This window comes from Trueperaceae bacterium (genome assembly GCA_023954415.1).
GTDB lineage: Bacteria > Deinococcota > Deinococci > Deinococcales > Trueperaceae > JAAYYF01.
The window spans coordinates 57,672-288,357 of record JAMLIB010000002.1; the positions used below are offsets into that span (position 1 = coordinate 57,672).

Below are 230,686 nucleotides of genomic sequence, written 5' to 3' on the forward strand. Positions count from 1 at the left end.
GTTCAAGTACCTCTTTGGGACACCAACAGTTGTCATGTACATCCCTTATCCAGCGACCCCTGCGCACGTTCTCCGGCAGTTCCATGGAACCCATATGTTGCAGAGCCTCCAGGATGGGTAGAGCGTACAAATGGGGATCCGGCTGACCAGCTGCCACCTCTAACTGAGAACTCGGCGACCATTCACCAACGAGCTGCTCGGCCCGGGTGCTGGCCTCGGAGGGCTCTGTGGGTAGCCATCGGTGTACGACGCCTGCCATACCTGCCGGAATGGGCCATCTTAACGTCTCACGCCAAAGATCCAACGGACGACAGAGCTGGCCGTGCTGGTTCCTAAGGATTGGAATGCTACGCAAATGCTCGTTAGCTAAGTTCGAGCAAAGCAAGTCCCTGACAGTTGCTTCGTCCAGCGAAGGGGCTTCGAGGGCACTTGCATTGTCAACCAGCATCCTGCCAAATTGCTCGGTGTCAAGCTCCGTGATACGCAAGAAATTCCTCTGCTGGGGTGAAAGGTTGGATGCAATCTCTCTGCTGACCAATATTGCGTCTCCCGACCCCGCCAGGAGGCGCAGGGCCAACTGATCTAGCTGAGCCGTCCGTTCCGGGAGTGCAACGAGAGCGCGGCCTAGCGAGGCAGCTTGCTGGTCGCCGGTCGCCAACACCCGAAGAGCGCGAGTCGCTTCTAAGCCGCCGCCTTCCGCATATACCTCAGACAGGAGTCTCTCGCGGTCCGAGGCCGGGCCAAAATGGGCAGCACGCGTTGCGAGTGAGGCAAATGCCTGCAAAGTCGGTTCGGTGGCCTTGAAGGGTTCGCCTGCAAGTTCGTCAAGCAGCGCTGCGGCCGCGCCCCTAACGATAAGTGCGCCTGAACCAGGAGCTGCCTTACTGAGCAGGCCGAATAGTCTTTCTGTCCTCGGGTCGGACTTGAAGAGGCGGCCCTCACGGGAGGCAGCGGTAACCTCTTGGAGACTTACGGCTACAGGTTTACCGCTACCGTCGTCCGCGCGGAAGCAACGGAGTTCGGCAAACCGAGGATTGCTCACGGCCCCTGGCTCGTGGACAAGGACCAGCCCAGCAATCGCAAGTGCTGCGGAGCCAGCCACATCGCTCCGCGCACCAAGCGCGGTTCTGTCCTCGCGCACATCCTGGTCCAGGAGCGGTTGCAGCGCTTCAAGCAGTCGTATCCCCGCTGCTACAGATAGTCGCCGAACCTTCGCGCTTTCGGGAAGCCACTCATCGCGTAGGCATGCCTCTACATCATCAGCCGTAGCAAGCGCTTGCAAAACGTAGACCCTACTCGCTGCGTGGGGGAGCGGAACCGCAGAGCACGCGGGGAGGAACCGCCATATCCCCCGCATCGCTTCGTCACTTGCAAGGTTCCGCGCGTCTGCTATTGCTGTTCGAAAGGCAGCAAGAAGCGCGTCGGCGCCAGGTTTCGACAACTGCTGGTCACCCAGGGCCACTTCCAACATGGCGGCAAGCGCCCTGGCACGTGCGTCATTGATGAAGACATCTGCCGCCAGGGAAGACAGCAACTCATCCAGTTCCTTGTGAGTCCACTCGGCACCTTCCAACGCAAGGGACGTTGAGAGCCCCGGTGCAAGCTTCAGCCCACGCTCGGCTGCCCAGTTCGTGAGGCCACCGACCACTAGCCCATCCAACTCAACCGCGCTGACGGGACCGAGCACCGGTAAAGGTCGCAAGTTTGTCCTAACGGAGACTAGTTGCCAGCCCGAGTGGTCAATGTCAGCCCGAGAATCGAATAAGCGGACCAACATGACACGTGAGGTAAGACTGGCTATGTGCCTTCGCCCAAACTCGCTCTGCCTGATTGCTGTTACGAGCGTTGATAGGTCCGCAGGTGAAACCACGTCCGCTTTCAAGGCATCATGAAGCACCGTCGGCAGGAGTGGGAGTAGCACTTTGTCCCTCAGCGCCTCATTCCATTCGACCGCTACGGAACTACTACCTTCGCCGTCCCCGGCAGCCAAGACGTACTGCCTTCCAGCGTCCACAAAGAAGTAGCCGTGCAGGAGGATCTTGATCGTCCGCGTCGTACCTTCAAGCGTGGCAGCAGGTTCTATGGGTAGGAAAACTCCCCAATCAATAGTTACTTCATGACGCCCGCAATCACGCTCCCCGGAGTCCCACGTCACCAGGATTACTGCAGCGTGCGAGGCAGCCTTTCTAGGAAGGTACTTCAGACCTTCCCCAGAAATCACAGGGTCCCGAGGCCACTTCTCGCCCTTCTGGAGCTCGGTGAGGTCGTCAACCAGTGGTTGTACTTCCCTGCCCACATATCGACAAGCTGAACCGGAATTGGTATGGATGGATCCTTGGAACTCAGCCTCCGCGCCTTCTCCAAGTTGATCTGGACCGAGCATGCTGTTAGAGCCAAGCCCCAGTCGATGGAGTGACAGAAGTGTGCGGGTCTGATCTGCGATCTCGATGCTCGTCAGTTTGCGCAGAGAAGCGAGAATCAACCTGAGTTCTGGCTCTTGCTTCAGCAGCTCGGGCAACAGTCTTTCGGCCGTGGGCCTGGCCTCAGTAAAACTCAGTTTCGGCGCAGGTAAGAGATCATCGCGGCGAAAAGGAACCCAAATCAGTAGCGCTCGCTCCAAAGATCCCGCTGACCCCTCTAGGAGAGAAAGATCCTCGTCATGAAGAGGATCCCACTCACGTGCGTTTGAATTGGGTAGCCCGAAGCAAGGATTCACGACCATTGAGAAGGCCGTCTCATATCCAAGCGCATGCACAACAAATGCATCGCATAGGTGGAAGAGTGCCTTTTGACCGAACCCGAACCTACCAATGTCCGTAACCCGACCGGTCTTGTGGCTATCGCCAAGCGACATGATGCCTTCACCATCCTGCGCATCAAACTTCCCGTTGTTGACTACCAATAGCCCCGGAACCCTGAACAGAGGATTCCGCGCGTTGACCCAACCCGGCAGGGCGTGGAAGAAGATGTCATTGGCGTCGGCATCCTCGGCGTTTTGGATGAGTTCCTTAATAATGGGGAACCCACTCTTATACCGATCACCCAAGTTCTCCCTTATCAGGTTGAACTGGGCTGTTGGGCTCGTCTTCAGATCAGGCATCCAGTACCCCCACTCGACCCTCAAGACACATTTCAACTCGAACGCCAAGTGGGAGAATAATACGCTCTGAGCGGCGGACCCTGTTCTTCGACAGCCTTCCCTTTGGTCCAACCTGTTACCACGACCCCAACAGTGTGGAGCTAGAGACCAAGCTTGGTCGGAGGGGGACTGCCCCGGGGCGGCTTCAATGGCGGTTTTAATCCATCAACGCAACGCCCGCCTGCTGACGTCGTAACGTCGGCGGCGCATTGGAGGCGTGCATGCGTGGACCGAACCGTCGTCGGGAGGGCCGCCGCTTCTCGGGCGCCGAGAGGTTCCTTGCGTACCAGCGGATCCTCGAGGGCCGCTCGTACGTTGAGATCGTCGCCGAACTCGACTGTTCTTCGAACTCTCTCTACCGGCAGCGCGGGGCGCAGAAGGAGCGCGCGGCGCGAGCCGGTGAGATTCCCGTCGCGTCTGTCGCCGACGGAACGCGAGGAGATCAGCCGCGGCTTGCAGGCAGCGGCTTCCTTTCGCGGGTTGGCGGCGCGCCTTGGATGTTCCCCGTCGACTGTGTCGCGCAAGATGAGCGCTCACGGCGGGCGCGACAAGTACCGCGCCTGGCGCGCTGATGAACGTGCCGTGCGGCGCACCGCCAGACCGATCGCGGAACGGAGGGCGGATTCAAGTGGTCGTCGCAACACCTCGGTTGTGGAGGTGCTAGATGGGCCAGTCGAGGAAGCAGGTGCCTGAGGTTCCGGTTGGGGCGCGGCGCCAGTGGGCGGCGGATCGGGCTTTACGGCCGCCGATGCGGTCACCGGGTCGGCCGGAGCCGTCGCGTGCGGTGCAGCGTGAGTTCTGGCGCCTGATCGCGTCGGGGATCACGACGGTCGAGGCGGCGGCGGTAGGCGTGTCATCGCCGGTAGCGGTGCGCTGGTTCCGGCATGCTGGTGGCATGCCGCCGTTGAGCCTGGTTGAGCCCTCGAAGCGTTACCTGTCTTTCGCTGAGCGTGAGGAGATCGCGCTGTTACGCGCACAGGATGTGGGTATTCGTGAGATCGCCCGCCGTATCGGGCGTGACGCCAGCACCATCTCACGGGAGGTGCGCCGTAACTCCGCGACCCGCGCCGGGAAGCCCGAGTATCGGGCGCTGGTGGCTCAGTGGAAGGCGCAGCAGGCCGCCAAGCGCCCCAAGGTAGCGAAGCTCGCGGTCAACACCCGGTTGCGGGAGTACGTGCAAGACCGGCTCAGTGGGGCTGTTCGTCGGCCTGATGGCACGAGCGTTGCCGGACCCACACCGCCAGCGTGGAAGGGGTTGAACAAGCCGCATCGGGCTGACCGGCGCTGGTCACTCTCGTGGAGCCCGGAGCAGATCTCTCAACGGTTGAAGCTCGATTTCCCTGATGATGAGACCATGCGGATCAGTCACGAGGCGATCTACCAAGCCCTGTTCATCGAGGGTCGCGGCGCGCTCAAGCGGGAGCTGGTCGCGTGCCTGCGCGCCGGGCGAGCGTTACGGCGACCGCGAGAACGATCACGCAACAGGCCGCAGGGGCATATCACTGCGGATGTGGTGATCTCCGAGCGGCCAGCGGAAGCATCTGATCGCGCCGTTCCCGGGCATTGGGAGGGAGACCTCCTCATCGGCACGGGCCGCTCCGCCATCGGCACCCTCGTGGAGCGCAAGAGCCGGTCCACGCTGTTGGTGCACCTACCGCGGCTGGAAGGCTGGGGTGAGAAGCCCGCGGTGAAGAACGGGCCCGCCCTAGGCGGTTACGGCGCGGTCGCCATGACCGCAGCCCTAACCGCGTCGATCACGAAGTTGCCCGATCAGCTCCGTAAGACGCTCACCTGGGATCGCGGCAAGGAACTAACGGCGCACGCCCAGTTCACCCTGGCCACCGGCACGAAGGTGTACTTCGCCGACCCGCACTCACCCTGGCAAAGGGCCACGAACGAGAACACCAACGGGCTGCTAAGGCAGTACTTTCCCAAAGGCACCGATCTATCGAGGTGGTCAGCGGAGGATCTGGAAGCCGTGGCCTTCACGCTGAACAACCGCCCCCGAAAAGTCCTCAACTGGAGAACCCCTGCAGAGGTATTCAACGAGCAGCTACAATCACTCCAACAAGACGGTGTTGCAACGACCGATTGAACTCAGAGAGTACTTCGCCCGCGAGTTCCAGGAGGCCCTGGCACGAAACGCGATCAAGTTCAGGCCGGTCAGGCCGCGCTCGCCGCATCTCAACGGCAAGGTGGAGCGTTCCCAGCAGACCGACCTAAGGGAGTCCCGGCCCACGGTTGACCTGAGAACGCGAGACTTAGGCATGCAGCTTGAGTACTGGCAGTTCCACTACAACTGGCATCGGCCGCACGGCGCGCTGGGCGGCAAGACCCCGATCGATCGCTGCGCGAAGCCAAGCGACATCACACCACCACACGAGTACCTAGACCATCTCTACGATCCCTCTCAGGAACAACCCAGAATCAGGGACAGCGCCGCCGATACCACCGCCGGCAAATTGAAACGAACACTATGAGTTCCACACGTAAACGGTCCTCGATACCCGGCACATACCGCCTTGTGCAATAAGAGACGCGCCAGCTCAGGGGGGTCCGCTCCGGTACAATGCCTTCCATGCAGGGGAGTGAGTGGGTGCGCAGAAGCAATACTCGGCCGGCGCGAACGGCCGAGTGAGCTAACGAATGCGCATCATTGACAACGTCAACGCGTTCCTAGGTGACGACCTCAAGGGTGCGATCAAGCCCGGTTCGCAACTGCGCATTGCGGCGGGCACATTCTCGATCTTCGCCTTCGAGGCGCTGAAGCGCGAGTTGCAATCTATCAAGGAGCTGGAGTTCATCTTCACTGCACCGTCGTTCACGGCGACGACTGCTACAGACAAGCCCGCACCTGAGAAGCGGCAGTTCTTCATCCCGAACCACAAGAACCAGGGCGTCGCTCTGTACGGCTCGGAGTTCGAGATCCGCCTGCGAAACAAGCTCACCCAACGCGCCATCGCTCGCGAGTGCGCCGACTGGGTGCGGCAGAAGGCAACGTTTCGCTCCAACCGCACCGGCGCGCCGATGCAACCGGTCGCGACAGTAGATGAGCATGCTGCCTACTTTCCTATCCAGGGTTTTACAACGTCCGATCTTGGTTACGAGCGTGGACCAGCGGTGTCGAACTACGTCACGAAGTTCGAGGGCGCCGCGGAGACGCGGCAGTTCGTACAGCTCTTCGACCAGATCTGGCACAATGCCGAGCAGCTCGAGGATGTCACGCAGGCGGTCTACGACCACATCGCTAGTGTCTACGCCGAGAACTCACCACAGCGGGTCTACTTCCTGATTCTCTACAACCTATTCTCCGAGTTCCTCGACGACATCAGTGAGGACGTGCTGCCGAACGATCTAACCGGATACCAAGACACGGCAATCTGGCATTCTCTATACAGCTTCCAGAAGGACGCCGCGACGGGCGTCATCAACAAGCTGGAGACCTACAACGGCTGTATCCTGGCCGATAGCGTCGGCCTTGGAAAGACGTTCACAGCTCTGGCGGTGATCAAGTACTACGAGCTCCGCAATAAGTCCGTGCTTGTCCTCACGCCCAAGAAGCTGGCTGAAAATTGGACCAACTACAACGCGAACCTGACAACAAACATCTTCGCGAAGGACCGATTCAACTACGACGTGCTTGCTCACACGGACCTTACGCGGGACTCCGGCGAGTCGCTCGGTATCCCACTCGAGCGCGTGAACTGGGGCAACTACGACTTGGTCGTAATCGACGAGTCACACAATTTCCGCAACGCCGACTTCGCGGAGGAACGCGAGACGCGTTACCAGCGCCTCATGCGCCAGGTCATAAGGGAAGGCGTCAAGACGAAGGTTCTGATGCTCTCTGCTACACCAGTCAATAACCGATTCAACGACCTCCGCAACCAGCTCGCGCTTGCCTACGAAGGCGAGTCGGCCCAACTCGCCGCAAAGCTAAACCTCTCGTCCAGCGTAGAGGTAGTTTTCAGACAAGCGCAGCGAGCCTTCAACGAATGGTCCGATCTACCGCCGGCAGAACGCACACCAGAAGCCATCCTCGCTCTCCTCGACTTCGACTTCTTCGAATTACTCGATTCCGTGACGATCGCCCGCTCCCGCAAACACATCCAGGCCTTCTACGACACGACCGACATGGGCGCCTTCCCGGAAAGGCTCAAGCCCATCTCCGTCCGGCCACCCCTAACGGACATCGCTAACGCCCCGTCATTCAATGCCATCTTCCACGAACTCGAATCTCTCTCGCTGGCCGTTTACGCACCGTTGGCGTACGTGTTTCCAAGCAGGTTGGACAAGTACGAGGATCGCTATGGCAACGCGGGCACGGCTAGAAACCGGCTCGGCGGCGTTATTGGCAATCTCGGTGCGGCGAGTAGAGAAAAAGGCATTCAGAAGCTTATGACCGTAAACCTTCTCAAGCGCCTTGAATCGAGTGTTGAGGCTTTCCGGCTCACGCTTCAGCGCCTTGAGTCCACAGTACAAGAAGCGCTTGATGCTGTCGGCGATCCTGCAGCAACCGTCAAGGACCTTTCGACGGCGTTCGGCGACCTTGATGCGGATGACGACGATTTCGACTTACCGACCAGCGCAACAGTCGGCAAGAAGGTGCAAGTAGATCTGGCTGATATTGACGTAGAGTCTTGGCGCCGCGATCTCGAGCTGGACATTAGCATCATCGCTGACCTGCTTGCAGCGATCGCCGGGGTCACCGCCAAGCATGACCTGAAGTTGCGTGCGCTAGAAGAGCGAATAGAGGCGAAGCTCGCCAACCCGATCAATCCCGGAAACCACAAGATCCTGGTCTTCACGGCCTTCACGGATACTGCCGACTATCTGTACCGAGAATTGGCGCCGTGGCTATCTCTCAAGGGTTTCCACACTGCCCTTGTAACCGGCACAGGTAACCCCAAGACGACTCTCGGCAAGGGTTACAGCTTCCAGCAGACACTGACGCTGTTCTCTCCGCGCTCGAAGCAACGACATCTAACGATGCGGAACGAGACAGCCGAGATCGACGTACTGATCGGCACCGACTGCATTAGCGAAGGGCAGAATCTCCAGGACTGCGACTACCTGATCAACTACGACATCCACTGGAACCCGGTCCGCATCATCCAACGCTTTGGTCGCATCGACCGAATCGGGTCGACGAACGAGCGCATCCAGCTTGTGAACTTCTGGCCCGACATCACTCTCGATGAGTACATCAACCTGAAGGAGCGCGTCGAGAACCGCATGGTCATCGCCGACCTGGCCGCGACGGCCGACGACAACGTACTCACGCAGGAAGCTAGTGACGCCGCCTTCCGCAGGGAGCAACTCCGTCGACTCCAGGAGGAGGTAATCGAGCTGGAGGATGTGCGCACCGGCATCAGCATCACCGACCTCGGCCTGAATGACTTCCGCATGGACCTGCTCAGCTACATTAAGGATGACCCAACTATCGCAACCTCGCCGAAGGGTATCCACGCGGTCGTACCAGCCCAGCCGGAAAAAGGGCTCAAGCCCGGGGCGCTTTTCGCCCTCCGGAACAGCAAGGCCGACGAGATGCTCAACCGCGGCAACCGCCTCCACCCGTACTACCTCGTCTACCTCGACACCGAGGGCAAGGTGATCGCCGACCACACTGAGGCAAAGTACCTACTTGACCTGATCCGGTCAGGGTGCCGAAACCGTGACGAACCCGCCTGGGATGTCTGTCGTGTCTTCAATGCCGCCACCCTTGATGGCGTCGAGATGGGCCAGTACAGTAGGCTACTGACAGAGGCGATCCGCTCGATGATCGACGTGACTGAGGAACGCGACCTCGACAGCCTCTTCAGTCCCGGTCACACCACAGCACTGCGGCAGACCATCTCCGGCCTCGACGACTTCGAACTGATCGCCTTTCTTGCCATCGTCGAGGAGCCCGCAACGTGAAGGATGTGCTGTTTCGCTGGCCACAGAACGCGGCGTTCGGGAGGTCTGTGCCGAAGACTAAGTTCTACGAACACGGGAGCGTCCGCACCGGGCTTCGGGAGAAGTTTGTCGACGAAATCCAGCGCATCACCTGGGCCTACAAGCTTGCGGAGGGGACAATCCGGCTCAAGGGCTCGGAAGTGGTGCCGGAGATCCAGGTCTTCACTATCGAGGCGAAGGGCGCAAACGTGGGCGACGAAGTGCTCGCCTCCATTGACCGCGCAGTGCACTTCCCGATTATCTTCGAGGTCGTCAGCGCCGTCGAGCACACCTCCCACGTGCGAATGACCGCAGCGCAAAAACTGCTCGGCGGCGCAGCGCCGAAGGTCGGCGCATACTTCACGACCGCGTGGCTTCCTACCGACACGCCGCGCTCCCCGCTGCCGGCCGCGACCGACCTCCTTGCGCTGTACGAAACGCTGCTTGCCTCCCTCATGCCGGTGGCAAAACGTCCAGGGGAGTCAGTGTCCGAGGCCACCGATAGAATGGGGAGGATGCGCAAGCTCGAACGCGAAATTGCCGCACTAGAGCGGAAACTCCGCACCGAACCGCAATTCAACCGCAAGGTTGAGCTGCAACGCTCGTTGAAGGAACGCCGGGCCGCGCTTGCGGAGTTGGTCTGAGCGAAGTGCACGACGAGGAGCGTGATGGAGAAGCTGAAGATGCATTCAGTTGACTTGACCCAGGCGAACATCAATCGAATCGCGGAGCTGTTCCCGAACGTCGTCACCGAATCGCTCGACACCAACGGGCGCCCGATTCGCACCATCGACTTTGATGCCCTCCGACAAGAGCTATCCGATCACGTCGTCGAGGGACCCCAGGAGCGCTACCAGCTCGACTGGCCAGGCAAGCGCGCGGCCGCGTTCGCCGCCAACGCACCAATCTCCAAGACGCTGCGTCCGATGCGGGAGGAGTCCGTCGACTTCGATACGACCAAGAACCTCTTCATTGAAGGTGACAACCTCGACGCCTTGAAACTGCTCCAAGAGTCCTATCTCGGCAAAGTGAAGCTCATCTACATCGATCCCCCTTACAACACAGGAAACGACTTCGTTTACAAGGATGACTTCGCCGAGTCTACAGCTGACTACCTAGAGCGTTCCGGGCAAGAGACCGAGGCAGGTGTCCGGTTGGTTGCTAACGCGGACTCCAATGGCCGGTTCCACTCCGACTGGCTTAGCATGATATATCCGCGACTGAAGCTGGCCAGGAACCTTCTGGCCGAGGACGGCCTGATCTTCATCAGCATCGACTCGCACGAAGTCCACAATCTTGTCAAGATTTGCGACGAGATATTCGGCCCGGGTAGTCACAAGAACACGATCGCCGTTCGCCGCGGGATAAAGAACGTCCAGGCCCAGTTCGAGGACGTGAACGCGCTGTCTCAGGGCCATGAGTATGTGCTGCTGTACACGCGGAGTGAGGCAGTCCGACTTCCGAAACTGTCCCTCGCCCACGCTGAATCCAAGCCGGGAAAGTGGGACACCTTCTGGCGCGGAACAGATCGCCCCACGATGCGGTATGAACTCTTTGGCTCTACTCCCGCCTCGGGGCAGTGGCGCTGGGAAGAGGGCCGTACGAAGGAGGCCGTCCAGAACTACGAGACGTACCTTGTGGAACACGAGGACCGCACCAGCCTGGACGACTACTACCTTGATCACCTCGCCGCTACGAACGTCAAGCTCAACTTCGTGCGCCTCAACTTCGAAGGCGTTGTGCAGTACTACGTGCCGCCAAGCGCGGGAAAGCTACTCAGTGATAACTGGATGGACCTCACTCTAGGCGGCAACGAGACCGACGAGTTCGACACCGAGAAGAGCGTCGCGCTCCTCTCACGAATCATCAGCTGGGCCACACGTGACGTAGACCTCGTGATGGACTTCTTCGCCGGGTCAGGGACCACGGGACACGCGGTCTTCTCCGTGAATGCAACTGACGGTGGCCGACGGCGCTTCATCCTGGTCCAGCTGCCCGAAAGGATCGCCGGAAAAGAAGGTACGTCCATTGCAGCAATCACAATCAGTCGCTTGAAGAAGGCAGGAGCAGTTCACGCAGCTCTAGGCGCAGATACGGGGTTTCGAGCCCTTCGCATCGATTCAACCAACATGCTGGTCGCCTCTTCCTCCGCAGGTGATCTCGCGCAAGACGAACTCTTGGAGTTGATAGACCGTGTAAAGCCCGACCGCACTGACGAGGAGCTGCTCTTCCAAGTTCTCCTCGACTGGGGCCTCGACCTTGGTCTGCCCGTACAACGTGGGGTTTCGAGAGAGAGAGAGAGAGAGAGAGAGAGAGAGAGAGAGAGAGAACGGCAGTGGCGCCCACCACGTACTTCCGCGTCGCAGACGACGCGCTCATCGCGTGCTTCAGCGAAGAGGTGTCCGCTGATGTGGTCACCGAGATCGCCAAGCTCCAACCACTCCGTGCCGTGTTCCGGGACTCGGCCTTCAAGTCTGACGCGGATCGCATCAACGCGGAGCAACTCTTCCGCGAGCTGTCGCCGAACACCGAAGTCAGAACGGTATGATCTCGCTGTTCTGGGCGGTGGCGCGTGATGGAGAAGCGCGCGCTGAACTCGCCAGATCTGTCGGCTCGCAATGTCGAACGCATCGCGGAACTGTTCCCGCAGGTCATCACCGAGTCGCGAGACACGGAGGGCAACGTGACTCTCGCCGTTGACTTCGACCTGCTTCGCCAGGAACTCTCCAACCATGTTGTCGAAGGACCGCAGGAGCGCTACCAACTCGACTGGCCCGGCAAGCGCGCCGCCGCCTTCGCTGCCAATGCACCCATCGCCAAGACCCTGCGCCCCGTTCGCAAGGAATCGGTGGACTTTGACACTACGAAGAACCTCTTCATCGAGGGAGACAACCTGGAGGCCCTCAAGCTCCTTCAGGAGTCGTATCTCGGCAAGGTCAAACTAGTCTACATAGACCCGCCCTATAACACGGGGAACGACTTCGTCTACAACGACGACTTCGCTGAGTCCAGCGCCGAGTACCTCGCCCGCTCGGGTCAGAAGTCAGAGACGGGTGATCGCCTCGTTGCCAACACCGAAGCCAACGGCCGCTTCCACTCCGACTGGCTGAGCATGATATACCCGCGGCTCAAGCTGGCCAGGAACTTACTGACCGACGACGGTGTGCTTGTTGTGTCGATCGACGAAAACGAGCACGCAAGTCTCGTCCGCTTGGGTGAGGAGGTGCTCGGCGACACGTCGTACGTCGGAGAAATCGTGCTGAAGAACAGCAGCAAGAACGATCAGGCGTACGTCTCGATCCAGCATGAGTACATCGTCTTCTTCGTGAGGAACCGGCAGGCCAACGCTGGCGACTGGGTTGAGAAGAAGGAAGGGCTCGAAAGGATCTATGCCGCGTTCGACGGGTTCCGAAGAAAATACGGTGACGATTGGGCAGCTATCAACGCCGCGGCAAAGGCGTGGTACAATCAGTTCCCTGCGAACGACCCGGTAGCGGCGAGCAAACACTACGACTGCATGGATGCCCGTGGTGTCTATTTCGGCAGCGATATTTCAGGGCCCAACGATGGTCAGTATGTTTACGATGTGGCCCATCCCGTCACTGGTGAGCCGTGCAAGCGGCCTTCGCGTGGGTGGGTGTTCCCCGAGCCGTCGATGCTGGCCAAGATCGCTGATGGGCGCGTACATTTCGGGCCGGATCACACGACCGTGCCGAAAATCAAGACCTACCTGCGAGAGACGGAGCACCAGAGTCTCACGAGTGTCCGTTACGTCGACGGCCGCGCGGCCTCGAAGCGGCTCGCAGCGTTGTTCGGCGAGAAGGTCTTCACGAACCCGAAGGACGAGTACCTGCTCCGGGACATCTATCGCGCAGTCGGCGTGTCTGGTGATGACATCGTGCTCGACATGTTCGCGGGTTCCGGGTCGGCGATGCAGGCCGTCCTCGAACTCAACAGTACTGAGTCGATGTCATGCCGCTTCATCGGAATCCAGGTCGCCGAGGACTTGAACGAGTCTCTCAAGACGGCGAAGGGGGCCGCGAAGCAGATCATCACGAACGCGATCCGGCACCTCATGCGCCTCGGGCGTCCGGCGACTGTTGCTGAGATCACGAAGCAGCGAATACGACTTGTCCATAACCAACTCGCTGGCAACCTGCTTGTCGATAACGGTTTCCGCGTGCTGAGGGTCGATACATCAAACCTGGCGGACACGCTTGCCTCTCCCGACGTTCTGACGCAGGGTATGTTGGTCAATGCCGTCGACAGCGTTAAGCGAGATCGCTCTGACGAAGATCTGCTTTTCCAGGTGCTCCTCGACTGGGGCCTCGACCTGTCGGAACCCATCGAGGTTGAGGAGAAGACTGGTTGCCGGGTCCTGACGGTTGCCGACGACGCGCTCATCGCCTGCTTCGCCAACGAGGTAACCGACGATGTCGTGCAGGCTATCGCGGCTCGCCATCCGCTCCGCGCCGTTTTCTTGGACTCCAGTTTCGCTAACGACGCAGCACGCATCAACGCCGAGCAGACCTTCCGCGAAGTGTCACCCGAGACCGAAGTGCGCACGATCTGAGGTTGGCCGCCCATGACTCCTGCTGAACTCACGGCGTTGCTCGACCGACTCATCGCCGGTTGGGAGAACGAGGTCGTCGAGTTCAAGACTACCAGCAACCAGTACTCGGCCGACAAGACGGGCGAGTACGTGTCGGCGATGGCGAACGAGGCGAACCTGCGGGGGCTCGCGACGGCTTGGATGGTGTTCGGCATCAACAACCAGCGCAACGTGGTCGGCACCGCGCACCTGCCGACACCACAGAGCCGGCAGTCGCTGAAGCATCACGTGCAGCAGTCCATCGACCAGGGGCTCACCATCCGCGAGATCTACGAGGCCGACTATCTGGGAAAGCGAGTCGTGATTGCGGAGATTCCGGCCGCCCCGGCAGGAATTCCGATCTCTTGGAAGGGCGACTACCGCGCCCGCGTGGGCGAGAGTCTGGCCCCGCTGTCGCTCGACAAGCTCGACCAGATTCGCAATCAGACCATCGGTGCCGACTGGACCGCGGTCGTCGTCAAGGGTGCCGCGATCGCCGACCTGGATCCCGCTGCCATCGCGCGAGCCCGGCAAGGGTTCGCGGAGCGGCATGCCGCACGCATCCCCGCCGTCGACATCGCAGCCTGGGACGATGCGACGTTTCTCGCCCGAGCGCGGCTCACGCGCAACGGTGGCATCACGCGCGCGGCGATGCTGCTGCTCGGGTCAGACACGTCGACTCACCTCCTGACCCCGCACCTCGCGCAACTCACATGGAAGCTCGTGGGCGAACAGCAGGCGTACGAGCACTTCCACCTGCCGTTCCTGCTCACCGCCAGCGAACTGGCCAGCCGCATCCGCAACGTACGCATCCGGCTGTTACCGCCGAACCAACTGATCTACCGCGAGATCCAGAAGTACGACGAGCGCAGCATTCTGGAGGCGCTCTACAACGCCATCGCCCACCAGGACTACGCGCGCCATGGGCGCATCGTCGTGACCGAGTACGTCGACCGCCTGGAGTTCGTCAGCATCGGCGACTTCTACGACGGTACGCCCGACGAGTACCGGCTCGGGCACCGCACGCCGGGCCGGTACCGCAATCCGTTTCTCGTCGCAGCAATGCACGAGTTGCACCTGATTGACCAGCTCGGGTATGGCATCCGCCGAATGGTCGAAGACCAGGTCCGGCGGTTCCTACCGCTGCCGGACTACGACCTGTCGCGAACCGGCGAGGTGAAGCTGGCGCTGCCCGGTGCGGTGATCGACGAAGCGTACTCGCGCCTGCTCATGGTGCGCACCGACCTGCCGATCGAGGACGTGCTGGCGCTTGACCGAGTACAGAAGGGGTTGCCGGTGACCGGGGAGGCGAGCGCTCGGCTACGCAAGTCGAAACTGATTGAGGGTCGCGGCCACGGTGTGCACGTGAACGCCGACATCGCCGCGATCACGGGCAAGAAGGCCGAGTACATCCGCACCCGCGCGCAGGACGACGCCCACTACGCCCGTCTGGTGATCGACTACCTCACACAGTACGGTGGGGCGTCCCGCAAAGAGATTGACGACTTGCTAGGCAAGTACCTGCCCGGCGCTCTCAACGCAAAGCAGCAGAGGTCGAAGGTCACGAACCTGCTCACCCGCATGCGCACGGACGGGGCAATCCGCAATGCCGGAACGCAACAGAAGCCGAGATGGGAGCTTGTTTAGGCATGGGTGGAAACGGGTTCACGAAAACAAGCCGTAAGCAAACAAGCTTGGCGAGATTGCTGGCCAGAGGCCTGTCATCTTGTCTAGAACCGGCGCATGACGTTGCCGCTCGCAGAAGGACTACCACCGCATGAAGCTCCAGTTCAAGGTCCAACCGTACCAGACTAAGGCCGTCGATGCTGTCGTCGAGGTGTTCGCCGGGCAGCCGTACGCCGACGGCGTACGGTACCGCATCGATCCAGGCAAGGATGCGGCGCAGAAGCTGCTGGAAGACGCGGGTTTGCGCAATACCGAGATCGCGTTGACGCCGCCACAGCTGCTCGCCAACGTGCATCGGGTGCAGCAGGAGCGTGGGTTGACACCGTCGAAGGACTTGAAGGACCCGGTCAGGGTGTCTGCAGCGCCGCTGAACCTCGACATCGAGATGGAGACCGGTACGGGCAAGACCTACGTGTACACGAAGACGATCATGGAGCTGCACGAGCGCTATGGGTGGTCGAAGTACATCGTGGTTGTACCGTCAATCGCCATTCGCGAGGGCGTGAAGAAGTCGTTCGACATAACTGCAGAGCACTTCCAGCAGTTCTACGGCACCAAGCCGCGCACGTTCGTCTACAACTCGTCTCGATTGCACGAACTGGAGCGATTCTCCTCCGACGCTGGCGTGCAGGTGATGATCATCAATATCCAGGCGTTCAACGCCACCGGTAAGGACGCACGTCGCATCTACGAGGTTTTGGATGACTTCCAGTCTCGCCGTCCAATCGATGTAATCGCGGCAAACCGGCCGATACTGATCATCGACGAGCCGCAGAAGATCGAAGGCGACGCCAGGAAGACCTCTAGGTCACTGGAGGCGCTTGTGCGGTTTAATGCCCTGTTCGCGTTGCGCTACTCGGCGACCCACAAGATCGAGCGCACCAAGGTGCATCGCCTCGACGCGGTCGACGCTTACAACCAAAAGCTGGTGAAGAAGATCGCTGTTCGTGGAATCACAGTCAAGCATCTGGCAGGCAGCACGGCTTACCTGTACGTGGATGGGTTGGAAGTCGGCAAGGGCGCGGACTTCCCGAAGGCGCGTGTCGAACTAGAAGTACGAACCAATCAAGGCATCAAGCGTCAGGTGAAGCGCCTTAGTCAGGGTATGAACCTGCACGACATCTCCGGTGGCATCGAGGCATACAAAGGCCTGTTCGTCCGGGACGTCGATGCGAACCGCGACATCATCGAGCTGAGTAACGGCGACATCATTGGCGCCGGCGAGGTCACCCAGGACGTGACCGACGCAGCCAAGCGGCGCATCCAGATCCGCGAGGTCATCCGAGCACACCTCGACAAAGAGCGCGAGTTGTTCGCCCAAGGCGTCAAGGTGCTGTCGCTCTTGTTTATCGACGAAGTCGCCAAGTACCGCGACTACGAGCGTGAGGACACTCTCGGGGAGTATGCGCGTGTGTTCGAGGAGGAGTACGCAGCGTTGCTGGACGACTATCTCGCCCGGCTTGACTTCGACAAGGCTGCCGAGCGGTATCGCAAGCATGTCGAGGCCATCCCCGTGCGCAAGACCCATGAGGGCTACTTCTCGATTGACAAGAGGACCGGCCGCTCAATCGACGGATCGGTGAAGAAGACCGGCGAGACCGCAGGGCAGTCTGACGACGTGGACGCATATGACCTGATCCTCAAGGACAAGGAACGCCTATTGTCGTTCGAGGAGCCCGTGAGGTTCGTTTGGTCGCACTCTGCGCTGCGCGAGGGTTGGGACAACCCGAATGTGTTCGTGATGGGTATGCTCAAGAAGAGTGACAACACCACGACGCGGCGGCAGGAGATCGGTCGTGGCCTGCGCCTGGCGGTCGACCAGCACGGTGAGCGGATGGACAACCCCGTCACCGTGCACGACATCAACGAGCTGACCGTCGTCACCGACGAGTCCTACACCGAGTTCGTCACGGCCCTGCAGAAGGAGATCGTGGAATCGCTGTCTGCGAGGCCGCGTAAGGCTAGCGTCGACTACTTCGTCGGCAAGCACATTACGCTCGCCGACGGGTCGACGAGCGTGATGGAGAAGCCCGTTGCGCAGGCCTTGTACAACCATCTGGTCCGCAGTAACTACATCGACGACGAGGGCCTGGTGACGCAGGTATACAAGGACGCCCGCGCCGACGGCAATCTCGCCGCGCCCACGGCCGAGGCTCTCAAGCCGATCATCGACTTTGTCTGGCCTCTCGTCGATGAGCTCTACCTCGCGGTGCCAACCCCGACCGACGGACGCAAGCCCAAGAGAATCCCATTCAATGAGTCGAACTTCAAGAGACGCGAGTTTCAGGAACTGTGGGGCCGCATCAACCACAAGGCTGTCTACCAGGTCGAGTTCGATTCCGCCGAGCTGATCACAAACTGTGTCCGAGCGCTTGACACGTCGCTGAATGTAACGGTCATGCAGTACCTCGTCGAAAGCGGCAAGCAGGTCGTCGGCCTCAAAGTCGAGCAGCTCGAGGCTGGCATGGGCTTCAAGGTCGCCGAGACGAAAGTGGCTCACTCGGCGATCTCAGCGGGGTCGACCGTCAAGTACGACCTCCTCGGGGAGATCGCGGAGAAGACAAAGCTCACCCGCCGGACGTGCGCTGCGATCCTGACATGCATTCAGCCGAGCACCTTCGCAAGATTCAGGCAGAACCCCGAGCAGTTCATCACGGAGGCCGCCCGGCTCATCAACGAGCAAAAGGCAACAGTCATCGTCGAGCACCTCACCTACGACCCGCTTGACCGCCGCTACGACTCCTCAATCTTCACCGAGAATCAGACCGCCCAGGACCTCTCGAAGGCAGGCGAGAAGCTCACGAAGAGCGTCTACGAATATGTGGTCACCGACTCAAAGGTCGAGCGGTCGTTCGTGGAGAGACTCGACGTCAGTGACGAGGTCGTCGTGTACTCGAAGCTGCCGCGCGGATTCTTCATCCCGACCCCTGTGGGCGACTACAACCCCGACTGGGCCATCGCATTCCGCGAGGGAGCGGTGAAGCACGTCTATTTCGTCGCTGAAACCAAGGGCTCCATGTCTACGCTCCAGCTCAAGGGAGTCGAGCAAGCCAAGATCGAGTGTGCACGTAAGTTCTTCGCATCCCTCAACGACAAAGCCGAGCATGGTGGCGTGAAGTACGACGTCGTCGACAGCTACGACTCACTGCTTCAGCTCGTGGGGGCGTAGTCGGGATGGGCATCGAGCTGCATTTCTCGTAGCACTTCGGGGTATCGCCGGAGGTGCTAGAGGAGTATGGCGCGTTCGACATCAGCCTCGCCTGCGACGTGCCTCTCTTCGTCGACCCGTTCCTGCTCTTCAACATCAAGGAGCAGGGGTATCGCGATCAACACGATGGGATCATCCGTCTTCTTCTCTTCCGTGACCGCGCCGCCCCCGGCATAGCAGCCAGTCCCGGATCAGCTACCGACAGACTAACAGGTGGTTCTGATCTTCCCGAACCGGGAAGCGTGCCTGCGACTGGTGACGGCCTTGTGCGTGGAGCAGAGCGAGGAGTGGCTATCGGGCAGGAAGTACTTGGATATGGAACTGCTCGACAGCGCCGTAGCTTCAACCCCGACCAGCCGTGAGGAGGTGAGCCTGGCGGCCTAGCGATGACTGACCTTGGAGGAAATTACAGACTTAACGGGGCTTGACTACGGGGCTTGACTGCGAGGTGGCTCCCGTGATCGAGGAATTGTTGCGTCACGGAGCTCAGTTGGAGGCGCGTGACGATGCGGACATGACACCGCTGCTGTTCGCCGCGGCCAATTTCCTTTCGACAGAGGCCATCAGGGCCGTCGCAAGTGCTGGAGCCGACCTTCACGCCCTAGGCGAGGGTGGTCGGAACGCTCTTGAAATCGCTCGATCGCGGGATAGCGATCCGGCGGATGAGGTCCATCTCGTTACTAGACCAACTGATGCCGGCTTGACTAAGGCGGCGCCGAGCATGCAACGCTGGCAAGCGGGTTGGAGGCTCCCGAAGTCAGTTGGCCACTACGTGGACCCGCGTGGAGCGCATGGGCGCGCCCTCTAATACCGTCCTCACGGCGTCGTTGATCTGCGCCTTTAGTTCCGGCATGGCCCGCAGAGCCGCCCTGATCATGGCGTCTCGGCAAACGTCGGCTTCGTGGTTGGAACGGAGCCCCAGGAAGTGGAAAAGGTCATGGTGGTCTCGAGCGGTAACGCTTATCTCGTCGAGCAGGTAGCGAGCTTCGCTGGCGCCACGGCTGAGCTCCAGTTGCTCCGCTAAGCAATCCAAGCCGACCTGGCTTCCAGCCACGGTGGCGAGCAACCAAGCTTCGGGCGCTTCTACTCCTGGCAGCCGGCCGACCCAGTGATAACTCTCATGGGAGAGGGGGGCCACACCGAAATCGCCTTGTGCGGGAAGCCCCAAGCACTCCTCTTCCGAGAGGGCGCGATAGAAGTCCCGAATCTCGCTGTCTCGGACGTCGCCATCGAAAAGGTAGAGGCACCGCGCCCGCGGGGACGACTGGTGCAGGAACTTGCCCACGGTGCGGAAGCTGTCCTTGCTGCCGATAGGCTCGATCCCGACCCTGACACGGAGGTCCGATTCGAGCGCGTTCGCAACGAGTTGCCTCGCTACCCTGTCTTCAACGTAGATGGCTAACTCCTGCTGGTTGGAGTTGGTGAGCGCACTTACGGCCATGCGGGACGTTGGCTTGGGGATAACGTAGACACGCCCGCCTCCCCGTTGGAGGAGGATGCGTGACACGCGCGGTAATGCATCGATGTAATGTTCAGAGTGACTTGTCGTGACGATCTGGAGGCCCTTATCGATGCTGATCTCTACCATGTGTTGAGCGAGCCGCCGTAAGGCACTCGGATGTATGCCCAGCTCGACTTCCTCGATTCCGAGGATCGAGCCTGGCTTCGCGCTCTGCAGGGCGTACAGCACCTGCACCACGGAATCCTCCCCCGCGCCCATGTTGAATCCGGAGTAGGTGGCGTCGCTCCTCAGAACCCTCAAGCCGTAGCGCTCATCGCCGTAGACGTGAGCGTCGCTGAACTCCATGCCCATGATCTGCGAAAGTCGCTGGATGTACTCCTGATCGAGGTTGGCCGTTGGCTTCACTACTCGAGAACCGCTGAACTTGTTCCGGAGAGTTCGTTGCTCGATGGCTGGCACGCAGCGCGAGATGCCCAGGTACGAAACGTACTTCCCGGGGCGCCGTTCGTACCTCATCCACTTGTTGGTTTGTTTCCTGATCGTGAGCTCGGCGCCGTCGGCGAACTCCCAATTGATATCCACGCCGGACACTTCGGGATCAGTTAACCCCTTGAAGAAGAAGTCGCTGAAAACGAAGTCTTGGTACGACTTCCGGGCCCTGCGAGCGCTACGGTTCGGCGTGCGCGCGGGGACAATGCTGGCCTTCGTCTTGCGGTCGGGATCGCTGTAGGCCAGCATGGCGAGGGCCAAGATCGTCGACTTACCGGCGCCGTTACGGCCGGAGATCACGGTGATGGGATAGTCGAACCTTACTTCTACGTTCGCTAGGCCGCGGATCCCTGCCGTCCCGGAGAGCGAGATTGCTCTCAGCGCAGAGGAGAAGCGCTTGTCGCTGACCCAAGCGCGTTCAAGCTTGCGTTCCATGTCGGTTAGGTGGATTCCCGGCATCGGCTCTCAGCACAATTCTATCCGAATCGGGGCTGCCGCGGCGTGGTCCTTCGGACTCAACGGCATGCGCGCTCAATGGCCGACGCATTTGCCACCTCCCCTCAGCAGGCAGCTAGAAAGGAACGACCCTAGGTGTCGCATACTACCGCTACCGTGTTCTTGGGCTGCCACTCCGCCTTTGCGGTGGCGCCCAGGCTTCCTCTGTGCCTGTTGGCTGGTTGCCGCTCTTTCCCTTCCCTTCAGTGAGTAGAGGGCAGGCTAAGGTCGGTAGTAATGAGTCAGGATCAGAAGCAGGAGAGTCAGGCGGGAGTGACCCCGTTTCGGTGGACACGTGCTCGCTCGGCTATTGTGCTGAGCAGAAGGAGTGGTCATGCCGAAGGCGCCGCCGCCTTATCCGCCTGAGTTCAAGGAGGAAGCCGTTCGTCATCACCGTTCGAGCGGTAAGAGTACCAGCCAGGTCGCAGCCCATCTTGGTGTCGCGCACGAGACGTTGCGCAGTTGGTTGAGACGTCACGAGATCGATGATGGTAACGCGCCCGGCATCACCTCGACCGAGCGTGAGGAGCTGCGTACGCTCAGGCGTGGGATCAGAGTATTGCGTGAGGAGCGCGAGATCCTGCGAAAAGCCGCGGTGGATTCAGTCCGTCAGTGCAACATGTTTCAGGAGGTGTTGCGTGGCGAGGATGGGTCGGCCGGGGTTGCCCGACGAGCGGAAGCGGGAGCTGTGGGATCGCTGGCGTGCTGGGGAGTCGATCAGCCAGATCTCGGTAGCGTTAGCGAAACCGCCGGGGCCGGTGTTCACGATCCTGCGGCACTACGGTGGCATCGCTCCAGCGTCACGCAAGCGCCGCCCGGAGTTCTTGTCGCTGGCTGAGCGAGAGGAGATCTCCAGGGGCTTGGCGAGCGGCAAATCCCTACGGCAGATCGCCCGTGAGCTGAACCGCGCCCCTTCGAGCATCAGCCGTGAAGTGAAACGCAACAAGGGCGCGCGGCATTATCGTGCGGTCGCCGCCTCGTTGACCCGAGCCGATTGGCGAGGACCAGCCACAGGTGCATGATAAGTGCATGGCGGTGAAGAGGATCACAATCGACATGGACGCTTACGAGCGGCTGAGTCGCTTGAAGCGGAAGGGGCAATCGTTCTCGCAGGTGATCAGGGAGCTGACCCCACCGGCGGTTTCAACCGGGGGCGACTTGCTCGAGGTGCTTGACGCCATCGACATCTCCGAGACCACACTCGACGCGCTCGACCAGATCGTGGAAGACCGCCTCCCGTTACCACCGAAAACCCTATATAGCGGTCTACCCCACCCACGGCCGCAAGGGAGGCCACCCGCGTGACCCGAACGAACGAGACGAAGGCCTACTGCATCGCAGGCGCCCACGTGGTCGCCGAGGAGTTCGACGGCGAGTACATGGTTCTCGACCTAGGAACGGGGCGGTACTTCAGCTTCGCCGGCGGGGCCGCCTTGGTCTGGGCGGGGCTGGTCGCCGGCGCCACCCCTGGCGAGCTGGCGGCGCGGCTACCGGCCGGTAGCCAGGCACGCGCCTCGTTCGCCGCGTTCGTGGAGAGCGCCATCGACGCAGGCCTGCTCAGGGAGGCGGAGCGACCCGCCGACGTTGACGCCAGCGATCTCGCCGAGCGCATCGCGGCCGCCGGCGACACGTTCGCGTTCGAGGCGTTCGATGACCTGACCGAGCTCCTCGCCGCCGATCCCATCCACGACGTCGCGAAGGAGGCGGGTTGGCCGCATAGCGAGCCACGTGACGCGTGACGAGCGAGGCCAGCCTCTCGCGAGAGACCCTCACCGAGGAAGCTAAGCACCGCCTGGGGGCGGCTCATGCGTTGCCGCCCTCCGCGGGGGCCGCGCTCACCTGTCGGCTGCCGTCTCTCACGTTGAACATCCGGAGCTTCACGCCCGGCTACCTCGACAACTGCGCTCGTGCGCTCGTGCACGAGCCGGGTACCGCGTCAGACCGGGTGCCCGCCGGGGTGCCCGCCGGGGTGCGCCTCGACGTGGTCGTGGCGGACCGAGCGGCGCACCCTACCCTCGCTCTGTCCACGCCAGCCGAGCCGGAGCCCCCTCTCCCGAGCCTCGAGGCCGACGACCTGGACGGTTACCTAGACACCGCCTACGGCGCCTGGCACCTGCTCCGCCGGGACTGCCCCAACGCGGGGCAAGGGTTGGTGCTCCTCGACGCTCCCGGTCGTTGGCCACCGTGGGAGACCTCGTTCCCCATGCGCCACTTCCTCAACTGGGGGTACGCAGCACAAGGGATGCGGCTCCTGCACGCCGCGACGTTGGGGCTTGGCAGCACGGGGGTGCTCTTGGCCGGGTCTGGGGGCGCGGGCAAGTCAGGCACGACGCTCACGGGAATACTGCACGGTCTGCGCAGCGTGGGCGACGATTACGTGGCGCTGGCGCACGACGCGGGCGGCGTGCGCGCCTACCCGGTGGTGAAGCTGATGAAGCAGGACCCGGCCGGGCTGGCGCGCTTGGGCGTGAACACCCACGGCCCAGCGCTGGGGCCGCTGAACTGGCAGGGCAAGCACGAGTTCGACCCGACCGACCTCGCACCAGGCTGCCTGGCGCCGCAACTGACGGTGAAGGCCGTGCTCTTGCCCAGCATCACAGCCGAGGCCACCACGCGCCTCGTTCCGGCCTCGGCCCAGGCAGTCATGTTCGCCCTGATGCCGACCAACCTCGGCCAACTGCCGGGCCGCATGCGGCAGGGGTTCGGCTTCGTCGGCCGCCTGGCGAGGGCCCTGCCCGGCTACCACCTGACCCTCGGTACGGAACCCGCCGAGGTGGCCGCCACCCTCGCTCGCTTCATGGGTAAGCTCGCTGCGTGAGGATCGCGTTGCTGATGGCCGCCTTCAACGCCGAGGCGCACGTGCGGGCGGCCCTGCTCTCGGCCCTGGCGCAGCGGCGGCCCGGGCTCAGCCTCGAGGTGTTCGTCGTGAACGACGGCAGCACAGACCACACCGCCGAGGTGGTGCGCGCTGTGGCCGCCACGCACGCCGGTGTGCACCTGATCGAGACCCAGAACCAGGGCCCTGCGGCCGCCCGCAACGTGGCCCTCGAGGCGCTCCCGAACAGCACGGACCTCGTTTCGTTCCTCGACGCCGACGATCTCCTCCCTCCCGACCGGTACGAGCGAGACCTCGCGCTGTTCACGGCCGACGCCGCGCTCGACCTTACGTACGGCACCACGGTCATGTTCCGCGAGGCCACCGCCAACGACACGGGGCCGGCACCGGGCAGCAAGACGGCCACGGGACGAGGGTTGCAGCTGGGCTCCGGCACGTACCGTTACGGCCTCATCCGCCAGGTGGGTGCGTTCGATACCTCGTTCGCCCAAGCCGAGGACCTGGATTTCCTGCTACGCATGTTCGAGCTGAGCCCCAAGTACGCCATCCGCGACGACCATTGCCTCTACTATCGGCGCCACAGCGGCAACCTGACCCGCGACACCGCTGCGTTGCGTCGTGAGTTCGCCAGGGCCCTGCTCTTCTCTATGCGGCGGCGCCGCGCCAACGGGCTGCCGCCCCCACCGCCAGAGGTCTTCGCTAAGGGCGGGCTGCAGGAGGCCCACGGTTGGTGAACCGCGCCACGGGCTACTCGGTCGTCATCCCAGCGTTCAACGCGGCCGCGACCATAGCGGAAGCGGTCCGCTCGGTGCTGGCCCAGAGCGTCCCTGCGCGCGCGGTCGTGATCGTCGACGACGGCTCTACGGACGCCACCGCCGAGGTCGTGGCCGCCCTCCCTGGGCCCGTGCGCCTGGTACGGCAGGCCAACCAGGGGCCGGGCGCCGCCACCAACGCCGGCTTCGCGCTGTGCGAGGACCCCCTTGTGGCCACGCTGGACGCCGACGACCTCTGGTTGCCGGGCAAGATGGAGCGCCAGTTGGAGCGCCTGCGCGCCGACGCGGACCTGGCGGCGGTCTTCTGCCGCCTCGCGACGTTCCAGGACGACCCAGCCCGTGCTGACCTGGCCGGCGCTCGCGGCGGCTGGTCGCGCAGCACGATGCTCATAAGGCGCGAGGTGATCGCGGCGGTGGGCCCCATCGTCGACCCGCCAGGCCGCGCAGGCGAGATGGTCGACTGGTTCGCCCGCGCCAAGGAGCAGGGTCACCGCTTCGAGCTGATCGCCGAACCGTTGGCCCTCCGGCGCGTGCGGCCCGGCAGCCTCACTTACGCTCACCCCGACCTGGCAGGGAGTTACCTGCAGGTCGCGCGTGCGGCACTCCTCAGGCGACGCGCGGCCGCACGTAAGGACGGCTGAAGCGTGCCGCCCGAGGCCCTAGCGGCAAGGCTCGCCCGCCGCGGCTTCCCGGCCCCGGAGTGGGCGTGGCCAACGGGTCCTCGCGACCTGCTGCTCCGCGCCGCCCTGCTGCCCGACTCCGGTGAGGCCCGGGCCGCCCTCAGGGCATGGCTGAACTCGCACGACCTAGATGAGATCTCGTTCGCCGACCACCGCCTGATGGCCGCGGTGGCAGAACGCCACGGCGCAGACCTGGCAGGCTCGCCCGAGTACCCTCGGCTGAAGGGCTTGCAGCGCCAGTTGTGGACACGCTCGCGGTTGAGCCTGGACGCTTCACGCTCCGCCGTCCAAGCCTTCGTTGCCGCCGGTTTGTCGCCGCTGCTGCTGAAGGGCGCCGCCCGCATCGCTCTGGACCCCGCCGCTCAGCGCCAGCGCGCTCAGCACGATGTGGACGTGCTGTTGCGCCCCGAGGAGGTCGTGCCCGCCGCCCGTGTGCTGGTGGACGCCGGTTGGGTCACCATGTACGGCGACTCGAAGTTGGCGGCAGTGGCGCGGGCGCGCGTAGCGCGGGCCATCAACTTCGTGCTGCTGCCCTGGGGGAACCTGGACCTCCACCGGAGTCCTTACCACGGGCGGCAGGTGAACGCGCACCTCGACGCCCGGGTCTGGAGCGACGCGCAGAGCGCGGAGTTCTTCGGGGTACCCGTCTTGGTGCCGTGCGCCGCGGAGCGCCTGGCCATGTGCTTGGCTCACGGCGTCACGTACCCCGAGACGCACTCCGACTGGCTCGTGGACGCCGCCGAGATCATCACTGGGGGCGAGGTGGATTGGGAGCGGGCCTGCGACGTCTTCGTACGGCGGCGCATGGTCACGGAGGCGCTGGTGGCGCTCAGCTACCTGCACGAGGGCCTGGGGATCGAACTGCCGCCGTCAGCGCTTTCCGCCTTACCCGCACTCACGCTGGACCCGCTCCCCTACCGGCTGGCAACGCTTCTCCTAGCGCGCCCCGCGCTGGCCACTCGCCCGTGGTTCGAACGCCTCCCCCGCCGGGCCCTGACGTCGGCGCGCTACTGGCAGCCGCAGCTGCGCAGGCTCTGGCTCCTGAAGGGCGGGCCATCGTGGGGCCGCGGCGGTGAGCCCCTGCCGACCATGGGCGGCGCCATCGCGCGTACGGCCAACAGGGCTACCCTGGGGAGCCACCGCCCCTCCCCTGCCGGCTCGCTGCCTGACCAGAGTGCGCACGACACCCACTACACGACGGCCGCCATTCTCCATGCCCCACGCACCGCCGCGCCGAACGCCGCCACCCACGTCGACATCTCGGTAGCGTTCCGGGCCCCCGGCGTGCGGCGGCGCGTGACCTTCGAGCTGAACAGCGAGACGGTGCACCTGGCCCGCTTCCACGTGTTCGTCTTCGGCGGGACCAACGGTGGGACCAACGGTGGGACCAACGGTGGGACCAACGGCGGGACCAACGGCGTGATGCGGGCGCGCCTGCAAGCGCGCGTGCACTTGCCCACCGACTGCCAGACGCTCACCCTCGAGTCCCGCCCGAGGAAGTTCCCGCTGCCCACGGCGCAGTCGACGCAACTGAGGAAGACCGAGCCGGTGCCGTTCACCGTGATCAGCTCGAACCTGGCAGTGCACCAGCCGACGGAGCCTCCGTGAGCCCGCCTTCGCCCTCGCCGGCCAGCCGGTAGTCCCTTAGGACTCGCCCGGGGTCACCCACGTCGACAACGGCGCCGCCCTCCAGGACGACGGCCAGGTCGGAGCCGGCCACGGTCTCGAGCCGGTGGGCGATGGTTATCACCGTTCGCGTGCCAGCGACTACCCTTAACGCGTCGTAGACGGCCTGCTCCGTGTGCACGTCCAGCGCGCTGGTGGCCTCGTCGAACACCAGCACCTGCGGGTTCCGGTAGAGCGCCCGAGCGATCCCGATGCGCTGGCGCTGCCCTCCCGACAGCCGCACCCCGCGCTCGCCCACCACGGACTCGTACCCGTTCGGTAGCTCACCCTCGATGAACGAACTCAGTTGCGCTGCCTCGCAGGCGCGCTCGATAGCAGCGCGGTCGACCAGTGCAGCTGGCATCCCGAAGGCCACGTTCTCCGCCACCGTCCCATCGACCAAGAAGATGCTCTGCGGGACGTAACCGAACAACCTGCGGTACGCCAGCAAGTTGGCGGCCGTCACCGGCACGCCGTCCACGCTGATGGTGCCTTCGGTCGGCGGCAGCAGGCCGAGGATCACGTCGGCCAGCGTGGTCTTCCCCGCCCCCGTGCGGCCTATGAGCGCGACGCTGCCGCGCCTCGGGATGCTCAGGTCCACGCCGTTCAAAGCGCGGCGCTCCGAGCCTGGGTAGCGGTAGGAGACGGCGCGCAGCAGGATCCGCTCCTCGAAGGCGAGTGGCGCTTCAGGCGCGGCAGCTTGCGGCAGTTCGGCCTCGGCCGCGAAGTCGGCGGCGATGGCCTCTAGCGCCCCTTCCGCGTAACGCAAGCGCGCCACCGCCCCGAAGATCGCTTGCAACGCCGGCAGCAGCCTCATGCCGGCCACCGCGTACACGCCGAGCAGCGGCAGCGCCGCACCGAACGACTCGGTGCGCCCAGCCATGCTGACCGCGATGAGGATCATGCCGCTCATCGCCATGGCCTCGAGCGCGTAGCGCGGCACCGTGGAGATGACGCCGCTGAGCGACTGGGCGTCGGCGTAGCGCTTCGATGGCACCCGGAAGCGAGCGCCCGCGCCCTCCTCCAGGCCAAGGAGCTTGACCTCCTTGAACCCGCCAAGGCCCTCGTTAACGAGGCGTAACCGCTCCCGGTTCGCGCTCGTCGCCTCTCGCCCGACCCGCCTGAGCACCCCCTTGACGGCGGCGTAGATCAAGGCATAAGCCCCCGCAAGTGAGGCGAAAGCCACCACCGCCAACATGGGATCGAGCACGAGCAGGAACGCCACGATCGCGAGCGCCACCACCGCCCTCGCCACCAAGGTAAGCGCCGCCACGAAGCCGTCGCTCGTCAAGCGGTAGACCTCCTGCATGACGTTGTTGGCCATGGCGGCCGAGTTGCGCGACAGCATGAACGTGTAAGGCTGCGCCAGGTAATGCGTGAACAACCTAGTGGAGAGCGTGTCGTTGAGCCCCCACGCGAAGCGCAGCAGGCGCCAGTTGGCAGCGATCCCGACTAGATTCATGAGCACAACCGCCACGGCCGCCCCGACCCCGGCCCAGCGCAACACCGTCAACGGGTCCGCTACCGAACCGACCAACCAGGCCCCCACCAGGGGAACCCCCGCGGCGCTGCCAGGATCGCCCAGCAGCGTGAAGAACGGGACCACGGCGGCCACGCCCACAACTTCGAACAACGCCGCCACGACGACCAACGGCAGCAGGCGCAACACGGCGCGCTTCTCTGTTGGGGAAAGTAGGTCGTAAAGCCTCGGCAGCATCGGTCGCCTCGCAGGGGGAAGCAGTCGGAGACCACTAAACCACGTGCGTCAACGCGCGTGCTCGACGGGCCCGGCCCCGCGCGGTGCATGTGGCATTTCGCGTCGTACCACCCACGCGGCCGGCGCTAGGCTCCCATGGAACGGAGGCAACATGTCACGACGTCTACTCTTGTTCATGATCGCCATCGTCGCCGCGGGCGGCCTATTGATCGGGTGTGGAGGCAGCACACCGGCCCCCCAACCGCCCACCGGCCTGAGCGCTACCCCCGGAATCGCTGCTGTTGGCGAGGTCGTCACCCTCACCGGCCAGCACCTCGGCAGTAGCGCCGGCACGCTCAGCTTAGGCGGCACGCCAGTGACGGCCACCAGCTGGGCCGACGCCGAGGTCGTGTTCACCGTTCCCCCCACGGCCGCGCAGGGTCCGCAAACGGTGACCCTCACCACGGCGGTAGGCTCGGCCACCACCGGCCTGTTCGTCGGGGTCGACTTCCCGAGCGGCACGCTCGAGAGCCTCGCGGCCCTTGCCCTACCCAAGGGCACGGCGGTGCGCCTCGGCGCCGGCACCTTCGCGGCCTCGTCGGAGGTGAGGCTGGATAACCTCAGCCTCTACGGCCGCGGCCCCGGCAGCACCATCGTCCAGAACGCCTTCCCGAACCCTCTCTACCTCCTCGCCGACGACGGCTACGAGCTCACCCTTGAAAGCTTGACGCTGCGCACCGACGCCACCGCGATCGTGCCAGGTGCAGCCGTCCTCCCTGCTTCGTTTGGAGCGTCCGGGTCCGGCCCCGCCTGGAGTACCTCAGTGTTCACGCGCGAGGACCTGGCGGCCGCCGCGGCCGCGCAGACCATCACCTCACAAGCGCTGGCACCAACGAGCTACACCCTGCGCGGCGTGGCCATCGAGCCGGCTTCCGCCACGCCGTTCGGCCTGGTCACCTTGGATCCGGCAGGCCCTGGCATCTACTACCCCGGGGCCATCCACGTTAGCGACGTCACCGTAACGGGGGTTCCACTTGCGATCATGGTGGCGGGGGACGTCGATCTCAACGAGGTCACGTCCACCGGGTCCGGCGGGGTGGTGGCGCTCTCGTTCACCCAACACGCGCAGATCAACGACCTTAAGGTCTCGACCGCGGGCGGCGGTGGCTTCTTGGCCGAGGGCACCTTACTCGGCGGCGGCCGCGGCCTCACGCTCACCAACTCGCAGATCACGGTCGTCGACGGCGACATCACGCTTTACGGCTCGGTCCCCATCAGCATGCCGCTGGGCGGGCCAACCGCGATCACGGGCAACAAGTTCATCGCCCGAGACACGGACCCGCTCGACGGCATCGACTGGGGCGTGATCGAGTTCATGACCCTGCTGGGCAGCGCCGACTTCTCCAACAACGAGGTCACCGCCGAGGGCGGTTTCGTGTTCGAAAGCCAAGAAGCGGCTACCCGCATGCGCGCGAACACCTTCACGCTCGGGTCGGCCGACTACCCCACCACCGAGTTCAGCTTCGGGGTGGCTGGCGGCATCCTCGCCCTCGAAACCAACCACGCCGAGTTCCTGAGCACGGGCGGGTTGCGCGTTGACGCCGAGGGCGGGCAAGCCACCCTCACAGGCAACACCGTCACTGGCCACAGCGACACGGGCACGGCCCTTTACCTCCACCACGAGGATGAAGAGTTGACCTTCACAGCCACCGGCAACACGTTCAGCTCGTTCGGCCAGGCCCTCTTCATCGACCGGGACACTGGGTTCGCCGAAACCCTGACCGCCCGGATCAACGACAACGTCTTCGACTTCCCGATCGACGCGGCGCCCAAGGCCGCCACCGTGAACGACTTCCTCGCGACGGACGGCACCCTCGACGCGCGCAACAACCGCTGGGGTAGCAACACCTCAGCGGCTACCGTCGCGAGCTACGTCGCGTACACGGGCACCAGCGACCCTGACACGCTCCAGGTCGCTCCGATCACGCAACCGTAAGGCGAACGAGCTACGAGCGAGCGGGGCTGATCCACCACGGGTCAGCCCCGCGCCGCCGCCTCCATCTGCATATGCTCGAAGGCCGGCGCGAAGTCCTGCAGCTCGCGCTCGCTAAGCCCCACCTCCGGGCTCTTGGCCACCACACGCCAGTTCGCGACAGCCCTATGCACCTCGCGGAGGGCGCCCAGTGCCTGGGACTCCGAGATCGAGAAGAGCCGGCACCGTCTCAGCAAGGTGCCGATGTCCGTGATCGGTCCGTCCTCCTCCGAGAGCCACGTCTTCGACTCCCGGTCCTTGTCGGGGAACGGGTTCAGGTCGAACGTGGGCGCCAGGCGCCATTGGCCGTGGCCGACGTGCAGGAACGCGAGGTTCTGGAGGTGATCGTCCACGTTGGTGATGAGCAGGTTGAAGACCAAGCGGCGCCACAGCTCCAAACGGTCGCGAGCCGGATCGTCGCCACGCGCCTCGATGGTTCGGACCACCTCCGTGTACGCCCGGTCTTCCTGGCGCGATGACAGCAGCATCGACGCGGCCGAGAGGTACGGGATGCGACCATCGCCCGCGTCCCTGTCGAACCGGCGAACGACGACGACGGGCGTCCCTTCCACCAGCTCGATACGCGCGGCAGCTCGAGGAGCGGCGGGGTGCGCCTGCGACCCTCATCGACGCTGGCTTCGTATCGACCGTCGGGGCCAACGAGGCGGAGCGCCCCTACCCGGCTGAAGTCGTCGACGGCAAGCAGGAAGTCGAGTTCCGTCAACGCCGCCAGCTCCGCCCCCGGCCGCACGTCGGCTCGCATGCTCACGCAAGATGATGCGGCGCCCCCAGGCATCGGGAGCGGTGTCGGCGATGGCGAGCGGGAAGTGCGAATCCGCCGAGGTTGGCGCGCGGCGGTACTGGTGATCGAGAGTGAACTTGAGGTCGGGCGAGACCTCGAACGCATCCGGGTTCGTCAGCCAACCCTGGTCGTACGCGACGGGGTTCCGCGTCCGGCGGGCGCGACCCGCCTCGCGGCGGGAGAGAAGCGCATCGAGGGGTACGGGGCCAGCCGCCAGCGGCAGGCGAACCGATCGCTTCTTGTCGGGCCGGCAGCGCGCCCAAGACGTCGCTTGCACCAACTGTAAATCCAATTTACAATCGGTGCATGACCAAGGTGATCCCGAGGACCCTCGCAGGTCCACTACTCGCCGCGGCAGCGCAGTACCCCGTGGTGACGGTCACGGGCCCACGCCAGTCGGGCAAGACGACCCTATGCCGCGCCACGTTCCCCGAGCACGCCTACGTGTCACTCGAGCCCCTCGACAACCGGGAGTTCGCCACCCAAGACCCGCGCGGGTTCCTGGCGCAGTTTCAAGGCGGGGTGATACTGGACGAAGCGCAGCGCACGCCGGAGCTGTTCGGCTACCTGCAAGAGGCCGTCGACGAGACCCCGAGCCCGGGCCGCTTCATCATCTCCGGCTCCGAGAACCTCGCCCTCACCACGACCGTGAGCCAGTCCCTCGCCGGCCGCACCGCCATGCTGGTCCTCCTCCCCTTCTCGCTCGAGGAGCGCATGCGGACGGATGCGGCCGACGCGACGCTCGACGAGGTCCTGTTCCAGGGCGGCTACCCTAGGCCGCTGATCACCGGCATCCCGCATGAGCGCTGGCTGCAGGACTACTTCACCACCTACGTCCAGCGTGACGTCCGCCAGCTCACCCAGATCAACGACCTCGGCACGTTCACCCGTTTCGTGCGCTTATGTGCCGGCCGCACGGCGCAAGAAGTGAACCTCAGCCAGCTCGGTTCGGACGCCGGGGTGTCGCACAACACTGCCCGCGCCTGGCTTGGGGTCCTGGAGGCAAGCCACCTGGTGTTCCAACTACCCGCCTGGCACGCCAACGTCAGCAAGCGCATCATCAAGCGCCCCAAGCTGCACTTCATAGACACCGGCCTGGCGAGCGCGCTCCTCGGCATCCGCGACCCGCGACAGCTGACCACGCACCCCCAGCGCGGGGCGCTCTTCGAGACCTTCGTCGCGAGCGAGGTCCTCAAATGGCATCTCGGACGCGGGCTGCCGGCCGACCTCCACCACTACCGGGAAGTGCGTGGCTCCGAGATAGACGTGATCGTCCCTGGTCGGCCGCGTGGGTTCGCTGTCGAGGCGAAGGCGGGGCAGACCGTGCAGTCGGAGTTCTTCGACCACCTTGCGGACCTGCCCGCGGACGACTGGAGGCGCTGCATCGTCTACGGCGGAGCGGGTCGGCAGGTGCGCGGGGGCGTCGAGGTGCTGCCCTGGCGTGCGCTGGCAGCCACCGATTGGGCTGCTGACTGACCAGAGTCATGGGCCGGACCGTCTGCCTCATCCCAGAGTACCGGGCCAGTCGACGCTCCCACACTCACGTCACGAGCCGCCGCCCCCCGGCGGCGGACCCCAGGTACAGCAACATCGCGACCCGTTGCCACACCCCCCGCCTTCGGCTATAGTCATCTCGTTCAAAAGACACCCTGCGCGTCCAAGTTTGTGACGCTAGGCAGGGCGAAGGGCTTCAGTGGCACGCCGGGCACCGTGAGCCGGCCTCCCCGCGATCACCCAATTCGCGGAAGGGAAGTGGCATGGAGATCCAGGGCAAGATCCTCCTCACCTACGGCGCACTGGTCGTGCTGACGCTCGCCGTCTTCGTGGTCGTGGCGGCGTCCTCGCGCGGCGCCCCCGAGCCTTACGCGGACGTGCAGCCGCGCGGCTACCGCGTGAGGCGGGTGTGGTTCTGGTCCCTACTGGCCGTGCTCGTCTTGGCCTTCGGGGTGTGGGGGAGGCTGACGCCTTACTCGAAGGCTGAGGCCGCCCCCGACGCGATCAGCTTCCCCATCGTCGCGCGGCAGTACGCGTTCGAGAACATGCCCGAGGTGGTGCCGTACGGCGTACCCGTGGTGTTCAAGCTGACTTCGATCGACGTCAACCACGGCTTCGCCATCTACGACACGCAGGACCGGATCGTCGGCCAGGTGCAGGCCATGCCGGGCTACGCGAACGACCTGCACGTCACGTTCACGGAGAAGGGCAAGTACATCGTGCGGTGCCTGGAGTTCTGCGGGATCAACCACGCCTTCATGCAGGGCAGCTTCGAGGTGAAGTGACGTGAGCGCCTCCACGAACGACACCACGGCCCGCCGCATCATGGCCCTCTACCTAGCGACCGGCCTCGGCCTCGCCGTTTGCCTCATGGTCGTCGGCATCCTCATGCGCATGTCGCAAGCCGGCTGGATCCGCCTCGCCTCGGTCGACTTCTACGCCCTCATGACGTTGCACGGTGCTGGCATGATCGCCGCCCTCGTGCTGTGCGGCATGGGTGGCATCTGGTACCTCATGCGCCGCGAGATCACGATGTCCGCAAGCCTCGCCCTGTGGGCATACGGCGTGACGGTCGGCGGCGTGCTCCTCGTCGCCGTCGCCGCCGCGTTCGGCAAGTTCGGGGCGGCCTGGACCTTCCTCTACCCGCTGCCGTTCCTGAACCCGACCTGGCCCGCCTGGTCGATCGGCGCCTTCCTGATCGGCCTGACACTCATCGTCTTGGGCTGGACGGTCTGGTGCATCCAGGTCCTGGAGGCCGTGTTGAGGGGCTTCGGCGGCTTCCGCGGCGTACTCGGTTGGGACGCGGTCTTCAGGCCCAAGGCGTTCGCGGCGGCCGGCCGTAAGCTGCCCCCACCGCAGGTGCTGCCGGCCTTCGTCATCGCCTTCGACGGCCTGCTGGCTGCCACCGCTGCCAGCCTCCTCGGCGTGGCGCTGTTCGTGCATTGGCTCGACCCGAGCGTGCCCCTCGACGCCCTCTGGGCGAAGAACATCACCTACTTCTTCGGCCACGACCTTGCGAACTTCATCATCTACATGCTCATCGCGCAGGTCTACGTCGGTCTACCCGCCTACGCGGGGCGCCCGTGGAAGAACTCGGCGGTCCTGACCCTCGGTTGGTGGGGCACCCTCGTGTTCTTGCTCCTCGCCTTCCCGCACCACCTCTACATGGACTTCGCCCAACCCGTCTGGATCCAGTACCTCGGCCTCGGCGCCTCCTACCTGTCGTCCGTGCCCGTGGCGGTCGTGACCGTGTTCGGCGGCCTCCTGCTCGTCTGGCGCTCCGGGATGCGCTGGGGGCTCGGATCGCTCTTCATGTACGCGGGGATGGCCGGCTGGATCCTTGGCGGCATCGGGGCGCTGCTCGACGCGACCATCAACTTCAACGTCCACCTCCACAACACCCTGTGGGTGCCCGCCCACTTCCACACGTACCTGCTCGGCGCGTCGTTCCTCTTCGCGATCGGCTGGGTCTTCGCCATGCTCGAGGTGCGTAGCCCCGACCCGACGCCACCCGCCATGCGTTGGACCATCGGCGTCACCGTGCTGGGCGGCATCGCGCTCCTCGTGGGCACGTTCTACCTGGCCGGCGCGGCCAGCGTGCCCCGCCGTTACGACGTGGAGCCAGACCCCGGCCCACTCCTCGCCGGCTGGGGCTCCGTCGGCGCCATCATCCTCGTGCTCGGGCTACTCATCGCGACCCTCGAGGGCGCGCGGCTCTGGCGCGGGCTGCGGCGTGCGAAGACGAGCGTCGAGTGGCCGTGGTCACCGGACGCGGCGGCACGACCGGAAGGCGGTGCACGGTGAGCGGCACCCGGAAGACCAACGCCGGCAAGAAGGGCGCCAAGGCGCCCCGACTGTCGCCCTTCGCGACGAACACCATCGTGCTGGCCCTGATCGGCTACTTCTGCATCGTCGTCGCGTGGCTGCACCTTGGCCTCCCCTCCCCGGATCACAGCATCAAGGACCACCACCTCCAGCACCTGTGGTTCCTGATCGGCGGCGGGCTGTGGGGTATCGCGCTCGCCCGTTGGCTGGCGCGCCGCCGCCCCGTCCGCGACCCGCAAGGCGCTTGGCTCTTCCCAGCCCTGCTCGCGCCCATGACGGCGATGTTCCTCATGTGGCCGTCGGCCTACCCGTACGTCGAGGCCCGCCCGCTCCTCCACGCGTCCATGCACCTCGTGTTCGTGGCGCTGGGGGCGCTGACGACGTTCGCCGGCTACCAGTACACGCGCGTGGTCGGCTGGTTGTTGGGGGGCTCGCTCGCCGTCATGGCGTGGCTCGCCGCCTTCTTCTTCGGCGTCACCGCCAAGCCGAACCCCGCTGTCACCGCCATCCTCGACGCGCGCCCGGCACCGGCACCCACGGCCTCGGCTGAGGGTCAGAAGGTCTTCGACCAGATCTGCGCCGCCTGCCACATGACGACGGGCGCCGGCCTGCCCGGGGCGTTCCCGCCCCTGGCGGGGCACCTCCCCGACCTCCTGGCGGCGTCGGGTGGGCGCGACTACGTCGTGCGCGTCGTGCTCAACGGCCTGCAGGGCACCATCTCGATCGGCGGGGTGACTTACAACAGCGTCATGCCCCCTTGGCAACAGCTGAGCGACCAGGAGATCGCCGACGCGCTCAACTACGCCGCCACGGCCTGGGGCAACGAGTTCCCCGAGGGAGCGCAGGCGTTCGAAGCTGGCGAGGTAGCGGCGGCGCGCGGCGAGCCGCTCGGCCCGCAACAGGTCCACGAGTTGCGGGGGCAGCTCGAGTTACCCTGACAAGGGCCCTGGGGCGCTACGCGCGGCCACGTCCTTATACTGGCCTCATGCTCCTCCGCACCCTCGGCGGTGTGGCGCTGCCGGGTGCCTCGTTCCGTCGTCTGAAACCGCTCCTGATGCTGGCCTACCTCGCCTTGGAAGGGCCGAAGGAACGTCGCTACCTGGCCGAGCTGTTCTGGCCGGACGCGGCTGACCCAAGGCAGAGCCTAGCCGTGGCCGTTTGGCAGTTGCGGCGCGCCTCGCCCGGAGTCGTGCGCGTGGACGACCAAGTGATCGCGGCCGTCGTCGAGTGCGACGCCACCTTGCTTCGTGAGGCGGCTATCGATGGCGAGTGGCGCGACGTGGTGGACCTGTACGGCGGGCCGTTCCTCGATGGTGTCGACGTCGACGCCGGCAACGCCGAGCTGGAGGAGTGGCTCTACGGCACGCGAGAAGCGCTGTCCGTGCTGACCCAGAACGCGCTGATCGCGCTCGCAGAGGAGCACCTGTCGGTCGGCGACCTGCGAGGCGCAGCGCGGCTTAGCGAACGAGCCGCGACGGTCGTGCGTGACCTGGCCACCGCTCAGCCGGAGTCACTGTCTCGCCTCCATGCGTTGCTGGTCGCGACCGGCAACCCGCGGTCCGTGGCGGTGGCGAAGGAGGCCGCGGCCTTCGGCGTCACGTTGTCCGAGCACGCCGACCGGGCCGCCGCCGCTACCGACGTCCCGCTGCCCGAGCACAACTTGCCCAACCTCATCGCCCCGTTCGTGGGTCGCGACCAGGAGCTGCGCGACCTGGAGGCGTTGCTCGAGCGCGGGGAGCGGTTGGTGACCATCACTGGGCTCGGAGGGATGGGCAAGACGCGTCTCGCGATGGCCCTCGCTAGGCGGATGGTGAGTGGACGCCGGTTCACTCGCGTCTACTTCGTTCCGTGCGGCGTCGAGAGGCCGGATCAGGTGCTGACCCAGGTCGCCGCGGTGACGGCCCCGCGAACCGGAGCGCCCGCGCTAACAAGCCTGCGGCGGACGTTCGGTGACGAGAGCGCTTTACTTGTGCTGGACGACCTCGACCAGGTAGCCGGTGACGCTCAACAGCTCGGCGAGCTGCTCGAGGCCTGCCCTCTCGTCAGACTGGTGGTCACCTCGCGCGAGCCGCTGGGCTTGACTGCGGAGTCCCTCTACCCGCTGGGCGGCCTCCCCCTGCCTGGAAGCGCGGCCGAAGCGCTCGCAGGCACGGGAGAGACGAGCGGTCTGGACCTATACGTCCTCACCGCTCGCCGCTTCGACCCCCGTTTCACCCTAGAGCAAGCGAACGCGAGGTTGGTGCTCGACATCTGCAGGCGCCTGGCCGGCGCGCCGCTCGGGATCGAGTTGGCAGCTTCGCTGTCCTCCGTGATATCGCCTGAGGAGCTGGAACGCGAGCTGGAGGCGGACCTCGACACGCTGGTCAGCGTCAGACCCACCACCAACCCGCGGCACACCAGCCTGCGCGTCGTGTTCGAGCGCTCCTGGAGCCTCTTGAGCGACGCCGAGCGTGGCGCGCTGTCGGGTTGCTCCGTCTTCCAGGGCGGCTTCACGCGCGTAGCGGCCGCTGCCGTGCTGCAAATGGACGTGCGGCTGCTCACCGCGCTCCTCGACAGGTCGCTCGTGTGGCGTGCGGGAGGGAGGTACGACTTGCATCCGCTCGTGAAGCAGTACGCGGGCGAGAAGCTGAAGGAGCGGCCGGACGCCGACGAGCTGCGAGCGCGCCACGCGGAGCACTTCTGCGGCCTCGTGGAGTCGAAGAGCCGCTTCGCCTTGAGAGCCGGTCAAAGCGCGGCGTTCGACGAGCTGGACCGGGATCATGCGAACGTACGGGCAGCGTGGGATTGGGCCGGGAAGGCCGGGCGCCATGACGTGCTAGAGCGGATGTTACCCATGTTGGGCAGCTACCTCGCTGACCGCCGGCCCTCGGACGAGCGTATCCGGACGGTTGACGCCGCTCTGGGGCGCGTGGACCCCGACTCGGCGTTGACGGCGCGCCTACTGCTGGAGAGAGGGCAGTTCTTGACGTACGTTGACCCCTCCGAGTCACGCAAGACCCTGGTGCAAGCGCTGCTCCTCGCCCGTAGACACCTTGGCGAGCGTCGCGCGGGGCCGTGGCTCTATGCCTTGGGTCGCACGCTCATGCACCTTGGCGACTTGCCTGGCGCGCGGAGCGCCTACCGTGAAGCCGCGGAGCAGTTGGCGGGCAGCGCTGATGAGCAGCTGCTCGGTGGCTGCCTCTCGAACCTGGCGATGACCAGTACCGACCCGAGGGAGATGGAGCGTCTGTTCACCGAGGCCATCTCGGTCTGCCGACGCACGGGTAACGTCTCCTATCTCGTCAAGGTGCTGCTCAACCTCGGCGGCACGCTCGTGGACGCGCACGGCGACTACGCGGGCGCGTTAGCGCTCTTGCGTGAGGCACTGGCCTTGGAGCGAGCCGAGATCGGCCGGCCACAGCTCTTGATCTACCTGGGTTGCGTCTGCGCGCACCATCTCGCGACGCTGGGCGACCTGGAGGCCGCGGAGCAGCAACTGGCAGACGTCAGGGACCTGACCGCCCCACGGGTGCCGTGGGACGTCGCGCCGTGGATGCTAGCGATGCCGAGCAACTGGGCGCGGGTCTTCATCCACTACGCCCGCGGCGAGGAGGACCTGGTCCGCTCGGTCGGTGCACAGGTCCAGGACGAGACCGTCTGGACACTCCTGGCGTGGATGGCGCTCGACGAAGGCGACACTGCCGCGGCGGCGCCATATCTGCACAGCCTGGTCGAGCTCTCCAAGGCCCCTTGCGACGCCCGGACCGGGTTGAGGTTGAGGGCGTCGGCCATCCTGCTGAGCGCCAGGAGCGAGGCGCTCGAAGCGGCCTCCTCCCTCCACGAGCTTGAGGGGAATGGGTCGAACCCCGGCCTGCCTCACCTGCTCGAGGCGCTCGAGATCATCGCTGCGTCCAACCTGGTACCCCTGGCGTTCGAAGCGTTCATCGTGGCGCACGCTATCGCTCCGGACGTGGTTGGGAGGGAGTGGCTCGAGCTGGCGGCCTCGCAAACGCGCGCGCCCATGCACGCGCGGCGGCGGGCAGGCAGCTTGTTGGCGGCGTGGCCGGCGGGCGAGCGCATGCCGCCCTCGTCACCACCCGTGTCTGCGGGTGTGCCCCTCACGTCAGAAGCCGTGGTGGAGGCGGCGCGAGACCTGATGCGGCGGCTGTCGCCTGCTTAGCCGAGGAACTGGGCGGATCCGTCCTGAGCACGGCGGACAGGCTGCTCCGCCACGCCCGGGCGCTGCCTGCGGCGGGCGCCGGTAGTTGGGAAGGTCGGGATAGTGGCGGGGGCGGGCCGAGGAGGTCCCGTCCCCGCATGCAGGCGGTTCGGAAGTTACTCGGCTTTGCGGAGGTCTGACCACCTGATCTCGGTGAACATCGGGTTGCGGTAGGCGCCGGACACCTTGTCGCTCACGACGAGCGTGTAAGGGAAGCTCGGCAGGAGGGTGAACGGTGCGTCCTCGTAGGCGAGCCTGCCGACCTGGCGGTACAGGTCGTCGCGCTCCGCCGAGTCGAACTCGGTGCGCGCCTGGGCGATCAGGCGGTCGATCTCGTCGTTCTTGTACCCGAAGCGCGCCGTGACCGACGTGGACGACTGGTACCAATCGGCCATGAACTCGTACGCGTCGGGGAAGCTCGCGTAGCCCGCCGCGTTGGCCCACGGCATCTGCATCTCGGCCCACATGCGCGCTTCTTGCTCTGGGCTCAAGTCGACGAGACCTATGGTGAACTTCGGGTTCATGGCCTCCAACGTCTCCTTGAACGCCTGGGTTATCCAGTCGTCGCTCGGGCCGGCCAAGTACATGCCCACCTCCCACAGCTTCCCGCCCCACGCGGCCCGGCAGTGCTCCTCGGCCTTCTCTAGGTCGAGTTTGTAGTGGGGGATGGTGGGGTCGTAGGCGGGGTAGAACGGTAAGAGGAGCATGTTCGGGTAGAACGAGCCGTCTCCGGCGTACTGGGGATCGTCCTCTCCGGTATCCCAGGCGTAGGCGAAGCACTTGCGGGCGTCGCCGTCCGAGAAGAAGTCAGGCGGCACCCCGGACCCGTCGAGCTTCCCCGTGCCGATCAGGGCGTTGTCCACAGGGCTCATCGCCTGGTTGAAGAAGATGGCTCCCACGACCCGTACGCCCCAGGGTAGTGACGGGTCTTTCGACGGGTCGAGCACCTTGACCCCAGGCCAGCCCTCGAGCTCGGAGAGTGGGGTCATGCGGACGTCGATCTGATCGGCCTCGCCCGCTACGAGCGCCGCGACCCGCGCCTCCTCGTCAGGGACCACCTCGTAGACCACCGTCTCGACCTGCGGCGCCGGACCCCAGTAGTCGGGGTTCCTCTCTGCGACCAGCCGCACTCCCGGCTCCCAAGACGCCAACCGGAAAGCGCCGGTGCCGCTGGCGTGGTCGTGAAGGTACCCCTCGCTCAGGTCGGTCGCGAGCAGGTCGCGCCAGGTCGCCTCGTTCCCGTCCCAACCGCCGTTCCTCTTGGCGAGCTCGCTGTCGATGACGAAGTAGCGTGGACTCATCAGGCTGGCGAACAGGATGGGGTCCGGCTCCAAGGAGTGGATGGCGACCGTGCGGTCGTCCAGGCACTCGACGGCAGCGTTGAGCCGGCCCCAGTACTCGGCGTACTCCTCGTCGCTACCTTCCACGCCGAGCTCGCTGAGGGCGTCGGTTGCCGTACCCATGAGCGCTTGGCCCACGAAGCCAGGATCGAGGATCAACGCCCGCTCGATGGAGTACCTCACGTCCTCGCAGGCGAAGGGGTTGCCGCTATGGAACTTCACCCCTGAGCGGAGGTGGAAGGTGTAGGTGCGCCCATCGTCCGAGAGGTCGTAACCGGTGGCCAGTTGGGGCGTGAGGTCGATCGTGGCGCCGCGGTAACCGTACAGGCTTTCGTAAAGGTTCTCGATGACGCTCTGGCCCCACGGTGAGTAGGAGCCGAGCGGATCCAGTGTCTCCGCGTCGAGCATCCGCTGGAACACGTAGGACCGGCCGGCGTGCACTACACGGTCCACATCACCGGCGTCGAGCGTCTGCGCGCCGAGTATTCGCTGGAACACGTAGGACTGGCCCGTGTGCACCGCGCGGTCCACATCACCGGCGTCGAGCGTCTGCGCGCCGAGCGTCCGCTGGAACACGTATGACTGGCCGAGCGCTAGGCACGAGACCAGCAGGGCCAGCGAGAGGATGACCTTGGCGCTCAGGCTCGTGGCTCGTCGAACTGTGGTGTTCATCATCCCTCTTCCTCCTCGGTAGGCTCGGTTCGTTCTCGAACCGTGCTGCGACGGTAGAGGGACGGGATCAACGGCGGCTCAACCCACGGTCAACGGCGACTCACCGGGGCCCGAGGGCAGGTCGACCGTGGCTCACCTAGCGGACGACGGGCGCGGCGTGTGCTTATCTCGTCATCGCTTCCTCGGTCGCCGCCGCCTCCCCCGTCATCAGTGTGCTCATGCGCGGCGGCGGGTCGGTCACTGCTACCGCAAGTCCTACGAACGATACAGATCGTCTAGGTCGAGCAAGACGATACGGCCGTCGTCCTCGGCCAGTCGCTCGAACTCGGCCGTGAAGCCTGCGGCGCTCAGGTACAAGTGGCCGGCCGAGCGCTCGGTCGCCAAGGCGTCCTTGGCCCAGCCGTGGCCGGACGCGGCGAGGCTCTCGAGGTCACGAAGCAAACGGGTATGGACGCTCGGGCCCACGGGTGACGACGACCATTTGACCTCACCCGTCAAGATCCGGTCGTCGTCCAACTTCGCGACCAGGTCTATCTCGATGGAGCGACGATCGCGGTCCTGCCCTTCCCAACTCGACCACTCGATGGCGCGTTGCAGACCTAGGCGCCCGCTCATCGTCGCGTAAGCCTCGCGACACATCCCCTCGAACACCTTGCCCATGTACTGATCGAGCTGCGGAGCCACCTGAGCGGTCCAGACCGCGTGGGGGTCACCGGTCTCGAGCCTGCTCCGGTTCGGCTGAACGAAGCGGTGCCAGAAGCGTAGGGCGTTGTCTGAGACGTAGTAACGCCACGGAGCCTTGGGCGGCGCCCCGAAGTTGCGCTCCCGCGACACCAGCTCCAGGCCTTCGAGCACTTCCAAGGCCCGCCTGATCACATGCGGGCGCTCGGCCAGGCCCGTCGCCTGGGCTATGCGCGCGACCTCGGTGTGGCCATCGGCGATCGCCGTCAGCACCGCCCGGTAATCGGCCGGATCGCGGATGCCTCGCTCTTGTTCGACGATCCTCTCGAGCTGCACGTGAACGCTGCCGCGCGGAGACAAGACTGTCTCCGCGACGCGTGGCCCCAACTCCTCGCCGGGTCGCACGGTCGCCAGGAAGCGGGGCGTGCCGCCGAGGATGCCGTAGAGAAGCGCCTTCTCACGCAGTGGTCGCCCGGGGACCATCTCGGCCGCGTGCTCGTACGTGAACGGGCGCAAGCGCGCGGCCCACGACCACCTCCCGTAGAGCGGGCCCGCTCCATCAGCGAGCCCCTGCAAGGTCGACACCTCCGAGCCGCAGAGCACGATCAGGAGCGGGAGGCCGCGCACCTCGCGGTCCCACACTGCCATGAGCTGCGAGGGGATGTCCTCAGCCGGTCCACCCAGGAGGTTCTGGAACTCATCGATGACCACGACCAGAGGGCCCTCCTTAGCCAGGTCCGCGAACAGCCTGAACACGTGCCGCCAACTCGGGAACAGCTCAGGGGCGCCGTCTCTAACGTCGTGGAGCAGCGGCGCGATCTCACCGAGCAGCTCGCGCTTGTTGAGCTCGGCGGTCGTATCGCCGGCCAGGAAGTAGAAGTACCGACCGCCGCGGAAGGCGTGGTCGAGCAGGTAGGTCTTGCCGACGCGTCGGCGTCCGTATAGGAGGGCCAGCGCCGGCTCGCCTCGTGCGGCGAGGTCGCGAAGCTCACGCAGCTCTGCGACGCGGTCGACGAACTCGGGGGCCGTTGGCCTAGAGCCTATCGCTACCATAGTCTATTTAGACTATAGTCTTATTAGACCGTAGTGTCAAAGCCATTCGACCGCCGTCTCCCACCACTCCCGCGCCGCCGCCACGGTTGCCCGGTACTGCACCTCGTGCGCCAGAACGAACTCGCGGCCATGCACGGTCTCGTCCGGGTACTCGGTGATGACCTGCACGGCCGGGCCTGGTCGCTTCACCTCGGAGAGCACCAACGGCACGCCCCCCTCCAGCGGGAAGAGGAGCTTGCCCGCGTGCGCCGCGTAGGCGGCGAGCTGTTCCGTGTTGAAGGCAACGAGCGCCGGGACCGCCTCTTGCACCTCGCGCGCCACGACACGCAGGAGCCGTTCGGCGAGCTCGCCGAAGCCGGGCTGGTAGCGCGCTATGAGGATGAAGCCCTGCGGCACGGCCCACCACTCGAACTTGTGCGGCAGGTAGCCGGTCAGCGGGCGCACCCACTCGTGAGCAGGGTAGCCGTGGAGGTTGACGAGGAGCCCCGCCCCGCTCTTCGCCATGAGTCGCCGCCGCACCGCGCTCTCGAAGGGGGCCTCGTCGCTCCGGTGCTCGAGGTCGTCGCCGAGCGCCGAGTAGCGCGCGGCGTGGTGCATGTGTTCGGCGTGGACCCGCGCGCATAGCTCGGCGTGCAGGGCGTAGCCGTCGGGGTTCTCCAGGGCGACGACGCCGACGCCGGCATCCGGGTCCGCGATGAGCTCCCGCGCTGCGCGCAGGGCGCCGACGACGCCGGACGTCTCGTTCGCGTGCTGGCCGCCGTTGAGGATCACGGCCGGCCTGGTTCCAGGCCGCCATACCCCGTGGACCATGCGCCCTCTCGCCGTACGCTCCGACAGGCGCTCCCCCGGCAGGTCGAGGACGGTGGCCAGAACGTCCGGTTCCGTCGGCGCTTCCCGTAACCGGGCAAGCTCCTCGGGGCCGAGCGCCCTGCCCGGTCGGTCCGCTGCCACCCCGCGCCGGCCGGCGCCTGCCGCGGCCCGGACGGAGCCACCGGTCCTGCCGGGAGGGGAAGGGGCCGATGGCTTCTCGCGAGCGGACACCCTCACGGTAGCCACGCTCACGGTGTTCTTGCCCCCGATGACGTTCCTGACGAGGGGAACGATCTGGCCCGGCTGCAACCGCCGGTCGCCGTCGGGGAGATCGGCCAGGCGCGTGAACCGCTCCAGCAGCGAGAAGTACAGCTCCTCGTGCAGCGCCTCGGCCGTGTCGAGGCGGTCGTGGCCGACAGGGAGGCGAAGCTCGATGCCGTCGTGCTCGACCTCGATGCGCAGCTGGTCGAAGTGCGGTCCTCGGCCCGACCACGGTTGGGCCACGACGGCCTCCAGCACGAGCCGGTACAGCCGCTCGTAATCCGTCTCCCACGGCTCACTGCGCGCCACCGTGCCGTCCGGCAGCGTGACACGCCACCACCCGCATGGGGTGAGGGCCTCGCGATCCAGCATGCGTACGACGCGGTTCGGTGCGAAGACGTCGAGAGCCCCCTCCCCGCCCGGGCGCACGATCCGCACGGTGTAGCGGAGTTCCGACGTGGCGGCCGGAGAGTGCGCGGCGCCGCTCGGAGGCACGTGCGACGCCGCGCTGGGCAAGGGCCCCCTCGCGAACGTCAGCGACGCACCCGGCCACCAACGCTCCACGAGCCGGGACAGCGGGTACGCCTCGAGCCGGAAGCGGTTCGCCGCGGCGGCCGGATGCGTCGGGTAAGCGACGGTGAAAGCGGTCGGAATGCCGAAGCGTTCCACTTCGGCCCTCCGCTCCAGGAGCTCGCTGACCAACGGCTTGAAGGCGCTGTGCAGGCGCACGTGCCATCCAGCCGCGGCCAGCTCGCGCTCGGTGGCGCGCCGTCGCGGCTCGCCCGCAAAGAGCCAGAACTCGTGCATGGCGCCCTCCGCGCCGCTCCTGGCGAGCGTCTGGAGAACGAGCTCCGCCGCGGACGGGACGGTCGAGCGAGGCAGGACGGTGGCCATGCGCAAGCCTAAAGGATGGTGTCACCCGGCGAGTCAGAACACCTCCGAGCCGGGGCCCACCCAGCCGGCGGCGCACCGACGCGCAGCCTGAGGGACTTCCCGACCTGGCAACACCGCCGCCAGAACGGTACATTGCTCCCAAGAATGCCCCTGTAAGAGCGGGCGAGGCGTCTTTCGGTGGGGAAGGTGACGCAGGTGCTTCGAGAAGCATTGATCGGTAGCGCAGCTTTCCTGGCCTACTACGTCGCAGTGGTCATAGTGCTCCTCGCGGTGCGGCGCCTGCTCAAACCGCCTGGTGAGCTGGTCCGCAAGCTGTTCCACATCAGCGTGGCTGGGTCCATGTTCGTGCCGCTGCACCTCTTGACCTCCTGGCAGCTCGCGGCGGGCATGCTCTTGGGGTTCGGCGTGCTCTTCTACATCGTGATCAGTTGGGCAGGTCGCTACCCACGCTTCATGCGAGCCCTCCACGAGCGGCACCCGGGCGAGGTCCGCTCGAGCCTGGCGCTCATGTTCTTCACCATGGCCGTGCTCTTCGCCCTCGGTTGGGGTTGGCTAGATCCGGACTCCAAGTTCATGGTCGTGGCCCCGATCATGGGGTGGGGGTTCGGCGACGCGGCCGCGGCACTCGTCGGCAAGAAGTGGGGCAGGCACAGGCTCAGCCACCCGTGGGTGGACAACAAGAAGACGACGGAGGGCACCATCGCCATGGTCGTGTTCGCCGCTGCCGCCATCCTCGTCACGCTCATCGGTTACACCGCCTGGCCGTGGTACGCGTGCCTCCTTGTTGCCTTGCTGGTGGCGCCCGTGACGGCCGTGGTCGAACTCGTGACCCGAAACGGCCTCGATACCGTCACCGTCCCCCTGGGCACGTTCACCTGGCTGCTCGCGGTCGTGACGCTGCTCGGGCGGCTAGGAGTCCTCTGATCGGCGCCCTCAGATGAACAGCGCCCCGCACGACGTTTCGCGACCGGGGGCCGGCCAGCACACTGCCAAGAGCGAACGCACGCTCCTCGCCTCATGGCTGTTGAGCGCCCCTGGTCCGGTCGTGACGGGTATCGCCGTCGCCATGAGTTCGTCGGCGACCCAGATCGCCGACGCCATCCGCCGGACGCTGGAGCTGGTGGCACTCTTCACGGGCTGGTGGACGTTCCGCCGGCGTAAACGCGTCGCCTCCGACGCGGAGCGGCTCAGCCTGGAGCGCAGGTCCGAGACGAGTGTGGCGGTCGCCATGGCGATCTCCGGCGTAATCATGCTCCTCATCGGTGGCTACCGCTTCTTGAACTACGCGCCGGGCGGCAACGTGATCGTCGGGTTGATCGTGGCCGTGTTGGGCGGGGGCGTCAACGCGACCTTCTGGGTTAGGTACACGAGGCTGCTACACCACTCCCCCGACCCGGTCCTGGCGGGGCAACTCAAGCTCTACCGAGCGAAGACCATGGTCGACCTCGCGGTCACGACGGCGCTCCTCACCGTAGCGCTCATCCCGACCCAGCCGGTGACGCGCTACGTCGACACGCTGGGCTCCATGTTCGTGGCCTGCTACCTGATCCTCCAGGCGCTGAGCTTCCGGCGGGCCAAGGCGCGGTGACGCCGCCAAGGAGCAACGCACGATGACCCCATGTCGTGCGCAGGTGATTACGGCAACGCAGCGCCGTAAGCCGTGCCTGCGCGAAGGGAGAGGCGCCCAGGAAAGAAGTCACCGTACCCGGGTTCATCCGCGGCACCGGATATCCTGGGGTCACAGGCGTCATCCGGCAAGGTGGCGCTGGACGGCTCGATCCTGAGCGGTGCGACGATGCCGGTGCCGGGGAAACGGGGTCGCTCCCGGGCTCCGTCGAGTGGTGCAGCAGCCGTCCCCCTGGCTGCGGCAGGCGGCCTTGGAACTTTTCCGCGCTCAGATGACTCCAACTAGGTAGAGGCCCAGGTTCGATGGGCGCTCGTCCTAGGAGGTTCGCTGTGAAGTCCCTTCGCACCATAACTTCATCACCACTCGCTCGCTGGCCCCGCATGGCCGCAACCGGACTGCTCGTCGTCGTCGGCCTGGTGGGGTGTGGGCAACCAACGGCTACGAGCGAGGAGGCAGCCGCACAGGTGGCGGCCCTGGCTGCCGTCGACGACGCGTTCTTCGGAGCTTCGCAGACCGACACGGCGGACATCGCGACTGCGAGCGTACTCGCCACCTATTCGGCGCTCGGAAGCGAAGGTAGCGGCGCTTTCAGCACGGCCGCGTCAGAGCCGTTACTCATGATCAGGCGCACGGACATGAGCCGTGAACGCGACCTCCTCAGCCTCGTGTATGACGGCCTATCGGAGCCGGCGACGGCAACGGCGGAGATCGGCATCACCGTCAAGGGAACCGCCCAGATCTGGCAGGTGTACCCGGACCTCTCTCTCCCCCGTTCCCTCGTCGGGAGCAAGCCCATCGAGATGGAAGGCGTCCTGACGCTTCACCTAGCGCGGACGGACGGGACCTGGCACCTGACGGGCGCCGAGAGCACTGGGCTGAAGCAGGGCGTCAACGCGGCGACGGTCGAAGACGTGACTCTCAAGCCTCAGGTCCTCCAAAGCGGTACGAACGATAACCTGGCCTATATCACCCTCACGGAACCGACTTCGAGCGACGACTTCATAGTCGCTGTGCGTAGCCGCCACCTGCGCCCCCACGGCTTGTTGACAGATGACGGCGTTGCGCCGGACGCGATTGCCGAAGACGATGTCTATAGCGGTAACGTGTGGGTAGGGGAGGATGCCAGGTCCGGCATGCACTTGGCCTTCGTCACTGCACTCAACTACGCTCGGACCACGGACCTTACCATGGTGGATGGCGAGTACCAGGACCCGTACACCGATACCGTGCAAGGCGTGCTTGTCGTCGTCGCCACCGACGAGTGATGTGACTCGATGTCCACTTCGTTCGCGTTAGCCCGCCGCCCCGCCTGCTCGACGCAGGCGGGGGGCAAGCACCTCGTTACGTCACTTCCGGCGTGGAGCGCTCCCAGCGCCTGGGCGCCGGATCGCAGTGAGGCCGGTAACATCGATGATACGCGCCTGGTAGCGGCCGCGAAGTACGGTGATCCGGACGCTTTCGACGCGCTCGTGATGCGCTACACGCCCGTTCTGCACGCCGTGGCGCGCAGGTTGGTTGGCAACGACTTGGCCAGCGACGTGGTGCAAGACAGCTTGATGGCGGCCTTCCGTAACCTGGGTAAGTACCGAGGCGACGCTAGCTTCGGTACTTACCTGCACGGCATCGTCGTCAACCGCTGCCGCCGGGTCGGTAAACGCTGGTCCCGACCGACACTGCCGAGCGATGCCTTGGAGGACGCGGCCGGCAACGAGTCCGGGCCGGCCGAGGTGACGGAGTCGAACGACACTTACAGGCTGCTCGAGGAAGCGGTCCTGCGGTTACCGCTAGCCTACCGGGAGGCGCTGACGTTGAGGGAGTTCGGTGGACTCGGGTACGAGGAGGTCGCGGAAGTCCTCGGCGTTCCGATGGGCACGGTGCGGAGCAGGTTGGCACGGGCCAGGGCTATGTTGCGCGACGAACTCTCGCGAGTGGGAGTCGCACCATGACACCGTTACATCCGTTAACGACCGAGCGGCGTGAGCGCTTGAGCGTCTACTTGGACGGCGAACTCGCCCCCGATGAGGTGGCGGTCGTCGAATCCGAACTGGACACCGACCCGGTGAGCCGTGCCTACCTGAACGACCTCAAGGTCATGTCCAACTCGCTGCGGGTCGATGATGACGACCGCCAAGCCGCCGACGCCATCCGTGCCGAGGTGAGGAGGCGGCTTGGGAGCCGCACCCTGAGCAGGCGCTCGGGATTGAAACGGTGGGGGTGGCCGGCCATAGCGGCCGGGTTCGCCGTGGCAGCCCTCGTGGCGGTCTCGTTCCGCATGGGCACCGCCATGCCTTCGCGCGAGAGCGAGTCGGTTCAACTCGAGGCCGTGGTGCTGCAGTACGGCCTAGCTCTCGAAGCGATAAGCCAGGAAGAACCGTGAGACGGGTACATAGGCTCGCCCACTGCGGAGTGGCCGCCATCGTACTCATAGCCGGCAGCCTGACGTGGGCCCAGGGGAGCAGGCGAGCCGAAGTGGTGCAGGACCCGGCGGCCGTGGCTATGCTAGAGCGCATGATCGCCGCCGAACGTGATTTTGACGTGATCGGCACGGTGGAGGAGCGAGTGCTACTTCCCGGAGTGAGGTCGGATGATGAGGCGAGAGGAGGGTTCGTCTTGCCCGTGGGCATCACGGCGGCACTGGTCCTCAGGGCGTTCACCTTGGAGGTCCTGCCGGCTGAAGCACTGCGAGCGGAAGCGGTTACGGACAGGCCTCTGGAGGTCCTCAGGCTCGAGGGACGTGGCCCCCTGACGCCAGACTGGACGTTCTGGCTGGACGCCGAGACGGGCGCTCGCCTCGCGTACCGTTTGACCGATTCCGCGGGGCAGGTCGTCGCGACCGGCCGCTACGAACGGATTAGGCGCATTGAGCAGCGCGCGGCGCCGCGCGACCTATCGACGCCAAGGGCCGCTCTCGGCGGTTTCGAGCTTGCGCGTCTCTTGAACCCTGCCACGGCGCCGACCGGTTACACCGCGATCGCCGTCCAACGCATCGAGTTGGGTAGGGGCGTGCCTGCACTCAGGGTCACGTACTGGGACGGGCTGGACGCCCTAGTCGTTCTCCTCTACGAACGGCAAGCGAAACTGCCTGCCGAGGCCGAGCACATCGCCAGCCGGCAAGTGGGTAGGTTCACCGTCAGCGTGATAGGCTCCGCCCCGCGGGAGGCTCTCGCCAACTGGTTGGAAAGTGTCGGGGACGGCCCCCTGGCCCGCCTCGACCCGAAAGGGGCCCTTGAAGGGCCGGGCTCACCTACAGGGGAGAGGCGAGGCGAGGAGGTCGTGAGGGACGGCCGAGGCGCTGATGGCCCTGCCCGACATAGACGACGAAGCGCTCAAGGCCGTCCCGGCCGAGATGGGGTCGTGCATGGGAATCGCTAGCGAGAGCCGGCTGCGGCAGCCCTACCGAGCCATGAGCGCATCTACCTCGGCTCCGAGCCAAGGGCCGACTCGCTGAACCGTTCACGCGCGTGCAACACCGGCCACTTGGGATCGTCAAGTGGAGCGCCCGCCCAGACGCTCTGACGTCTGCGGGTAGGGCTGCCTTGGGCGGGGTCTGCCCCTAGGGCGACCCCTACCCCCAATGGGCCTTCCGACTAGCGACCCGCGCCACGTACTCGGTATTCAGGGTTACCCCGATGCCGGCCCCGAACTTGGGGATCGCCTGCACCCCGTCACGCGCCTCCAACGGCTCGTTGATGATGTCGACGTCCCAGTAGCGCGAGCTGGACGACGTGTCGCCCGGCAGCCTGAAGTTCGGCAACGACGACAGGTGCAGGTTGGCCGCCCGTCCCACGCCGCTCTCGAGCATGCCGCCGCACCAGACGGGCGCGCCGAACGCCGCGGCGATGTCGTGGATGGCCAGCGCCGCGCGGAACCCGCGCACGCGGCCTACTTTCATGTTGATGATGCGCCCGGCACCGATCGTCAGGGCCTTGCGGGCGTCCTCCGGGGAGTGGATGGACTCGTCGAGGCAGATGGCCGTGCCGATGCGCGCTTGCAGCTCCGCGTGATCCAAGATGTCGTCGTGGGCGAGGGGCTGCTCCATGTAGGTGAGGCCGAACTCGTCGAGGCTCTCGAGCACGGGGGCGTCGTTCAGGGTGTACGCGCTGTTCGCGTCGACGGTCAAGGAGATGCCAGGCAGCGCCTCGCGCACGGCCCGCACCGGCTGCTGATCCCAACCGGGCTCGATCTTGAGCTTGATGCGTCCGTAGCCCTGCGCCACGCTCGCGGCGGCGAGGTCGACGGTGGCCTGCACGCTGTCCTGGATCCCGAGCGAGATGCCGACGGGGATGGGCCGGTCCGTGCCGCCAAGCAGTTCGAACAGGGGCACGCCCAGCTGCTTCGCCTTGAGGTCCCAGTAGGCCATCTCGACCGCGGCGACGGCCATGTTGTGGCCGCGGATGAAGCTCAGGGCGTGCAAGAGCGCGGCGGCCGACTCGAACTCCTTGCCGACGACCGCAGGGGCGATGAAGTCCGAAATCACGTGCCACGCGGTGTCCGTCGTCTCGTAGGAGTAGCCCGGGAACTCGCCGGCGACGCACTCGGCGATGCCGGTGACCCCGTCGCAGACCAGGGACGCTATGACGATCCGCCTGTCCTGCTCAACGCCGAAGCTGGTGCGGAACGGGGACTTGAGGCGTAGTGGCACCTCGGTGAGCTCCAGCCGGTCGATTCTCAACTTGACGCTCCTAACGTTTGCGCAGGCGCGGGTCGAGGGAGTCCCTCAGCCCGTCGCCGAACAGGTTGACGCTCAAGGTGGTGACGAAGATCATGACCCCTGGGATGGTGACGAGGTGTGGCAGCGTGAAGATGTAAGGCCTGGCCTCACTGAGCATGCCACCCCATGACGGGATCGACGGGGGCACGCCGAGGCCGAGGAAGCTCAAGAACGACTCGCGGATGATGGCCCTTCCGAACTCGATGCTCGCGATGACGAGGATGGAAGCGGAAGCGTTCGGTAGGACGTGCCTGACTACCACCCTCCAGGACCGCATGCCCATGCTCCGCGCCGCCGACACGTACTCGCGTTCCCGTAGGGCGACGACCTCCCCCCTCACGATGCGAGCGAACGCGGCCCAGCTCGTGGCGACGAGCGCGATTATCAGGTTCTGCAAGCTCGCGCCCAGCACGGCGACGATGATCAGGGCGAGCAAGATGAACGGGAACGACCAGGCCGCGTTGATCAGGGTGGAGATGGCGTAATCGAGCCGCCCGCCGAAGTAGCCGGCGATCAGGCCGAGGAACGAGCCGAGCAGGCCCGCCCCGAAGACCGCGGCGGCACCGACGAGCAGGCTGATGCGGCTGCCGTAGATGACGCGTGAGAGGATGTCTCGGCCGAGTTGATCGGTGCCGAGCGGGTTCTCGGCCTGACCGCGCGCGTCCCACGCAGGGGGTTTGAGGCGCCGGACGATGGCTTGTTGGTAGGGGCTGTGCGGTGCCACCGCTGGGGCGAAGACGGCTAGCAGCACGATGGCCAGGAAGACTACCAGCCCGATGCGTCCTGAGCGGCTGTCGAGCGACCGCCACAACCGCGCCATCAGTAGCGCACCCGGGGGTCGATGAGGCCGACGAGCACGTCGGCGAGCAAGTTCGAAGCTACGACGACCACGGCCGCGAAGAGCACGATGGCCTGCACCACGGGGAGGTCGGCGGTGGTCACCGAGGTGACCGCCAGGTCTCCGAGGCCCGGCCACGCGAAGACGGTCTCGGTGACGACCGTGCCGCCTAGGAGCGCTCCGAACTGCATGCCGAGAGCGAGGACCACAGGAGTTGCGGCGTTGCGCGCAGCGTGCTTCCAGACTACGGCCGCGCGGCTCACGCCCTTCGCCGTGGCTGTACGCACGAAGTCCTGCGAGACGACCTCGAGCATCGCCGAGCGCGTGAGGCGCATGGTCAGCGGTAGCACGGAGAAGGCGAGCGTGGTACCGGGCAGCACGAGGTGGCGGAACGTGCCGCGGCCGCTCACTGGCAGCCAGCCGAGCTTCACGCTGAACAAGACGATGAGCATGAGGCCGAACCAGAAGATGGGCATCGCCTGCCCCGCGACCGCGAGGGCTGACGCAAGCAGGTCGGCGACCGTGCCCCGCCGCAAGGCCGCGATGACCCCGAGGGGAACGGCGACCAGGACCGTGATGAGGATCGCGAAGCCGGAGAGCTGCACCGTCGCCACGATGCGGGGTGGCAGGATGCGGCTGACGGGCTGCTGGCTGAAGAGGCTCTTACCGAAGTCGCCTCGCACGGCAGCGGCGGCCCAACGCACGTACTGCAGCGGCACTGGGCCGTCGAGGCCGTAGCGCTGCCGGAGGAGCTCGACCTCGGCGGCAGTTGCGTCCGGCGCCGCGAGAGCTCGTGCCGGGTCCTTGGCGACGAACAACAGCAGGAAGGTGACGACGCTGAGGATGACGGCTACGAGCACGGCCTGGCCGAGGCGCTGGACGATGTAGTCGATCACGGTGCGTTCACCTTTTCGCTAGCGGTCCGTGGGCCGACCGTCGACCCACCGACCGCTCGGGGCGCTCAGCGCCAGGTGGCGTTGTAGTAGCGCTCGATCTCGTCGGGCGACGGCGACCAGTCGACGTCGTTGCTGACCCCGGCCACCACGCGGCCGGCGTACAGCGGGAACATGTAGGCGTTCTCGGTGATCTCGTGGATGGCCCTGGTGTAGAGGTCCATGCGCTCATCCAGGTCGACCGTCTGGAGCGCGGCGCGGATGGCGGCGTCGATGGTGTCGTTCGTCGCGGTCGCGAACTCGCCGACCTCGCCCTCCTCGAAATGGATGTTCAGGACGGCGGAGGCGTCGTACACGGAGCTGGAGCCCCACGAGCCGACGTAGATCGGCAGCTCGCCCGCAGCCAGGCGTTTGGCCACCACGTCGTACTGCCCGCCGTACCACTGCAGGTTCGTGCGGATACCGACTTCCTCGAGGTAGCCCTGGATGGCTTGGACGACCTGCTCGTCGCGGTAGCCGTAAAGGTCGACGGTGAAGCCGTTCGGGTAGCCGGCATCGGCGAGTAGCTGGCGCGAGAGGGCCGGGTCGTAGTCGTACACGACCGCGGCGTCCTCGACGCAGCCGAGCTGGACCGGATTGCATGGGACGTCGATGATGCGCCCATAGCCGGAGAGGAGGCCGTTGACCAGCTCGTCCTTGTTGATGGCGTGGGCCACGGCTTGCCGCACGCGCGCGTCGGTGAAGTAGTCGCTGCCGCTGACCCCGGTGGCGTCGAACTGGACGAACCAGATCCGTAGGATGTCGGCGGCCTCGGCCCTGGCGCGGTCGCCGAGGGCCGCGACCTGGTCGGGCGAGATCCCGCCCGAGCGCACGATGTCGATGTCGCCGGTCATGAGCGAGGCGATGCGGCTGGCCTCCTCCGGGATCGTGTGGATGACGAGGTTCTTGATGGCGGGCAGCGTCTTGGCGCCGACGAAGTAGTCGTCGAAGCGTTCGAAACGGAGCTGGTTGTTCTCGTTGCTCACGAACTTGTAGGGTCCGGTGCCGATGGGATGCTGCCCGAGCTGCTCGGCGCCGCCAGGCTGGCCGATGATAGATGCCGGGTAGATGATGCCGACCAGGGCTAGCGTCTCGATGGCCGTTGGGGTCATCGCCTTGAGGACGATGCGCACCGAGTAGGTGTCGAGCACGTCCACGTGGTCGATCCACTGTAGGGTGCCGGTGCCGGCCAAGCCGGCGCCTTCGCCTACGACCCAGTTCAGTGTGGCCGCGACGTCGTCAGCCGTCAGCGTCTCGCCGTTATGGAACTTGACGTCATCGCGGAGCTGGAGCACGAGCTCCGTCGGGCTGGCGTACTCCCAGGACGTGGCGATGTGGGGCTCGAACTCGTTCGTCTCGGCGTTACGGTGGATGAGCGTGTCGCCGACGTTGTGGGCGACGATCAGCGCTAGGCGCTCCGACGTCGCGTACGTGTCGAGCGTCAGCATGGTGCGCTCGAACGCCACGTTGAGGGTGTCCGTGCCGCGCCCCGCGAAAGCGGTGGCCAGCAGGACGGCGAACAGGACGGCCATTACTTTCTTCATGACTCCTCCTCCGATGGTGCTTCCTGCACCTTGCGAACCGGTGCCGGATAGTGGCACCTTCCGAACATGGACCCGCTCACTGCTCTTCCGAGTAGGTGCCGAACTCGCGCCACAGCTCCTCGGCCTGGTTGAGGCGTTCCCGCGCGCCCGGGGTCTTACGTGCGACCGCCATGACCAGGGCCTGCGTCATCGAGAACGCGGCGGTGCTCGACTTCCAGCTGCTCACACCGGCCGTGGCGAACCGCAGGCAAACGGTCGCATGCGGCAGCAGCGGCGAGGCGAACTCGTCTGTCAGGAGTACGACGGGCATGGTCTCGGCCAGGTAGCGCGTCAGGTCGAGCGTGGCTTGCGAGTAGCGTGAGATGCAGACGACGAGCGCCGCCTGGCCTGGTCCGACATCCAAGAGTTGGTCCGGGGTGACGTGGACATCGCCGGCAAGCAACCGCACACCCGGCCGGGTCATGTTCAGGAAGTGGTTGGCCACGCTCGCCACGAAGAGCGATGCCCGGTTACCGACGAGCCACAGCGTGCTGCAACCGGCCAGCAGCCCGGCCGCGGCCTCGAGTTCCTCGTCCTGACCGAGCATGTAGTTGAGGTTGTAGACCTCGGTGTTGATGAAGGCTGTCAGGAACCTGCCCTCGACGGGCGCCATGTCCACCAGGCGCTGCCGCTCGGTGCTCTCGTGTTTTATGGCCGCCTGAAGCTCGAGCCAGCCGCGAAAGCCAAGGGACTGAGCGAACCTCACGACCGTCGAGGCGGAGATACCAAGCTGCTGAGCCAGGTCCGTCGCGCTAGCGAACCCCGTCGCGACAGGGTCGCCAAGCAGGCGGTTGGCTATCTGGCGCTCGCTGGGTGTGAACGAAGCGGCGTGCTCGGCTATCAGCTCCGAGACGTGCGCTCGTACCTGACCTCGCATCTCGCTTTGCAAAGACTCGTTCAGAGTGGTTCGAGTATTGCATGAATAATTGCAGCAAGCAAGAGCCGGTCAGAGGGCGCGGACGACCCTCGACCGGACGCTGCGCAGCGAGCGCCTAAGCCCTGCGCACCCCCACCCCCACCACCCGCGACTCCCGCCCCGCTGCGAGGATCGCTTCCATGACCTCGAGGACGTGCAGCGCCAGTTCGCCGCTCGCCCGGTGAGGCTTGCCACCGCGCATTGCCGCCGCCATGTCCTCCAGGCCGATGCCCCGGCTGTTCTCGTGCGGGCCGGCCACGAGGGGCGTTTCGCTCCAAGCGTCCTCGCCGGCGAGCTTGAGCTTCACCGGTCCACCGAACGTGTTGGGGTCCGGCACGCTGAGCGTGCCAAGCGTGCCGTAGACCTCCATGCGCGGCAGTTGCGTGGCCCAGACGTCGAAGCTGAACAGCAGCGTGGCGACGGCGCCCGATTCGAACGTCAGCAGGCTGGAGACGTGCGTGGGGGTGCCGACCTTGATGGTCCTGCCGCTCGCCGGTCCGCTCGTGATGGGTCGCTCCGCCTGAGCCGTGTTGACAGCGCCCGCCACCTTGCTCACCGGCCCGAGCAGGTTGACGAGCGCGGTGAGGTAGTAAGGTCCGATGTCGAAGAGCGGCCCGGCTCCGGGCTGGTAGAAGAACTCCGGGTTGGCGTGCCAGTGCTCCATGCCGTGGTTGGCCATGAACGCGACTGCTCCCACCACCGCGCCGATGGCGCCGCCGGCCACGAGCTCGCGGCACGTCTCCTGACCGGCACCCAGGAACGTGTCCGGCGCGCAGCCGACGTGCAGCCCGCGCCTCGCGGCCTCCGCTAGCACGAGCGCGCCGTCCGCGAACGTCGTAGCGAGCGGCTTCTCGGAGTAGACGGACTTGCCGGCCCTGAGCGCCTGCAAGGCCACGTCGGCGTGGGCGTGGGGCACCGTCAGGTTCAGGATCAGCTCGACGTCCGGCATGGCCAGGAGCTCCGCCACGCTCGCCGCCGCGACCACCGAGTGCTGCGCGGCCTTCTGCCTCGCGCGCTCCTCGTCGAGGTCGGCGACGGCGACGACCTTCACACTCTCCGAACGACCGAGGTTCCTCAGGTAGACGTCGCTGATGGTGCCACAGCCGACGACGCCCACACCGACCTTGTGCTGCATGCTCGACGTCCCTTCCGACTGCGCCCCTCGAAGGGCGGTCCTGCCGCTCGCGCTCTTCGGCATCGGCGCTCCCGTCACCCGCGCGGCCGCCGACCGCGCCGGGCTCAGTGGTCCGACCCGAGCTCCTGAAGGTACTGGAGGCTCTTCTTGACCGCCTCGAACATGTCCGTCTCGCACGCGTCTAGCTCGACGATGAGCCACTCGGTGTGCGCGGCGTTGGCACGGACGATGCCCGGGACGTCGACCACGCCCTCGCCGAGGGCCACCATCGGGCGGCCGACCTCGGCGGGTCCGTCCTTCACGTGTAGCAGGCGCGCGCGACCGGCGAACTCCGGCATCACGGTCGCCGGGTCCACACCCGCGGCCTGCATCCAGTAGACGTCGAGCTCGAAGAACACGCTGGGATCCAACCGCTCGAGCATGGTGCGGTAGGGCGGCACGCCATCGACGACCTCGAACTCCCACCAATGGTTATGCACGCCGAACGGTAGACCCTGGGCGGTCACGACCGCGTTGGCGGCGTTCAGGCGCTCGCACACCCTCACTACCTTGTCGAGCGCTCCGAACTCCGCCTGGCCGAGGCCACCTACGACGCGCTCGGGCGCCAAGGCCGCCACCGTGTCCAGGACGACGTCGCGCGCGGCGCCCTCCGGCAGCCGCACGTGGACGCTTGGCACCGCCAACCCGAGCTCGTCGCAGAGGCGCCTGGTCTGCACTGCCGTCTCCGGCGTGAGCCCGAACGGCTCCACGCCGGCGTAACCCATGGCGGCCACGCGGCGGAGGGTACCTTCCATGTCTTGTGCGATGGCATCGCGCAGCGAGAACAGCTGGAGTGCGATCCGACCCTTGGTCATCGTCTCACCTTCCCGCAGAGTCTATGGCACGGCGGAAGCGCTCCGTGGCCCGAACGACGCCGCTCGGCTCGTTCCCGGTCACCGCGAAGCCGATGAGGAAGTTGCCGATCCCGTTGTCCACCAGGACAGGGATGTCCTCCTCCGTGAGCCCCCGATCGGTCGGCAAGACGAGCGGGGCCATGCCGCCTAAGGCAGCCATACCGGCTCGCAAGTGAGCCAGGTCCTCGACCGTGAGGGGCGAGCCGAACTCGGCCGGCGGCAGGAAAGACGCCTCGATGACGTCGATGCCCTCGGTGGCGGCTAGCGCGGCGAGCATGGGTCCGGTGAAGTGGCCCTTCGGGGCGGCCCATCTCTCGATCCCCGGCACGGCGAGGAGCGCCGCGTTCATGACGTTGGCGTAGAGGTCGACGAAGGCGAAGCCGAACTCCCTGTACCGTTCGACCTCGCGCACCGACGTTCCGGGCCGGCCCCTCGGCACGATGCCGACGGGCACCGCCACGGCCGCGATGACCTCGGCGAGCGCTTCGGCCTCCTGCTCGAAACTGCCGAGCTGCACCTTGGCATAGGGGTGATCGAGGTTGACGTGCACCTTGATCCCGTCCGCTCCGGCGTCCTGGACGGCCTTGGCCAGTCCGGCATCGTTGCTTATCAGGCTCACGCAGAGCGTGGGCCTGGCGCTTCGCAACAGGTCCATCAAGCTACTCATGTAAGGCTCCGGGCATCGTGACTCATCTGTCTTCCGATCCGGTGCGTCCGTACGCACCGCTGGTTCCGAACGGTAGGTCTCGCGGCAGCCGGCGGATCTCGTCCGGCCACTCGAGCGGGATGGCGAAGGTCGCCTGCAGGACGTCCTGGAACTCCCGTAAGCGCCTCGGCTCGTTGCGGACCTGCCTAGGGACTCGACCGCGCTCGAGGCAGAACGCCGCCAGGGCGCCCGCCACCTCGCCCACGTTCCACTCGACCGGGTGCAACCGATAGCAACCGTTCGTGACGTGCGTGGTGCCGATGTTCTTGGCGGCGGGCAATAGGTTCTCCACCCGCTGCGGTATCAGCGACCCGAGGGGTAGCTGGAACGGGTAGTTGCTGATATCGACGAAGTTGCGGCCCCGCGTGCTGGGGTGAAGGTCGATCCGGTAAGAGCCGGTGCCCACGCTGTCGTCGAACACGGCCGCCCCCCCGAACGACTCCCGGCACGCCTTGCTCACGTGCTGCTCCAGGACGGTGAACTCCGCGCGGATCCTGCGCGACTCGCGTACGTACGCCTGAAGGGCCAGCCCGTCATGCGACCCGCTCACGTCCGCCCTGAGCTTGAGCCCCGGGTAGCCCGTGCCGCCGTCCAGGCGCGGGGCCTCGGTCTGCATCCAGTACAGCATCGAGAGGCTCAGCTGCTTGGCCCCGTCCAGGTTCTTGGCGCGCTCCTCCAGGGCCACGCCCGTGAGCGGCCCGAGCGTGTAGTCGAGCTGGGGCCAGTTCGCGACCGTGACGTCGCTGGCGAACTCGCCGTCCGGGTAGTAGCCGCGGTACAGGATGCGGCGAAAGTGCCACAAGTCGTTGATGTTGGGAGCATCCGTACTGCCGACGAAGATGGGCCGCGTCTGCGGCTCGAGCGTGATGGGGTGAACGACCGTCCAGCTGAGCTGCGCCTCCGGCCAGCCGGGTATGTGATGCTCGCGCCAGAAGGCGTAGTCCTGCGGCCGCACGATGACGTGGTCATCGCCCGGGTAGTAGCTCAAGGGGAAGCACCAGCTGTGGGACTGCTGGTTCAGGGGGTCCGCCTCGGCGAGGGCATGGGGCTCGCCCGTCTCCCCTTGCCCTTCCGCGCCGACGACGTGCTCGATACCGCCAAGCTCCAGCAGGTCGCCCAACTCGGTGGCGTCGAGGAAGTACTGCGCCACCACGGACGTCCTCTCGCCGCTCCGCACATCCTCCACGACGACGGCGGCCACGCGGTCGCCGTCCATCTCGACCGCGACGGGGCGCGCGCGCTTCTCCACCGCCAAGCGCCCGGCCGCCCGGTAGGGCGCGAGCAGCTCGTCGATGACCGCCACGGCGACGCGTGGCTCGGCGCACAGCTCGCTCACGAACCCCATGCCGGGGTTGAGGCGCTCCTGGCCCCTGGCAGCCTCGGTGAGCGGATAGTTGCGTCGATAGTAGTCGCGCACGCGCCGCCTCAACTCCCGGTAGCGCCCCGTCGAGCCCATGCTGTCTATCCACGGGTGCTCGTCCGGCGGGACGATCTGGGTGGTCAGCTGCCCGCCGAGCCAACACGTCTCCTCCGTCAGCAGGACCCGCGCGCCCAGCCGAGCGGCGGCCAGCGCAGCCGCGACGCCGCCCAGCCCTCCACCTATCACCGCCACGTCTACTGCCAGCTCCCTCGGCAGCACGGCTACCTGCCCCCGAGGCGAGCCGGCGCCGGGCCGGCAGTGCCGCCGGGCACGAGAGCGCAGCCGAGCACGATCTGCCGAGACGCCTCGCCCGGAGCCGTGCCACCGACCGCGGCGGCGTCCGAGCCCGGCCCGGAGGGCCTCGCGGCTAGGAGCGAGGCCAACAGCCTCACTGCCTGCCTGCCCATCGCCTCTCGGGGGATGCGGAACATGGTCCACGGGACGTCCGCCTCGACATGCTCGAGTGCGTCACCCAAGAGCGCCACCGAAACGTCCCCCGGAACGTCGAGCCCTTTCGCGGACGCCACCTCGAGTAGCCGCGTCGCCACCATGTCGTCCTCGACCACGAAGGCGGTGACGCCAGCGCCAAGCCACGCCTCCAGCTGTTCGCCGCTGATCTCGTCCGGCTGGATGCGGCGTTGCCGGGCCGGGTCGTCCGGCAGCCCGAGCGCGGCAAGGGCCCGCGCGTAGCCGAGGCGCCGGTCCAGGTTCGCCTCGTGGTCGCCGAGTGAGCCAACGTACAGGAAGCTCCGATGCCCTAGGCCAGCCAGGTGCTCGACGACTTGGGCCGTGGCCGAGACGTAATCGGCCCCGACGTACGGCACGGAGACGCCGTCGATGACGCGGCGGCCCAGGTACACGAACGGGTAGCGCTGCTCGATGAGCCGACTCACCTCCGACCTGTCCTCCTCGCGGCCGAGCAGTATGGAGCCGTCGGCGAGGGCCAGCCTGTTGACCCCGCCGCGGAATATCTGCCTCTGCCTCCTCCCCGGGTCGCTCCGGGCGCTGGTGAAGAGGAGGAGGTCGTAGCTCAGGTCCTCGGCCTCCTGCTCGATGCCGATCAGGAACGGATGGTAGAAGTTCTTCTGCGTCAAGGGGAAGATGGGTTCGAACGTGAACACGCCGAGGATCTGGTTGCGACCGCGCGCCAGGCGCTGCGCCACGGGGTTCGGCGAATAGCCCAGCTCGCGTGCGGCCTCCCGCACGCGGTCGGCCGTCTCCGCGCTCGCCCTGATGGTGCTCGCCGCGCGGTTGTTGAGGATGGTCGACGCCACGGCGATGGAGACCCCTGCGCGCTTCGCGACGTCGACGAGCCGCACCCGCGCTCGCGGCCCGCGCGGGTCGCTCAGCGGCTCAGCCACGGTCGCTTCCGAGCACCCGCGCCTCTATCGCCGGTTCGAACGTGCGCGGCCACGGGAGAGTGACCCTGAAAGCGAACCTCGCCGCGACGCGAGGCTCGAGCGTACGCCTGGCCTCGGCAGCCAGCTCGGTGGCCACCTGCGCCCTCACCTCGTCCGCTCGCTCCGCCAGATCCCACGGGTTGACCCCCTCTCGCTCCAGACGGTCGTTGACCTTCGGCCTGACGATACCCTCGTACACGTAGTCGTCGAGAAGACGCTCGAGCAGGAGGCCGCGGTTCATCTCGCCCGCCGTGGGCTCGCCCCGCGAAGCCACGGCGAGGACGATCTGGGCCAACGCGGTTCCAAGTGAGTTGCACGCGGTGTTCCACGCCGAGTAGGCGCTGAGCCTGTCGAGCTCGATCCTCTCACTCAGCGCCGCCATCAGCGCCAGGTCGGCCTGGTTCGTAGTCGTGTCGACGAGCGCAACGGGAACGGCCTGGTCGACGAAACGGGCGATCTCGTCGCAGAAGGCGGCGAGATCGGGAGGCTCGCCGTACGGCGTGTGGCCGGCAAGCACCGCGTCCGCCTCGCCGACGTCGTCCGTGAAGCGACCGCCGACGGCCGCGACGAAACTGGCGAGGTTCTCCCCGAACGGCCGGTCCTCGAAGGTAGGTACCTGGGAGGCGCCGTCGGGGGCCGAGTAGCGCACCGCGAACTTCGGCTCCAAGCCCAGGTCCGTCGTTACGGAGCGCGCGAGTAGCGTGCACGCGCCCTCATCGGTGCCGTTCTGCAGGAAGACCCTTCCCTCCACGCCCCGTTCCCGGGCCAGTCGACGGAGCGCGTCCTGCTCCTCCTTGTGGATCCCGTACTTGTCGCCTTCGGGGCCGACGTCCTCCATCAGGAGATGCAGCACGTCAACCGCGCCCGCGGCCACGAGCTCCACGGCGCGCAGGTTGACGGCATGCTTGCGCTTCCGAACGGCGCGGTACCGGTGGACGACCTCGGACGGGATCGCGCCGGCCACCCGTTCGTACTCGGCCGCGGTCGCGGCGTCGGGAGCGCTGCGGAGCTTGCCTTCTAGCGTCGTGAACCGGTGCAACAGCCGGTGAACCCGCCGAGACTCCATGTCCCTGGCGGACAGGGACGTGCGGATGATGGTGTCGAAAGCCATGACCCGCAGGCCGGGGCGCTCTTCACGCAGGCGTTCGAGGTCGCTCAGGCGTTCCAGGGCTTCGCGCTCGTCGCTGGCCTCGGAGCGCGAGGCCAGCAGGCCGCCGCACGTGAGCATGTCGAGCGCGACGATGACGGTCCCCACGTCCTCGGGGAGCTCGAGCAGCCACCGCCCGCACTCGGCGGGCCGCCCGGGCGTGAAGAAGGTGCCGAGCATGTCGGACGGCGGCACCAGGAGCTCCCTGCCGACGAGCCGGGCCAGGCGGACGACGTACGCGAGGTTGTACGGCCGATCGTCTAGCGGGAGTAGCGCGGTCCTCACTTGGTCGCTCCCGTCGCGAGGCCGCGGATGAAGAGCCGCTGGTTGAAGAGGAAGACCAGGACGACGGGCAGCACGATGAGCACGGAGGCGGCGAACAGCGCGCCCCACTCGGAGCTGAACTGGGAGCGGAACACCGACAGCCCGATCTGGGCCGTGCGCATCCGGTCGGTGGTCGTGACGACGAGCGGCCAGAAGAAGTCGTCCCACGCGGTGACGAAAGAGAAGATCGCGATGGTCGCCACGATCGGCAGCGAGATAGGCAGGTAGAGGCTCGTGAAGACGCGCATCTCGCTCGCACCGTCTATGCGCCCGGAGTCGCGGATCTCCGCCGGCAGGTCCAGGAAGAACTGCCGCGCGAGGAAGATAGTGAACGTGAGCACCAAGTGCGGTAGCGCGATGCCGAAGTAGGTGTTGAGCAGGCCCGTGCCGCCGGCCCCCATGAGGTCGTTGCCGCCGATGAGCGGGAAGTTACGGGCCAGGATGAACAGCGGGATGGTGGTCACGTGCGAGGGGATCATCATGGTGCCGAGCACGACGAGGAACGCAGCGTCCTTGCCTGGGATCGGGAGGCGCGCGAAAGCGTACCCGCATGGCAACGCGATGAGCAGGTTGGAGACGACCACCACGACCGCGACGATCGTCGAGTTGAGGAAGTACCTCGGGAAGTTCGTGCCCTCCAGCACCCTCGCGTAATGTTCGAACGTCACGGACGACGGGAACAGCCTCGGCGGCCACGCGAAGATGTCGGAGAACGGCTTTATCGAGCTCATCACCATCCATAGGAGCGGGATGCTCACCAGTGCGGCTGTCACGATGATGCCTAGGTTGCAGGCGAAGCGGGCGCGGCTCAGGGTCTCCTCCCGGTGGTCCGGAGCTCCGAGCCCCGGGGCACGCCGTCATGCGAGCTATCGGCTTCCCGGCAAGGCTGCTCGCTCGAGCGCATCAGGTCATCCCCTTGCGGGCCAGCGCGAAGCTGCCGAACGAGAGCGCGAAGATGACGACGAAGAGCACGAAGCTCGTCGCGCAGGCGAGCCCGAGCTGTCCGTACTCGAACGCCTGCCGGTAGATCAGGAAGCCGACCGTGGTCGTCGACCCGAGGGGGCCGCCGGAAGTGAGGATGTAGATCTCCGCGAACGTCTGCAACGTGCTGATGAGCCCGACTATCACTATGTACGCGGTGATGGGCCGCAGGAGCGGAAGGAGTATCTGCCGGAACAGCTGGAACGCCGAGGCGCCGTCCACCTTCGCCGCTTCGATCACCTCGCGGGGGACGCCCTGGAGAGCCGCGCGATAGATCACCGTGTTCCAACCGGCGCCGCGCCAGACCCGCATGATCACGAGGCTGGGAAGAGCCCAGGCGACCGTGTTCAGCCAGCCGACGTTGGATAGCCCGAAGGCGTTCAGGATCTGGTTCAGCAGCCCGAAGTCGCGGTCGTAGAGGAGCAGCCAGACGACGCTGACTGCGGCCACGCTCGTCACGATCGGCAGGAAGAGCACGACCTGCAGCCACCGCAACGCCCGCGACGCCCCTTCGAGCAGGAGCGCGAGGGCTAGGGAGATGACGACGTTCAGGACGATGACGGCCGCGGAGAAGCGCACCGTGACCCACAAGGCGTTCTGGAACTCGCGCGAGAAGATCATCGCCCGGTAGTTCTGCAGCCCGACCCATCTGGGCGCGCCCCTGTTGAGCGGCGAGTAGTCGGTGAAGGACACGTACAGGGCGTAGATCACGGGCAGCAGTTGCGTCAGGACGATGTAGACGAGTGCCGGGAGGACGAAGAGCAGGCCGGCCCTGGCGGGCGCGGACAGCTTCGACCTGCCGCGGTTCGCCGCTGACCGACCTGCTCCTCCGGCTATCACGGGTTCAGCAACGCTTCGATCTCTTGCTGCGTGGCCTTGGCCGCCGCCTCGGCGGTCTCCCGTCCGTAGACGGCAGCCTCGAGGTGTGCCGCCGTGATGTCGCGGGCCTGGACCCAGACGGCGACGTTGGGGTTGCCGTGCGCGAACCGCAGGTTGTCCGAGTAGGCCTTGAGAGCCGGCGAAGAGGCCAGGAAGTCGGCGTCGGCGAGGCTGGAGCGGGGCGGCAGGGAGCCGGCAGCGCTGTTGAAGGCTTCCAGCCACTCGGGGCTGAGGGCGAAGCTGATGTACTGCCAGGCCTGGTCCTTATGGCCGCTGTCCTGGGAGATGAAGAAGCCGGCGAACGAGTAGAAGGCGGCCTGCTCGACGTCCTTGGTCGGGGGCGCCACCGCGAGCAGTTCGAAGACGTCCGGGTTGGTGGTGCGTAGCCCGGAGACCATCTCCATGGAGCCGAACATCATGGCCGCTTGGCCGGTGACGAGCGGGTTGACGGGGCTGGCGCCGGGGTTCTCCCCCAGGCGCGTGACACCCGTGTCCGGGTCGAAGAGCGCCTGCATGAACGCTATGGCCTTGACGGCCGCTGGGCTGTCGAACGCGACCTCTGTGCCATCGGCGCTGAACCAGGAGCCACCCGCTTGCCAGAGGAGGGAGGAGAACGGTTGCTGGATGGCCGTGCCGCTCGAGCCTATCAGGAGACCCGTGCGCCTGATCTGGCCGCTCGCGTCCCTGACGGTGAGCTTGCGAGCCGCGTCAAGGAGCTCCTCCCAGGTGGTCGGGGGCGCGTTGGGATCGAGGCCGGCCTCTTCCCAGAGGTCCGTGCGGTAGACGAGCAGGTTGCCCGACCCGTAGACGGGGGCCAGGTAGTGCTTGCCGTCCACGGCGCCCTGTTCGAAGGTCGGTCCGAAGTCCTCGACATCGAACCCGGTGAGGTACTCGTCGAGTGGCGCTAGGCGATCAGCGGCGACGAGCCCGGCGGTGGCTGCCTGGCCGTGCATGAAGACGTCCGGCACCATGCCCGTCGCGAAGGCGGTATTGAGTTTGGCGGTCAGGTCGCCCCAAGGGATGAACTCGACCGTCACGTCCACGTCGGGGTTCGCCGCCTCGAAGGCCGGCACGAGCTCGTTGTTGACGAGGTCCATCTGATCCTGGAAGTTCCCCGCGTACCAGACGGTCAAGCTCTGTTGTGCGAGCGCCGTCGCGCCAATACAAGCGATCACCAAGGCGGTTCTAAGAACAGATCTCACGGTGGTACTCCTAGTCGTTCGGCGAGGGGACGGAGCCGCCGACCCGCATCGTGCAAGGTCCTAGGCTCTCCTGTGTGCCCGGCGGTCCGGATGACCGGCGCGCGTCTTTAGGCGAGAGATGGTCCCTCCTTCCGTTGGGTCACGACCGAGCGAGATCAGATAAAGCGCTTAATTAGCGTTGGGCTATAGGCTAGACGAAGCGCGTCCTCTCGTCAAGCCCACCGGCAAGCTGTCGTGGAAGATCGCGCGAGCACGGCCCACGAGACGAGACCGCCCTCACCCCGTTACCCGGGGCGAGGGCGGCGAACGAAGCCTGGTTCGGCGGACGTCAGCTCAGACTGGGCCGACCAGGTTGAAGTACAGCTCCTCCGTGTCGTCGTTCCCGAACACGACGCCGGTCACGTCACCCGTGTCCGGGTCGTGTTGGAAGGACAGCGCTACCTGGTTCCAGCCGGCCGTCAGGTCGAGCTCGACCGTGAGCGGGGTGCTATCGAAGCTGCACGTTGCCGCGCCGGACGTCACGCTCACGTCATCGGTGGCGAAGAGCCAGGTTACGATGGTGTAGTCGCTGATGTCGCCGGGGCCCTCGAAGTCCACGGGGGCCGTGGTGGCGATGCTGAAGCCAGAGCCCATGATCGACAGGAAGGCCACCCCGGGCAGGTTGATGAAGCCGGCCGTGTAGAGGTAGCTCACCCGCGCGGTGATCGAGTCAGCGGTCAACGGACACTCGATCAAGTCCTCCATCTCGGCGAGGTCGGCGGCAGGAGCCAGCACAGACGCCGGGATGTCCTCGGCAGCTGGCAGGGGCAGCTCGAACGTGCCGTCGGCGGCGATCGCCGCCGGCTCGGAGGCGAACAGCCCGGGGATCACCTCCGTCATCGTCGCGGAGGTGAGCGCGCTGGGGTCGAGCATCACCATGCTGGCGCCGAGGACCTTGAAGTCGGGGGTCGGGTAGTTGACCGTACCTGCCACCGACGGCACGGGTGGCGGCTCCTCGGTCCTTGGCGCCTGAGTGCACGCTGCCAGGGCGACTACTACCCCCAACATGAGGACGGGAAGTGAACGCTTCACGGGTAGACCTCCTCTCGACCGCCCGGGGTTCCGGCGGCCGGTGAACAGGTGACGGTTGCATACCTGGCTCGGCGAGATAGTGAACGGCTCCACACGACGGCCACCGCCTAAGCGGCAGGAATGACGAAGTGATGGTGCGGAGAAGCGCGTCCAGCACGACCGCCGCAACCGGCGCCCCCGATGCGAACGGGACAATGGTAACGTTTCACGAATGGCCGAGAAGGCGAAGAACGACCTGGTCGCCCTCGCGAAGGCGCGGGGCGTGCGGCTCACGGGGCCGCGGCGGATCATCCTGGAGGTGCTCGGGGCCTCGGACGACCACCCCGACGCGCTGGAGCTCCACCGTCTCGTCGCCGCCGCCGACCCCGGCATCTCGCTCGCGACCGTCTACCGCACCGTCGGCCTCCTAGAAGAGAAGGGCGTGCTGGAGAAACACACGTTCACCGACGGGCGCGCCAGGTACGAGGCGACCCTCGGCGGGCACCACCATCACATGATCGACGTGGAGACTGGCGCGGTCATCGAGTTCGCCTCGGAGGAGTTCGAGCGGCTGCACGAGGAGATCGCGCGGCTGCACGGCTACGAGGTCGTCGACCACAAGCTCGAGCTGCACGTCAGGCGCCTGAGGAAGCGCACCTAGGCCGGCCCGGCGCCCTACGTACGCCCGGCCACGGCCCGCCCCACCGCCACCACCCCGAACACCCCGGCCTGCATGAGGATGAGCATGCTGCTGGTAGGGGCGTCGAACAGGAACGCCCCGAGCAGGCCGGCCCCCGTCGTGGCCACACCGATCGCGACGGCCTTGACGGTCATGCCGAGCAACGTGAGCGAACCGAGGCGCGCGGTGGCCGCCGGGATGACGAGGTACGCGGTCATGAGCACCACCCCGACGACGACGGAGCTCGCCGCCACGACGGCGGCCGTGGTGCCGACTAGCAGGTACTCGAGCCTGGCCGTGTTCACGCCGTCGGAGCGCGCCAGCTCCTCGTCGAACGTCGCGTAGGCGAGCTTCCCCCACGCCCGCGCCAGGACGGCGCCGGCCAGGGCCGTGATGGCGGCGATGGCGATGAGGTCCACCCGCCCTACCGCTAGGATGCTCCCGAACAGGACGTCCATGATGTCGAAGCCCAGTGGCGTGTCGACCGGGATGCGCGTGAAGAAGAAGAGCCCGACGGCCACGGCCACTGCCAGGAAGACGCCGATCGTGGTGTCGCTCGATAGTTGCGTGCGCCGCTTGACGTACGTGATGAGCAGGCCGGTCGCCAAGGCGGCCGGCAGGGCGATCAGGAGCGGGTGCCTGAGGAACTCGCTCCTGGCGCCGTACTGACCCGCCGCCACGAGCACGAAAGCGCCCACCCCCGTGCCGCCGAACGCCGCGTGCGCGAGCCCGTCGCCGAGGTAGGCCAGGCGCCTCTGCACCACGAACGTCCCGAGCAGGCCGCTCGCCACGGCGATCAGCGAGCCTGCGAGCAGCGCGCGCTGCATGAAGGTGAAGGCGAAGGCGTCGCGCAGTTCCCCTAGCATCAGTCCTCGCCGAAGGCCTCGAGCAGCACGCCGGCGTTCCAGAGGAGCAAGTCCGCGTAGCCCTGCCTGCCCGCCACGCCGCCGAGGGGGTCGAGTTCGAACAGGTCCACGCCGGCCTCGTCCGCCAGGACCTCGGCCGGACGCCTGTTGAGCTGCGACTCGCTGAAGATGACGGTGGCGCCGCTGTTGCGGATGAGCCCGAGCGCCTCCTTGAGGTAGGCGGGGCTAGGCTCGCGGCCGGGGTAGGGCTCGATCTCCACGACCAGGTCGAGACCGTACCGGGAGGCGAAGTAGGGCCACGCGTCGTGGAACGGCACGAACGGCGAGCCCGCGATGGGCGCGAGCAGGGCCGAGAGTTCGGCGTCCAGTTCCAGGAGGCGTTCTTGCGCCTCGGCGGCGCGCGCGCGGAAGCGCTCCGCGCTTGCCGGCGCGGCGGCCGCCAACGCCTCGCCGAGCGCGGGCATGGCCGCCGCCATCACCGTCGGGGTCAGCCACAGGTGGGGGTTCATGCTGATCACCGCGCCGTCGTCAGCGACGGCGACCGACTCGGGGAACTCCTCCGTTACGAGCTTGCGCACCTCGGGCAGCTCGGTCAGCTCGAGCGCGGCCGCCCGACCACCGCTCGCGTCGAGGAGCTTCCCCGCCCAGAGGTCGAGGCCGCCGTTCATGACCAGCAGGTCGGCCTGCGCGATCCGCTTGAGGTCACCGGGGCTCGGGTCGTACGTATGGGGCGAAACGCCGGGGGGCAGGAGCCGCGTCACCTCGGCCTCGTCGCCCGCGACCTCCCGCACCAGGGCGTAGAGCGGGTGGAGCGTCACGACGACCTTGGGCACCTCGGCGCGCGCCGCCCCGAACAGGCCGGCGACCAGCAGCAGCCAAGCGACCCTGGCCCGAACCGACTGGGCGGACCGGCCCGCGCCCCAGGGCAGCTTCGGGCGGCGTGCGAACTCGCCTAGGGCGAGTGGCGTTCTCAATGCAGCACCGCCCCGGGAAGCTGGAGGAGCGCGATGCCGTCCGGCCTGAAGTCGAGCGCGAGCCGGTCGGTGACGGTCATCGTGTGGAGGTCGACGACCACGACGGCACGAGCCGTCGGGTCGGTCACGAAGGCCAGGTCGCCTGCCGCGGTGATGGCCGGTCTGACGGCGCCGGGCAGGAGTTCGTCCACCACGGCGACGGAGCCGAGTTCACGGCCTGTGGCCAGGTCGAAGCTGCGTAGGCGGCCGTCGCTGCCCAGGCGCGCGAAGCGCTCACCGTCCTCGAAGAGCGCGCCACCGAGCTGCGTGCCTTCGGTCCGGTAGGTCGCGAAGGTGAGGGCGACCGGGTCTACCACCGCGAAGCCGGTGCCGAAGTTACCGACCACGTACTGCTCGGCGCCGGCGGCCTCGAAGTGGCTCACGCGGTCCTGCGACCCGGCGGGGTTGGGCAACAGGCTGGCGGTGAACACGCCGCCCGGGAGCTGGCGCACGACCATGACACCGTTGGCGCAAGCGAACACGGCCCTGCCACCGAGGCGCGCTTGGCCGTGAACGGCGTCACACCCCGGGAACGTCGCCCGGAGCACGCTGTTCTCGTCGCGCACCTCCAGGGAGTTGGCGGAGTAGAGCCCGAGGGCCATGTAACCGTCCAGCGGCACGAGCGAGCCGTGGTCTGGCGCCGAGGCCGTGATGGTCTCGTAGTCGATGGACGCCCCGAGGAGGCGTGAGTCGAACCAGGCCGCGGTGCCGTCGGCGTCGTTGAACACCGCGATGTCGTTCCCCATGCTGACGAAGTGGATGGGCTGGCGACCCGTGTTGATGGTGGCGAGCACGTAGGGGTTGCCGAGGAGGAGGTCCATGTGGTTCCCGTGATCGACGGCCGAGAGGCCGGAGTACACGAAGGTCACGCGGTTCGCGTCCGTATGGACGAGCGCTCCGTAGCGGGTGTCGGCCAGCTGCTGCACGCTGCTGGCGCCTGGGACGCTGAAAGTCCCGAGCACCGTCCCGTCCTGCGCGCTGACGACGTAGGCCTGCGACCCACCTGCCTGGCCGAGGAGCAGGCGTATGCCCGCTACGCCCGCAGCGTCGTGATCGTGGTCATCATGATCGGCGTCCTCATGGCCATGATCGTGGTCGTGATCCGCGTCCTCGTGTCCGTGTTCGTCGTCGTGATCCGCGTGGTCGTGCCCGTCCGCATCGTGCTCGTGCGCGGGCGCGCCCTGCGCCTGCCCTTGAGCGGACACCGCGCCCGTCGCGAACCACAGGCATGCCAACAACGCCATCAGAAGTCTCGAGAGCGCGCTAACCCGGTTCTGCGTGTGCATCGCTTTCTCCCTCCTTGGCTTAAGATGCAGTTGCGACTCATTCGCAACACCAAGGATTCGGAGTATATGTGTCCGACCACCGACATGCAATACCGACTCGCGGGACCGACCAGCGGAGCCGACTCGGAACCCACCCGGGAAGTCCGTCGCTGAGGCTACCGACGCCGACCGGGATGCCATCCGCTCAAGGCGCGGACCGGCGCAGGCGCCCTTTGGGCGCCTCGGCCGGCGCTACGACCCGCGCTCGGCCGCTTAGTGTCTGGATCGTGCGCGACCGTCACCCCCGCCTTGCGTGCGCGCCCCACCCCGTATGAACCCCGCCGACCCGACGCTACGCGGCATCCTGCTACGCGTCGTATCCACCGCCTTCTTCGCCTGCATGGCGGTGTTCGTGAAGCTCGCGAGTCACGAGGCGCCGGTCGGTCAGGTCGTCTTCTTCCGCTCCGCCTTCGCCGTCATACCCCTAATGATCTTCCTCTTGGCGCGCGGCGAGTTCCCCCGGGGCCTAGCCACCAAGCGCCCGCTCGGCCACCTCGCCCGTTCGGCCCTCGGCACCGGCGGGATGTTCTTGTCCTTCGCGGCGATCGCCCGACTGCCGCTCGCCGACTCGACGCTCGTCGGCTACGTGGCGCCGCTCCTGACCGCGCTCCTCGGCGGCCTCCTCCTCAAGGAGGTCCTCACTCGCTCCAAGCTGACGGGGATCTTCCTGGGGATGTGCGGCGTCCTCGTGCTCACGCTGCCGCAACTGGTGGGGACGACGATCGACACGCCGCGCCTCGTCGGCTACGGCCTCGGCCTACTCTCCGCGGTCCTCTCGGCCGGCGCGATGATCCAGGTGCGGCGGCTGGGCACCACGGAGTCGCCCGGCGCCATCGCCCTCTACTTCGTGCTCGTCTCGGCCGCCGCCTCGCTCTTCACGCTCCCGACGGGCTGGGTCTCACCGAGCGCAGGCACCCTCGCCATGCTCGTGCTCGCCGGCCTGGTCGGCGGCCTGGCGCACATAGCCATGACGCTCTCGTACCGCTACGCCGAGGCCTCGACCCTCGCCCCGTTCGAGTACCTCTCGCTCATCTGGGCCGGCGTCCTGGACCTCACCGTCTTCCACGTCGGGCTGAGCCCATGGTTCATCTTGGCGGTGCCGCTACTCCTGACGGGCGCCGCCGTCTCCACCGGCACGCTCGGCGAGCTGGTGCAGAAGCGCGCTAGGCGCGGGCGGGGCCGTCGACCGCCGGACGAGCGCCCCTTACGCAAACGAGCGGCGTAGGGCCAAGGACCTAACGCGACCGCCGTCAGCCGCAGCAGGAGCCCTCGCCCGCCGACCGCTCCTCCAGCCTGCAGAAGCACGACGAGCCTATCCGTACGTCCGCCCGCGCGAGCGCCACCGCCAGCCGCTGCCTGAACGGCTCCGCCTCCGCCTGCCTCCCGAGGCGCTCGTAACACTCGACCAGGCCGTGCAACGCCCACACGTTGTCGGGGTGCTGCAACGCGCGCGGCACGCTGCCGCTCAGGCCGAGGTCCTCCCGGTACGCCTCCAAGGCCTCCGCCGCGCGACCGCGTTCGAGGAGCAGCGCGCCTAGCGCGTGGCGTACGGGCTGCATCCAGGCCCAAGGCTCGTCGTAAGGCAAGGTGTCGGAGAGGGCGATGGCTTCCCGCAGCGCCTCGAACGCCGCGGCGTACTCGCGGGCTCGGTACAGGATCTCACCTTCGAGCATCTTGGCGGCTACCGCCAGGATGTCGAGGCACGTGTTATTGAACACGGTCCGGCTGGCGGGCACCCGCGCCACGGCGGCCTCGAACGCGCGCTGCTCCTCGCGCGCGCCCGGCACGTCGCCGAGGGCCGCGAGGGCCACCCCGCGCGCGTAGCGCGTCATGGCGGTCGTCACGCAGTAGAGGTCCGGGTCGGCCGGCAGCGGCAGGGCCAGAACGTCGTGCCAGCGCCCGAAGCGGATGAGCGCGTGCACGCGCATGCTCAGGAAGCCCTCGAGCCAGTCCGCCATGGGCGGCAGCTCCACGCGCAGCAGGCTCTCAGGCAACGCCTCCTCCAACTGCCTGGCGCCCTCGAGCGCCGGTCCGAGCTGGCCGAGGAAGAGCGCGGAGTAGATCTTGAAGTGGATGTTGTGGCAGCGGTAGAGCGTGTAGAAGTCCCCGCCGCCTCCGCGCGCGAAGAGGCGGTCGTCCGCCGCCATCCCCAGCTCGTTCGCCACGAGCGAGTCGTGATAGTTGCCGCACAGGACGTCGATGTGCGAGGGCATGTGGCGCAGGTGACCCGAGTCGGGCACGAGATCGCGCAACGCGTCGGCCGCTCGCAGCGCCGCCTCGGGACGCGGCGACATCTCCATCGTGTGGATGTACAGGTGCAGCAGCCCGGGATGCCCTTGCCCGCCGCCGGCGTCGCGCTCGGCCAGCGCCTTCTCGAGGACGGTCTGCGCCTCGAGGGTATCGGCCCCGGTCGCTGGCTCACCGGTCGCCAATTCCCATAGCTTCCACGGCGTCCGGTTGATGAGCGCCTCCGCGAACAGGGCCGCGACGTCCGGGTCGTGCGGGTGGGCCGCATGGACCGCGCGCATCGCATCCGCGTAGTCGTCGTTCCACGCCTGGAAGGGCGGCGCGTCGGACGCCACCTCGGAAGCGGGGTAGCGGCGCACGAGGGCCTCCGCGAGCGCCGCCTCGACGGGCCATGCGTCCGCCCCCGCGGCCCGCACGGCCTCGACGGCCGCGCGCGCGGCACCGTGGGCCAAGGCGAGGGCCTCGCGCCGCTCCTCCTCGAGGAACGCTTCCCAGGGCTTGTTGTAGTTGCAGCCGGCCGCGTACGCGACGCCCCACCATGCCATCGCGCAGCCGGGGTCGGCGCTCGCCGCGCGCTGGAAGCAACGGATGGCCTCCTCGTGGTGGTAGCCGTAGCACCAGGCCAGGCCGCGGTCGAACCAGAGCTGCGCTTCCGGGGAGGCCGTACGCACTCGCCGCGAGTACGGGCCCAGGTCGTGATGGCCGCCGCCGGCCGCGCCGAGATCAGCCGCTCGCTCCACTTTCGCCTCCTGAACGACGGCCGCGCGGACGCGGTCCGCTGCGGTCCGACCTAGAGTTTCTGCTCGAGCATGTTACCGGGTGCGGGAGCCGGAGGCCGCACGAGGGCTGGGCGTCACTGCCCGCCGACGTACCCCAGCGCCGCGGAGATCTCGCCGGCCGCCGCCTTGACCGCCGCGACGGCCCGCCCCTGGGCCTCCTCGGTGAGCCTGCTGTCGGGCCCCACGACGCAGATCGCGCCGAGCACGTGACCGTCCGTGCCGAAGACGGGCGCCGCGATGGAGAACGCGTCGTTCGCGAAGTCCCCGACGGCGACGTGGTAACCGCGCTCCTTGATGGTGCGGGCGAGCTCACGGATCCTGGTCGGGTCGCGCTCCATGAGCGGGGTCTTGGGCTGCAACTCGCGGCTGAGGATCTGCTCCTGCAGCTCGCCGGGCAGGTACGCGAACATGCATAGCCCCGTTCCGCCGTAGTACATGGGGAACTTCGTGCCTATGGGCGTCGAGACCCTAACCGGCTGCGGCGACTCCTTCATGGCCACGATCACGCGCTCGAGGCCGGCTCGGAGCACCAGGTGCACGGTCTCGGACGTGGCTTCCACCAAGCGCTCTATGACCGGTTGGGCGACCTCGTTGACCGGCAGGCTGCGTTGCGCCTGGTAGCCGAGGTACATGGCGCGCGACCCGAGCGAGTAGCGCCGGTGATGGTCCCGGTACACCATGCCCTCGCCCTCGAGGGTGGCGAGCATCCGGTAGATCAGCGAGTTGCTCATCGCCAGCGACGACGAGAGTTGCGAGAGCGTCTGGCGGGGCGTCTCGGCCAACCCACCTAGGATCTTGAAGGCTGCGCTCACCGCGCGCACCTGGTACTTGGTCGAGGCCCCGGGTCTGTCCGTCACATCGTCCCCCTGGCGCCGTGGGGCGCGTCCGCCCGGGTCGTCGTCACGCCTCGACCCCCGTACGCCTGCGCATCGAGGCTAGCAGTCTCGAGAAGGCCAGCAACTCCGCAGGCCGGTCCGCCATGAGCATGACGCTGCACCCTACCTCCGGCGTCGGCACCGAAATAGAACTCTCTGAAAGCAGGTTAGCAAACTTCGTCAGGCTCCCTAGGGCCGCCGGAGCGCCGAGCTTCGGCGGCGGCACGGGGAGCGTCGGCAGCAGGAGCGGCGCGTCCTCGCGTTGCCTGAACGCCACCAGGGGGGCGAGCACGCGGCTCCTCAGCTCGTCGACCCGGGCATCGCTCCAACCCAGGTAGGGGGCGAGGCGCCCCCGCACCGCGGGCGACACGTCCTCGACCTCGCGGAGGAAGTCGGCGAGGCTCATGGCTATCTCGGCCAGGACGAGGACCCCTTCTCTTCGCTGTACCCGCTCGCTCTCCATGAGAGCGGCGCTGTCGCACGCCTCGACCGCGACACCTTCCGCCCGCAACCGGCCGACGACGCGTCCGAACCGCCTCGCGACCCCGCGGCTGCAGTGGGCGGCGACGAGGTCTTCCGGCACCACGACGCGTGGCGGATGGCTCGCCTCGGTCAGGTCGATGAGTCGCTCCACGGCCCGGCGCAGGGAAGCGTGGTCGGGCGCGAGCACGCCGAGCTGGTCGCACGTCGGCGAAAGCACGACCGCGTCGCGTAACCATGCGCCCAACGCGCCGAGCGAGAGGCCGAGCACGCCGCAACAGGCCGCCGGGATCCTGGCGCTGCCCGCGCTGTCCGTGGCGAGGGAGAACGAGACCGAGCCGCTCGCCACCGCCGCGGCGCAACCGCTCGAGGAGCCGCCCGGCACGCGACCGGGCCACCGGGGGTTGACGGGCACCGGGTAGAACCGGCTCTCGCCGAGGCTAGAGAAGGCCAGCTCGCTCTGGATGGTCTTCCCGAGGAGCACCGCCCCCGCCGCCTGGAAGTGGCTCACGACGGCGCTCGTCGGCCGGCTCCCGCGCAAGGCGGCGAACCGCGGGTGACCGCAGGTGGCGGGGTGGCCGGCCACGTCGAACATCTCCTTGCAGGCGAAGGTCCAGCCTTCCCCGGCGGAGGGCGCGCGAGCTGCCCGGAGGTCGACGCTGAACGGCGCCGTCACCGTCGGTACGCCGCTCACTCCCCCGTCGACCCCTGGCGCCCAAGGTTGTCGAGCAGGAAGCCGAGGATCCGTGGCACCGCCTTGCGCCATGCGTCCGCCGTGCCGAACACGTGCTTCTCGCCAGGGAACGTCACGGTCTCCACGCTCTTGCCTAGCCTCGCCGCGTCGGCCTCCAGGAGCAGCTGTTGGGGGTAGTCGACGGATTCGTCCAACGTGCCGTGCAAGCTGAGCAGCGGGGCCTCGAGCTGCCCGGCCAGCTCGCGAGCGGAGGCGCGGGCGCGCTCCCGGGTCCCGAACGCGCTCCCCATGCGCCCGTCGAAGTAGATGGGTTGGCCCGTCTGCAACTCGTTCCAGTACCTGGCGCGCTGGTCGAAGTCCCAGATGCCGGCGAGGCTCACCCCGGCCGCGAACGTCTTCGGATGCCGCACGAGCGCCTGCAGGGTCAGGGTGCCACCCCAACTTAGCCCCCAGATGCCGATCCGAGCCGGATCCACGTACGGCAGCGCCGCCAGGTAGCTCGCTGCCGCGGCGCAATCCAGGGTGTCGGCGACACCGCACGCCATGTGGTTCGCCTGCTCGTGCTCCAACCCGAACCCCATGCTGCCCCGGTACTCGACGGACATCACGACGAACCCCAGCTCGACGAGGCCAAGGTTGATCTCGTGCAGGAGCGTGTACGCGTAGCTGGCGGGGTAGCCGCGCGTGAGCTGCCTGAACACGCCGCCGTGCGCGTAGACGAGCGCCGGGCGTCTCTGCCCCGCTCCGATGCCGCCAGGCAGGTAGAGGTCGGCAGGGACGGCGCGGTCGGGCGTGCAGACAGTGATGGGCAGCGGCAACGGCACCTCACGGCCGCGGGGTTTGATCGCGGCCTCCGCCGGGTCGCGGGGCGCGGACCGGCCGCCAGGCGACCGCGCGGAAGCGTCGCCCCGACCGCGCAGGGCGTCGGCGACGCCGATGGTCGAACCGTCGGGAAGCAGTAGCCGCAGCGCCGCCCCAGCACCGGCATCCGACTCCACGAACACCAACGCTTCGTCGCCCAACCACGCCTTGGCGCCGGTGGCGCCCAGCGCTTCGGAACGCCGCGCCAGGACGCCGGCGGCGACGTCGAACGTGTAGAGGTGCCGCTCGCGCAGGCCGGCGGCGCTGCTGTTGAACGCGAGGAACCTGGCACTGGGCGAGAAGGCGGGCTCGTCGTGCACGTCGGTGAGGTCTTCGTGCCGCCCCGGGTTCACGACCCGCTCGCGGCCCGTAAGGAGGTCGAGCACGCAGACGAGGGGCCAACCTTCGACGTAGCGCACGTAACAGATGGTGTCGCCGGCAGCGACGGCGGGCGGCAGGGGGGCGAACCCCTTGCCGCTCGTCTCGGACACCAGCTCGGTCATCGCTCCGCTCGCGAGGTCGAGAACAGCGACTTGGCGCCGCTGCGAGTCGCGCGACATGCGGGTGACCACCAGCCGCCCGGCGCCCGCGAACGACGGCGCTAGCATGCACCACCCCCGCTCGTGCCACCGCCGGAGCTCGACCCCGTCGCGCGCGAGCGCCAGCAGGGACGAGGAGCTCCCGTCGCCCTCCGCCACCCGCACGGCGACTGTCCCCCCGTCAGGAGCAGCCGCGACGTCGCCGAGCAGGCGAGCGCCCAACCCGACCTCCAACGCTTGGGAGCCGTCGGGGGCGTGGCGCCAGAGCGTATCGGGCCCGGCCAACCAGAGGTCGGGGCCTACGGCGGCGGAGACCCTGCGCCCGGGCCACCGACCCAGGCGCTCCGGCTCGTCGTTCTCCCAGGACCAGCGTTCCAGCCCTGCCTGCGCGTTGCGCACGAACCCGCCGGCGTGCCAGCGCGCCTGCACCACCCCGGGCAGGTCGTGCGCCACGGTCCCGTCGCGCTCGATCAGCCTGGTGACGTCGCCCGCAGGGGAGCGGACGAACGCGGCGAAGCCGCTGCCGTCGGCGGCGGCGAGCAGCGCCACCGGGTACGCCGTGCCGACGACGCGCTCGGTAACGGCGGCGATCGTCGCAGCAGCGGAACGGGAGGCCGTGAAACCCGAGGTGGCCGCCGGCAGGCGCTGCGTGTCCGACACTCCCACCTCAGCCCCTCTTCCCTGCCGAGCGCACGTCGTAGACGTCGCCGAGCGCGTCCCCCACGAGGTTCATCGCGAGCACCAGGCACGTGATGGTGAGGCCGGGGAACACCGACATCCACCAGGCCTGCCGCAGGTAGGCCCGCGCCTCGCTGAGCATGGTGCCGAGCTCGGGGGTGGGCGGCTGGGCGCCGAGGCCCAGGTAGCCGAGCCCGGCGGCGGCGAGGACGGCCGAGCCGACGTTCACGGTCGTGATGACCAGGAGCGGCGGCACGACGCCGGGCAGCAGGTGACGCAGGAGGATGCGCCAGTCGCCGGCGCCCAGGGCACGAGCGGCCTGCACGTAGTCGCGCTGGGCGAGGGCGCGCGTCGTGGACCGCACGGTGAGGGCGTAGATGGGCACCGTCGAGGCCGCGATGGCGTACACCGTGTTCATGGTCCCCGGGCCGAGGACGGCCACGATGGCGATGGCCAGGAGTATGGACGGGAACGCCAGGTCGATCTCGAGCAACCTGACGATCAGCGCGTCGAGACGCCCTCCCGCGTACCCCGCCACGAGCCCGAGCGGCACGCCGATCACGAGGGCGAGGCCGACCGACGCCGCGCCGATCAGCAGCGACGTCCGCAGGCCGTGAAGCACGCGCGCGAAGACGCTGCGCCCCAGGTCGTCGGTGCCGAACCAGAACTCGGCGTCGGGGCCGACTTGCAGTGCGCGGTAGTGGATGGCGGTCGGGTCGTGGCGCTGGATGCTCGGTGCGAGGACCGCGGCCGCGAGCAGTACGAGCAACAGGACGACGCCGAGGAGCGCTCCGGGTCGGCGGAAGCGCCGCAGGAGCGCGCGCCTGACGCGCCGCCCGTGGGAATCGCCTCGGGCGGCCTCCGAGCGGCCCTCGGGCGCGGCGCCTGCCACTCCCCTTCCCTTCGTGGTTCCCGTCGAGCGGGCCATCAGCTCTTGGAGATCCTCGGGTCGAGGAGCGAGTACGCCATCTCGGCGGCGAAGTTGACGAGAACGAACACCACGGCCGACACGAGGACCACGCCCTGGATGACGGGAAAGTCGCGGGCGAGGATGGCCTCGACCGCCAGCCTGCCCAACCCCGGCCGCGCGAAGACGCTCTCGACCACGATGGCTCCGCCGAGCAACGCGCCGAACTGGAGGCTGACCACCGTCACCACCGGGATGAGCGCGGCCTTGAGCGCGTGCTTGTAGACGACGAGCCTGCCCGGCACGCCCTTCGCCCTGGCCGTGCGCACGAACTCCTCGCTCATCGTGGCGAGCATCGTCGTACGGGTCATCCGGGCTACGACCGCCGAGGTCGGCAGGGCCAGGGCCACGGCGGGCAGGACCAGGCTCCGCCACCCGGCGTCGCCGACCACCGGTACCCACTTGAGGACCAGACCGAAGAGCGTGATGAGCAGGAGCCCCGACCAGAACGTCGGCAACGAGAGGCCGACGAGCGGGAACACGGATACGAGGAACTCGACGACCCTGCTCTTGCTGACGGCGGCCAGGACGCCGACGGCCAGACCGGAGAGCGTGGACAGGAAGATAGCCCCGATGGTCAGGTAGATAGTGGAAGGGAAGCGTTCCTTGATCGCCTGGATGACGGGCTGGCCCGTCCTGATACTGGTGCCGAGATCGCCCTGCACCGCGCGGGCCACGTACCGCACGTACTGCTCGGGCAACGGTCTGTCCAGGCCGAGGTCGCGGCGCACGCGCGCGATGTCGGAGGCAGTCGCCTGGTCCCCCAGCAGCGCGAACGCCGGATCGCCCGGCACCGCGTGGATCATCAGGAACGTGGCGAGCGAGACCCCCACCAGCACGACGACGAGGGCCAGGAGCTTACCGGATAGCCGAGACGCCATTCAGGTTCCGATCTTGCCGGCGCTGCGCCGCCGGGGGCGGTGGGACGCCGGATCCGCGTCCCACCGCCGCGTGACTCGTTACTTCACGTAGGCGTCGAGGAGGGCGACGAAGCCTTCCTTGCTCAGCTGCGCACCCTCGACGCGCGGCTGCAACGCGATGTAGTTGTCGTTGATCCATAGAGGGAGCCAGAGGCCCAGGTCGAGGACCATCCGCTGGAGCTCGGCGTAGGTCTCGGCGCGCAGGGCGTCGTCCGACGTGCCGCGCGTGAGCGCGAGGCGCGAGTCGATCTCGGGGTCGGCGTAATGCGCCCAGTTGTAGCCGGTGCCGATGTTGGCGGAGTTCAGGTAGGAGTTGAGGATGTCCGCCGACGTGTAGGTGTAGCCGAGGAAGATGGCCTGGTGCGCGCCCTCGCGGCCCTGGGCGAGCAGCGTCGTGTGCTCGACCAGCTCGACGTCCACGGTGATGCCCAGCTCCTTCAGCATGGCCTGCACGACCTGCGCGGACTGGGGCCAGCCGTAGGTGCTCGACGTGATGATGGAGAAGGCGAGGGGTTGGCCGTCCTTGACGAGCTTGCCGCCCTGCTGGGTGTAACCGGCCTCTGCGAGGATCTCGAGGCCACGCGCCGGGTCGTAAGGCGCCGCGTAGTCGCAGATGCCGTCCCAATAGCCCAGGATGCTGGGCGGAAGCGGCCCGCAGGCGGGCTGGCCGAGACCGCGCAAGGACACGGCGACGAGCGCGTCCTTGTCGATGAGGTACGCCATGGCCCGGCGGACGAGCGGATCGTCGAACGGCGCCTTGTTGACGTTGTAGGCCATGTAGAGGCCCAGGCCCTTACGCATGAAGCTGAGCATCGTGTAGCCGCCGGCGTCGCTGAGCTGCTCGACATCGCTCGGCGCGACGGTCAGGAGGTCGACGTTCCCGGCGAGGAACGCGGCCGTAGCCGTGGCCTGGTCGGGGATCACCTGGAAGACGATCGTGTCCAGGTAGGCGGCGCCGTCGTGAGCGTACTCGGGACCCCAAGCGTAGTCGGGGTTGCGCTCGAGGGTGATCTGGCTGCCGCTCGCCCACGGCCCGACCTTCCAGGGACCGGTGAGCACGGGTCGGCGGTTGAAGTCGGCACCGAGCTCCGCCGCCGCTTGCGCGTCGATGACGGCGAGCGCCTGCTGGGTGAGGTTCTCGATCAGCAAGTAGTACGGCCTGGCGAGGTGGAACTCCAGCGTGTACTCGCCCACCGCGACGACGTCGTCGACGGGTGCCAGGAGCCCCGCCGCCACCGCGCTCTGGGTGGCCGGGTCCTTGGCGCGCAGGAACGACGCCCGCACGGCCTCGGCGTTCACGGGCCTGCCGTTATGGAACGTGACGCCCTCGCGCAGGGTGAAGGTCCAGACCGTGTCGTCGGCCGACGGCGCCCAGGAAGTGGCAAGGCCGGGGATGTAGTTGCCGTCCAGGTCCTTGTTGACGAGGGTGTCGCCGATGTAGCGCATGACCTGGTTGACGACGGCCGTGGCGCTCTTCTGCGGGTCGAGCGAGTCCGGCTCCGCGTTGATGGCGATGACGACCGAGCCTCCGGCCGTCTGCGCCAGGCCGACGCCGGTGAGGGCGATGGCCAAGCAGGCTAGCAACGAGCCAACTACCGTTCTGAGCTTCATCTTCTTCCTCCTCATGCTGGGTTGGACGCCGAGGGCGGCGCCGAGTTCTGGTCTCGGTGAACGACTACCCCGCCCTTCACGACGAGGGTGGGGGTGCTGAGCGTGGTCAGATCGGCGGTCGGGTCGGCGGCCAGTACGAGCAGGTCGGCCCAGGCGCCCGGCTCGAGGCGACCGATCTCGTCCGTCTGCAGGATCTCCGCGTTCGTCCGCGTGGCGGCCGTGAGGACGGCCTCGGCGGGAACGCCGAGGCGCTCGATGAAGAGGAGCTCCTGCCAGAGCTGCCCTTGCGGCATGTAGGTGCCCGCGTCGGTGCCGGCCCCCCACTTGACGCCGGCGGCCACCGCTGCGAGGAAGGCCTCCGCCTTCTTCTCGAGCACCCGCGCGGCGAGGTCGCGTTGGAAGCCGCCTAGGGTCTCGGAGCGGGCGATCACGTCGTAGACGATGAACGTCGGGACGATGTAGGCCCCGCGCTCCACCGCCAGCTCTACCCCGCGTTCGTCGATGAAGCTCGCGTGCTCGATGGTGCGGACCCCCGCCTCGAGGCAGAGCCGGATGGCCGTCGCGGGGTGCGCGTGGGCGGCCACGTAGGTGCCCGTCGAGGCGGCCTCTGAGACCAGCGCCCGCAGCTCTCCGGGCTCGAACTGCGGGGCCTCCGGGTCCTCGCCTTCGTCGGCGACGCCGCCGCTCGCCATGATCTTGATGAAATCGGCGCCCGCGGCGCGCTGCTCGCGCACGGCCAGCCGCGCTTCCTCCTCGCCGGTCGCCTCCCGCCCCCAGTAGCTGACGTGACCGCCGGGGGCACAGACGAAGGAGCCGCTGGTGTCGACCCTCGGACCCTCGACCATGCCGGCGCGGATGGCCTCCTTCAGCTCGACCGCGATCCGACCCGGGCCGCCGACGTCGCGCACGCTCGTCACACCGGAGCGCAGCTGGACACGCGCGTTCCTGACGCCCTTGAGGACCCGCGCGCTCAGCGGCTCGGCTCGCGCCGCATCCTGACTGAGAACGAGATGGGTGTGAGCGTCGACGAGGCCAGGGATCACGAAGGCCCCGCCCAGGTCGACCTCGTTCACGTCCGTCCCAGCGCGGCCCGGGGCCGTGGAAGCGTTGATGGCGGCGATGCGCCCGTCAACGACCTCGATGTCAGCCCTTTGGAACCGTCCCTCTCGGAAGAGGCGTCCGTTCCTGAACGTAGCCTGCATCGCGAAATCCTTTCGTACAGTAAAAACTCTTTTCGTACTGAGGGAATGGTAGCACCCCGGCGACCGGCAAGCAAGGCGTGCGGCGTTCGGTAAATCGTTATACTCAACTGAGTCCACCCCAAGGGAGACGCTCATGCGCGCACTATCCCTACGACAGCCAGGCCGGTTGGTGGCAGTGGAGCTCCCGGAGCCACGGCCGCCGGCGCCGAACGAGGCGCTGGTGAGGGTGCTGAGCGTCGGCGTGTGCGGCACCGACCTCCACGCCTTCCTCGGCGATCAGCCGATGATCGAGTACCCCGTCGTGCCTGGTCACGAGCTGGCCGTCGAGGTCCTCGAGCTCGGCTCGCCCGCGCCCGGGCTCGCCGTCGGCGATCGCTGCACCGTGATCCCGTACCTCGACTGCGGTCGGTGCGGCGCATGCAAGCGCGGCAAGGGCAACTGCTGCGAACGGCTCACCGTGCTCGGCGTCCACGTCGACGGGGGCCTGAGGGAGCGCTTCACCCTGCCGTCACGGCTGCTGCTGCCGGCCAACGATCTCGACGACGACCGTCTCGCGCTCACCGAGATGCTGGCCATCGGGGCGCACGCCGCGGCGCGTGCCCGCCTCGAGCCCACCGACACGGTAGCCGTGATCGGCGTGGGCCCCATCGGCCTCGGCGTGCTGGCGGCCGCGGCCCGCCGCTGCGCCGGCCTCGTCGGCGTCGATCGCAGCCCCGACCGCCTGGCCTTCATGGAGGGAACGCGCCTCGCGACGCCGGTGGCAGGGGGCGAGCGACTGGCGGAGCGCCTACGCGACGCCTTGGGAGGGGAGCTACCGACGGTCGTCTTCGACGCTACCGGCAACGTCGCCTCCATGCAGGCCGCTCCCGACCTGGTCGCCCCCGGAGGGCGGGTGGTGCTCGTCGGGCACACCCGGCACCAGCTCACGTTCGAGAACCCCACCGTCCACCGCAAGGAGTTGAGCATCCTCGCGAGCCGCAACGCCACGCGCCGCGACTTCGAGGAGGTGCTGAGCGCCCTGCGCTCGGAGGCCACGGACCCGCGCACATGGATCACGGACCGCACGGACCTGCAGGGCGCCGTGCGCGAGTTCCCCGGTTGGGCGAGCGGGTCGACCGCGCTCGTCAAGGCGCTGGTGCGGCTGTCGTGAAGGTCGTCGCCCTCGGTCGCACCGGGCTGAACGTGAGCGTCGTCGGCCTCGGCGCCTCCGCCATCGGCGGGGTGTACGGGCCGGTCGCGGAGGCGGACGCCATCGCCACGGTAGCCGCCGCCCTCGAGGCGGGCATGACGCTGTTCGACACGGCGCCGGCCTACGGCGCCACGCGCTCCGAGGCCCTGCTGGGGCGCGCGCTCCGCGGCGTCCCTAGAGGGAGCTACGTCCTCTCGACCAAGGCGGGCAAGACGACCTCGAAGAGCGGCGTCGACAGCTTCGACTTCTCGGAGTCCGGCGTCAGGCGTTCCGTGTCCGAGAGCCTCGAGCGCCTCGGGACCGATCGCCTCGACATCGTGCACCTGCACGACTTCGACTACCAGGGCGGGCGTCACATGGACCAGGCCATCGCCGAGGGGTTCCCCGCGTTGAACGCCCTCAAGGCCGAGGGGATCGTCGGCGCGATCGGTGCCGGCATCTACTTCATGGAGCAGTGGAAGCGCACCCTGCTCGAGGTCCGGCTGGACGCGGCGCTGCTCCACAACCACCACACCCTGTGCGACGTGCGGGCGCACGAGCTCCTTCCCCTGCTCGGGTCCCGCGGGATCGGCGTCATCAACGCCGCCCCGTTCGCCAGCGGCCTCCTCTGCGGCAGCGAGCCGGCGGCGTGGCACCCGGCGCCGCCCGAGGCGCGCGCCCTGTTCGCGCAAGCCGCCGCCCTCACGGCGAGCCTGGGCGTGCCCATCGCGCGCCTGGCGCTGCAGTTCGCCGCCTCGGAGTCTCGCCTACCCGTCACCCTCTTCAGCTGCGCCGACCCGGGCACCCTGAGGCGCAACCTAGGGTGGCTCGGCAGCCCTCCCGACCTCGACCTGGTAGCCAAGGTCCAGCGCCTGCTCGAGCCCGTCATGAACCGGCGATGGGCGTACGGGGCATGAGCGTCGCTCCCTGCGACGCCCCGGAAGGACAGGCCCCTCCCGAGACGATCGACGCCCACCAGCACTTCTGGCGCTACCATCCCGCCGAGTACCCCTGGATGTCGGAAGAGCAGGCCGCCCTCAAGCGCGATCACCTGCCCACCGATCTCGCCCCGCTCATGCGGGCGGCCGGCGTCACCGGCACGGTCGCCGTGCAGGCCAGACGCATGCTGCGCGAGACCGAATGGCTCCTCGAGCTGGCGGTCGCCGAGCCAACGGTGCTCGGGGTGGTCGGCTGGTTCGACTTCTCCTCGCCGAGGCTCGAGCACGACCTGGAGCGACTCGCGCCCGAGCCGCGCCTGGTGGGGGCCCGGGAGCTCATCCACGACATGCCGGACCTCGACTACGCCGTCTCGCCCGGGCACGTGAGGGGCGTCAAGGCGGTCCAGCGCGCCGGCCTGGCCTACGACCTCCTGCTGCGGCCGGAGCACCTGCGCCCGGCCACGGCCCTCGTCGACCTCCTGCCCGACCAGCGCTTCGTGATCGACCATCTGGCGAAGCCGCGCGTCGCCGACGGCGCGTTCGAGCCGTGGGCGAGCGACCTCCGGGCCATCGCGGCGCGCGACAACGTCTACTGCAAGCTCTCGGGGCTCGTCACGGAAGCGGACTGGGTCGACTGGCGAGCCGACGACCTGCTCCCCTACCTGGAGGTGGCGCTGGAGGCGTTCGGGGCCGAGCGCGTGATGCTCGGCTCGGACTGGCCGGTCTGCACGTGCGCGGCGGACTACTCGACCACCATCGACCTGGCGAGGCGGTCGCTGGCCGGCCTGAGCGCCGCGGAACGAGCCGCCGTGCTGGCGGGCACCGCCCGCCGGTTCTACCGCCTCGTATGAGCCTACGCGCCTCGCGCACCAGACCGGGCCGGTCGGAAGGAGCAGCATGATCACGCTTCAGGAACATAGGGAGAGACGCTCGCGGTTGATGGCTGCCTTGCGAACGCGCCACGCGGCGCCGGTCGCGCTGCTCCAGGGCGCGCCGCAGCCTTCTGCCCACGCTCGCTTCCGCCAGTACAACGACCTCTACTACCTCTGCCCCGTAGAGTCTCCACACGCCTACCTGGCCATCGACGGACGCGACGGCGACACCGCGCACCTGTTCCTGCCCTACCAGCCGGGGCACCGCCTCAAGAGCGAGGGCGTCATCGTTAGCGCCTCCGACCCGGCGCACGCCGAGCGCGTGACGGGCGTCGACCAGGTGCACGGCCTGGACGAGCTGGCGGCGTTCCTCGAGCGGGTGCGGTCGCTGCACACGCCGCTGCGCCAGGGTGAGGGCGCGCTGCAGTCGTGGGACACCCTGCAGCGCGCCGGCCAGGAGCGCGTCTCCGACCCGTGGGACGGGCGCCTGGACAGGAACCGCCACTTCGTGAAGCTCCTGCGCGAACGGCTGCCCGCGGCCGAGCTATGCGATCTGGCGCCCGTGCTCGACGCGCTCAGGCTCGTGAAGTCGCCCGCCGAGGTGGAGCTGCTCCGCCGGGCCGGGCGCCTCAGCGCCCACGGCCTGTTGGCGGCGCTGCGCGCGACCAGGCCGGGGGCCGCCGAGTACCAGCTGGAAGCTGCGTCGCGCTTCGTCTACCTCGACCACGGCGCCCTCGACGTGTCCTATCGCGCCATCGCCGCCAGCGGGGACAACGCGTGGTACGGCCACTACAACGCCAACGACGCCGTGCTGCGAGACGGCGACCTCGTGCTGTTCGACTGCGGTCCCGATTACCGCTACTACGCGTCCGACATCACGCGCATGTGGCCCGTGAACGGGGCCTACACCGCCACCCAGCGCCAGCTCTACGGCTACATGGTGCGCTACCACCTGACGCTGCTCGAGCTGCTGGCCCCCGGCGTCACGGCCGAGCGGGTCCACGCAGAGGCCGCCGAGAGGATGCGCGCCCACGTGGACTCGACGGCCTGGGAGAAGCCGATCTACGAGCAGGCGGCCCGGCGCGCGCTGGCGTTCCCCTACCACCTGTCCCACCCCGTCGGGATGGCGGTCCACGACGTCGGCCACTACCGGGGCGAGGAGCTGCGGCCCGGCATGGTGATCAGCGTCGACCCGCAACTGATCGTCCCGGAGGAGCGCAAGTACCTACGGGTCGAGGACACGGTGGTGATCACCGAGACGGGCACAGAGAACCTCACGAGCGACGCGCCCTACGAGCTGGACGAGATGGAGTCCTTGATGCGCGCGGCCGGTCCCGGGCCGTTCGAAGGCTACGCGCGCCTCTGGGAGCAGACGGCCTGAGCGGGGGCCGCCCACCGACCCACGCGCGCTACGGCCTCACAGACCGGCAGCTCTCCCTGACGACGAACTCCGTCGTGACGATGCTCTCGGTAGGCGCGGCCGCCGGACCCGACGGATCGTTGAGCATGGCGAGCATGGTGTGCAGGGCCAGCCGGGCCATCTCGACCCTTGGCGTGCGCACCGTCGTGATGCCCGGCCGCATGAACGAGGTCCAGGCCGGGTCGTCGAACGCGACGACCGAGACGCTGCCCGGCACGTCCACGCCGCGGTCCTTGAGGCATTGCAGCGCGGCGCCGGTCATCAGCTCGTTGCAGACGAGGAGCGCCGTGGGCGGGTTCGCCAGCGCCATGAGCGCCTCGACCGACCGGTAGGCGGGCTCGTACCTGTACTCGCCGAGGCCGACCAGCGCGTCGTCCGGCTTCAGCCCGGCCGCCGCGAGGGCGTCCCGGTAGCCCGCCAACCGCCGCCGACCCGAGCTCAACGCCTGGTTGCCGGCGACGATCCCTATGCGGCGGTGCCCCAAGGCGAGCAGGTACTCCGTGGCGCGCTGGGCCGCGGGCCGGTCGTCGATGTTGATCCGCGGCGCCTTGAGCTCGGGGTTGGCGCACTCGACGAGGACCATGCGCACGCCGTCCTCGATGAGCTTGGCCACGAACCCCTCGTTCTCCGGCGCGGGCGAGAGGATGATGCCGTCCACGTTCCGTTCCTGGAGGGCCTTGAGGTAACGGCGCTCGACCGCGGGGTCGTCGGCCGTGGTGCCGAGCAGCACTTGGTAGCCGCGCTCCTGCGCCGCGGCCTCGATGCCGCGGATGAAGGTCGTCCAGTGGTAGCTGACGATATTCGACACCACCACTCCGACGGCCTTGGTGCGGCCGACGCGCAGCGAGCGGGCCAACGCGTTCGGGCGGTAGTCCAGCTGCTCGGCGGCCGCCATGACGGCGCTCTGGGTCTTGGCGCTGAACGAGCCGTAGTTCGAGAGGACGCGGCTGGCCATGCCGACGGAGACGCCGGCCTCCTCGGCTACCTCGCGCAAGGTCACGCGCTTGGTCGTGCGAGTAGAACGTCTCACCGCCATCCGGCGCACCTCGAGCCGGCTTGCGCGCTTACGCCAGATCGCCACCCCTGACCGTTCACCGGCGTGGACCCGTCGCTCATGCTGCAGCCCCCTTTCATCACTCCCGGGAGTCTAAATGATTGACAGATGCCGACCCTAGGTATAACGTTACACTCAAAGCCGAAGCCACAACGGAGGTGCAACATGTCGCGAGTCCGGAACGCCGTAAGGGTGCTGCTCGCAGCGCTCACCCTCCTCACCGGCCTGGTGAGCGCCCAGACCTTGAACGTCACGCTCGACCAGAACACCGCCGTCATCGACCCGACGGCCAACTGGTTGTACGATCTCACGTCCAACCAGTTCGTGCCGCTCGTCGAGTACGACTTCGACACCGGCCGCAGCGTGCCGGCCGGCGCCGAGTCCTGGACGGTTTCGGACGACGGCCTCACCTACACCTTCCACATCCGCGAGGGCTGGAACTGGTCTGACGGGAACCCAGTGACGGCCCAAGACTACGTGAACGGCTTCAGGCGCATCGCCGACCCCGCCACGGCCGCTCCGATGGCCTACCGCATCTACATCGTCAAGGGCGCCCGCGAGATCAACCAGGGCGAGGTCGCCGACCTCACGACCCTCGGTGTGACGGCCGTCGACGATCACACCCTCACCGTCGAGGTCACCGCGCCGGCTTCCTGGTTCCTCTCGTCCCTGGCGACCATCGGGCACGCCGTGCCGCAGTGGACGATCGACGCTTTCGGCGCTTCCTGGACTCAGCCCGAGAACGTCGTGGTGAACGGCCCCTACAAGCTCACGCGCCTCGACCAGGAAGACATCGCCGTCCTGGAAGCCAACCCCAGCTACTACGCCGCTGACGAGGTCCAGATCAAGACGGTCAACCTCTACCGCGTCGCCCAGGAGTCCACGGCCCTCGCCCTCTACGAGAGCGGTGACCTCGACACCGTCGCGGTCCCAGCCAACGACCTCGACCGGATAAAGGCGGACCCCGTCCTTAGCCAACAGTTCCATAGCGGCCCGTCCACGACGCTCTACCGCTACGACTTCAACGCCATCAGGGCACCGTTCGACAACCGCCTCGTCCGCCAGGCGTTCGCAGCAGCCACCGACAAGCAGTCCATCGTGGACTTCATCACCAAGGGCGGCGAGATCGTCGCGCCGACCCTCACACCTCCAGGTTCCGTCGGGCACGTCCCCGCATCCGCCGGCGTCGGCATCCCGTACGACCCCGAGCACGCCAAGGAACTCCTGGCCGAAGCCGGCTACCCGAACGGCCAAGGGCTGCCCACCATCACCCTCGCCTTCAACGCCTCCGAGACGAACAGCCGCATCGCGCAGGCCGTGCAGCAGATGTGGCAGAACACGCTGGGTGCCAAGGTCGAACTGCAGTCGGTCGAAGGGGCCACGTACTCGCAGGTCGCTAACGACGGCGCCTACAACGTCTGGCGCATGGGCTGGGGCATGGACTACCCCGATGCCAACAACATCCACGCCGAACTCTTCACTTCGGACGTCGGCTCCAAGGCGCTGCTCAGGAACGCCGAGTACGACCGCGTGGTCGCCGAGGCGGCCGTCGAACAGGACGTGGGCAAGCGCACCGAGCTCTACACCCAGGCCGAGCGTATCCTCGTGCAGGAAGAAGCCGGCACGCTCCCCATCTACTGGGGCGCCGTCAACCTGCTGATCCGCCCGGGCCTCCACCGTGACATGGTCGCGCCCGGCTACAACCGCGCGTTCTGGAAGTGGACGCTCGACTGAAGTAGACCTAAGGTCGGGGGGCAACCGGGTACACTCGGTTGCCCCCGACAGCCGCGCGCGGGCCATGCCCACGCGACACCACTACGGCGCGGTCCATCAGGCCGCCACCTTTCAAGGGACCGACCGCAATGGCAGTACTCGTAGTCAGACGCGTCCTCGCCTTGGTGCCGGTACTGCTCGTCATCTCGGTCGTCACGTTCCTGCTGATGCACTCGGTGCCGGGCAGTCCGTTCGCCACGGAGGACAAGCCGCTGCCACCGCAGGTGAAGGCCAACCTCGAGGCGTTCTACGGTCTCGACAAGCCGCTCGTCACGCAGTACCTGGACTACATGGGCCGCGCCGTACGCGGCGACCTCGGCCCCTCATATCTTCAGCGCAACCGCACGGTCAACGAGATAATCCGCCAGCACCTCCCGCCGTCCGCCGTCCTCGGAGTGCTGGCCCTCGGCGTCGCCCTCGTGGTCGGCGTCCCTATCGGGGTGCTCTCGGCCGTGAGGCAGAACACCCTCGTCGACTACCTCGGGATGTTCGTCGCCATAGCCGGCGTGTCGGTTCCCGCGATGACCCTGGGGCCGCTCCTCATCTGGGGCTTCGCGCTCGAGCTCGGTTGGTTGCCGGTGGCGCGCTGGGGCACCTGGCAACAGGCCGTCCTGCCCGCCTTGACGCTCGGCCTCGGTAGCGCCGCCGTCCTCGCGCGCCTGACGCGCGCCAGCATGTTGCAGACGATCCACCAGGACTTCATCCGCACCGCCCGTTCGAAGGGCCTGACCGAGGAGCGGGTCGTCACGAAGCATGCGCTGCGCAACGCGCTCATACCGGTCATCACGGTGATCGGGCCGCTCTTCGCCTCGCTCGTCACGGGTTCCATGGTGGTGGAGCAGATCTTCGCGATCCCAGGGCTCGGCCGCTACTTCGTCGATTCGGTCGCGTCCCGCGACTACCCGGTCATCATGGGCACCACGCTTCTCTACGCCCTGGTGCTCGTCGTCTCGAACCTGGTGGTTGACCTCTCCTACTACCTCATCGACCCCCGCATGCGCCTGGAGGACGCCGGCTGATGGTGGGCGTCACCCAGACGGAGTCGCGCAAGCGCAGCGACGCGCCCGCGGCTCGAGCACTGCGAAGCCTGCGCAGGAACGTGCCCGCCATGCTCAGCATCGGGGTGCTCGTCATCCTCGTGTTCGTGGCGGTCTTCGCTCCTCAGGTCGCGCCACACGACTACGCAGCCGGGGACCTGTCGGCCAACTTCGCCAGACCCGGGGCGCGGTTCCCACTCGGAGCGGACTTCCTCGGGCGCGACATGCTCTCGCGCCTGATCTACGGCACGCGCATCTCGCTCGCCGTCGCTTTCCTCGGCGCGTTCTTCGCGTTCACCGTTGGGCTCGTGTACGGCGTCATAGCGGGTTACTTCGGCGGCCGGCTCGACGACGTGTTGATGCGGATCGTCGACGTGCTCTACGCGTTCCCCGGGCTGCTCTTCATCATCCTCCTGATGGTGGCCTTCAAGACCGGCTTCGGCGGAGGGATCGCCAGCAACCCTGTCATGTCCGCCATCAGCCGCTTCGACGCGAGCCTGGGCGGCATGTTCCTCATCATCGTGGGCATCAGCCTCACGTCCTGGGTCGGCATGGCGCGCCTCACCCGCGGCATGGCCCTGGCACTGCGGCACTCGGAGTTCATCACCGCCGCGAAAGCGCTGGGAGCGTCCAACCGCCGCATCATCTTCAAGCACCTGGTGCCGGCCATCGCCGGACCGCTCATCGTGCAGGTGACGCTCTCCATCCCAGCCTTCATCGGCACGGAGGCGTTCCTCAGCTTCATCGGCATCGGGGTAACGCCCCCCACGCCCTCCTGGGGAACGATGATCGCAGAGGGGTTCTCCTCCATGCGTAGCCACCCACACCTGGCGATCTACCCCGGGCTCGCCCTCGCGATCGTCATGTTGGCCTTCAACTTCTTAGGCGACGGGCTGCGCGACGCCCTGGACCCCCACTCACGCTGAGTTCGTATCGCGCCGGCCCTTACGGGCGCGAGGAAGGCGAGAACGGAATGATCGAGCGATGACACGGCCTACCGACCTCGGGTTGCTGGAGCGACTCGTGAACACGCCCGGGGTATCCGGCTTCGAACACGCAGCGCAGGAGATCGTCTACGCGGAGCTGGAGGCGCACGCCGACGAGATCTGGCGCGACCGCATGGGCAACGTGATAGCCCTGAAGCGAGCCGTAGCAAGTGGAGGCGTACCGCCTCGCCGCCTCATGTACGCGGCGCACGTCGACGAGATCGGCATGCTCGTCAGGCACGTCGACGCGGACGGCTTCATCCGCTTCCAGGCCGTCGGCGGCCTCGACCCACGGACCCTGATCAGCGAGCGGGTCGTGGTGCACGGGACCAAGAACGGCAGGCACGAGCTCAAGGGCGTCATAGCCCCCCAAGCCGGCTGGCTCGGAACCGCGCAGGACCGGGAGCGCGTCTTCCCCATGAAGGAGCTGTACATCGATCTCGGTCGCGCGGCCGCCGACGTTCACGAGCGGGTCCACATGGGCGACGTGATCACCCTCGCGGCGGAGTTCGACCTCCTCAACGATGACGTGGTCGTAGGGCGCAACTTCGACGACCGCATCGGCGTGTACTGCCTCATCGAGGCGTTCAAGCGGATCGAGGCGCCCCCCATCGACGTCTACGCGGTCAGCACGGTCCAGGAGGAGGTCGGCGTGCGCGGCGTGCCCACGGCGGCGCACGCCGTCCAGCCGGACATCGCCCTCGCCATCGATGGCAGCTTGCCGTCCGACACGCCGTACGCGGCACCGGACGAGCGCCAATGCGCCCTCGGCGAAGGAACGGGCATCTACCTCGTCGACAACCGCACGATCGGCAACCCCGGCCTGATCGCGGGCCTCCTGGCCACCTGCGAGCGTCACGGGATAGCTTGCCAACGCAACCTCGGCGGGGCGACCGACGCCTCCGAGATCCAACGTCGGAACCTCGGCGCCTGGGCGACCACCATCGGCGCGCCCACCCGCTACATGCACTCCACGGTGCAGCTCTGCCACCTCGACGACGTCGAGGCGACGGTGCGACTGCTCGCCCACTTCCCTTCCCACGCCGCCGGCATCCTGCCAGCCGATTGGAGGTAGTCCGTGAAGATCACGGGCATCGACCTGTTCCCCATCCGCATGCAACCTGTGAAGACGGGCTACCGCGCCGAGGACGAGCTGTCGGCCATCGCGCGGGTGGACACGATCCTGATACGCGTCAACACGGACACGGACCTGTACGGCCTAGGCGAGGCGGCGACCATCCGGTCGTACTTCAACCAGACGAGCGGGACGCTGCTCGAGTGGCTGAAGGACTCGGCGGCCGTGCTCGTAGGTGCGGACCCCCTCAACTTCCACGACGTCCATCGCCGCATCCACCCGGTGAGCGGCGAGAAGCCGCCCGGCACCCAACCCGCCCGCGCCGCGATCGACATGGCCCTCCACGACCTGGCCGGGCGGGCCTACGGGGTGCCCGTCTACGAGCTGCTCGGCGGCGCCTACCGGACCGAGTTCGAGATGCTCACCAACCTGTACGACGAGACGGCCGAGGAGAAGGTCGCGTCGGCCCTCGAGTTCGTCGCCAAGGGCTTCAAGGGACTGAAGATCAAGGTGGGCGACAGCTTCATCATGGGCGGTTACAGCATGGACAACGTGCGGCACGAGCTCGGCATGCTGCAGGCCGTCCTGGAGGCGGTGCCGCCCGACATCTACATCGACGCCGACTCGAACCAGTCGTGGCAGACGGCCAAGTTCGCGGTGCGCGCGGTCGAGTGGCTGACCCATGACCGGTTCTACCCGAACCTGTCGCTAGAGCAGCCCCTGCATCATCTGGACTTCGCCGGCCACGGTTACGTGAGGAACGCCCTGCCGGTGCCGCTGATCCTCGACGAGACCATCACCTCGCCGGAAGCGATGTTGCAGGCCGTCAAGCACGACGCCTGCGACCGCATCGTCCTGAAGATGAACCGCGTGGGAGGGTACCTGAACGCCAGGCGCATAGCGGCGATCTGCGAAGCCGAAGGGGTCGGCATAAGCCTGGACACCATGCCGTTCACCAAGCTCGGCGACACCGCGCACTGCCACCTGGCCGCCTCCCTTCGCGACCCCTACCCCATCGACGCGGAAGGGCACCTCTGGTTCCGCGACACCCCGATACTGGGCGGCCTCGAGGTCGACGGCGGCACGGCCAGGATCGGGGACGCCCCGGGCCTCGGGGTCGAGCTCGACTTCGACAAGCTGGAGGAGATGGCCGTCTGAGACCGCCGAACGTACTCTGGATCGTCGCCGACCAGCTGCGCTACCAGGCACTCGGCTCCAGCGGCGACCCGAACGCCATGACCCCGTCCCTCGACCGGCTGGCGGCGGAAGGCGTGCGCTGCACGCAAGCCGTCAGCCAGTACCCGGTGTGCATGCCGTTCAGGGCGGCGCTGATGACGGGGCAACCGGCGAACCTCAACGGCGTGGAGCGCCACGGCGACTTCCTTGACCCGTCGGCGCGCACGGTGGCGCACGCGTTCGGCGACGCCGGCTACCGGACCTCGTACGTGGGGAAGTGGCACCTCGCGCCCGAGTCGGGGGCCGCCATGGTGAGCCCCGAGGGTTGGGCCGGACAAGACTTCTGGGTCCACCCCCGCCTGCGCGGCGGCTTCCACGACTGGTTCGGCTTCAACATCTCGAACAACTACTACGAGACGTACATCTGCTCGGGCGAGAAGGTCGAGCCCGTCCGGCTGCCCGGCTACCAGACGGACGCCCTCACGGACATCAGCATCGACTACCTGAGCCGCGTGGCGGCCGGCGACGTACGGACACCCTGGTTCCACGTGATCAGCTACGAGAGCCCCCACCCGGGCGCCGGCGGGCCCGGCGGCTCGGCCGGCTACCCGGTGCCGGACGGCTACCGGGGGCTCTACGACCCCACGAGCCTGACGTTGCGCCCCAACGTCCCGCCGGAGTCCGCCGGCAGGGCGCGCGAGCAGCTGGCCGGCTACTACCGCCTGATCGCCAACCTCGACGACAACGTCGGCCGGCTGTTGGCCCACCTCGAGGCCACGGGCCTCGGAGAGGACACCCTCGTCGTGTTCCTGTCCGACCACGGGGAGATGGGCGGCAGCCACGGCCTACGCAACAAGCAGGTCCCGTACGAGGAGTCGCTGCGCGTCCCGCTGACGTTCCGGCACCCCGGCCTGCCGGTCGGTGCGGAGTACCGCGACCCCATCTGCGGCCTCGACGTCGCGCCTACCTGCCTGGGCCTGTGCGGTCTGCCCGGTCTGGACGGGGTCAAGGGCATCGACCACTCCGGCGCCCTGCGGCGGTCGTCCGCCGCGGCGCCAGGTCGCCCACTGCGCGATGCCGTCCTCGTGCAGTGGAACGACACCCGTTACCGGTTCGGCGACCACCCTTACCGGGCGTTGCGCTCGCCGCGGTACACGTTCGTCCTCGGCCGCGACGACGCCTTCTGCCTCCTGTTCGACCGGGAGGCGGACCCTTACGAGCTGAGGAACCTCTACTGGGACGCGGCGCACCCGGAGCTCAAGGCGCGCCTGAGCGTCGAGCTGCTCGCGTTGCTGGCGGAGGCCGGTGAGGAGCCGCCTGACTACGTCGTCGGGCGGTTGCGGTCACAGGGAGAGCGTTGACGAGGCGTCTTCGATGTTAGATGCTTGATGCATGATGCAGCACCGCACGACGTTGGCCATCGACGAGGACGTCCTGGCTTATGCCAGGCAGCTCTCGGAAGCGAGCGGCAAGCCGCTCGGCACCGTCATCTCAGACCTGGTCCGCACGGCCATGACGAAGCCCGAAGCAACGTCCATACGTAACGACATCCGACTCCTACCTACCGGCAAGGCGGCTGGGCGCGCGACCCTGGCGGATGTAAACCGCCTGCGGGACGAGTCGCCGTGAAGCCCAGCCTGCCGGACGTCAACGTCCTCATCGCCCTGCTCGACCCGCTCCACGTGCATCACGACCGGGCGCACGCGTGGTTCGCGGAAGCTCGCCGCGCGGCGTGGCTGTCTTCGCCGACCACCCAGAACGGCGTACTACGGATCGTGTCGCACCCGAAGTACCCGAACCACCAACCGCTCCAGACCGTGCTGGAGAGCCTGCGGAGCTTACTGTCTGTCGGTCGGCATCGCTTCGTCGCGGACGATCAGAGCGTCCTTGGCTCGGCAGGCCGAGGGCAGCTGGTGACCCCAGAGCGCCTGGCGACCTCGGCACAGGTCACCGACACGTACCTGCTCGCGCTCGCAGCCGCCAACGAGGCCAAGCTCGCCACCTTCGACAGGCGCATGTTCACGGGGGCGGTTCGCGGCGGGGATGAGGCCAGGTACCTGATCCCTTGAGCGGAACGCCCATCCGATGCCGAAGTCACCCGCTAGAGGGCGAGCAGAGGCTTAGGCGCTATCCGCTGACCACCAGTTCGGCCAGCCCCCGCGGGTAGAGCGACAACCGCTCGCACCCCTCCTCCGTCACGAGGACCGTGTCGGAGTGCCGGAACCCGGCCAGCCCGGGCACGTAGATGCCGGGCTCGACCGAGAGGATCATGCCGGCCCGTACCGGCGTATGGTCGTCCAGGTCGAGGAAGGGGTGCTCATGCCCCTCCATGCCGAAGCTGTGCCCCGTGTGGTGGCGCAGGTACTCCCCCATGCCGAGCTCGTCTCTGATGAAGCCGGACACGTCGCGCTCGACGTCGGCGCAGGTCCGTCCGGGCCGTATCGCGGCGAAGGCGACGTCCTGGGCGGCGAGCATCGCCTCGAAGTACCGCCTGCAGGCCTCCGAAGGCTCGCCGAAGAACATCGTCCGCTCGAGCTCCGACTCGTAGCCGCCCACGACCCCGAACGCGCCCGTGACGATCACGTCTCCGCGCTGCAGGCCCTCGCCCCCGTGAAGCCCGTGCGGGTTGGCGGTGTTGCTCCCCCGGATGAACATCGCGTTCGCCGGCCGGCCCTCGCGCGCTTTCGGGACGTACCGGTCCCCCAAGTGCCTGAGCATCTCGGCCGTGGTCGCGAGGCTCGCCGCTTGGGAGACGGCCAGCTCGCTCGCGCCCTCGACCATGAGGTCCTGCATGGCGCGGTGCGCCCGGTCGCCCCAGACGCAAGCCTCGCGGACCAACGCGACCTCGGCCGGGCTCTTGACGATGCGCAGGTCGTCTACGAGCTCCAGGCGGGTCGCCACCGCGTGGCCGAGGACCTGGCTCAAGGACGGGCCGCGGTACCCCCACCTGTGCTCGTAACCGTCGAGGTCGGCCGCGAGGCGCGCGTTCGCCACTCCGACATCGACCAGCAAGTCGAGGAGGTGCAGCATCGGATGCTTGCCAGAACCCCCGCCCGGGTACTCCGGGTAGGTGCGCACGTGCTCGAGCTGCTTCGCCTGCTGGCGAACGTGGTCCACCTCGAGGCTCGGGATCAGGATGTGCGGATCGCCGTCGACCGGCACCACGAGGACGACGGGCCGTTCCGTGGCCGCGAAGTGGAAGCCCGTGAGGTAGCTGATGCGGACCGGCCCGAACACGCACAGCGCCGAGAAGCCGGCGGCCTCGAGCCCGTGCTTGAGCGTGGCGACGCGCTCCTCGTGCTCGCGCGTGGAGATCTCGAGACGTTCCACGGCGTCAGTACATCCTCTCCGTGTCGAGCCGGTTCAGGAGCGGCTCGCCGGCCAGGTACCTTCGCAGGTTGTCGCAGAAGAGTTCGACCAGCCGCTCGTTCTCGCGCTCCCCCGTGCTGGCGGAGTGCGGGTAGATGGTGACGTTCGGATGCGACCAGAGCGGGCTGTCGGCCGGCAACGGCTCGACCGCGGCCACGTCGAGGGCGGCGTGTGCCAGCCGCCCGGAATCCAGGGCCGCCAGCAGCGCCGGCTCCCGTACGAGGGCGCCGCGGGCGATGTTGATGAGGACGGCCCCGGGCTTCATGGCCGCGAAGGCCGCCTCGTCCACCAGGCCCTCCGTCTGGGGCGTATGGGGCGTGATCAAGCACACGTAGTCGGCCTGCGCGAGAAGGTCGTGCAGCCGATCGGCGCCGTAGAGCGCGTCGAGCCCGAGCGCCGCGGCGTCCTGACCTTCGACATCGCGCTTGCTGGCGATCACGCGCATGTCGAAAGCCCGCGCCAACCGGGCCACCTCCCTGCCTATGCGGCCCAAGCCGACGACCGCGAGCGTCTTGCCCGCGGCCTCGGCGGTCGTGAAGCGCCGCCACAGCCGTTGCGCCTGCTGCTCGCGCGCCAAGTCGGCGCACTTCACGTGTTCGAGGACGACCATCATCACGAACTCCGCGAGCGGCTTCGCGTGGACGCCGCTGGCGGTCGTGAAGACTATGCCCGTCTCGTCGAGGCGCTGGCGCTTGACGAGTTGGCCTATGCCGGCGCTGGAGGCCTGCAGCCACAGCGCCCGCGGCGCCTTGCGCGCCCAGCCGGCCATGTCGGTGTAGTCGAAATCGAACAGGACCTCGGCTCCCGCGAGGAGCGAGTCCCAAGCGGCTTGATCGGCCGGCGTGCGCGTGAGGGGCGCGCCGACGTGGTCTGCCACGTACCGCGGCCGCGGCAACAGGTCGGGCCGGTAGTGGACGTTGATCCGCGGGTCGACGGCGCGCACGCGCTCGACCAACTCCGGCTCGAGGTAGGAACAGATCAGCACTTCGGTCATCTGGCTCTCCTGGACGCTCGGAAGCCGTGCCTCGCCCTAGGGCCGCGGCTCACGGCTCACGCATCTTGTAGGCGAACTCGTCGGCGATCACACGAACCAACCTCGCCAACTCCCGGATACGTTCGTCCGTCATCCGCACGGACGGCCCCGAGATGCTGATGGCGGCGCTCACCGCCCCGGAGCTGCCACGCAGTCCGACCGCGATGCAGCGCGCGCCCTCCTCGTACTCCTCGTCGTCGAGCGCGTAACCCTGGCGGTTCACTTCCTCGAGGTGCCTGACCAGCGCCGCGCGAACGCCTATGGTGCTACGCGTGTACGACTCCAGGCCCGAGAAGCTCACGACCTCCTCGAACAGCTCCGGGCCGAAATCGGCCAAGAAGACCTTGCCGGACGCCGTGCAGTGCAGCGGCGCCAGGGTCCCGACGGGCGTCGACACCCGCATGATGAGGGGCGACTCGACATGGTTGAGGTAGATGATCGACGTCCCGTACAGAGCCGCCAGGCTGGCAGACTCCTTGGTCTCGTCCACGAGCCGCTCCAAGTACGGCTGGGCGTGCTGGCTGAACTCGTGCTTCAGGAGCATGGCTCTGTTCAGGTCGGCTATGCCCCGCCCGACGCCGTACCGCTTGGACGTCTGATGCTGGGTGACGTAGCCGAGCGACATCAGGCTCTGCACGAGCCTATGCACCGTGCTCGCAGGCAGCTCGGCCGCGGTCGCCAGGTCCGTGATGGAGAAGGGGCCGCGCGAGCGCGCCAGTATCTCGATCAACCTGAGGGCGCGCTCCACGGCGCGCACTGAGCCGGAGCGGTCGTGGGATCGATCGGAAACTACCACCCGCGCATCTTCCATGACTCAAACGAACTGCTTCACGCTCTGAACGGTGTTGAGGCTACCATAGAGGTACTCGACGAAGGCGCCGAGGCGGTCGGCCGGGACCCGTTCGCGGACTTCCCGGACGGCCTCGTCACCGAACCAGTATGAGGCTATGAACGCCCCCCTGTAGGGGTGCGCCGCCATGCGCAAGCGCCCGTCGAGCCAAGCGGGTTGCGGGAAGGCCGTCTCCTGCAAGTACTCGCGCACGCGCACGGGCTCCCACCGCTCGCCCATCAGGTACCAGGCGGCGTTGGTCGCCGCCGCCGAACGCAAGGCTCTCAGGCGCATGTAGATGGCGTCGTCGAGGGAGTCGACCCAATCGATGAGGAAGATGCCCTGGTCGCCGATGCCCTCCTGGACGGCGCCCGTCGAGAGGTTGGCCGCGCATAGCAGGGCGTCGGCCGGGCTGATCCCCTCGACCACGCGAGCGTGAGTGAACAGCATGTGAGTGGAGTGGCCGGGGAACACCTCATGCGCCACGAGGTGCTTGAGGGCCGAGCGCGTGAAGCTCAGGTCGACGTTGAGGTCCATGAGGCCGTCCCCGAAGCGGCACCTCGCCGTGTACGGCACGTCGGTCACGGGGTTCAGCGCCATGTGGTAGTCGCCCGTCGGGAAGACGCGCGCGTCCGTCCGCTCCTGCGCCTCGGACATCAGCTCCTCGAACAGGGTGGCGACCTCCGCGCCGTCGACGGAACGCTCCGCCTCCCAGCGCTTCGAGCGCTCGGCCAGGCTGCCGTGCAAGTAGCCGGACGAGGCGAGCATGGCGTCCAACTCGCTCACGAGCTCGCTCATCCGCTCGGGCGCGACCGGAGCCGCCGGTACGCCGACGAGGCGCTCGAGCTTCTCGGCGAAGGACAGCTCCTGCCCGCTGAACAGCTGAACCGCGGCCCTGAGCGAAGCGACGAAGCTGAGGAGGAGCATGCGCCGCGGACCATCCTCATACGCCTCGGCCGCGGCCTGTAAGGCGTCGATGCGCTCATGGGCCTCTTCCCACCCCGCGATATCCGCGGCCTGCACCAGGCCCTTCCCGAGGTAGAGGGGCACGAGGCCTTCGGTATCCAGCGCTCCGGTCCCGGACGCCATCCCCCGCTCGAGGCGATCGATACCCATCGTCACCGACGCGAGTTCCTGTCCGACCTCACGGTCCTTGGCGGTCAGCCCGTCTCCCAGCTCGTGCATCTTTCGTCTCCTTCCCTCGGCTCCCACTGATTCTACTCTGCGGAATACCATATGCCACGCAGCGTTGACAATGCCCCCGCCGCTCTGTAAGCTCTCGACATCACACCGTGCTGCCCAAATCGCCTAAGTGGCATGGGTGACTAGAATTTCGAGGAGGCCGATCGATGCATAGACTAAGGCGCTTCGTTTCCTGGACCGTCTGGTCCCTATGTCTAGCAATTCCGCTTGTCGGAATGGCACTAGCTCAAGAACGCGGCGGCACGCTTACGGTCGCACTCAACTACGACCTCGACACGCTCGACCCGTACGCGAGCGGCTTCCTCACGGACGTCCAGGCCACGTTCCTGGCGGGCCTCGTGGCCCCGGACCACGACGCCCAGTACGTTCCCGTCCTGGCGCAAGAGGTGCCCACGCTCGAGAACGGCGGCATCGTCCTGAGCGAGGACGGCACCAAGATGACGGTGACCTACCACCTCCGCCCCGGTCTCAAGTGGGCGGACGGCGAGCCGGTCACCTCGGCGGACGTGGTGTTCACCTGGGAGGCCGTGAAGGACCCGAACTACCTGGGCCCCGAGAAGGACGGCACCGCCGAGATCGAGCGCATCGAGACGCCGGACGAGCTGACCGCCGTCGTCTACTACGACGGCGTGTACTCCGGCTTCAAGGCGTCGCTCTTCACTTACGGCGTGCTCCCGAAGCATGCCCTCGAGGGCAAGGACCTGAACAAGGACCCTTACTGGGACGCCCCGTTCGGCGCCGGGCCGTTCATGGTGACCGAGTTCAGCCGTGGCCAGCACGTCATAGTCGAGCGCAACCCCTACTACTTCGAGACCGACGCCAACGGCGTTCAGCTCCCCTACCTGGATCGCATCATCTTCAAGATCATCCCGGACTCGAACACCCAGACGACGCAACTCCGCTCCGGCGAGGTCGGCTTCGCCTACAACGTGCCCTACACCTCGTTGGCGACGCTGAGGAACACCCCTGACCTGGAGATCGTGAGCGCCAAGACGTTGGCCTTCCGTCACCTCACGTTCAACCTCAGGAACGAGCAGCTGGCCGACCTCGCCGTGCGCCAGGCGTTCGCGCACGCCGTCGACCGCACCGCGCTCAACCGCGCGCTTGGCGACTACATGATCCCCATCGACACGTTCGTGGTGTCCACCTTCTGGTACACGAGCGACGACGTGCCCACCTACGGCTACGACCCCGAGCTCGCACGCCAGCTCCTCCTGGACGCGGGTTACACCCCCGGCCGGGACGGGATCATGGAGAAGGACGGCAAGCGCCTCTCGTTCGACTTCATGACGCAAGCCGGTCGGGCCGAGTACGAGACCGCGCAGCAGGTCCTGATCGCTCAGATGAAGGCCATCGGCATCGAGCTGAAGCCGGACAACAAGGCCGGCGCGGCGCTCTCCGAGGCGCGGCGCAGCGGCGGCTTCGACGTCTGGTACTCCGGTTGGATCACCCCCGCCGACCCCATCGACTCCTACGTCTCCTTCTACGCCACCGATGGCTTCAACAACGGCGGCGCCTACAGCAACCCCGACGCCGACGCCGCCCTCCACGCGGCGGCCGGCTCCCTCGACCCGGACGAGACCGCCGCCTACATGCACGAGGCGCAGCAGATCGTTCTGACCGACCTGCCCTCCATCCCCCTCTTCGAGACCCCGTCCATCGTCGTGACGACGAACAAGCTCCAAGGGTTCGTCTCCAACCCGACCAACCAGACCAACTTCCGGCAAGTCGCGCCCTGGTGGCTCGCGAAGTAAGAAGAACGACCGCGCCGCGAGGGGCCCCAACGCCCCTCGCGGTCGCCCTCGCGCAAGGACGCCCGTGAACCTCACCACCTTCGTCGTCAAACGGGTTCTGTCGGCGGTACCGCTGCTCCTGGGCATCTCCGTCATCTTGTTCGGCGTGTTGCACTTGGCGCCCGGCGGTCCGCTCGACGTCTACGCCGACATCCCGGGTGTGAGCCAGGCGGCGCTGGACAACATCAAGCGCGAGCTCGGCCTCGACCAGCCCCTGCCCGTCCAGTACGTGAAGTGGCTGGGAGCGGCCGTTCGGGGAGAGTGGGGTTACAGCATCCGCACCGGCCGGGCGGTGTCCAAGGACATCCGGGAACGGATGCCGGCCACGTTCCTGCTCGGAGGCACGGCCTTCCTGTTGGCCCTGGCCACCGCTATCCCCCTGGGCGTCCTCAGCGCCGTCAGGCAGTACAGCGCTCTCGACTACACCTTCACGTTCCTATCTTTCATCGGCTTCTCCATGCCGATCTTCTGGCTCGCGCTCATGCTGCAATCGCTGTTCGCGGTCCACCTGCAGCTGCTGCCCTCGGCCGGCATGTACACGATCGGGGACGGCGGGTTGGCGGACAGGCTCCGCCATCTCGCGCTGCCCGCCTCCATCCTGGCGGTCGCGTACATGGCGAGTTGGGGCCGCTTCACCCGCGCCTCCATGCTGGACGTGTTCGGCCTCGACTACATACGGACCGCGCGGGCGAAAGGCCTCGGAGAGCGGGCGGTCATCTACCGCCACGCGCTGAAGAACGCGCTCGTCCCCGTGATCACGATCGTCGCCCTCGACTTCGCCGGCATGATCTCCGGCGCGGTCATCACCGAGACGATCTTCGCCTGGCCGGGCATGGGACGCTTGTTCATCGAGTCGATGAACGGCCGCGACTACCCCGTCCTCATGGCCCTCCTGATGATCGGGTCGTTCGCGCTGGTGGCCATCAACCTGATCACCGACATCGTGTACTCCATCGTCGACGCCCGGATCCGCTATGACTGACCCCGTAGCCGCGCGGGCTCCCCGCACCTTCCTGGGCGAGGCGCTGAAGCGCTTCCGCAGGCACAAGCTGGCCGTCGCCAGCCTCGGGCTGCTGGTCGTCCTCTCCCTGGCCGCGGTGTTCGCTCCGTACCTGACGCCTTACACCTTCGACGGTCAGGACGTCGCCCTGCTCGGCATGCCGACCCCACCCAGCCTTGCCCACCCGATGGGAACGGACCATCTCGGCCGCGACAACGCGACACGCGTGCTCTACGGCGCTCGCGTCTCGCTCCTCGTCGGTCTCCTGAGCGCCCTGATCGCGACGCTCGTCGGCACGGTCGTCGGCGCGCTCGCCGGCTTCTACGGGGGCGCCACGGACAACGTCCTCATGCGCGCCACCGACGTGGTCCTGTCCATCCCCCTGCTGCCCCTCGTGATCGTCTTGTCGGGCTTCCTAAGACCCAACCTCTACCTGTTGGTCCTGATCATCGGCGTGCTCGGCTGGATGGGGACCGCGCGACTCGTTCGGAGTCAGTTCCTGTCGCTGCGCGGACGCGATTTCGTCGAGGCGTCGCGCGCGCTCGGCGGTTCCGGGATCAGGATCATGTTCCTGCACATGCTCCCGAACGCCCTGGGGCCGATCCTGGTCAGCACGACCCTCTCGGTCGGTGGCGCCATCCTGCTGGAATCGGCGCTCTCCTTCTTCGGCTTCGGCGTGCAGCCTCCGACACCGACCTGGGGCAACCTCCTCAACTCGTCGCGGGACTGGCTTGACATCGCCCCCTGGATAGCCACGTTCCCCGGCCTGTTCATCCTCATGACCGTGCTCGCGGTCAACTTCCTGGGCGACGGGCTGCGGGACGCCTTCGACCCGCGCCTGTGAGCCCTTCAGGGCGTCCCCGCCGCCCGCACGCGGCCGCGGGGCGAAAGGAGTACCGGTGAAGATACTGATCGTTGGTTCCGGCGCCATCGGCGGCCTGGCAGGCGCGCACATGACGCGCGCGGGCCACGACGTCACCCTCGTCGATCGGTGGCGAGAGCATGTCGAGGCGATGAACGCGGGCGGCCTCAGGTTCGACGGCGTCCGCGGCGAGTTCGTCATCCCCGTGACGGCCATCACCCCCGACGAGCTCCCGCGGCACGTGGCCGCCAAGGGTCCTCTCGAAGCCGTGCTGATAGCCACCAAGTCCCAGCACACGGAGGGCGCCGTGAGGCTGCTCCTCCCGCTGATGAGCAGCGAGACGTTCATCGTCTCCTACCAGAACGGCTTCAACGAGCCCATGATCGCCGAGCTGTTGAGCGAGGCGGGGATCGGCGGCGAGGAGCGCGTCATGGGGTCGATCCCGAACTACGGCGGCGCGCTCGTCGACCCGGGGCACATCGAGTTCGTGCACGAGGGGCCCATCCAACTGGGCGAGATGACGAGGCAGCGGACGCGGCGGCTGGCCGACCTGGCCGAGGCGCTGTCCTCGCTCACGGAAGTCCAGCTCTCGGACAACATCTGGGGCCAGATCTGGGCGAAGGAGGTCTACTCGCAGCAGGTCGTCTTCAGCGCTCTGGCGGACGCGCGGATCCATGAGACGCTCGGCGTCGAGAGGTACGCGCGACTGGCGGGCGCGGTGGTGCGCGAGGCGCTCGAGATCGCGGAGGCTTGCGGCATAACCGTCGAGGCGTTCGACTTCTTCGATCCGGCCAACTACAAGCCCGCTACGGCCGCGGACACCCGCCGGCTCATCGCCAACATCGACCACGCCATCTGGCTCCTGAAGAAGGACCAGAAGCCGTCGGAGCACGTCTTCAAGAAGCAGGGCTCCGGCATCTGGTGGGACATCGTCTACCGGAAGCGCGCCTCGGAGGTGGGCGCCATGAGCGGGGCGCTCGTCGAGTACGGGAAGGGCGCCGGGGCGGACACGCGCCTCGTGGAGAAGCTCGGCGCCATGATCCTCGAGATCGAGGCCGGCGAGCGAGAACTCGGCTTTCACAACTACGACGAGCTGGAGGCCTACGTCCGCGGTATCGGCAAGGAGCTGCCATGAGCGCGAAGAGACTCGGAGTCGGCGTCCTCGGCGCCCATGCCTGGGCCGAGAAAGCCCACCTGCCCGGCTACGCCGCCTACGACAGGGCGCGGCTCGTCGCCATCTGCGACGTGGTGCCCGAGCGCGCCAACGCGCTGGCGGCGCAGTTCGGGGTCGAGCGCGTCTACACGGACCCGGCCGATCTGATCGCCGACCCGGACGTGGAGCTGGTCGACGTGTGCACGCCAACGGACACCCACCTGCCCCTCAGCCTCGCGGCGATAGCGGCGCGCAAGCACGTGCTCTCGGAGAAGCCGCTCGCCCGCGATGCGCGCGACGCCTTCGCGGCGGCGACCGCCGCGGCGGAGGCCGGGGTGCGCACCAAGCTCGGGTTCACGTTCCGCTACTCGCCCGCCGTGAGGCAGCTGAAGCGTTGGATAGACGACGGCTCTCTCGGGGAGATCTTCCACGTGCACGGTTTCGAGCAGAACAGCCAGTTCCTCGACCCCGACTTCCCCATCCGCCAGGTCGAACCCGGCGCGGATTGGAACACCCTCCTGCCGTCGAGCATCGTCGGTTACGGCTCCCATCTCCTCGACCTCATGCGGTGGTGCGCGGGCGAGTTCGGCAGCGTCGCCGCCACGATGCGCAACTTCATCCCCGAGCGCGTCGTGCGCGGCTACGAGGGGCGGCGGCGCATCGGCATCGAGGACGGCACCGTGGCCACCGTGGAGTTCGCCACCGGCGCCCACGGCGTGCTGCAGACGTCGTACATCGCCGTGGGCAACTACCCCGGCGTCGAGTTGCGCGTGTACGGCTCTAAGGGTGCGGCCGTCGCGCGCTTGATCAGCGAGTTCGGCGTCGCGGAGACGCTCCACCTCGCCACGGCGGACGAGGTCGAGTTCCGCAAGGTCGACCTGCCCGCCGGCGCGCTGCCCCCCGGCACCACCCTCAACACCCCGTGGCCGGAGCTGTACTACCGCAACCTCGTGCGCCACTTCGTCGACGAGATCCTGGACGACACGAGCCCGGAGTGCACCTTCCTGGACGGCGCGAAGAGCCAGGAGCTCGTCAACGCCATCGTCCTGGCCAGCCAGGAACGCCGCTGGGTCGACCTGCCGCTCTACGGCGCGTCGGAGTAGGCGTGGCCCTGCAAGACCTGACCCGCAGGTACCTCGACCTCCACCTGGCGCTGCGCCCGGTCGACAGCACCTTCATGGGCTACGAGGACCGGGATCACGAGCTCCCTCCCGCCACGCCCGCGGCCTTGGAGCAGGAGACGTCGGAACTCGCCTCGCTGGCGCTCGAGCTGCGGCGTCAGCCGGCGGGCGCCACGGCCGAGGACCGGATCGCGCGCGCGGCCCTACATGGAGCCGTGCAGCACGCCCTGCGCGAGAACGAGGCGCGTCCGCGGCTCGCGAACCCGGCTTGGTACACGGGCGAGGCGGCGTTCGGGCTCATAGCGTTGCTCCTCCGCACGCCGTCCGGCCACGTGGGCGACGCGCTCAGGCAGCGCGTAGAAGCACTGCCGGCGTTCCTCGCAGCCGGCGCGGCGCGGCTGGCGGGCGCGGCAGCGCCGGCCGATTGGGTGACGCGAGCGAAGCTCGAGGCGCAGGCCCTCGAGCGCCTGCTCACGCACGGCCTTCCACTCCATGCGCTCGCCGGCTCGGTGCCTCCCGATGCGGTGGCGGCGGCCTGCAAGGCCGCCGCTGCGTTCGCCTCGTCGTTGGCGCCGTCCGCCGACTCGGACCCGGCCGCACCGGCGGGCTATCTCGCCCACCTGTTCGCCGAGGTGCATCAGCTGCCCATGCCCGTGAAAGAAGCCGAGGCGCTGGCCCTCGAGGGGTTCGAGCGCGCCAGGGCCGCGTTGGAGGCCAAGGCGCGCGCGGCCGACCCGGAGGAGTCCTGGCGGGCGCAACTGGCGAGGCTCGAGGGCGATCACCCGCCCCTACCCGACGTGATCGCGACCTACTCCCGCCTGCACGAGCGGGCGATGGCGGAGGCGGAGCGCGCCGGCCTGGTGACCCCCGCGCTCGGTTACGGGCTGCGGTTCGCCTACCTGCCCGAATGGGCGCGCGGCGTGGCGCACGAGCTCTACTTCCTCTTCTACCGGTCGCCGGCGGCCATGAGCCCCGGTAGCGCCAGCCCGTACTGGGTCTTCGCCCCTGGGGCCGACCTCGACGCCTACCTGCGAGGCCAGAGCTACGCGACCATCAAGCTCACGCACGCGGTTCACCACGGCTCGATCGGACATCACACGCAGAACGCGCGCGCCAGGGAGTCCGCGGTATCGCTCGGCAGGCTGGCGGGCACCGACTGCGCGTCCGGGATCGCCCTCCTCGCGGGCGGCACCATGATCGAGGGGTGGGCATGCTACTCGCAGGACCTGCTGCTCGAGGCGGACGGCTTCTACACGCCTGCCGAGGAGTTGCTGCTCGCGCATGCGGAGCTCAGGAACACGGCCATGTGCCTCGCTGACATCCGGCTCCATACCGGGGTCTGGAGCCTCGCGCAGATGCGCGCCTTCTACGAGGACGAGGTGGGGATCGGTTCGCAGCGCGCGTGGACCGAGACGACTAGGAACTCCATGTGGCCGAGCACGAGGTCGATGTACTGGCTCGGTACGCGAGCCATCAGGCAGTTCCGGCGTGACGTCGGAGGCGAAGCGCGGCGGTTCCACGACGCCCTGCTGGCGTTCGGCTCCGTTCCCGTCTACCCCGTCGGCGAGGAGCTGCTGCGCGCGAAGGAGAGAGCATGACCGCTTTCGGTGGCGTTCACACCATCATGCCCACGCCGTTCACTGAGGACGGCGCGCTCGACCTGGCCAGCCTCGAGACGCTGACGGAGTTCCTGATCGGCCGCGGCGTAGACGGCCTCGTGGTGCTGGGCGTGCTGGGAGAGGCCCCCAAGCTGTCGCAACGCGAACAGGACGAGGTGATAGCGACGACCGTGAAGGCCGCCGCCGGCCGGGTGCCGGTCTTCGCCGGCGCGGGAGCGGGCGGCACCGATCTCGCGGTGGAGCGCGGCAAGAACGCCGTGGCGCGCGGGGCTGGCGGGCTCCTGGTCGCGCCGCCGCCCGTGCAGAACGACGCCGTCATCTACGAGTACTACCGGCGCATGGACGCCGCCATCGACACTCCGATCATCCTTCACGACTACCCGGCGGCGACGGGCGTGAGCATGACCGTGCCGCTCGTGGCGCGGATGCACGACGAGCTGCGGAACGTGAGCGTGATCAAGCTGGAGGACACGCCCAGCGTTCCGAAGGTCTCGGCGCTGCGGGCCATGGGGTGCGAGATCGGCATCGTCGGGGGGCTCGGCGGGCTCTACTTCCTCGAGGAGCTGGAGCGCGGAGCGAACGGCATCATGACCGGCTTCTCGTATCCCGAGGTCCTGGTCGCGGTCTACCGGGCGTTCGTCGGCGGAGACGTCGCGGCCGCGCGCCGGACCTTCTACGCCGCCTGCCCGCTCATACGCTACGAGTTCCAACCCGGCATCGGCCTGGCTCTGCGCAAGGAGGTCTACCGCTCGCGAGGCGCGATCCGCAGCGCCCACGTGCGGCATCCCGGCGCCCAGATCGACCCGGTCGCCCAGCGCGAGCTCGCCAACGTGATCGCGCACGTCTGGCCGAACGGCTGAAGGCGTGGCCCGGACCGTCGTCCGCTGGGGCGTGCTGAGCACGGCCAACATCGGGGCCAAGGCCGTGGCGCCGGCCATCGCGCGCTCGGCGAACGGCCGCCTGCTGGCGGTCGCCAGTAGGAGCGCCTCCAAGGCCGAGGAGTACGCGGAGCGCCTCGGCGGCGAACGCCACTACGGGTCGTACCAGGCTTTGCTCGACGACCCCGACGTCGACGCCGTCTACATCCCCCTGCCCAACAGCCTGCACCTGGAGTGGACCCTCAAGGCCCTCGAGGCCGGCAAGCACGTGCTATGCGAGAAGCCCCTCGCCCTGTCGGCGGCGGAGTGCCTGAGCATGCACGCCGCGGCCAGGCTCTCGGGACGCCGCCTGATGGAGGCGTTCATGTACCGCTTCCACCCCCGCATCGCCGAGGCCCGGGCGCTCATCGCCGGCGGGGAGCTCGGGGCCATACGCCTGATCCGCGCCGCCTTCGGCTTCACGGTGGCCGACCCGACCAACATCCGCCTGCGTCCGGAGCTGGGCGGCGGCTCGCTGATGGACGTGGGCTGCTACTGCGTGGACGTGGCCCGGCTCCTCCTGGCGGCGGAGCCGGACGAGGCCGAGGCGCGCGCCGTCTGGTCGGGCTCGGGGGTGGACGTTCACCTGCTCGGGCAACTCCGCTTCGCGGAGACGTACCTGCGCTTCGACTGCTCGCTCGACACCGTGCGGCAGGAGTACGTCGAGGTCGTGGGAACCGAGGGCCGCATGCGCCTGGACCAGGCGTTCCTGCCCGGCACGGCGCCGACCGCCATCGACATGATGACCAGGGCCGAGGGCGAGAAGACGATCGCCGTTCCCGGAGTGGACGAGTACCAGCTGATGGTCGAGCGCTTCGCCGAGGCGGTCCTCACCGGCACCGAGCCGCACTACTCGGCCCTGCATGCGGCCGCGGGCATGGCCGCCATCGAGGCCCTGTACGCGTCGGCCCGCGCCGGGGGCGTGCCCACGCGGGTCTAGGCGGTCTCCCTCGGGTCCGGCACTGCCTCCGTTGATGACGGATGCGCCCAAGGCGGTCTCGGCGCCGTAAGCGTCACGTACGACTCGGCGAGGCGGCAGCCATGACCTCGTCAGCGGCGGTGCGCAGCCAACGCCGTCAACCCTCGAGCCAAGCTACGTCCGCGGCGGACAGACGCTGCTCCGACAACGCCTTCAGCTCGCCGTACTCGTCCCCCGACCGGCAGCCGACGATGGCGTGCGTGTCGCACGCTTGGCTGAGCACGTAGAGGAGCGCTGTTTGCGGCGCGCTCAGACCGCGCCGGGCACCGAGCTCCGCTGCGCGCGCGCGGCGCGCGGCGTTGGCCGGCGTGTCGAACACCCTGACGGCCGCGTTCAGGCCGGTCGCCGTGGCGGCTCCCGGCCCGGGAGCGACGAAGTAGCCCATCGCCAGGCTCGACCAGGCGAGGAGGGGTAGGCCCGTGGCCGCGTAGAAGGCGCGTTCCGCGACCCCGTCGGCGCCGGAGACGCTCACGCAGCCGGGCCAGGGCGACTCGGTCGGCACGGCGAGGCTGAAGTGCGGGCTGCTGGCGCTAAGAGGCTCGTAACCCCGGGCCTCGGCGTACGCGTTGGCGGCCGCGATGCGCTCCGAGCGCCAGTTCGAGACGCCGTACGCGTTGACCAGACCGCGCGCCCGCAGGCCATGCAGTACCTCGACGACCCCGCCTACCGGCACGCTCTCGTCGTCGCGGTGCAGGAGGTAGAGGTCGGCGAAACCGCAGCCGAGGCGCTCGAGCGAGCCGGTGATGTCCGCCTCGATGTCCGCCTCCGTGACCCGGTTGCGGCCGCCGTACGGGTGGGCGCCCTTCGTGATGATGAAGAGTTCGTCACGGCCGCCGCGCTCCGCCAACCACCCCCCGAAGAGCGCCTCGCTCCTGCCGCCGCCGTAGTTCTCGGCCAGGTCGAAGGTCCGGGCACCGGCGGCCACCACGTCGTCGAGGAGCGCGCTCGCCTGCGACTGCGCCAGCGGCGAGATCTGGGCGGTCCCCTGGATGATGCGGTCTGCTCTCTTACCGCCTGCGACCAGGCTCACGCGCAACACCCCGCGGGCTCGAGATTGCAGCGCCTCATAGCCCCAACCCCCGCAAGAACTCGCGGTTGCGCCCCGCGCTCTCCTTGGGCGTGCCCATGCCTGGCAGCACGTCCTGCTCGACCGTCAGCCAGTCCGAGTAGCCCCTCCGCCGCAGCACGTCGAGGACGGCCGCGAAGTCGACGGTGCCCTTGCCGAGCTCCGCGAACACGCCAGCGCGCACGGCCTGACGCAGGTCCCACCCTGCGCGCCTGGCGCGCTCCGCCACGGCGCCGTCGACGTCCTTGAAGTGGACGTACCGGACGCGGTCCCAGAAGCGCTCCAGCCCGACGACCGCGCTCTGGCCGTCCTCGTCCGGCTTGGCGCTGCCGTACACGTGGTGGCCCGTGTCGAACACTAGACCCATGAGGTCGGGGTCCGTGAGGTCGAGGAGCCGCTCCACCTCGTCCGGCGTCTCGACGAAGCCGGCGCAGTGGGGGTGGAACACGGTGCCCAGACCCGTCTCGCCCGCGACGATCCTGGCGACCTCCTCGGCGTTGGCCGCGAACACCTTCCACTCCGACCGGGACAGGCCGAGCTCCGGCGTGACGCGCCCGGCGTTGGCGGCGCGCACCGGATAGAGGCCGTCCGCGTCGGCCAGCACGAGGTAGGGCCGGCGCGGTCCGCGCTCGGCCTCCGCCAGGAGGGCGGCGAGCCGCACGAGGCGCACACGCGCGCTCGCCGCCACGCCCCGTTCCCGCAGGGTGACACCGGCGAAGGCTCCGAGCAGCGTGAGCCCACGGCCGGCCAACTCGTCGTGGAGCGCCGCCGGGTCCGTCGGCATGTAGCCGTAGTCCCCCAGCTCCGTGCCGACGTAGCCCGTCTCGACGAGCTCGTCGAGCATGCGGGCGTAACCGGTGCCAGGGTCGCCCTGGCCGATCAGCCCCCACGAGCACGGCGCGTTGGCGACCCGGATATCCGGCCGGGCGTCCGGTCCGAGGCCCGCCTGGGCGTCCGCCCATGCCCCGGGTCGGACCCCGGACCGACCCGGGCCCGAGCCTCGCGGCGGCGTCAGCGCTCCACTTTCACGGTCGTCTTCCATCGGCCCTCCCAACGGGCAGCAGCGGTGGGGACGAGGCGGGCGGCGCGACCTCGCGAAGCCCCGCCCGCTGTGTCCCTCCAGTGTGCGCTCGTCCTTGACAGGCGAGCGGTCGCTTCCTAATATCGAACCAGTTCGACAAGCAGTGTGAGGCCGAAGCAACGGAGGCCAAGGGACGTGAAGTCGTCGTGCGCATGCAACCTACCTCACCGAACCGGTTCGATGAACGGCTTCGGCTCGATGTTACTGCCGCGCCGCGCCGCTGGGTGCCGCCTCGCAGGCTCGGACGAGAATGGGCTCGTGAACGAACCCCCACGAACCTACGTACGACCGACCGACGCTCACGAGCCAGAGGACCGCGAGGTCGGCGCGTGAGCACGATCCGCGACATCGCGCGCGAGGCCGGCGTGTCCGTGTCGACGGCCTCGCTGGCGCTCAACGGCGACGCGCGCGTGCGCCCCGACACGCGCTTGCGCGTCCTCACCGCCGCCGAGCAGCTCGACTACCACCCGAGCCGCACGGCCAAGAACCTCTCGAGCGGCCGGACCTGGTCGCTTCACCTCATGAACCCGATGCGCGACGCCGGGCTCTCCTCCACGTTCTTCACGCGCTTCGTGCGCGGCGTCCACGACGTGGTGGCCGCCCTCGACTACACCCTGGCGTTGACCGTGCTCGACGACGAGGCCGAGGCGGACGAGATCCTGCGCAAGCTCGTCCTGGAGCGCTGGACCGACGGGGTGATCCTGATGAACGTCTCCGAGGAGCAGTCGTTCCTTGCGACGCTCCTCCAGCACGAGTTCCCGCACGTCCTCCTCGGCCACAGCACCCTGCCAGGGGTGACGAGCGTCGACAGCGACAACCAGGCGGTGGCGGCCGACGCCACGGCGCACCTCCTGGCGCGGGGCCGGCGGCGGCTCCTGTACCTCAACGGTCCCGCCCCACACGCCTTCGTCCAGGAGCGCGCGAACGGTTTCCGGCTCGCTCACGCGCGGGCCGGGCTGCAGGCGGCCGGCTCGCAGGTCCAGTTCGGCATCACGTCGGCCGAGGGCGCGCGGGCTCGGGTGAGGCAGCTACTGGAGGGCGGCGAGGGCTTCGACGGCGTGCTTGCCAACAGCGACGAGGCGGCCATCGGCGCGCTCCGGGCCGTGCGCGACGCCGGACTGCGCGTGCCCTCTGATGTCGCCATCGTCGGCATCAACAACGACGACCTCACCGAGTACACCGACCCGCGCCTCACGAGCGTCGAGCTGAACGCGGCCGAGCTCGGGCGCGTGGCCGCCGAGCTCCTCATCCGCAGCATCGACCGCCACCCACCCGAACGCCGCCTCGTGCCGCACCACCTCGTGCAGAGAGATTCGAGCTAGCGACCGCATGCCTACCGCAGATCGCCCGCGCTTCACCGCCTTCGTGGTCCCGCACACGCACTGGGACCGCGAGTGGTACCAACCGTTCAAGGTCTTCCAGGCCCGGCTCGTCGACGTCATCGACGCCGCCCTCGACCTCCTGGGCGACCCCGCGTACCGCCGCTTCACGCTCGACGGCCAGGCGGCGGTCCTCGAGGACTACCTCGCCATGCGCCCCGAGCGCGAGGAAGACCTCCGCCGCTACGTGCAGGCCGGGCGCCTGCGCATCGGACCCTGGTACGTGCTGGCGGACGAGTTCCTCGTGAGCCCGGAAGCCCTGGTACGCAACCTGCTGGTCGGCGGCCGCGTGAGCCGGCGCTTCGGCGACCCGCTGCCCGTCTGCTACACGCCCGACTCGTTCGGTCACGTCTCGCAGCTCCCGCTCATCGCCGCCGGCTTCGGCCTTCCGGCCATCGTCTTCGAGCGCGGCCTCGGCGACGAGGGCGAGCGGCTCCGCGGCGAGTTCGTATGGGTCGCGGCGGACGGCGAGACCGGGGTCTTCACGGCCCACCTCATCGGCACCTACTCCGGCGCCACCGCGCTCGGCCACGTTGACTGGGAGCTGACGGACGCGTACGACGATGAGCGCGCCATGGGACACCTCAGGGCTGCTCTCTACGGCGTGCAAGGCGACGAGGTCGCCGACCTGCCCGAATGGTTCAGGGCCTCGCTCGAGCGCGTGGGCGGCGGGCTGACGGCGCACGCGACGGGCAGCGCCCTCATCCTCCTCAACGGCTCGGACCACCTCTTCCCTCAGCCGAACCTGCCGCAGGTGCTCCGGAAGGCCTCGGAGGCCTTCCCGGAGATCGAGTTCGTGCAAGGCGACGTCGAGGAGTTCGTGACGGAGGCCCGGCGCACCGCAGCCGGGCTGGAGCGGTTCCAGGGCGAGTTCCGTGGCAGCCGCTACCAGCACATCCTGGCAGGCGTCCTCTCCGCCCGCCTCTACCTGAAGCGCGAGAACCAGGCGTGCCAGACGGCGCTCGAGCAGTACGCCGAGCCGCTCGCCGCGCTCGCCTGGTGGGCCAGCGGCCGCCACCCTGACGCCCTGCTGCGCGAGGCGTGGAAGCTCCTGCTCCTCAACCACCCGCACGACTCCATCTGCGGCTGCTCCGTGGACGCGGTCCACCGCGAGATGCTGACGCGCTTCGAGAACGTCCGCCAGCTCGGCGACGACGTCTGCCGCCGCGCCTTCGCGCTCCTCGGAGGCCGCAGGCCGAGCAACATCCAAGAGGTCCACGCGACGGCGAAGGACGCGTTCACCGTCTTCGACCCGCTGCCTTTCCCCCGGCGCGCGGTCGTGCGGCACGAGCTCGACCTGCCGGCCGGCGAGGCGTCCGAGCTCACCGTCCTGGACGTGCGCGGCCGCGCCTTGAGCGCCCAGGTGACCGTCACGCCCGGGTTCGCGCCCGGCCAGAGCAGCGTGCGGGTCGATCACGTGACCATCGACGTCCTGGCCGACCTCGAGCCGCTCGGGCTCACGAACCTCCTCCTCGCGCGCGCCGGGTCGGCGACCACGGCTACCGGCACGAACCCGACCGCCCCCGTGAGCCCCGACGCGACGCGCGCCTTCCGAGACGCCGGGGCGCCGAGCGCGACGGTGAGCGCCACGGAAGGCCCGGACGGACTCCGGCTGGAGAACGATCTCGTGAGCGTCACGATCCGCGGCGACGGCGACGTGGAGTTGCGCGACCGCCGGTCCGGCGAGCGCTACGCGCTGAAGCTGCGCCTGGAGGACCAGGCCGACGCAGGCGACGAGTACGACTTCTCGCCCGTGCCAGGCGACGGGCCCGCCTACTTCTCCGACCCGTGCCGACCCCCGCGCCTGGTCACGAGCGGCCCGGTAGTGGCGAGCGCGCGCCTCGAGTACGCGCTCGAGCTGCCGGAACGCTTGAGCGACGACAGGGCCGGACGGACGGGGAGGGTGACGTTGCCCGTCACGCTCGACCTGACCCTCCACGCGGACGACCCCCTGCTGCGCGTGAGCGTCGGCTTCACCAACACGGCTTCCGACCACCGCCTCCGGCTGCGGCTCGCCACGGGCACGCCCAGCGAGACGGTGTGGGCCGACGGTCACTTCGACGTGTTGGAGCGGACCGTTCGGCCCGTCGGCGGCTTGGGCTGGTTCCAAACGCCGCCCCCTACCAACCACCAGCGGCGCTTCGTCGCCGTCTCGGGCGCGGGGCGCGGCCTCGCCGTCCTCGACCGGGGCCTGCCGGAGTACGAGGCGTTCAACGGCGAGGGCGGCACGGAGCTGGCCGTCACGCTCGTGCGCTCCGTCGGCTGGCTGTCTCGCACCGACCTGCTGAGCCGCCCGCAAGGCGCCGGGCCGCTCCTGCCGACGCCCGAAGCGCAGTGCCTAGGCGAGCACCGTTGCGAGTTGGCCGTCTACCCCTTCTCCGGGCCGTGGTGGGAGAGCGACCTCCTGCGGCGCGCGCAAGAGTTCACCGCTCCACCCCTAACCGCCCCGGGAGCTTCCGCGGGCGCCGGCGCGGGGCTCCTGCGCGTCGAGGGTCCCTTCGACCTCTCGGCCGTCAAGCGCTCCGAGGAGCGCCAGAGCCTCATCGTCCGCGTCGCGAACCCGGCGCCCGTCGCCGCCACGGGCCGGCTGCGGCTCGGCAGGCCGGTGAGCGCGGTCTACGCGACGCGCCTGGACGAGACGCGCCTGGAGGAGCTGGGCGCGAACCAGGACATCCCCCTGCAGCTCGGGCCGCGCAGCGTGGCCAGCTTCGAGTTCGTTCCGGAAGGGGGGTGATGCCAAGCAACGCGAGTGGAGCGCCACGGTTCAGGGAAGGCAACCGCCCTTAGCAACGTTCAACCTCATCGGAGGCAACACATGAAGAAACGCATCACCGCGCTGGTCACCCTGCTCGTCTTGGGCGCCATGCTGTCGCCGGCGTTCTCGCAGTCGCTCAGCGTCGTCTGCCGCTGCGTGGCCGGCGGCGCGAACTCCAACCAGGTCGCCTGGCTCAAGGAGTACGTCATCCCGGAGTTCGAGAAGGCGCACGCCGGGGTGAGCGTCACGCTCAACGAGTTCGGCGGCACCGACGACGCCCTGAAGCAGCAGTACGCCCTCGACCTCTCCGTAGGCAAGGGTAACGACGTCATGGGCTTCGACGGCTTCTGGATCCCCGAGTTCGCCAGCGGCAACCTCCTCAAGCCCCTCAACGCCGTGGCCGGCTCCGCCGTCGACGGTTGGGAAGGCTGGAACCACATCGCCCCCGGCATCCAGAGCATCCTCAGCTACGGCGGCGATATCTACGGCATCGCCAACGGCACGGACGTCCGCATGATCTTCTACCGCAAGGACATCCTCGCGCAGGCCGGCGTAGCCAACGCCGACGCCTGGCAGCCCACCTCGTGGGCCGACATCGCCGACGCCGCCGCCAAGGTCCTGGCAGCGTTCCCCGACAGCGCGCCCCTCCAGATCAACGCGGGCACGAGCATGGGCGAGGCGACGACCCTGCAGGGCTACTACATGCTCCTCCTCGGCACGGGCGAAGAGCCGTTCATGGACGGCAAGTGGGTCGTCCGCAGCCAGGGCATCCTCGACACGCTGAACTTCTACCGCGAGATCTACGTCGACCACGCGTACGGCTCGCAGCGCGTCCAGCTCGTCAACGACGGCCGCAACCAGTCGTTCGCCAACTTCCGCGACGGCAAGACGGCCATGCTCGTCGAGGGCGACTACTTCTACCGCTCCGTCACGCCCGCCGGCTCCGAGTTCGCCGTCGAGAACCGCGACGAGGTCATGGGCTGGGCCAAGATGCCGAGCGAGACCCCCGGCTCCGGCATCCGCGGCCAGGACTTCGTGAGCGCGTCCGGCGGCACCGGTTGGGTCCTCAACCCCAACACGGCCAACCCGCAGCTCGCGTGGGAGTTCCTCGCGTTCATGAACAGCAAGGGCGCGCGCGACGTCTGGATGACGTACCAGCCCGGCATCCCGGCCCGCGACGATGTGCCCGTGCCGAACAACGCCTTCCTGACCGACACGGCCGCCGCGCTCCTGCCCCTCACCGTCTCGCGGCCGAACAACGACTACTACGCCAAGGTCTCCGAGCAGATCCAGCTCATGACCGAGAACGTGGTCTCCGGCCAGATGACGCCGCAGCAGGCGATGGACGCCTACGCCGCGGCCGTCACCGGCATCGTCGGCGCCGACGCGACCGTCGACCTGCTGGCCCACTAAGTCACGGGATCTCGTGGGGCGGCGCGCAAGTAAGCGCGCCGCCCCCGAAGGCCAGGAGCGGCTCTTGCACCAACGGCGGACCATCCTCCCACTGCGGACCGGGCTCCTCTTCCTCGGGCCGGCGGCTCTCTTCATCGGGGCGTTCATACTGCTGCCCTTCTTCTGGATCGCCGGCGTCAGCTTCACCAACCGGTCGCTGACGGGCGCCACGGCCGCGAACCCCCAGTTCGTCGGCCTGCAGAACTATCTCAAGCTGTTCGATCTCTCCACGTTCATGAACCCGGGCCAGTTCGGCTCGTCGCTCGTGATAACCGGCCAGTTCGTGTTCTGGTCGGCCATCGTCGGGCAGGCCGTCCTCGGTCTCCTGCTCGCCTGGTTCTTCTACCGCCGTGCCGGGTGGGTGAAGGAGTCCGTCCAGACGCTCGCCATCGTCGCCTGGATCATCCCCGACGTGGTCGTGGCGTTCGCCTGGAACGCGTTCCTCGACTACGACGGCGGCACGCTGAACTGGCTGTTCGGCCTGTTCGGCCTCCACAAGGTCGACTGGCTCCTCGCCATGCCCCTCCTATCGATCGTCTTGTTCAACGCCTGGCGGGGCGCCGCCTTCTCCATGCTCCTCTTCTCGTCTGCGCTCGGCTCGATCCCGCCCAGCTACCTCGAGACGGCGGACGTCGCCGGCGCCGGACCGTGGCAGCGGCTGAAGGACATCATCCTGCCCCTGATCCGCACCCACATCGTCACGGACCTGATCCTCATCACCCTGTGGACGTTCAACACCTTCGGGCCGTTCCTGCTCACCGGGGGCGGGCCGGCGTTCAGGACGGAGGTCGTCTCCGTGCTCACCTACCGGATGGCGTTCAAGTACTTCGACTTCGGCACGGGCAGCGCCCTCGGCATGGTCATGATGCTCATCAACCTGGGCTTCGCGCTCGTGTACCTGGGCCTCCTGCGGCGGCAAGGGGGTTCGCGATGAGGGTGGTCACGCACGTGCTCGGCCGCGTCGCCTTCTACGTGGCGGCGGCCGTCTTCGCCGCGGTCTTCGCCCTGCCCCTGCTGTGGCTCGTGTTCGCGCCGTTCGGCTCCAAGGCCACGCTCTCCGTCGCGCTCCCGGACCCCTTCACGCTCTCGAACTTCGGCAAGGTCTTCGCGAACACGTTCGCGGTGCGGGCGCTGTTCCAGAACAGCATCATCCAGGCCGTCGGGACGATGATCCTCGTGACGCTCCTCGCCACCCTCGCCGCCTACGCGCTCTCGCGCGCACCCATCCGCGGCCGCGACGTCCTGAGCTACGGCCTGGTCCTCTTCTCCTCGATCGTGACGGGCACGGCCGCCATGGTGCCCATCTTCCTGCTCATCTTCAACATGGGCTTGATCGACACGCACATGGGCGTGATCCTCGTGTTCACGGGCGGGTTGCTGCCGGCCGCCGTCTTCATCATGCGCGACTTCGTCGACTCCATCCCGCGCTCGTATGAGGAGTCGGCGCTCGTGGCCGGAGCCAGCCCCTGGGGCATGTTCCGCGACATCGCCCTGCCCATCGTGCGCCCCGGGATGATGGTCGTCGGGGTATGGACGTTCGTCAACGTGTGGGGCGGCTTCCTCGTGCCGTTCATCCTGCTGCGCAGCCCCACCAAGATGCCGGCCGCCGTGGCCATCTACTCCTTCTACACCGAGGGCGGCACCCCGATCATCACGCTCACCACGGCCTACGCGCTGCTCTACACGCTGCCGGTGCTGGCCCTCTACCTGTTCGTCAACTGGAAGTACGGTTTCCGCTTCTTCGGCGGGATCAAGTCGTGAGGGGTTGAGGACCTTGGCCAACGTCGCGTTCAGGTCGATAACCAAGCAGTTCGGCGGCTTCACCGCCGTCAACGACGTCTCCTTCGAGATCGCGGACGGCGAGTTCGTCTGCCTGCTCGGCCCATCGGGCTGCGGCAAGACGACCACGCTCAGGATGATCGCCGGGCTCGAGCAGCCCACGAGCGGGCGCATCTTCATCGGCCAGGACGACGTCACGGAGGCCAAGCCGAAGGAGCGCGACATCGGCATGGTCTTCCAGGACTACGCCCTCTTCCCGCACATGACCATCGCGGACAACATCGCCTACCCGTTGAAGGTGCGCGGGGTCGGCCAGGCGGAGCGGCATAGGCGGGCGGCCGAGGTGGCCAAGAACCTCTCCATCGATCAGCTCCTGGACCGCAGGCCCGGCCAGATCTCGGGCGGCCAGCAGCAGCGCACCTCGGTCGCTCGTGCCGTTGTGCACAAGCCCAAGGTGTACCTGTTCGACGAGCCGCTCTCCAACCTCGACGCCAAGCTGCGCCTCGAGGCGCGCAGCTTCCTGAAGCACTTGCAGCGCGAGCTCGGCGTCACCTCGCTCTACGTCACCCACGACCAGGCCGAGGCCATGGCCATGGCCGACCGCGTCGCCGTCATGGACCGCGGCGAGATCGTCCAGTTCGGGCCGCCCCTCGAGGTCTACCGGCAGCCCGCCACGACCTTCGTCGCCAACTTCCTCGGGAGCCCGCCCATGAACCTGCTGAGCGTGCGCTACACGGGCGGCGCCTTCGCGTCCGGCACGCTCACACTCGACGCGAGCCCGTTCGCCGGGCGGCTCCGCGACGTGCGTGATGGGAGCGAGCTAACGCTCGGCATCCGCCCCGAGCACGTGCGCATGGGCGGCGAGGACGACCGGTGGCGCATCCCCGGGGAGGTCTACGCCGTCGAGCCCCTCGGTCCCGAGGCGCTCGTCACCCTCAGGGTCGCCGGCGCCCTCGTCACGGCCAGGCTGTTCGGCGACGACCCGCCCACGGCGACCGGCGCGGCCAGCTTCGCGTTCGACCCGGCGCACCTGCACGTGTTCGGGCCGGACGGCCGGCGCCTGGCCGCGCGATGACCGCACCTCGCGTGGGCGACGACCCGACGACGGTGTTCGAGGACCCGGCGCCGCGATGATCACCTTCGAGGGCCGGGTGGCGCCGGCCGCGCGCGCGGAGAGCGTCTACCTCTACCTCCCGTTCGACGTGCCGGAGGGCGCGGAGCGGATCGACGTGCGCTACGCGTTCGAGGCCGGGAGCATCCTCGACCTGGGCCTGTTCGACCCGGAGGCCGCGCCGTTCCCCTCCACGACCGGTTTCAGGGGTTGGAGCGGCAGCGCCAGGCGCGCGGTGTTCGTCAGCGCGAAGGAGGCGACCCCCGGGTACCTGCCTGGCGAGCTACAGGCGGGCCGCTGGCAGGTCGTGCTGGGTCTGGCGCTGGTGGCCGAGGCGGGCTGCGACTACCGGGTGGAGGTCGCGGTGTCCGTGTCCGTGGACACCGCCGCCGGCAAACCCGTCGTCGCTGGAACGCCGGCCGCCCTCCCCACCGCGAGCACCCGCGACGTGGTCACGCTTGGCGCGAGCGCGGCGGCCGACCACCGTGCGGCGCCGCGCCCGGGCCCTGGCTGGTACCGGGGCGACCTGCAGAGCCACACCTACTACAGCGACGCCCGCGGCTCCATCGCCGACCTCGTGGCCGAGGCGCGGAGCCGGTCCCTCGACTTCCTGGCCGTCACGGACCACAACACGTCGAGCCACCACCGCGAGCTGGCGGCTTGGAACGCGTCCGAACCGGGCCGGGGCGGACCCCTGCTGGTGCCCGGCGAGGAGGTGACGACCTACCGCGGCCACGCGAACGTCTGGGGCGTGAGCGGTTGGACCGACTTCCGGCTCGAGCGGCCCGGCGACCTGGAGCGCCTCGTGCGGCACGTGAACGCCCGCGACGGGCTCTTCTCCGTCAACCACCCGAAGGTGACGCCGGGCTGCCTCGGCTGCGACTGGGAGTACGAGGTGCCTGACGGCGCCGCCAGCCTCGAGGCGTGGCAGGGGCCGTGGCTCATGCGCAACTGGGACTCACTGGCGCGCTACGACGCGCTCCTGCGCTCCGGGCGCATGCTCACGCTCGTCGGCGGGAGCGACAGGCATCATCCGGGCTACCCGAACGAGGACCCGCCCGCCTTGCAGGTCGGCTCCCCCACGACGTGGCTGGAGCTGGTCGAGCTGTCCGTTCCCGCCGTCCTCGGGGCCGTCCGGACCGGTCACGCGTTCGTCAGCGAGTCGCCCGCCGGCCCCCTCCTCGAGCTCGAGGTCGGCGGTGTGGGCATGGGCGGGGCCGTCGCGAAGGGCGAGGCCGTGGCGGCCAGCGCGCGCGTGAGGGGCGCGCCAGGCGACGTGCTCACCTGGGTCGGCAGCGGCGGAGTGCTAAGGGAGGTAGCGATCGAGGGCGACGACTTCACCGACGCATGGGAGTGGTCGGCCGACGGCGCGTACCTACGAGTGGAAGTGGTGGCGCGCGCCTCACTACCCGCCTTCCTCGAGGAGCTGGCGCGCTTCGAGGCCGCCGGTCGGCTGCCGCCGTACCTGAAGCGCGAGGAGGTCGTGGCGAACCCGTGGCGGCGCGCGCTCTCCAACCCGGTGTACGTGAGGTAGGGGGCGTGGCACATTCGCGGTCTAGCCAAGCCGCCACGCTCGAGGCGCCGCCAAGGGGACATCGACGGCCGCTCGAGCCCGGTCCGCTCAGTGTCGAGTCCCTATCGAGACGTCTTCTTCAATGAGTTGCCACAGGTTCGTGCGCCAACCACCCCTGCGCCCTCAACCGCTCTTCCGCGATCGCGATCTGGCGGGGCGTGAAACGCCGCTTGCTGGAGTTCCAGCCGTGAACCTGACGGGTCACGCTGTCGAGCTGGTCCGCACCCTCACGGCTGATCACCCAATGCACCGAGGCGAGGAGTTCGAGACCGAACTGGGACTCGAAACCTTCGACCAAGCCCGTAACGCGCTCGAAGCGGGCGCGGCTGGTCTCGTGCTGGTCTAGAAAACTCTTAGCTTCATCTGCCGCGCCCGGCACGAGTGACAGGGGCTTGTCGGGCGCATCGCCGCCGTCGGCATAGCCGGCGATGAAGTGGCCTTCTATCCGGCTCAGGACATGGCCGAGGTTCTCTGCATAGGGGCCGTAGTAGGCCTTGACATACCTGAGGCGCAGCGGCTCACCGGCCTCCTGCATGAAGTACATCAGCTTGTGGACCTCGAGCAACGTGACGGAGGGATCCAGCAAGCCCGCGAGGTAGCGCTGCATGAGTTCGACCAAGGCCGCCCGGCCCGGGGTCATCTTGGGCACGTCGCGCACGTGGACCATCGTGTCGCTGGGCGGCGCACCGTTGGGTTCGTACAGGAACACGTGGACATCACCGAGGTTCGCTAGCGCTAGCTCGATGCGAGGGCGCACCTCGTTCCAGTCGAGACCCCCGAGGCCCGCACCCAGCGGTGGAATGGCGATGGACCTGATGTCTCGCTCACGGATGACCCTGACCAGATCCACGAGGCCGGATTCTATGTCTTCGATACGGCTCTTGCCACGCCAATGACGCTTCGTAGGGAAGTTGACGATGAAGCGCGGCGGCGTGAGCTGGCCCGTTTCGAAGACGAACATCCTTCCCGGCTGCACCGCTTCGCGCTTGCAAGCATCCTTGTAAGTCTTGAAGTTCTCGGGGAAGGCGTTCTTGAACTGCAGGGCGACGCCCCGGCCCATCACACCGACACAGTTGACGGTATTGACGAGAGCATCTGCCTCGCTCCTGAGGATGTCGCCGGAGGTAAGTTCGATCATGGCTGTACGCTGCCCACTTCAGTAATACCACTCAGGTCGGACTTCGACGGTTGGCCGCGGGCCCTCCACTGGAAGAACCTTGACGACCTGCCGATAGACACTGCCGGAGTGAACGCCGATGCGTTCGATCAGATGCCACGGTAGGTGGTGCTCCAGTAGGAACTCGGCCTGCTTACCTTCCTTGTGCGCCCGCCAATCGTGGGCCAACACAGCGGCCCAGTCGATCTCGCGCAGCTGCGCGAGATCGCTACGGTCTTCGAAGTAGCTCGAGCCTGCGTTAGAGAGCGTGAAAGCCCAACGCGCCGATCGCTCCTCGGCCCATGCCACCGCAGCGTGAAGGTCGACCTCCAAGTGCAGGATCGGACCCTGCCCTAGGTGATACGTCAGCTCCTGGTGATTACCCTTATGTAGCAGGTAGAGCATCACGGAGCGCGGGCAGAAGTAGAACGGAACACAATCGCCGACATGCAGTCCGGGGTGGCTGCTCAGTTCCGACGTCAAACGCCGCTGCTTGATGCCGTTCATGCCGATGGTGGTGCCCGCAGACCCGCGCCGGACGACCTCCGCATCGCACCATAGGCAGCCGTCTGACACGATGGAGGCCAGGCGATCCACATGGACGATGTGGTAGACCTTCGGGCGCAGCGGCACGGGGACAGCGTTCATGACGCTACGGCACCTTCAAGGCCCTGGGCGATCTTGGCGCATAGGCCCTCAAAACCCCCCACGCCCCGCCACGAACGCGAGCGCCTCGTCCTCGAAGGCCATGAAGTTCGCGCACCCGTGGCGCGTGACGACGATGGCGCCGCACGCGTTGCCCATGCGCGCGCTCTCGTACCAGTCCCACCCCTTGAGGCGGCCGTAGATGAAGCCGCTGGCGAACGCGTCGCCGGCGCCGAGCACGTTGTGCACCTCGACCGGGAAGCCGGGCACGTCCGTCACGGTGCCGTCGCGCAGGAAGACGCTCGCGCCCTGCGCGCCGCGCTTCACGACGAGCGCCTGGGGGCCCGACGGCGCGGCGAGGAGCGCGCGCACGTTGGCCTCCACGTCGCCCTCGATGGTGGGCGCGGAGACCTGCTGGTGCGTGATGCGGACCTGCGCGGAGTCGCTCAGCATGGCCGCGTTGATCTCCTCCTCCGTGCCAAGCGCGACGTCGACGCTCTGCAGCAGCGCCCGCGCGCAGACGCCGAAGGCGCGGGGGTCGTGCCACTGGTCGGCGCGGAAGTCGAGGTCGAAGAACACGGTCGCGCCGGACGCCTTGGCGCGCTCGACGGCGAAGAGCGTGGCGCTGCGGCTCGGCTCGCGGCTCAGGCCGGTGCCCGAGACCTCGAGCGCGCGAGTGCGCGTCAGCGGAGCGGCCAGCACGTCGTCGATGGTGAGCTGCATGTCGGCCGCGTTGTCGCGGTAGAAGACGAGGGGGAAGCGGTCGGGCGGCTCGATGCCCAGGAGCACGGCGCTGGAGCGCGCTCCGGGCTTGCGGGGCAGGAAGCCGACGTCGACGCCCTCGCGCCTCAGGAACGCGAGGATGAAGTCGCCGACCTTGTCCTCGCCGACGGCCGTGAGGAGCCCGGTGCGTAGGCCCAGCCGGTTCGCGCCCACCGCGATGTTGGTCGGGCTGCCGCCCACGTAGGCTGCGAAGCTCGAGATCTCCTCGAACGGCGCGCCGATGTCGTTGGCGTAGAGGTCGATGGAGGAGCGCCCCATCGTGATGAGGTCGTACTCCTTGGCGCTCACGCCTCGCCCCCCTCGGACCGGTCGGCCGGCGCCTCGCCGGGCCGGGGCACGCCGCCCAGCGGCAGCCGCAGGCGCCCGGGAGCGCCCTCCCAGCTGCCCCGCACCCACGCGAGCCGCGGCTCGTCGCGCGCGACCCACGACGGCGTGTCGCCGGCCAGGAAGTTCAGGTAGTAGCAGTCGTAGCCGGGCGCCGTGACGACGGGGTGGTACCCCCGGCGCACGATGACCGTGTCGCCGTCCTCGGCCCTCACGACCTCGTCGAGCGAGCGGTCGTCGGTGTAGAGGCGTTGGAGGGCCCAACCGCCCTGCGGCTGGAAGCGGTAGTGGTAGACCTCCTCGAGGTCGACCTCCTCGGGCGGCGCCTGCACGTCGTGCTTGTGGGGCGGGTAGGAGCTCCAGTTGCCCGAGGGGGTGTAGACCTCGACGCAGAGGAGCTTCTCCGCGCCGCCCGGGTCGATGACGTGGCTGATCTGGCGCGTGACGTTGTGCCCGCCGCGGATCTCGACCGCGACGTCGTCCGGCGCGATGAAGCGGGGCGGCAACCGCCCTTCAGCCGGCGCGGTGGCTAAGGCGATCTCGACGTCGGTGGCGGCGAGGACGCGCCACGCGTGGCCGGGCGGCAGGTAGAGGGCGTGCGGCAGACCGGCGAACACCCCGGCACGCCCCCGGAAAGCGCGCGCCTCGCCCGCCGCCTCGAGGGTCCCGTCGCCGGACAGCACGACGAGGCAGAGCTCGACGCCGTCGGTGCGGCCGGCGAGCGTCTCCCCCGCCGCGGCGCGGCGCGTCTCGAACCCGAGGTAGTTCCACCCGGCGCGCGCCGGGGTGAGTACCACGCCCGTCGCGCCCGTCGGCTCGTAAGGGACCTTGTGCTCCATGTTCGCGCTCACTCCCGGCTCTCGGCCACGTAGACGGGCTCCCCGCGCCCGAGGCTCTCCCTGGCCGCCACCGCCACCCGCAAGGACTCGATGGCGTCCTCCGGCCCGGGCGTAGGCCGCTCGCCGGCCAGCAACGCGCTCACGAACGCCTGCACCTCCACGAGGTAGGCGTCGCGGAAGCGCTCGAGGAAGTAGTACACGTAGTCGCCCCGGATGCCGCCCTCGCCATAGCGCCACACGTTGGTGGCGCGCTCGGCCTCGGACACGACCTTGCCGCGCTCGCAGTGGACCTCGACACGCAGGTCGTAGCCGTAGACGGTGCGGCGCGTGTTCTGCAGCACGCCGATGGCGCCTGAGGCGAACTCGAGGGTGAGGATGCTCGTGTCGACGTCGCCGTGCTTCTCGAGGTAGGGCGCGACGAGCACGCGCCCGAGGGCGGTGACGCGCGTCACCTCGCCGGCCACGAAGCGCGCCATGTCGATGTCGTGGATCACCGAGTCGACGTAGATGCCGCCCGAGGTGACCACGTACCCCTCTGGCGGCGGCGTGGGGTCGGAGGACTGGCTGCGGAACATCTCGACGCCCCCGAGTTCGCCGGCGTGGACGGCGCGCGCCACCTCCGCGTAGCCGGGGTCGTAGCGCCGGTTGAAGCCGATCTGGAACGGCACGCCGGCGTCCGCCACGACGGCCAGCGCCGCGGCCGTGCTGGCCAGGTCCTGGGCGACGGGCTTCTCGCAGAAGATCGCCTTGCCGGCGCGCGCGGCGGCCATCAAGTGCTCCGCGTGCAGGGTCGTCGGGGAGGCGATCACGACGGCCTGGACGGCCGGGTCGGCGAGGGCCGCGGCCAGGTCCGTCCCAGACTCCGCCCCGCCGTAGGCCGCGCGTGCCGCCGCCGCCCCGTCGGCGTCGACGACCCGCACGAGGCGGGCGCCGTCGACGGCGCCCGCGAGGTGACGAGCGTGCAGCTTGCCCATCCTGCCCGCTCCGATGACCAGGAAGCCGATGCCGGCTTCCGCACCTGCCTTACCGAGGCTCATCGTCGGCTCCTTGGCGCGCCCGTCCTAGAGGCGAGCGGCGCGCTCACAACCCGTACCTCTCGCGCAGGAACGCCCTGGCCGCCCCCGACACCACATAGGGGTCGTGCGCCGCGGGGTCCTGCTCGGCTTCCACGATGTACCAGCCCGCGTAGCCGGCGCCCTCGAGCGCGCCGATGACGGGGTCGAAGGCGAGCGCCCCCGCGCCCGGCGTGCAGAAGACGTTGGCCTTGACGGCCTCGACGAAGGAGAGGCCCTCGCGCTTCACGCGCGCGAGGACGTCGGCGCGCACGTCCTTCAGGTGCACGTAGCCGACGCGCGCCGCGAAACGGCGCGCCGTCGCGCCCGGGTCGCCGCCGCCGTACGCGATGTGGCCGGTGTCGAGGCAGTAGCCGACGAGCGCCGGGTCCGTCGAGGCGAACAGGCGCTCGATCTCCGCGGGTTTCTCGATGGCGGTGCCGCCGTGCGGGTGCACGCATAGCGCCACGCCGTGTTCGCGCGCGTACGCGCCGACCTCGTTCAGGGCGGAGCAGACCCGGCCCCACTGCTCGTCCGAGAGCGGCTCGACGGCGCCCAGTCGGCCCCGCCTGTCCCAGTGCAGCGAGCCGCCGCCCTCGGCGAGGTTGGCGAAGCCCGCGCCGGCGGCCCGGCAGAAGTCCACGTGCGCGCGCGCCGCCGCCAGCTCGTCCTCCAGGAACTCGGCGTGCGCGAAGTTCGTCCAGCGGTAGGCGCCGGCCAGCACGAGCCCGTGCTCGGCGAGGGCCGCGCGCAACGCGGCCGGCTCCTGCGGGTAGACGTAGCTCATCTCGGAGGCCGCGTAACCGAGCTCCGACATCTCGCTCATGACGCGCGCGGCCGTGTACTCCGGGCCCCAGCCGCGGATGTCGTCGTTGACCCACCCGATGGGCCCGATCCCGACCCGGCCCCGCGACCACGGGCCGCCTTGGCCGCCGGGCGGGGTGCCCGCGGCGCCTCTACTCGTCTCGCTCATACCGTCCTCTGCTTCGCCCTGCCGCGGTCGTACTCCCAGCGCGCGGCGCGCACGTTCTCCTGCTCGGTGGCCTCGGCGATTGGTACGTCCCACCAGCCCTCGAAGCCGGGTACGCGCTTCTCAGGGTGCGCGGGCACGACGATCACGGTGACGCGCTCGGCGGAGCGCGCCGCTGCCAGCGCCGCGACCAGCGCCTCCCTGGTCGGCGCGAACACGGCGTCGGCGCCGAGCGCCGCCGCGTGCGCCGTGTAGTCGACGCTCTGGTACGGCCCGTCCAGGGCACCGCCGAGCGCGGCGCGGCCGCGCAGCTCGTTGAGGAACGAGGGCGTGCCGGAGGCGCGCTGCAGGCCGTGGATCGACTGGAAGCCGTGGTTGTCGACGAGCACGATAGTGAAGCGCAGCCCTTCGGCGAGCGCCGTCACGATCTCGCTGTTCATCATCAGGTAGGAGCCGTCGCCGATCATGACCACGACCTCGCGCTCCGGCTCGGCCAGCTTGACGCCGATGCCGGCGGGGATCTCGTAGCCCATGCACGAGTAGCCGTACTCGAGGTGGTAGGCCTTCGGGTCTTCTGGCCGCCACAGCTTCAGGAGGTCGCCGGGCATGCTGCCGGCGGCGCAGACGACGGTGGCGTGACCGCCTACGGCGTCGTTGACGATGCCGATGACCTCGGCCTGCGCCAGCCGCCCTGCGTCCACGCCGTCAGGACCCACCCCACCCGGATCCACCCCACCCGGATCCACCCCGCCGCGCGTCGCGGCCAGGCCCTCGCCGGAGCGCAGTGCGTCGACGATGCCGTCCCACTCGGCCTTGACCGTCCTGACCCGCTCGCGCCACGGTTGCGGCGCGCCGCTCCAGCCGGCGTCGGCCAGCTCGGCGCCGAGGCGCTCGAGGGCACGCTTGGCGTCGGCAACGACCGGGAGGCTCCTCAACTTGCCGGCGTCGGCCGCGACGACGTTGATGCTCACGAACTCCACCCCAGGGTCCTGGAAGGCCGTCTTCGAGGCCGTGACGAAGTCGCCGAGGCGCGTGCCCACGGCAATCACGAGGTCGGCGTCCGCGGCCAGGCGGTTGGCGGCCAGGCCGCCGGCGGCGCCCATCGCCCCGGCGTTGGACGGGTGGTCCCACGCCAGCGCGCCCTTGCCGGCCTGGGACTCCACCACGGGCACCCCGTGGCGCCGCGCGAACGCCGCGAGCTCCGCGCTCGCGCCGGAGTAGATGACGCCGCCGCCGCACACGACGAGCGGCCGCCGCGCACGCGCCAGCCGGCGCGCCACCTCCGCGACGAGCTCCGGCTCCGGCTCGGGGCGCCGCACGCGCCATGCGCGCTCGGCGAAGAGCTCCGCGGGCCAGTCGTACGCCTCCGTCTGCACGTCCTCGGGGAGGGCGATCACGACCGCGCCCGTCTCGGCGGGGTCGGTCAGCACGCGCATGGCCTCGGGCAGGACCGAGAGGAGCTGCTCGGGGCGCGTGACGCGGGTGAAGAAGCGCGAGACGGGCCGGAAGGCGTCGTTCACGCTCACGTCGTGCTCGAGCGGGTGCTCGAGCTGCTGCAGCACGGGGTCGGGGATGCGGTTGGCGAAGTAGTCGGACGGGAAGAGGAGCACCGGCAGGCGGTTGATGGTGGCGCCCGCCGCGCCCGTGAGCATGTTGGTCGACCCGGGGCCGATGGAGGCCGTGCAGGCGAGCGCCTGCAACCTGTCGGCGTGCTTGGCGAAGGCGGCGGCCGTATGCACCATGGCCTGCTCGTTCTGCGGCCTGTAGGCGCGCAGGCCGACCTCCGGCCCGAGCTCCTGCAGCGCCTGGCCGAGGCCGGTCACGTTGCCGTGGCCGAGGATGGCGAACATGCCGGGCACGAGCCGCCTCGCCACCCCGTCGCGCTCGGACGACTGCGCGGCGAGGTACTTGACGATCGCCTGGCCTACGGTCAGCCGCAGCGTGCTCACGAGGCCGTCTCTCCCCCTTCCGGCAGGAGGTAGACGCCGGCCGTGTGGAAGGTGACCTCGACCGCGTCGCCGCGCATGAAGCGGCTGCGCCCCTCGCCCGACACGCTCGAGGCGAGCTCACCGAGCGGCGTGGCGAGCAGCAGCTCGCTGGTGATGCCCAGGTAGCTGACGCTCTTGACGGTGGCGGGCAGGAACCCCGCCTCCGCGTCGCCAAGCGTGCCGGGGCCCCCGGCGGTGGCGAGCCGCACGGCCTCCGGCCTGACCATGACGGTCGCCTTACCCTCGGGGAACGCCTGCGCGTACGGGAAGCGGTACGGGCCGACGCGTACGGACGACCCGTCGTACTCGCCGGGCAGGAAGTTGGCGGAGCCGATGAAGTCGGCCACGAAGCGGTTGGCGGGCTGCGTGTAGAGCTCGTGCGGCGAGCCCTGCTGCTGGATGCGACCGCCCTGCATGACCACGATCGTGTCGGAGATGGCGAGCGCCTCCTCCTGGTCGTGGGTGACGTAGACGCTCGTGATGCCGAGGCGCTGCTGCAGGTCGCGGATCTCCTGACGCACGCGCCTACGCAGCTTGGCGTCGAGGTTGGAGAGGGGCTCGTCGAAGAGCAGGACGCGCGGCTCGAGCACGAGGGAGCGCGCCAGCGCCACGCGCTGCTGCTGGCCGCCGGAGAGGGCGGACGGACTGCGCTTCTCGAGGCCGACCATCCCGACGGTCGCCAGCGCCTCCTTGACGCGCTTCTCCAACTCGGCGCCTGAGACCCTGGCGATGCGCAGACCGTAGGCGACGTTGTCGAACACGCTCATGTGCGGGAAGAGCGCGTAGCTCTGGAACACCATGGTGACGTCGCGGTGGTTGGCGGCCAGGCGCGTGACGTCCTGGTCGTCGATGAGGATGTTGCCGCCGCTGACGGGCTCCAACCCGGCGATCATGCGGAGCGTCGTCGTCTTGCCGCAGCCGGACGGACCGAGCAGGGTGACGAGCGAGCCCGGAGTGATGGCCAGGTCGAGCCGGTCGACGGCCACGACGTCCTGGCCGAACTTCTTGGTTACGCCCTCGAGTCTAACGGGGGCCGGGGCGGGCATCAGGCCACCACCTCTCCGGTGATGCCCCCACGCCGCCGGGTGAGCAGGTTGAGTAGCAGGATCACGACCAGCATGGACACTATCAAGAGTGTACCCATGGCGGCCGCGCGCCCTGTCTGACCCTGCTCGACCCAGCCGAGGAGGAGCACGGTCGTCAGCTGGTTGCCTGGGCTGACGACGAAGATGACCTGGCTGATGGCGGTCATGGCGCGCACGAACGCGAAGATCAAGCCAGAGACGATCGGGATGACGAGGAGCGGCACGAGGATGGTCCGAAGCGTCCTGAACGAGCCCGAGCCGAGCATGGTCGAGGCCTCCTCCAGGCTCCTGTCGATCTGCGCGAAGCCGGCCACGCCGCCGCGGATGGCGACGGGCATGTTGCGGAAGACGAAGGAGAGCACGATGATCACAGCGCTCGACGTGAGGAGCCAGGGGCCGGTGTTGAAGGCCAGGATGTACGCGATGCCCATCACGGTGCCGGGCGTGGCGAACGACAGCATCGAGCCGAACTCTAGGAGCCGCCTGCCCCAGAACTCCTGCCTGACGACCAGGTAGGCGATCAGGAAGCCGAGCAGCGCGGCCGGGACGGCGCTGATGGCCGCGATCCGCATCGTGTAGAGGAACACGGGCACGCCGGCGTTCGTGAGGTCGCGCCAGTGCTTGAGCGTCAGGGTCCCGTTCACCCCCCAGAGCTGCACGAACGAGCCGTAGATGATGGAGGCGTAGAGGGCGACCACCACGGCGGCCCACACGGCGAAGCCGACGAGGAGCACGGCCTCGAGCCCCCCGGGCAGGCGCGTGAAGGCGCGCCGCGACGGCTTGCCCGTGACGGTGACGAACGAGCCGCGACCGAGCCACCGCGCCTGGGCGTAGAACACGAGCAGCACGACGAAGAGGAGCACCACGCCGTAGACGGCCGCCTCTGCCTGGTCGAAGCGGGCGGCGAACGCGGAGAACACCTCGGTGGCCAGGTAGTTGCGGTCGCCGCCGAGGATGAGGGGGTTGCCGAAGTCCGCGAACGACTCGATGACCGTGAGCAGGAACGCGTTGGCGAGGCCCGGCCGCAGGAGGGGCCACGTCACCGTGCGGAACGTGTGCCACTGGCTGGCGCCGAGCGTGGTGGACGCCTCCTCGAGGGCCGCGTCGAGCGCGGCCACGGAGCCCTGGATGACCATGTACGCGATGGGCGTGAACGCCAGGATCTGTGCCAGCGCCACGCCGGGGATGCCGAAGATCCAGTTGCTGGAGATGCCGAGGATGTCGAACGTGAGCAGCCCGCGGCGCCCGAGGAGGAAGATCATCGAGAACGCGAGGATGAAGGGCGGCGTGATGATGGGCAGCACGCTGAAGGCGCCGAGCGAGGCCTTGACGAAGCGGAAACGCGTGCGCTGCCCGAGGAGGGCGAAGCCGAGCCCGAGGAGCGTGGCGACGGTGGCGGCTATCACGGCCAGCGTCAGGCTGCTGGGGACGGCGCCGCGCGCGAAGAGCATGAGGCCGACGACGAGGCCGGCGAGGCCGCTCGCGAGCGTCACGAGGACGACGCGCAAGGCCGGCCGGCGCCGCCACAGCGTCCAGGCGAGCCCGAGCGCGAGCCCGGCCAGCGCGAAGTAGCGCACCAGGGCGCCCTCGCTGCGCGGGGTGAACGGGTTCTCGACCAGGATGAAGCGGTTGGTCTGCAGCGTGGCCAGGAACTTGGCGAGCGTGAACTTGCCGTTCACGACCACGGAGGCCTGGAGCACCGTGACCAGCGGGTACACGACCAGCAGGAGGACGAGCAGCCCAGTGAAGAGGATGCTGCTGGCCACGAACGGGTCGGCCCTCACCCTGCCGGAGAGGCTGAGGCCGTAACCGACGACCACGACGAGGAAGCAGAGCGACAGGAGCGCGCCCATGCCGAACGGCGTCTTGGTGGTCAGCAACCACGCCGTCCCGACGAGGAAGGCGCCGGTGCCGGCGAACGTGAGGACGTTGCCACGCCTGAGCGTGGGGAGCGGCGCGAGGGCGGCAGCGGCCGCCACGAGCGCGAGGACCGGCAGGAGCCAGAGCCAGGGCGCATCTAGGTTCCACGGCCTCAAGGCCGGGTCGATCGTCAGGAACGGTCTGCCCGGTCGGCCGAACGGCAGGAGGAGGAACGCCGCGGCGGCCGCCAGTGCGTAGACGGCAGCCGAGCCGCCGCGTCCCTTGGTACGCGCATGTGAGATGGAACGGACGGACACGACCTCACCCCTAAGTTGGGCCCGAGCGGGTGGTCTGCGGCCGCCGGCCACCCGCTCGCGGTCCCCTAGCGAACCGGCGCCGCACCCGCGAAGCAGGTGCGGCGCCGTCTCCCGTCACGAGAGCGCGATCAGCGCGGCTGCGGGAAGATCTCGTTCGTCCAGCGGCTGACCAGACGGTCGCGCTCGGCCGGGTCGCCGTACTTGGCGAAGTCGTAGTCGATGAGCTTGATGGTATCGAGGTCGGGGGCCGCGGCAGGCACGGGGGTCTTGCTGTTCGACTGCACCTGGTAGGAGCCGACCGTGGCCGCCACCATCTGGGCCTCGGGCGAGAGGGCCCACTCGATGAACTGGATGGCCGCGTCGCGCTCAGGCGCACCCTTGACGAGGCTCAGGCCGCCGATCTCGAAGCCCGTGCCCTCGCAGGGGGCGATGACGGTGAGCGGGAAGCCCTCCTCGGCGAACTTGACGCCGTCGTGCATGAACTGGATGGCGATGGCGACGTCGCCGCGGCCGGCGAGCTGCCCGGGGGCGGCGCCGGAGCGCGTGTACTGCTGCACGTTCTGGTGCAGCGCGGCGAGGTACTCGAAGGCCGCGTCCTCGCCCATGATCTGCACGAGCGTGGCGATGGCCGTGTAGGCCGTGCCGGAGGCGTTCGGGTCCGGCATCGCGATGAGGTTCTTGAGGGCGGGGTCGGTCATGTCGGCCCAGCACTGCGGGGTCTCGACGCCGTGCTCGGCGAGGATGCCCTCGTTGATCACGAAGCCGAGGGCGCCCGTGTAGAGCGGGATGTACGTCTCGCCCACGGAATTGGTGAGGCTGGGGAGCAGGTCGTCCCACGAGGACGGCTTGTAGAACTCGGTGAGGCCCTCGTTGAAGGCGGCGAGGTGCGGATCGCCGGTGCCGCCGAACCAGACGTCGAACACCGGGTTGGCGGCTTCGGCGCGCAAGCGCGCGAGCGCCTCGCTCGACCCGAGGCGGATGAACTCGAGGTCGAGGCCGGTGGCCGCCTTGAAGGCCGGACCGAGCGCCTCACACCAGGCCAGGTCGGGGCTGCACAACACGTTGACGCGTTGGGCGTTACCGAGACCGGCGAAGAGCAGCAGCGACAGAGCCACGCCTAGGAACAGTCGTCTCACGAACTACCTCCACGTTGGGCCACGCCCAAGTACACCCAAGGGGATGGGTACGAGCCGGCAACTCCCGGCCCCGTTGAATCTCGAGTGTCCCGGGGATGATAGCGCCTTGGCGGTTCGGGTGTCAAAACGCGCCGGCGCCTCCGCACGTCTGGCGCGTTCACGTCCACACCGTGGCATGTGGGTCCGTTGGACTGGTCACCTACGCTCGAAACGCAGCTGGGTCGCCTCCGCCCCCACTCCCTCGGTGTAGACGGCGGTGTTGGGGCCAAGGAAGTCGATCCTGCCGAACTCGGTCGGTTCGTACTGGTTCGGTTGGCAGTTGCCGCGCGCGCATACCTGGGGAGACGCGCCGGTGACCTGCTTGGTCAAGGAGCCGTCCGGGGCGAACGAGTAAGTGCCCGTGTAGAAGAGCATGAGTTGGCCGTCCAGGTACGCCTCGTCCCGGTACGTGCCGTCGGCGTTGAACGTAGTGACAGCGATTATCTGGAGGCCCTGCTGGTCGATCACCCCTTGCCAGGTGCCCACGATCGACGGCGCGCCCGTGACGCCCGTCTGCATCGGAGCCCCGCCCTGGGCAGGCGGGAACCCCTGCGTCGGCGGCGTGTTCTGGGCAGGCGGGAAGAGCGGCGCCGCCTGGGTCGGGGGCGCTTGGGTCGGGGCCCCGGCCGGCGCGCCCTGTGGCGCCGCCGGGAAGGGAGAAGCGGCCGTCTGGGCCTCGCGCACCGCCATGTAGTACTCGTAGCTGCCGGCAACGGGCTGGCCCGCGCCGTCGAGCTGGAACAGCGTCACCGCGAGGCCTACCCCATCGGGCTGAAGCTGAGCGGTGAAGCCGATGTTCATCCCGCCGGCTACGAAGGCGCCCCTGGCGCTCCGCCCGTCGAACTGCGGATCGGGCCGGATGGTCAGTTGGAGCGGTCCGTCCTGACCGACGATCACCCCGTTCACGCCGCCGCCGGGGGCGTCTTGGAACACGAACAGGAACCCGATGGTGGGCTCCGCGAAGGTCCCGGTCAGCGGGGACTGAGAGAACGCCGCCCCTGCAAGGAGCAGCAACGTGAGCACGAACCAACGGCCACAGCGCCTGATGATCATCGCAACGCCTCCGGGAGCGAGCCTAGGACGCGCCCGGTTTAAAGAGGCTTAAGGCCGTCCGCGCCCCAACCAGACGTGATGTTTCACCCCATCCGCCGCGACACGGAGCCTCTAGCATTGCGTTCGTGATGTTCGACCCAGTCGCATGTGGAGGTAAGTCCATGGACCAAGCCATCCGGCCCCATCGCCCCGCTCTCCGCGTACCGGCCCTCGTTTGCCTCGGCGCCGTCCTGCTGCTCGCCGCGTGCACCAAGCCCGCGCCGACCCCACCACCGCCAGAGTTGACCCTCGAGGAAGCCGGCGCCTGGTGGGAGACCACTCCGGCCGTGACCCTGAGCGAGTACTCCAGCCTGCGCATGCAGATGACCTTCAAGAACACGAGCGGCGTGACCCTGAGGTTCCTCGGTAGTGCCAACGCCGACGGCCCCGCGGGCGAGCTGCAGTTCTGGACCACCCCGGGCATCGCCGAGCCGACCGCCACCTTCGCCGCGTTCCCGGAGGGCGACTACGCGCCGGACGCGACCTTCGCGTGGGATGTCACCATCGACCTGACCGGACTGGCGGACACGGAGGAGGGCTTCGGGCTCCGACCGCTGGAGGCGAACCTCATCGGCACGGTCTTCCCCGGTCAGGCGGAAGTCGTCGACGCGACCGGAACGTTGGCCAAGTAGCGCCGCCACGGGCGGCGCGGCGTGCCGGCCCTGATCGCCGCCCGCCCGTCTCGCCTAGCTGGCTGCCCGCCCCGCCTTCATACGCTCGGACTTGCCCAGCTCCACCTCGCTCTCCAGGCCGTCCATGGCGGCTTCCCAGAACGAGCGGTAGCGGGCGGCCCAGGCGCCGACGGTCCGTAGGGGTCGCGGGTCCAGGACGTAGATCCGGCGCCTGCCCTCGGCGCGTACGGTGGCGAACCCCTGCTCCCTGAGGACATGCAGCTGCTGCGACACCGCCGACTGGGTGATCCCGAACTCGCCGCCCACCAGCTCGACCAGCTCTCCCGCGGCGCGCTCGCCGTCGGCGAGCACCTCGACCAGACGGCGGCGCACAGGGTCGCCCAGGACCGCGAAAGGGTGCATGTCCATCTACTCCCCCGCCGTCGGCTCGCCTTCCGAGGCGCCCATGCCGGGGCCCTCGCCCGTGTAGAACTTCCTCGTCGTCTCGGCCCTGGCACGCGCTTGGTCTACCGGGGTGCCGGCCGCGGCGTCGGCCTCGCCCCATGCGACGGCCGCCGCCCCGTAGAACGCCTTCCCTTCCGCCGACATCGGCCACTCCGGGTCGGCCTCCGGCGGCTTCGCCGCGCCCGTGTCCGCGAGGTGGAAGGCCAGGCCGAGGAAGCCGCCGTCCCAGCCGACGCCGACGGCGCCCGGGCCGTACACGTCGCTGAAGCCCGGCATGAGCGGCGCCTCGTGCTCCAGCTCCAGCCGCGTGCCGTCGACCTGCGGGACGAGCCGCAACGTCAGCCAGCTGACCCCGCCGCCGAACTCCCACGTGGCCTTGATGAGTTCCGGCTCGACGCACTCCTGGATGGTGCCGCCGGCGTTCCCCTCGAACTGGTAGCGGCCGCCGAGGCGCAGGTCGCCGCTGACGGGCAGGAACCAGCGCGACAGGCGCTCCGGCGTCGTGAGGGCGCGCCAGAGGTCGAGGGCGTCCGTGGCGTAGGTGCGTCCGGCTACGACGACGGCCGTCTCCATGCCGTCGCGCATGCCGCTTGAGACGCGGCGGTCCATGTGCGAGAGATGCTCTTCGAACCGGAAAGCCATGCTTAGCTCCTTCGCTTGCGGCCGCGGGAGCGCCGTTGGAACATCGCCCGGCGGCGCGAGCTCGAGCCGTGAGGCCCGCTGGGCAGGGTCGGCGCCCCGACAGCGACCGCTAGTAGAATCATATTAGCAGTCACTAATATGATGCAAGTCTATGCGGCTCCTGCGTCGATCGGAGCAACCAAGGGTTCGGCTCCGGACCACGCGAACCGCCTCCCTCCCGCCGCCGACCCGCCCTCAGCCTCCGATGGCCACCATGGTGCGGTCCCGCACGACGGGCGTCTTGATCCCCGAGGCCACCTTGTTGCGCGCCGCGAGAACGAACGCCTCGCGGATGGCGGCAACGGGGTCGGCTGCCCGAAGCGCGTGCCTCACGTCGAGCTCCCAATCGTGCATCAGGCATGGCCGCAAGCGTCCGTCGCTCGTCAACCGCATCCGACTACAGCCCGCGCAGAACGGCTCCGAGACGGAGTTGATGAAGCCGATGGCGCCGCGCCAGCCGTTCACCCGGTAGAGCCGCGCCGGCGCGCTCGGGTCCACCGGCACGGGTTGGAGCGGACCTAAGGCGGCCTCCACGCGAAGGCGGGTCTCGGCGCCGCTCACGTACTTGCCCCGGTACTCCTCGGGCGAGGAGTTGTCGAGGTGCATGTACTCGATGAACCTCACCTGGAAGGGTCTATCCCTGGTCAGCCCGGCCAGTCCTTCGACCTCACCCTCGTTGAGCCCACGGATGACGACAGCGTTCAGCTTCACGGGTTCCAGGCCGGCGGCGACGAGGGCCTCGATGCCGGCCCACACGGTCTCGATCCGACCTCCGGAGGTGATCAGACGGAACGCCTCGGGGTCCAGCGCGTCGAGCGAGACGTTGAGGCGGTCCAAACCCGCCTCGACGAGTTCGGGTAGGCGCCTGGCGAGGAGGCTGCCGTTAGTAGTGATGGCCACATCCTCCACTCCCGCCACCCGTTTGGCGTGGCGGATCATGGCCGGCAGCTCCTTGCGCAGGAGCGGCTCACCCCCCGTGAAGCGCACCGACGTCAGGCCTAGCGACACGGCGGCCTCGACCACGTTGGCTACGTCCTGCACGCTCACCACGCCGACAGGCTCCTTGTGGCCCGCCCCCAAGGGGTCGCAGTAGGTGCAGCGGTAGTTACAGCGGGGCGTGACACTGATCCGCAGATCCCTCACGATGCGGCCGTGCTGGTCGATCAAGGTGTGCATGCGGCCCCGCCCTTCAGCGCCCGTCGTCCGTGGCGGTCGGCACGTGACCAGACGCGCCGTCAGGCACGGCGGCTGCGATGGCGGACGGCGACGCTCCGACCGGGCAGCCGGGCAGGCCGTCCGCTCCTACCCACACCGCGTCACCTTCTACGAAGCGCTCCCGTTTCCACACGGGTAGGCGCGCCTTGACCTCGTCGATGATGTAGCGGCAAGCGTTGAAGGCGGCGTCGCGGTGGGCAGCGGCGGCGCCCACCCACACAGCGCAGTCGCCGATGTCAAGATCACCGGCCCGGTGCACGAGCGCCGCACCGGTGATGGCGAAGCGCGCCCGGGCCTCCGCCAGGATGCGCTCACCCTCCCTGAGCGCGAGCGCGTCATAGACCTCGTAGCTCAGTCCAGCCACGCTCCGCCCATCCGAGTGATCGCGGACGCGCCCCTCGAAGGCGACGACCGCACCGGAGCGAGGGTCGTCGAGCGCCTGTTCCCAGGCCCGGCCGTCGATGGGTTCGCGCGCGATGGCGACGAGACCGGCAGCCATCTCAGCCGCCTGCAACGGGCGGGATGAAGCTCACCCGGTCGCCGCCACGCAGCTCGTGTTCCCAGGGGACGAAGTCGTCGTTCACCGCGACACGCAATGCCGAGCGCGGCAGCGAGAAACCGTGGCGCACACGCAGCTCCTCGTACAGCTCCGCCGCGGTCGCGGCCGTCGTCTCCAGGGTCTCCCGGGCTTCCCCGCGCGCCTCGCGCAGCACGGCGAAGTAATCGATGGTCACGCTCTTCGCTTGGGTCATCCGGTCCCCCCGCTCCAGGCTCGCCAGGGCGCGCTCGTACTCGGTCGGCAGGTTGGCGTTGGTGAGCTCACGCGCGTCCAGGCTGTCGATCAGGGTCGCCCCCGCGTCGATGAGCACCTTCCTAGGGCACCGCCGACCGTCGGCGGCGGCCTCCTCCAGCCGCTGCAGCGCGCTCGGCTCGTAGACGGCGCAGAGCGGTTCCGGCAGACCGTCCTGTGGGCTGCGGTAGGCGGTCGCCAGGTTCACACGGTGGCGCTGCGCCAACAGGTGCTCGAGAGTGGCGTGGCTCACGAAGGGGAGGTCACAGGCGAGCACGAGCCAAGCGGCGCCGGGGTGCAGGCGCATGGCCGAGAGTATGCCTCCAAGCGGGCCGAGGTCCTCGAACGCGTCCACCACGAGCGGCACCCCGGCCACGCCGGGCTCGGCCGCCTGGTCGGGGCGCAGCGAGAGGAACGCCATCTCGCAGTGCTCGGTGAGCATCTCCCGAAGGTGAAGCGCGTGCGGTTCGCCGTGGTACTCGAGCGCCCACTTGGGTCTGCCCATGCGCCTGCTCTTGCCGCCGGCGAGCACGAGGCCGTAAAGGGGGACGCCCTCGCTCGGCGAGGCGCCAGCCCGGCGCGCGCGCGCCGGCCGCGCCACCTTCTCAGGGCCCGACATCGCGCTTCCCCCCCTGCTTGGCCATGAGCCTGACCTCCTCGATCACGATGTCGTGGGACAACGCCTTGCACATGTCGTAGACGGTCAGAGCCGCCACGGTGGCGCCAGTCAACGCCTCCATCTCCACGCCGGTCCGAGCGTGCAGGGCCACGGTGCAGTCAACCCTCACCTTGCCGTCGTGGTCGAAGTCAACATCCACCCGGCAGTCCTCGATGGCCAGGGGATGGCACAGGGGTATCAGCTCGCTCGTCCGCTTGGCGGCCATGACCCCCGCGAGGCTGGCCGTTCGGAACACGGGGCCTTTGGGGCCGCCGCTGCCGTCAGCGCCGATGGCACGGCGTACCTCCTCCGGCAGCCGCACTAGCGCGCGTGCCGTGGCCGTGCGCCGCGTTACGAGCTTCTCCCCGACGTCGACCATGCGGGGCAGCCCCGCCTCGTCCAGGTGGGTGAGCATGCTCGGCCTCCAGCCGTCAGGCGGGCGGGGCGGCACCCCGCGTGGGCTCGACCGCCATTTCGTGCCTGGGAAGATAGCACACGCGCCGTGATGACAGTCGGAACGGGCGCCCGACCGGTGCTAGCATGACGCCTACCCAGCACGACGAGGGGCCTGGCGCCCCGCCCAGAAGGGCAGCAGGATGCTCACTGGCACGCAACGCAGCCGCTACGACCGCCACCTCCGCCTGGCGGGGTTCGGCGCCGCCGCCCAGGAGCGCCTGCTCGCCTCTGCCGTCCTAGTGGTGGGCGCCGGCGGGCTCGGCTCACCTGCGCTCCTCTACCTGGCCGCGGCGGGTGTCGGACGCATCGGCATCGTGGACGACGACGTCGTGGACCGCAGCAACCTGCAGCGCCAGGTGATCCACCACGACGCCGACGTAGGCCGGCCCAAGGTCGCGTCGGCGGCGCGTTCCGTCCGCGACATCAACCCCGAGGTCGTCGCGGAGACGCATGAGCTGCGCCTCGGCCCGGACAACGCGCTCGACCTGATCCGCGGTTACGACCTCGTGCTGGACGGCACCGACAACTTCACGACCCGCTACCTCGTCAACGATGCGGCCTACTTCGCGCGCGTGCCGGTGGTGCACGGCTCCATCCACCGTTTCGAGGGACAGGCGACGGTCTTCGCCCCGCCTGCAGGCCCCTGCTACCGGTGTCTCTTCCCCGAGCCCCCACCCCCCGGCGGCGTGCCCGCCTGTTCCGCAGCCGGCGTTCTCGGGGTGCTGCCCGGCATGATCGGCATGGTCCAGGCCACGGAGGCCGTGAAGCTGCTCACGGGCGTGGGCGAGCCCCTGATCGGGCGGCTCCTGCGCTACGACGCGGCGAGCATGCGTTGGGGCGAGTTGCGCCTCGCTCGCGACCCCGCCTGTGCCCTATGCGGCGCCGAACCGAGCATCCGGACGCTCGCAGAGTCGGCCGCGACCTGCGAGGTGAAGGGGATCGCCAGCTTGTCGGTCGACGATTACGCGCGCCTGCGCGAGCGCGGCGAGCAACACCTGCTGCTCGACGTGCGCTCGCGTGCCGAGGCGGCGGCTGGGGGCATCGCGGGGCACGTCAACATCCCGTTGGCGGAGCTCCCGGCGCGACTCGGCGAGCTGGAGGCGTGGCGCGGACGACTCATCGTGTGTCAGTGCCGGGTCGGGGAAGCCAGTCTGGCGGCGGCGGAGCTCCTACGCACGGCGGGGTTCCTCGAGCTGGCCAACCTCGAGGGCGGCTACCTCGCGTGGCGCGCCCGGGTGACGTCGAAGCGCAACCCCTGAGTCGCGCGGGCAAGGCCACGCCGCCGATGAACTAGCCTCGCGCCCAGTCGCCGACCCCCTCGACCGAACCCTGACGGACGCGGCCGAAAAGTGGAAGCCGGGTGGAAGCGGCCCCTCCTAGAGTGCCGTGAATGGTTCCACTCGACGATGTGAGGAAGAAGGCACCGCCCCAGCACGGGGTGGCCTTCGTCATCACCCTATGGCTGGAGCCTGCTCGCGACGCCGCGCCACCTGAGTGGCGCTGGCGCGTGACCGAGGCGCAGAGCGGCGAGCAGCGCTACTTCCGGCGGGTGATCGATCTCCTGAGCTACGTGAGCGAGCGGGCCGATGTCCCACCCCCGGGCTGAAGGTGCGTCCCGGCGGGAGGGCGATGGAGGTTTGGCGATGAGTGATCCCAGGTCGACGGAGGTACTCGAGTTGCTGCGGCAGGTGCCGTACCCGGGTTACGCGCGCGACATCGTTGCCGCCGGCTTCGTCCGCGACGTGCACGTGGACGGCGCCACCGTAGCCGTGCGCTTCGCGCCGAACACCACCAACGCCACGAAGGTGAAGGCCATGGAGGACAGCATCAAGGACGTGCTCTACGGCGCGAGCTTCGCCCTCGTGCGCGTGGACACGGAGCGGCCCTACGACGACGACTCGATGCTCCTCGGCAACGGCAGAATGAACCCGCTCCAGGCGGAGCTGCTCGAGGACGGCGTCGACCCGCAACCGGACGTGCTCCTTGGCGACATGGCCCAGGCGTCCGGAGCTCACGTACCGGATATCCCCGACGAGCCCCTCGGCCAACCGGACCCGACGTACACGGGCCCTCTGCCCGTCCTGCAATGGGAGATAGACCCGCAGGCGGCCGGCACGCGCGCCGTCCAGCGGGCCGTGAACCACGACGGTTGGGAGTTCCGCGTGTGGTGGCTGGTGCACTCGGGCGGTGAGCTCCTCTACGCCTCTCTGCAAGCGCTGCGGGAGGACTGGGTGGACCACGGCGGGGTGGCGCGCAAACACCCGGTGGGCAGGACCGAGGCCGTGAACCTCGTCTACGACATCACGCGCGGCGCCATCGTCGCCATCTACGGCACGGTTCAGGACTTCCGACCGTTCGTGGAGGCGTTCAGGCGTGCCTACCTCGTCGAGGCGCGCGAGGGCGCGGTCGCGGCGCAGAGCAGCGTCGACCTGATGGAGGCCACGAGATGAGCACGGGCGGCAACGGCAAGAACGGCAAGGGAACACGCTGGTTCCGCGTGCTGGACGAACCGCGCGCGTGGGAGGAGTTCTATCGCCGGCGCTGGTCGTACGACAAGTCGGTGCGCACGAGCCACAGCGTCAACTGCTCCGGCTCGTGTTCCTGGGAGGTCTTCGTCAAGGACGGGATGATCACCTGGGAGCTGCAGAAGACGGACTGGCCGCAGATCAACGACGAGACCCCCAACTACGAGCCCCGCGGCTGCCAGCGCGGCATCTCGTCCTCCTGGTACCCGTACTCCCCCGTGAGACCCAAGTACCCGTACGTGCGCGGCGTGCTACTCGACTTCTACAGGCAAGAACGCGCCGCCGGCAACGGACCCGTGGAGTCATGGGCGGCCATCGTGGAGGACCCGGAGCGTTCCAAGGCCTACCGCTCGGCACGCGGGAAGGCCGGCTGGCGACGCACGACCTGGGAAGAGGCCACGGAGATCATCGCGGCCGCCAAGATCTACACCATCAAACGGTACGGCGCCGACCACCTGGCGTCGTTCTCGCCCATCCCGGCGATGAGCATGGTCAGCTTCATCTCCGGCCAGCGCCTCTCGAACCTGCTCGGCGGCACCATGTTGAGCTTCTACGAGTGGTACCACGACCTCCCGCACATCATGCCGATGATCTGGGGCGACCAGACGGACGTGGGCGAGGCGGCCGACTGGTACCAGAGCGCCTACTGGATCGTGATGGGCTCCAACCTGCCCATGACGCGTACACCCGATGCCCACTTCGCCTCGGAGCACAAGTACAACGGCGGCAAGATCGTCAACCTCTCCCCCGACTACGCAGACATCACGAAGTTCGCCGACCTCTGGGTGCCGGTCAGACCCGGCACCGACGCCGCGTTCCTGCTCGCGTGCATCCACGTGATCCTCAAGGAGTTCCACGTCGAGAGGCGCTCGAGCTACTTCCTGCCCTACGTGGCGCAGTACACGAACCTCCCCTTCCTCGTGCGCCTCGACGAGGAGGACGGGCACTTCGTGACCGGCCGCTTCCTGCGCGCCTCCGACCTGGGCGATTACCAAGACGAGGAGAACGGCGACTGGAAGCTCCCCATGTTCGACCAGCAGGGTCGCATCCGGTTGCCGGGCGGCTCGCTCGGCTTCCGTTGGGAGGAGAAGACCACCGGCCGCTGGAACCTCAAGCAGGAGGACGCCGTGAGCGGCGAGGCTTTCCAGCCTGCCCTCACCCTCATGGACGGCGAGTGGGAGGAGGCCAGCGTCGCGTTCGCCGACTTCACCGACACGTTCAACGTGGAGTTCGGCACTACCCCCGGCAAGGGCGTGCCCGCCCGCGCCAACCTGCGCGGGGTGCCCAGCCGGGTCATCCAGACGCAGACCGGGCCCGTGCGCGTGGCGACCGCCTACGACCTGCTCCTCGCCCAGTTCGGCGTGGGGCGAGGCCTGTCCGGCCTCTACCCGACGGATTACGACGACGCCAGTCAGCCCTTCACGCCAGCTTGGCAGGAGCAGGAGACGGGCGTCGACCGCAACCTCGTGATCCGCGTAGCGCGGGAGTGGGCGGACACGGCCGAGAAGACCGAGGGCAAGTGCATGTTCATCACCGGCTCCGGCATCCTCCACTGGTACCAGGGCGGGCCGCTCATCTACCGCGCGGAAGCCGTCATGGGCATCCTCACCGGGTGCATGGGGCGCAACGGCGGGGGCTTCAACCATTACGTTGGCACCGAGAAGGTCAGGCCGTTCGCCGCCATCGGCACGCTCGGCGGAGCCGCCGACTGGGGAGTGACCAGCCGCCAGATGAACTCGACCTCGTACTTCTACTTCCACACGGACCAGTGGCGTTACGACGGCATGACCCTGGAACCGCTATGGGCGCCGCGCGCCAAGGTCTACCCCAAGAAGGCCCAGCACGCTGCCGACATGAACATGCTCGCCGTACGCAACGGCTGGCTGCCGTTCTACCCGCAGTTCGACAAGCGCAGCCCCATGGAGGTCCTGCGCGAGGCCCGTGACGCCGGCTGCCGGACGGACGAGGAGGTGGCCACCTGGGTCGCGGAGAGCTTCAAGGCCCGCAAGCTCGAGTTCGCGTTACGAGACGTGGACGCCCCCGAGAACCACCCGAAGGTCCTGTGGATCTACCGCGGCAACCTCATCGGCACCTCCATGCGCGGCCACGAGTACGCCCTGAAGCACCTGCTCGGCACTCACAACAACGTGCTCGGTGACGACCGCGCGCAGGGCATGGTCGAGGACGTGCAGTGGCACGACGAGGCGCCGCTCGGCAAGCTCGACCTCGTCTACAACGTCAACTTGCGCATGGACTCCTCGGCCAACTACTCCGACATCGTGCTGCCTACGGCCCACTGGTACGAGAAGTACGACCTCACCTGCACGGACCTGCACTCGTTCTTCCACCCGTTCACCCCTGCGCACGACCCGGCGTGGGAAGCGAAGCACGACTGGGAGGCGTTCAAGCTGGTGGCCGCCAAGGTCTCCGAGCTGGCCAAGACCTACCTCCCCAACCCGGTCGAGGACCTGGTCATGACCGCCCTCGCCACCGACACGCCGGACGAGATGGCCCAGCCCATGGGCGAGCTCCACGACTGGTGGGCGGGCGACGGTTCGCCCGTGCCCGGCAAGACGTTCCCCAACGTCAAGGTCGTCAAGCGCGACTACACCGCCATCCTCGACAAGTACACGACTCTCGGGCCGGCGGTCGCCAGGCCGGACGGCTACGGCGCCAAGGGCATCAAGGGCGACCTCACGCACGTCGTGGAGGAACTCAAGGAGAGCTACCTGGTCGGCGAGAAGAACGGCCTGCCGTCCCTGGAGGACGCGCGTCAGGTGGCCGAGGTAATCCTGCGCATCTCGCCGGAGAGCGACGGAGAGCTCTCGTACGCCATCTTCAAGAACCTGGAGAAGCGCACGGGCGTGCCCCTCGCCCACCTCGTGGAGCCGGAGCGCGAGATCCGCCACCACTACCCCGACCTCGTGTCACAGCCACGGCGCTCCATCACCTCGCCACACTGGTCGGCGATAGAGAGCGCCGGACGCACCTACGCGCCCTGGACCATGAACGTGGAGGCGCTCAAGCCATGGCATACGCTCTCGGGCCGTCAGGAGATCTACTACGACCACCGCATGTTCCGCGAGCTCGGCGAGGAGCTGCCCACCTACAAGCCGCCCGTCGACACGGTCAAGATCGGTGACATCGCCGAGTCCGACCTCGGCAAGCCGGGCACGAAGGTCTTCCGCTACATCACGCCACACGGCAAGTGGTCGATCCACAGCATGTTCTGGGACACCTGGCACATGCTCAACATGTTCCGCGGCGGCCAGGTCGTGTGGATCAACGATGACGACGCCCGCACCATCGGCGTGACGGACAACGACTGGGTGGAGCTCTACAACCAGAACGGCATCAGCGTCGTCAGGGCAGTGGTCAGCGCCACCGTTCCGCGCGACATGGCGATCTTCTATCACTCCTCCGAGCGCCACGTGAACGTGCCCTTCTCGTCCCTGGCACGCGAGCGGGGCGTAAGTGACCTGCGCGGCGGGAACAACAACGCCCCCACCCGCATCATGATGAACCCCTCCACCATGGTTGGCGGCTACGCCAACTGGACCTACTGGCTCAACTATCAGGGCACCAGCCCCTCCGAGCGCGACGCCGTCGTCGTGATCCGGAAGAAGCCCATGGAAGCGGGCGGCCGCAAGGTCATCTACCGCGAGGACCAACTCGGAAGGAGCATCTGAGTCATGCGCGTCAAGCAGCAGATGGCTATGGTGTTCAACTTGGACAAGTGCCTGGGCTGCAACACCTGCACCCTGGCGTGCAAGAACGTGTGGACCAACCGCGAGGGCGCGGAGTACATGTTCTGGAACAACGTCGAGACGAAGCCCGGCATCGGCTACCCGAAGGCGTGGGAAGACCAGGACAAGTACCGCGGCGGCTGGGAGCGCAACGAAGGGGCCGACCACCCGCGTCTCAAGCAAGCGTCGCGCTTCTGGTTGATGCTCAACCTCTTCTACAACCCCGTCATGCCCCAGATGGAGGACTACTACGGCAAGGGGCCGTTCACCTTCACCTACGAGGACCTGCACTCCACCGAGCCGACCAAGTACTCCCAGCCCGTCGCGCGGCCAAAGTCGCAGATATCGGGCGAGGAGGACATCGACATCGAGTGGGCGGTCAACTGGGAGGACAACGCTGCCGGCCTTTACGAGGGCGGCACGGGTGGCGAGGACCCGAACCTGAAGAAGCTGACGCCGGCCGCCAGGAGCGCCTACCTCAAGTTCCGCGACTCCTTCATGTTGTACCTCCCGCGCATCTGCAACCACTGTCTGAACCCCGCCTGCGTCGGCTCGTGCCCCACGGGCGCCGCCTATAAGCGCGAGGAGGACGGCGTGGTGCTCATCGACCAGGACCGTTGTCGCGCCTGGCGCTACTGCGTGTCGGGCTGCCCCTACAAGAAGACCTACTACAACTGGCGCACGGGCAAGTCGGAGAAGTGCATCCTCTGCTACCCCCGCCTGGAGACGGGCCAGCCTCCCGCCTGCTTCGTCGCGTGCCCCGGACGCATCCGCTACATGGGACCGCTCCTCTACGACATGGACCGCGTGCCCGAGGTGGCCAACGCGCCGGAAGCCGACCTAGTGCGGCTGCACCGCTCGCTGCTCCTCGACCCCAACGACCCGGAGGTCATCGCCGCGGCCCGGGAGGCGGGCGTGACCGAGGCGTGGCTGGAGGCGTGCCGGCGCTCGCCCGTCTACAAGATGGTCGTCGACTGGGAGATAGCCCTGCCCCTTCACCCCGAGTTCCGTACGCTGCCGAGCCTCTTCTACATCCCGCCGGAGAGCCCCGTCGCCAGCGCCGACACGGGGGAGGGTCCTTACGACATGACGGGCGAGCAGATCTTCCCCGGGCTCGACGAGTTCCGCATCCCGATGGAGTACCTCGCCAGCCTCCTGGCGGCAGGCAACGTGGCCGAGGTGCGCAAGGCCCTGGCGCGGCAGCTCGCCGTGCGCCGCTTCCGCCGCTCGCAGCGAGTGGAGGGCAAGCCGGACGAAGCCGTCCTGGCCGACGCGGGTCTCACCGTGAAGGACGCCGTGCACATGCACCGCCTCCTCTCCCTGGCGCACTACCACGAGCGCTTCGTGGTGCCGACCGCGCACGTGGAGAAGACGGCCAGCACGCCTTACATCGAGCGCGGCTTCGCGGGTTTCGCTGAGTTCACCGCAGACAAGGGGCCTAAGCGCCGCAGCACGTTCCATGGGAGCGGAGAGGGGGTGGAGCACTGATGACGAGCGCACCCCTTGGTCACCAGGTGCTCGTGCCGGGGCACCTGTCCGCCGGTTACCGGTTAGCCGCAGGGGCCCTCCTCTACCCAGAGGAGCGCGACCAAGACGCCTTGACGGAGTGCCGCCACGCGCTCGAGAGCGGCCCCGAGGGGCAACTCGCGCTCCTCGACGCGTTCTTCGACTCGCCGAGGGCCGGCGACCCCGACGAGTATCTCACCCTCCTCGAGCTCGCTCCCCCCTGCCCTCTCTACCTCGGCTCCTACCTCTTCGAAGAACCCAGTACCTGCCGCGGCGCCGGCATCTCCGGACGCAACGCCTACATGCTCGAGCTCAAGGCCATCTATCGGCACTTCGGCCTGGAGCCCAACGGGGCCGAGCTGGCCGACTACCTCCCCCTCGTGGTCGAGTTCCTCGACCACTCGCTCACGCACCCCGAGCTGGACGGCATAGGTCTCAGGCGTTACCTCCTCGAGCGTCACGTGCTACCGGCGTTGCCACTCTTGCAGGCCGCGCTCGAGAAGTACGAGTCGCCGTACGCCAAGCTCATCGAGTACTTGCGCCTCCTGGTCGAGGACGATGCGGCCAGCTGCCCGGACCCGGCGTGGGATCCGGTGCCTGCCGGGGCGGAGCTCCCGGTGATCGGCGCCGCCGGCTCGCGAGCGCCCGGGCGCCTGGCCACCAAGGGAAAGGAAGGGGTGAGCGGATGAGCCTCGCGCTGTGGGCCGTGTACCCGTACCTGTGCATGACGCTCTTCTTCGTCGTGCCGTTCATCCGACTACGCAAGCGGCCGTTCGAGTTCACGACGCGCGCCACCACCATGTTCAACCGCAGGCTCCTTGGCGCGGCGTCGCTGCTCTTCCACTGGGGCATCATCTTGCTGCTCGTCGGCCACGCCATAGGCATCGTCGGCGGCGTCCTTGGCATGGGAAGCTGGGTGCACGCCTTCTTCTGGATCGGCATCGTCGGCGGCTTCATGGCCCTCAGTGGCTCGATCCTGGCCGTGGCTCGCCGCCTCGCGGTACCCGAGCTCCGCGCGCTCAGCCAGCACGACGACTACGGCGTGCATATCCTCCTGATAGCCATCTTGAGCGTGGCGCTGTACCAGTCGGTGATCCAGCTAATCTGGGGGGCCGCCTTCAACGCCGGTCTATGGCTGGCCAGCCTCTTCCGCTTCCAGCCCGAGCCCGAACTCATGGCGGGCGCGCCCCTCTACACGCAGATCCACGTCTTCCTCGCCTTCACGTTCCTCGCCTACTTCCCTTTCACCAAGCTCGTGCACGCCTGGACGCTGCCCGTCAACTACCTCGTGCGCCCCTACCAGTCCATGCGCACCGCGCGGCGCAAGTTCCAGCGCCGTTTCGAGTTGGCCCTGCGCACCGACACGTCGGTCCTCACCTACTCCATCGTCACAGTGGTGGTCCTGCTCCTCGCCGTGGGCTTCCTCCTTCCCACTCCCGGCAGGCCTCGCGGCATGGCGCGGGCCGGCACGGCTACTAACGCGACCACCGTCGTCGACCTCCCCGGCTACGCGCTCTTCCTTGGCTCGTGCGCCCGCTGCCACGGCGTCAAGGGCGACGGCCAGGTGATCAGCAAGACCTCGCCCGTCTTCGCCGTGCCACCGCGTAACCTCACGCAAGGGCGCTTCCGCTTCGTCTCGACCACGAACGGCGTGGCCTCGGACACCGACCTTCAGCACACCGTTCAGCACGGCCTGCCGGCCGGCGGCATGCCCGGGTTCCCCTTCCTGAGCGACGAGCAGCTGGCGAGCCTCGTGCAGGTCATCGATCACCTGTGGGTCGACCGGCCCGCGCCGGGCCCAGAGATCCAGGCAGGACCCGTGCCCCAGTTCACGCCCGCGCTCGTGAGCCGCGGCAGCGAGCTCTTCGCCACCAACTGCAGCGTCTGCCACGGGCCGAGCGGCGCCGGCGACGGTCCGGCGGCCGCGAACCTGCCCGTTCGCCCGGCCGACCTGGCCGCAGGCAGAGTGAAGGCGGGCACGGATCCGACTCAGCTCTACTACCGCGTTGCCGCCGGCATCCCAGGCGACACCGGGGCGGAGATGCCGAGCTTCGCCTTCCTGCCGGAGACCGACATCTGGTCGCTGGTCGCCTACCTCAAGGAGGACGTGCTTCCTTGACGCGCGAGGGCGCCCGCCTCCGCGACGACCGCTCTGCGCCAGCGCGCCCGGCCACCTCCCGTCAGGCCTGGGTGGCGCTGGTAGCGAGCACTCTCGCGTTCACGGTGTGCGTGGCGGCATGGCTTGGCAACGGGGTGCTGGTGACCTTCTTGGATGCCAGCGGGGCCATGCCCTTGAGCCGCATGCACATATCGTGGCTCGTCGGGGCGCCGGTCCTGACCGGCGCCCTGTTGCGCCTTCCCGTCGGCATGCTGGCCGATCGCTACGGGGGGCGGATCGTCTTCACGATCCTGATGCTGCTGGCGGCAGCGGCGCTGTACCTCACGAGCTTCGCCAAAGGTTACGGCGACCTGCTGCTTGGCAGCCTCGCCTTCGGTTCGGCGGGCGCGAGCTTCGCGGTAGGCGTCAGCTTCGTGTCGCGGTGGTTCCCGCCAGCGCGCCAAGGGGCGGTGCTGGGCATCTTCGGGACGGGCAACGCCGGAACGGCCCTCACGGCCGCCTTCGGCCCCATGCTGCTGGGCTACCTCACCGCGCAGGGGACGGCGCTGGAGGGATGGAGGGGGTTCCCCCGCGTCTACGGGGCCCTCCTCGTCTTGACGGCGCTGACCTTCTTCGCGATCACCCGCGAGCCGCGCGGCGGCGCGTTGGCCGCCAGGCCCCTGCTGGTGCGCCTCGCGCCGTTGCGGAACGGCCACGTGTGGCGTTACGGCCTCTATTACTTCGTCACCTTCGGCGGCTACGTCGCGCTCTCGCAATGGCTGATCTCCTACTACGTGAACGTCTACGCCTTGAGCCTCGCCGCCGCCGGCATCATGGTCTCGCTGTTCTCCTTGCCGTCCGCAGCGATACGCATCGTCGGCGGCTGGCTCTCTGACCGACTGACGCCCCTGCGCGTGCTGCGCTGGGCGCTGGGCCTCAGCGTCGTCGTGTTGGTGACGCTGTTCCCGCCCCGCATGGACATCTCGACCCCAGGCCCGGGCGTGAGCGCGCTCCGCGGCGGCACCGTCACGAGCGTCTCGGAAGACTCCATCGGCATAGGCGCGGACCTCTACCCGTATGCCACCGCCCGCGTGCAGACACGCGTGGCGTTGGGCTTGGGAGGGATGGAGGAGCCCGCGACGTTACTGCCCCGCAGCACGCTCGTCCAGGAGCCGACGGTGGCGGTGGGCGAGCAGGTGAGCGCCGGCCAGTTGGTCGTGAAGGGCACCACCCACATCTACTTCCAGGCCAACGTCTACTTCCTGACCGGGCTGGTCGTCCTGCTCGGCCTGCTGATGGGTATCGGCTCCGGCGCAGTCTTCGCACACATCCCCCTGGCCTTCCCCACCGAGGTGGGCACCGTCGGTGGCATCGTTGGCGTGCTTGGCGCGCTCGGAGGCTCGGTCATGCCGGTGGTGTTCGGCTACGCGCTGAGCGGCTCCGGCATCTGGACGTCGAACTGGGTGACGCTGTTCATGCTGGCGCTGGCGGCCTTCGTAGTGCTCCTGACAGGAGGGCGGCGGGACCGGAACGCGAAGTCGCCCACGGCGGTGGACCCCGATGCGCTCCAGTGACCGGCCACCGCAGCGCCCTATAGGACCCGCTTCGACGACGGTCCCCGGCCCTGCACCGACCGGGGCGTCGGCGGTCCGACGGACCGGCCTCGTGGATCGGTGGGTAGCGGAGTTGCCGCCGGCCGCGTTCGCCATGGTGATGGCGACCGCGGTCATCGCCATCACGGCCCACGAACTCGGGATGCCGCTGCTGGCACGCGCGTTGGGCGTCCTCGCCATCGTGGCCTACGTGATCTTGTGGCTGTTGTTCGCCGTCCGGCTCGTGCGCCACCCGGCCATGGTCTACGGCGACCTCGTCGACCATGTGAAGGGGCCCGGTTATCTCACCATCATCGCCGCCACCTGCATCCTAGGCAACGAGGTCTATATCCTCTGGAGCGCCAAGGGACCGGCAACGGCGCTTTGCGCGGGCGGCGCACTCCTCTGGCTGATCGGCATCTACCTGCTGTTCACCGCCCTCACGGTGAAGCAGGACAAGCCCACTCTGGCGGAAGGCATGACGGGCGCGTGGCTCGTCGCGGTCGTGGCCACGCAGGCGCTGGCCGTGTTGGTGGCCACCTTGGCGCCGAGCACGCCCCAGCCGTTCCGGCTCGAGGCCAACTTCGTCGCCGTGTCGCTATGGCTGTTCGGCGGGATGCTCTACATCTGGATGATCTCGCTGATCTTCTACCGCTACACGTTCTTCCGGTTGGCCCCCGAGGACCTCACACCGCCTTACTGGATCAACATGGGCGCCATGGCCATCTCGACGCTCGGCGGGTCGGTCCTCATCCTGTACGCCGACGCTGTGAGGTCGCCATTCCTCGACGCCGTCCTGCCTTTCCTCAAGGGCTTCACCGTGTTCTTCTGGGCCACTGGTACGTGGTGGATACCCATGCTCGTGATCCTGGCGGTGTGGCGCCACCTCGTGCAGCGCTTTCCGCTGCGCTACGACCCGCTCTACTGGGGTGCCGTCTTCCCGCTCGGCATGTACGCGCTATGCACTCTCAGGATGGCGGAGGCCCTCGAGCTGAAGTTCCTGGCGGTCCTCCCAGAAGTGTTCATCGTCCTCGCGTTCGTCGCCTGGCTGGCGACGTTCGCCGGCCTCGCGCGCGCGATCGTCCGGGGGATCGTGGATGTCACGGCACGCTGACGGCCGCGACATCCCCGCGTCTAGGTCGTACTGGTGCGCGGCCGCCCGTGGGTCGTCGGCGCCGCGCTCGTCGGTCCCGGCCGACGGCGCGCGGGCGCACGCCGTCAGGGGGCGGGCTCGGCCTTGATGCGCGCGAGCAACGCGGCCGTCTCGGGGAGCGGTCGCACACCCAGCTCTCGCCCGAGGAGCTCCTCGCATACGCGGTACTGCTGCACCGCCTCGTCGCGTTTCCCGGCCGCCCAGAGGGCGCGCATCAGGTCGCGGTGGACCCCCTCGCGCAGCGGGTCCAGGTGGACCGCGGTCCGCAGGTGACGCACGCTGCCGCTCCAGTCGCCGAGCCCGCCCGCCCCGGCCGCGAGGCGCTGCAGGGCGTCGAGGCACGTCTCGCGCAGCACCTCGCGCTCTTGCCAGCACCACTGCGCGTACGGCTCATCCGCCATGAAGTCGCCGCGGTAGAGGCCTACGGCGGCCTCGCCGGCCGCCGCCGCGGCCGCGAGGTCTCCACGCGCCTGCGCCAGCGTCGCCGCCTCGGCCAGGCGCCGGAACTCCCAGGCATCCACACGCGCATCCTCGCCAGGGTCGAACAGGTAACGGTCGCCGTCCGTGAGCACGTGCCGGGGCGGCCCTTCATCACCATCGGGCTCGATCACCCGCCGCAACTCATGCACCAGGACGTAGAGCTGGCTCGCCTTGCTGCGCGGGTCGCCGCCCGGCCACAGCCACTCCACGAGGGCGTCCCTGCCCACCGAGGAGCCGTGCTGGGCGACGAGGATCTTGAGGAGCGTGAGCGTCCTCTTCCGCTTCACGGCCTTGGGCGGCACTACCTGCCCCGCGACACGAAGCTCGAAGGCACCGAAGGAGCGCAGGTCGAGGCGTTGGCGAGGGACGTCCACCTGCACGGCGAGGCCGATCGACGATCTGGCACCCACCCCCTCCACGGCCTGCCCCACCTCCGCCAGCAGCCGGCGGTACCGCTCCTGAGCCTGGTACCTGAGCCTGCTCGCGTGGATGGCGGGAGCGGCTGCCTCGGCCATGGCCTCGGCCAGGACGAGACCGCGCGTGGGGAGGACGTCGCGGTGCGTGCGCTGCCACAGCCAGGCGATGCCCCAGACGGTTCCGTCGGCCACCAGCGGGATGCACAGGTGCCGACCACCCATGCCGCTGCGACGGCAGGCGAGTGGCGGCTGAGCGAGCCGCCCGGCGTGCACGGCCACGCGGCGCTCTGCGACCACCGGGCAGCCCACGGGAGAACCGCCGTCCAGAACGGGGCATTCCGGCGGGCACTCGGCGGCGAGGAGCACGTGCCCGGCGGGTCCGCCACCCCCGGTGGCGGGGAGGAGCCGCAGTTCGCCTGCCTCGGCGCCGGTGGCGTCCACCATGCGCCTGAGGAGCTTGTCCAGTTGCCCCTCCAGTTGGGCGGCGGCGCCCATCTCCTCCGCCCCCTCCGTGAAGGACCTGGCCGGCGGCGCGACCATGGCCGCCTGGACGGCGCTGCCGAGTGGTCCGCTCAACCAGCCGAGGAAGCCGAGTTGGTGTTGCAAGTCGTCTCGTTCGCGCCGGAAAGCGAGCCCGATGGTACCTACGACTTCACCCGCGTGCACGAGCGGCACGCAGCCGTAGGCCCTGAAGTCGGCCTCCTTGACGCCCTCCCTGAGGTAGTCGGGATCGTCTCGCAGCGGCGCGCTCAGCACGGGGGCGTGCGTGGCGAGGACCTTCCCGGGAATCCCCTGACCGAGCTCGAAGCGCAGCTTCTGGCTGAAGGCGCCGCGGAACGGCCCCCGGTGGCCGCTGAGCACCAACGCCTGGTTGCCGGGCTCGGCAAGGAACAGTTCGGCGACGTCCGCGCCCGTCGCCTCGCGGATGAGCTCGAGGGAACGTTCGATGGCCAGCTCCAGTGGCAGTGTGGCGAGAGTCCCGACGATGGTCGCCTGCGCCGCGAGGTCGTCGAGCAGGCTCGGCTCCGCTGCCGGCGCCCCGCGCTTGCCCTGGGGTCGAGTCAAGCTGGCGATCGCGCCGCCACCCGGCGCCGGCAGGGCCGTGAGTCTACAGGTTACACGGCTACCGTCGTCCAACCGCAACGCAGAGGAAGCACGCAGCCCCCCTGCCTGCAGTCTGGCGAAGGCCGGGCAGTCCGGACCGCATACGCGCCGGCCGGCTGCGTCCGTGCCCCGCACGACCTGGTAGCAGGCGCCTGCCTTGGCGGCGCCAGCGCTCACCCCAAGCATGGCCTCCGCCCCGTGGTCCCACTCGAGGACCCGCTGCAGGCTGTCCATGACCATGCTGCCGTGCTGGGCTCGCGGTTCCAAGCTGCGCCTCCGGCCGGGTCCTGCCGGCCCGTGTTCGGCGCCACGCCTAGCGGGGCACACACTCGGTCCCTACGCCGCTCATGCGTGACCCACGCGTGGCGGAAGCGCGCTCACCGCCTTGGTGCCCACGCTTCGTTTCGACGGTTCAAGGATAGTACACGATGAAGGAGGACGCGCAGATGGAATCGCGAGCGAACGGACCCGCACCGCGCCTCGTGGGCGTGGACGAGGCGTTGGAACTGGTGCTCGACACCGTGGCACCGCTCGAGGTGGTGGAGTTGGAGTCGGCCGGCGCCCTCGGGCTGGTCCTGGCCGAGACGATCGTCGCCGACGGCGACTACCCGCCCTTCCCTAGGGCCATGATGGACGGTTACGCCGTGCGCGTCGAGCACGCCGGCCGTGAGCTGCCCGTTGCCGGCGAGGTGGCTGCGGGTCACGTGCCCGCCGGTCCGGTGCCGGAGGACGCGGTCGTCGCCATCATGACCGGCGCGCCATGCCCGGCGGGGACGGATGCCGTGATCCCGGTGGAGGAGGTCACCCACACCTCCAGCGGGGTGAGGTTGCCCACGTCCGTCGGGCGGGGTAAGAACGTGGCGCCTCGCGGTTCGGAGTGCCGCGCTGGCGCCGTCGTGGCGAGCTCAGGCCTGGTGCTCACGCCGTTGCTGGTCGCGCTCCTCGCCACGGTCGGGCGCACTCGCGTGCTCGTCAGGCGGGTCCCGACGGTCGCGATCGTCGCCACGGGCGACGAGCTCGTGCCCGCGGACCTGGCCCCGCACGGGGCGCAGATACGTTCGAGCAACGCCGCCATGCTGCGGGCGATGGCGGAGGAGCTCGGGATACGCGAGGTCAGCGTGTCGCACGTTGGCGACTCGCGTGACGAGCTGGTGGCGGCCTTGGAACGCCAGGGCTCGCCCGACATCGTGCTCCTCAGCGGCGGCGTCTCGGCAGGCCGCTACGACCTGGTGCCGGAGGCGATCTCCGCATGGGGAGCTCAGATCGTCTTCCGCGGCGTGCGCCAGAAGCCGGGCAAGCCCCTCCTGTTCGCCCGCCGGAGGGCCGCCTTGGTCTTCGGCCTGCCGGGCAACCCGCTCAGCGCCCACATGTGCTTCCACCGCTACGTGCGACCCGCCATCCGCAAGGCCATGGGACTCGACCCGCATCAGGCGGTGGACCACGGCAGGCTGAGCCGACCCTGGCAGGGCGACGCGGCGCGCACATCGTTCCAACTCAGCAAGGTGGAAAGCGACGAGGCCGGTTGGTCGGTCACGCCACTGGCAGGGCGCGGTTCAGCCGACCTGTTCTCGGCCGCGGCGGCCAACGCGCTCGTGCGTTTCGCGCCGGGCGCCGTGTCGTCCGCGGGTGAGGACGTCGCGTTCGAGTGGTTGGACGGTGGCCGGGGTGATGGTGTCTGGCCGGGGCGTCCGAGCGGGCCGGAGGACGCGCCAGCGGTCGGCGCCGCCGGCCACGCACACCCGATCTGGCGCCCCATCGCCGAACGCCGAAGCCGCCGACGCTTCCAGCCCACGGCAGTGCCCGCCCCCCTCCTGTCACGAAGCTTCGAGGCGGCGCGCTGGGCGCCGTCGGCCGGGAACGGCCAGCCGTGGCGCTTCCTCGTGGCCCATAACGGCGACGCTGCCTTCCAGCGCCTCGTGACGACCTTGAGACCGAAGAACCGCTGGGCCGAGCAGGCGCCGCACCTCGTCCTCGTCGTGGTCAAGACGCTACTCGAGCACCCCACCAAGCCGCCGAGACCCAACGAGCTGGCGCTGCTGGAAGGGGGCCTGGCGATCGGTAACCTGCTCGCCCAGGCGACGGCGGACGGCCTCCTCGTCCACCCGTTCGACGGCTTCGACTACCGGGCTGCGGCGGAAGCCTGGGCGGTGCCCGAGCAGTACCGCGTGGCGCTCCTCCTGGCCATCGGCTTCCCGGCCGACCCAGCCGGCTTGTCCGCCGAGGAGCGCGCCGAGGAAGAGCGTCCGCGGGAGCGTCTGCCGCTCACTGAGATAGTGTTCCAGGGCCGCTGGGGCGAGGCGCCCGGTCGGGCCCGGCCCGACGGTTGAGTTCAGCGCGGTGGTCGCGGCGCGCCCGCCGCGGGCACCTCGTCAGCCATCCGGGTATCGGGTGCCAGTGGCCAGAGGTCGTGTGGATCGAACCTCAGCCGTACGTTCTGCCCGACCGCCGGCCATGCGGCGCCGGCCCTTGCCGCGCGCGCCGAGCCGAACACGCGCGCCTCCACCATGTGACCTGCCCGCGTGCGCCCGCGCAGGACGGACTCGGCGCCCTCGCTTTCGACGCGCTCCACCCTGACCTCCACGAACCGGCCGTACCCCTGGCTCGCCACCGCACCTGCAGCCGGATCCGCCCAACCGAGGGCCTCCGGCCGTACGCCCAGCGTCACGGCCGTGCCAGGAGCGCCGAGATCCCTCGCCACTACGAGCGTCTCCTCACCCCAGCCAACGTGCGATACGGTAGGGCTGCTGCTCAGCACGGCGACCTCCAGGCGGTTCACCATGCCCACGAGGTCGGCGACGTAGGCGTCGGCGGGACGGTACAACAGGTCGTCTCCCGCACCCACTTGCACCACGCGCCCGGCCCGCATCACCACGATCACATCCGCCAGGAGCGTAGCCTCTACCAGGTCGTGCGTCACCAGCACCGATGGCACCCCCAGCCTCTCCAACATGGCAGCAAGCGCCGTGCGCAACTGCCGCCTGACGGGTTGATCGAGGGCGGCGAACGGTTCGTCGAGCAGGAGCAACCGCGGCTCGCTGGCCAACGCCCTGGCCAGGGCGACCCGTTGACGCTGGCCCCCCGAGAGCTCCGGCGGGCGCTTCTTGCCTGCGTCGCCGAGCCCGACGAGTTCCAGCAGTTCGTCCACGCGCCCCGGGAGCCTGTCCCTGAGTCCGTAGGCCACGTTCGCCGCCACGCTCATGTGCGGGAACAGGTGGTTGTCCTGGGGCACGTAGCCGACCCGGCGCGCCTGTGGCGGCAGGTCGATGCAGGCCCGGGCGTCGAAGAACCGCACGCCAAGAGCGTGAACGAAGCCTGCCTGGGGCCGCCGCAAGCCTGCGATGCTCTCCAGCGTCAGGGTCTTACCCGATCCGGAGGCTCCGAAGAGGGCGAGTCGCCGCCCCTGCGCCGTCAACCTAGGCGCGAGGTCGAAGCCCGGCAAGCTTAGTCGGAAGTCCAAGTCGAGCACGGCGCCCGCCGCGATATCTCCCGTGGCAGACACCACCTTTGTCACGCCAGGCTCCCACGTCGCACCGCGAGCCGGAAGGCGAACAAGAGGATGAACGCCGCCACGCACAGGAGGGCAGAGAGCGCGAGCGCGCTGTCGAGGTCGCGCTCCAGCGCGGCGTAGATGGCCAAGGGCAATGTACGCGTGCGACCCGCCAGGCTGCCGGCGAACACGATGGTCGCTCCGAACTCGCCCAGCGCGCGCGCCCACGCGAGCACCGTCCCCTCCACGAGGTGCGGTAGCGCCAACGGCAGAGTGACCCGCCAGAACGTCGTACGGCGACCCTTGCCGAGGGTCCAGGACACCGCCTCCAGCCGCTCCGGCACGGCCGCGAACCCCGCCTTCATGGTGCGGATGAAGTACGGTGCCGCCACGAACACCTGCGCGATGACGACCGCGGCCGTGGTGAACGGCAGCCGGACACCCATGGCGTCCAGCGGAGCACCGAGGAGCCCTTTACGGCCGAACACGAGGAGCAGGCTCACCCCCGCCACCACCGGCGGCAGGACGATGGGCAAGTCGATCATGGCGTCGAGGAGACCTCGGCCACGGAAGCGCCCCCGGGCGAGGAGGTGCGCCAAGGGAACGCCGAGGACGAGCACGATTCCCATGCTTACGGAGGTCGACACGAGGCTGAGCCGCAGCGCTTCGATGGCCGTCGGCTGGAAGACCTTCGGTAACGCGCCGGGAGCGAGGGCGCGCACGAGGAGGACCAGGGTCGGCAGCACCAGTAGCAGGCCGAGCACCACGCCCGCCGCGACCGCCAGGTACGGGCGTGGCCGCCCCCACCGCGCCGGGTGGCGTGGCTGCGCACCCGGCACCTTGTTCACGGTGCCGTGAAGCCGTGGCTCGCGAGCACCTCCTGGCCCTGCGGCGCGAGCACGAACGCAACGAACTCGGCCGCCAAGACCGGGTCGCTAGCCCCCCTCAAGGCGGCCTCCCAGTACTCCGCCCTGATGTCCGGTGCGTCAGGGAGGGGCAAGGCACGAACGGCGCGCAGCACGGCTGCGTCCGTGGCGTACACGATGGCCGCGTCCGCTTCCCCAAGCTCGACCTTGGCGGCCACCTGCCTGACGTTGGGCTCTTCCGAGACGAGGTTGGCCAGCACGCGCTCGGCGTACCCGGCACCGAACTGGGCGTCCAACCCAGCGAGCGCCAAGCGAGCGTAACGGCCCACGGGCACCTCAGGACCGGCGAGGACCAAGCGGACACCGGGGTCGGCCAGGTCGTCGAGCGAGACGATGGCCGAGTCGGTCGGCGTGATCACCACCAGCACGTTGCCTGCGAACACCGCCGGCACGCCCACGATCTCACCGGCGTCCGTGACGACCGCCATCTGGGCTGCATCAGCGCTGGCGAACACGTCTGCGGGCGCACCCTGCACGATCTGCATGGCTAGCGTCGACGAGCCCCCGAAGGACAGCTCCACGACCGTGCCGGGATGCTCGGCCTCGAACGCGGCCGCGATCTCCTCGAACGCCTCCGTGAGGCTGGAGGCGGCGAAGACGATCAGGTGGCGGTCGGCGGCCTGGCCGTGGGCGTACCCACCGGGAAGTAGCGGGCCGACGCAGAAGAACAGTATCGAGGCGACGACGGGAACCACTCGCCTTGGGCGGGTGGCTCGACACCGTTCGGGGAGGACCGCTCTGAAAGCCGACTGGAGAGCTAGTAAGGCCATGACAGAAGCTCCTCACGCCAGCCGCACGTGTGCAGGGCTACGCTCATTCAGCTAGGACGACCGGCCACTCAGGATACCTCTGCCACGACCGCCCTCAACTCACGATTCGTATGCTTTCGGAACCAATGTCTCGCAGGTTCTGTCCAGGCGTGGCCGCCCACCTGGACGTGGCCACTGCCTGGCCGATCCTGTCGCGGCACCGGCCCACCCGCCGTTGGATCTGCGAGGCGATCCCGGTCGTGATCGCCCCCGGCATGGTCCCACTCACGCCGGCATCACGACCCTGACAACGGCCCCGCCGCCCGCCCCGCGCCCAGCGCTCACGCTGCCGCCGTGCGCCTCGACGATGGCCTTCACGATCGCGAGCCCGAGCCCGCTCCCGCCGCCATCGCGCGCGCGGCTCTCATCCAGGCGGTAGAAGCGCTCGAACACGCGCGCCTCCGTGCCCTCCGGGAAACCCACGCCCGTGTCGGAGACCTCCAACACCACGTCGCCGCCGTCGCGCTCGACCCCGACCGCGACCCGACCGCCCGCCGGCGTGTAGCGCACGGCGTTGTCGAGCAGGTTCCCGAGTACCTGCAGCATCCGCTCCCCGTCCAGGAGCGCCGCCACGCGACCTTCGCCCGTCACCTCCACGCCGACGCCCTTCTCGGCGGCGCGTACCCGGTAGCCGGCCGCCGCCGACCTGGCCAGCTCCGTCAGGTCGAGCTCCCGCGGGTGCAGGGTCAGCTTGCCGGAGTCGGCGAGGGACAGCACGCGCAGGTCCTCGACGAGGCGGGTCAGGACCAGCACCTGGGAGTGCATGTCTCCGACCTCGACGAGAGTGAGAGGGGCCACGCCGTCCTCCAGCGCCTCCATGCGGCCCCGCAGCACGGTCAGCGGGGTGCGCAGCTCATGGGCCACGTCCGCTACCATGTCGCGGCGTTGCCGCTCGAGCCGCTGCAGGCTGTCGGCCATGGCGTTGAACGACTGGGCAAGGCGCACGGTCTCGTCCTTGCTCCCCTGGTGGCTCGGCGCCAAGGGCACCCTGGCCGTGAGGTCGCCGGCCGCCACGCTGTTCGCGGCCACGGCCACCCGCTGGATGGGCCTGGCGATGATGCGCGCGAGGAGCAGCCCCAGCCCGACGGCGAGCGCGAGGGCGAGCGTGGCCGTGCCGATCACGGTAGCGGCGCGCGCCTCGAGCGAGCCCCGCATGTAGGCGCCCAGGTCGCCGAGCGCCACCCATGAGCCCGCCCCCGCCTCGCCGCTCGGCGCCTGCAGGGGAGTGCCCGCCACGCTCGGCACCGGCGCCGAGGCTCCCGGGCCGCCCGACGCTACCGGCTCGGAGCCCGCCGCTTGCGCTCCGGGCTGAAGCTGTGCCTGGCCCCGCCCCTGGGCCACCTCCCAGGGCGGCACCGTGACCACCGCGACGAACCCGCCGGGTGCCCACCGGCGCGGGAAGAGGACGGCCCGCCCGACCTGCTCGGCGCTGAGCGGCGAGCGCTCGGAGGCGGGCAGCTCACGGTTGTCGCGCGCGATAGCGGCCAGCTGCGGCAGGCTCATGAGGAGCACCGTCACGAGCGTCACGCCGACGAACGCGAGCACCAGCCTCGTGCCGAGGCGCTTCACGCCACACCGGCGACGAGCTTGAAGCCGAGGCCCCTGACCGTCACCAGCTGGTCGCCGGCGCCGACGCTCGCCAGCTTCCGCCGCAGGTTCTTGAGGTGCGAGTCGAGGCTGCGCTCCAGGAGGTCGTGCTCCGGCAACGCCCGCTCGATGAGCTCGCCGCGGTCGAACAGCCGGCCCGGGGCGGCGGCCAGCGCGGCCAGGATGCGGAACTCCGTGGCGGTCAGGGGCAGGACCTCGGCGTCCGCGGCGGCCGTGCCCCGCGCCACGTCGACCCGCAGCCGCCCGACGCGCAGCGGCAGCTCACCGACGTCCTGGGCGTAGCTCCGCCGCAACACCGCGCGCACGCGCGCCACGAGCTCGCGGAAGGAGAACGGCTTGACGACGTAGTCGTCGGCGCCGAGGCCCAGGCCGAGCAACCGGTCGTCCTCCTCCCCGCGCGCCGTGAGCAGGATGACGGGCACGACGCTGCGGCTCCTGATGGCCTCAAGCACGTGGAAACCGTCGAGCTCGGGCAGCATCACGTCCAGCAGGACCAGGTCCGGGACCGCGGCGCGGAAGAGACGCAGCGCCTCGGGGCCGGTGGTCGCCACCTCCGTAGCCAACCCCTCGCGCTTCAGGTAGCCCTCGAGGGTCCGGGAGATGCCGCGTTCGTCCTCTACGATCAGGACCTTCATGCCAGCGCTGTCTGTCTCGCCCATACCCACGACGTTAGGGCGGCTCTGTGTAGTTCCCGTGAAGGTCTTGGCGGGGTGCCCGACGGTTCTCCCCACGGCCCATGACCCCGACGGAGGTGGCGTTGCCGACGCTCTCTCCCCCTCCTCCGAGTCTGCACACGCCGCCCCTAGCCTGCTGCCAGGCCGGGACCAGCCCCAGCGTGGGCGCCGGCCGCCCGAAGGGAGAGAACATGAGGAAGCGTTACCTGATCGTCACGCTCGGTGCGTTGGCCGTGGTCGTCGGGGCCGTGGCTCTGGCGCAGTCGGCCACCGACACGGGCGTCCAGGCAAGCCTCGCGGAGCTGCGAGGCAAGGCCCAGCGCCTGACCGCGCTCGCGCAGGTGCCGGCCGACGCGCGGCCCGAGGCGCAGGCGCTGCTCGACCGCGCCGACGCGCTGCGAGCCAGCGCGCAGGAGCTCGAGGTCGAGCGCCTGCAGGCGTACATAGCGGCCTTGGAGGCAGGCGACTCGCCGGCGGTGGCGACGCAGTCCGCCGCCGCGCAGGTCAGCGAGAAGACGGTGGAGCTGACGCGCCAGCAGGAGGCCTTGCGCACGGACGTGGAAGCGTTCCTGGCGGACCACCCGGAAGCGGCGAGCGCGTTGCGCATCCGCTCCAACCTGCTCGGCAACGGCGGGGGCAGCGGGCCAGGCGACGGCGCGTACGGGTTCGGCAGCCATATAGGCGGCCATATGGGCAGCCATATGGGCAGCCCCGGTGCCTCGAACGGGTTCGGCGACATGCGCCACGCAGCGCCGTCCCCCCAGGGCCAGCAGCAAGGCCAACCGCAGCAGCAAGGCCGGGAAGGGGGGCGCCGCTAGGAGACTAGCTACCCTGCAGCCGCCACACGCGAGACTAGGAGGCCGCCGCTACAGCTCGAGTAGCGGCGGCTCTATCACACCTTTGGGCTCAGGCACCGCTCCGACATGTACGAGCCGTCGACATATCGGCTGGACGTGTCGAAAGATCGCCGTTTTCTCGACATATGTGATATCCTGCCGGGGTGTCCGCTACTTCATGGGATCCCCGCTCCCCATACGACGGGTTGCCGGATCTTCCACCGCCTATGGAGCTCGAGACCCGCGCCGTGCTCAAGGCAACGGTAGCTGCTCGAGCCGCCCTGGCAGAACTGAAACAGGCCGCTAACCTCATACCGAACCAAGCGATGCTGATCAGCACGCTTCCGCTTCTCGAGGCCCAGGCCAGTTCCGAGATAGAGAACGTCGTGACGACTGCCGACAAGCTGTTCCAAGCGCTCTCGATCGACGAGAGCTCGGATCCTGCCACCAGGGAGGCGCTCAGGTACCGGGAGGCCCTGATCACGGGTTTCCGGGAACTAACCGGTCGGCCACTTGGGGTACGAACCGCTGAGGCGATAGCCACTCGCATCAAAGGCGTAGAGATGAGCGTGCGCACGTTCGAAACCGTCATCATCGCCAACCCAGTCTCACGCGATGTGATCTACACACCACCAGAGAGCCACGCCCGTCGTCGAGAGTTGCTGGCGAACTGGGAGCGGTTCATGCACGATGACGAACCGGCTTTGGACCCGCTGATCCGCTTAGCCGTCGGACACTACCAGTTCGAAGCGATCCATCCCTTCACGGACGGTAACGGCCGCACAGGGCGAGTCCTGAACAGCCTCTACCTCATCGAGGCAGGGCTACTGACGCTTCCGGTGCTGTATCTGAGCCGGTACATCCTCGCGAACCGCCCTGCCTACTACCGGCTGCTACTCGCGGTCACTTCCGATTCTGCCTGGGAGCCTTGGCTGCTCTACATGATTCGAGGAATCGAGGAGACCGCCAGCTGGACCCTCGAGAAGATCTCTGCGATACGCGGGTTGATGGACTCAACGCGTGACTACGTCAGGACACAGTTACCCCGCATATACACGCGCGAACTCGTGGATGCCATCTTCGAACAACCCTACACACGCATAGGCACGATGGTCGAGAATGGGTTGGTCGGGCGCCAGACAGCATCGCGTTACCTCAAAGAGCTGGTCCGAATCGGGGTACTTTCCGAGCGCAAGGTTGGGCGCGACAAGCTGTTCATCAACACGCGCCTGCTGACGCTCCTGACGACAGAAGCGGCCGAACTCGTTCCATTCGGGTAACACGCCTACTCGGACTCGACCGCGTGCCGCTACAGCCACGGCACGAGCATCTGTCGAATAACGGGCGATATCTCGACAAGTCCCGCCCGACATGTACAAGCCCTCGACACGTCCACCGTCCGCCCGGTCACCCACCCCGTGCGACCCCCGGTTACGCTTCGCACATGCAGCCCTCGAACGCCGGCGTCCGGCCCGCCCGACGCCCAGAACCGTCGTCCGCCAGATGACCGGCGCCGCCGACCTCGTCTGGCTCGTCGTCCTCGTCGTCTCCGCCAGCGTCTGGCTCGGCGGCCTCCTGACCATGCCCGTGGTGGCCAGAGCCGCGAGCGCCACGCTGGCCCCGCTCGACCGCGTGGCCTTCTTCAGGGCGCTAGGCCGCGCCTACCTGCCCGTCGGCGGGTCGGCGCTCACCCTGGCCCTCCTCAGCGGCGCCGTGCTCCTGCGCGAGCGTGAGTGGGACGGGCTCCTCGTAGCCAGCGCCATCACGGCCGCCGCGCTTGTCGGAGCGCTGGCCCTCGGGGTCGCGCAGGCGCGGCGGATGACGCGCCTGCGCCAGGCGGCAGGCGCCGCGCCGCAGGACGCCGACTTGGGCGGCCGCGTCCGCCGCGGCGGCCGGTCGGCCGTGGCGTTGCGCGCGCTCATCGGCCTGCTCAGCCTCGCCCTCGTCGTGCTCGGCTGTCTCCTCCTCACCTGAGGCGCCCCACCCCGCCTGGCGCGTTCCGTCACGTCTTACACTCACGCATGGCGAAGCCCCTACCAGACCGCAAGGACGTAGACCCCGCCTTCACCTGGAACCTCCAGGCCGCGTACGAGACCGAGGCGGCGTTCGAGGCCGACCTCGCAGGCGCCGACCAGGACCTCACCCGCCTCCTCGCCTTCCAGGGGCGGCTAGGCGAAGGCGCCAAGGTCGTAGCCGACTTCTTCGACGCCTACTGGCCCACGCTCGAGAAGCTGCAGCGGCTGCGCATCTACGCCACCATGCCGCTGGCCGTCGACCAGAACGACCAGGCGGGGCGCGCGCGGGCCGGGCGCTTCCAGGCGCTCGCGGCGCGCTTCAGCACGGACCTCGCGTTCGCGCAGCCCGAGCTCCTCGCCATCGGCGCCGAGCGCCTCGCCAGGTTCCAGGCGCAAGAGCCCCGCCTCGCGGACCTGACGCGCTACTTCGAGCGGCTCGAGGAGAGCCGGCCGCACGTGCGCAGCTCGGAGGTCGAGGACGTGATCGGCCGCGCCGCCGACCCCGCCAGCGCCTTCGAGCGCGCCTACAACTCCCTCGCGAACGGCGAGCTGCCGTTCAAGGCGGTGGAGCATGCGGGCCAGACACACGAGGTGGCGCGCAGCACGTACCCTTCCCTGATCGCGTCGCCGGACAGGGGGCTGAGGGAGAAAGCGTACGACTCGTACACGCGTGCGTTCCTGGCCCATAAGGACACGCTCACGGACCTTTACGTCGGGCGCATCAAGCAGTCCGTCTTCACGGCCCGCGTGCGCGGCTACGAGGACACCGTGGCCGAGCAGCTCGAGCCGCGCGAGGTGCCGCGCGAGGTCCTCACCAACGTGCTCGACGTGTTCAAGAAGAACGTCGGCGTCTGGCACCGCTACTGGGAGGCGCGCCGCAAGCTCCTGGGGGTCGAGAGGCTCGCCGAATGGGACGTGTTCGCGCCCCTCGCCGACACGCCGCCGCTACCGTACTCGCGGGCGATAGAGCACGTGCTCGCCGGCATGGCCCCACTGGGAGAGGAGTACCTGACGCCCCTACGCAAGGGCCTGCTCGAGGACCGCTGGGTGGACGTGTACCCGAACAGGGGCAAGCGCGACGGGGCGTTCGCGACGCGGTTCTACCGCGGACAGTCCTACGTCATGATGAGCTACCAGGACAACCTGGAGAGCATGAGCACCCTGGCGCACGAGCTTGGGCACGTCATGCACTCCCGGCTGATGGACGAGCGCCAGCCGCTGGCCAACGCTAACTACGCCATGATCGTGGCGGAGACGGCCTCCAACTTCAACCAGGCGCTCGTGCGCGCTCACCTCCTGAGCGTCACGACCGAGCGCCAGGCGCGCCTCGCCGTCCTCGAGGAGGCGTTCCACAACTTCCACCGCTACTTCTTCATCATGCCGACCCTCGTGCGCTTCGAGTTGGAGACGCACCAGGCCGTGGAGCGAGGCGAGGGGCTGACGGCGCAGCGGCTCGTGAGCAGCATGCAGCGGCTCTATCAGGAAGGTTACGGCGCCGCCATCCAGGCCGACGAGCGCACGGGCATAACGTGGGCGCAGTTCGGACACCTGTACATGCCGTTCTACACGTTCCAGTACGCCGTCGGCATCGCGGCGGCCGCGGCCCTCGCGGCCGACGTGCGCGCCGGCTTCGAGCGCGGGGACGACGAGCCCGCGCGGCGTTACCTCGAGTTCCTGAAGGCGGGCTCGGCGCTCAAACCGCTCGACCTCTTCCGCTCCGCGGGCGTAGACATGGCGACGCCCGCGCCCATCGAGAAGGCGTTCGCGGTGGTGGAAGGCCACGTGCGCGAGCTGGAGGAGCTGGCCGCGAGCGCCTGAGGCCATGACGCCGTTCCTGGAACTGATGCTGGTGCTGGCGATCGTGGTGGCAGGCGCGAAGCTGGCCGGTTGGGCGTTGGGGCTGCTCGGTCAGCCGACCGTCGTGGGCGAGATCGCCTTCGGCCTGCTGCTGGGTCCTACGGCGCTGGACCTCCTCGGCATGCCCCTTCTCACACATGCAGCCGAGACCGGCGAGACCATCAAGCTCCTCGGCGAGCTGGGCGTGGTGCTGCTCATGTTCGTGGCCGGCCTGGAGACGGACATGCCTGCCATGCGCAAGGTGGGCATGCCCGCGCTCGTCTCCGCGGCGGGCGGGGTCGTGCTGCCGTTGGCAGCGGGCACCGGTTTCGGACTCCTCGTAGGCATGCCCATGGCGGAGGCCGTGTTCGTCGGCACCATCCTCACGGCGACCAGCGTCTCCATCAGCGCTCAGACGCTCCTCGAGCTGAAGAAGCTGCGCACGAAGGAGGGGATGACCATCCTGGGCGCGGCGGTGATAGACGACGTGCTCGGCATCCTGATCCTCTCCGTCGTAGTGGCGCTCTTCGCGAGCGGCGGCAGCGCCGTGCCCATCTGGCTCGTGGCCCTGAAGATGGTCGCCTACTTCGCGGTCGGCATCGCGCTCGCCCCCGTCGTCAAGGCGCTGCTCCGATGGTTCGACAGGCTCCCGATCGCCCAACCGCTGGTCGCGCTCGCGCTCGTCCTCGTCCTCTTCTACTCGTGGGCGGCGGAGTATTGGGGCGGCGTGGCGGCCATCACGGGCGCCTACCTCGTCGGCATCCTCATCGGCCAGACGGAGTTCAAGCACCGGCTCGAGAAGGCGACGCAGGTCTTCGCCTACGGCTTCTTCGTCTCCATCTTCTTCGTCGACATCGGCCTGCGTGCGAACCTGCGCGAGGCCTTGGGCGGACCGCTCGTGTGGGTCGCCCTGGCCATCATCGTCATCGCCGTCCTCACGAAGGTGCTCGGCTCAGGTTTCGGGGCGCGCGTCATGGGGTTCAGCAACTTCGAGGCGCTCCGCGTCGGCGCGGGCATGGTCTCGAGGGGCGAGGTGGGCCTCATCGTGGCGGCCATCGGCGTCGAGCGGGGGGTCATCCCCCAGGACCTGTTCGCGATCATGGTCCTGATGGTCGTGGTGACGACGCTCGTCACCCCGCTGTTCCTGCGGGCCACCTTCAAGTTCGGACCGCCGTCGGAAGAGCCGCGCGACGAGGCACGCGAGGTGAGCGCCCAGGCAGCCGGAGGCTCCTGAGAGGAGCAGGTCCTTGATCTCGGACGTTACCGCCGACGTGGCGATCATCGGCGCCGGCATCGTCGGCGCGGCGGCGGCGTTCCGGCTGGCCGAGGGTGGCGCCAAGGTCGTCGTCCTCGAGGCGGCCGCCGCACCGGCCACCGGCTCGACCGGCAAGAGCGCGGCGGGGGTTCGGGTCCAGTTCAGCGAGGCCGTCAACATCGAGCTCTCTTGGGCGTCCATCCGGGAGTACCGGGCCTTCCAGGAGCTCTACGGCGCCAGCTCGGGCTACGACCCGTTGGGCTACCTCTTCCTCGTGCCGGAAGAGCATGCGGCCGCCCACCGCGCTTCGACCGACCTGCAACGGCGGCTCGGCGTGCCGGTGGCTGAGCTAGGGCCGGAGGACGCCCAGGCGCTCGTGCCGTTCGCCGCCGAGGGGGTGGTGCTGGCCACGTTCGGAAGCGCCGACGGGATCATCGACCCCCACGCCGTCACGCTCGCGTACCTGACCATGGCCAAGCGGCACGGCGCGCGCGTCTTCGTCGACTCGCCCGTGCGCTCGGCCGTATGGGACGGCGCGAGCTGGCGGTTGGGCGTGGCCGCGGCCGCGCGAGTGAGCTCCGCGCTCGGCGCGACGGACCCGGTCGCGTCGGTCGCCCCGGTCGGCGCGACCGGCCCGATCAGCGCGACCGCCGGGGTCCGTGCGGCATTGACGGTGAGCGCGGGCATGGTCGTGAACGCCGCTGGGGCGTGGGCCGGCGAAGTAGCGGCGCTGGCCGGGCTACGAGTGCCGGTCGTGCCCGTGCTGCGCAGCGTGTACGCCACCGCCCCCCTGCCCGAACCGCACCGCTACCCGCTCACCGTCGACGTTGCCAGCGGCTACTACTTGAGGAGCGAGGGGCGGCGCGTGATCATGGGGCGGTCCAACCCGGAGCAGCCTCCCGGCTTCTTCCAGGGTGGCGACATGCAAGACCTGGAGCGCGTCGTCACGTTCGGCATGGCGCGTTTCCCGTGGCTCGCCGATGCCGGCCTGGACCGGCGCGCGTCCTGGTGGGGCTACTACGAGGTGACGCCCGACGACCAGCCCGTCCTCGGGCGCATGCCGCCGTTGGCGCCCGGCGCCTCCGCCTGGCTGAACGCCTGCGGTTTCTCGGGTCACGGCGTGCAGCAGGCCGCGATGGTCGGCCGGTTGATCGCCGAGGAGGCGCTTCGGGGCAAGGCGACGGCCCTCGACATCACCCCGCTGCGCTACGAGCGTTTCCTGGACGAGAGCGGCGAGTACAGGGCCACCCGGCGACGCGAACTGAACATCGTCTGAGCGGCGTCAGCGGCCCGGCCGCAGTGCGAACCCCACGCCGAAGCGGTTCCAGCCGTTGATGGTGACGATGAGCAACGTCAGGTCGGCGAGCCCGCCCCCTCCGAACTGGGCGAGGGCGGCCTCGTAGGCGTCGTCGGGAGCGCCGACGTCGGGCAGTAGCGTGATGACCTCCGTCCAAGCGAGGGCCGCGCGCTCCCGCTCCGTGTAGACACCTTCCGCCTCACGCCAGGCGGCCAGGAGGTCGAGGCGCTCATCGCTCTCGCCCGCGGCTCGCGCGTCCTTCGTATGCATGGCGAGGCAGTACGCGCAGCCGTTGAGTTGTGACGCCCGGATCTTCACCAACTCGTAGAGCGAGCGCTCGATGCCCAGGCGTTTGCACGCCCTCTCCAGCGCGACCATGGCCTCGAGCACCGCCGGCGAGGCCTTGGCGTAATCGATCCTTTCGTGCATCCGGTCCTCCTATCCACCCCCCACGGGGGAGCGACGTCGGAACTCAGGCGATCGACCTCAGTGCCAGCCGCGTCGCCGCCAGGTCGAACATGGAGTGCCCGACGCTCTTGAAGAGTACCGGCCGAGGCCCGCGCCGGAAGCCTTCCAGTACTCCGACGAGTTCGCCGGCGCCCGCCCAGCTCCAGGTGCCGGCCGCGACCGCCTGGATCAGGTCGCCCGCCTCTGCCCGCGCGCCAGCAAGCGTGTCCACGATGACCTGGCAGCGTCCGACCACGGCAGGAGCCAGTTCGGCCATCGCAGGAGTGAAGGCGCCGACAGCGATCAGGGTCGCCTCGGGGCGAAGCGAGGCTGCGACGGCGTCGCCCAACACAGGGGCCACGGAGTCGGTGGTCGTTACGACCGTGTCCGCGCCCTCGACGGCCCGGATCAGGGACTCGGGTTCGACGACCTCCGCCGCGAGGCCGAAGGCGGCGGCGTGCCGGGCGAGCGCGCCGGCCCTACCGGCGTTCCGCCCGTGCACGAGCACGCGTTCCACCGCCGACCCGGCGGCGAACGCCTCGACGTGCCCACGGGCCTGGGTGCCGGCGCCCACGACCAGCAACGTCCGCGTGTCGGCCGCCACGCTGCGAGCGGCAAGCAGCGACAGCGCCGCGGTGCGCCGCGTCGTCACGGTGGTCCCATCCAAGACGACGAGCGGCCGGCCGTCGACTGCGTCCACGGCGACGACGACCGCCTGGACGGTCGGAAGGCCCCGGCCGGCGTTCAGTGGGTGCACGCTGCCGACCTTGACGATGGCGGCCCGAGCGTCGGCGGCGGCCATCGAGAGGAAGGTGCCACCCCCGGGCAGAGGCAGCGTGCCGCGCTCCAGCGCGCTCACCTCACCCCGCACGGCCGCGCGCAGGACGGCGGCTATCTCGGCAGCGAGCTCCGGGTACGGGAGGAGGGCGGCGGTCTCGGCGGCGTCGAACACTAGCATGCCCAAGGTTCGCCCGTCGCCGCCCCACCCTGCAAGCCCGCGGGGCTCATGCCGGCCGAGCCCCTCCTGGAGCCATGGCCTCGCTGCTCTTGTATTCAATACCGTTATTCGATATCATTCATCCTTGTGCCAACGAAGAGCTCTCGCCTCCGAGAAACCCCGGGCCGCGAGGGATCGTGGCCCGATCACGGCTCGGCCGGGCGCTCGGAGGTCAAATGATACTATTTTATGATATCATGAATGATCTCGCGAGCGAAGGTCCCTTGTGAGCCCCGACCCGGGCGCCAAGGCGCCGGCCAAGCGTGGAAGCGTCGGCATCCCCAAGCGGCCGACCGCGCAGAGGCCAACGCAAGCCAAGCCCCCTCACCAAGCGGCGGGGGCAGGGACCGGCACCATGCGCCACAAGGGCTACACGGCGAAGGTGATCTACGACGACGCGAGCGGCCTGCTGCGCGGGGAGGTCATCGACCTCCAGGACGACATCTCCTTCTCCGCCCCTGCGGTCGCGCAGCTCAGACGCGAGTTCCACGCCGCCGTCGACGGCTATCTGCTCGACTGCGCCACCCGCGGGGTGGAGCCGGCCAAGCCGTTCTCCGGCAAGGTCCTGCTCCGCATGCCGCCCGACCTGCATAGGAAGGCGACCATCACGGCGGCCGCGCTCGACGTGAGCCTGAACGACTTCCTCGTGGCCAGCATCGAGGTGGGGGTGGCGCGCATCGCTGCGGTGCGCCAGGACGACCAGCCCTGACCAAGCCCCGCCGGCGCATCACGCACCGCTAGCCCACCGCAGCGCGTCGGCGCCTCGCCTTACGTTCGCACCCGGCCTGCTCCGCGCCTGCGCTTACCCGTCTCCCCTGGCGAGCCGGTTCCTCACGTCGACCACGAGCGAACGGACCGCGTCGTCCACCTCGGCGAGCCAGGCTTGCCTTAGTTCGTTCGACGATGCGGCCACGCCGCCGAAGCGCAGGCGCCTGAAGTCGGTCACGCCGCCGGTACCCAGGATCACGCGCTCCCAGAGGTTGACGAGCGCGTCGCCCCCGAAGCCACGCTCCAACTCCTCGCCGCCGTTGGCGGTGTTCACCAGCAGCGCGGACCTGGCCCTGAGCAGCCCCGCCATGCCGGCCGGGCCGTGCGCGTACACGATCCCCTCGCGCATGACCCGGTCGATCCACCCCTTCAGGATGGCGGGAACGTTGAAGAACCAGACCGGATGCACGATCACGAAGGCATCGGTGGCCAGCACGTCGGCGACGTAACGGGCCACGAGCTCGTCGGCCAGCTCCGTGGTGCCGACCTCGCAGGTCGGCATGCGCGGGTCGAAGCCGTCAGCGTACAGGTCGTGCACTCGCACGTCGGCGCCGACGCTCGCGAGCGCGGCTCGAGCGGCGCGCGCCAGGGCGGCGGACAGGCTCCCCGCGGACGGGTGCGCGAGGACCAGCGTAACTACCGGGGCGCTCATGCGCCCCCATGGAAACGTCCGCCGGACTCCGCCAGCTCGACGAGCGATCGCGGGGGCGCGAACCGCTCGCCGTGCCTCTGGGCGAGCGCGCTCAAGCGCGCCACCACGCTCGCCGCACCCTCGCGGTCGATCAGGAAGAACGGACCGCCGCGGAACGGGGGGAAGCCCAGGCCGAACACGGCCCCGACATCGCCGTCGCGCGCCGAGCGCAGTACGCCCTCCTCCAGGCAGAGCACCGCCTCGCGCACGAACGCGAGGGCCAGGCGTTGGGCAAGCTCGGCGCCCGCGCCGTCGGCCCCGCTTCGTGTCGCGCCCTCGGCTCCTCGCCTATCGCCCCCACGGAAACCGGCGATCCTGAGCGCCTCGGCGTCCAGCTCCTTGGCGCGCCGGCTGCCCTCGTAGCGGTAGAACCCTTTGCCGACCTTGCGTCCCAGGTAGCCGGCAGCGACCAGCTCGGCGCTCGCGCGGCTCCGCGCCAGTCCGCGCAACGACATGAGCGGCTCAAGGACCTTCTCGATCTTGGCCCCGACGTCGATCCCGACGTCGTCGAGGAGCGCAAGCGGCCCCAGCGGGAAGCCGTAGCCCACCATGGCCGCCTCGAGCGCGTGTGGGTCGGAGCCTTCGTCCAGCGCGCGCATGGCCTCCGCGATGTAGACGGAGAGTACGCGCGTCGTGTAGAAGCCCGGGCCGTCGTTGACGACGATCGTAGTCTTGCCCTGACGCGCGCCGACGTAGAAGGCGGTCGCCGTGGCCCAGTCGGCCGTGCGATCGGCGACGACTATCTCGAGCAGCGGCATCTTCGGCACCGGGGAGAAGTAGTGCATCCCGATGACCGCCTCGGGGTGCACCGCGCCCTCGGCGATCTCGGCGATGCGGATGGCCGAGGTGTTGGAGGCGAACACGTGCCGCTCGCCGGCGGTAGCGCGCTCGACCTCGGAGAGCACCTTCCGCTTCAGGCTCGGCTCCTCGAGCACGGCCTCGATGGTCAGCCGCGCGCCCGAGACCTTGGAGTAGTCGTCTATCGGAACGACGCGCTCGACGAGCTGGTCGCGCTCGAACGCCGTGCGGCCGTTGCCGACGCGCGCCGACAGGCCGCGATAGACGCTCGCCTTGCCCTTGAGCGCGAGCTCCGGGTCGCGGTCCTTCAGGAGTACCCGCAGGCCACCGGCGGCGGACACTTCCGCGATGCCCGAGCCCATGAGGCCCGCGCCGAGCACCGCCACCGTCTCGACAGGCAGCGCCTCGCCCCTGAAGGGGTTCTTCTTGGCCGCCGTCTGTGCGAAGAACAGGTGGATGAGGGCGCGCGCCTCCGACGTGAACAGCAGCCGCGCGAAGCCGGCGGCGCTCTCGGCGAAGCCGGCCTGCCGACCTCCCCGCGCGACGGCGGTGAGCGAGCGCAGGATCTCGTCGACAGCCGGGTAGTTGCCGTGCGTGCGCTCGAGCGCCCTCGAACGGGCCTGCCGCAGCACCAGCTCGCGTCCGGGGCGCGTCTCCAGCGCCCACCAGACGACCGAGCGCTTGACCGCGCGCGGCTTCAGCTTGCCCGAAGCGAGCCCCTGAGCCGCCGCGACCGCCGCCGCTAGCAGCCCCTCCGGGTGCACGAGCGCGTCCACCAACCCGGCCCTCAGCGCCTGGCGCGGGAACAGGTTGCGGCCGCTTAGGATCATGTCCGCCGCTTGCGCAAGGCCGACGCGCTCCGGCAGCCTGACGCAGCCTCCCAGCCCCGGCAGCAGCCCGAGTTGCACCTCGGGCAGACCGATGCGGGTGCCTGAGCCGGTGCCGGCCAGGCGGTAGCGCATCGCCATCACCAGCTCGGTGCCGCCGCCGAGGCAGGCGCCGTCGATCGCGGCCACGAGCGGCTTGCCGCAACCTTCGATGCGGTCGAGCAGGGAGTTGCCTTGGCGGATCGCCGCCTCGACCTCGGCCGGCGAGGCGTAGTCGAGGAAGGCCGACACGTCGGCCCCGGCCAGGAACGAACCCGGCCGCGAACTGCACAGCACGGCGCCGATCACGCCCGGGTCCGCGACCAGCTCCTCGACCGCTTGCGAGAGCGCGCCCAGCAGCGCGGTATCGAGCAGGTTGACCGGGCGCGCCGGCTGGTCGACGACGAGCAGCGCGACATCGCCGCGCCGCTCGACACGCAGCCCCGAGGATGCCGCGTCCGACGGCCTCACGGCGCACCTCTCGGCAGACGCTCGCTCACCGGCGCGCGACCGGCGCGCGCTGCCATGCGTCTCGCGGCGGCGCAGGGCTGGTCCCCGTCGGGGAGGGGCCCGGTGTTACCCCGAGTCAGCGCGTGCCAGACGTGATCGCCGATCAGTACGGGAGGGAGGCTCGCCGGCCCGGTGTCGCCCGAGAGGCTCGCGGCGTGAGCTTTTTCCGCGCGCATACCGTCCATTACAGCAATATCGTATGCCTCAAGTGAAAGCTCGCGTCGCGAAGTTATTCGAGAACCCGTTCTTGCGGCGGGTCGGCTGGCACCTCAGGCGGCTGTCGGATCAGATGGAGGCGGGCTTCTTCAGGTCCCTCCTGATCGGGCTCGTCGTCATCCTGCTGTTCATCTCGCTGATCGTATGGGCGTTCGAGACGGATCACACGCTGGCCGTCTTCGGCGCCTCGTTCTACTGGGCGGCGACCACCGTGCTCGGCCAGGGCGACGCCTCGTTCGCGTCCGGACCCGTCGGCTGGGTGATGGGGTGGCTGTTGGGGCTGTTCGGCGTCGCGATAGTCGCGACCATCACCGGCGCGCTGGTCGGGTTCATGATCGATTTCCTCCTCAAGGAAGGGCAAGGCATGGGTGCATCCGGTTACAGGGGCCACATCGTCGTCTGCGGTTGGAACGCGACGGCTCGCAACCTCATCGAGGAGCTGAAGGAGGACGAGTACGGCGGCCGCGTCGTGCTCGTCTACGACTCCGAGAAGAGCCCCGCCGGCGACGGCATCTACTTCGTGCGCGGCTCCGACACGTCGGAGGCCGACCTGAAACGCGCCGGGATCGAGCATGCTCGCTCGGCCATCGTGTGCCCTTCCGACGGAACGGACGAGGCCGACATGCACTCGATACTCGTCGTGCTCGCCATCGAGTCGGTGGCGCCCGAGGTGCGCACCGTCGTCGAGGTCAACAACCCGAAGCACACTCAGCACTTCCGCCGCGCCCACGTCGACGAGTTCCTCGTCACGTCGGTCCTGTCCTCGCATCTGCTGGCCAGGTCGGCGATGTACCCGGGGCTCTCCGAACTCGTCACCGACATCGTCTCGGGCGGCGAGGGCTCGGAACTCTACCGGGTCGAGCTGCCGGACGACTGCGTCGACAAGCCGATAGACGAGGTCTCCGCCTGGCTGCGCAGGACCCACGCCGCCACCCTGCTCGCGGTGGCGCGCGAGGGCGTCACGCACACCAACCCGGCCGCCGACTTCAAGCTCGCTGCCGGCGACGACCTGGTGGTGCTGGCGGAGTCGCTCGGTAAGCTCACGCCGTACGAGCGCGCGGCGGCGCCGGCTTGAGCCCCGCCGCCTAGCGCGGTCCCGGTCCAGCCCGGAGGCCGCCTGCCATGCTCACGAGCCCACCCGCTCGAGGAGTAGCGCATGCCCCTGCCCGCCCGCGGCGCACGCCGCCACGAGCGCGAACCGCCCGCCCTCCACGTTCAGGCGGTGCGCGGCCGTGCCCACGAGGCGCGCGCCCGTTGCGCCGAACGGGTGGCCTAGGGAGACGGAGCCGCCCCACGGGTTCACCTTGTCCATGTCCACCTCGGTCGTGAAGGCGCCCGCGAGGCCCAGCCGCTCCCGGCCGAACGCGGCGCTCTCCAAGGCGCGCAGGACGGCCAACACCTGACCGGCGAAGGCCTCGTGGAGCTCGACGACGTCGATGTCGCTCCACGCCAGCCCGTTGCGGGCGAGCAGCCGCGGGATGGCGTAGGCGGGCCCGAGCAGCAACTCGTCCTTGGGGTCCTGCGCCACGAACACGAAGTCGCGGACCCGCGCCAGGTTCGTGCGCCCCTCGGCAACCGCCCGCTCCTCGGCCATCACGAGCACGGCCGCGGCCCCGTCGGTCAGCGGGCTCGCGTTGCCCGCGGTGACGGTGCCGAACGGCTTGACGAAGGCAGGCGGCAACTTCGCCAGGCGCTCCAAGCTCGTGTCCTCCCGCACGCCGTTGTCGACCGCCACGACCTGCCCCTTGGGAGGCACGGCCACGGGCACGATCTCCTCCGCCAGCCGCTCGCGGTGCGCCGCCGCGCCCTGGTGGGAGCGCAGGGCGTAGGCGTCCTGCTCCGCGCGGGTGACGCCGAACTTGGCGGCCAGCCGGTCGGCGCTCTCCCCCATGCTCTCGCCCGTCGAGAACTCCGCGATGGCGGGCGCCTGCGGCAGCAGGTCCTTGAGCTTCAGGCCCCTGAAGAACGCCGGCCAGTCCTTGAGGCCCTTGTAGCGGCGGCTGTCGAAGAAGCGCCGCCGCACCTCGCGCTTGAAGCCGACCGGCACGTCGCCGAGCATCTCGACCCCGCCCGCGATGACGACCTCCGCCTGGCCGGCCAGGACGGCAAGGGCGGCGTCTGCGACGGCGCGGTTGCTCGAGATGCAGGCGAGCGTCACGGTGTGCGCCGGCACGCCGTCCGGCACGCCCGCCGCGAGCGCCGCGTCGCGCGCCACGTTGCTCGTGGCGACGTTCTGCACCACCGTGCCCATGACGACCTGGTCGACCTCGCCGCCCGGCAGGTCGGCGCGCGCGAGCAGGCCGGCGAGCGCCATGCGGGCGAGGTCGTAAGCGATCAGCTCGCGGTAGTCGCTGCCAGCGCGGCTGAAGGGCACGCGCGCGGCGGCGGCGATGACGGACGCGCGCCCCGCTGCAGCCGGGCCGTTACTGTTCGGTGAGCCCATAGTGCCCGAAGTCTAACGTTGGGGGCGCCTACCCGCCGAACCCCTCCAACACGGCCGTGAGCGCCGCGTCCGGCTGGGGCCGCGCCCCTACGCGCTCCACGACCCAGGCCGAGACGCGGTTCGCCAGGCGCGCGGCCTCGGCGGCCGAGCCGCCCCCGCGCCAGGCGGCGAGGAACGCCCCGGCGAACGAGTCGCCCGCCCCCGTCGAGTCGACGAGCCTGGCCGGCGCGGCGGCGAAGTAGGCGCCCTCGCCCGCCCCGTGCACGTAGCAGCCGGACGCGTCCAGCTTCAGGACGACGAGCGCGCCGCCGTACAGCTCCGCGAGCCGCGCTCCGATGGCCTCGGGCTCACGCTCGCCGGACAAGACCTGGCCCTCCTCGAGGTTCGGGAAGACGGCATCGGCGCCGAGGTCGGTCGTGTAGCTCAGGAACCGATCGACGCCCAGCTGCGAGATCATCTGGAAAGACCCGGGATCGAACGATACGCGCGCGCCGGCCTCGCGCGCGACCGAAGCGGCTCGCCGCGCCGCGGAGCGCGGCGGGTCGCCGAAGAACGACCAGCCGTGCAGGTGCAGGTAAGCCGCCGAGCGCAGGGTCGCGAGCGGCAGCTCGGACGGCAGGAGGTAATGGTCGGCGCCCTTGCCCGAGACCATCGAGCGCTCGCCTTCCTGGTCGATCCACACGGCCACCGAGCCGGTCAGGTGTGCGTCGCTCCGCACCCAGTCGGCTGCGAGGCCCTCGGCGGCCAGCTCCTCGACGGCGAGCTGGCCGAACGAGTCGTTGCCGATCTTGCCGATGAAGCGCGTCGCTAAGCCGCAGCGCCGCGCCCACACGGCCGTGTTGGCCGCGCTCCCGCCCGGGGCGAGCTGCACCTCGCCGAACACGTCCCCGCCCGTCTGGAGCGGCGAGTTCGTACGGATGAGCACGTCCCAGGCGTAGTCGCCGACCACGACCAGGCCGGGTGCAAGGGGTGCCATCTGGGACTCCACGCCCGCCTAGAGGCGCTCGAGCTCGTCTTGCAGCTCGGTCGTCACGCGCGGGCCCGCGTCGGTCAGGTACACGTTGATCTCGCTGCGCACGCCGAAGCCCTGGAAGTAGGCGCCCGGCTCGACCGTCACCCCGATGCCGGGGCGCAGGGCGCGCGCGTCCGAGGTCTCGAAGTCGTCGAGGTGGACCGCCACGCCGTGCGGACCGTCCTTACCGAGGCTGTGCCCCGTGCGGTGGGTGAACGCGTCGCCGTAGCCGGCCTTCTCCAGCACTGCGCGAGCCGCCCGGTCGGCCTCGCCGCCGCTCGGCCACCGGCCCTCGGCGTACGCGGCACGCATGGCGGCGACGGCCGCGTCGCGCGCGCCCTTCACCGCTTCCCACACGCTCATGAGCTCGGAGGTCGGCTCGCCGTCGACACCCATCCAGGTCACGTCGGCGTAAGGCGCGCTCTTGGCGTCCACCTTCGCCCACAGGTCGATGAGCACGACGTCGCCGGGCGCGAGCGCCGCGTCCCTCACGCCCTCGATCGGGTGGTAGTGGGGGTCGCCCGCGTGCGCCCCGAAGCTCACGTTAGGGGTGGTCGCGGACACGAGCCCCAGGTCGGCGAAGCGCCGCATGATGACGGCCTGGACGGCGCACTCCCTGACCTCCTCGCCGCGCCGCGCCCGCTCGGCGAGGTAGGCGAAAGCGGCGTCCTTGGCAGCGGCGACCCCGGCGGCCGCCGTGAGGTGCTGCTCCAGCTGCTCTGGTGTCCAGACCTCGAGGACCTGCGCGACGTCGCCGGAGGACACGACCTCGACGCCGAACGACCTGATCCACTCGACGGTGCCGGCGTCGACCCGGCCGACGTACGGGTTGTCGCCGGCGGGGCTGTACTCCATGGCGACGCGGGAACGACCCTTCAGCATCGCCTCGAGCACGCCCCGCAGGCTCTCGCGGCTCGAGTAGCTGACGACGTTCACGCCGGGCGCCGGGCGCAGCGACTTGACCTCGATGGCGTGGACGGCGAGCGTCGGGAACCCCTCCCGCGGGACGAGCAGGAAGACGCGGCGGCTCGCAGTGTTGCCCTCCAGCAGCGGGCCGAGCACGGGGGCCGCCACCGGGTTGGAGCGGCGGAAGTCGTACACCAGCCAAGCGTCGAGGCCCTGCCTGCCCAGTTCGTCCTGCACGGTCGGTAACCAGTCCATGCGCGAATCATAGCCACCGCGCCGGCCCGGCCGCTCCGTCCGCGGCGAGCGGCGGATGAAGCGAGCGTAAGAGCGCCGTCACGTGAGGGGCAGTAGAATCGGTCCCATCGCCTCGGGAGAGCGCTCCCGCGGCCGCGCAGCGCGCCATGGCCGAGGGGCAACGTTACGGCGCCCAAGCACTCCGGAGGTTCAGGTGAGGCCCATCGACCGCGACTCGATCCAAGCCGAGCTGGATGACAGGCTCGGACAAGAGCTCTACTTGCACCTGGAGACGACCACCGGGTCGTACACGAAGCTCGGACCCGAGAAGAAGAACCCCGTGATCGCCTTCGTACGCAACGCGCGCATCTCGTACGCGCGCGGCACGGTGACCGGCACTGGTCCTTACCGCGTCGGCCTTAAGCTCGGCGAAGGCTGGGTGTACGCCGACGGGCTCACGGACTACGAGGTCAACGAGCGGGGCGAGCTCCTCCTCGCCGGTCTCGACTGCGAGGGGCAGCTCACGATGGCGTTGCAGCTCTCGCAGACGCCTTTCAGGGAAGGACAGACCGATGTTGAGTGAAGCGAAGGGCCGGCAGCCGGACGCGGCCCACGGCCGCACCGTGCCGTTCGACGCCGCGGGCGAGAGCGCCGTGCTGGCCGTCTTCCCGCATCCGGACGACGAGTCGTTCGCGGCCGGCGGCACGCTCGCGCTCTGCAACGAGGCCGGCGTCAGGACCGTGTACCTGTGCGGAACGTACGGCGACATGGGCAGGCGCATGGGGCGCCCCGCCTTCACGAACCGCGAGGCGCTGCGCGACGTGCGCACGGTCGAGCTGAGCTCGGCGTGCGCCGTCCTCGGCTGCGAGCTGGGCTTCATGGGCCTGCGCGACAAGTGCATCGAGTTCGAGGACCCGGCGGAAGTGGCGGCCCAGGTGCGGCGCGTCATCGACGAGATCCGCCCCTCGACGGTCATCACCTACTACCCGGGCCACGGCGTCCACTCTGACCACGACGCGCTGGGCCACGCGACCGTCCTCGCGGTGCGCGCCTTGCCGGCCGGGCTCAGGCCGCGCGTCCTGGCGGTCGCCGTCGGCGACCCCAACGTCTTGCGCGAGGAGTTGGGCGAGCCGCACGTGCGGGCCGACATCCGCGGCGTCAAGGACCGCAAGCTCGACGCCCTGCGCGCGCACCGCTCGCAGACGGAGTCGATGTTCGCCCACATGAACGAGGACGCCCGCGAGGACGGCCAGACGAGCACCTTCTCGGAGCGCCTGACCGTGCGCGAGGAGTTCTACGTGCTGGACGCCGACGCGCCCACCCTGGTGGAGCGGGCGCGGGGCTGACGGGCCCGGCGGGGCCGGTTAGCGGGTTCCGGCGTTCAGAACGGCTCGTTCGGGTAAGGCGTCCCGCCTGCGGCGGCATCGCCGTCACCCCCGGCTCGTGCGCCGGCCTCGCTCGTGGTGAGGCTGGTCGTTGCCTGCGGCGAGTCCGGCCGTGCCACTGCCCCGGGCCGAGCCGTGCCAACGACCGGCGGCGTGACGCTCGTGCCGGCCTGGTCACCGCTCGCCTGCCCGTCCGTCCGGCGTCCGAGGCCGGAGCGCAGCGTGCGCTCGACGTCACCGAGCGCCCCCGTGCGGTACAGGAGCACCAGCCCGGCCACGATGAGGAGCAGAGGCACCAGCCAACCGGCTCCGCCTGAGAACGACAGGACTGCTAGCACCGCGAGCGCTACGGCCGGGTAGATCGCCCAGGCTTGTGCATGCTGGCGCAAGCGAGTCAGTGCGAAGAAGGTGGCCGCCATCCCGAGGAGGAAGAGCGAACCGCCGAAGAAGCCCTGCGCGGGGCCGAGGGCGGCCTCGAGCGCCACGGAGCCGAGGGCGCCGGCGGGGATGATGGCCCACCAGCGACTGGGGTCGCGGCGCCACGCGAACGCGAACGCCAGACCGATCGCAGCGAGGAACAGCGGACCACCGGTGCGGCCGGGGAGCAGGCTGACCACCGCCAGGGCGGCCAGCGGCACCGCCAGGATGCGCATGAAGCTCTTCTCGGTACGCTGCCCCTCCATGTAGGCGAGGTAGGCGAGGACGCCGAACACGCCCGCCCACAGGAACTTGCCCAGCCACCCGAACAGCCCGCTGCCGCCTATCAGGAACAGCACGCCGACGACGATGAGGGCCAGGCCAGGGATGTAGTTGCCGTTGGGACGGCTGCCGCGGTTGTCGTACGCCATCTTCGCTCCTCCAGTCCGGACCGCGTGTGACCACCGCGCTCCGATCCCCTCGAATGTAGGCGCGAGAGGGGCGCGGGCGCGTCGGCGGTAGGGCGCGGAAGGGCTAGACACTTGGGAGCCGTGCGGCTCATCCGAAAGGTTGAGGCGGCGCGACCGCGGTCCGGTTAGCCTGGTCACGGAAGGTGTGCGACATGCCGAACGCCAACGCCCAGCCAAGCCCCATCCGCGTCCTGCTCGTCGACGACCACACGGTGGTGCGCCGTGGCCTGCGCCTCGCGTTCGACCTGGAGCCCGATCTGGAGGTCGTCGGCGAGGCGGCGAACGGCCAGGAGGCCATCGCCCAGGTCGCGGCCCTCGCGCCGGACGTGGTCGTCATGGACCTCCTCATGCCCGTCCTGAACGGCGTCGAGGCCACGAAGGCCATCAGGCGCGGCCATCCGGACGTCGAGGTCGTCGCCCTCACGAGCGTCCTGGAGGACCGGCTGGTCGTAGAGGTCGTCGAGGCGGGGGCCGCCGGCTACATGCTCAAGGAGACGCGGCCCGACGAGCTCTTCGAGGCGGTGCGCGCGGCCGCCCTGGGCGAGGTGCGGCTCGACCCGAGAGCGCAGCAGCGGCTCGTGCGCGAGATGCGCTCCGAGAGCAGCCGCGAGGCGCTCACGGAGCGCGAGCTGGAAGTGCTCAAGCTCCTGGCGGGCGGCGCGAGCAACAAGGGCATCGCGCAAACGCTCGACATCGCGGAAGCCACGGTCAAGAGCCACGTCTCGAACCTGCTCGGCAAGCTGGACCTGAAGAGCCGCACCCAAGCCGCGCTCTACGCCTTGCGCGAGGGGCTGATCGTGCGTGACCCCTGACCGAGCCGGCAGCGGGAACGGTGGCGAGGCGCCCCTCTCCGGCGAGTTGCACACCGTCTGGTACCACAGCATCTCCAACCGCCTGATCCTCCTGCTGCTCGCCGTCGTCGCGGCGTTGGCAACCGCCACCGGCATCCTCCTGTGGCGCGCGCTGGCCACCACCGTCGGGCTGCCCGCAGACACCGACCTCGCCGGCGCGGCCGCCGCGGTGGCCGGTCAGGACCAGGCGGCCGTGACGGCCATCCTGCGCAGCACCCTCGTCAACCTCGCGGTCGTCGTGGCGGTCACGCTGCTAGCGGCCGCCGCCTTCTCGCGGGCACTCCTCGTCGACCCGATCGCCAGGCTCACGCAAGCGAGCCGCGCCTTGGCCGCCGGCGACCTTAGCGCCAGGGTCGACCTGGCGGACCGCTCCGAGCTCGGCGAGCTGGCGCGGTCGTTCGACGCGATGGCCGAGAGCCTCGCACGCTCCAAGGAAGACCTCGAGGCGCGCGTGGTCACGCGCACCACGGAGCTGCGCTCGCTCCTCTCGCTGTCGAACACCATCGCCCTCACGACCGACCTCCGGCCGCAGATAGACGCGGTGCTCGACCAGCTCGTGACCGGCGGCCGCGTGGCGGCGGCGGAGATCCTGGAGCTCGAGCCGACCGGTAAGCTCGTGCGCCTCGCGCGGCTCGGGGCCGACCCGGGTGCGCGGGCGGGCGGCGGCGCCGAGGACGCACGGCCGGAGGGTTTCGACGCGACGCTGGCCGGTCTCGCGCCGCACGCCGTGGTGGACGGGGACGAGCTGGCCCTGCCGCTGCGGGCGCGCGACCGGGTGGTGGGCGTCCTGGTGGCGTCCACCCCGACCGGGGCGGGGTGGGACGAGGAGCGCCTGCGGTGGGTCGGCGGCCTCGCTGCCCAAGCGGCCGTGGCGCTCGAGAACAACCGCCTGTACGAGCTGGCGCGCGACGAGGCCGCGGAGGAGGAGCGCCGCCACCTGGCGCGCGAGCTCCACGACTCCGTCAGCCAGGCCATCTACTCCGTGGTGCTCACGGCGCACGCCGCCGAGAAGCGCCTCGGCACCGACCCAGACGCCGTCGGCAAGGCGCTCGCCGGCGTCATCGAGCTCTCGGAAGCCGCGCTCGCCGAGATGCGCGCCCTGATCTTCGAGCTCAGGCCCGAGGCGCTGGCCGAGGTCGGGCTGGTCGGCGCGCTGCATAGGCAGCTCGACGGCATGGAGCTCCGGCACGGGCTGCGCGCCGTCCGCCGCCTCGACCAGGAGCCGGACCTGCCGTTCACGACCAAGCAGGTCCTCCTGCGCGTGGCGCAAGAGGCGCTCCACAACGTCGTGAAACACGCGGCCGCCACGAGCGTGACAGTGCGCGCGAGCGTGGCGGAGGCCGCGCCGGACGGGCCGCTCCTTCGCCTCGAGGTCGCCGACGACGGCGTCGGGTTCGACACCTCGCTCGCCTACCCCGGCCACCTTGGGCTCACGTCGATGCATGAGCGCGTCGCCGCCCTGGGAGGGACCCTGCGCATCGAGAGCGCCTCGCAGGCCGGCACGACCGTGACGGTCGAGCTGCCGCTCTCGCCCCGGGCGGGGTCCGAAGCATGACGCCGGCCAGACAGACGCGCAAGGTCAGCACCGGCACGGTGCTGCTCCTCGCCGGTGCGGCGCTGCTCCTGAGGCAGCTTGGGAGCCACAACCTCTTCTTCGAGCTGGTGTGGCTCACGGCCATCGTGGCCGCCGCGGTCGCCACGTACCGCTTCCTCGCGGGCCGCGTGCCGTTCCGTGTGCGCCTCATCGCGCATGCCGCGTTCGGCCTGTTCGCCCTGTTCAGCCTGCATCGCCTGGCGGGCGCGGCGCTGCTAGGCTTCGTGGCCCTGTTCTTCTGGCTCCTGTTCACGTCGCCGCGGGCGGGGCGCACCCGCCCGGCCACATGGCAGGCGATCGTCGCGGGGGCGGTCGGCTCCGTTGCGCTCGTGGCGGCGGCGGGCGCCGTCCTCCCCGGCACCGACAACGGCGTGATCCTGTTCCTCGGCATGACCGCCACCTTCACCGCCGTCTACCTGCTCCCACGCGAGAAGGGCGGCGCGCGCTGGGCGCTGTGGCCGGCTTTGGCCTGGGCGGCGCTCACGGTGCTCGTCAACGACCCGAGCGGCGCTCTGGCGCGCTGGGTCTTCCCGCTCGCCTTGATCGGGGTAGGCGTGGCCCTGTTCGGCTACATGCGGGGGAAGCGCTGAGGGGTCCCGGGGCTCGCGCTCACGGGCCCCTGGCCCGCACCACAACGCCCCGGTTGGAACCCGCGCTCTCGCTCCGCCGAGGCGTCGATCCGGTGGCGAGTCGAGGCGCGGCCCGGGTAGATCTCGGCCCCGCCCCTGCCGCCTCAGTACACGAACTCGTCGATGTGGTACAGCGCCACCTTGGAGGCCCCTGAGCGCGCCCGCGCGCCGGTGAGCAGCTCGCGGTACTGGCGCGCCACCGCCGCCTCGCTCAGGGGCAGGACGCCGCCCTCGGCGGCCCGCGCGGCGTACGCGGAGCCGGGCTGCAGGACGAACGGCGACAGGTAGACGAGGTCGCCCGCCCCGAGCGGGAGGCGCCCCAACAGGGCGAGGCTGTCCGCGACGTGGGCGTCCGCGAACCGGCCGCCCCCGACACCCGCCATCAGGATCACGGACACACTCAGGCCCGCCGCCTTCAGGGTGGAGACGAACTCGGCGGCCTCCGCCGCGCCGCCCGGCTTGTTCAGCCAGGCCAGGAGCTCGTCGTTGCCCGTCTCCACCCCGATCGCGACCCGCGCCAGACCCCACTCGCGCAGCTCCCGCCACCGCTCCACGCCCTTCTTCTCACCGGAGAAGACGTCGACGAACGCGTTGACGGGCCTGCCTGGGAAGACCTCCGCCGCCACGCCGAAGACGTGGCGCAGCTTGGAGTTGGCGAGGACCAGGGCGTTGCCGTCCGCCAGGAACACGCTGGGGCGCCCTGCGGCGGCCTCTCCCAGTAGGTCTCTGACGCCGAGCGCGTGCGACCGGAACTCCTCGGGTGGGCGGACCCGGAACGGCCGGTCCTGGTAGAAGGTGCAGAACGTGCACCGGTTCCAGCTGCAGCCGAAGCTCGCTTGTAGTACTACTGACTGATACTGGTCTGGTGGGAGGATGGAAACAGGCTGGTAGACACGCAGGAACCGCTCGCGCTCGGCGGCCAGGCTCTCGACCGTCCACCTGGCGGCTCGCTCGAGACGCCCAGACAGCGCTTCCACCGCGCCGCTGGCGACCAGGCTCTCGGGTCGGGCGGCGGCCTGCCGGGCTACGCTCGCCGCGCGCTCGAACAGGCGCTCCGCCTCGGCGGGTTCGACTCGCCACCGGCGTCGCGCGCCGCGCACCGTCCGCCGGCCGAACACTTCCGAGGCCAGCGAGCGCTTGTACGTCTCGCCGCCGACGAACCAGTGGACGGGCCGGCCCTCCAGATCGAACCCGACCACCTCTTCCCTACTGGGGCTGAGGGTCGTGCTCGCGGGATGGACGGTGGCCAGGAACGCTTCCGAGCTCACGCCGCCACCTTACGACCGCGCCGAACGAGTACACTACCTGCCGCATGTCGGAGGCCCCCACCAGCACCAGTCACACCGAACCCGGGCGTGAGGCCCGGCCGGAACCCGGGGCGGCCCCCGTCACGCCCGAGGCGGCGCGGCTCGCTAGCGAGGCCGCGCACCGCGCTCAAGAGGACACCCATCTCGCAAGCGAGGTTGCCCACCTCGCGAGCCAGGTTGCCCACCTCGCAAGCGAGGTGGCGCGCAGGCGCACCTTCGCCATCATCTCGCACCCTGACGCCGGCAAGACGACGCTGACGGAGAAGCTCCTGCTGTACAGCGGCGCCATCCGCGAGGCGGGCTCGGTGACGGCCAAGGCGGGCGGCGCGCAGTCGACTTCGGACTGGATGAGCATCGAGCGCGAGCGCGGCATCTCCATATCGTCGGCCGCCATGCAGGTCGACTACCGGGGTTTCATCCTCAACCTGCTCGACACGCCCGGCCACCAGGACTTCAGCGAGGACACGTACCGCACCCTGACGGCGGCCGACAGCGCGGTGATGCTCCTCGACGCCGCCAGAGGCGTGCAGGAGCAGACGCGCAAGCTCTTCGCCGTCAGCCGCGACCGCGGCATCCCGATCTTCACCTTCATCAACAAGCTCGACCGGCCGGCCCAGGACCCGTACGCCCTCCTCGACGAGGTGGAGACGACCCTCGGGATCCAGGCCGTGCCCGTCACGTGGCCCATCGGCGACGGCCCCGACTTCAAGGGCGTCTATGAGCGCACGAGCAACCGCCTGCACGCGTACGAGCGCACGGAGCGCAACGCGCGCAGGGCGCCAGTGACGACCGCGGCGCCCGACGCGCCGGAAGTGGCCACCCTCATCGGGGAGCGGGCGCAGGCGAAGCTCATCGACGACATCGGGCTGCTCGACTCCGTCCTGCCGCCCCTCGACCGCGAGCGCTTCCTGGCCGGCGAGATCACGCCCGTGTTCTTCGGCAGCGTGCTGACGAACTTCGGCGTCGAGGTCTTCCTCGACCACTTCCTCGAACTGGCCCCCGCGCCGGGCAAGCTCGTCACGACGCAGGGCGTAGTACAGCCGACCGACCCGGAGTTCACGGGCTTCGTCTTCAAGGTCCAGGCCAACATGAACCCGCGCCACCGCGACAGGACGGCGTTCGTGCGCATAGCGAGCGGCGTGTTCCACCGCGGCGTGCAGGCCGTGCTCACGCGCACGGGGCGCGACGTGAAGCTCGCGCGCGCCCACACGATGTTCGCCGACGAGCGCGCCACCGTCGACGACGCTTTCCCCGGCGACATCATCGGCCTCGTGAACCCCGGCACGTTCCGCATCGGCGACGTCATCAGCAGCCGCCCCGGCGTGGAGCTGCCGAGCTTCCCCCGCTTCGCGCCGGAGCGCTTCGCGACGGTGCGGACGCGGAGCACGGACAAGCACAAGGCGTTCCGCAAGGGCCTCGAGCAGCTCACGGAGGAGGGCGTAGTACAGCTCTTCTACCCGGCCCAGGGCGCCCGGGACCCCATCCTCGGCGTCGTCGGTCAGCTCCAGTTCGAGGTCTTCGAGCACCGCATGCGCGAGGAGTACGGCGTCGACGTGCTCTTCGACCACCAGCCGTACCGCGTCATCCGGTGGCTGAGCCGGACGCCCGAGAAGCCCGTGCGCTTCGGCATGCTCGCGCACGACCGCGACGGTCAGGCCGTCGCCATCTTCCGCTTCGACGGCGAGATCAAATACTTCCAGGACGAGCATCCCGAGGTGAGCCTGGCCGAGTCGCCTGGGGCGGCGGACGTGGTCAGGCTCTAGCGCCGGGCGAACGCTCAAGGTCGCCCAAGCGGTCGGGCTCGAACGCGGAAGTGCGCCGACCGGGCCGCCCCGAGGCGACGGCCGCCTAAGCGGCTCTAGCGCAACGCGATCAGGTAGTACCCGCTCATCACGACCAGCATCGCGACGAAGCCGACGACCCCGAGGACGAGCGCCTGCCGCCCCGCCCTCCCCAGCCCTCTGAACTGCACGCCGAGGCCGATCCCGGCCATCGCCGCGGCCGTGAGCAGCGTGCCGGCGAGGCTCAGGTACCGGACCGTCTCGGGTCCGAGCCAGCCGAGGCTCGTAACGGCGCTCATGGCCAGGAAACCGACGACGAAGGCGGGGACGAGCGGGGGTAGCTTCGCTGCGGGAGAGGTGCCCGCCGCCGCTCCTGCGCCGGCCCCCCGTGCGACCCCAAGCGCAGGCGCCGCGCCGACCTCCGGGCCGCCGGCACCACCGGAGGCACCGGCCACGACCGCCTCCCGCCGCAGCCACCAGCCGAGGAGCATTAGCACGGGCGCCAAGAGCACGACGCGCGAGAGCTTGACCAGCAGGGCCAGGTCCCCCTCGCCGCCGCCGACCGCCGCCCCCGCGGCCACCACGTGACCGACCTCCTGGAGGGTCGCCCCCGCGATGGCGGCGAGGAGGCGCGAGGAGACGAGCGCGAGACCGTCCCAGGCGGCGAAGGCCACCACGCCGAGCGTGCCGACGACGCTCACGACCGCGACGGAGAGCGACGCGTGCCGCTCCTCCGCCTTGAGCACGGGCAGGGCCGCCGCGATCGCGGACGCGCCACACACGCCCGTGCCGACCGCGAGCGAGCGCCGCAGGTCCTTCGGCACGCCCCACGCCCGCCCGACGAGTTCGATGGCCGCGAAGGCGACGAGCACGCCGAGCGCGCTGCCGACGAGCACTGTCGGACCGACGGCGGCCAACGCGCGCATGTCGAGCCGCACCCCGAGCAACACGATGCCAAGGCGCAAGAGGACCTTGGCGGCGAAGCGCGCGCCGGGGGCCACCCCAGCGACACGGCCCCCACGCGCCAGGCGCCAGAGAGCGCCGGCGAGGAGCGCGAGCACGAGCGGGCCGAGGAGTTTGAGGCCGGGGATCCGGGCGAGCTCGTAGGCGAGGAACGTGAGCAGTACGACGAGGGCGAGGCCGGGCAGGAGCGATCGAAGGCGCCCGGAGGCGGCGGGAGCGGTCACCGCAGAAGCGTATGACCGCAACACCTATAAGGCTAGGGGCGTCATGCTTATAGAGCCATAGGTCCGAGTTATGGTTGCGGCGTGGCCCTCGAGCCCCAACTACTGCGCACCTTCCTCGTCGTCGCGCGTGGCGGCAGCATCAGCGAGGCCGCCCGCCGGCTCCACCGCTCCCAACCCGCCGTCACATCCGCCGTCAGGCGCCTCGAGGCGCACTTCGGCGAGCCGCTCTTCCGCCGCGGCGGCAAGGGCGTGCGCCTGACCGACCTCGGCGCCAGGCTCCTCCCCCATGCCGAGGCGTTGGAGCGCGTCCTGGACGGCGTCAACCAGCTCGCCGCCGAGGCGGCCGGTTTGGAGGGCGCCAGGCTGCGCATCGCCGCCAGCACCACCATCGCCCTCTACTGGCTGCCTCCCCGCCTGGCACGCTTCTGCTCGGAGCATCCGAGCGCCAAGCTCGTCGTGCACACGCGCAACTCGCGCGAGGCCGTCGAGGAGCTGGCGGCCGGGGAAGTCGACCTCGCCCTCGTCGAGGCCCCCGCCGCCAGCTGGTCGGCGCTGCCCGACGGCCTGTTGGTGGCCACGCCCGTGCACGACGACGAACTCGTGCTCGTGGTCGATCCCGACCATCCGTTGGCCGCAGCCGACAAGGTCGCCCCGCAGGAGCTTGGCGGCCTCGCGTTCGTCGGTCGGGAAGCCGGCTCCGGCACGCGCGCGGTCCTTGAGCACGCGCTAGCGACCCTGGGCCCGCCTCGCGACGCGACCGCGCGCGCCGTCCCGGAACCGCCCCAGGGCAAGGCCTCGCGCGTCGCCGGAGGCCAGGGCCGGGGCGCCACCCCGGACGTGCGCCTCGAGCTGGGCGAGCCGGAGGCCATCAAGCGGGCGGTGCGCGCCGGGCTCGGAGCGGCAGTCCTCTCGCGCGTGGCAGTAGCCCAGGAGGTCGAGCGGGGCGAGCTCGTCGCCCTCTCCATCACCCACCCGGGCTTCCGGCGGCAGTTCACGCTCCTGCACCCGCCCGAGGCCCTGGCCAGCCACGCCTGCTGGACGTTCAGGACGCTGGCGGTGGCGGGCTAGGCCTCGTCCCCCAGCGCGTCCACGGCTAGCTGGCTGAGGCTCGCGACGGTCCGCTCGTCGAAGGCGAAGCGGATCCCCGCGGCCTCGTAGAGCTCGTCGAGGGGACGGGTGCCGCCCAGCGCCAGCGCCGCCTTGTACTGCCCCAGCGCGCGCGGAGCGTCCTGCAAGGCGTTGCGCCACACCTGCAGGGCGCCTAGGTAAGCCATGGCGTACTCGAGGTAGTAGAAGGGGTAGTGGAACAGGTGGATGATGTGCCAGCCCTTCGAGCGCAGGCGGTCGAAGCCGGTCATGTCCATCCCCGTGTCGAACCGCTCGTCCAGGCGCCGCCACTGCGCGTCTATCTCTGCGATGGTCGGTCCGGTCTCGCTCGGGTGGGTGTAGACGAAGTGCTGGATGGCGTCGACCTTCGAGGCGCTGACCAGGAGCGAGAGCGCGCGCACGAGTAGCGCCGCCTGGGAGCGCGCGGCGTCCTCCTGCGAGTAGAAGCCGCCCTTGTCGCGCGTCAGGTACGGCAGGGTGAGGAGCTCCATCGCCTGGGAGGCCAGCTCGCACATCTCCGGGCGCTCGGAGCGGTGCGCGAGGAGCGGCCACCGCGCCTGCGTCAGCACCGAGTGGAACGCGTGACCGGCCTCGTGACGCATGGTGAGCAGGTCGTCGTCGGTGCCGACGGCGCTCCAGTACACGTACGGCCGCTGCGAGCGCGGGAAGTAGTTCTGATACCCCAGGCCGGGGACCTTGGAGGGACGAGGCTCGAGGTCCATCCAGCCGCCCCGGAGGAGGTCGTAGGCCTGCGCCAACTCGCCGTCGAGGGCCGAGAACATCCGCGCCAGCCCTTCCTCCAGCTCGGCAACGGAGGTGAAGGGGGCCAACGCCTCCCTGCCGTGCACGTCGCAATCCAGGTCCCACGGGCGCAGGCGCTCCAGGCCGAGTAACCGTGCGCGACGCTCGTAGACCGAGCGTAGGCGCGGCACGACCTCCTTGGCCACCGACTCGTGCATGGTCAGCGCGTCCTGCGGCGTGTACTCGCGGCGCTTCGCCATCAGCCAGGCGTACTCGCGGTAGTCGGCCAGCCCGGCACCCCGCGCGATGCGCTTGCGCAGCGGCATGAGCTTGGCGAAGATCTCGTCCAGCCGCGGCCTGATCGCCTCCCTGCCGGCCTCGATCGCGTGGTAGGCGCGCTCTCGCAGCTCGCGGTCAGGCGACTCCAGCTTCGCGAGCGCCTGGCCAAGCGTGAGGGTCTCGCCGTCCAGCTCGACGCGCAGGCTGCCGCTGACCTCCCCATGGGCCTGCGTGAGGGTAGCTATCTCGGCCTCGAGCGGCAGGTTCTCCTCGCGGAAGAGTTCGACGTTGACGCGCATGTCGGCCCAATGACCCGCGAGGTCGGCCGGCGGAGAGTAGTCGACGACGGCGAGCTGCTTGCGCTCGAGCGCCGTCTTGAGCGTGGTCAGCTCGGGCACGTGGTTGGTCACGAAGTCGAGGTAGGCCGCCTTGGCGGCCTCGTCGGCGGTGTCCTCGTCCATCGCGCGCGTCAGGCCGGCCTCGAGCTCGGAGAAGTCGACGGATACCTCGTTCACGTCGCGGACGAACCCCGGCATCGTGGCGGCCGTCACCGGTGCGTCGAGCAGCGCCCTGGCCCTGGCGACCAGGTCGCTCGGATCGATCGGCGCGACGACGAACTTCCGGTGTTCCCTTGTCACATCGGCTATCGACATGGCGCCAGTCTAGCGAGCGTCACCGGTGGAGCCGGTACGGTTACCGGCCCCGGCGGACGGAGCGCCCTCAGGGCCGAAGCAGCTCGAGCGGTAGCGCCTCGCCCACGTGACCCTCGTGCCCGGTCACGCTCACGGCCAGGCACAAGGAGTCGTAGATGGCCTCCTCCGTTGCCTCGATGGCGGCCAGGAAGAGGGGTGAGAGGTCGTCGTTGCCCAACTCGCGCGTCGGAGCCTTCGGCGCCCCGCCCGCGCGGCGTCTCACGCCCTCCGCGGTCGAGAACGCGACGGCGTAATCGCCGGAACCGTTCGAGAACGCCGCGCCGGTGCGTGCCAGTCCGGCCATGGACCTGAAGGCCAGGCGCTCCAGGCCGGCGGAGCTCATGGGCGCATCGGTGGCGATCACGATCATGATCGAGCCGTCGGCGTCCTGGGCGCTACCGGTGGACGCGCCGGCCCCGGCCCGTGAACCTGCTGACGCACCGGCACCCCCACCGGCGCCAGCACGCACCTGCGGCGCGCCGCCAGCGCTCAACTCGTCGCGCAGGTAGTGCCTGCCGGCTAGCACACCGACCGGCCGCCCGGCCACCTGCAGCACGCCGCCGAAGTTCGACTGCACGAGGACCCCGACGGTGAAACCGCCGAGCGCCACCGGCACACGCCTGGAGGAGCTGCCGATGCCGCCCTTGAAACCGAACGCCATGGTGCCGGTGCCCGCCCCTACCGTGCCAAGCGCCACCGGACCGTCCGCGGCGGCGGCGAGCGCGGCCAGCACGTGCTCCGGCCGCACCGAGCGCGCCCGGATGTCGTTGAGGTGTCCGTCGTTCGTCTCCCCGACGAACGGGTTGACGGACCGGACCCGGGCGTTCCCCTTGCGGCCCAGCGTCCAGTCCACGAGCGCCTCGGCCGCCCGGGCCACGCACAGCGTGTTCGTGAGGGCGACTGGGGTCTCGAGCTCCCCGAGCTCCCGCACCTGCGTCGCGCCGATCAGCTTGCCGTAACCGTTGCCGACGAAGAGGGCGGCGGGCACGCGCCAGCGGTACGGGTCGTCGTGGTGCGCCAGGACGACGGTGACGCCGGTGCGGACGCCGGCGCCCTCGTACAACGTCTCGTGACCGACCCGCACGCCGGCCACGTCCGTGATGGCGTTCAGGGGCCCCGGCGGCAGGACGCCCGGAGCGATCCCGAGCTCGCGGAGGCGCGCGCGTCCTACTTCCGGCTGATGCGCGGGCATACCGCAGCCTACTATCGTGCGGTGGTGACCACGCACTTGCGCCTGGCCCCGTGTGAACCGATGATTGAGGCAAGTGCGAGCCGACCCGTCTCCGGCATGAGGCGTCGGGCGTACGCCCGGAAAGGTAGCCAATGAGCGATCAACAGCCCACACCCGCCACCCCGGCCCTAGTCAGGGGCACGCCGCTCAAGTACTTGGACAAGGCACTCGGTGGCCTGCGCGACCTTGGCCTCCTCCCCGAGAGCACCGCGAAGGAGGAGGCGCCGATCGTCGCCCTCCTCAGCCAGATCACCGACCTCGATCAGGAGCGTGTCGTCGCCATCACCCGCACCCTCGCCCAGGCGTCGCTCTTCAACGACGTCGTGCGCAAGCAGGTGGAGGCGATGGAGGTCGGCTCCCGCTACGAGGACGTCACCAAGTCGTTCAACAGCATCCGCGACGACGCCAAGTCCATGGTCGATCAGCTCGAGGACGGCAAGATCAGCACGTTCGAGCGCCTCTCGAACGTCTGGATGAAGGTCACGCGCGGCGACATCTCCAGCCGCTTCGACAAGATCAAGCACACCTACCTCGAGGTCACGAAGGACGCCCAGGACCAGATCCAGCGCGAGCACGTCATCCTCGAGGCGTACCGCGACTTCCGTGGGGCCCTCAAGGAGTCCGAGGTCCTCGCGTTCGAGGTCCTCAAGAAGGGCGAGGCTCAGTTGGAGGCCGCCAAGCAGGGCGTGAACGAGGCCATGGCGGCCGTCGACGCGTACGCCGGCGACGACCCGGCCGAGCGCGCCCGCCTCGAGCTCGCGCGCGACGAGAAGGTGCGCGCCCTGCAGGAAGTCGACAAGCGCTACCAGATCGCCAAGGACCTCTCCGACAACCTGACGATCTCGTACAACACGTCCGAGGTCGTGATGGCGCGCCTCATGCAGACGAACACGGCCAAGGAGCGCGTGCGGGCGCAGGCCGTGTCGTTCTTCAGCACGAACGAGACCGTCCTGACGGCCCTCACGGCTACCTTCACCGGCCTGTTCGGCCTCAACGAGTCGACCCGCACCCTCGAGGCCATGACGAAGGGCGTCAGCGACTCGCTCGATACCCTCTCCGACATCGGCGGCAAGGTGCAGGAGGCCGCCCTCAAGGCGGGCTACGGGCCGACCGTGCGCGCCGAGTCCGTCAAGCGCCTCGTCGAGTCCGTCGTCAACTACCAGGAGCGCTCGCTCGAGATCATCGACGAGATGCGCAAGCAGGCGACCACCAACGCCGCCGAGATCCGCGACGCCGTCGAGGACGGCAAGCGCCGCCTCGCGCGCTTGGCGGAGCAGGGGGCCAAGCTGGACATCGTCGACGCTCCCAAGAGCGCGTTACCTAGCGACACGGCGCAGCCGGGCGGCGACGTTGGCTGACGCGGCCGCCAGCGCCGGCGCGCGCCCAACGCCACCGCAGGCGCCACCGCCGCTCGACGACGTCATGCTCGCCATGGACGTCGTCGACACCCTGCGCCACCGCGAGCGCCTCGTGGAGGCCGAGCTGGCGTCCGAGGGGCGCGACGAGGCCATGCTCGAGAGCCTGCGGAACATCTACGCCTCGCAAGGCATCGCCGTGTCCGACGCCGTCTTGCAGCAGGGAGTCGCGGCGCTGCGCGAGGGCCGTTTCGTGTACGCTCCGCCGGCCCGCGGGCCGGGCACGCGGTGGGCCTACGCCTACGTGAACCGCGGCAAGTGGGGCAAGCTCCTGCTCGCCCTCCTCGTCGTGGCGGTCATGCTCTTCCTCGGGTACGACGCGCTCGTGCGCGCGCCGCATAGGACCCTGGTGCGCAACGTCGGCAAGGTCTACGCGGAGGTCGTAGCCCAGTCGCAGGATCCCAGCGCGAACCTCCAGGCCGACACCCTCTACGGGGTGGCGACCGCCGCGATAGCCAAGGGCGACGACCGCGCGGCCCGCACCACGCTCGCCTCGCTCGAGGCGTTGCAGGCGACGCTGAGCGGCTCGTACACGCTGCACATCGCGACCGACACCACGGGCGTGTGGCGCGTGCCCGACCTGAACCAGGACGCCGCCAACTACTACATCATCGTCGAGCCCATCGACCGCAACGGCAACAACGTCGCCGTGACCGTCACGAACGAGGAGACGGGCAGGTCTGAGAGCGTGAGGCGGTTCGGCCTGCGCGTCAGCGAGGCGACGTTCGAGGCCATCAAGGCCGACAAGCTGGACGACGGCATCATCCAGAACGACGTGTTCGGCGAGAAGCGCGCCGGCTACCTCCAGCCCGTCTACCGGTTCGACACGACGGGCGCGGCCATAACGAGTTGGGACTGATGATCAGCGGTCGCGATACCCTCAACACGCTCCTCTCCACCATCGCAGAGGAGCAGCAGCGCATGCGCCAGGTCGACGCGTCGCTCTCCAATAGCAACGACGAGCTGCTGAAGCTGGACTCCGCGCGCATGCAGGAGCTGCAGCGCCTCGCACGCATGCGGCTCAACTACCTCGCCAAAGACAAGGCGCAAGTGGCCGACACTTCCGACGAGCAGCTCCTCAAGTTCATCGCGCAACGAGACGCGGCGTACGCGGCGCTGCAGCAGCGCATAGCCGAGCTGGAGGGCGACGGCAAGGCGCGTGAGGCGGAGCGCGCTGGGGCCATGGCCGAGCTCGACGGGGCCGTGAAGACGATCGAGGACGCCGAGGTGGCCACGCAGCGCCGCCTCGAGGCCGACGCCGCCTATCAGGCCAGGCTCGAGGCGGCGCGCGAGGCCGACCGCGTGGCCGGGCGCGCCGACGCCAAGGCGACGCAGAGCGAGAACGAGCAGGCCACGAAGGGCGAGGCGTACCGCGCCGACCCCCTCTTCTCCTACCTGTGGCGGCGGAAGTTCGGCACCGCCGAGTACCGCGCCGGCGGCCTCGTGTTCGCGCCCCTGCTCCGTTACCTAGACGGGCGCGTCGCTCGCCTGGTCGGTTACCAGGACGCCAGGGCGAACTACAGCCGCCTCCTCGAGATCCCGCTGCGCCTGCGGGAGCACGCCACGAACGCCCGGGCGGCCGCCGACGCCGCCCACGCCGAGCTGCAGCGCCTGGACCTCGAGGCGCGCAAGGCGGACGGCATCCCGGCGCTGGAGGAGAAGAAGGCCGCAGTGGAGGCTCGCATCGCGAAGCTCGACGCCGCCGTCCAGGAGGCGAGCGACCGGCACGCCGCCGCGCTCGCGGAGAGCGAGAAGTTCGCCAAGGGTGCGGACGAGAACTACCTGAACGCGGTCGAGTTCATGCGTGGCCAGTTGGACGCCGCGCCGCTCGACGTCCTGCGCGTGCGGGCGCTGGCGACCCCGTCTCCCGAGGACGACCTGGTCGTGGGCCGGCTGGCCGGCTTCGCCAAGCGCCGCGAGGAGCTGGAACGCACCGTCGCCGAGCTGCGCGCCGGCGCCGAGGCGAGCCACAAGCGCGCCAAGGAGCTCGACTGGCTGCGCGCGAACTACACGCGCAGCGGCTACGACGCGCCGAACACCGCGTTCCGCGACGCCGGCGCCGTGAAGACCGGCCTGACGCAGTACCTCACCGGCCTGATAACCATGGACGCGCTGTGGCGCCTCCTCGGCCAGCAGCGCACGGTGGTACAGACGAAGGTGGACCCCAACTTCGGCTCCGGCGGCTTCGGGCGCGGGACGGTCTGGGGCGGCGGTGCCGCGCCCCCGACGACCCCCGGCCCCGTGATAGACGTCATCGGCAGCGTGCTCGAGGGCATCTTCGGGTCGGGCGGCGGCTTCGGCGGTTCGTCGCGGGGCGGCTCCGGCGGCTTCGGGGGCTCCTCGCGCGGCGGCTCCGGCGGCTTCGGCGGCGGGTTCGGGGGCAGCTCACGCGGAGGCTCCGGGGGCTTCGGCGGCGGCTCGAAGGGCGGCGGCTCGCGACCGAGCGGCGGGAGCATGCCGCGCGGAGGCGGCTTCAAGACGGGCGGCAAGTTCTGAGCGGCGGCCGGCCGCACGACGCAAGGCGCAAGGCGGGCTCGCCGCCAGGGACCGTCGTCTACACCGGGCGGGAACGTCTGGACGGGGCCAAGCTGCGCTTGCTCACGTTCACCGAGCAGGAGCTGACCGAGCGCGACGTCGGGCGCCCCGACGAGCTGCCGCAGCTGATCGCCACGCCCGGCGTCCATTGGCTCAACGTCGTCGGCGTGCACGACACGCGGCTGCTCGAGGCCCTCGGCGCCACCCTGCGGCTGCACCCGCTCACCGTCGAGGACTTGGCGAGCCTCGGGCAGCGGCCCAAGGTGGAGGAGTACGAGGACTACCTCTTCATGGTCGCGCGCATGCTCAGACCTTCGGCCACCGGCGGCGCGCTGCGCAGCGAGCAGTTCTCCCTGGTGCTCCGCGCGGGGCTGCTCGTGACGTTCCAGGAGGCGGACGGCGACCCGTTCGGCCCGCTACGCGAGCGGCTGCGGCAAGGCAGCCGGTCACGCGGGCGCGGCATGGGCGCCGACTACCTCGCCTACGCCGTGATCGACCTCGTCGTCGACCAGTACTTCGCGGTCCTGGAGGGTTACGGCGACGAGCTGGAGGTCATGGAGGAGGAGGTGCTCGACAGCCCCGCGCGCTCTCAGATGGAGCGCGTCAACCGCCTCAAGCGCGACCTCCTCGTGATCCGTCGGGCCGCCTGGCCGCTGCGCGACGCCCTGGCCTCGCTACTGCGCACGGAGCCGGTCTACTTCACCCGCGCCGTCAAGGACTACGTGCGCGATGCGCACGACCACGCCGTGCAGGTCGTCGACGCCGTGGAGACGCAGCGCGAGCTCGTCACGGGCATCCACGACCTCTACCTGACCACGCTCAACGTGCGGATGAACGACGTCATGAAGGTGCTCACCATCATCGCTACGATCTTCATCCCGCTAACGTTCCTGGCCGGGATCTACGGCATGAACTTCGACCACATGCCGGAGTACCACTGGCGCTGGGCCTACCCGGCGCTCTGGCTCGTCATGCTCGGCATAGCCGGGGGGATGATCGTCTACTTCAGGCGTCGCGGCTGGTTCTAGAGCCCGGTCGCCGCCCTGGCCCTCCGGGGGCGGCCGACCAAGGGGAGAGTCCGGCGCGCCACGAAGCGCGCGGGCGTCAGCGACCCGCCTTCTCCCGCAGCGCCTCGATCAGGGGCCGCAGCACGTCGGCCTTGAGCTTCAAGGCCGCCCTGTTCACGACGAGCCGCGCGGACGACTCCGTGATGACGTCGACCTCCTCGAGGCCGTTGGCCCTCAGCGTCGCACCGGTCTGGACCACGTCCACCACGGCGTCCGCCAGCCCCGACAGGCACGCCAGCTCCACGTTGCCGGAGAGCTCGACGACCTCGGCCGGGCTGCCGAGCCGCCCCAGGTACTCGGCGGTCACGCGCGGGTACTTGCTCGCGACGCGCCGCACGGGGCCGGTGGCGCCCACGGGCCTGATCAGCGAGAGCCTGCATGCGGCGAAGCCGAGGTCGACGGGCGCGTAGAGCGCGCTGCCGTGCTCTAGGAGCACGTCGCGGCCGACCACGCCCGCGTCCGCGACGCCGAGCTCGACGTACGTGGGCACGTCGGCGTTGCGCATGACCAGGACGGTGGCGTCGGCCCCGTGGTGGCGCAGGGCCCGTTCGTCCGCCGCGAGGTCGAGCGAGAGGCCGGCCGCGCGCAGGGACGCGAGCGCCTCGGGCAGGACCCGCCCCTTCGGCAGCGCCAGCACAAGTCGCGTGGGCTCGGGCGAGCCCATCACGAGCCCTGCCGCTGCTGCGCATCAGTGGCCCTTGTAGCCCGTTCGCCGGCGAGCAGCCCCTGGAGCGCACCCTGCCGCGCGGCGGTGGCGGGTCCGCCCGTCCCGGTCGCCAGCACGCTCCCGCTCACGAGCAGGTACGGGATCCCGGCCGCGGCCGCCTCTTGCAGAGCGCCCGCCTCGTCGCCGGCCACGGCGCGCGCGACGCACACGCCGGCCGCGCGCAAGGCCCGCGCCGCGGGGTCGTCCAGCGCGAGGACCTCGGGCGTCAACGGTGCAGACAGCGGGGCGGCGGCCGGGATGTCGCCCGTAGCCGCGCCGAGGAGGCGTTCGAGCCCCATCGAGAACCCCGCGGCGTACGGCAGTAGCGCGGCGTCGTAGCGGCCGCCGCCGAGCAGGGGCCGGCCGTAGTCCGGCGTGAACGCGCGGAACGTCACGCCCGTGTAGTAGCTGAGGCGCCGCGCGAGGCCGAGGTCGAGCAGGAGCTCGCTCGCGTCCTCGAACTCGGCCAGCACGCCTTCCAGGCGGTCGAGGGCGAGGTTGGCCGCCGCGTCGGGAGCCAGGCGCCGCGCCAGGGCGAGGACGCTCTCGGACCCGTAGAGGTCGGGCGCCTGGAGGATGGCGTCCGCCGCCTTGCCCCGCAGGCCGAGGGCCTCGATCGCGGCGAGGACATCGGAACGGTCCTTCCGATCGATGGCGTCCGCGAGGGCGCCCTGGTGCTCGCGCGGGACCTCCGCGGCCTCGAGCAGCGCCTTCACGTAGGCGGGGTTGCCGACCTCGATCCGTGGGGCGAGGCCGACGGCACGCACGGACTCGCGCGCCAAGTGGATGATCTCGGCGTCCGAGCGCGCGTTGCTCACGCCCACGAGCTCGATGCCGACCTGGGTGAACTCGCGCATCCCGGCCAGCTCAGGGTGGTTGGCGTGCCACACGGTGCCCGCGTAGCGGAACCGGAGCGGCTTCCGCTCGCCTGCCGCCACGCCCGGGTGCGTGAGCGCCACTAGGCGCGCGAGGGCCGGCGTGAAGTCGGAGCGCAGCGCCAGGACCTCGCTGCCGCCGTCGATCAGCTTGAACGCCTGCGCTTCGCGCGGATGGGAGGGGTCGAAGCGCTCCAGGACCGGCACCTCGACGGGCGCGTAGCCCCACGAGGCGTAGAGCTCCCGCAGCTTCGCCAGCCCCGCCTCGCGCCGAGCGGCGACGTCGGGCGGGGAGAAGCGGGTGCCGTCGACCAGGCCGCTCATCTCCTTGAGCCTCACGCGGTGGGGGTGGGGTTCGGCCTGCGCCGCTCGGGGTCGAGCCAGGCGAGCACGACCCCGGCGAGCGCGACGGTCTCGCTCACCAGGAACAGCAGGTTGAGGAGCGTCAAGGCGCCGTCCAGGGCGATCGAGAGCAGGCGCCCCACGGCGACGGCGCCGATGAGCAGCGCAGTGGCCCTCAGGTAGACGCCGGCGCCCGGCCGCTGGAGCGAGCCGCGCACGATGAGGGCGCCGAGCGCCAAGTGCAGCATCCCGAAGGTGGCGCGCACCTGGCTGAGACCGCGGGGGTCGACGATGTCCAACCCGAGCATGTTCGCCGTGAAGATGGGGTTGACGAGCCCGAGGAGCCCGAGGCCGAAGGTGATGGCGGCCGAGACGTAGATGAGCTGTGACCGCACGTTCATGGCGCGAATGCTATCACCGCGCCCGGCGCGCCTCGGGGTGGTGCGCCTCGCCGGGGCCTTCGGGGCCGGGCTAGCGCGCGCCGCCCATCACGAGGTTGTCGCGGTGCACGACCTCGTCGTAATCCTTGTGGCCGAGCAGGTCGGCCACCTCGCGGGTGTGGCGTCCGCGGATGCGGTCCACTGCGTCCGAGCCGTAGTTCGTTAGCCCGACGCCCACGACCTCGCCGGCGTGGCGCAGTTCAACTGAGTCGCCGAACGTGAACACGCCGGTCACCCCCGTGATGCCGCCGGGCAGGAGGCTCTTACCTCCGCGGAGGGCCCTGACAGCGCCGTCGTCGAGGTGGATGGCGCCGCGCACGGGCTGGTTCGCGAGCCACGCCTTGCGTGCAGGGACGTGCGCCGCCGCCAGGAAGCGGGTACCGCGCGCCTCGCCCCGCGCGAGCGCCTCGAGCCCCGCACCGCCGCCGCCGAGGATGATGGTCTCGATGCCGGCCCCGGTCGCTATGCGGGCGGCCCTGAGCTTGGTCGCCATGCCCCCCGTGCCGTGGGTCGAGCCGGCGCCGCCGCCCAAGTGCGCTACCTCGGCGAGGTCCTCGACCACGTCGATCTTGCGGGCGTCGGGGTCGCGACGCGGGTCTGAGTCGTAGAGCCCGTCCACGTCGGTGAGGATGACGAGCACGTCGGCGTCGACCAGGTAGCTCACCCAGGCCGAGAGCGTGTCGTTGTCGCCCAGTTTCAGCTCGGCCGTCGCGACGCTGTCGTTCTCGTTGACGACCGGCACCGCCCCGAGGCCGATGGACGCCTCGAGCGCACTCTTCGCGTTCACGTACCGCTCGCGTTCCTGGATGTCGCCGGCGCTCAGGAGGAGCTGCGCCGTCGGCCTCGGAGCCAACGCGCGCTCCCAGTCGAGCATCAGGAGCGCCTGACCGACGGCCGCCGCCGCCTGCTTCTGGGGAAGCGTGAGCGGCAGCTTCAGTCCGAGGCGCTCGCGACCGGCGGCGCCGGCTCCCGAGGTGACGATCACGAACTGCGCGCCAGCCTTCGCCGACCCGCCGGCCGCCTGGGCGGCCGCGAGGACCTGGGCCCCGCGCGCGATGTCCCACATCTTGTGCTGGGCGATCCGCCCGGAGGCGTCGACGAGTGAGCTAGTCCCGACCTTGATGACGATGCGCCGCCAGCGCCCGCGTTCGCGCGACATGCGGGCCATGCTACTGCCTGGGGCGCGACCGCTGCCCGGGTCGCGCGCCGCGGGCGCTCGGGTAGCGGTGGTGATGTCGGCAATGACCCGGGCGCGGACGATCGCGCGCCGCGGGGCGCTCGGGGAGCGGAGGCCGGAGCGACGGAGCGGAGGCGACCGCCAGCGACGTTCCGGCGGACAGCCCCTAGGGCCGCCCGGCGGCTTGGTGCTACACTCCGCCGCATGCGCGTCGCCATCGTAGGAGCCAGCGGAGCCGTCGGACAGGAGCTTCTCTCCATCCTCGCGGAGCGGAACTTCCCCACGACGGAGCTGAGGCTCTACGCCTCGCCCCGCTCCGCCGGCCGCCGGGTCGAGTTCGCCGGCGCCGAGCACGCCATCATGGCGCTGCCCGAGGACGGCGACCTCGGCGCGGACATCGTGTTCTCCTCGGCGGGCGGCAGCGTGTCGAAGGCGCACGCCTGGGCCTGGGCGTCGCACGGGGCGGTGGTGGTCGACAATACGAGCGCTTGGCGCATGGACGACCGGGTCCCGCTCGTCGTACCCGAGGTCAACGCCCACGCCATCGCGCGCCACCAGGGCGTGATCGCCAATCCGAACTGCTCGACCATCATCGCCCTCATGGCGCTCGCGCCCCTGCATAGGGCGTTCGGCCTCAAGCGGGCCACGGTCGCCACCTACCAGGCGGTGTCGGGCGCGGGAGCGTCCGGCATAACGGAGCTGCGCGAGCAGACCGCCGCCGTGCTCGGGGGCGCGAGCGCGCCGAGCGGCGAGCCGGCCGGCGGGCCGCCGGCGCCGCGGAAGTTCCGCCACCCCATCGCGTTCAACCTCTTCAGCCACGACTCCGACGTCGGCGAGGACGGCTACAACGGCGAGGAGCGCAAGCTCCTGCTGGAGTCGTGCAAGATCCTCGAGGCGCCCCACCTCGCCGTCAGCGCCACGTGCGTGCGGGTGCCCGTGTTCCGCGCGCACAGCGAGGCCATCCACGCGGAGTTCGAGCGGCCCGTGAGCGAGGCCGAGGCCCGCGCGGTGCTGGAGGGGGCTCCCGGGGTGCGCGTGGTGGACGACCGCGCCAACAACACGTTCCCCATGCCCCTGGCCGCGAGCGGCAAGGACGACACGCTCGTCGGGCGCCTGCGTGCCGACTCGAGCCTGCCGGGCGGCTTGGCCCTGTTCGTCGCGGGCGACCAGATCCGCAAGGGGGCCGCCCTCAACGCCGTGCAGATCGCCGAGGCGCTGCTGCCGGACTGAGCAGTTTCCGGACTGAGCAGTTTCCGGACCGAACAGTTGCCGGACCGAACAGTTGCCGGACCGATACAGCCGCCGGACCGAACCGCTCCCGGATTGAACCGCTCCCGGATTGAACAGCCGCCGGGCCGGCCCGGCGTTGCGGGGCTGCAGGCATTCGCCCGAGGAGGGCCGCTACGGGGCCCGGAAGCGCCACGCGACCGGTGAGGTTACGCTTCCGAGGCCCCGGAAGCTCCCGTACGCGACCGCGGCGGTTTCTGCCCGCTCGCTAGTCGACGAGGCGCCCGGCACGCTTGTAGACCTGGTAGGCACCCCACTCCCGCACGACCCGGTCAAGGCCGGCGAGGCGCTTCCCGACGGCCAGGTCGAAGCGCCAGGCCGCGCGCCACTCGCTGGGCGGCAAGGAGCGGTAGTCGACGGGGAACGGCGTCAGCTGCCAACCCTGCGCCTTGAAGGTGCCGTAGGCGCGGGGCATGTGCAGGGCGCTCGTGACGAGGAGCCAGGTCGAGCCGGCCGCCGGCGCCACCCGCTCGCGCGCCAGGAGCGCCTCCTCGTACGTGCTGCGCGCCTCGCCGAGGAACGTCACGCGCCTACCGCGCAGGGTGTCCTGGAAGAGCAGCCCTTCGCCGTCTGCGCCTCTCCACTCCTCGCGCAGGGCGTCCATGAACAGGCCCGTGAACACGAGCTCGGCCTCCGGGTAGCGCTTGGCGAGCGCGAGGGCGGCTAGGAGGCGTTCCCCGGCGTCGTCGAGGGCCAGTTGCGAGCGCGCGGCGCTGACGCGCCACTCGACGGCGCCACCGAGGACGATGATGCCGTCGACCCGCTCGGGAAGCGGGTCCGGCGCGCCGATGCGGCTCTCGAGGCCGTTGCCCAGGTACTCGTCGACCGGGGCGAGGACGAGCGCCAGTAGTAGGAGCAGGGGGAAGAAGAGCAGGGCGCCGGCCAAGCGACCGGCGCGGAGCCGCCCGGCCGCGAACGCGAGCAGGACCAACAGCACCAACAAGGTGCTCGGGGTGAGCAACCACCACACGGCTTCCAGCATGGTTCCATCATGCCCCAGCCGGTGCCCGAACCTCATGAGCCGCGGCTTCGCCCATGCCGCCGCGGTCGTTTATCCTTGAGCAACCGCGAACGTCAGCTACTCCCCTCGCATAGCCACAGCATCGGAGCGCCCAATGCCATTAGCGATCATCACGGACTCGACCTGCGACCTCACCGCCGCGGAACTCGCCAAGCTGAACGTGGAGGCCGTGCCGCTGCACGTGCACTTCCAGGGCGGCACCTTCAAGGACTGGCTCGAGATCGACCCGGCCAAGATAATCGCAGGCGTGGCGCAGGGCGCCGGCATGCCTTCCACGAGCCAACCGAGCCCGGCCGAGTTCACCGCAGCCTTCGAGCGCGCCATCGCCGCCGGCGCCGACGAGATCCTGGTCATCACTATCTCGTCCGGCGTCTCCGGCACCTTCCAGTCCGCCACCATCGCCGCCAACACGGCCGGCGCCAAGGTGACGGTCTTCGACAGCCTCGCCGCGTCGCTCGGCCACGGCGAGATGGCGCGCGTGGCGGCACGCATGCGCGACGCGGGCAAGGGCGTAGAGGAGATCGTCGCAGCGCTCGAGAAGATCCGCGACACGAACTTCGTGATCTTCACCGTCGCCACCATGGACTTCCTCCAGAAGAACGGCCGCGTCGGCCGCGCCACGGCGTTCCTCGGCGGCCTCCTGAACGTCAAACCGCTCCTCACCCTCGAGAACGGCAAGGTGGGGCCGCTCACCCGCGCCCGCGGCATCAAGAAGGCGCAGCAGGAGATGGTGGACCGCTTCAAGGCCTACGTCGAGGCGTCTTCCGGCCCCGTGGTGCTCAACCTCATCCACGTCCAGGACCCGCCAGCCGCCGAGGGGCTGCGCGCCGCCATCGACGCTGCTGGCGTGCGTTACGAGTTCGGCGGCTACCACGAGATCGGCGCCGTCATCGCCAGCCACGTGGGGCCGAACACGTTCGGGTTGTACGCGCACGTGGCCGTTTGAGGCCAGTGATCGCCTAAGGGCCGCGAGACGGGGCCGCTCGGGGCGGGCTGACCACCGCCTGGGTGGACGGCACCGCGCGGCCGCCTGCGCCGCGTGACATGCCCACCCGCACGCTAACGGCCGAGCCGGACCCGGACCCGGTCAGAGCAAGCCAGGCCCGTCCGTCGCACCGACAGGCGGACGTCCACCGTCTCGGCGGGCGTGGACCGGCACACCTTCACACCTCATCCATGGCGGCGCCCGGCCCCGGCCTCGGGCGGCCCCCTCGTGGCCCGTTCACGGCTCCATTCGCTTCTTAGGTGATACTAGGCATTGGCTTATGATATCATCGCTTAGCAGGCCCACTGAACGGCTTTCAGCTTTCGCTTCAAAAGCCCAAATCCTCGAGCACTTGGAGACCAGATGCCGCTGCCCCGCTTCCAACCGCGATTCGACGCTTCAACGACCCGCCCATGAGCGAACCCGCAACCACGAACCCGCGGCCCTGGGCATCTCCGCAGCCGGTCGGCGCGGCCCAACCCGCCCGGAGTCGAGCCCTCGATCGCATCCTCGCCGCCGTGGAGCACCAGTCCGCCTACCGCGCAGAGTGCGTCGGGCTCGTACCGACCGAGAACCTGCTCAGCCCGGCAGCCCGTGGGGTGATGGGGTCCGACCTCGGGCACCGCTACCTGTTCCAGAACCCGCAGTGGCGCTACGTCGGCGGGAAGCACCTGGCCGAGGTCGAGTCGCTGGCACAGAAGCTGGCGCGCGACCTGTTCGGCGCCCGCCACGCGAACGTGCGCCCGCTCTCGGGCGAGAACTGCACCAACATCGTGATCCACTCCGTGCTCAGGCGGGGCGGCACCTTCTACCACCTCGCCATGGAGGACGGCGGCCACTTCGCCGCCAGGAGCGTGGCGGCGCGCCTCACCGACGACCTGCGCCTGATCCCCTACGACGCCGCCAGCGCCGGCATCGACCTGGCCGGCTGCGCCCGGGCCTTCCAGGCCGCGCCGCCGGACGTCGTCTACCTGGACGCTTCGATGATCCTCTTCGCCCACCCCGTCAGGGAGTTGCGGCGTTTGGCCGGTCCCGACGCCGTCATCGTCTACGACGCCTCGCAGGTCCTCGGCCTGCTGGCGGGCGGCATCTTCCAGGACCCGCTGCGCGAGGGCGCGGACGTGCTGTCCGGCAGCACGCACAAGTCGCTGCCGGGGCCGCAGAAGGGCCTGATCCTGACCGACCGCGACGACATCGCCGCGCGCATAGAGGCGACGATCTTCCCGGGCCACGTCTCCAACTTCCACCTCCACCACGTCGCCGCCCTGGCCATCACGCTGGCCGAGGCGCAGGAGTACGGCGCCGCCTACGCGCGCCAGACGGTGGCGAACGCGCGCGCCCTCGGCCGCGAGCTGGCGCGCCTCGGCCTGGCGGTCCAAGGCGGCGAGCGCGTGACGGACTCGCATCAGGTATGGCTCGACGCGAGCCCGCTCGCCACCCCGGACGAGGCCGTCGAGGCGCTGCACGACGCCAACCTGATCGCCAACGTCAACCTCATCCCGTCGCTGCGCCGCAAGGGGCTGCGCCTCGGCACGCCCGAGGTGACGCGCCTGGGCATGCGCGAGCCCGAGATGGCGCGGCTCGCCGCGCTCGTGCACGCGACGCTGGCCGGCGAGGAGCCCCGCGTCCAGGTACGCGAACGCGTCATGGACCTCGCCCGGCGCTTCCGGACCGTCCATTACTGCCACCCCGCGGCCGCTGCCCCGGGAGCGCCGGCGACCGCCGAGGCCGCGTGACACCGACCGGGTCACCGACGCTCATCGAGCGTCGGCTGGGCGCCCCGGCCGGCCGGGAGGTCGACCTCGCGGTCGACCTCATCGTGACCGACGACTGGACGACCCCCTCGCTCCTTCCGACGCTGAGCGCCCTCGGCACCGTGAGGTCCGCCGCGCCGCTCGTGCTCGTTCGCGACCATACCGGCCCGGCGGACACGTACGTGGGCGCGGAGCGCGACCGGGTCCTCGCGCTCCGGCAGGTCGAGGAGGAGTTCGCGGTCCGCTTCGGCGCCGAGCGCATAACGGGTCAGGGGATACAACATCACGCCCTCCCGGCCAGCGGCCGCCTGCGCCCTGGCATGCTGGTGCTCGGCAACGACTCGCACACGCCCACGTTGGGCGCCCACGGGGTCACGGCGTTCGCGGCGCAGCCCATCACCCTCGCCGTGGCGATCCACACGGGACGCTTCGTCGTTCGCGTGCCGGAGACGGTGCACGTGCGCGTCGTCGGCCGACTGCGTGGCGACGTCACGGTGCGCGACGCAGCCCTCACCCTCCTCGACCTCCTGCGCGGCGGCGGGTCCGTTCCCCGCCTCGCCACCGGCAGGGCGCTGGAGTTCGGCGGCCCCGGCCTGGCGCGCCTCACCAGCGCCGAGCGCGCCGTCCTGGCCAACGTCACACCCGAGGCCGTGGCCGTCACCGCGGTCTTCTCCGGCGAGGCGCCTCCTCAGAGGTCGGGAACGGTCGTCACGCTCGACCTCGCCCAAGTGCTGCCGTCGGTGGCGCGCAGCGGCCAGCCGTCCGACGTCGTGCCGCTGGCGCGGCTCGGCGCCGTGCGCGTGGACCGCGTGTTCGTCGGCACGTGCGCCGGCGGGACCTACGAGGAGATCGCCGCGTTCGCTGCCGCGCTGGGAGCGCGCGCGGCGATCCCGACCGTCGTGGCGCCCGCCTCTACCGGCGTGCTCGAGCGGCTGAGCGCGGAAGGCATCGCACGGCGGCTCGAGGATGCCGGTGTGACACTGCTCGCGCCCGGGTGCGGACCGTGCTTCGGCTTCGGGATGAGCCGCCTCGAGGACGACGAGGTGGCCGTCGTGACCGGGAACCGCAACAGCGTCGGCCGCATGGGCTCGCCCCACGCCCGGATCGTCCTGGCCGCCGGCCGCACGGCCGGGCAGGCCGCCAGCACCGGGTGGCTGAACCAGCCGGCCGCCACAGGCGGTGGCGGAGCGAGCGCAGCCAACGAGCCTCGCGGGGCGGACACCGTACATGCCGACAGGGATGCCGGGGCGCGGACCGTACGCGCCGGCCGTCAAGCCGAGGCGGCGCTCGCGCATACAGACCGCGCCCCCGCGCCGACGGTCGTCTGGCCCACCACCGGCAACGTCGTCAGGCTACTCGGCCTCGTCTCCACCGACGACCTGACCCCTTCCAGCGTGCCCGGCGTGGGGACGTCGAGCGACGCCGACCCGCGCGTGGCCCGGCGGCTGCTGCTGCACCACGTCGACCCGAGCGCCGCCGACCGCTCCCTGGAGGGCACCGTCCTCGTGGGAGACGAGAACTTCGGCATGGGCAGCAACCGGGCGTCCTCCATCAGGGCCTTGGTGCAGGCGGGCGTGCGCGCCGTGATCGCCCCGAGCATCGCGCCGCTCTACGCCTCGGGCGCGCGCGACGAGGGGCTGCCGGCCATCACCCTCGCGGACGAGGCGTTCTACGGGGCCCTGACACCGGAGGCACTGCTGGAGTTGGACCTCGCCGCCGGCACCGTGACGGTCCGCTCGGTCGCTCCCGGACGACCGGCGGCCTCCGACCTGCGCCGCTTCCGCTTCGCCCCGGCGGGCCCTCACGAGGCGGCCGTTCTCGCGGCCGGCGGCGCCGTACCGTACCTGCGCGGTCCGGGGGGCTGTGCAATGGCCAGCAGGACGTGAAGCCGCCGCCGTCCCGTTCCTCCGCGGTCCGGGGGCCGGCCGCGCACGAGCCTGCCTAGCACCGGTCGGCAGTAGCCGTGGCGCGCCCTCCCCCGCGCGCTGCTCGGCGCTAACGTCGCCGTGTGTTCGCCGCCGTCTCCTCCGCCACCATCCAGGGGGTGGACGCCCTGGAGGTGCGCGTCGAGGCGTTCACGAGCGGGGGCCTGCCCAGCTTCACCATCGTCGGGCTGCCCGGCGCCGCGGTGCAGGAGTCGCGCGAGCGCGTGCGGGCCAACCTCAAGCTCCTCGGGTACCCCCTGCCGCCCAGCCGCATCCTCGTCAACCTGGCGCCGGCCGACGTGCGCAAGGAGGGGCCGGCGCTCGACCTGCCGATCGCCCTCGCGCTGCTCGCGTCCGACCGGCGCCTGCCTCTGAGCGCCCTCGAGGGGCTCGTCGCGTTCGGGGAGCTGGCGCTCGACGGCAGCTTGCGGCCCGCGCGCGGAGGGGTGGCCATCGCCAGCATGGCTTCCCTCAAGGCGCGAGCGAACGGCGGACCGGCGCGCGTCCTCGCTCCTCCGGCCAACGCGGTCGAAGCCGCGCTCGTGCCGGGCGTCACCGTGTTCGCCCCGACCGACTTGGCCGCGGCCGTCGCTCACCTCACGGGTCGCGCGCCACTCCAGCCCGTAGCGCCCCCGCCGCCGGGCGGTGACGAGCCGGCCGCGCCCCTCCACGACCTCGCCGCCGTGCGCGCTCAGGCGCTCGCCCGCCGCGCTCTCGAGGTGGCCGCCGCCGGGCGGCACAACCTACTGCTCACGGGGCCGCCGGGGGCGGGCAAGAGCATGCTGGCGCGCTGCCTGCCTGGCATCCTGCCGCCGCTGACGGACCCCGAGGCCATCGAGGTAACGCGCGTCCACTCAAGCGCCGGCCGCCCGGCGAGCGGCCTCATGCGCACCCCGCCGTTCCGCCAGCCCCACCACTCCGGGTCGGAGGCCGGCATCGTCGGCGGGGGCGCGGTGCCGAGGCCGGGCGAGGCGAGCCTGGCGCACCTCGGTGTCCTGTTCCTCGACGAGCTCCCCGAGTTCTCGCGCGCGGTGCTCGAGGCGTTGCGGCAACCCCTCGAAGAGGGCGTCGTAACCATCTCGCGGGCCAGCGGCAGCGTAAGCTTGCCCGCCGCCTTCCAACTCGTCGCCGCGCGCAACCCGTGCCCCTGCGGCTACCACGGCGCGCACGACGGCCCCCAGCCGTGCACTTGCCACCCGGCGGCAGTGGTGCGCTACCAGCGCCGGTTGTCCGGCCCGCTCCTCGACCGCATGGACCTGCTCGTGGACGTCGCGCGCCTCACGGACACGGAGCTCGTGAACGCGCAGCCGGGCGAGGCGAGCGCCATCGTCGCCACCCGCGTGTCCCGCGCTCGCGACCGAGCTCTGCAGCGCCAGGGCTTCGTGAACTCGCAGCTCACAGGCAGGTCGCTGGCCCTGCACGCCGCCAGCGGGCCGGTCGGGCAGGCGGTGCTCGCCAAGCTCGTGCGCAGCCTCAGGCCGTCCGCTCGAGGCTACGACCGCCTGTTGCGCGTGGCGCGCACCGTCGCCGACCTGGCCGGCGAGGACGCGGTGCTGCCCGAGCACCTGCTCGAGGCGGCGGCGTACCGGGGCTGAGCACCCGCTCGAGGCGGCGTACCGGGGCTGACACCCGCGGAGGGGCCGGTCGGCCCGCATCGGGGCCGAGGAGCCCCGAGAGCCGCAGTCCCGTCGTTCGCAAGGGCGGTCCGCCCCCGCCGTGAGTCGAGCCTGGCGTCCGTGGCGGTCGACGGCAGCAGGGCCGGCAACGGTCCCGTCAAGATGAGAGTCCGATTACATCCTCATGAGCGACTTGGCGCGCCGAAGCGCGACCCTCACGCTCGGATGGGCCAAAGAAGCGAAGCCGTTCCCATTCCGCTTCTTAACGCTTGTGCTAGGCTGGCGCTCAGAATCTGGGGCCAACCCTTCGCATGCCCCCGTATTCATTTACCCAAGGAGGGAATCGTGCCCATGAGGTGGTTGAGGCGGGCGTTGCCCGTCGCCTTTCTCGCGCCATTACTGGCCGGGTGCTCGCTCGACGGCGTCCAGTCGATCATGAGCCCCGCAGCCAGCATCGCGAGAGAGCAGCACGGTCTGTTCATGTGGACGTGGTACCTGAGCATCCCCGTCATGGTGGGTGTCTTCGGCGTGCTCTTCTACGTCCTCTTCAAGTACCGGCGGCGCAGGGACGACGAGATGCCGGACCAGTCTCACGGCAACCCGATGACCGAGGTCATCCTGACGATCGTGCCGATCATCATCGTCATCATGGTCGCGGTGCCGTCCGTGCGCTCCATCTTCCGGACGCAGACGGTCGTGCAGGCCACGAGCGACGACGTCGTCATCCACGTGACCGGCTACCAGTGGTGGTGGAAGTTCGACTACCCGCAGTACGGCGTCACCACCGCCAACGAGATGCACATCCCGGCCGGCAAGCGCGTCATCCTTCAGCTCAACTCCGGCGACGTGGTTCACGCCTTCTGGGCGCCCCGCCTCGCAGGCAAGGTCGACCTCATCCCGAACCAGGACAACCGGCTGTGGTTCGACACCGACCCGGACGGCACCGGCATCTTCACCGGCCAGTGCGCGGAGTTGTGCCTGGGCGCCCACGCCTACATGCGCTTCCGCATCGTCGTCAGCGAGCAGGACGAGTTCGACGACTGGGTGGCCGAATTCCAGCAGCCCGCCGTCGTGACGACCGCCACCGACCCCCTCATCGCCCAGGGCCGCCAGCTCGTCGCCAGCAAGGGCTGCATCGGCTGCCACAACATCGGCAACTACTCCGAGGGCGTGAAGTTCGGCCAGCCCCAGTACCCCGACCTCACCAACTTCGGCCTGCGCCACACGGTGGGGGCGGCCATCCTGGACGCCACGCCCGAGAACGTCGCCACGTGGATCCGCGACCCGCAAGAGGTCAAGCCGGGCGCGCGCATGCCGACGCTCTGGCAGGCCAACGACCCCAACCGTGACCAGGAGGCGGCAGCCATCGCCGCTTACCTGCTGAGCCTCGGCGTCGAGGACGGCACGCAGGCGCTGGCCCAGGCTTCGACTGGAGGCAACTGATGGCCACCGCGCCCACCGTCACGAGCCCTACCCGGGGCAAGATCTTCAACCGCCCGACGTGGACCACCGGCGTCGGCTCGTGGTTGACCACCATCGATCACAAGCGCCTCGGCCTGCTCTACATCTGCACGGCGTTCATGTTCATGATCTTCGCCGCCGTGGAAGCCGGCCTGATCCGGTTGCAGCTCCTGTCGCCGACGATGAACATCGTCAACCCCGACCACTTCAACCAGCTCTTCACCATGCACGGCGTCACGATGGTGTTCCTCGCCATCATGCCGCTCGGCATCGGTCTGGCCAACTACTTCGTGCCGCTCCAGATAGGCGCGCGCGACCTCGCGTTCCCCCGCCTGAACGCGTTCGGTTACTGGATCTACGCGCTCGGCGGCCTCATGATCTACACGTCGTGGTTCCTGGGCGGCGCCCCTGACGTCGGTTGGTTCGCCTACGCGCCCCTCACGTCGCTGTCGCACAACCCCGGCCTCGGCGTCGACTTCTACATGTTCGGCCTGTTCATCAGCGGCATCGGCACCACCGGCACCGCCATGAACCTCATCGTGACGATCATCAACATGCGCGCGCCCGGCATGACGATGATGCGCGTGCCCGTGTTCACGTGGATGATCCTCATCATGTCGTTCATGATCATCTACGCCTTCCCGCCGCTCACCATCGCGTTCATCGAGGTCATCCTCGACCGCACCTTCGGCACGCTCTTCTTCGTGCAGGAGGCCGGGGCGCTGCCCATCTTGTGGCAGCACCTCTTCTGGATCTTCGGGCACCCCGAGGTGTACATCATCATCCTGCCGGCCTTCGGGGTCATCAGCGAGATCATCCCGACGTTCTCGCGCAAGTCGCTCTTCGGCTACCCGGTGATGATCCTCTCCGGCATCCTCATCGGCTTCATGGGCGCGGCCGTGTGGACGCACCACATGTTCACGACCGGCCTCGGCCCCGTCGTCAACACCGCGTTCTCACTCACGTCCTTCGTGATCGGCATACCGACGGGCATCAAGATCTTCAACTGGCTCGGCACGATGTGGGGCGGCAGTATCCGGTTCACCACACCGATCATCTACGCGATCGCCTTCCTCATCACGTTCACGCTTGGCGGCATCACGGGCATCATGCTCGCCATGCCGACCTTCGACGCCCAGGTGCATGACACCTACTTCGTCGTGGCGCACTTCCACTACGTGATGGGCGGTGGCGCCCTTCTCTCATACCTCGGGGCGCTGTACTACTGGTTCCCCAAGATGACGGGCAGGATGATGTCCGAGCGCCTCGGCAAGATCGCGGCCTTCATCACCGTGATCGGCTTCCACGGCATCTTCTTCCCGCAGCACATCGCGGGGCTCCTCGGCATGCCGCGCCGCATCCAGACGTACCCGGCCGGCATCGGCCTCGAGCTGTGGAACGCTCTCTCCACCGTCGGCAGTTGGCTCATGGGTATCGGCCTGGTCCTCATCGCCATCAACGTCATCCACGGGCTCACGCGCGGCAAGCGCGTAGGCGACGACCCCTGGGACGCCCGCACGCTCGAGTGGGAGACCTCCTCTCCCCCGCCCTACTACGACTTCAAGGTGCAGCCCGTCGTGAACTCCCTCGACCCGCTGTGGGCCAGGAAGCACCCCGAGGCCATGCACGTCACGCCACCGGCGCCTGACGCCGGAGCGAAGTACGACGCGGGCGGCATCCACATCCCGGGCCAGTCCTGGTACCCGTTCCTCGCGAGCGCCGCCATCATGTTCGGCTGCTACGCCCTCATGTACGACAACTTCATCCTCGCCATCGTCTGCGGCCTGTTCTTCATCTTCACGATCTTCGGGTGGGCTTTCGAGGGCGTAGGCGGCCACCACGTGCACTTCGACGGTGCCAAGGAGAACGCATGAGCGCCGAAGCCTCAAGCCACGCCGCCTCCGGGGCGAGCGCCCATCCGGCGCCTTACCGTTCCTCCAAACTGCCGGACGTCAAGCTGCTCATGTGGGTGTTCCTGGCGTCCGACACCATGTTCTTCGGGTCGCTCATCGGCACGTACCTCGCCTACCGTGAGCGCAGCCTCGTCGGGCCCTTCCCGCAGGACCTGTTCGACATCCCGCTGACCACCGTCAGCACGTTCGTGCTCCTCATGTCGAGCTTCCTGATGGTCCTGAGCCTGCACGCGCTGCGCCAGAACGACATCGGGAAGTTCCGCCTCTGGACCGCGGGCGTCGCCTTCTTCGGCGCCATCTTCCTCGGCTTCCAGGTCTTCGAGTTCACCCACTTCGCGCACGCCGGCCTAAGCATCCACCAGAACCTCTTCGGCACGACCTTCTTCATCCTGACTGGCACCCACGGGGTCCACGTGACGGTCGGGGTCATCTGGCTGGTGAGCCTGCTCGTGACCTCCTACATACGGCCCATGAAGGCCAAGGACGCCGTCTACCTGGAGATCGCGGGCCTCTACTGGCACTTCGTCGACATCGTGTGGATCGTCATCTTCACGGTCGTCTACCTCGTGGAATTCGTGTGAGCGGGGCGCGAGAGAATGTCTGAAGGCAAGCACACCTCCGTAAGCACCTACGTGATCGTCGCGCTCATCCTCGGCGTCATCACCTACGTCGAGTTCGCGCTCGTCGAGTACCCGCAGGCGTGGCTGGGGTCGGGCTGGACGATCTTCCTGCTCGTGGCGCTGTCGATCGTCAAGTTCGTGATGGTCGTGATGTTCTTCATGCACCTCAAGGACGACGACCGCACGTACTCCGGCTTCTTCTCGAGCGGCATGTTCATAGCCCTGGCGACGTTCGTCGGCCTCACGGCCATGTTCATCCTGCCGAAGGCGGTCGCCTCGACGCGGCCGGACAACCGCGCGGCGCAGGAAGCGAGCCACGCCGTGCCGCACGAGCTGCTCGACAACGTCGAGACCCGTGGCGCTTCGCGCGCGCCGGCCGAGATCGCCGACACGCCCGCCGTCGCCGATCGGAGCGTGAGCGTGGAAGCGCCGACCGCTCCAAACGACGCCTCCACCTACAGCGTCACTCCGCCTGCGGGCGCCACGGCGCAGGGCGGAGCTGCCACCGCCGAGGAGCCCGCGGCCACGGAAGCGCCGGCCGCGGAGGCCACCGGGGCGCAGTCCGCCGCGGGTGAAGCCGCCGAGGCCGAGGAGCCGGCCGCCCAGGAAGCCACGGCTGAGGAGGCCGAGGAAGCCCCCGCTCAGGCGGAGGCGCCCACGGCGGAAGAGCCGGCCGCGGCCGCCGTCAGCTGGGACAAGGACCACGGCGCCGCAGTGTTCAACGCCAACTGCATGGCGTGCCACCAGATGACCGGTCAGGGCATACCGGGTGCGTTCCCACCCCTCGCGAGCCACGCCGTCGAGGTCTATGCGGTGGCCGGTGGCCGCGACTACCTGGCCGACGCCGTCATCTTCGGCCTACAGGGCGCCATCAACGTCAACGGCATGACCTACAACGGCGTCATGCCGGCGTGGGGTCACCTCGCCGACGCCGACCTGGCCGACGCCCTCAACCACGTCCTCACGGCCTGGGACGACGAGCCCGCCGGCTTCCAGCCGTACACGGCCGCCGACATCGCCGCAAGGCGCCCCGACGGCCTGAGCGCCGGCGACGTGCACGCCAAGCGGGAGGCGCTCGGCCTCCACTGAGCCTCGGCCCTTAAGGCTGTTCAAGGTGTGCCCGCTCCAGTTGGAGCGGGCACACCTCTTTCACGGGGCTTCTCGCGGCAACCACGGCCGGTCCCCCTACCCAGCCGGGCCGCGCGGAACGACCGCCCGAGGCGACGACGCTCGCAAGGGCCAGCCAGGCGACCGCCCACGGCGGGCGGCGCCTCGAGCGGTTTCGGTTTAGCATGACGGGGTGCTGTACCTATCCTGGCAACTGGAACCGGTCCTCCTGGGCATGATCGCCGCGCTGGCGGTCGCCTACTACCTCTGCGTAGGACCGCTGCGTAAACGCCTGGCGCCCGGGGAGCCGTACCCCACCCGCTACGCCGTAATCTTCGGCCTCGGGCTCCTCGCCCTGTTCCTAAACGAGGGCTCGCCCCTGCACGACCTCGCGGAGCGCTACCTGCTCATCGCGCACATGGTGCAGCACCTGCTGCTCACCTACGCCATCGCGCCCATCCTCCTGGCCGGCACGCCGCCGTGGCTCCTCAAAGCCGCGCTCGCCAACCGCACCACCCTGCCGGTCAGCAAGGTCCTGCTCAACCCCATCACGACGTTCGCCATCTTCACGCTCGTCCTCTCCGTCTACCACCTGCCGCCCATCTACGACGCCGCGCTCGCCAACACGTCCTTGCACCACGCCATCCACGTCATCATGCTGTTCGCGTCGCTCATGATGTGGTGGCCCATGATGAGCCCGCTGGCCGAGCTGCCGCGCCCGCCGTTCCTCGGGCGCGCCGTCTACCTCTTCCTCCTGCCGGTCGCTCAGCTCCCCATCTTCGCCAGCGTCACCTTCTCGCCCGACGTCCTGTACGCCGCCTACGCCAACATGCCGACGCGGGCCTTCGGCCTGAGCCCGATGGAGGACCAGCAGGTGGCCGGCGCCGTCATGAAGGTCGGCGGGCTCATCGCGTTCGGCCTGCCGTTCATCTACACGTTCCTGCAGTGGTTCTGGGTCGAGGACAAGGAGCACCGGTGGGGCGGGGCGCGGCCATGACCCGGCTGCCGCAGCCGCTGCGCGCCATCGCCTTCGACTGGGGCGGCGTGTTCACGGAAGGCACCTTCGACTCGCGCGCCCACGCCCGCTTGGCCGAATTGCACGGGCTCGACGCGGCCGACGTCCTCCCCGTGTACCTGGAGCTCATGGAGGGGTTCGAGGTCGGCGAGTTCGACATGCCGGAGTTCCATCGGTGCTTCCAGGCCGCGGTGGGCCGCACCTCGACGCTGGCGGAGTTCAGGGCGACCTTCCTCGGCGCCGTCAGGGAGCGCGAGGCCATGTACGACCTCCTCGCTTCCTTGCCCGATGACGTACCGCTCGCCATGCTCTCGAACAACTCCCCGGAGCTCTGCGACGTCGTGCGCGACGACCCGCGCATGCGCAAGCTCAGGGCCTTCGTGTTCTCGAACGAGATCGGGGTGCGTAAGCCGGACGAGCGTGCGTTCGCGGCCTTGAGTTCGGCGCTCGCGCTGCCACCGGCCGCCACCGTGTTCATCGACGACAACAGCGACAACATCGCGGCGTGCGAGCGGCTCGGCTTCGTCGGGCTGCTCCTCGACACGGTCCCCTCCTTCGCCGCGCGGTGGCACTCGCTCTTCCCCGACCTGCCGCTCCCGCCCGGGTTCGGATGAGCGGCACCGAGCCTTTCGAGACCCGGAGCGCTCGCATGGCCAGGTTCGGCGACGACCCCGCCGACGATGGCACGGAGCCGCCCGCGGCCGGGCCGGGCAGCGAGCCCGAGGGCGGCTACACGGAGCGCGTCGGCAACGACCGCGACCTCTGGGAGGGGGAGGCCACCACCCCCCGCGCCTTCAAGCTCATCCAGGGCTACGTCTGGCATCCGCGCGACCAGGCCGTGGACCTAGCCGCCTACCTGCCGGAAGCGCTCGGCCCCGACGTTCACGTCCTCTTCGACGCCATGCCAGCGGCGCCGTTCACGTTCTTCGACGACGGCACGCTGAGCGCCACGCAGGTCGTCTACCAGCTCACGGTGGTCGCCATCGTCCAACCGGGGCAGGTGCCGGACGCGCTGCTGGCCGAGATGGCCGAGCGGCTCGGCGAGCGGCTCGAGACGACCCCGCAAGGCGTCGGCTGGCAGCTGATGAGCGACCTGCGCGAGGTCGACTGAGCTCCGAGCTAGAACGACGTGCGCGAAAGAACGCAACTGACCGGCGCTGGGAGTCCGGCCGGCCTCAGCCGCGCCGCGCCAGCAGCTCCTCCAACTGGAAGCCGTGCCGCATGGGGTGGGCCACGGCGTGCTCGAGCATGGCCGGGATGGTCAGGGGGACGCCCCAGTTGGACGTGAAGACCGTGGTCCGCACGCCGGCCAGCGACACGTCCTTCAGGGCCGCCCGCCAGCGCTCGAGCAGGCGCTCGACGTGGTCGTCCGCCAGGGCCGCGACGTCGGCAGGCGCGGGCTCGGGGGGTACGGACGGGTCCGGCAGCCCCAGCTGGCGGCACGTCCACACGAGGTAGCTCCCCGAGGACTGCAGGACGTGCAGGAGCAGGTGCTCGTTCGACCGGTAGGCCTCGTTCTCCGAGGCGGGCAGCGGGAGGCCGCTCGCGCCGAACCTGCGCCAGATGGGCAGGAACGCCCGCAGCTCCCGCTCCTGTAGGGAGAGGAGCACCCTTATCACCCTGTCCGCGAAGGCGTCCGGGGCCGGCAGCGCGGCGTCGTCGGGCACGTAACGTACCTGGGCGAGGCGCAGCCCGGGGTCGGCGGCGACCTCGCCTGCGGCGATGACGCAGAAGTAGTTGCCGTCCGGGTCCGCCAGCACGGTGTAGTCGGAATCGGGCTCGTAGCGCCACTCGACCCTGGTGGCGCCGAGGCCGACGAGGCGCTCCACCTCGGCCTCCTGGTCGAACGCGTAGAGGTCCAGATGGTGGCGCCTGCGCTCACGAGCCGCGGCGCGGACCTCCTGGAGGGCGAGCTGGACGCCCGTGCCGCGTCTAGGCTTGAGGAGGACCCAGTCTGGGGAGTCGCCGCCCCGCGGGGCGTAGTCGAGGGCCGCGGACCAGAACTGGGTGGCGCGCGCGACGTCGCGGACACCCCAGACGATGGAGCCGATCCTGAGCATGGTCCATTATCACCATCCTGACCGGCTCCCCGCGCCTCACCTGGACACGGCGAGAACGCGCTCCGTTCAGGCCCGGCTCGCGGCGGTCCCTACTGCCCGCCCGCCGCGCCGGTGACGACCCTGACCTCGTCGGGCAGGATGAACCCCTGCTTCCTGGCGAGGGCCTCGCGGTAGGTGGGGTCGGCGGCATGGGCCGCCACCTCCTCGAGACCGTGCCGTTCCGTCTCCAGCCGCGCCACGTCGGCCTCGAGGCGCGCCACCTCGCGGCGCAGCACGAACATGCGGTCGCTCTCGACGTAGTTGAGGTAGAGGAGCTGAAGCACGCCAAGGCTGGCCAGGACGACGATCACGACGTTGAGCTTGCGCCGGGCGGGCGGGCGGGGCCGCGGCTCGTCGCCCCCATGGCTCCCGAACGGTGCTTCCGCCGCGGCATGCCGCCCCGCGGCCCCGCGCCTGGCCGGCCGTTCGCCGCTGGGCCTAGTCGCGCCCTGCTCCTCGCCGCCCGGGCCGGCATCGTCCGAACGGGCATCGGCCTGCTCGTTCCACCAGTCGCTCAAGCGCGGACCTCCTGCATGGCCAACGCCTCGCGCAGGAAGCGCACGGCGTCCTCCGGCAGGGTGGGGTTGACGAAGAAGCCCGTGCCCCAGTCGAACCCGGCCTGGTTGGTGAGGCGCGGCAGCAGTTCCAGGTGCCAGTGGTAGTCGGGCCGCCCCTCCTCGACCACGGTGTGCAGCATGAGGTTGTAAGGGGGGTAGTCGAGCGCGTCGTTGATGGCACGCACCACGGCGCGCAGGAGCTCGGCGAGGGCAGGGAGCGTGTTGGATGCCACGGTGGCGAACGAACTCCCATGATGGCGCGGGAGGATCCAGGTCTCGAAAGGCGTCTTGGAGGCGAACGGCGCGATGGCGACGTAGGCGTCGTTCTGGGTGACGACGCGCTCACGCGCCGCGATCTCACGCTCCAGGACGTGGCAGAAGAGGCAGCGTCCGTGGGCGGCGTGGTGCGCCGCCGCGACGGCCACCTCCTCCTCGACCCACCGGTTCGTGACGGGCACGGCGAGCAGCTGCGCGTACGGGTGGTCGTAGACCGCACCCGCCGCCCGGCCGACGTTGCGGGTCAGCTGCACGTGAGCGATGCCGGGGCGCGCGGCCGCCAAGGCGATCCGCTCGCGGTAGAAGCGGAGCACCTCCGTCAGGTGTTCCACCGGCATCGTCTCGAGGCGCTGCCTGGCGTCCGGGTGCTCGACGATGATCTCGTGGTGGCCGTAGGCAGCGGCCTGCTGGAAGAGCTCGACCCCCGCGTCCACCTCGGTCGGCCGGGAGCTGACGAGCTGCGCTGGGTGCGCGAGGGCCCTGATGCGCCAGCCGGCGTCGCCGCTATGCGAGCCGGCCGGTCGAACGGCGGCGATCTCGGGCCCCACCCTGTCCTTGCTCTCCGGCGAGAGCGGCGAACGTTCCGGAGCGCTCGGCACGCTGCCGAACGCCGACGGCTCCAGCCCCCGCTCCGGCGACAGGAGCACCCAGGCGCGACCGAACGGATCCTTGCGGAATAGCGGCATGTGAGAGGCAGTCTATGACGTCAGGCGCGTGCGCGGCGTTACCAACTTCATGCGCCCCGGCGCGTCAGCCGAAGAGCCCGGGCTGCTTGGCCGCCTCGTCGCCCAGACCGGGCAGCGCCGTCACCTCGCGGTACTCGAGCCCCAAGGCCCCGAGGCGGTTCAGCGCCGGCGCCGTCACGGCCGGCGCGGCCAGCACGCCGCGCACCTCGCCGGGGTAGCGCGCCCTCACGCTCTGCACGTAACGGTCGAGCTGGTGGACGGCCTCGTGGTTCGCCTTGCCACGCTTGAGCTCGACGACGACGAGGCGCCCATGGCTGTCCCGCGCGAAGAGGTCTATGCCGCCCACGTCGGTCGGCAGCTCCAGGTCGATGACGGTGAGCCCCGGTTCGATGACGTCCGGGTCGCGGGCGAGCGCGCGCTGCATCTCGGCCTCGCTACCCATGAGGACGAAGTTGCCGTTCTCCTCCAGCCTGAGGGCGACGGCCAGGGCGGGCGTCTCGAACGACACCCGCACGAGCTCGGCGGGGTTGTAGCGCTCGGCGACCAGCACGGCGCGCCCGTCCTCGACGGCCACGCGCACCTCGTCCGTCTGCGGTTGCCAGTTGACGGGCTTGACGCCGCGCGGGCCCTGCACCTGGACGCTGCCGTCGGCCTTGACGATCACGACGTAGTCGCCCGCCTCCGCCACACTGGCGGCGCGACCGGTGTACAGGACCTCGCACTCGCCGGCCACCTGCACCAGCTCGTCCCCCGCCCGCAGGTGCTCGTCGAGGAAGCCGGCGAGGTCGTCCGGAGTGGGGTTCTCGAGCAACTCCCTGACCACGGACGCGAGTGTAACAGCCGCGCGCGGCGCGGGCAGGACCGAGCGGCGCCGCCGGCCAGGGCGGGTTGTACACTCACCCTCATGGCATCACTAGGCGCGCACGTCTCCACCGCAGGCGGCATGGCCAAGGCGTTCGACCGGGGCGCCGACATCGGCTGTGACGCCGTCCAGGTCTTCGTCAAGAGCCCCAACCAGTGGCGGGCCCGCCCGCTCGACCCGCAGGAGGTGGAGGGCTTCCGGGCCAGGAGCCTCGAAGCGGGCTGGCCATTGGTCGCGCACGCCGCGTACCTCATCAACCTCGCCTCGGCGGACGAGGAGATCGCCGACAAGTCGCGCGCCGGGCTCAAGGACGAGTTCACTCGCTGCGGCCTCCTCGGCATCGGTGGCCTCGTCTTCCACCCCGGCGCCCACCTCGGCGCCGGCACCGAGGCCGGCATCGAAGCGATCGCCCGCAACATGGACACGGTGCTGGCCGAGAGCGAGGGGGTGGACACGCTCCTGCTCCTCGAGAACACCGCCGGGCAAGGGAGCACGGTCGGAGCGCGGTTCGAGGAGCTCGCCGGCATCATCGCTCTCCTCGACCAACCGGACAGGGTGGGCGTGTGCCTCGACACCTGCCACGCCTTCTCCGCCGGCTACGACGTCTCCACCGAGGAGGGCCACGAGGCGCTGCTCGCCGAGTTCGACCGCCACCTTGGCCTCGCGCGCCTCAGATGCGTCCACCTGAACGACTCGAAGCACCCCCTGGGCTCGCGCAAGGACCGGCACGAGAACATCGGCGTCGGGTTGATCGGCGAGGACGCGTTCGCTCGCATCATCAACGACCCCCGCCTCGCGCATGCGCCCCAGGTCCTGGAGACCCCGCTCGGCGACGACGACGGTGGCCATAGACGCGACCTCTCGCTGCTACGCACGCTCCTCACGAGGTGAAACAGATGCCGGATAGCACCGCCACCCTCCTCGACCCCGCCGCCGTCGACGCCCTCAAGGCGACGCTCGGCGGCATGCTCACGCGCAACCACCGCATCGTGCTGCAGCTGACCGCCGGCCTCTCGGAGGCAGCCGCCCGCGAACCCCTGGTGGCGGACGGAAGCAGCGCCAGGTGGCTGGTCGGACACCTGGTCGGCAACCGCGACTCCATGCTCGAGACCCTGGGCGGCGAGCGCATGCAGGACGCCGCCTTCGGGAAGGCGTTCGGTTACGGCAGCAAGCCGGAAGGCGAGCCGGAGGCCGCGCTCGCCGAGCTGATCGCGGCGTACACGGCGGCGGAAGCGCCCCTGGCCGCGGCCTTGGCGGCCGCGAGCGCCGAGGACCTGGCGCGGCCAGTCGGCAAGACGACCGCGGGCCAGCGCTTCGAGTTCCTCCTGTGGCACGAGACCTATCACCTCGGCCAGCTCATGCTCTACCGGCGCGCGGCGGGGTTGGACAACCCGATCGGCTGAGACGGGCGCCGCGCCCTAGCGCGCCAGCCGCCACGTCCCGTCGCGGATCTCGGCCAGCACGTAGGCGCGAGCGTCGAGCCCCTGGTGGTCGGTGCCGGTGAAGTCGAAGACGCCGCCGATCCCGGCGAACGGTCCCATGGCCTCGAGGGCGTCGCGCAGCGCGCCGCGCGTGCCGACGCGGTGGCTCAAGTCGAGGCGGCCCGTATCCTGCACGTAACGGGCGGCCGAGACGATGGCCTGGACGGCATCGTAGGCGTGACCGGCGAAGGTGGAAGGACTCGTGCCCGGATACGCGGTCTCGTAGTCCGCAAGGAACGCCGCCGTGACGTCGCGGGTCGGGGCCGTGGCGGCCAGGTCGTCGAGGACGAGCAGCGGGCCGACGGCCAACCGCACACCCTCTGCCGCGGCGCCGGCCAGTTCGATGAAGCGGTCGTTGCCAACGCCGTGGCTGACGTAGATGTCGCCCCCGTAGCCGCGGTCGCGAAGCTCGCGCACCATGCGCGCGGAGTCGTCGACGATGCCCCAGACGAGCACGGCCTGCGGGCGCGACAGGAGCGCGGCGAGCGCCGGCGCCGTGTACGACTCGGCGTCGGCCTCGTAGCGCACGACCTGGTCGAGATGGATGTTCGTGCTCATGAGCTGGAGCTGAAGCTCGACCAAGCCGCTCTCGCCGAACGCGTCGGCGAGGCCGAGGAACACGACTTCGTTGATGCCGCGCGCTTGCATGTCCGCGACCACGCCCGAGAGGATGAGGCGATCGGTGGGAACGGTGGTGAAGACCCAGCGCCTCGACTCGGCCGGCTCGGCGATCGGGGCGGCGGCCGCGAGGCTGATGAGCGGCACGCCCGCCGACTGGGCGAGCGCGACGACGGCGAGGGCGCCTACGGAGCGCGTGCAGCAGATGATGGCGTCCACCCGCCCCTCGTTCAGTAGGCTCTTGACGTGCGCGATCGTCTGGTCGAGGGAGGAGCCGTCGTCGAGGACGGTGATGTCCAGCTTGACGCCCCGGCCGATACCGTCGGCGGCGTACTGGCGCTGCAGGAGCTCGAGGGCGGCGGCTTCGCCCTCGCCGAGGGCGGCCGAGCCGCCGGTGCGCGAGACCACAGCGCCGACACGCAGGACCTGCTCCTGAGCGTGGGCGAGGCCGGGCAGGAAAGCGGCTGGGGCGAGCGCGGCGAGGCCTGAGAGTGCGAAGGCGGCTGTCGCGATGTGGGCGGCGCGTCTGACTATGTCAAACATGGTCCCCTCCGGAGGACGGCGGTGGGCTCGGCGCCCACCTCTTGCGAGACGATTGGCGACTGCCTAAGTTCCTACCACGATGTTGCCATGGCGCGAACGCCCCCGGGTAGCCCGCCTGGGCGGCCCGGGCACAACGCCGCACGCCAGGCGCGGCGGGGACGCGCCTTTCTCACTCAACCGCGGCGCCGCAGGAAGTCGTCTATCAGCGCCCGAGCGCCGGAGGTGTCGTAATCGCGGCGCAGGGCCGCCTGGTTCCTGACCGGGTCCCCGAAGAAGTACTTCTCGTAGAGGTTCTGGCGCCCGCCGAAGGCCGAGATGCTCATGTCCCACGCCAGCCGGAAGAGCCGGAGCCGGTCCTCGGCCGCGAGGTTGCTCGCCTGCAGGTAGCGGTCGATGGCGTCGGCCATCGGGCCCTGGCGCTCACGTTCGCTCGGCAGCATGATCAGGCCGCTGGCGCCGAGGAGCTGCAAGACCTCCACGAGGCGTGGGTAGACCTGCGGGAAGTACGCCCTCGCGGTGGCCAGCGCCGCCTTGTCCGGCGTCATCGTGCCGTACTCGTCCGGAGCGGCGAGCTCCTCGGCCTGCGTCTTGAGCGCCTTGAGCACCTCGAGGACCGTCACGAGCTCGGCCAGCTTTAGCTGCACGTGCTCGAAGCGTCCGCTGCCGATGGCCGCCACGATGAGCTCCGCCACGCCCAGGAACGCCTCCGCCTTGACGATCTTGACGTTCAGGACCTGATGGCCCATCTGGTAGGCGGCGTTGGTCGCTCCGTACATGCCGGCGGCCAGGTCGGCGTCGCCCAGGAGGAAGACGCGCTCCCACGGCACGAGGACGTCGTCGAACGTCACCAAGGCGTCGAGCTCGTCGAAGCGCGCCCCGAGCGGATGGTCGGTGAGGTTGCGCCGCTCCTCGAGGGGCTCGCGCGCGATGAACGTGAGGCCCGGCGTGGAGCACGGGACGGCGAACGCGAGGGCGTAGCGCTCAGGCTCGACGGCGGTGCTGCCGGCCGGCGGCGGCATGATCAGGAGCTCGTCGGCCACCGGGAGCGTGGCGAGCATGCGCGCGCCGCGCACGACGACGCCTGCGCTCGTCTCGCGCACGACGCCGAGGGCGATGTACGGGTCGTGCAACCGGTCGCTCGGCGCGGCGCGGTTGACCTGCGGGTCGGTGAGGGCGTGGGTGAGGCAGAGATCGTGCTCGCGCACGTGCTCGAAGTAGCGCCTCAGGTTCTCCCCGAACCGCTCGCCGCAGCGCGCGAAGTACGGCGCCGCGCGGGCGCACGCCATCAAGTTCACGTTCAGGTAGTCGGGGCTGCGCCCGAGGAAGCCGAGCGAGTAACGGGCCCATGCGCGGTGCATCTGGGCGCGGGCGCGCAGGTCGTCCTTGGTGAGCGGCTCGATGAAGCTCATGCCCACCTGCGCGCCGCTCGCCGGGCTGGCGAACGTCATCGCGCAGCCGAGGTCGGCGCTCTGCTGCAGGTCGTACAGGTCGGCGATGGCGCGCGCCGCGGCGGCGGTGGCCCGATGCGCCGTCGGGTCGAGGACGCGCTCGCCGTCGACGTAAAGGTTGGGCGGGTCGCGCCTCAGACCGTCGAGGAACTGTTGTCCGTCGCGCGCCGGCACCGCTCGTCGGCCCTCAGGCGAGGGGCGCCCGCACCGCGTCCTTGCCGGCCTCCCTGATGGCGTAGAGGAGCCGCACGGTGGCCTCGGTGCCCTTCTCCATGGCCGAGAGGCGGAAGAACTCGTTGGGCGCGTGCAGGCCGTTGTCCGGCTCGCCGAACGCGAAGTAGAGGCACCACATGCCGAGGACGCTGCCGAACTGCTCGGCCACAGGGACCGTCCCGCCCGTGAAGGTCGGGAAGGGGCGCTTGCCGTACGCCGCCTCCATGGCTTCGCCGGCGATCGCCAGGACCGGGTGGTCCAGGGGCATGAGGTAGGCGCGGCCCTTGCCGGCCATGGGCTTGACGTTCACATTCACGCCGGCGGGCGCGTGGCGCCGGATGTGCTCCGTCAGCGCGGCCACGACCTTGTCGGGGTCCTGCCCGACCACGAGGCGGCACGTGATCTTGGCGTGCGCCTCCTTGGGGAGCACGGTCTTGATGCCCCCGCCCTGGTAGCCGCCCCACATGCCGTTGACCTCCAGGGTCGGCCGCGCCACGCGGCGCTCCGCCGGCGTGTAGGCGGGGTCGCCCCACCAGCCGTCCAGGCCCAGGTCGGCGGCGCCGCTCCCTTCCCCCGGTACGGCCGCGATGGCGCCGCGGAGCTCAGCGCTGAGCTCCGGGATGCCGTCGAAGAACCCTTCCACGAGGACACGCCCGTCCGCGTCTTGCATGCTCGCGAGGATGCGCGCGAGGGCCATGATCGGGTTGGCGACGGCGCCGCCGTACATGCCTGAGTGCAGGTCGGCGTTGGCGCCCGTGACGCTGACCTCGACGCCGGCCAGCCCGCGCGAGCCGACCGTGACCGACGGGATGCCCACCCCGAAGATGCCGCCGTCGGCGCTGATGGCGAGGTCGGCGGCGAGCAGCTCGGCGTTCTCGGCGAGGAACGGAGCGAGGTTCGGGCTGCCGATCTCCTCCTCCCCCTCGACGAGGAACGTGACGTTCACGGGCGGCACGCCGGAGGCCGCCGCGCTCGCCTCGACGGCGTGGAGGGCGATCATGACGCCGCCCTTGTCGTCACTCGCGCCGCGACCGTAGATGCGCCCCTCGCGGATCTCCGGCACGAACGGCTGCGAGTTCCACAGCTCGAGCGGCTCGGGCGGCTGCACGTCGTAGTGGCCGTAGACGATGACGGTAGGCGCGTTCTCGTCGTGGTGCCAGCGGGCGACGACGACCGGATGCCCCTTCGTCGGCATGACACGTACGTCCGGCACTCCGGCGCGCTCGAAGCGCGCCGCCAGCCAGCTGGCGGCCTCGTCGATGTCCTGCCTGTGCTCGGGCGCCGTGGAGACGCTCGGCACGCGCACGAACTCCATCAGCTCCTCGGCGTTCCTGGCTGCGCCCGCCTTGGCCGACTTGACGGCCTCTTCGACTGCCTGGCTCACTGGTCACACCACCCTTTCGAGGTTCCGGCTCAAGGCTCCGGCAGCCGCCGGTAAGCGCTGCCGAAGTAGACGAGCGGCGCGCCGTCGGCGTAGCGGAGGGCCTCGACCCTACCGACGAAGAGCGTGTGATCGCCGACGTCGAAGCGCTGTTCGGCGCGCAAGACGAGCTGCGCGATAGCGCCCCGGATGACGGGGAAGCCGTCGTACTCCTCGTACGGTACACCGACGGGCTCGACGGGCCGGCCGGCGAAGTGGTCCGAGACGGGCGCCTGGTCCGCGGCGAGGACCGAGACGCCGAAACGCGTCGCGCCCATCAGGGTCGCGTGCGCCCTGGCGCGCTTGTCGATGGACACCGCGACGAGCGGCGGGTCGAGCGACAAGGACAGGAAGGCGTTGACCGTGATGCCGAAAGGCCGCTCCTCGCCGTCCGGCGTCGTGCCGAGCATGGTGACGACCGTGATGCCGGTCGCGAAACGGCTGAGGGCGGCGCGGAACTCGCGGCCGCCGACGGCCGCGCCGGAGAGCTCACCGACCGTGAGCCCGGGGGCGACACGCCGGTGTCCGCCACTCTCGTCGGCGGCGCTGCTTGCGGTGAGCGGATCGGAAACCATCATCGAACGATCAGGCTATCCCTTGTGCGGCAACGAGCCAATCGTAGTGGAACACAATCACCAGGCGAAAACTGTTCGGAGATACAATCCGGCATGGCCGTTCCGGAGCCCGACTCGCCCTTCCAGTCCGGCGCGCCGTCCAGCCAAGCGGAACCGGGGGCTCCGTTGAGCGCGCTCCTGGAGGACCAGCGGCTGGGGCTGACCCTCGTGAGCGGCGATCCCGCCCGCCGGTTCCTTGACGTCCGGTGGCCGGAGCGAGAGCCGGACCGGCGCTGGCTCGAGCCCGGCGACCTGCGCCTGACGAGCGCCGGGGCGCCGGACGGCGCCTCGTTCGAGCCGCTCGTGCGCTCCGGGCCGACCGCCATCGTGTACGCGCTCACCCCGTCCGACCGGCGCCTCCCCGATGGGCTGGCGGCCCGGGCTCGGTCCGCGGGGGTCGCCCTCGTCAGCGCACCGCCAGCGACCGCCCCGGAGCGGGTCGAGGCCGCCGCTCTGCGCCTCCTGGGCGCCGCACCGGCTGCGGCGGCGGCCGTCCACGCGCCGCAAGCCTTCCTGCTCGCCGCGTTGGAAGGCGTCAAACCGGAGCGAGGTCTCCTGGAGCGCCTCCATGAGCTCACGGGTGCCGACCTCGTGCTGCTGAGCCCCGCCGGCGAGGTGGTCGCCAGAGCCGGCGCGAGCGGTTGGCGGCCGCGGGCGGACGCCCCGGCCGGCTCCTGGACGGAGGGCCGCATGCGTCTGGACGGGCGAGAGGCGCTCCTCTACCGCGTGAACGCCGAAGGTAGGCTCCGCGCCGTCCTGCTGGCCTTCCCCGACGGACGGCGGGACGCGCGGCCTTGGACGGAGTTCGCCCGCACGCTGCTCGGCCTGGCGTACGAGCGCAGGGCGGCCGAAGCGCTCACCGCGCGCGCGGAGCGCGCGGGCCTCCTCGCCCTCTGGTTGGCGGCTCCGACCGCCGCCGGTCTAGGCTCTCGCCTAGCCGCGCACGGCTTCGGCCCACGGACCCAGTACCGCGTGGCGGTCGGGGACGCCGGGGCGGCGACCGCTCAGGCCAACGCGGTCGGCGACGACCACTTCGCGCAGCGCGGCGTCCCGGCGCTCTCGGACGTGCGTGACGGGCGCGTCGTATGGCTGTTCGCGGACACGGTCGGCCCCGCCGCCGGGGTCTCCCCCCATGCGGCCGCGCTCCTGCTGGCGCTGGCTGAAGCCGGGCTCGCTGGCGGCGAGGGAAGGGGCGCGAGAGGTGACGGTGAGCGTGGCGGCGCTCCGCGCCTCGGCATCAGCGAGGCGGTCGAGGGCCTCGTAGCGGCGCCCGAGGCCTACCGGCGGGCGGCGACCGCCCTGGAGCGGGCCGCGCCGGGCAGCGTGAAGGCCTACGAGCCCGACGTGGTGGCGGAGCTGCTGGGCCGGCAACCGCCCGAGCAGCTCCGGGCGCTGCGCGAGACGGTGCTGGGCGGGCTCACCGCCGGCGACCCGCACGGCAAGCTGCGCGCCACGCTCGAGGCTTACCTGCGGGGGCGCGACCTCGCGGGCCTCGCGGAGGAGCTCGGCGTGCACGTGAACACGCTCCGCTACCGCCTGAAGCGCGTCGAGGAGCTGCTCGGGGCGTCCCTGACGGACCCGGAGACCCTCGCGAAGCTCTGGCTGGCGACGCGCGGGGTCGACCAGTCCTGACCGCCGCGCGCTCCGAGGCTCCGCGGGGCGCGAGTGCGCCGGGGCAACCCGTCCACCATCCGCCGCCGGGACCCGTTCCAGCACCGGTCTGTGGCAGGCGCGGTAGGACCACGCGCTCACCGCCGTACAATCGCGTCCGGAGGCGACGATGGCCAAGGTCCACCTGCTAGGCACGGGGGCGGCACTGTCGGACAAGAGCAGGACCACGACGATGCTGGCGCTGGAGGGGGAGACGAGCCTGCTGCTCGTCGATTGCGGCGGCGACGCCGCCCAGCGCCTCCTCGCCAACGACCTCGACCTGTCGAAGGTGAGCGGCCTGATCGCCACCCACGAGCACGCCGACCACGTCGGCGGCTTCGCGCTCCTCATGGAACGGCTGTGGCTCGCCGGCCACAAGCGGAAGTTCGACGTCTACGGCATCCGCTCGGCCCTAGACCAGGTGCGCCGCATCCACGACGCCTTCGACACGGCGGAGTGGCCGGACTACCCTGAGATCCGTTACCACGAGGTCGAGCGCGCCCTGGGCGCGCCGGTCCTGACGAACGAGGACTTCGAGATAACGGCCGTGCCGGGCGACCACGCCGTGCCGGTCATAGGCCTGCGGGTTACGGACGAGCGTTCTGGCAGCGTCCTCGCTTACTCGTGCGACACGGAGCTATCCGAGGCGGTCGTCGAGGGCGCGCGCGGGGCCGACCTGCTCGTCCATGAGGCGAGCGGGGCGTTCCCCGGCCACTCCACGGGCGCCGACGCCGCCGCCGTGGCTTCTCGGGCGGGCGCCAAGCGCCTGGTCCTTGTACACATCCCGCCGCAACGCGACGGCGGGGCGGGGCTCCTCGCCTCCGCCAGGGCCGGGTTCGCCGCCGCCGAGCTCGGCGAGGACGGCGACGTGCACGAGTTCTGACGCGCCGGCGTCAGGGTCCCGCCGCTGACCCGACCCGCGACGGTCCTCGAACCACGCGCCCCGACCCGGGGTTCCTGGCTCAGTAGCCCGCGCCGGGGAGGAGCTCGCGGTCTTCGGACCCGGCTTCCGCCCGCTGCCGCTTCAACTCCTGCATGGCGACGACGCTCAGGCGGGCGATGGACGTGACGCGCGCTCGAGCGACGACTTCGTCCGGTTCCCAGTAGTCGAGACCCGCGCCCTCCGCGAGCACCAGCTCCTCCGTCGCGGCGTCGATGGCCGCGAGGAAGATGTGGTACTGCGCCGGCCAGCCCTCGTAGACGAGCAGGGGGCGGAAGTGGCGCACGTGGAAGCCGATCTCCTCGGCGATCTCGCGGCGCATGCCTTCGGCCGGCGTCTCGCCGACGTCCACCCCGCCGCCGAACAGCGACCACTCGCCGGGCGAGACGATGCCGGGCTTGTCGTCGCGCAGTTGCAGCAACACGCGGCCGTCCGGGTGCAACAGCACCGCTCCGGCGACCACGCGGCGGCCGTCCGGCAGCCGGACGTCGGGTTCGGCTCCCGCCGTCACATCGCCTCCAGGTAGGTGTAGCCGACCAGCTCGCGGTCGTACAGCTCGAGGAACTCCTCGACCTCGTCCGTGTCGAGGACGCCCTCGGCGCGCAGCTCCTCGGCCTGGCGTTGGACGGCGGCGTGCAGCTCCGGGGTCTCGTACCCCATGT

The 230,686-nt window shown here is 69.3% G+C and carries 193 protein-coding genes (2 of these 193 only partly in view); 103 read left to right on the forward strand and 90 right to left on the reverse strand.

Annotation, left to right across the window (positions count from 1 at the left end; genetic code table 11):
• Window positions 1-3,148 carry the 5' end (the start) of an ATP-binding protein gene (locus M9914_02755; protein ID MCO5173085.1) on the reverse strand. It extends 4,307 nt beyond the left edge of the window, so only the first 3,148 of its 7,455 coding nucleotides appear in the window; it begins with the start codon at window positions 3,146-3,148; its stop codon lies off the left edge, out of view.
• 739 nt (window positions 3,149-3,887) lie between these two features.
• Between M9914_02755 and M9914_02760 the strand changes: the two genes are divergently transcribed.
• The 9 genes from M9914_02760 to M9914_02800 all read left to right on the forward strand — a co-directional run bounded on the left by M9914_02760 (window position 3,888) and on the right by M9914_02800 (window position 18,923).
• Window positions 3,888-5,234 (forward strand): IS30 family transposase, encoded by a 1,347-nt coding sequence (locus tag M9914_02760; GenBank protein ID MCO5173086.1) that lies wholly within the window; start codon window positions 3,888-3,890, stop codon window positions 5,232-5,234.
• Between the two features lie 100 nt (window positions 5,235-5,334).
• Window positions 5,335-5,619: an integrase core domain-containing protein gene (locus M9914_02765; protein ID MCO5173087.1), complete on the forward strand. Its 285-nt coding sequence runs from the start codon at window positions 5,335-5,337 to the stop codon at window positions 5,617-5,619.
• A gap of 166 nt (window positions 5,620-5,785) precedes the next feature.
• Entirely contained in the window at window positions 5,786-9,058 is a 3,273-nt protein-coding gene (locus tag M9914_02770; protein MCO5173088.1) for an SNF2-related protein, read from the forward strand.
• The gene (locus M9914_02775; GenBank protein ID MCO5173089.1) at window positions 9,055-9,720 is read left to right on the forward strand and encodes a DUF4391 domain-containing protein; all 666 of its coding nucleotides are present in this window, start codon (window positions 9,055-9,057) and stop codon (window positions 9,718-9,720) included. The genes M9914_02770 and M9914_02775 overlap by 4 nt, the downstream gene beginning before the upstream one ends.
• Window positions 9,721-9,744: 24 nt before the next feature.
• Window positions 9,745-11,652, forward strand: a complete 1,908-nt coding sequence (locus M9914_02780) for a site-specific DNA-methyltransferase (GenBank protein ID MCO5173090.1) — start codon at window positions 9,745-9,747, stop codon at window positions 11,650-11,652.
• Window positions 11,652-13,649: a site-specific DNA-methyltransferase gene (locus M9914_02785; protein ID MCO5173091.1), complete on the forward strand. Its 1,998-nt coding sequence runs from the start codon at window positions 11,652-11,654 to the stop codon at window positions 13,647-13,649. Before M9914_02780 ends, M9914_02785 begins: the two co-directional genes overlap by 1 nt.
• Before the next feature lie 12 nt (window positions 13,650-13,661).
• A complete protein-coding gene (locus M9914_02790; GenBank protein ID MCO5173092.1) occupies window positions 13,662-15,314 on the forward strand; it encodes a putative DNA binding domain-containing protein in 1,653 nt (550 codons plus the stop codon).
• 130 nt (window positions 15,315-15,444) lie between these two features.
• Window positions 15,445-18,522 carry a DEAD/DEAH box helicase family protein gene (locus M9914_02795; protein MCO5173093.1) on the forward strand — a complete coding sequence of 1,026 codons (3,078 nt, stop codon included), beginning with the start codon at window positions 15,445-15,447 and terminating at the stop codon, window positions 18,520-18,522.
• A 53-nt stretch (window positions 18,523-18,575) separates the two neighbouring features.
• A complete protein-coding gene (locus M9914_02800) occupies window positions 18,576-18,923 on the forward strand; it encodes a hypothetical protein (protein MCO5173094.1) in 348 nt (115 codons plus the stop codon).
• A 395-nt stretch (window positions 18,924-19,318) separates the two neighbouring features.
• Here the strand turns inward: M9914_02800 and M9914_02805 are convergent, their stop codons facing one another.
• Window positions 19,319-20,947: an ATP-binding protein gene (locus M9914_02805; protein MCO5173095.1), complete on the reverse strand. Its 1,629-nt coding sequence runs from the start codon at window positions 20,945-20,947 to the stop codon at window positions 19,319-19,321.
• A 394-nt stretch (window positions 20,948-21,341) separates the two neighbouring features.
• Between M9914_02805 and M9914_02810 the strand changes: the two genes are divergently transcribed.
• The 7 genes from M9914_02810 (at window position 21,342) to M9914_02840 (ending at window position 26,904) form a co-directional block, all read left to right on the forward strand.
• Entirely contained in the window at window positions 21,342-21,845 is a 504-nt protein-coding gene (locus tag M9914_02810) for a transposase (GenBank protein MCO5173096.1), read from the forward strand.
• 191 nt (window positions 21,846-22,036) lie between these two features.
• Window positions 22,037-22,312 carry an antitoxin VapB family protein gene (locus M9914_02815; protein MCO5173097.1) on the forward strand — a complete coding sequence of 92 codons (276 nt, stop codon included), beginning with the start codon at window positions 22,037-22,039 and terminating at the stop codon, window positions 22,310-22,312.
• Window positions 22,309-22,746, forward strand: coding sequence for a PqqD family protein (locus M9914_02820; protein MCO5173098.1), 438 nt, complete (start codon window positions 22,309-22,311; stop codon window positions 22,744-22,746). Before M9914_02815 ends, M9914_02820 begins: the two co-directional genes overlap by 4 nt.
• A 122-nt stretch (window positions 22,747-22,868) precedes the next feature.
• Window positions 22,869-23,825, forward strand: coding sequence for a hypothetical protein (locus tag M9914_02825; protein ID MCO5173099.1), 957 nt, complete (start codon window positions 22,869-22,871; stop codon window positions 23,823-23,825).
• On the forward strand, window positions 23,822-24,577 hold the full coding sequence (locus M9914_02830; protein MCO5173100.1) for a glycosyltransferase family 2 protein: 756 nt from the start codon (window positions 23,822-23,824) through the stop codon (window positions 24,575-24,577). Before M9914_02825 ends, M9914_02830 begins: the two co-directional genes overlap by 4 nt.
• Window positions 24,574-25,257 carry a glycosyltransferase family 2 protein gene (locus M9914_02835; protein MCO5173101.1) on the forward strand — a complete coding sequence of 228 codons (684 nt, stop codon included), beginning with the start codon at window positions 24,574-24,576 and terminating at the stop codon, window positions 25,255-25,257. Before M9914_02830 ends, M9914_02835 begins: the two co-directional genes overlap by 4 nt.
• A gap of 3 nt (window positions 25,258-25,260) precedes the next feature.
• Window positions 25,261-26,904: a nucleotidyltransferase family protein gene (locus M9914_02840; GenBank protein ID MCO5173102.1), complete on the forward strand. Its 1,644-nt coding sequence runs from the start codon at window positions 25,261-25,263 to the stop codon at window positions 26,902-26,904.
• Here M9914_02840 and M9914_02845 read toward each other — a convergent pair.
• Entirely contained in the window at window positions 26,861-28,678 is a 1,818-nt protein-coding gene (locus tag M9914_02845) for an ABC transporter ATP-binding protein/permease (GenBank protein MCO5173103.1), read from the reverse strand. The two genes, M9914_02840 and M9914_02845, sit on opposite strands and share 44 nt — an antisense overlap.
• Window positions 28,679-28,829: 151 nt before the next feature.
• Here M9914_02845 and M9914_02850 point away from each other — a divergent pair, with 151 nt between their 5' ends.
• Window positions 28,830-30,653 carry an IPT/TIG domain-containing protein gene (locus tag M9914_02850; protein ID MCO5173104.1) on the forward strand — a complete coding sequence of 608 codons (1,824 nt, stop codon included), beginning with the start codon at window positions 28,830-28,832 and terminating at the stop codon, window positions 30,651-30,653.
• 41 nt (window positions 30,654-30,694) lie between these two features.
• Here M9914_02850 and M9914_02855 read toward each other — a convergent pair whose 3' ends face one another.
• Window positions 30,695-31,261: a HipA domain-containing protein gene (locus tag M9914_02855; protein MCO5173105.1), complete on the reverse strand. Its 567-nt coding sequence runs from the start codon at window positions 31,259-31,261 to the stop codon at window positions 30,695-30,697.
• A gap of 536 nt (window positions 31,262-31,797) precedes the next feature.
• Here M9914_02855 and M9914_02860 point away from each other — a divergent pair.
• The 5 genes from M9914_02860 to M9914_02880 all read left to right on the forward strand — a co-directional run bounded on the left by M9914_02860 (window position 31,798) and on the right by M9914_02880 (window position 39,469).
• On the forward strand, window positions 31,798-32,967 hold the full coding sequence (locus M9914_02860) for an ATP-binding protein (protein MCO5173106.1): 1,170 nt from the start codon (window positions 31,798-31,800) through the stop codon (window positions 32,965-32,967).
• 281 nt (window positions 32,968-33,248) lie between these two features.
• On the forward strand, window positions 33,249-33,770 hold the full coding sequence (locus tag M9914_02865; protein ID MCO5173107.1) for a hypothetical protein: 522 nt from the start codon (window positions 33,249-33,251) through the stop codon (window positions 33,768-33,770).
• Between the two features lies 1 nt (window position 33,771).
• On the forward strand, window positions 33,772-35,289 hold the full coding sequence (locus M9914_02870; GenBank protein MCO5173108.1) for a cbb3-type cytochrome c oxidase subunit I: 1,518 nt from the start codon (window positions 33,772-33,774) through the stop codon (window positions 35,287-35,289).
• Window positions 35,286-36,248, forward strand: a complete 963-nt coding sequence (locus tag M9914_02875) for a cytochrome c (protein ID MCO5173109.1) — start codon at window positions 35,286-35,288, stop codon at window positions 36,246-36,248. Before M9914_02870 ends, M9914_02875 begins: the two co-directional genes overlap by 4 nt.
• A 47-nt stretch (window positions 36,249-36,295) precedes the next feature.
• The gene (locus M9914_02880) at window positions 36,296-39,469 is read left to right on the forward strand and encodes an NACHT domain-containing protein (protein MCO5173110.1); all 3,174 of its coding nucleotides are present in this window, start codon (window positions 36,296-36,298) and stop codon (window positions 39,467-39,469) included.
• A gap of 155 nt (window positions 39,470-39,624) precedes the next feature.
• Here M9914_02880 and M9914_02885 read toward each other — a convergent pair whose 3' ends face one another.
• The 3 genes from M9914_02885 to M9914_02895 all read right to left on the reverse strand — a co-directional run bounded on the left by M9914_02885 (window position 39,625) and on the right by M9914_02895 (window position 45,219).
• Entirely contained in the window at window positions 39,625-41,520 is a 1,896-nt protein-coding gene (locus M9914_02885; protein ID MCO5173111.1) for an ABC transporter substrate-binding protein, read from the reverse strand.
• Window positions 41,521-41,775: 255 nt separating this feature from the next.
• Window positions 41,776-43,254 (reverse strand): hypothetical protein, encoded by a 1,479-nt coding sequence (locus tag M9914_02890; GenBank protein MCO5173112.1) that lies wholly within the window; start codon window positions 43,252-43,254, stop codon window positions 41,776-41,778.
• 36 nt (window positions 43,255-43,290) lie between these two features.
• The gene (locus M9914_02895) at window positions 43,291-45,219 is read right to left on the reverse strand and encodes a hypothetical protein (GenBank protein ID MCO5173113.1); all 1,929 of its coding nucleotides are present in this window, start codon (window positions 45,217-45,219) and stop codon (window positions 43,291-43,293) included.
• Window positions 45,220-45,414: 195 nt separating this feature from the next.
• On the opposite strand from M9914_02895, the gene M9914_02900 reads away from it, so the two are divergent.
• The 6 genes from M9914_02900 to M9914_02925 all read left to right on the forward strand — a co-directional run bounded on the left by M9914_02900 (window position 45,415) and on the right by M9914_02925 (window position 50,218).
• Window positions 45,415-46,143 carry a hypothetical protein gene (locus tag M9914_02900; GenBank protein ID MCO5173114.1) on the forward strand — a complete coding sequence of 243 codons (729 nt, stop codon included), beginning with the start codon at window positions 45,415-45,417 and terminating at the stop codon, window positions 46,141-46,143.
• Between the two features lie 13 nt (window positions 46,144-46,156).
• Window positions 46,157-46,807, forward strand: a complete 651-nt coding sequence (locus M9914_02905) for a cation transporter (GenBank protein ID MCO5173115.1) — start codon at window positions 46,157-46,159, stop codon at window positions 46,805-46,807.
• A 419-nt stretch (window positions 46,808-47,226) separates the two neighbouring features.
• Window positions 47,227-48,111: a hypothetical protein gene (locus M9914_02910; GenBank protein ID MCO5173116.1), complete on the forward strand. Its 885-nt coding sequence runs from the start codon at window positions 47,227-47,229 to the stop codon at window positions 48,109-48,111.
• A 9-nt stretch (window positions 48,112-48,120) separates the two neighbouring features.
• On the forward strand, window positions 48,121-48,792 hold the full coding sequence (locus M9914_02915) for a sigma-70 family RNA polymerase sigma factor (GenBank protein ID MCO5173117.1): 672 nt from the start codon (window positions 48,121-48,123) through the stop codon (window positions 48,790-48,792).
• A gap of 38 nt (window positions 48,793-48,830) precedes the next feature.
• Entirely contained in the window at window positions 48,831-49,223 is a 393-nt protein-coding gene (locus M9914_02920; GenBank protein ID MCO5173118.1) for a hypothetical protein, read from the forward strand.
• Between the two features lie 131 nt (window positions 49,224-49,354).
• Window positions 49,355-50,218: a hypothetical protein gene (locus M9914_02925; protein MCO5173119.1), complete on the forward strand. Its 864-nt coding sequence runs from the start codon at window positions 49,355-49,357 to the stop codon at window positions 50,216-50,218.
• Between the two features lie 193 nt (window positions 50,219-50,411).
• Here M9914_02925 and menC read toward each other — a convergent pair whose 3' ends face one another.
• The 15 genes from menC to M9914_03000 all read right to left on the reverse strand — a co-directional run bounded on the left by menC (window position 50,412) and on the right by M9914_03000 (window position 66,984).
• Window positions 50,412-51,518, reverse strand: a complete 1,107-nt coding sequence (gene menC, locus M9914_02930; protein MCO5173120.1) for an o-succinylbenzoate synthase — start codon at window positions 51,516-51,518, stop codon at window positions 50,412-50,414.
• Between the two features lie 10 nt (window positions 51,519-51,528).
• Window positions 51,529-52,377, reverse strand: a complete 849-nt coding sequence (locus M9914_02935) for an ABC transporter permease (GenBank protein MCO5173121.1) — start codon at window positions 52,375-52,377, stop codon at window positions 51,529-51,531.
• Window positions 52,377-53,291, reverse strand: a complete 915-nt coding sequence (locus tag M9914_02940; protein ID MCO5173122.1) for an ABC transporter permease — start codon at window positions 53,289-53,291, stop codon at window positions 52,377-52,379. The genes M9914_02935 and M9914_02940 overlap by 1 nt, the downstream gene beginning before the upstream one ends.
• 65 nt (window positions 53,292-53,356) lie before the next feature.
• The gene (locus M9914_02945; protein ID MCO5173123.1) at window positions 53,357-54,871 is read right to left on the reverse strand and encodes an ABC transporter substrate-binding protein; all 1,515 of its coding nucleotides are present in this window, start codon (window positions 54,869-54,871) and stop codon (window positions 53,357-53,359) included.
• Window positions 54,872-54,947: 76 nt separating this feature from the next.
• Window positions 54,948-55,787: a MurR/RpiR family transcriptional regulator gene (locus M9914_02950; protein MCO5173124.1), complete on the reverse strand. Its 840-nt coding sequence runs from the start codon at window positions 55,785-55,787 to the stop codon at window positions 54,948-54,950.
• Window positions 55,788-55,902: 115 nt separating this feature from the next.
• Window positions 55,903-57,024 (reverse strand): Gfo/Idh/MocA family oxidoreductase, encoded by a 1,122-nt coding sequence (locus M9914_02955; GenBank protein ID MCO5173125.1) that lies wholly within the window; start codon window positions 57,022-57,024, stop codon window positions 55,903-55,905.
• A 41-nt stretch (window positions 57,025-57,065) separates the two neighbouring features.
• Window positions 57,066-57,815, reverse strand: a complete 750-nt coding sequence (locus tag M9914_02960; GenBank protein MCO5173126.1) for a sugar phosphate isomerase/epimerase — start codon at window positions 57,813-57,815, stop codon at window positions 57,066-57,068.
• 4 nt (window positions 57,816-57,819) lie between these two features.
• Window positions 57,820-58,521, reverse strand: a complete 702-nt coding sequence (locus M9914_02965; GenBank protein ID MCO5173127.1) for a hypothetical protein — start codon at window positions 58,519-58,521, stop codon at window positions 57,820-57,822.
• Between the two features lie 22 nt (window positions 58,522-58,543).
• Window positions 58,544-60,199 carry an FAD-dependent oxidoreductase gene (locus M9914_02970; GenBank protein ID MCO5173128.1) on the reverse strand — a complete coding sequence of 552 codons (1,656 nt, stop codon included), beginning with the start codon at window positions 60,197-60,199 and terminating at the stop codon, window positions 58,544-58,546.
• Between the two features lie 2 nt (window positions 60,200-60,201).
• Window positions 60,202-61,341 carry a LacI family transcriptional regulator gene (locus tag M9914_02975; GenBank protein ID MCO5173129.1) on the reverse strand — a complete coding sequence of 380 codons (1,140 nt, stop codon included), beginning with the start codon at window positions 61,339-61,341 and terminating at the stop codon, window positions 60,202-60,204.
• Window positions 61,334-62,812, reverse strand: a complete 1,479-nt coding sequence (locus M9914_02980; protein MCO5173130.1) for a DUF4127 family protein — start codon at window positions 62,810-62,812, stop codon at window positions 61,334-61,336. The genes M9914_02975 and M9914_02980 overlap by 8 nt, the downstream gene beginning before the upstream one ends.
• Entirely contained in the window at window positions 62,809-63,624 is an 816-nt protein-coding gene (locus M9914_02985) for a carbohydrate ABC transporter permease (protein ID MCO5173131.1), read from the reverse strand. Before M9914_02985 ends, M9914_02980 begins: the two co-directional genes overlap by 4 nt.
• Window positions 63,625-63,754: 130 nt before the next feature.
• Complete coding sequence (locus tag M9914_02990; protein ID MCO5173132.1) at window positions 63,755-64,672, reverse strand: sugar ABC transporter permease; 918 nt, start codon at window positions 64,670-64,672, stop codon at window positions 63,755-63,757.
• Window positions 64,669-65,886, reverse strand: coding sequence for an ABC transporter substrate-binding protein (locus M9914_02995; protein MCO5173133.1), 1,218 nt, complete (start codon window positions 65,884-65,886; stop codon window positions 64,669-64,671). Before M9914_02995 ends, M9914_02990 begins: the two co-directional genes overlap by 4 nt.
• A gap of 360 nt (window positions 65,887-66,246) precedes the next feature.
• A complete protein-coding gene (locus tag M9914_03000; GenBank protein ID MCO5173134.1) occupies window positions 66,247-66,984 on the reverse strand; it encodes a hypothetical protein in 738 nt (245 codons plus the stop codon).
• 211 nt (window positions 66,985-67,195) lie between these two features.
• Here M9914_03000 and M9914_03005 point away from each other — a divergent pair, with 211 nt between their 5' ends.
• Entirely contained in the window at window positions 67,196-67,624 is a 429-nt protein-coding gene (locus M9914_03005; protein ID MCO5173135.1) for a transcriptional repressor, read from the forward strand.
• A gap of 14 nt (window positions 67,625-67,638) precedes the next feature.
• Here M9914_03005 and M9914_03010 read toward each other — a convergent pair whose 3' ends face one another.
• The 3 genes from M9914_03010 to M9914_03020 are packed head-to-tail and all read right to left on the reverse strand — an operon-like array spanning window position 67,639 to window position 70,765.
• A complete protein-coding gene (locus M9914_03010; protein ID MCO5173136.1) occupies window positions 67,639-68,508 on the reverse strand; it encodes a metal ABC transporter permease in 870 nt (289 codons plus the stop codon).
• Window positions 68,508-69,482 (reverse strand): metal ABC transporter substrate-binding protein, encoded by a 975-nt coding sequence (locus M9914_03015; protein ID MCO5173137.1) that lies wholly within the window; start codon window positions 69,480-69,482, stop codon window positions 68,508-68,510. Before M9914_03015 ends, M9914_03010 begins: the two co-directional genes overlap by 1 nt.
• Window positions 69,479-70,765 carry a hypothetical protein gene (locus M9914_03020; protein ID MCO5173138.1) on the reverse strand — a complete coding sequence of 429 codons (1,287 nt, stop codon included), beginning with the start codon at window positions 70,763-70,765 and terminating at the stop codon, window positions 69,479-69,481. Before M9914_03020 ends, M9914_03015 begins: the two co-directional genes overlap by 4 nt.
• A gap of 352 nt (window positions 70,766-71,117) precedes the next feature.
• On the opposite strand from M9914_03020, the gene M9914_03025 reads away from it, so the two are divergent.
• On the forward strand, window positions 71,118-72,071 hold the full coding sequence (locus M9914_03025; GenBank protein MCO5173139.1) for a DMT family transporter: 954 nt from the start codon (window positions 71,118-71,120) through the stop codon (window positions 72,069-72,071).
• A 25-nt stretch (window positions 72,072-72,096) separates the two neighbouring features.
• Here the strand turns inward: M9914_03025 and M9914_03030 are convergent, their stop codons facing one another.
• The 8 genes from M9914_03030 to M9914_03065 all read right to left on the reverse strand — a co-directional run bounded on the left by M9914_03030 (window position 72,097) and on the right by M9914_03065 (window position 82,699).
• Window positions 72,097-73,833, reverse strand: a complete 1,737-nt coding sequence (locus M9914_03030) for a tetratricopeptide repeat protein (GenBank protein MCO5173140.1) — start codon at window positions 73,831-73,833, stop codon at window positions 72,097-72,099.
• 113 nt (window positions 73,834-73,946) lie between these two features.
• The gene (locus tag M9914_03035; GenBank protein ID MCO5173141.1) at window positions 73,947-74,729 is read right to left on the reverse strand and encodes an IclR family transcriptional regulator; all 783 of its coding nucleotides are present in this window, start codon (window positions 74,727-74,729) and stop codon (window positions 73,947-73,949) included.
• Window positions 74,730-74,772: 43 nt separating this feature from the next.
• Window positions 74,773-75,921, reverse strand: coding sequence for an amidase family protein (locus M9914_03040; protein ID MCO5173142.1), 1,149 nt, complete (start codon window positions 75,919-75,921; stop codon window positions 74,773-74,775).
• Window positions 75,918-77,981, reverse strand: a complete 2,064-nt coding sequence (locus tag M9914_03045) for a prolyl oligopeptidase family serine peptidase (protein MCO5173143.1) — start codon at window positions 77,979-77,981, stop codon at window positions 75,918-75,920. Before M9914_03045 ends, M9914_03040 begins: the two co-directional genes overlap by 4 nt.
• A 7-nt stretch (window positions 77,982-77,988) precedes the next feature.
• Window positions 77,989-78,891, reverse strand: coding sequence for an ABC transporter permease (locus M9914_03050; protein MCO5173144.1), 903 nt, complete (start codon window positions 78,889-78,891; stop codon window positions 77,989-77,991).
• A gap of 35 nt (window positions 78,892-78,926) precedes the next feature.
• Complete coding sequence (locus tag M9914_03055) at window positions 78,927-79,847, reverse strand: ABC transporter permease (protein ID MCO5173145.1); 921 nt, start codon at window positions 79,845-79,847, stop codon at window positions 78,927-78,929.
• A gap of 78 nt (window positions 79,848-79,925) precedes the next feature.
• The gene (locus tag M9914_03060; GenBank protein ID MCO5173146.1) at window positions 79,926-81,497 is read right to left on the reverse strand and encodes an ABC transporter substrate-binding protein; all 1,572 of its coding nucleotides are present in this window, start codon (window positions 81,495-81,497) and stop codon (window positions 79,926-79,928) included.
• A gap of 11 nt (window positions 81,498-81,508) precedes the next feature.
• Window positions 81,509-82,699 (reverse strand): amidohydrolase family protein, encoded by a 1,191-nt coding sequence (locus tag M9914_03065; GenBank protein ID MCO5173147.1) that lies wholly within the window; start codon window positions 82,697-82,699, stop codon window positions 81,509-81,511.
• Between the two features lie 220 nt (window positions 82,700-82,919).
• On the opposite strand from M9914_03065, the gene M9914_03070 reads away from it, so the two are divergent.
• The 4 genes from M9914_03070 (at window position 82,920) to M9914_03085 (ending at window position 87,058) form a co-directional block, all read left to right on the forward strand.
• Window positions 82,920-83,849, forward strand: a complete 930-nt coding sequence (locus M9914_03070; protein ID MCO5173148.1) for an alcohol dehydrogenase catalytic domain-containing protein — start codon at window positions 82,920-82,922, stop codon at window positions 83,847-83,849.
• Entirely contained in the window at window positions 83,846-84,784 is a 939-nt protein-coding gene (locus M9914_03075) for an aldo/keto reductase (GenBank protein ID MCO5173149.1), read from the forward strand. Before M9914_03070 ends, M9914_03075 begins: the two co-directional genes overlap by 4 nt.
• Window positions 84,781-85,656, forward strand: coding sequence for an amidohydrolase family protein (locus M9914_03080; protein ID MCO5173150.1), 876 nt, complete (start codon window positions 84,781-84,783; stop codon window positions 85,654-85,656). The genes M9914_03075 and M9914_03080 overlap by 4 nt, the downstream gene beginning before the upstream one ends.
• Before the next feature lie 88 nt (window positions 85,657-85,744).
• Window positions 85,745-87,058, forward strand: coding sequence for an aminopeptidase P N-terminal domain-containing protein (locus M9914_03085; GenBank protein ID MCO5173151.1), 1,314 nt, complete (start codon window positions 85,745-85,747; stop codon window positions 87,056-87,058).
• A gap of 28 nt (window positions 87,059-87,086) precedes the next feature.
• Here the strand turns inward: M9914_03085 and M9914_03090 are convergent, their stop codons facing one another.
• On the reverse strand, window positions 87,087-88,127 hold the full coding sequence (locus tag M9914_03090) for a LacI family transcriptional regulator (GenBank protein ID MCO5173152.1): 1,041 nt from the start codon (window positions 88,125-88,127) through the stop codon (window positions 87,087-87,089).
• Window positions 88,128-88,316: 189 nt separating this feature from the next.
• Between M9914_03090 and M9914_03095 the strand changes: the two genes are divergently transcribed.
• The 8 genes from M9914_03095 (at window position 88,317) to M9914_03130 (ending at window position 96,267) form a co-directional block, all read left to right on the forward strand.
• Window positions 88,317-89,885 carry a peptide ABC transporter substrate-binding protein gene (locus M9914_03095; protein ID MCO5173153.1) on the forward strand — a complete coding sequence of 523 codons (1,569 nt, stop codon included), beginning with the start codon at window positions 88,317-88,319 and terminating at the stop codon, window positions 89,883-89,885.
• A gap of 128 nt (window positions 89,886-90,013) precedes the next feature.
• Window positions 90,014-90,943: an ABC transporter permease gene (locus M9914_03100; protein MCO5173154.1), complete on the forward strand. Its 930-nt coding sequence runs from the start codon at window positions 90,014-90,016 to the stop codon at window positions 90,941-90,943.
• The gene (locus M9914_03105; protein ID MCO5173155.1) at window positions 90,943-91,887 is read left to right on the forward strand and encodes an ABC transporter permease; all 945 of its coding nucleotides are present in this window, start codon (window positions 90,943-90,945) and stop codon (window positions 91,885-91,887) included. The genes M9914_03100 and M9914_03105 overlap by 1 nt, the downstream gene beginning before the upstream one ends.
• A 58-nt stretch (window positions 91,888-91,945) precedes the next feature.
• Window positions 91,946-93,022, forward strand: coding sequence for a hypothetical protein (locus M9914_03110; protein ID MCO5173156.1), 1,077 nt, complete (start codon window positions 91,946-91,948; stop codon window positions 93,020-93,022).
• A 3-nt stretch (window positions 93,023-93,025) separates the two neighbouring features.
• On the forward strand, window positions 93,026-94,180 hold the full coding sequence (locus tag M9914_03115; protein MCO5173157.1) for a mandelate racemase/muconate lactonizing enzyme family protein: 1,155 nt from the start codon (window positions 93,026-93,028) through the stop codon (window positions 94,178-94,180).
• 35 nt (window positions 94,181-94,215) lie between these two features.
• Window positions 94,216-95,559 carry a sulfatase-like hydrolase/transferase gene (locus M9914_03120; protein MCO5173158.1) on the forward strand — a complete coding sequence of 448 codons (1,344 nt, stop codon included), beginning with the start codon at window positions 94,216-94,218 and terminating at the stop codon, window positions 95,557-95,559.
• A 31-nt stretch (window positions 95,560-95,590) separates the two neighbouring features.
• A complete protein-coding gene (locus M9914_03125) occupies window positions 95,591-95,827 on the forward strand; it encodes a hypothetical protein (protein MCO5173159.1) in 237 nt (78 codons plus the stop codon).
• Window positions 95,824-96,267, forward strand: a complete 444-nt coding sequence (locus M9914_03130; protein ID MCO5173160.1) for a hypothetical protein — start codon at window positions 95,824-95,826, stop codon at window positions 96,265-96,267. Before M9914_03125 ends, M9914_03130 begins: the two co-directional genes overlap by 4 nt.
• Window positions 96,268-96,325: 58 nt before the next feature.
• On the opposite strand, the gene M9914_03135 is transcribed toward M9914_03130, so the two are convergent.
• The 4 genes from M9914_03135 to M9914_03150 all read right to left on the reverse strand — a co-directional run bounded on the left by M9914_03135 (window position 96,326) and on the right by M9914_03150 (window position 100,614).
• Window positions 96,326-97,528: a Xaa-Pro peptidase family protein gene (locus M9914_03135; protein MCO5173161.1), complete on the reverse strand. Its 1,203-nt coding sequence runs from the start codon at window positions 97,526-97,528 to the stop codon at window positions 96,326-96,328.
• 4 nt (window positions 97,529-97,532) lie between these two features.
• The gene (locus M9914_03140) at window positions 97,533-98,561 is read right to left on the reverse strand and encodes a D-2-hydroxyacid dehydrogenase (protein ID MCO5173162.1); all 1,029 of its coding nucleotides are present in this window, start codon (window positions 98,559-98,561) and stop codon (window positions 97,533-97,535) included.
• A 49-nt stretch (window positions 98,562-98,610) separates the two neighbouring features.
• Window positions 98,611-99,330 carry an IclR family transcriptional regulator gene (locus tag M9914_03145; protein ID MCO5173163.1) on the reverse strand — a complete coding sequence of 240 codons (720 nt, stop codon included), beginning with the start codon at window positions 99,328-99,330 and terminating at the stop codon, window positions 98,611-98,613.
• An 84-nt stretch (window positions 99,331-99,414) separates the two neighbouring features.
• Window positions 99,415-100,614: a hypothetical protein gene (locus M9914_03150; protein ID MCO5173164.1), complete on the reverse strand. Its 1,200-nt coding sequence runs from the start codon at window positions 100,612-100,614 to the stop codon at window positions 99,415-99,417.
• Between the two features lie 233 nt (window positions 100,615-100,847).
• Between M9914_03150 and M9914_03155 the strand changes: the two genes are divergently transcribed.
• The 8 genes from M9914_03155 (at window position 100,848) to M9914_03190 (ending at window position 110,037) form a co-directional block, all read left to right on the forward strand.
• A complete protein-coding gene (locus tag M9914_03155) occupies window positions 100,848-102,386 on the forward strand; it encodes a peptide ABC transporter substrate-binding protein (GenBank protein ID MCO5173165.1) in 1,539 nt (512 codons plus the stop codon).
• Between the two features lie 64 nt (window positions 102,387-102,450).
• Window positions 102,451-103,407, forward strand: coding sequence for an ABC transporter permease (locus M9914_03160; GenBank protein MCO5173166.1), 957 nt, complete (start codon window positions 102,451-102,453; stop codon window positions 103,405-103,407).
• Window positions 103,400-104,269: an ABC transporter permease gene (locus M9914_03165; protein MCO5173167.1), complete on the forward strand. Its 870-nt coding sequence runs from the start codon at window positions 103,400-103,402 to the stop codon at window positions 104,267-104,269. Before M9914_03160 ends, M9914_03165 begins: the two co-directional genes overlap by 8 nt.
• A gap of 55 nt (window positions 104,270-104,324) precedes the next feature.
• On the forward strand, window positions 104,325-105,422 hold the full coding sequence (locus M9914_03170; GenBank protein MCO5173168.1) for a hypothetical protein: 1,098 nt from the start codon (window positions 104,325-104,327) through the stop codon (window positions 105,420-105,422).
• Entirely contained in the window at window positions 105,419-106,543 is a 1,125-nt protein-coding gene (locus M9914_03175; GenBank protein ID MCO5173169.1) for a Gfo/Idh/MocA family oxidoreductase, read from the forward strand. The genes M9914_03170 and M9914_03175 overlap by 4 nt, the downstream gene beginning before the upstream one ends.
• A 2-nt stretch (window positions 106,544-106,545) precedes the next feature.
• On the forward strand, window positions 106,546-108,159 hold the full coding sequence (locus M9914_03180; GenBank protein ID MCO5173170.1) for a DUF885 domain-containing protein: 1,614 nt from the start codon (window positions 106,546-106,548) through the stop codon (window positions 108,157-108,159).
• Window positions 108,156-109,040: a dihydrodipicolinate synthase family protein gene (locus tag M9914_03185; GenBank protein MCO5173171.1), complete on the forward strand. Its 885-nt coding sequence runs from the start codon at window positions 108,156-108,158 to the stop codon at window positions 109,038-109,040. The genes M9914_03180 and M9914_03185 overlap by 4 nt, the downstream gene beginning before the upstream one ends.
• Before the next feature lie 4 nt (window positions 109,041-109,044).
• Entirely contained in the window at window positions 109,045-110,037 is a 993-nt protein-coding gene (locus M9914_03190) for a Gfo/Idh/MocA family oxidoreductase (protein MCO5173172.1), read from the forward strand.
• A 136-nt stretch (window positions 110,038-110,173) separates the two neighbouring features.
• On the opposite strand, the gene M9914_03195 is transcribed toward M9914_03190, so the two are convergent.
• Together M9914_03195 and M9914_03200 are read right to left on the reverse strand one after the other, a co-directional pair.
• The gene (locus tag M9914_03195; GenBank protein MCO5173173.1) at window positions 110,174-111,106 is read right to left on the reverse strand and encodes an aldo/keto reductase; all 933 of its coding nucleotides are present in this window, start codon (window positions 111,104-111,106) and stop codon (window positions 110,174-110,176) included.
• A 34-nt stretch (window positions 111,107-111,140) separates the two neighbouring features.
• Window positions 111,141-112,184 (reverse strand): sugar phosphate isomerase/epimerase, encoded by a 1,044-nt coding sequence (locus M9914_03200; protein ID MCO5173174.1) that lies wholly within the window; start codon window positions 112,182-112,184, stop codon window positions 111,141-111,143.
• Between the two features lie 368 nt (window positions 112,185-112,552).
• Here M9914_03200 and M9914_03205 point away from each other — a divergent pair, with 368 nt between their 5' ends.
• From M9914_03205 to M9914_03235, 7 genes are all read left to right on the forward strand, one after another.
• Window positions 112,553-113,545: a LacI family transcriptional regulator gene (locus M9914_03205; GenBank protein MCO5173175.1), complete on the forward strand. Its 993-nt coding sequence runs from the start codon at window positions 112,553-112,555 to the stop codon at window positions 113,543-113,545.
• Window positions 113,546-113,552: 7 nt separating this feature from the next.
• Window positions 113,553-116,336, forward strand: a complete 2,784-nt coding sequence (locus M9914_03210) for a glycosyl hydrolase-related protein (protein MCO5173176.1) — start codon at window positions 113,553-113,555, stop codon at window positions 116,334-116,336.
• 81 nt (window positions 116,337-116,417) lie between these two features.
• Entirely contained in the window at window positions 116,418-117,770 is a 1,353-nt protein-coding gene (locus M9914_03215) for an extracellular solute-binding protein (protein ID MCO5173177.1), read from the forward strand.
• A 64-nt stretch (window positions 117,771-117,834) separates the two neighbouring features.
• Window positions 117,835-118,743, forward strand: a complete 909-nt coding sequence (locus M9914_03220) for a sugar ABC transporter permease (protein ID MCO5173178.1) — start codon at window positions 117,835-117,837, stop codon at window positions 118,741-118,743.
• The gene (locus M9914_03225; protein ID MCO5173179.1) at window positions 118,740-119,570 is read left to right on the forward strand and encodes a carbohydrate ABC transporter permease; all 831 of its coding nucleotides are present in this window, start codon (window positions 118,740-118,742) and stop codon (window positions 119,568-119,570) included. Before M9914_03220 ends, M9914_03225 begins: the two co-directional genes overlap by 4 nt.
• Window positions 119,571-119,583: 13 nt before the next feature.
• A complete protein-coding gene (locus tag M9914_03230) occupies window positions 119,584-120,663 on the forward strand; it encodes an ABC transporter ATP-binding protein (GenBank protein ID MCO5173180.1) in 1,080 nt (359 codons plus the stop codon).
• Window positions 120,664-120,718: 55 nt separating this feature from the next.
• Window positions 120,719-122,233 (forward strand): CehA/McbA family metallohydrolase, encoded by a 1,515-nt coding sequence (locus M9914_03235; GenBank protein ID MCO5173181.1) that lies wholly within the window; start codon window positions 120,719-120,721, stop codon window positions 122,231-122,233.
• 118 nt (window positions 122,234-122,351) lie between these two features.
• On the opposite strand, the gene M9914_03240 is transcribed toward M9914_03235, so the two are convergent.
• The 11 genes from M9914_03240 to M9914_03290 form a co-directional block, all read right to left on the reverse strand.
• The gene (locus M9914_03240; GenBank protein MCO5173182.1) at window positions 122,352-123,410 is read right to left on the reverse strand and encodes a macro domain-containing protein; all 1,059 of its coding nucleotides are present in this window, start codon (window positions 123,408-123,410) and stop codon (window positions 122,352-122,354) included.
• An 18-nt stretch (window positions 123,411-123,428) separates the two neighbouring features.
• Window positions 123,429-124,076, reverse strand: coding sequence for a DUF4433 domain-containing protein (locus M9914_03245; GenBank protein ID MCO5173183.1), 648 nt, complete (start codon window positions 124,074-124,076; stop codon window positions 123,429-123,431).
• Between the two features lie 48 nt (window positions 124,077-124,124).
• Window positions 124,125-125,144: a 5-dehydro-2-deoxygluconokinase gene (gene iolC / locus M9914_03250; GenBank protein ID MCO5173184.1), complete on the reverse strand. Its 1,020-nt coding sequence runs from the start codon at window positions 125,142-125,144 to the stop codon at window positions 124,125-124,127.
• Window positions 125,141-126,031 carry a 5-deoxy-glucuronate isomerase gene (gene iolB, locus M9914_03255; GenBank protein MCO5173185.1) on the reverse strand — a complete coding sequence of 297 codons (891 nt, stop codon included), beginning with the start codon at window positions 126,029-126,031 and terminating at the stop codon, window positions 125,141-125,143. The genes iolC and iolB overlap by 4 nt, the downstream gene beginning before the upstream one ends.
• Complete coding sequence (gene iolG, locus M9914_03260; GenBank protein ID MCO5173186.1) at window positions 126,028-127,056, reverse strand: inositol 2-dehydrogenase; 1,029 nt, start codon at window positions 127,054-127,056, stop codon at window positions 126,028-126,030. Before iolG ends, iolB begins: the two co-directional genes overlap by 4 nt.
• 43 nt (window positions 127,057-127,099) lie before the next feature.
• Window positions 127,100-128,044: a sugar phosphate isomerase/epimerase gene (locus M9914_03265; protein ID MCO5173187.1), complete on the reverse strand. Its 945-nt coding sequence runs from the start codon at window positions 128,042-128,044 to the stop codon at window positions 127,100-127,102.
• A complete protein-coding gene (gene iolD, locus M9914_03270) occupies window positions 128,041-129,990 on the reverse strand; it encodes a 3D-(3,5/4)-trihydroxycyclohexane-1,2-dione acylhydrolase (decyclizing) (GenBank protein ID MCO5173188.1) in 1,950 nt (649 codons plus the stop codon). The genes M9914_03265 and iolD overlap by 4 nt, the downstream gene beginning before the upstream one ends.
• Window positions 129,987-131,075 carry an ABC transporter ATP-binding protein gene (locus M9914_03275; GenBank protein ID MCO5173189.1) on the reverse strand — a complete coding sequence of 363 codons (1,089 nt, stop codon included), beginning with the start codon at window positions 131,073-131,075 and terminating at the stop codon, window positions 129,987-129,989. Before M9914_03275 ends, iolD begins: the two co-directional genes overlap by 4 nt.
• Window positions 131,075-133,291 (reverse strand): iron ABC transporter permease, encoded by a 2,217-nt coding sequence (locus M9914_03280; GenBank protein MCO5173190.1) that lies wholly within the window; start codon window positions 133,289-133,291, stop codon window positions 131,075-131,077. The genes M9914_03275 and M9914_03280 overlap by 1 nt, the downstream gene beginning before the upstream one ends.
• 128 nt (window positions 133,292-133,419) lie before the next feature.
• Window positions 133,420-134,427, reverse strand: coding sequence for an ABC transporter substrate-binding protein (locus M9914_03285; GenBank protein MCO5173191.1), 1,008 nt, complete (start codon window positions 134,425-134,427; stop codon window positions 133,420-133,422).
• Between the two features lie 195 nt (window positions 134,428-134,622).
• A complete protein-coding gene (locus tag M9914_03290) occupies window positions 134,623-135,519 on the reverse strand; it encodes a hypothetical protein (GenBank protein ID MCO5173192.1) in 897 nt (298 codons plus the stop codon).
• A 161-nt stretch (window positions 135,520-135,680) separates the two neighbouring features.
• Here M9914_03290 and M9914_03295 point away from each other — a divergent pair, with 161 nt between their 5' ends.
• Window positions 135,681-136,190, forward strand: coding sequence for a hypothetical protein (locus M9914_03295; GenBank protein MCO5173193.1), 510 nt, complete (start codon window positions 135,681-135,683; stop codon window positions 136,188-136,190).
• Between the two features lie 54 nt (window positions 136,191-136,244).
• Here M9914_03295 and M9914_03300 read toward each other — a convergent pair whose 3' ends face one another.
• From M9914_03300 to moaC, 6 genes are all read right to left on the reverse strand, one after another.
• Window positions 136,245-136,592 (reverse strand): metalloregulator ArsR/SmtB family transcription factor, encoded by a 348-nt coding sequence (locus M9914_03300; GenBank protein MCO5173194.1) that lies wholly within the window; start codon window positions 136,590-136,592, stop codon window positions 136,245-136,247.
• Window positions 136,593-136,598: 6 nt separating this feature from the next.
• Window positions 136,599-137,276 (reverse strand): SRPBCC family protein, encoded by a 678-nt coding sequence (locus M9914_03305; protein MCO5173195.1) that lies wholly within the window; start codon window positions 137,274-137,276, stop codon window positions 136,599-136,601.
• 234 nt (window positions 137,277-137,510) lie between these two features.
• The gene (gene moaA, locus M9914_03310; protein MCO5173196.1) at window positions 137,511-138,491 is read right to left on the reverse strand and encodes a GTP 3',8-cyclase MoaA; all 981 of its coding nucleotides are present in this window, start codon (window positions 138,489-138,491) and stop codon (window positions 137,511-137,513) included.
• Window positions 138,492-138,504: 13 nt separating this feature from the next.
• Window positions 138,505-139,029: a molybdenum cofactor biosynthesis protein MoaE gene (locus tag M9914_03315; GenBank protein ID MCO5173197.1), complete on the reverse strand. Its 525-nt coding sequence runs from the start codon at window positions 139,027-139,029 to the stop codon at window positions 138,505-138,507.
• Between the two features lies 1 nt (window position 139,030).
• A complete protein-coding gene (locus tag M9914_03320; GenBank protein ID MCO5173198.1) occupies window positions 139,031-139,939 on the reverse strand; it encodes an NTP transferase domain-containing protein in 909 nt (302 codons plus the stop codon).
• Window positions 139,926-140,393: a cyclic pyranopterin monophosphate synthase MoaC gene (moaC, locus tag M9914_03325; protein ID MCO5173199.1), complete on the reverse strand. Its 468-nt coding sequence runs from the start codon at window positions 140,391-140,393 to the stop codon at window positions 139,926-139,928. The genes M9914_03320 and moaC overlap by 14 nt, the downstream gene beginning before the upstream one ends.
• A 181-nt stretch (window positions 140,394-140,574) precedes the next feature.
• Between moaC and moeB the strand changes: the two genes are divergently transcribed.
• The 9 genes from moeB to M9914_03370 all read left to right on the forward strand — a co-directional run bounded on the left by moeB (window position 140,575) and on the right by M9914_03370 (window position 153,015).
• The gene (moeB, locus tag M9914_03330; GenBank protein ID MCO5173200.1) at window positions 140,575-141,693 is read left to right on the forward strand and encodes a molybdopterin-synthase adenylyltransferase MoeB; all 1,119 of its coding nucleotides are present in this window, start codon (window positions 140,575-140,577) and stop codon (window positions 141,691-141,693) included.
• Between the two features lie 149 nt (window positions 141,694-141,842).
• On the forward strand, window positions 141,843-142,040 hold the full coding sequence (locus tag M9914_03335; GenBank protein ID MCO5173201.1) for a hypothetical protein: 198 nt from the start codon (window positions 141,843-141,845) through the stop codon (window positions 142,038-142,040).
• Window positions 142,041-142,077: 37 nt separating this feature from the next.
• Window positions 142,078-142,884 carry an iron-sulfur cluster assembly protein gene (locus M9914_03340; protein MCO5173202.1) on the forward strand — a complete coding sequence of 269 codons (807 nt, stop codon included), beginning with the start codon at window positions 142,078-142,080 and terminating at the stop codon, window positions 142,882-142,884.
• The gene (locus tag M9914_03345; protein ID MCO5173203.1) at window positions 142,881-146,648 is read left to right on the forward strand and encodes a nitrate reductase subunit alpha; all 3,768 of its coding nucleotides are present in this window, start codon (window positions 142,881-142,883) and stop codon (window positions 146,646-146,648) included. The genes M9914_03340 and M9914_03345 overlap by 4 nt, the downstream gene beginning before the upstream one ends.
• Before the next feature lie 3 nt (window positions 146,649-146,651).
• Entirely contained in the window at window positions 146,652-148,193 is a 1,542-nt protein-coding gene (narH, locus tag M9914_03350) for a nitrate reductase subunit beta (GenBank protein MCO5173204.1), read from the forward strand.
• Entirely contained in the window at window positions 148,193-148,900 is a 708-nt protein-coding gene (locus tag M9914_03355) for a hypothetical protein (GenBank protein ID MCO5173205.1), read from the forward strand. The genes narH and M9914_03355 overlap by 1 nt, the downstream gene beginning before the upstream one ends.
• Window positions 148,897-150,330 (forward strand): respiratory nitrate reductase subunit gamma, encoded by a 1,434-nt coding sequence (locus M9914_03360; protein ID MCO5173206.1) that lies wholly within the window; start codon window positions 148,897-148,899, stop codon window positions 150,328-150,330. Before M9914_03355 ends, M9914_03360 begins: the two co-directional genes overlap by 4 nt.
• Window positions 150,327-151,883: an MFS transporter gene (locus M9914_03365; GenBank protein ID MCO5173207.1), complete on the forward strand. Its 1,557-nt coding sequence runs from the start codon at window positions 150,327-150,329 to the stop codon at window positions 151,881-151,883. The genes M9914_03360 and M9914_03365 overlap by 4 nt, the downstream gene beginning before the upstream one ends.
• Before the next feature lie 91 nt (window positions 151,884-151,974).
• Window positions 151,975-153,015 (forward strand): tellurite resistance/C4-dicarboxylate transporter family protein, encoded by a 1,041-nt coding sequence (locus M9914_03370; protein ID MCO5173208.1) that lies wholly within the window; start codon window positions 151,975-151,977, stop codon window positions 153,013-153,015.
• Between the two features lie 104 nt (window positions 153,016-153,119).
• On the opposite strand, the gene M9914_03375 is transcribed toward M9914_03370, so the two are convergent.
• A complete protein-coding gene (locus tag M9914_03375; GenBank protein MCO5173209.1) occupies window positions 153,120-155,321 on the reverse strand; it encodes a GAF domain-containing protein in 2,202 nt (733 codons plus the stop codon).
• Window positions 155,322-155,482: 161 nt separating this feature from the next.
• Here M9914_03375 and M9914_03380 point away from each other — a divergent pair, with 161 nt between their 5' ends.
• Window positions 155,483-157,381, forward strand: a complete 1,899-nt coding sequence (locus M9914_03380; protein ID MCO5173210.1) for a molybdopterin-binding protein — start codon at window positions 155,483-155,485, stop codon at window positions 157,379-157,381.
• A gap of 2 nt (window positions 157,382-157,383) precedes the next feature.
• Here M9914_03380 and M9914_03385 read toward each other — a convergent pair whose 3' ends face one another.
• From M9914_03385 to M9914_03405, 5 genes are all read right to left on the reverse strand, one after another.
• On the reverse strand, window positions 157,384-158,565 hold the full coding sequence (locus M9914_03385; GenBank protein MCO5173211.1) for an ABC transporter ATP-binding protein: 1,182 nt from the start codon (window positions 158,563-158,565) through the stop codon (window positions 157,384-157,386).
• Complete coding sequence (locus M9914_03390) at window positions 158,562-159,380, reverse strand: ABC transporter permease (protein MCO5173212.1); 819 nt, start codon at window positions 159,378-159,380, stop codon at window positions 158,562-158,564. The genes M9914_03385 and M9914_03390 overlap by 4 nt, the downstream gene beginning before the upstream one ends.
• A gap of 5 nt (window positions 159,381-159,385) precedes the next feature.
• On the reverse strand, window positions 159,386-160,162 hold the full coding sequence (gene modA, locus M9914_03395) for a molybdate ABC transporter substrate-binding protein (protein ID MCO5173213.1): 777 nt from the start codon (window positions 160,160-160,162) through the stop codon (window positions 159,386-159,388).
• A gap of 339 nt (window positions 160,163-160,501) precedes the next feature.
• Window positions 160,502-161,845 carry an ATP-binding protein gene (locus M9914_03400; protein ID MCO5173214.1) on the reverse strand — a complete coding sequence of 448 codons (1,344 nt, stop codon included), beginning with the start codon at window positions 161,843-161,845 and terminating at the stop codon, window positions 160,502-160,504.
• Window positions 161,842-162,543, reverse strand: coding sequence for a response regulator transcription factor (locus M9914_03405; protein MCO5173215.1), 702 nt, complete (start codon window positions 162,541-162,543; stop codon window positions 161,842-161,844). The genes M9914_03400 and M9914_03405 overlap by 4 nt, the downstream gene beginning before the upstream one ends.
• A gap of 206 nt (window positions 162,544-162,749) precedes the next feature.
• Between M9914_03405 and M9914_03410 the strand changes: the two genes are divergently transcribed.
• From M9914_03410 to M9914_03435, 6 genes are all read left to right on the forward strand, one after another.
• Window positions 162,750-163,376 carry a hypothetical protein gene (locus M9914_03410; protein ID MCO5173216.1) on the forward strand — a complete coding sequence of 209 codons (627 nt, stop codon included), beginning with the start codon at window positions 162,750-162,752 and terminating at the stop codon, window positions 163,374-163,376.
• Between the two features lie 245 nt (window positions 163,377-163,621).
• The gene (locus tag M9914_03415) at window positions 163,622-164,674 is read left to right on the forward strand and encodes a Fic family protein (GenBank protein ID MCO5173217.1); all 1,053 of its coding nucleotides are present in this window, start codon (window positions 163,622-163,624) and stop codon (window positions 164,672-164,674) included.
• A gap of 223 nt (window positions 164,675-164,897) precedes the next feature.
• Window positions 164,898-165,368, forward strand: a complete 471-nt coding sequence (locus M9914_03420) for a hypothetical protein (GenBank protein ID MCO5173218.1) — start codon at window positions 164,898-164,900, stop codon at window positions 165,366-165,368.
• Window positions 165,369-165,415: 47 nt separating this feature from the next.
• On the forward strand, window positions 165,416-167,227 hold the full coding sequence (gene pepF, locus M9914_03425) for an oligoendopeptidase F (protein MCO5173219.1): 1,812 nt from the start codon (window positions 165,416-165,418) through the stop codon (window positions 167,225-167,227).
• 4 nt (window positions 167,228-167,231) lie between these two features.
• Window positions 167,232-168,479: a cation:proton antiporter gene (locus M9914_03430; protein ID MCO5173220.1), complete on the forward strand. Its 1,248-nt coding sequence runs from the start codon at window positions 167,232-167,234 to the stop codon at window positions 168,477-168,479.
• Between the two features lie 13 nt (window positions 168,480-168,492).
• Complete coding sequence (locus tag M9914_03435) at window positions 168,493-169,776, forward strand: FAD-binding oxidoreductase (GenBank protein ID MCO5173221.1); 1,284 nt, start codon at window positions 168,493-168,495, stop codon at window positions 169,774-169,776.
• A 6-nt stretch (window positions 169,777-169,782) separates the two neighbouring features.
• Here the strand turns inward: M9914_03435 and M9914_03440 are convergent, their stop codons facing one another.
• Window positions 169,783-170,226 carry a carboxymuconolactone decarboxylase family protein gene (locus M9914_03440; protein MCO5173222.1) on the reverse strand — a complete coding sequence of 148 codons (444 nt, stop codon included), beginning with the start codon at window positions 170,224-170,226 and terminating at the stop codon, window positions 169,783-169,785.
• A 43-nt stretch (window positions 170,227-170,269) separates the two neighbouring features.
• Complete coding sequence (locus M9914_03445; GenBank protein MCO5173223.1) at window positions 170,270-171,202, reverse strand: delta(1)-pyrroline-2-carboxylate reductase family protein; 933 nt, start codon at window positions 171,200-171,202, stop codon at window positions 170,270-170,272.
• A 394-nt stretch (window positions 171,203-171,596) separates the two neighbouring features.
• On the opposite strand from M9914_03445, the gene M9914_03450 reads away from it, so the two are divergent.
• On the forward strand, window positions 171,597-171,950 hold the full coding sequence (locus M9914_03450) for a type II toxin-antitoxin system HicB family antitoxin (protein ID MCO5173224.1): 354 nt from the start codon (window positions 171,597-171,599) through the stop codon (window positions 171,948-171,950).
• A 93-nt stretch (window positions 171,951-172,043) separates the two neighbouring features.
• On the opposite strand, the gene M9914_03455 is transcribed toward M9914_03450, so the two are convergent.
• Both M9914_03455 and M9914_03460 read right to left on the reverse strand, forming a co-directional pair.
• Window positions 172,044-172,661 (reverse strand): NAD(P)H-dependent oxidoreductase, encoded by a 618-nt coding sequence (locus M9914_03455; GenBank protein MCO5173225.1) that lies wholly within the window; start codon window positions 172,659-172,661, stop codon window positions 172,044-172,046.
• Window positions 172,658-174,835 carry a 3-hydroxyacyl-CoA dehydrogenase NAD-binding domain-containing protein gene (locus tag M9914_03460; GenBank protein ID MCO5173226.1) on the reverse strand — a complete coding sequence of 726 codons (2,178 nt, stop codon included), beginning with the start codon at window positions 174,833-174,835 and terminating at the stop codon, window positions 172,658-172,660. Before M9914_03460 ends, M9914_03455 begins: the two co-directional genes overlap by 4 nt.
• A 247-nt stretch (window positions 174,836-175,082) precedes the next feature.
• On the opposite strand from M9914_03460, the gene M9914_03465 reads away from it, so the two are divergent.
• Window positions 175,083-176,165, forward strand: a complete 1,083-nt coding sequence (locus M9914_03465) for an NAD-binding protein (protein MCO5173227.1) — start codon at window positions 175,083-175,085, stop codon at window positions 176,163-176,165.
• 51 nt (window positions 176,166-176,216) lie between these two features.
• On the opposite strand, the gene M9914_03470 is transcribed toward M9914_03465, so the two are convergent.
• Genes M9914_03470 through M9914_03480 form a run of 3 tightly spaced genes read right to left on the reverse strand, consistent with a single transcriptional unit; the run spans window position 176,217 to window position 179,706 of the window.
• On the reverse strand, window positions 176,217-177,533 hold the full coding sequence (locus M9914_03470) for a thiolase family protein (protein ID MCO5173228.1): 1,317 nt from the start codon (window positions 177,531-177,533) through the stop codon (window positions 176,217-176,219).
• Window positions 177,534-177,561: 28 nt separating this feature from the next.
• Complete coding sequence (locus M9914_03475) at window positions 177,562-178,509, reverse strand: sugar kinase (protein MCO5173229.1); 948 nt, start codon at window positions 178,507-178,509, stop codon at window positions 177,562-177,564.
• Between the two features lie 18 nt (window positions 178,510-178,527).
• Window positions 178,528-179,706: a M24 family metallopeptidase gene (locus tag M9914_03480; GenBank protein ID MCO5173230.1), complete on the reverse strand. Its 1,179-nt coding sequence runs from the start codon at window positions 179,704-179,706 to the stop codon at window positions 178,528-178,530.
• Window positions 179,707-179,899: 193 nt separating this feature from the next.
• Between M9914_03480 and M9914_03485 the strand changes: the two genes are divergently transcribed.
• Window positions 179,900-180,268, forward strand: coding sequence for a YojF family protein (locus tag M9914_03485; GenBank protein ID MCO5173231.1), 369 nt, complete (start codon window positions 179,900-179,902; stop codon window positions 180,266-180,268).
• The gene (gene bshB2, locus M9914_03490) at window positions 180,258-181,031 is read left to right on the forward strand and encodes a bacillithiol biosynthesis deacetylase BshB2 (protein ID MCO5173232.1); all 774 of its coding nucleotides are present in this window, start codon (window positions 180,258-180,260) and stop codon (window positions 181,029-181,031) included. The genes M9914_03485 and bshB2 overlap by 11 nt, the downstream gene beginning before the upstream one ends.
• 35 nt (window positions 181,032-181,066) lie before the next feature.
• Here the strand turns inward: bshB2 and M9914_03495 are convergent, their stop codons facing one another.
• On the reverse strand, window positions 181,067-181,918 hold the full coding sequence (locus tag M9914_03495) for a hypothetical protein (protein MCO5173233.1): 852 nt from the start codon (window positions 181,916-181,918) through the stop codon (window positions 181,067-181,069).
• A gap of 191 nt (window positions 181,919-182,109) precedes the next feature.
• Between M9914_03495 and M9914_03500 the strand changes: the two genes are divergently transcribed.
• Genes M9914_03500 through M9914_03510 form a run of 3 tightly spaced genes read left to right on the forward strand, consistent with a single transcriptional unit; the run spans window position 182,110 to window position 184,992 of the window.
• Window positions 182,110-182,769 (forward strand): response regulator transcription factor, encoded by a 660-nt coding sequence (locus M9914_03500; protein MCO5173234.1) that lies wholly within the window; start codon window positions 182,110-182,112, stop codon window positions 182,767-182,769.
• The gene (locus M9914_03505) at window positions 182,759-184,363 is read left to right on the forward strand and encodes a histidine kinase (protein MCO5173235.1); all 1,605 of its coding nucleotides are present in this window, start codon (window positions 182,759-182,761) and stop codon (window positions 184,361-184,363) included. Before M9914_03500 ends, M9914_03505 begins: the two co-directional genes overlap by 11 nt.
• Window positions 184,360-184,992: a hypothetical protein gene (locus tag M9914_03510; GenBank protein MCO5173236.1), complete on the forward strand. Its 633-nt coding sequence runs from the start codon at window positions 184,360-184,362 to the stop codon at window positions 184,990-184,992. The genes M9914_03505 and M9914_03510 overlap by 4 nt, the downstream gene beginning before the upstream one ends.
• A 143-nt stretch (window positions 184,993-185,135) precedes the next feature.
• Here M9914_03510 and M9914_03515 read toward each other — a convergent pair whose 3' ends face one another.
• Window positions 185,136-186,299 carry a radical SAM protein gene (locus tag M9914_03515; GenBank protein MCO5173237.1) on the reverse strand — a complete coding sequence of 388 codons (1,164 nt, stop codon included), beginning with the start codon at window positions 186,297-186,299 and terminating at the stop codon, window positions 185,136-185,138.
• A 44-nt stretch (window positions 186,300-186,343) separates the two neighbouring features.
• On the opposite strand from M9914_03515, the gene M9914_03520 reads away from it, so the two are divergent.
• Complete coding sequence (locus M9914_03520) at window positions 186,344-188,101, forward strand: peptide chain release factor 3 (GenBank protein ID MCO5173238.1); 1,758 nt, start codon at window positions 186,344-186,346, stop codon at window positions 188,099-188,101.
• Window positions 188,102-188,196: 95 nt separating this feature from the next.
• Here M9914_03520 and M9914_03525 read toward each other — a convergent pair whose 3' ends face one another.
• Window positions 188,197-189,306: a putative sulfate exporter family transporter gene (locus tag M9914_03525; protein MCO5173239.1), complete on the reverse strand. Its 1,110-nt coding sequence runs from the start codon at window positions 189,304-189,306 to the stop codon at window positions 188,197-188,199.
• Between the two features lie 81 nt (window positions 189,307-189,387).
• Between M9914_03525 and M9914_03530 the strand changes: the two genes are divergently transcribed.
• The gene (locus M9914_03530) at window positions 189,388-190,374 is read left to right on the forward strand and encodes a LysR family transcriptional regulator (protein MCO5173240.1); all 987 of its coding nucleotides are present in this window, start codon (window positions 189,388-189,390) and stop codon (window positions 190,372-190,374) included.
• On the opposite strand, the gene M9914_03535 is transcribed toward M9914_03530, so the two are convergent.
• Both M9914_03535 and M9914_03540 read right to left on the reverse strand, forming a co-directional pair.
• Window positions 190,371-192,086 carry a M3 family oligoendopeptidase gene (locus M9914_03535; protein MCO5173241.1) on the reverse strand — a complete coding sequence of 572 codons (1,716 nt, stop codon included), beginning with the start codon at window positions 192,084-192,086 and terminating at the stop codon, window positions 190,371-190,373. The genes M9914_03530 and M9914_03535 overlap by 4 nt on opposite strands.
• Before the next feature lie 67 nt (window positions 192,087-192,153).
• On the reverse strand, window positions 192,154-193,317 hold the full coding sequence (locus M9914_03540) for a P1 family peptidase (GenBank protein ID MCO5173242.1): 1,164 nt from the start codon (window positions 193,315-193,317) through the stop codon (window positions 192,154-192,156).
• 131 nt (window positions 193,318-193,448) lie between these two features.
• Between M9914_03540 and M9914_03545 the strand changes: the two genes are divergently transcribed.
• The 4 genes from M9914_03545 to corA all read left to right on the forward strand — a co-directional run bounded on the left by M9914_03545 (window position 193,449) and on the right by corA (window position 198,334).
• Window positions 193,449-194,714, forward strand: a complete 1,266-nt coding sequence (locus M9914_03545) for a hypothetical protein (protein ID MCO5173243.1) — start codon at window positions 193,449-193,451, stop codon at window positions 194,712-194,714.
• Window positions 194,707-195,630 (forward strand): DUF6384 family protein, encoded by a 924-nt coding sequence (locus M9914_03550; protein ID MCO5173244.1) that lies wholly within the window; start codon window positions 194,707-194,709, stop codon window positions 195,628-195,630. Before M9914_03545 ends, M9914_03550 begins: the two co-directional genes overlap by 8 nt.
• Complete coding sequence (locus M9914_03555) at window positions 195,630-197,267, forward strand: hypothetical protein (protein MCO5173245.1); 1,638 nt, start codon at window positions 195,630-195,632, stop codon at window positions 197,265-197,267. Before M9914_03550 ends, M9914_03555 begins: the two co-directional genes overlap by 1 nt.
• Window positions 197,268-197,365: 98 nt before the next feature.
• The gene (gene corA / locus M9914_03560; GenBank protein MCO5173246.1) at window positions 197,366-198,334 is read left to right on the forward strand and encodes a magnesium/cobalt transporter CorA; all 969 of its coding nucleotides are present in this window, start codon (window positions 197,366-197,368) and stop codon (window positions 198,332-198,334) included.
• Between the two features lie 76 nt (window positions 198,335-198,410).
• Here corA and hisG read toward each other — a convergent pair whose 3' ends face one another.
• The 4 genes from hisG to proB all read right to left on the reverse strand — a co-directional run bounded on the left by hisG (window position 198,411) and on the right by proB (window position 201,895).
• Complete coding sequence (hisG, locus tag M9914_03565) at window positions 198,411-199,037, reverse strand: ATP phosphoribosyltransferase (protein ID MCO5173247.1); 627 nt, start codon at window positions 199,035-199,037, stop codon at window positions 198,411-198,413.
• Window positions 199,037-200,278: an ATP phosphoribosyltransferase regulatory subunit gene (locus M9914_03570; protein ID MCO5173248.1), complete on the reverse strand. Its 1,242-nt coding sequence runs from the start codon at window positions 200,276-200,278 to the stop codon at window positions 199,037-199,039. The genes hisG and M9914_03570 overlap by 1 nt, the downstream gene beginning before the upstream one ends.
• Before the next feature lie 11 nt (window positions 200,279-200,289).
• Window positions 200,290-200,697 (reverse strand): DUF4345 domain-containing protein, encoded by a 408-nt coding sequence (locus M9914_03575; protein ID MCO5173249.1) that lies wholly within the window; start codon window positions 200,695-200,697, stop codon window positions 200,290-200,292.
• Between the two features lie 70 nt (window positions 200,698-200,767).
• Window positions 200,768-201,895 (reverse strand): glutamate 5-kinase, encoded by a 1,128-nt coding sequence (proB, locus tag M9914_03580; protein ID MCO5173250.1) that lies wholly within the window; start codon window positions 201,893-201,895, stop codon window positions 200,768-200,770.
• 222 nt (window positions 201,896-202,117) lie between these two features.
• On the opposite strand from proB, the gene M9914_03585 reads away from it, so the two are divergent.
• Entirely contained in the window at window positions 202,118-203,143 is a 1,026-nt protein-coding gene (locus tag M9914_03585; GenBank protein ID MCO5173251.1) for an aspartate-semialdehyde dehydrogenase, read from the forward strand.
• A gap of 265 nt (window positions 203,144-203,408) precedes the next feature.
• Here the strand turns inward: M9914_03585 and M9914_03590 are convergent, their stop codons facing one another.
• The gene (locus M9914_03590) at window positions 203,409-204,182 is read right to left on the reverse strand and encodes a YdcF family protein (protein MCO5173252.1); all 774 of its coding nucleotides are present in this window, start codon (window positions 204,180-204,182) and stop codon (window positions 203,409-203,411) included.
• 133 nt (window positions 204,183-204,315) lie between these two features.
• On the opposite strand from M9914_03590, the gene M9914_03595 reads away from it, so the two are divergent.
• From M9914_03595 to M9914_03645, 11 genes are all read left to right on the forward strand, one after another.
• The gene (locus M9914_03595) at window positions 204,316-205,167 is read left to right on the forward strand and encodes a DegV family protein (protein ID MCO5173253.1); all 852 of its coding nucleotides are present in this window, start codon (window positions 204,316-204,318) and stop codon (window positions 205,165-205,167) included.
• Between the two features lie 557 nt (window positions 205,168-205,724).
• Window positions 205,725-206,942 (forward strand): hypothetical protein, encoded by a 1,218-nt coding sequence (locus M9914_03600; protein ID MCO5173254.1) that lies wholly within the window; start codon window positions 205,725-205,727, stop codon window positions 206,940-206,942.
• Complete coding sequence (locus tag M9914_03605; protein ID MCO5173255.1) at window positions 206,939-208,846, forward strand: aconitase family protein; 1,908 nt, start codon at window positions 206,939-206,941, stop codon at window positions 208,844-208,846. Before M9914_03600 ends, M9914_03605 begins: the two co-directional genes overlap by 4 nt.
• A 122-nt stretch (window positions 208,847-208,968) precedes the next feature.
• Entirely contained in the window at window positions 208,969-210,480 is a 1,512-nt protein-coding gene (locus M9914_03610; protein MCO5173256.1) for a YifB family Mg chelatase-like AAA ATPase, read from the forward strand.
• 456 nt (window positions 210,481-210,936) lie between these two features.
• Window positions 210,937-211,944: a cytochrome c oxidase subunit II gene (gene coxB / locus M9914_03615; protein ID MCO5173257.1), complete on the forward strand. Its 1,008-nt coding sequence runs from the start codon at window positions 210,937-210,939 to the stop codon at window positions 211,942-211,944.
• A complete protein-coding gene (gene ctaD / locus M9914_03620) occupies window positions 211,944-213,836 on the forward strand; it encodes a cytochrome c oxidase subunit I (GenBank protein ID MCO5173258.1) in 1,893 nt (630 codons plus the stop codon). The genes coxB and ctaD overlap by 1 nt, the downstream gene beginning before the upstream one ends.
• A complete protein-coding gene (locus M9914_03625; protein MCO5173259.1) occupies window positions 213,833-214,456 on the forward strand; it encodes a cytochrome c oxidase subunit 3 in 624 nt (207 codons plus the stop codon). The genes ctaD and M9914_03625 overlap by 4 nt, the downstream gene beginning before the upstream one ends.
• A gap of 15 nt (window positions 214,457-214,471) precedes the next feature.
• Window positions 214,472-215,584 carry a cytochrome C oxidase subunit IV family protein gene (locus M9914_03630; GenBank protein MCO5173260.1) on the forward strand — a complete coding sequence of 371 codons (1,113 nt, stop codon included), beginning with the start codon at window positions 214,472-214,474 and terminating at the stop codon, window positions 215,582-215,584.
• A gap of 211 nt (window positions 215,585-215,795) precedes the next feature.
• Window positions 215,796-216,599, forward strand: coding sequence for a cytochrome c oxidase assembly protein (locus tag M9914_03635; GenBank protein ID MCO5173261.1), 804 nt, complete (start codon window positions 215,796-215,798; stop codon window positions 216,597-216,599).
• A complete protein-coding gene (locus M9914_03640) occupies window positions 216,596-217,231 on the forward strand; it encodes an HAD-IA family hydrolase (GenBank protein ID MCO5173262.1) in 636 nt (211 codons plus the stop codon). The genes M9914_03635 and M9914_03640 overlap by 4 nt, the downstream gene beginning before the upstream one ends.
• 35 nt (window positions 217,232-217,266) lie before the next feature.
• Window positions 217,267-217,728, forward strand: a complete 462-nt coding sequence (locus M9914_03645) for a DUF3208 domain-containing protein (GenBank protein MCO5173263.1) — start codon at window positions 217,267-217,269, stop codon at window positions 217,726-217,728.
• Between the two features lie 64 nt (window positions 217,729-217,792).
• Here the strand turns inward: M9914_03645 and M9914_03650 are convergent, their stop codons facing one another.
• From M9914_03650 to nucS, 4 genes are all read right to left on the reverse strand, one after another.
• On the reverse strand, window positions 217,793-218,677 hold the full coding sequence (locus tag M9914_03650; protein ID MCO5173264.1) for a hypothetical protein: 885 nt from the start codon (window positions 218,675-218,677) through the stop codon (window positions 217,793-217,795).
• An 89-nt stretch (window positions 218,678-218,766) separates the two neighbouring features.
• Complete coding sequence (locus M9914_03655) at window positions 218,767-219,234, reverse strand: septum formation initiator family protein (protein MCO5173265.1); 468 nt, start codon at window positions 219,232-219,234, stop codon at window positions 218,767-218,769.
• Window positions 219,231-220,235: a hypothetical protein gene (locus tag M9914_03660; GenBank protein MCO5173266.1), complete on the reverse strand. Its 1,005-nt coding sequence runs from the start codon at window positions 220,233-220,235 to the stop codon at window positions 219,231-219,233. The genes M9914_03655 and M9914_03660 overlap by 4 nt, the downstream gene beginning before the upstream one ends.
• A gap of 64 nt (window positions 220,236-220,299) precedes the next feature.
• On the reverse strand, window positions 220,300-221,058 hold the full coding sequence (gene nucS, locus M9914_03665; protein MCO5173267.1) for an endonuclease NucS: 759 nt from the start codon (window positions 221,056-221,058) through the stop codon (window positions 220,300-220,302).
• 81 nt (window positions 221,059-221,139) lie between these two features.
• Here nucS and M9914_03670 point away from each other — a divergent pair, with 81 nt between their 5' ends.
• Window positions 221,140-221,988, forward strand: a complete 849-nt coding sequence (locus tag M9914_03670; protein MCO5173268.1) for a deoxyribonuclease IV — start codon at window positions 221,140-221,142, stop codon at window positions 221,986-221,988.
• A gap of 5 nt (window positions 221,989-221,993) precedes the next feature.
• Complete coding sequence (locus M9914_03675) at window positions 221,994-222,500, forward strand: DinB family protein (GenBank protein MCO5173269.1); 507 nt, start codon at window positions 221,994-221,996, stop codon at window positions 222,498-222,500.
• A 15-nt stretch (window positions 222,501-222,515) separates the two neighbouring features.
• Here the strand turns inward: M9914_03675 and M9914_03680 are convergent, their stop codons facing one another.
• From M9914_03680 to M9914_03695, 4 genes are all read right to left on the reverse strand, one after another.
• Window positions 222,516-223,739, reverse strand: coding sequence for an ABC transporter substrate-binding protein (locus tag M9914_03680; GenBank protein MCO5173270.1), 1,224 nt, complete (start codon window positions 223,737-223,739; stop codon window positions 222,516-222,518).
• A gap of 173 nt (window positions 223,740-223,912) precedes the next feature.
• Window positions 223,913-225,361, reverse strand: coding sequence for a 4-hydroxyphenylacetate 3-monooxygenase, oxygenase component (hpaB, locus tag M9914_03685; GenBank protein MCO5173271.1), 1,449 nt, complete (start codon window positions 225,359-225,361; stop codon window positions 223,913-223,915).
• Between the two features lie 13 nt (window positions 225,362-225,374).
• Entirely contained in the window at window positions 225,375-226,784 is a 1,410-nt protein-coding gene (locus tag M9914_03690) for a dipeptidase (protein ID MCO5173272.1), read from the reverse strand.
• A gap of 29 nt (window positions 226,785-226,813) precedes the next feature.
• Complete coding sequence (locus M9914_03695) at window positions 226,814-227,398, reverse strand: flavin reductase family protein (protein ID MCO5173273.1); 585 nt, start codon at window positions 227,396-227,398, stop codon at window positions 226,814-226,816.
• 90 nt (window positions 227,399-227,488) lie between these two features.
• Here M9914_03695 and M9914_03700 point away from each other — a divergent pair, with 90 nt between their 5' ends.
• On the forward strand, window positions 227,489-229,066 hold the full coding sequence (locus M9914_03700; protein ID MCO5173274.1) for a helix-turn-helix domain-containing protein: 1,578 nt from the start codon (window positions 227,489-227,491) through the stop codon (window positions 229,064-229,066).
• Between the two features lie 148 nt (window positions 229,067-229,214).
• Complete coding sequence (locus tag M9914_03705) at window positions 229,215-229,967, forward strand: MBL fold metallo-hydrolase (protein ID MCO5173275.1); 753 nt, start codon at window positions 229,215-229,217, stop codon at window positions 229,965-229,967.
• Window positions 229,968-230,046: 79 nt separating this feature from the next.
• Here the strand turns inward: M9914_03705 and M9914_03710 are convergent, their stop codons facing one another.
• Window positions 230,047-230,535, reverse strand: coding sequence for an NUDIX domain-containing protein (locus M9914_03710; GenBank protein ID MCO5173276.1), 489 nt, complete (start codon window positions 230,533-230,535; stop codon window positions 230,047-230,049).
• On the reverse strand, window positions 230,532-230,686 hold the 3' portion of the coding sequence (gene speA, locus M9914_03715; protein ID MCO5173277.1) for a biosynthetic arginine decarboxylase. The gene runs 1,759 nt beyond the window's last position; 155 of the gene's 1,914 nt are visible here — the last part of the coding sequence; its start codon lies off the right edge, out of view — the gene reads right to left on this strand; the stop codon is at window positions 230,532-230,534. Before speA ends, M9914_03710 begins: the two co-directional genes overlap by 4 nt.

Coding starts and splice junctions, on each gene's coding strand:
- M9914_03320 (MCO5173198.1), bottom strand. CDS start 139,939: ATGTCGGGCCCTGAGAAGGTGGCGCGGCCGGCGCGCGCGCGCCGGGCT.
- M9914_03295 (MCO5173193.1), top strand. CDS start 135,681: ATGGACCAAGCCATCCGGCCCCATCGCCCCGCTCTCCGCGTACCGGCC.
- M9914_03520 (MCO5173238.1), top strand. CDS start 186,344: ATGTCGGAGGCCCCCACCAGCACCAGTCACACCGAACCCGGGCGTGAG.
- M9914_03005 (MCO5173135.1), top strand. CDS start 67,196: ATGGCCGAGAAGGCGAAGAACGACCTGGTCGCCCTCGCGAAGGCGCGG.
- M9914_02915 (MCO5173117.1), top strand. CDS start 48,121: ATGTCCACTTCGTTCGCGTTAGCCCGCCGCCCCGCCTGCTCGACGCAG.
- moaA (MCO5173196.1), bottom strand. CDS start 138,491: ATGCACACCTTGATCGACCAGCACGGCCGCATCGTGAGGGATCTGCGG.
- M9914_02880 (MCO5173110.1), top strand. CDS start 36,296: ATGCTCCTCCGCACCCTCGGCGGTGTGGCGCTGCCGGGTGCCTCGTTC.
- M9914_03055 (MCO5173145.1), bottom strand. CDS start 79,847: ATGGCGTCTCGGCTATCCGGTAAGCTCCTGGCCCTCGTCGTCGTGCTG.
- M9914_03225 (MCO5173179.1), top strand. CDS start 118,740: ATGAGGGTGGTCACGCACGTGCTCGGCCGCGTCGCCTTCTACGTGGCG.
- M9914_03700 (MCO5173274.1), top strand. CDS start 227,489: ATGGCCGTTCCGGAGCCCGACTCGCCCTTCCAGTCCGGCGCGCCGTCC.
- M9914_03025 (MCO5173139.1), top strand. CDS start 71,118: ATGAACCCCGCCGACCCGACGCTACGCGGCATCCTGCTACGCGTCGTA.
- moaC (MCO5173199.1), bottom strand. CDS start 140,393: ATGCTCACCCACCTGGACGAGGCGGGGCTGCCCCGCATGGTCGACGTC.
- M9914_02795 (MCO5173093.1), top strand. CDS start 15,445: ATGAAGCTCCAGTTCAAGGTCCAACCGTACCAGACTAAGGCCGTCGAT.
- M9914_03235 (MCO5173181.1), top strand. CDS start 120,719: ATGATCACCTTCGAGGGCCGGGTGGCGCCGGCCGCGCGCGCGGAGAGC.
- M9914_03540 (MCO5173242.1), bottom strand. CDS start 193,317: ATGCCCGCGCATCAGCCGGAAGTAGGACGCGCGCGCCTCCGCGAGCTC.
- M9914_03415 (MCO5173217.1), top strand. CDS start 163,622: ATGGAGCTCGAGACCCGCGCCGTGCTCAAGGCAACGGTAGCTGCTCGA.
- M9914_03510 (MCO5173236.1), top strand. CDS start 184,360: ATGACGCCGGCCAGACAGACGCGCAAGGTCAGCACCGGCACGGTGCTG.
- M9914_02860 (MCO5173106.1), top strand. CDS start 31,798: ATGACCAAGGTGATCCCGAGGACCCTCGCAGGTCCACTACTCGCCGCG.
- M9914_03430 (MCO5173220.1), top strand. CDS start 167,232: ATGACGCCGTTCCTGGAACTGATGCTGGTGCTGGCGATCGTGGTGGCA.
- M9914_03695 (MCO5173273.1), bottom strand. CDS start 227,398: ATGATGGTTTCCGATCCGCTCACCGCAAGCAGCGCCGCCGACGAGAGT.
- M9914_03575 (MCO5173249.1), bottom strand. CDS start 200,697: ATGAACGTGCGGTCACAGCTCATCTACGTCTCGGCCGCCATCACCTTC.
- M9914_02965 (MCO5173127.1), bottom strand. CDS start 58,521: ATGAGTAGCTTGATGGACCTGTTGCGAAGCGCCAGGCCCACGCTCTGC.
- M9914_03590 (MCO5173252.1), bottom strand. CDS start 204,182: ATGCTGGAAGCCGTGTGGTGGTTGCTCACCCCGAGCACCTTGTTGGTG.
- M9914_03060 (MCO5173146.1), bottom strand. CDS start 81,497: ATGAAGCTCAGAACGGTAGTTGGCTCGTTGCTAGCCTGCTTGGCCATC.
- M9914_03680 (MCO5173270.1), bottom strand. CDS start 223,739: ATGTTTGACATAGTCAGACGCGCCGCCCACATCGCGACAGCCGCCTTC.
- M9914_02905 (MCO5173115.1), top strand. CDS start 46,157: ATGAACAGCGCCCCGCACGACGTTTCGCGACCGGGGGCCGGCCAGCAC.
- M9914_03200 (MCO5173174.1), bottom strand. CDS start 112,184: ATGGAAGACGACCGTGAAAGTGGAGCGCTGACGCCGCCGCGAGGCTCG.
- M9914_02845 (MCO5173103.1), bottom strand. CDS start 28,678: ATGCTGCCGAGGCTTTACGACCTACTTTCCCCAACAGAGAAGCGCGCC.
- M9914_03585 (MCO5173251.1), top strand. CDS start 202,118: ATGCGCGTCGCCATCGTAGGAGCCAGCGGAGCCGTCGGACAGGAGCTT.
- M9914_02780 (MCO5173090.1), top strand. CDS start 9,745: ATGGAGAAGCTGAAGATGCATTCAGTTGACTTGACCCAGGCGAACATC.
- M9914_03155 (MCO5173165.1), top strand. CDS start 100,848: ATGGCACTAGCTCAAGAACGCGGCGGCACGCTTACGGTCGCACTCAAC.
- M9914_03100 (MCO5173154.1), top strand. CDS start 90,014: ATGGCAGTACTCGTAGTCAGACGCGTCCTCGCCTTGGTGCCGGTACTG.
- M9914_03095 (MCO5173153.1), top strand. CDS start 88,317: ATGTCGCGAGTCCGGAACGCCGTAAGGGTGCTGCTCGCAGCGCTCACC.
- M9914_02910 (MCO5173116.1), top strand. CDS start 47,227: ATGGCCGCAACCGGACTGCTCGTCGTCGTCGGCCTGGTGGGGTGTGGG.
- M9914_03645 (MCO5173263.1), top strand. CDS start 217,267: ATGGCCAGGTTCGGCGACGACCCCGCCGACGATGGCACGGAGCCGCCC.
- M9914_03555 (MCO5173245.1), top strand. CDS start 195,630: ATGATCAGCGGTCGCGATACCCTCAACACGCTCCTCTCCACCATCGCA.
- M9914_02955 (MCO5173125.1), bottom strand. CDS start 57,024: ATGCCGAAGAGCGCGAGCGGCAGGACCGCCCTTCGAGGGGCGCAGTCG.
- M9914_03450 (MCO5173224.1), top strand. CDS start 171,597: ATGCGCCACAAGGGCTACACGGCGAAGGTGATCTACGACGACGCGAGC.
- M9914_03265 (MCO5173187.1), bottom strand. CDS start 128,044: ATGAGCGAGACGAGTAGAGGCGCCGCGGGCACCCCGCCCGGCGGCCAA.
- M9914_03165 (MCO5173167.1), top strand. CDS start 103,400: ATGACTGACCCCGTAGCCGCGCGGGCTCCCCGCACCTTCCTGGGCGAG.
- M9914_02815 (MCO5173097.1), top strand. CDS start 22,037: ATGGCGGTGAAGAGGATCACAATCGACATGGACGCTTACGAGCGGCTG.
- M9914_02945 (MCO5173123.1), bottom strand. CDS start 54,871: ATGAAGAAAGTAATGGCCGTCCTGTTCGCCGTCCTGCTGGCCACCGCT.
- M9914_03535 (MCO5173241.1), bottom strand. CDS start 192,086: ATGTCGATAGCCGATGTGACAAGGGAACACCGGAAGTTCGTCGTCGCG.
- M9914_03625 (MCO5173259.1), top strand. CDS start 213,833: ATGAGCGCCGAAGCCTCAAGCCACGCCGCCTCCGGGGCGAGCGCCCAT.
- M9914_02790 (MCO5173092.1), top strand. CDS start 13,662: ATGACTCCTGCTGAACTCACGGCGTTGCTCGACCGACTCATCGCCGGT.
- narH (MCO5173204.1), top strand. CDS start 146,652: ATGCGCGTCAAGCAGCAGATGGCTATGGTGTTCAACTTGGACAAGTGC.
- M9914_03405 (MCO5173215.1), bottom strand. CDS start 162,543: ATGGGCGAGACAGACAGCGCTGGCATGAAGGTCCTGATCGTAGAGGAC.
- moeB (MCO5173200.1), top strand. CDS start 140,575: ATGCTCACTGGCACGCAACGCAGCCGCTACGACCGCCACCTCCGCCTG.
- ctaD (MCO5173258.1), top strand. CDS start 211,944: ATGGCCACCGCGCCCACCGTCACGAGCCCTACCCGGGGCAAGATCTTC.
- M9914_03150 (MCO5173164.1), bottom strand. CDS start 100,614: ATGCACGAGCTGGGAGACGGGCTGACCGCCAAGGACCGTGAGGTCGGA.
- M9914_03545 (MCO5173243.1), top strand. CDS start 193,449: ATGAGCGATCAACAGCCCACACCCGCCACCCCGGCCCTAGTCAGGGGC.
- M9914_02890 (MCO5173112.1), bottom strand. CDS start 43,254: ATGGTAGCGATAGGCTCTAGGCCAACGGCCCCCGAGTTCGTCGACCGC.
- M9914_03500 (MCO5173234.1), top strand. CDS start 182,110: ATGCCGAACGCCAACGCCCAGCCAAGCCCCATCCGCGTCCTGCTCGTC.
- M9914_02770 (MCO5173088.1), top strand. CDS start 5,786: ATGCGCATCATTGACAACGTCAACGCGTTCCTAGGTGACGACCTCAAG.
- M9914_02850 (MCO5173104.1), top strand. CDS start 28,830: ATGTCACGACGTCTACTCTTGTTCATGATCGCCATCGTCGCCGCGGGC.
- M9914_03175 (MCO5173169.1), top strand. CDS start 105,419: ATGAGCGCGAAGAGACTCGGAGTCGGCGTCCTCGGCGCCCATGCCTGG.
- M9914_03125 (MCO5173159.1), top strand. CDS start 95,591: ATGATGCAGCACCGCACGACGTTGGCCATCGACGAGGACGTCCTGGCT.
- M9914_03410 (MCO5173216.1), top strand. CDS start 162,750: ATGAGGAAGCGTTACCTGATCGTCACGCTCGGTGCGTTGGCCGTGGTC.
- M9914_03340 (MCO5173202.1), top strand. CDS start 142,078: ATGAGTGATCCCAGGTCGACGGAGGTACTCGAGTTGCTGCGGCAGGTG.
- M9914_03650 (MCO5173264.1), bottom strand. CDS start 218,677: ATGCTCAGGATCGGCTCCATCGTCTGGGGTGTCCGCGACGTCGCGCGC.
- M9914_03215 (MCO5173177.1), top strand. CDS start 116,418: ATGAAGAAACGCATCACCGCGCTGGTCACCCTGCTCGTCTTGGGCGCC.
- M9914_03065 (MCO5173147.1), bottom strand. CDS start 82,699: ATGCAGGCTACGTTCAGGAACGGACGCCTCTTCCGAGAGGGACGGTTC.
- M9914_03475 (MCO5173229.1), bottom strand. CDS start 178,509: ATGGCACCCCTTGCACCCGGCCTGGTCGTGGTCGGCGACTACGCCTGG.
- M9914_03445 (MCO5173223.1), bottom strand. CDS start 171,202: ATGCTAGTGTTCGACGCCGCCGAGACCGCCGCCCTCCTCCCGTACCCG.
- M9914_03210 (MCO5173176.1), top strand. CDS start 113,553: ATGCCTACCGCAGATCGCCCGCGCTTCACCGCCTTCGTGGTCCCGCAC.
- M9914_03315 (MCO5173197.1), bottom strand. CDS start 139,029: ATGGCTGCCGGTCTCGTCGCCATCGCGCGCGAACCCATCGACGGCCGG.
- M9914_03010 (MCO5173136.1), bottom strand. CDS start 68,508: ATGCTAGGGGAACTGCGCGACGCCTTCGCCTTCACCTTCATGCAGCGC.
- M9914_03300 (MCO5173194.1), bottom strand. CDS start 136,592: ATGCACCCTTTCGCGGTCCTGGGCGACCCTGTGCGCCGCCGTCTGGTC.
- M9914_03495 (MCO5173233.1), bottom strand. CDS start 181,918: ATGGCGTACGACAACCGCGGCAGCCGTCCCAACGGCAACTACATCCCT.
- M9914_02810 (MCO5173096.1), top strand. CDS start 21,342: ATGCCGAAGGCGCCGCCGCCTTATCCGCCTGAGTTCAAGGAGGAAGCC.
- M9914_03380 (MCO5173210.1), top strand. CDS start 155,483: ATGAAGGAGGACGCGCAGATGGAATCGCGAGCGAACGGACCCGCACCG.
- M9914_02805 (MCO5173095.1), bottom strand. CDS start 20,947: ATGGAACGCAAGCTTGAACGCGCTTGGGTCAGCGACAAGCGCTTCTCC.
- M9914_02925 (MCO5173119.1), top strand. CDS start 49,355: ATGATCGCCGCCGAACGTGATTTTGACGTGATCGGCACGGTGGAGGAG.
- M9914_02885 (MCO5173111.1), bottom strand. CDS start 41,520: ATGAACACCACAGTTCGACGAGCCACGAGCCTGAGCGCCAAGGTCATC.
- M9914_03455 (MCO5173225.1), bottom strand. CDS start 172,661: ATGAGCGCCCCGGTAGTTACGCTGGTCCTCGCGCACCCGTCCGCGGGG.
- M9914_03240 (MCO5173182.1), bottom strand. CDS start 123,410: ATGATCGAACTTACCTCCGGCGACATCCTCAGGAGCGAGGCAGATGCT.
- M9914_03085 (MCO5173151.1), top strand. CDS start 85,745: ATGGCTGCCTTGCGAACGCGCCACGCGGCGCCGGTCGCGCTGCTCCAG.
- M9914_03305 (MCO5173195.1), bottom strand. CDS start 137,276: ATGGCTTTCCGGTTCGAAGAGCATCTCTCGCACATGGACCGCCGCGTC.
- pepF (MCO5173219.1), top strand. CDS start 165,416: ATGGCGAAGCCCCTACCAGACCGCAAGGACGTAGACCCCGCCTTCACC.
- M9914_03660 (MCO5173266.1), bottom strand. CDS start 220,235: ATGCCGCTATTCCGCAAGGATCCGTTCGGTCGCGCCTGGGTGCTCCTG.
- M9914_03595 (MCO5173253.1), top strand. CDS start 204,316: ATGCCATTAGCGATCATCACGGACTCGACCTGCGACCTCACCGCCGCG.
- M9914_03670 (MCO5173268.1), top strand. CDS start 221,140: ATGGCATCACTAGGCGCGCACGTCTCCACCGCAGGCGGCATGGCCAAG.
- coxB (MCO5173257.1), top strand. CDS start 210,937: ATGAGCCCCGCAGCCAGCATCGCGAGAGAGCAGCACGGTCTGTTCATG.
- M9914_02960 (MCO5173126.1), bottom strand. CDS start 57,815: ATGACCAAGGGTCGGATCGCACTCCAGCTGTTCTCGCTGCGCGATGCC.
- M9914_03355 (MCO5173205.1), top strand. CDS start 148,193: ATGACGAGCGCACCCCTTGGTCACCAGGTGCTCGTGCCGGGGCACCTG.
- M9914_03420 (MCO5173218.1), top strand. CDS start 164,898: ATGACCGGCGCCGCCGACCTCGTCTGGCTCGTCGTCCTCGTCGTCTCC.
- hisG (MCO5173247.1), bottom strand. CDS start 199,037: ATGGGCTCGCCCGAGCCCACGCGACTTGTGCTGGCGCTGCCGAAGGGG.
- M9914_02760 (MCO5173086.1), top strand. CDS start 3,888: ATGCGGTCACCGGGTCGGCCGGAGCCGTCGCGTGCGGTGCAGCGTGAG.
- M9914_02935 (MCO5173121.1), bottom strand. CDS start 52,377: ATGGCGCGGTTGTGGCGGTCGCTCGACAGCCGCTCAGGACGCATCGGG.
- proB (MCO5173250.1), bottom strand. CDS start 201,895: ATGTCGCGCGAACGCGGGCGCTGGCGGCGCATCGTCATCAAGGTCGGG.
- M9914_03480 (MCO5173230.1), bottom strand. CDS start 179,706: ATGGACTGGTTACCGACCGTGCAGGACGAACTGGGCAGGCAGGGCCTC.
- M9914_02895 (MCO5173113.1), bottom strand. CDS start 45,219: ATGGCCACCGTCCTGCCTCGCTCGACCGTCCCGTCCGCGGCGGAGCTC.
- bshB2 (MCO5173232.1), top strand. CDS start 180,258: ATGTTGAGTGAAGCGAAGGGCCGGCAGCCGGACGCGGCCCACGGCCGC.
- M9914_03290 (MCO5173192.1), bottom strand. CDS start 135,519: ATGATCATCAGGCGCTGTGGCCGTTGGTTCGTGCTCACGTTGCTGCTC.
- M9914_02785 (MCO5173091.1), top strand. CDS start 11,652: ATGGAGAAGCGCGCGCTGAACTCGCCAGATCTGTCGGCTCGCAATGTC.
- M9914_03275 (MCO5173189.1), bottom strand. CDS start 131,075: ATGCCCGCCCCGGCCCCCGTTAGACTCGAGGGCGTAACCAAGAAGTTC.
- M9914_03020 (MCO5173138.1), bottom strand. CDS start 70,765: ATGGCGTTGTTGGCATGCCTGTGGTTCGCGACGGGCGCGGTGTCCGCT.
- M9914_02950 (MCO5173124.1), bottom strand. CDS start 55,787: ATGCGAGGTCAGGTACGAGCGCACGTCTCGGAGCTGATAGCCGAGCAC.
- M9914_03140 (MCO5173162.1), bottom strand. CDS start 98,561: ATGACCGAAGTGCTGATCTGTTCCTACCTCGAGCCGGAGTTGGTCGAG.
- M9914_03185 (MCO5173171.1), top strand. CDS start 108,156: ATGACCGCTTTCGGTGGCGTTCACACCATCATGCCCACGCCGTTCACT.
- M9914_03110 (MCO5173156.1), top strand. CDS start 91,946: ATGACACGGCCTACCGACCTCGGGTTGCTGGAGCGACTCGTGAACACG.
- M9914_03440 (MCO5173222.1), bottom strand. CDS start 170,226: ATGCACGAAAGGATCGATTACGCCAAGGCCTCGCCGGCGGTGCTCGAG.
- iolG (MCO5173186.1), bottom strand. CDS start 127,056: ATGAGCCTCGGTAAGGCAGGTGCGGAAGCCGGCATCGGCTTCCTGGTC.
- M9914_02865 (MCO5173107.1), top strand. CDS start 33,249: ATGGAGATCCAGGGCAAGATCCTCCTCACCTACGGCGCACTGGTCGTG.
- M9914_03080 (MCO5173150.1), top strand. CDS start 84,781: ATGAGCGTCGCTCCCTGCGACGCCCCGGAAGGACAGGCCCCTCCCGAG.
- M9914_03245 (MCO5173183.1), bottom strand. CDS start 124,076: ATGAACGCTGTCCCCGTGCCGCTGCGCCCGAAGGTCTACCACATCGTC.
- M9914_03675 (MCO5173269.1), top strand. CDS start 221,994: ATGCCGGATAGCACCGCCACCCTCCTCGACCCCGCCGCCGTCGACGCC.
- M9914_03345 (MCO5173203.1), top strand. CDS start 142,881: ATGAGCACGGGCGGCAACGGCAAGAACGGCAAGGGAACACGCTGGTTC.
- M9914_03705 (MCO5173275.1), top strand. CDS start 229,215: ATGGCCAAGGTCCACCTGCTAGGCACGGGGGCGGCACTGTCGGACAAG.
- M9914_03640 (MCO5173262.1), top strand. CDS start 216,596: ATGACCCGGCTGCCGCAGCCGCTGCGCGCCATCGCCTTCGACTGGGGC.
- M9914_03570 (MCO5173248.1), bottom strand. CDS start 200,278: ATGAGCGGCCTGGTCGACGGCACCCGCTTCTCCCCGCCCGACGTCGCC.
- M9914_03105 (MCO5173155.1), top strand. CDS start 90,943: ATGGTGGGCGTCACCCAGACGGAGTCGCGCAAGCGCAGCGACGCGCCC.
- M9914_03630 (MCO5173260.1), top strand. CDS start 214,472: ATGTCTGAAGGCAAGCACACCTCCGTAAGCACCTACGTGATCGTCGCG.
- M9914_03360 (MCO5173206.1), top strand. CDS start 148,897: ATGAGCCTCGCGCTGTGGGCCGTGTACCCGTACCTGTGCATGACGCTC.
- M9914_03470 (MCO5173228.1), bottom strand. CDS start 177,533: ATGGGCTCACCGAACAGTAACGGCCCGGCTGCAGCGGGGCGCGCGTCC.